Source organism: Mycolicibacterium holsaticum DSM 44478 = JCM 12374 (assembly GCF_019645835.1).
Lineage (GTDB): Bacteria > Actinomycetota > Actinomycetes > Mycobacteriales > Mycobacteriaceae > Mycobacterium > Mycobacterium holsaticum.
The window spans coordinates 3,817,558-4,048,243 of record NZ_CP080998.1 but is presented as its reverse complement, the minus strand read 5'-3'; the positions used below and the strand labels follow the sequence as shown (position 1 = coordinate 4,048,243).

The window sequence follows — 230,686 nt, the reverse complement described above, 5'->3', positions numbered from 1 at the left end:
GTCGAGGAGTACCGGCGCGTCTTCTCCGCGACGCTGGCAACCGTCGGGGTGATCGCCGTCGGGTTGATGATCCTTCGCCCGGAGTACGCGCGTGGCTATCTGGCTGTCGCCCTTCCGCTGGGCCTGCTCGCGCTGTTGCTGAGCCGTAGCCTGTGCCGGCGGCTGCTGGCCAGGAAACGTCGCCAGGGCAAGTGCGTGCAGACCGTGGTCGCGGTCGGCGACGCACGCGCGGTGCGCAGCCTGGTGCAGTCGCTGTCACGGGGCTGGTCATACGGATATGCGGTGGTCGGAGTGTGCCTGACCGGCCGCGCCGGCGGCGGCACCCTGGAGGTGCCCGGGGTGGGCGCGTTGCCGGTGTTCGGCAATGAGCACCACGTGCACGACGCGATCCTGAAGACCAACGCCGACACCGTGGCGTTGACCACCACCGACCATTTCGGCCCCGAGGGCGTACGCGAGTTGTCCTGGGAGATGGACAGGCTCGGCGTCGACCTGGTGGTCTCACCGGGCGTGGTCGACGTCGCAGGGCCTCGCCTGACGATGCGCCCGGTGGCCGGCCTTCCGCTGATCCACGTCGAGAAGCCGCAGTACAGCGGCACCAAGAAACTGCAGAAACGGACCTTCGACATCTGTGTGTCGATCACGGTTCTGAGCTGTGCGCTGCCGGTGCTGCTGCTCGCCGCGCTGGCCATCAAACTGACCAGCAGGGGACCGGTGTTGTACCGCTCCGAGCGGATCGGGCTGGACGGCCGGCCGTTCCAGATGATCAAGCTGCGCACCATGGTCGAGGGCGCCGACAAAGAGGTCGAACGCTTGCTGGAGATCAACGAGAGCGTCGGCGGCGTGCTGTTCAAGATCCGGGAAGACCCGCGCGTCACCCCGGTCGGCAAGTTCCTGCGTCGCTACAGCATCGACGAGCTACCCCAGTTCATCAACGTGCTGCGGCGCGACATGAGCGTGGTGGGGCCGCGTCCGCCGCTGCGCCGTGAGGTCGACACCTACACCGACCAGATCCGTCGCCGGCTGCTGGTGCTGCCGGGCATCACCGGGCTGTGGCAGGTGAGCGGGCGCTCCGACCTGTCGTGGGAGGACTCGGTGCGGCTGGATCTGTCCTACGTGGAGAACTGGTCGATCACCAACGACCTGTTGATCGCGGCCAAGACCATCCGCACGGTCGCGGCCGGTTCCGGCGCCTACTGATCAAACCCCGCCCAGCTATCCACATTGCGAATTGCCTCTGCCGGGGGGTATCGGAAGCCAGCAACGCAAAAATGGTACCGGTGGACGCGCATTTGCAAATGCGGCCCCGGCGTCCACCGCAAAATAATTCGCACCGTACAACGGCTCGCACCGGGCGGTCGCCAGTGAACGCCGAAACGCCCGCACCGGCCGTGCGGATGTTCGCGGAACCCGATTCTCGCCGAGTCGCCGGCGCCGCGCCTGACGCGCCTGGCCTAGGTTTGGTGGTTGCGGTGACGCGCGCGACGACGACGTGAACAGGAGACCGAGGAGATTCATGGCCGGCCAACGCGGCGGCACGACGCGCACAGTGCTGCTCGCCGTCGCGGTCGCGCTCGTGGTGGTCGTCGCCGGCGCGCTGGTCGCCGTGCCGCTGCGACCGGTCGCCACGATGCTCACCATCGGCTTCCTGAACCAGTTCCCGTCATCGGGCGGGCCTCCGGTGCCGGTCGACTCGGCCGATACGACAGGCACCGGTCCCGGCTCGCTGGTGTCGGCGACCACGATGCCCGGGGTCACCCGCACCGTGGAGGGCCGACAACTGCGGGCGGCCCGGGTGGTCTACCGGTCCACATCCGGTGACACTGGCGCTCCGACCGTGGTGTCAGGCTCGGTGTTCACCCCGCAGGGCAGCGCTCCGGAAGGCGGATGGCCGGTGGTGGCGTTCGGCCACGGCACGCTGGGGATCGATCCGCCGTGCGGGCCGTCGTTGTCGCCCAGCCTGCAGAACCTCGTGCACGTGGTGCGGGTCCTCACCCGGCTGGGGTACGCCGTCGCGCTGCCCGACTACCAGGGGCTCGGCGTGAAGGGCGTGCACCCCTATTCGGACGCCCGCACCGCGGGGCTCAACATGATCGACGCGGTGCGCGCGCTGCGGAACACGTTCGGTGACGTGTCCGGGAAGTGGGCGGCGCTCGGGGACTCCCAGGGCGGCGGCGCCTCGTGGGCGGCAGACGAGCAGGCGCGCGGGTACGCGCCGGAACTGGACCTCGTCGGGGCCATCGCGTCGTCGCCGGCCGCCGACATCTCCGGCATCGTGTCCAAGGCCTCGCAGGGCACCCTGACCGTCGAGCAGCGACCCGTCATGGCGGCCGTGGTCGAGTCGCTGGCGCGCCTGCATCCCGACCTCGACCGCGACAACTACCGGCGGTTCGAGGCCGCACGGCACTGGGACGAGCTGTCGGACTGCACCGAGGAGGGCGCCTACGGTCGCGCGGCGGCGATCCAGCGGATCGGGCCGCGCGAGTTCACCCCACGCGGCCCGCAGGCCGCCGAGCGGCTGCGCCGGCTGCTCAAGGCGTGGACGTTACCCCAAAAGCCGTTGTCGGCACCGCTTTACGTGTTCTACGGCGGGAAGGACCCGTTCATCGACGCCGAATGGACCAGGTCGGCGATCGAAAAGGCCTGCGCACTGGGCGGGGTGGTGACGATCGATTTCGACCCGGAAGGGGGCCACAATCCGGGCGACGCCTTGGGCATGCTCGACTGGATAGATGACCGCTTCGCAGGAAGGCCCGCCCCCGATGACTGCTGACCGGGTTCGGCTCGACGAGACGACGTTGCGCGACAGCGTCATCGGCACATCGCCGCTGTGGCGTCGCATTGACGTGGTGGCCGAGACCGGCTCCACCAACGCCGACCTGATCACCCGCGCGGATCGCGGCGAGGTCATCGACGGCGCCGTGCTCATCGCCGAGAACCAGACCGCCGGCCGCGGCAGGCAGGGCCGAAGCTGGTCAGCGGTGCCCTACGCGCAGATCACGATGTCCGTCGGCGTCGACGCCGCCTCGGTGCCCAGCCAGGCCTGGGGGTGGTTGCCGCTGGCGACCGGGGTGGCGATCGTCGACGCGGTCGCCGACAGCGGCGTACAGGCGGGGCTGAAGTGGCCCAACGACGTGCTGGCCGGCGACGGCAAGCTGGCGGGCATCCTCGCCGAGGTGGCCGCGGCCAGCCAGGCGGTGGTGGTCGGCATCGGCCTCAACGTGTCGCTGCGCGGTGACGAGATCGGCGTGCCCGGTGTCACCTCACTGGTCGACCTCGGCGTGCCCGCACCGGACCGCCAGGACCTGCTGCGACGGGTGCTGCACGAACTGGGCCGTCGCATCGAGGCGTGGCGACGCAACGAGGGGGCGGACCCCGCCCTGATCGCCGACTACCGGGCCCGCAGCCTCACCCTGGGCAGGCCGGTGCGCGCGATGCTGCCGGGCGGGCGCGAGATCGTCGGGGTCGCCCGTGACATCGACGACCAGGGCAGGCTCGACATCGACGCCGACGGGCAGTCGACGAAGGTGTCGGCCGGCGACATCGTCCACCTCCGCCCCGCCGACTAGGCGATTTCGGTGTACTTGGTCACGCTCACCGTGACCAAGTACACCGAAATCGCCTTAAGGTCTTCGCATGGGATATCCGGACAACGTGCTGGCCACCGACGAACAGGTGGTGCTGCACCGCCATCCGCACTGGAAGCGGCTGATCGGCCCGATCCTGATTCTGCTGCTGGCGACCGCGCTGGCGGCGTTCGGCGCGGGTTACGTCAACCAGACCGGATGGGACCTGACCGCGCGCAACGTCGTGCTCATCGTGATCGGGGCCGTCTGGCTGGTGATCGTGGGATGGCTCACGCTGTGGCCGTTCCTCAACTGGTGGACAACGCATTTCGTCATCACCGACCGGCGGGTGATGTTCCGTCACGGGGTGTTGACGCGCTCGGGTATCGACATCCCGCTGGCCCGGGTCAACAGCGTCGAGTTCCGGCACGGCCTGCTCGACCGGATGCTGCGCACCGGCACCTTGATCATCGAGTCAGCGTCGCAGGATCCGCTCGAGTTCTATGACATCCCGCGGGTGGAGCGGGTGCACTCGCTGCTGTATCACGAAGTCTTCGACACGCTGGGCTCGGAGGAGTCACCGAGCTGATCCAGCCGCCGGGCGCGCCGGTTGGGGCGGCGCAGCGGCGTGACGGTGCCTGTCCCGCGCACGTGTTCGGCGTGGTCCTCCAGCGCCTCGGCGATCCCACCCACAGTGAGGGTGGATTCGATGGCCTTGTCGGGGTTGCGGCCGAACTCGTCGGGGAACACCCAGCGCCGGAACGCCCAGAACCGGAACGCCATCTGCAGCAGGTTGCCGACGATGTAGGCCGAGATGAAGTCGGCGATGTTCTCCACGGTCAGGCTGACCTCGGGAACCCGCAACATCAGCACGTAGCTGGAGAAATACAGCGGGGCCATGGACAGCAGCACGCCAACGCCGCTGACCCCGAAGAACATCAGCGCCTCGTGGTGGCGTTCCCGGCCGCCGCGGTCCCGGAAGCTCCATTCGCGGTTGAGGATGTAGGACGCGATCACCGCGACGATGCCGGCGATGATCTTCGCCGTGACGGGTTTGGGCTCCAGCACGGTCAGCTTGAGCGTGTAGAACACCGCCGAATCGATGACGAATGTGGTCGCGCCCACAATCGCGAACTTGATCAGTTCGTGGTGCCGTTCCAGGTGCGGTCGAAGCGGGCGGGGTAGCCGCGCGATCGTGGCATCGGTAAAGGACACAAAAGGGCAGTCTACGGAAATCCCCCATCCCACGCGTAGCCGCGCAGGTTGCGGCCCCTAAAGGCAGGCGAGGCGGCCGATCGAAGCCATGACACCATGAAGGCGTGTCGCGAACCCCGAGCGGCCCTCCGTTGGTCACCATGATCGGCGGCGGGCAACTGGCCAGGATGACCCATCAGGCCGCGATCGCGCTGGGTCAGACGCTGCGGGTGCTGGCCGCGGCGGCTGACGACCCGGCCGCGCAGGTCAGCCCCGATGTGGTGATCGGCGCCCACACCGACCTGGATGCGCTGCGCCAGGCGGCCGACGGCGCCGACGCGCTGACCTTCGACCACGAGCATGTGCCGACCGAGCTGCTGGAGAAGTTGGTGGCCGACGGCGTGAACGTGGCGCCGCCGCCGTCGGCGTTGATCCACGCGCAGGACAAACTCGTGATGCGCCGCCGGCTGGAGGCCCTGGGCGCGCCGGTGCCGCGGTTCGCGGCCGTCACCGAGGGCACCGACGTCGACGCGTTCGCCGAGCGTGTCGACGCCCCGATCGTGGTCAAGACCGCCCGCGGGGGATACGACGGCCGGGGCGTGACGCTGGCGCGCGATCTCGCCGACGCGCGCGACGCCGCAGAACGGCACCTGGCCGCCGGCGCGGAAGTGCTCGTCGAGGAACGGGTCGAGATGGCTCGCGAGCTGGCCGCGCTCGTCGCGCGCTCCCCGTTCGGCCAAGGCGCGGCATGGCCGGTGGTGCAGACCGTGCAACGTGACGGCATCTGCGTGGAGGCCGTCGCACCTGCCCCCAACCTGAGCGACGAACTCAAGAGAGCTGCAACGGAATTAGCGCTCAGGTTGGCCGAGGAACTCGGTGTGGTAGGGGTGTTGGCTGTCGAACTGTTCGAGACCGTCGACGGCAGGCTGCTCGTCAACGAACTCGCGATGCGGCCGCACAACTCCGGGCACTGGACCATGGACGGCGCCCGCACCAGCCAATTCGAACAGCACTTGCGCGCGGTGCTCGACTACCCGCTCGGCGACACCGGCCCCATCGCACCGGTCACGGTGATGGCCAATGTGCTTGGCGCGCAAGAACGCCCGCACATGGGCATGGACGAGCGGCTGCACCACCTGTTCGCGCGGATGCCCGACGCCAAGGTGCACCTCTACGGAAAGCAGGAGCAGCCGGGCCGAAAGATCGGCCATGTCAACATCATCGGCGCAGCCGGTGGTTCGGTCGACGACGAGGCGTACGTCGCCGATGTGCGGGAACGCGCAGGCCGGGCGGCGCACTGGTTGTCGCATGCGGAATGGACGGACGGATGGGACCCACATGACGGGCGATGAGCGCTTGCGCGAAGAGCAGACAGGTGCCGATGAGCGCACTTCGGCGGCCCCCGCACCGCGGGTCGGCGTCATCATGGGCAGCGACAGCGACTGGCCGGTGATGGAGGACGCCGTCCACGCGCTGGCCGAATTCGACATACCGTTCGAGGTCGGCGTCGTCTCCGCGCACCGCACCCCGGCCCGCATGCTGGACTACGCGCAAAGCGCGGCCGACCGTGGCATCGAGGTGATCATCGCCGGTGCCGGGGGAGCGGCGCACCTGCCGGGCATGGTGGCTTCGGCAACGCCGCTACCGGTGATCGGCGTGCCGGTGCCGCTGGCCAAGCTGGACGGACTGGACTCGCTGCTGTCGATCGTGCAGATGCCCGCGGGCGTTCCGGTGGCCACCGTGTCGATCGGCGGAGCCCGCAACGCGGGGTTGCTGGCGGTGCGGATCCTGGGTGCGTCCGATGCCGCGCTGCGCCGCCGCGTCGAGCAGTTCCAGGCACAGTTGCATGACACCGTGTTGCAGAAGGATGCGGCGCTGCGCGACCGACTACTCGGGCAGTAAGCTGCAACCCGATGTCACGCAATCTCGCACGGTACCGGGCCATTGGGCACCGGGTCGTCACGGGCTTCCTACAGCCAGAGGTGCTGTTGCTGCTCGATGTGCTGAACACGGCCCAGCGCTCCGACCAGGTCTCGGGCGCAGTCGCCGAAATCGGCGTGCACCACGGCAAGCTCTTCATCGGGTTGCAGTTGCTGCAGCGGCCCGGGGAGAGGTCGGTCGCGATCGACATCTTCGGCGATCAGGAGCTCAACGTCGACGGATCCGGGCACGGCGACCTGGCGAAATTCGTGAACAACATGAACCTGTGGTCGTCGATGGACGACGTCGCGATCCACCAGGGTGATTCGACGAAGCTCCTGCCGGAGACGCTGCGCGAGCTGGCAGGCGGTGACATCCGCTTCTTCAGCGTCGACGGCGGCCACACCGACGAGATCGTGTTCTCCGACATGAAGCTCGCCGAGGCCACGCTCGCCGACGGCGGCGTCGTCATCGCCGATGACGTGTTCAACCAGCAGTGGCCCGGCGTCGCGGTCGGAACGCTGCGCTACCTGGAAAGCGGGGCCAAGCTTGCCCCGTTCCTGATCGGGTTCAACAAGGTCTTCTTCGCCCAGCCCGACTACTGCGGGCGCTATCGGAGCGCGGTGGAGTCCGCCGTCGACGGCAAGCTGCGGCTGGCGACCGCCGACTCGGTCTTCGCCGGGCACGACGTGGGCCTGGTCGCCTCCCAGGGCGTCGTCGACCTGCTGCGACGCAGCGCGACGATGCGATCGCTCTATCACCGGGCGTACCGTGACATGGTGCGTGGCCTGCAGTTCGTCTCGCATCGGGGCGGATCGGGTCAGTGAGGCGACGACGGTAAAGTTACCGGCGCATAGCGAGGAGTCTGTGATGGCGATCGGCAACCCGTCCTTCAGCGATTTCAAGCTGTCCGACGAGCACAACGAGTTGCGGGCGGTGCTTCGTGACCTGTGCGAGAAAGAGATCGCGCCCTACGCCGCCGACGTCGACGAGAAGGCGCGCTACACCGATGAGGCGCTGGCGGCGCTGACCGCGTCGGGCATGGCGGCCATCCACATTCCCGAGGAGTACGGCGGGCAGGGCGGTGACTCCGTGGCGGCGTGCATCGTCATCGAAGAGGTGGCCCGGGTGTGCGCGTCGTCGTCGCTGATCCCGATCTGCAACAAGCTGGGCACGATGGGCCTGTTGTTGCGCGGCAGTGAGGAACTCAAGAAACAGGTACTGCCGTCCATCGCCGCCGGTGACGCAACGGCGTCGTATGCGCTCTCAGAGCGAGAGGCGGGCAGCGACGCGGCGTCGATGCGCACCCGGGCCCGCCGCGAGGGCGACGAATGGGTGCTCAACGGCGCCAAGTGCTGGATCTCCAACGGCGGCCACTCGACCTGGTACACGGTGATGGCGGTGACCGATCCGGACAAGGGCGCCAACGGCATCTCGGCTTTCGTCATCCATAAGGACGACCCCGGGTTCTCGATCGGTGCCAAGGAAAAGAAGATGGGCATAAAGGGATCGCCCACCACCGAACTGTACTTCGAGGACTGCCGCATCCCCTCCGACCGGATCATCGGCGATGAAGGCACCGGCTTCAAGACCGCGCTGGCCACCCTGGACCACACCCGCCCGACCATCGGGGCCCAAGCTGTCGGCATCGCCCAGGGCGCGCTGGACGCCTCCATCGAATACGTCAAGGAGCGCAAGCAATTCGGCAAGCGCATCGCCGACTTTCAGGCCGTGCAGTTCATGCTGGCCGATATGGCGATGAAGACCGAGGCCGCGCGGCTGATGGTCTACACCGCAGCCGCGCGCGCCGAACGCGGCGAGCCCAACCTGGGTTTCATCTCATCGGCGTCGAAGTGTTTTGCCTCCGACGTCGCGATGGAGGTCACCACCGACGCGGTCCAGTTGTTCGGCGGCTACGGCTACACCATCGATTTTCCCGTCGAGCGGATGATGCGCGACGCCAAGATCACCCAGATCTACGAGGGCACCAACCAGATTCAGCGCGTGGTGATGTCCCGCGCGCTGCTCAAATAAATGTGGGCTGCGCTAGCTGCGCTCAGGTGTACTCGATGAAGGTGGCCATCCCCGCCTCGAGGTGATACGTGTTGTGGCAGTGGGTGATCCACCGGCCGGGGTTATCGGTGTCGAAGTCGATCTCGACGGTGCGCAGCGGCGCCACCAGCACGGTGTCCTTGCGGGCCAACGGAGTAGAGCCCGAACCCATCACCTGGAATGTGTGCCCGTGTAAGTGCATCGGGTGAAACATCTTCGACTCGTTGACGTAGCGGATGCGCATGCGCTGGCCGGGGCGCACCGGGTAGCCGGCGTTGGGCGGATCGTATTGCCTGCCGTTGACCGTCCAGTTGTAGCCGTTCACCGGCCCGGCCAAGCGCATGTCGATGCTCTGGTCGATGGGGTCACCGGGCAGGTTCAGCTCGGGCGGGGCGCTCAGGGTCGCCGTGTCCAGCGGGGCCTTCGTGCGCAGCGCGGCGACGTAGTCGTCGGTGTTGACGGCGCTCGCTTTGTCGCCGACGCGCATGTTCAGTTGCGCGTAGCCGTCTTTGCGGTACGCCGCCGCGATCACAGGGGCCGACGCCTGCAGCGTGACAATCGCATCGACCCGCTCACCCATTCCGAGGATCACCGAATCGGTGTCGACCGGTTGCACGGCGAACCCGTCGGTGGCGATCACGTGCAGCCGATGGTTCGGCACCCCGAGCTGAAATGCCGTGTCCGAGCCCGCGTTGATGACGCGCAGCCGGATACGTTGCTCGGCACGGTAATCCATCACCTGCGGGTCGGTGGTGACCCGCCCGTTGATGAGGTAGTACGGGTAGGTGACGTCGCCGCCGTCGTCGCCGAGCGGGGTCGACGGTGTGATGCCCGCGTCGGGAAGTTCGGGCATGGCCGGCATCCCGGCCTTCCTCAGCTCGGCCAGCACCTGGTCCGGGTCGCGGCCGGTGCCGTCCACCCAATCATCAAGCACCACAACGAGTTCATCGTCGTAGTCGGCGCCGTCGGCCGGGTCTTCGATGACCAAGGGGCCGTAGAGGCCGCGGTCGAGTTGTGTGCCTTCGTGGGAGTGATACCAGTAGGTGCCGGCATCGGGTACGACGAACTCGTAGGTGAAGTCACCGCCGGGAGCCACCGCGGGCTGTGTCAGCACCGGCACACCGTCCATGTCGTTGGGTATCGCCAGGCCGTGCCAGTGGATGGTGGTGGGGGCGGGCAGCTTGTTGGTCAGCTGGGCCCGTAGCCGCTCGCCTTTGCGCAGGCGGATCTCCGGGCCCGGCAGCCGGTCACCGTACGCCCAGGTGCGTACCTGTACGCCGCCGAGGTCGACGTCGGTCTGCACGGGTGTGAACGCGATGTCGAAGCCCGGCGTGGCTGCCGCCTGCTGGGCCGACGCCGGTTCGGGTGTACGCGTCGAGCACGCGCCGACCGCACCGGCCGCCAGGCCGGCCGACAGCACGAGAAAGCCGCGCCTGTCGAGCACGGGTTCAGCGTCGCACCGCGACGCGGCCGTCGCTTGCGAAACCGCAAATTAATCGGCTTGTCAGCCCCTGGTGACCTTCTCGGTCTGCCTGCGCCGGTCGAGCGCGGCCGGATCCGGGTTGGCCACCTGCACCAGAGACGCCCCCACCGCAAAAGGTGCCAGCAGGTGATCGGTGAGCGCCTCGGCGGTGTCCCAGGACGCGCTGGAGAGCACCCGGTCCTGCGCGGTCAGCCCCTGCGTGGCCGCCGACGTGCGCGCATCGCTGAGCACGTCGGTCACCGACCGGCCGCCCAGCGCCACGCCGGGGCGGGCTTCGGGGACGATCTGGTCGCCGTGCACCCGCACCGCGGTGGCGTAATCGGTCACCCCGACCGGCAGGTCGTCGACCGGCTTGCCGAACGGGTCCAGCGACAGCACCGCGATCTCGCCGACACCGACAGCGGCGTCGGCGTCCGACAACCGGTCCTCGGTACACAGCGCGACATCCGCGTCGCCGTGCCCCAGAACCACTTCGGCGCCGATCCACCAGATCCCGAACAGCACCGCCGCGGTCTGCCAGTGCGCGGGCAGCAACACCGCGACCCGGCTGCCCGGCCCGGCGCCCAACTCGTCGCGCAGCAGGTTACCGGTCTTGGCGGCCCAGTTCGCCAGTGTCGCCGTTGACAATTCGATGCGCTCACCGGTGGCGTCGTCGTAGTAGGTGATGCGCGGGCCCGCCGGGTCGGCGGCCATCAGCGGATCGAGGATCGCCGAACTGACCGTGGACACGGCTAGTTGACGCACTGCGGGTCATCGGAGCCCGCGGTGATGATCGTGGGTTCCGGTGGCGGAGCGCCGTCGGTCGAGCCGGTCGACCCGGCAGCGAGCGCGTCGAAGGAACTCAGCGTCGAATCACTGCCGTCCAAACCGGATCCGGGGCCGGTGTAGTCGTCGGCCAGCAACACCCGCACGGTGCCCGGCGGCACCGAGGGATCCTCGACGACGGGAAGCCCGCCGAGATCAGCGGAAACCGCCTTGGCGCCAAGGTCGTCGGTGGATCCCGCCTGCACCTGGCTGCCGCTCGGCGGGCTGCCCTCGTGGTTGCCGGTGCTGCCTCGGGTGAAGCCCTTGTTGGTGAGCACCTGTGCGACTGCGGCGGCCAGGCCGTTGACGTCGGTGCCGTTGACGACGTCGACGGCGGTCTTGTCCGGTGTGTACGCCAACTCTTCGGTCTTGCCTTCGTCCTGGTCGGTCAGCAGGCCGGCCACCCACTCCTTGACCGCGGGCGGATCCACCCGCACCACGCTCTGCATCCCGTCGTCGCTCCAGCCGTTCTCCTGCAGCCACGGAATGGTGGCGAAGGCGACGTTACCGGCCGCGAGGTTCTGCAACTGCTCGGCGAATTCCATGACGTCCCAACCGTCGGACAGCACCACCGAGCGTTGCACCGCCTCCTGCAACCGGTTCAGCGTGGCCGGGCTGGACAGCGTCTTACCGGAGATCACCTCGTGGGCGAGCGAGGCCATCACCGCCTGCTGGCGGGTCACCCGGTCGAGGTCACCGCGTGGCAGATCGTGGCGTTGCCGCACGAAGCTCAACGCTTGCGGCCCGTTGAGTTTCTGCCAGCCCGCCGGAAAGTCCGCACCCGAAAGCGGTTCGTAGACAGCTTCTTTCAGGCACACGTCGACGCCGCCCAGCGCGTCGGTGATCAACGAGAAGCCGAGCAGCCCGATCTCGGCGTAGTGGTCGACGGTGACACCGGTCAGGTTGGCCACGGTCTTGATCAGCGCCTCACGACCGGCTTCGGCAGCCATCGGCTCGGCCACGTCCGGATCCATGCCCTTTTCCTCGACGAGTTCCTTCATCTTCTCCAGATGGACCGAGCCGTACACGCCGTTGATCTTCATCTTGCCCACGCCGGGTGCCTGCACGTAGGAGTCGCGCGGGATCGAGATCGCCGTCGCGGATGCACCGTTGTTGGGCACCCGCACCAAGATGATCGTGTCGGTGTTGGTGGCCTCGTCGTCGCCCGCGCGCAGCATCGCGAGTTCGTCCTGCGACAACGGGTTGCCGTGGGCGTCGGTGCGGCTGTCCATGCCGACCAGCAGGATGTCGATCGCACCGTCTTCGCCGCCGCCGCCGAGCGCGACAGGGGATATGTGGTTGATGCCGGCTTCAAACGAACGGATCTTGCCCCACGCCGCGCCCGTACCGATCACGATCAACAGTGCCGCTGACACGGCGATGACACGAAGCGTGCGCGCGGGCATCAGCCCAGGCTACTTGCGGGACGGCCACATCGCGGGTAGCGCGCATCGGCGTGCCAGACTCGTGACCGTGTCTAAGCGCAACTCGGCCCGAATCGTTATTACCGGTGCCGGCGGTATGGTCGGCCGCGTCTTGGCAGCTCAGGCGCGTGGTGACGGCCGCGAGGTGCTGACGCTGACGTCGTCGCAATGTGACATCACCGACGCGCACGCACCTGCGCGTCACATCGCACCCGGTGACGTGGTGATCAACTGCGCGGCCTACACCCGGGTCGACGCCGCCGAGACCGAACCGCAGCGCGCGCACGCCGTCAACGCCATCGGACCCGCCAACCTCGCCAACGCCTGCGTCCAGACCGGCGCGCGGTTGATCCACATCTCCACCGACTATGTGTTCTCGGGCACCCAGCGGATCCCGTACGAGATCGACGACGAGACCGGCCCGCTGAGCGTGTACGCCCGCACCAAACTGGCCGGTGAGGCGGCGGTACACGCGACCATGCCCGACGCCCACGTGGTCAGAACGGCGTGGGTGTACGAGGGCGGCGAGGGCGGTGACTTCGCGGCCGTCATGCGCCGGTCGGCCGCAGGCGATCAGCAGGTCGAGGTGGTGGCCGACCAGATCGGCTCCCCGACATACGTCGGTGACCTGGTCGATGCCCTGTTGCAGGTCGCCGACGGCGGCATCGACGCGCCGCTTCTGCACGCCGCCAACGAGGGCGAGGCCAGCCGGTTCGATCAGGCGCGGGCCGTGTTCGAGGCGCTCGGCGCCGATCCGGCCCGGGTGCTGCCGGTCGGCACGGACCGACACCCGCGCCCGGCGCCGCGCCCGCCGTACTCGGCGCTGTCCGGACGGCGGTCTGCCGAAGCCGGATTGGCCCCGCTGCGACCGTGGCGAGACGCGCTGGCGGCGGCGCTCGGGGCGCACGGGTCGTCGCGCCGGATAACCTCTACGCCGTGAGTGACGAACTGGTGCCCGTGGCGTGAGCGACAATTTGGTGGTCGTCACGGTGACGTACTCACCGGGCCCCCATCTCGACCGGTTTCTGGCGTCGCTGTCGCATGCCACCGACCGGCCGGTGACGGTCATCATGGCCGACAACGGTTCCACCGACGGTGCCCCCGAAGAGGCGCTGGAGCGGTACCCCAACGTGCGGTTGCTGCCCACCGGGGCGAACCTGGGCTACGGCAGCGCGGTGAACCGCGCCGTCAACGATTATTTGAAAGATGCTGCGGCGGCGTCGTATTCGGATTTCTTCGTGGTCGCCAACCCCGATGTGCAGTGGGGTCCACGCAGCATCGACATCCTGCTGGAGGCCGCCGCGCGGTGGCCGCGCGCCGGTGCGCTGGGCCCGCTGATCCGCGACCCCGACGGTTCGGTGTACCCCTCGGCGCGCCACCTGCCCAGCCTGATCCGCGGCGGTATGCATGCGGTCGTCGGCCCGGTGTGGCGGTCCAACCCGTGGACGGCCGCCTACCGGCAGGAGCGACTGGAGCCCAGCGAACGTCCCGTCGGCTGGCTGTCGGGCTCGTGCCTGTTGCTGAGGCGGGCGGCATTCGACGAGATCTCGGGCTTCGACGAGCGCTATTTCATGTACATGGAGGATGTCGACCTGGGTGATCGGCTCGGCCAGGCCGGCTGGCAGAACGTATACGTGCCCTCCGCCGAGATTTTGCACGACAAAGGCCACGCGGCCGGCCGGGACCCGGCTCGCAACTTGGCCGCCCACCACACCAGCACCTACACTTTCCTCGCGGATCGGTATCCGAAGTGGTGGCAGGGGCCACTGCGCTGGACCATCCGGGGGGCGCTCGCCGCGCGTGGCGGGCTGGTGGTACGCAATTCTCAACGGACCCGGGGGAAAGGACGGCGCTAGCGTGAACCCTGCAGAGGTGGACGCCGTCGTACTGGTCGGTGGACTCGGCACGCGGTTGCGGCCGTTGACGCTTTCGGCACCCAAACCGATGTTGCCCACGGCGGGCCTGCCGTTTTTGACCCACCTGCTGTCGCGGATCGCCGAGGCCGGTATCGAACACGTTGTGCTCGGCACCTCGTACAAGGCCGCGGTCTTCGAGTCCGCGTTCGGAGACGGCTCCAAGCTCGGCCTGCAGATCGAGTACGTCGTGGAGGAGCAGCCCCTGGGCACCGGCGGCGGCATCGCCAACGTGGCTTCGAAACTGCGCTACGACACGGCGCTGGTATTCAACGGCGACGTGCTGTCCGGGGCCGATCTGCGCGCGCTGCTGGACAGCCACGAGCAGAACAACGCCGACGTCACCTTGCATCTGGTGCGCGTGGGTGACCCCCGCGCGTTCGGTTGCGTGCCGACCGACGCCGACGGCAGCGTCACCGCGTTTCTGGAGAAGACGCAGGATCCGCCGACCGATCAGATCAACGCCGGCTGCTATGTGTTCAAGCGCGAGGTGATCGATCGCATCCCCAAGGATCGGCCGGTTTCGGTGGAGCGGGAGGTATTTCCCGGGCTGTTGGCCGACGGGTTACGGGTCTGCGGCTACGTCGACTCCACCTACTGGCGCGATATGGGCACCCCCGAGGACTTCGTGCGCGGTTCGGCCGACCTGGTCCGCGGCATCGCGCCCTCGCCCGCGCTGGGCGGGCACCGCGGCGAGGAACTCGTGCACGACGGCGCCAGCGTGGCGCCCGGGGCGGTGCTGATCGGCGGCACGGTCGTGGGTCGCGGCGCCGAGATCGCCGGTGGCGCACGGCTTGACGGCGCGGTGGTCTTCGACGGCGCGAAGGTCGGGGCCGGCGCGGTGATCGAACGCTCGATCATCGGCTTCGGTGCCCGCATCGGTCCGCGGGCGCTGATCCGCGACGGGGTGATCGGCGACGGCGCCGACATCGGGGCGCGCTGCGAGCTGCTGCGCGGTGCGCGGGTATGGCCGGGGGTCTCGATTCCCGACGGCGGCATCCGCTACTCCACCGACGTCTGACCCACTTGCGATTTCGGCGTAGTTTGTCACGCTCACCGTGACGAACTACACCGAAATCGCCGCGGCGGCAAGTTGCTTCAACCCGAAGTCGCAGTCGTCGGGCAGCGCGTCCAGCGGCCACCAGCGCAGATCCAGCGACTCGTCACTGCACGCGATCTGGGCGTCGGCCGGTGCGTGCACGATGAACTGCATATCGAGGTGGCGCGTCGGCACACCCAGCGAGCAGGTCACCGGATGCACGTGCAGCGCGGCCAGCACGGGATCGATCTCAAGCCCGTCGATTCCCGATTCCTCGGCGGCCTCCCGCAGCGCGGCGGCGACGATGGTGTCGTCACCCGGTTCGCAGTGCCCACCCAGTTGCAGCCAGCGCCCGACGCGCGGGTGCAGCGTCAGCAGCGCCATGGAACCGGTGTGGTCGAGCACGAGGGCCGACCCGGTGACGTGTCCGGGCACGCACTCGCGCAGGCAGCCGTCCGGACGCGCGGCCAAGAACGCCAGCACCGCGTGGCGCAACGTGTCCTGCCCGGGATCGGGCGCCTGCCAACTCCTCAGCGTTTCGACGGCCGAGGCGTGCAGGCTCATTTGCGCACCAGCAGACCGTCGGTGGGCACCGGATCGCGGGGGCCGGACGGTGCCGGGCCTTCGGGATATCCGATAGCGATGGCGCCCAGCGGATGCCAGTCGTCGGGCAATTCGAGCGCGCCGCGCACCAGGTCCGGCGCGAAGATCGTCGAGCCGATCCAGCAGCTGCCGACGCCGCGCACCGCCAGGCCCACCAGCAGCGCCTGGACCGCGGCCCCGACCGCGACGGTGAACATGGTGTGTTCGGCCGCCGTGCGCTCGGCGTCGGGATAACTGTGTGCGCCGTCGGGCACCATGAACGGGATCACGACTTCGGGTGCGTCGTAGAGGATCTGGCCGCGGGCTACCCGGCGCTCCACGGAGTCGGCGGGGCGGCCGTCGCCGCGCAGGTCGGCGCGCCACTTGTCCTTCATCCGGTCCAGCAGCGCCGTGCGCCGGTCGCGGTCCTGCAACCAGACGAACCGCACCGGGCGGGTGTGGTGCGGCGCGGGCGCGGTGAGCGCTTCGCCGACGGCGGCCTCGATGAGCTCGGCGGCGACGGGCTCGTCGGCGAAGCTGCGCACCGAGCGGCGCAGCAGCTGGGCCTGCGTGCGGCCGAGCGCGATCGACTCCTCGGTGCCCAACCAGAACAGGTCTTCCTCGCCGGCGCGCAGCAGGTTCCGCGCGCTGGATCCGTCGTCGGGCAGCGAAAGCCCGCGCACCACTGCGACGGGGATATCGGTGAGCTTGCCCTTCACCAGGTCGGCCGCGGCGGCGACTTCGTCGGCGACGGCGATCTCGGTGACGACCAGGTCGTTGCCGTGCCGGTCCTGCGATCCGGCGTAGCCGTGCAGCACGGTGAGCCCGGCCGCGCCGATCGCGGCGTCGATCTGACCGTTTCGCCATGCCCGGCCCATGGTGTCGGTGATCACCACGCCGACGGTGACGCCGAGCCGGTCGCGCAACGCGGTGCGCAGCACGGCCGCGCTGCGGTCGGGATCGACGGGCAGCAGCGCCAACTCCGTGGATCCGACGTTGGAGCCGTCCACGCCCGCGGCCGCCTGGATGAGTCCCAGCGCGTTCTCAGTGATCAGGGTGCGGCCCTTGCGAGCCAGCACCCGGACCGCCTCGGCGTCGACCAGCTTGCGCCGCAACGTATCCCGCTCCTCCGGGTCGTCCGGCGCCGCGACGATACGGCCTTCACACTTGGAGACCACCTTGCTGGTGACGACGACGATGTCGTTGTCACGCAACCACGGCGCCGCCGCGGCGATCGCCGCCGCCAGGTCGTCACCGGGTCGGAACTCCGGCAGGCCCGGTACGGGAAGGAGTTCGACGGTGGCCGCAGACCCGTGCTCGGTCACGGTTTCACGCCGGCCAGATCGAGTCCGGCGCGCACCATCTCGGCCGTCGCCGCCGGGTCCTTCATCAACAGAGGCACCGCCCGCACCTCGACGCCGTCGATCTCGGCGGAATCGCCTTCGTGCACCAACCAGCCGTCGAGGATGCCGACTTTCGAACGCGCACCGAAGTATTCGCCGATCGCCTCGGATGTGCTCGGCACCCCGATCACCGACAGACATTCGTCGGCCATGCCGCGCAGCGGTTTTCCGCCGATCACGGGGGAGTAGCCGATGACCCGCGCCGGTGTCGACCGCAGCGCGGCCCGCACTCCGGGCACGGCGAGGATCGCGCCGATGCTCACCACCGGGTTGGACGGGGCGAGCAGCACGACGTCGGCCGATGCGATCGCGTCGGCGACGCCGGGCCCCGCGGTCGCATCGTCGGCGCCGACGAACGCGAAGCTGTGGGTGGGTACCTGGGCGCGGTAGCGCACCCACCACTCCTGGAAATGAATGGCGCGCTTCTCACCGTCGTTGGGATCGGTGATGACGACGTGGGTTTCGCTGCGGTCATCGGTGACCGGCAGCAGCCGCGCACCCGGCGACCACCGCCGGCACAGCGCCTCGGTGACTTCGGACAGCGGATAGCCGGCCCGCAACATCTGGCTGCGTACCAGATGGGTGGCCAGATCGCGGTCGCCGAGTCCGAACCAGTCCGGCTGCACACCGTAGGCGGCGAGTTCCTCCTTGGCGTGCCAGGTTTCGTTTCGGTGGCCCCAGCCGCGCTCCGGGTCGATGCCGCCGCCCAGCGTGTACATGCAGGTGTCGAGGTCCGGGCAGATCCGAACCCCGAACATCCACGCGTCGTCTCCGACGTTGACGATCGCGGTCAACTCGTTGGCGGTGTCGTTGCTGTCCTCGCGCCACTGGCCCAGCCCGAGAAGATGCTGCACGCCCAACAGGAACCGCGCTCCGCCGACTCCGCCGACCAGAACCGTGACCTTCACATCGACCGAGAGTAGGCCGTCGCGGCACGGCCGGCGCGGGCAGGAGCACTGTCGGGCGGTGGTGTGACAGACACGCCGATCAACGACTCGCCGATATTCGGTCACGGAATGGTATGAATTTCTGTTCTAACGCTTGACCGCAGCATCTAACGCGTGTGTAATCACACCAGTGTCATTTCGCGGTGGGCCTGCCGGTTCCGGTGTCGCAGACCGAGATTCGATCACTTGTTCGAATGAGATACCACATCTCAACAGCGATGCTCCATTTCAGAGATCCACGAGATCAGGTGAGGAGGCGGGAAGATGTCTTTTGAGCAAAGCGATTTCGATCGTCTGGCTCCGTTCGATAGCCGACTGTTCGGCTCAGTAGGCAGCGCGCCGCACACCAATACCGGACCGGCACCGATTGAGACGCCCACGCGTCCCCAGCTGAGCCTGGTGCCCGATCCAGTTGATATTGATGTTGCGCTGCCATTGACTCCCGAAGACGAGCTCTGGCAGGAGAAGGCCCTCTGTGCGCAAACCGACCCCGAGGCGTTCTTCCCGGAGAAGGGTGGCTCGACGCGGGAGGCCAAGCGGATCTGCCAGGGCTGCGAGGTCAAGGACGCGTGCCTGGACTACGCACTGGCCAATGACGAACGCTTCGGCATCTGGGGCGGCCTGTCCGAGCGCGAGCGCCGCCGCCTCAAGCGCGGGATCATCTGACCGCGCGCTCTACTCGTCGTCGATCGTCGGGTCGATGACAGAAGGTTCGACCCCCAGATAGGTGGCCACCTGAGCCACCAGGATTTCATGCAATAGATCGCCGAGCTCGATGGTGTCTTTGGCCCGTCGCTCAATCGGTTTGCGAAACAGCACAATTCGTGCGCGAGTCGCGTTGCCCCGAACATCTACGCCCGCCGGGATCAGCCGGGCCAGCGCGATCGGCCCGTCGGCGACCACTTCGGCCGGCCACTGCATGGTGTCGGGATCCTTCAGCGAGATCCGCGGTATCTCGTCGACGGCCACATCGAGCGCGGACAGCCGATCGTGCCAGCGCCGCTCGATCGGCTCGTAGGCTTCCAGCACCGCCATGTCGAACCGCTCGGCGCGGCTGCGCCAGCCCGGGACGGTAGGGGGCAGCAGCGGCCCGCGCATCTCCCGGCCGCGGCGTGATCGCAGATGTGCCCGTTCGGCCACGGACATGATCGTAACGGTTGGAGATCGGCCGTCCGCGAACTGCGCGTGTCCAGCAGCTTGCCGGGTGCGTCCGCGATAGCCTTCCGTGCGTGAACGTTCCCCGTCGCTGCTGCCGGCCCGGGTGCCCTCACTATGCGGTCGCGACGCTGACCTTCGTCTACTCCGACTCGACTGCCGTGGTGGGCCCGCTGGCCACGGTGTCCGAGCCGCACTCGTGGGACCTCTGCGTGGTGCACGCCGGCCGGATCACCGCGCCGCGCGGCTGGGAGCTGGTTCGCCACGCAGGACCGCTGCCGTCGCACCCCGACGAGGACGACCTGGTCGCGCTCGCCGACGCGGTACGTGAAGGCCGGGATGTCGCACCGCCGGTCAACGGCATCGTCGCTGGGTTTTCCGACCCGGCCACGGGTTCGGCCGGTGGCACCCTGGTGGCGCCGCCGACGAAGCGGCCGGCGTCCAACGGCCGCCGCCGGGGCCACCTGCGGGTGTTGCCCGACCCCACGGATTAGCGATAGCCAGCGCCCGTGCCTGCCGGCAGTAGACGCCGTGCGGACCCGGCCTGACGGCTAGGCTGGCGTTAGTAGTCCACGTCACAAGGAGTCATATGTCTCGGCCCGCCGCGGCGGTTCATCGCGTGATCAAGGCCTATGACGTGCGTGGCCTGGTCGGTGAGGAAATCGACGACGACTTCGTTTTCGACGTCGGCGGCGCGTTTGCCCGGCTGGTGCGCAGCGGTTCCTCTCGAGTGGTGATCGGCTACGACATGCGGGAAAGCTCACCTTCGCTGGCCGCGGCCTTCGCCGAGGGGGTGAGGGCCCAGGGTCTCGACGTCGTACGCATCGGGCTGGCATCGACAGATCAGCTCTATTTCGCCTCGGGTCTGTTGGACAGCCCCGGCGCCATGTTCACCGCCAGCCACAACCCGGCCGCCTACAACGGCATCAAGCTGTGCCGGGCCAACGCCAAACCGGTGGGCAAGGACACCGGGCTGTCGACCATCAGCGACGAGGTCATCGCCGGGGTGCCCGGCTACGACGGTCCGCGCGGCACGATCACCGACCGCGACGTGCTTGCCGATTACGGCGAGTTTCTGCGGTCGCTGGTGAACCTGACCGAGCTGCGGCCGCTGAGCGTTGCGGTGGACGCGGGCAACGGGATGGCGGGCCACACCACGCCCGCGGTGCTGGGCCCGATATCCGGGGTCACCGTGGAACCGCTGTATTTCGAGCTCGACGGCACGTTTCCCAACCACGAGGCCAACCCGCTGGAGCCGGCCAACCTGCTGGACCTGCAGGCCCACGTGCTGAAGACCGGTGCCGACATCGGGCTGGCCTTCGACGGTGACGCCGACCGGTGCTTCGTCGTCGACGAACTGGGCCGCCCGGTCCCGCCGTCCGCGGTGACCGCGCTGGTCGCCGCGCGCGAACTCGGCAGAGAGATCGGCGCGACGGTGATCCACAACCTGATCACCTCGCGGGCGGTGCCCGAACTGGTCGCCGAGCGCGGCGGCACGCCGGTGCGCTCACGCGTCGGGCATTCCTATATCAAGGCGCTGATGGCCGACACCGGCGCCATTTTCGGCGGCGAGCACTCCGCGCACTACTACTTCCGTGACTTCTGGGGTGCGGACTCGGGCATGCTCGCGGCGCTGCATGTGCTGGCGGCGCTCGGCGAACAGCAGCGGCCGCTGTCGGATCTGATGGCCGACTACCAGCGCTACGAGGCCTCCGGCGAGATCAACTTCACCGTCACCGACGCCGAGGCCTGCGTGGATGAGGTGCTCAGGACGTTCGGCCCGCGGATCCAGTCGCTCGACCACCTCGACGGCGTAACCGTGGATCTGGGCGACGGCAGCTGGTTCAACCTGCGGATGTCCAACACCGAGCCGTTGCTGCGGCTCAACGTCGAGGCCCGCACCGCCGATGAGATCGACGCAATCGTCGGGCAGGTGTCCGAAACAGTCGACGCGCAGATGTCCGAAGGCTCGGGGGCCGTCACGTGAACGCCACGCATGCCGCGGTCGACCTCGACGACGTGGACGGCCTGCTCGCCGCGGATCGGGACGGTTTGCTGCGCGGGGCGTCCATGGCAGGCGCCCAGGCGCGGGCCACCGCCGCCGCGCTCGCGGAGGGCGAGTTGGACGCCTTACGTGCCGACCAGCCGCCGCGAACGCTGATCTGGCTGGCCGACCGCGGCAACGGCCAGACCGCGGGTCCGCTGCTTGCCGCCGCCGTCGGCGGCTCGGTGGGGGTGCCGATCGTCACCGCCGCCGAGGTGCCGCCGTGGATCGGCGCGTTGGACGTGCTCGTCGTCGCGGGCGACGACCCCGGTGATCCGGTGCTGGTGTCGGCGGCGGCCACCGCGTTGCACCGCGGTGCCCGGGTGGTCGTGGTGGCGCCGTTCGAGGGTCCGCTGCGCGACGTCGTCGCGGGCCGCGCGGTCGCGCTGGCGCCGCGGGTGTGGGTGCCCGACGAGTTCAGCCTGGTGCGGTATCTGGCTGCGGGGTTGGCGATCCTGAACGTGGTGCAGCCGGGTATGCAGGTGAACCTGGACGCGCTGGCCGACGAACTCGACGCCGAGGCGTTCCGCAACAGCGCCGGACACGAACTGTTCACCAACCCGGCCAAGACACTGGCTGACCGGATGTCGGGCCGCGATGTGGTGTTGGCCGGTGACAACCCGGCGACGCTGGCGTTGGCACGGCACGCGGCCGGGATCATGCTGCGCGTCGCGCACCGCGTGGTCGCGGCCGTCGGCCTCGCGGACACCGTCGCCGCCCTGCGGGCGGGGTTCGGCGGCGCGCCGGGCGCCGAGCGGTTGTTCCATGACGAGCAGATCGACGGTCCGCTGCCCGACCGGGCCAGGGTCTTCGTGCTGACCACCGATGCCGAACGGCAGGTGGTCCTGGCGCGGGTGAGCGGACTCGACGATGTCGACGTGATCAACGCCGAGGATGTACCGGACGGACCGCCTGAACAGGCCCCGGCCCCGACGCCGGGTGACGGACGCCCTGAACGACAACTGGCGATGCTGGCCGTGCGGTTGGAGATGACGGCCGCTTATCTGAAACTGGTTCGAGGTTAAGCAAGTGCACTTGCTACGTGGCGCGGTGCGGACCTATGCGTGGGGTTCGCGGACCGCGATTGCCGATTTCACCGGAAGACCAAGCCCCACCGCACATCCCGAGGCTGAGCTGTGGTTCGGTGCGCACCCGGGTGACCCGGCGTGGCTGCAGACCGACGACGGTGAGCGCTCGCTGCTCGATACGGTGCGCGAGGATCCGGAGGGGCAACTGGGCGCGGCGGTGTGCGGCCGGTTCGGCGACTCGTTGCCGTTTCTGGTCAAGGTGCTCGCCGCCGATGAACCGCTGTCGCTGCAGGCCCATCCCAGCGCCGAACAGGCAGTGGAGGGGTTCAACCGTGAGGAGCGGGCAGGCATCCCGATCTCCGCGCCCAACCGCAACTACCGCGACCCCAGCCACAAACCCGAAATACTCGTCGCGCTAGGGCAATTCGAGGCGCTGGCGGGGTTCCGGCCGGCGGCGCGCACCGTCGAGCTGATGCGCGCGCTGAACGTCGGCCACCTGGACCCCCACATCAACCTGCTCGGCTGCCAATCCGATGCCGACGGTCTGCGCGCGTTGTTCACCACCTGGATCACCGCGCCACAGCCCGACATCGACGTCCTGGTGCCCGCGGTGCTCGACGGCGCGATCAACTACGTGCGCTCGGGTAAACGCACGTTCGCCGCCGAGGCCAAGACCGTGCTCGAGCTCGGCGAGCGCTATCCCGGCGACGCCGGCGTGCTGGCCTCGCTGCTGTTGAACCGGATCAGCCTGGCCCCGGGTGAGGCCATCTACCTGCCCGCCGGAAACCTGCACGCCTACCTGGAGGGTGTGGGTGTCGAGGTGATGGCCAACTCCGACAACGTGCTGCGCGGCGGGCTGACCCCCAAGCACGTCGACGTGCCCGAGTTGCTGCGGGTGCTCGACTTCATGCCCGCCGCCGATGTGGTGATCCATCCGGAGATGGCATCGGACGGAATGGAATTGGTATATGACACGCCCGCACCCGAGTTCGCGGTGTCGGTGCTGTGCATCGACGGTGACCAGCTCGGGCACGAGATCGACGCGCCGACCCGCCACGACGGCCCGCAGGTCCTGTTGTGCACCGAGGGTTCGACGGTGGTGCACGCCAAGTCGAGCAAGGTGACGCTGCAGCGGGGCTCGGCGGCGTGGGTGTCGGCCGACGACGGCCCGATCCGGTTGGTCGCCTCGGAGCCGACGAAGCTGTTCCGCTCGACCGTGGGAATCTGACGCGATCAGTGGGCGGCTTTGCGGCCGAACGGCAACACGTGCATGACCGCGACCGCCACCGACCCGACGGCAAGGCCGACCACCGCTGACGCCGCGGTGTTGACCAGCCAGCCCAACAGCGCACCGACACCCTGCACCGCGTGGTGCACGAATTCCTCGGCGTGGTGGACCAGCCCGTAGGGGGCGTCCCAGCCCACGGCGTCGGTGCCGACCAGAAGGATGTGCCCGCCCACCCACAGCATCGCGACCGTGCCGATCACCGAAAGCGCGGCGAGCAGCTTGGGCATCCCGGTGACCAGCCCGCGGCCGATCTTCTGCGCGGCCGCTGAGGACCGCTGGGCCAGGCTCAGCCCGATGTCGTCCATCTTCACGATGGCCGCCACGACGCCGTACACCCCGGCGGTGATGACAAGGGCGACCACCACCAGGATGATCAGCCGCGGCCAGAACCGTTCGTTGGCAACCTCGTTCAGCGCGATCACCATGATCTCCGCGGACAGGATGAAGTCGGTGCGGATCGCGCCCGCGGTCATCTGCTTTTCGACGTCGCCGCCGGCCGTCGTGGCGGGTGCGGCGTGGTGCTGGTGCGCGTGGCGGCGCAGCCGGCCCCACACCTTCTCCGCGCCCTCGTAGCACAGATACGTCGCGCCGACCATCAGCAGCGGGGTCAGCAGCCACGGCAGGAACTCGCTGAGCAGCAGCGCGGCGGGCAGGATGAACACCAGCTTGTTGCGCAGCGACCCGATCGCGATGCGCTTGATCATCGGCAGCTCGCGGTCGGCGGTGATGCCCTGGACGTATTGCGGTGTCACCGCGGTGTCGTCGACCACGACGCCTGCCGCCTTGGCCGTCGCCCGCCCTGCCGCGGCCCCGATGTCATCGACCGAAGCGGCCGCGAGCCGGGCCAGCGCGGCCACGTCGTCGAGCAGGCCGAACAGCCCCGCGCTCATCGTGTTTCCTGCATCGTCTCGAAGGTTACCGGGTGTCTGGCGGCCCGCCTCTGCGCCAGCCACAACCGCATGTTGTGGCGGATCGTCCGGCCGATCAGCCGGGGTGGCGGCACCATGTAGAGGCTGTCGAGCAGGCTGAACCGACGCAGAAACCATTCGGCCAGAACAGGATCGGTTTCCGCCGCGCCGAGGAACTGGTCGAACAACGCGCCCACCGGCTTGTACCACCACGGCGCCGGCCCCCGGCCCCGGTGCATGGTCAGATCGCCGATGGCGTTCATGGTCCACACCGGAAACGTGGTCTTGGCCGTGGCGCGGATGGTTTCGCGGGCCACGTCGGCGTCCGGTGTCTCGAGCGCGCGCCGCAGATGCCCGGCCTGCAGCGACGTCATCGACATGCCCTGGCCGAAGGTGGGATTGAAGCTCACCACGGCGTCGCCGAACGGCAGAATGCCGCGGGGAAGGCGGTCGAGTTTGTCGTAGCGGCGCCAGCGGCTGGCCGGGTACTTGTGGTGGGCGACGTCGTCGAGCGCGGTGCCCTGGCGCAGCGCGGACGCGACGTGTGCGGGCAGGATCTCGTCGGCCAGCGCGCACATCTGCGCGAAACTCTGCGGCGGCTGCACCTTCCCGACCCCGAACGTGGTGATGTTCCAGACGCCGTCTTCGTAGAACAGCATGCCGATCCCCAGCGGCTGCGCATCCGATGCGCCTGCCACCACGACCTTCTCGCTGAGCAGGCCGTCGGGCACCCGGACCCGCTGGCTGGCGTAGGAGATCCCGACGGACACGACGTCCTCGCGCGGACGCTCATACCCCCACTTCTGCAGCCACACCGGTAACCGGGTGCCCCGGCCCGTGGCGTCGACCACCAGATCGGCGGGCAGCACCGCCCCGGACTCCAGCTGCACGCCGGTCACCTGCTCGCGGGTGACCTCGAAGCGGGGCTCGGCGACCGCGGCGCGGATGATCTCGACGTTGTCAATGGCCAGCACCCGCTTGCGGATCTGCCATTCCAGCTGCGGGCGGCTCGGCACGTACGCGGTGAACTCGGACTGCAGCCGGTGCGCGGTGCCGAGCACATGGCCCGCCGCGCCGAAGTGGATGCAGTCGGGCCGGTTCTCCAGTATCGGAACGCCCTCGCCGACCATGTCGTCGAGCAGGCCGGGAAAATGGGTTTCGAACTCCTGGGCGCCGCGCGCCATCAGCATGTGCACGTGCCTGCCCTGCGGGACGGCGGCCCGGTTGGCGGGGCCGTCGGGCAGCTCGTCGCGTTCGCACAGCGTCACCCGACCATAGAAGTCCGATAGCACCCGCGCCGCACACAGGCCGCCGATGCTCGCTCCGATGACAACTGCGTGTTCGGCAGTCCGGCCCATTGGGTAAAGGCTACCGCTACATTGCGGTCATCGGATCAGGAAGGAATGCCATGACGCGGCGGACCAAGTCGGTGGAGCAGTCGATCGCCGACACCGACGAACCCGAGACACGGCTGCGCAAGGACCTCAACTGGTGGGATTTGACCGTCTTCGGTGTCTCGGTGGTGATCGGGGCCGGCATCTTCACGATCACCGCGTCGACGGCGGGAAACCTCACTGGTCCGGCCATTTCGGTGTCGTTTCTGATCGCGGCGGCCACGTGCGGGCTGGCCGCGCTGTGCTACGCCGAGTTCGCGTCGACGGTGCCGGTGGCAGGCAGCGCCTACACGTTCTCCTATGCCACGTTCGGTGAGTTCGTCGCCTGGATCATCGGCTGGGATCTGATCCTCGAGTTCGCCGTCGCGGCCGCGGTGATCGCCAAGGGCTGGTCGAGCTACCTCGGCACCGTGTTCAACTTCGGCGGCGGCGCGATGAATATTGCTGGGCTGCAATTAGATTGGGGTGCGCTGCTGATCATCGCGTTCGTCACGCTGATCTTGGCGCGCGGCACCAAGCTCTCCGCGGGGGTCAGCCTGGCGATCACCGTGATCAAGGTCGGGGTGGTGCTGCTGGTGGTGGCGGTCGGTGCGTTCTACATCAAGGCCGCGAACTACTCGCCGTTCCTGCCGCCCGCGGAGCCCGGCCACGGTGGCAGCGGTACCGAGCAGTCGTTGTTCTCGCTGCTGACCGGGGCCGAGGGCAGCAGCTACGGGTGGTACGGCCTGTTGGCCGGCGCGTCGATCGTGTTCTTCGCGTTCATCGGGTTCGACATCATCGCGACCACCGCCGAGGAGACCAAGTACCCGCAGCGCGACATATCGCGCGGCATCCTGGCCTCGCTGGCGATCGTCACGGTGCTCTACGTGGCGGTGTCGGTCGTGCTGACCGGCATGGTGCACTACACCGAGCTGCGCGCGGCGGGCGAGGACGCCAACCTGGCCACCGCGTTCGAGGCCAACGGGGTGGACTGGGCGGCCAACGTCATCTCGATCGGCGCGCTGGCCGGCCTGACCACGGTCGTGATCGTGCTGGTGCTCGGGCAGACCCGGGTGCTGTTCGCGATGTGTCGCGACGGTCTGCTGCCGCGCTCGCTGGCCAGGACCGGTACCCGCGGCACACCGGTGCGCATCACGCTGATCGTCGGCGCGCTGGTGGCGGTGACGGCGACGGCGTTCCCGATGGGCAAGCTCGAGGAGATGGTCAACATCGGCACGCTGTTCGCGTTCGTGTTGGTCTCGGCGGGGGTGATCGTGCTGCGGCGCACCCGCCCGGACCTCAAGCGCGGCTTCCGCGCACCGGGGGTGCCGTTGCTGCCGATCGCATCGATCCTGGCGTGCGTCTGGCTGATGCTCAACCTGACCGCGTTGACGTGGATCCGGTTCCTGATCTGGATGGCCATCGGCGTGGCGATCTATTTCCTGTACGGCCGCCGCCACTCGGTACTGGGCCGCCGGCAGGCCGACGCGATTTCGGCGTGAAAAGTTTCGCTCAGCGACAGTTATCACGCCCAACCCGCGAACCGGTGTGTACAAATCTACGGTTTATGTCTAGACAGCCGACAAAGCTGCCTCTATAGTCAACACAACGACGTGATGGCACTCACTTCAGGAGGCATGCAGTGACCACGCAGATGTCTGGGCCCCAGACCACCGAGGAGTGGCGGGACAAGAAGCGCTACCTGTGGCTGATGGGCTTGATCGCGCCGACGGCCCTGTTCGTGATGCTGCCGGTGGTGTGGGCGTTCAACCAGTGGGGTTGGCACGCCGCGGCGCAGGTGCCGTTCTGGATCGGCCCGATCCTGGTCTACGTGCTCCTGCCCGCGCTGGACCTGCGGTTCGGGCCGGACGGGCAGAATCCGCCCGACGAGGTGATGGAGCGGCTGGAGAACGACAGGTACTACCGGTATTGCACCTACATCTACATCCCGTTCCAGTACGCCAGCGTCATCTTCGGTGCGTACCTGTTCACCGCCTCCGATCTGGGCTGGCTCGGATTCGACGGCGGGCTCGGATGGCCCGCCAAGATCGGCCTGGCGCTGTCGGTCGGCGTGCTGGGCGGCGTCGGAATCAACACCGCGCACGAGATGGGGCACAAGAAGGACGCACTGGAGCGGTGGCTGAGCAAGATCACGCTGGCCCAGACCTGCTACGGCCACTTCTACATCGAGCACAACCGCGGCCACCATGTCCGCGTCGCCACCCCGGAGGATCCGGCGTCGGCGCGCTTCGGTGAGACGTTCTGGGAGTTTCTTCCGCGCAGCGTGTTCGGCTCGCTGAAGTCGGCATGGGAACTGGAGGCCAAGCGACTCGAGCGGGCCGGGAAGAGCAAGTGGCATCCGTCCAACGACGTGCTCAACGCGTGGGCGATGTCGGTGGTGTTCTACGGCGTGCTGATCGCGGTGTTCGGTGTGGCGCTGATTCCCTACATCGTGATCTCGGCGGTGTTCGGCTTCACGCTGCTGGAGACGGTCAACTACCTCGAGCACTACGGCCTGCTGCGGCAAAAGCTGGACAGCGGTCGCTACGAGCGTTGTACCCCGGAGCACAGCTGGAACTCCGACCACATCGTCACCAACCTGTTCCTGTACCACCTCCAGCGGCACAGCGATCACCACGCCAACCCGACCCGGCGCTACCAGACGCTGCGCAGCATGGCCGGCGCGCCGAACCTGCCCAGCGGTTACGCGTCGATGATCGCGCTGACGTACTTCCCGCCGCTGTGGCGCCGGGTGATGGACCACCGGGTGCTCGACCACTACGACGGCGACATCACCCGGGTCAACATCCACCCGCGGGTGCGCGACAAGGTGGTGGCCCGGTACGCGGGGGCGGCCAAGTGACCGCCTACCGCTGCCCGGGATGCGGCTACGTTTACGACGAGGCCAAAGGCGAACCGCGCGAGGGCTTCCCGGCCGGCACACCGTTTAGTGATGTTCCCGACGACTGGTGCTGTCCGGACTGTTCGGTACGCGAGAAGGTCGACTTCCAGCCCTGACCGCTGAGCCAACGCGACAATAAGGAGAAGCATTGGATTACAAGGTCTACGAATGCCAGGTGTGCGGCTTCGAATACGACGAGGCCAAGGGCTGGCCGGATGACGGCATCGCCCCGGGCACCCGGTGGGACGACATCCCCGAGGACTGGAGTTGCCCGGATTGCGGCGCGGCGAAGTCGGACTTCGAAATGGTGGAAGTCGCCCGCCGGTGACCGCCGCGTGGTCGCGCGAAGCGACTAGTGTCGCGCGTGTGAGTTCACCGCGCACCAAGCGGACCGCGCAGCGCATCCCGTATGCCGAAGCGTCCCGCGTGCTGTTGCGCGACTCGATTCTGGACGGCATGCGCGAGCTGCTGCTCACCAGGGACTGGTCGGCGATCACGCTGTCGCATGTGGCCAAGGCCGCCGGCATCAGCCGCCAGACCATCTACAACGAGTTCGGTTCGCGGCAGGGGCTGGCGCAGGCGTACGCGCTGCGGTTGGCCGACCGGCTCGTCGACCAGATCGACGACGCGATCGAGGGAAATGTCGGCGACGTCTACTCCGCGTTCGTTCAGGGCTTCCGCGACTTCTTCACCGAGTCGGCCGCCGACCCGCTGGTCATGTCGCTGCTGACCGGCGACATCAAACCGGATCTGTTGCAGCTCATCACGACCGACAGCGGACCGATCATCACGCACTGTTCGCAGCGGCTGACGGCGACGTTCGTGCACAGCTGGGTGACGTGCAGCGACGACGACGCGGGCATGCTGGCGCGCGCGATCGTCCGGTTGGCGATGAGCTACATCTCGATGCCGCCGGAGGCAGATCACGACGTCGCAGCAGACTTGGCTAGGCTGCTTACACCTGCCGCTGAGCGCTACGGTGTGATCGCAACCGAATAGCGACGACGCTGGCCGGGCAGACTAACGTATAAGCAGGCTAAGTAACTGCGTGCCCCGAGGAAGAGAGCTCCATGACGACCACTGACCAGCGGCTGACCCCGGATGTCCGCAACGGCATCGACTACAAGGTCGCCGATCTGTCCCTTGCTGAATTCGGTCGCAAGGAGATCGGGCTCGCCGAACACGAGATGCCGGGGCTGATGGCGCTGCGCCGCGAGTACGCCGATGTGGCGCCGCTCAAGGGCGCCCGCATCTCGGGTTCGCTGCATATGACCGTGCAGACCGCGGTGCTCATCGAGACCCTGGTGGCCCTCGGGGCCGAGGTGCGCTGGGCGAGCTGCAACATCTTCTCCACCCAGGACCACGCCGCCGCGGCCGTCGTCGTCGGCCCGCACGGCACGCCGGAGGAGCCCAAGGGCACCCCGGTGTTCGCCTGGAAGGGCGAGACGCTCGAGGAGTACTGGTGGGCCGCCGAGCAGATGCTGACCTGGCCGGGCGAGCCCGCCAACATGATCCTCGACGACGGCGGCGACGCCACCATGCTGGTGCTGCGCGGCGCGCAGTACGAAAAGGCCGGTGTGGTGCCGCCCGCCGAGGACGACGATCCGGCGGAGTGGAAGGTCTTCTTGGCGCTGGTGCGTGAGGGGTTCCAGCCCGCTTCCAGCGATGGAGGAGGCAAGTGGACCAAGATCGCCGAGTCGGTCAAGGGTGTCACCGAGGAGACCACGACCGGTGTGCTGCGGCTGTACCAGTTCGAGGCCGCCGGTGAGCTGCCGTTCCCGGCGATCAACGTCAACGACTCGGTCACCAAGTCCAAGTTCGACAACAAGTACGGCACCAGGCACTCGCTGATCGACGGCATCAACCGCGGCACCGATGTGCTGATCGGCGGCAAGAAGGTGCTGATCTGCGGCTACGGCGACGTCGGCAAGGGCTGTGCGGAATCGCTGGCCGGCCAGGGCGCGCGAGTGGCGGTCACCGAGATCGACCCGATCAACGCGCTGCAGGCGCTGATGGACGGCTTCGACGTGCGCACCGTCGAGGAGGCGATCGGCGAGGCCGACATCGTCATCACCGCGACCGGCAACAAGGACATCATCACGCTCGAGCACATGCGGGCGATGAAGGACCAGGCGATCCTGGGCAACATCGGCCACTTCGACAACGAGATCGACATGGCTGCGCTGGAACGCTCCGGGGCCAAGCGGATCAACATCAAGCCGCAGGTCGACCAGTGGGTGTTCGACGACGGCAAGTCGATCGTCGTGCTGTCCGAGGGGCGGCTGCTCAACCTGGGCAACGCGACCGGGCACCCGTCGTTCGTGATGAGCAACAGCTTCTCCAACCAGGTGATCGCCCAGATCGAGCTGTGGACCAAGAACGACGAGTACGACAACGCGGTGTACCGGCTGGCCAAGCATCTCGACGAGAAGGTCGCACGCATTCACGTTGAGGCCCTTGGTGGTTCGCTGACCAAGCTCAGCAAGGAGCAGGCCGAGTACATCAACGTCGACGTCGGGGGTCCCTACAAGCCGGAGCACTACCGATACTGATCATCACCGGTTTCGGCGCCGGGCGACGACGCCTCGCGCTTACCGCACTGTTCTTCGCCATCGCGCTGCTGACCGCGCCGGTTCCGTCTGCAGCCGCGGCGGTACCGGACTGGTCCGGTCTTGATGCCCGCCACTACGACGGGCCAATCCCGGTGGCCGGCACGTTGATTCGGTCCGTTCCGCTGAACCCTGCGCTGTCCGTTCGGGGTTCGGCGAACGCTTATCGAATCCTGTACTCGACGGTCAACCAGCACGGTGACCCCGCGGTCGGCACCGCTGCGGTGTTCGTTCCGCATGGTGCGCCGCCGCAGGGCGGATGGCCGTTGATCGCGTGGGCGCACGGCACGGTGGGGTTGGGTGATGACTGCACACCGTCTGCGCGGCCGCGCTCCGAACGCGACGACGACTATCTGACGCACTGGCTCGACCAGGGTTATGCGGTGGTCGCCCCCGACTACGTCGGGCTGGGCACACCTGGGTTGATGAGTTACCTCAACAGCGTGCCCACCGCCCAGGCCGTGATCGATTCGGTGATCGCCATGCGCCAGATGGACCTGCCGCTGTCCCCGAAGTGGGCCCTCGTCGGCCAATCCCAGGGCGGCGGGGCCGCGGTCAACAGCGCACGGTGGGCCACCGAGTTCAGCGCCGGCCGCGGACTGGACTACCGCGGGGTGGTGGCCACCGGGACCCCGGCCAACATCGAACGCGTGGCCAAGCTGGCCGGGCCCGATATGCAACTGCCCGCAGACCTGGGTCCGGCCGCCAGCAGCTACACCGCCTACATCCTGGCGGCCTTCCGCGAAGCGCGTCCCGACATCGACATCGACTCGGTGCTCACACCGGCGGGGCTCGACGCGGTCGCCAAGGCCGCGACGCTGTGCAAACCGCAACTGGACGGCGAGTTGACCGGCATGACCCCGGCGAAGTTCTTCAGCGCGCCGCTGGACTCGCTGCCCGGCGTGTCCGAGGCGCTCGACGCCTACCTGGGCACACCGGACCGCGGCTATGACCGGCCGATCTTCCTCGGCGTGGGGTTGTTGGACCGCGATGTGCCGCCCCAGTCGACGTTGACGTTCTACGACCAACTGGTGGCCAACCACCAGAACGTCGAATTGCGGGTCTATCCGGACCAGGATCACAGCGGCACCGTGCTGGCATCACTGCCGGATTCGACGCCGTTTCTCAAAGCCGCGTTCGGGTAATCAGATGCGCTGTGCCGCAGCCGGTTCAGCGACCCGATGGTTCTGCGCGGTCGTCGTGTAACGTCCTGTTGCGCAGCGTAGAACGGCTGAGCTGCTTACCTTTCGCAGATGCGGGTAAAGATGGTTCCGTTGTGATTGTGCGGGTGTTATCGACGAGAAACGGCCACGATGTTCGATTCGGTGCTCGACGTGCTGGGCGACGCGTGGTGGGCGTATCCGCTGATCCTGCTCTTCTGCACGTTCGACGCCGTGGTTCCCGCGCTGCCCAGCGAGACCGCGCTGCTGACCGGCGGCATCCTCGCGGCCGACGGCCGCATGGCCCTGGCCGGGGTCATCGTGATGGCCGGCCTCGGCGCATTTCTCGGGGACAACCTCGCGTACTGGATCGGCCGTTCCGCCGAGGACTGGGCCCGCCGGTGGATCACCCGCGGCGCGCGGGGCAGGCGCGGGTTGGAGTGGGCCGAGCGCGAGTTGACCCGGCACGGCGGGCCGCTGCTGATCGCGGCTCGTTTCATTCCCGGTGGGCGCACCGCGACGACGATCGCCTGCGGGGTGCTGCGCTTTCCGTACCGTCAGTTCCTGGTCTTCGACGCGGTCGGCGCCGCGCTGTGGGCCACCGTCAACACGCTGATCGGCTACCTGGGTGGGCGCGCATTCGCCGACAACACGCTCGCGGCGTTCGCGGTGTCCTTCGGGGTGGCCTTGGCGCTGGCGGGGGTGATCGAGTTGATCCGGTGGTTTCGCAGACGAACCGAGGTTTCGCGAAGCCGGCAGCGGTAGCTGGCATGCACCAGCGCGACGACGAGATATCCGACATGCCAACGCATTACGTGGCAAATAGCGACCGCAAGTTGCGCTTAGGGGCGACTACGGACACGACCTGCTTCGCTGCGATGCCCCCTGCGACCGCCATCCATCAACGCTGCCAGGGCGGATGCGGGGCGTCGAGGTTGAACCGGACACCGATCATCCTGATCACAAAGCAGACCGCCGCGGCGCCCAGCGTCGCAGCGATGTTCTGGTAGTCCAGGCTGTAGACGAGCGCCGCGCACCCCGCGCCGATCATCGCCGGAATCGCGTACAGCTCGCTGCGGAAAACAACCGGTACCTGTCCGATCGACATGTCGCGGATCGTTCCGCCGCCGACGGCGGTGATGGTGCCGACGATGATCGCCTGCAAGACGCCGAATCCGAGACCGAGGGCCTTGTAGGAGGCCAGTACCGCGAACACACTCAACCCGACGGCATCGGCGACGGTGATAGGCATGGTGAACCGCTCGAGCGCTGGGCTCAGCACGAACGCGATCGCACCACCCGCGGCCGCCACCGCCAGATAGCGCCAGTCCACGAAAGTGGCGGGCGGAAGCGCGTCGAGCAGCACATCGCGGATGACGCCACCGCCCAGACCGGTGAGCATGCCGACGGTGACGACCCCGAAAATGTCGAGGCGCGTAGCGCGCAGGGCGGTCAGTGCGCCGTTGAGACCGAACGCGAACGTACCGATGAGGTCGAGCGCCAGCAGAAGCGGCGTTTCAGTCGACATTCCAAGGTGTATACCCGAGGTCATGGCCGCGTCCCAGACAGTCGCAGACACTCTGTTGGCTGAACTACCGAAAATCCGCGATGAGCAGGAGGAGTTCTACCGCGACCTGCACCGCCATCCCGAGCTCTCGCGCCAAGAGGTCGAGACCGCCCGCAAGGTCGCTGACCGGCTACGCGGCTTGGGTTACGAAACTCACGACGGCGTCGGGGGTACGGGGGTGGTCGGCGTGCTGGCCAACGGGCCGGGACCCACCGTGTTGCTCCGCGCAGATATGGATGCGCTTCCCGTGCAAGAAGCCACCGGCCTCGAGTACGCCAGCACCGTGCGGGCAACCGATGCTGACGGAAACGACGTTCCGGTGATGCACGCCTGCGGACACGACGTGCACGTCGTGGCGCTGCTCGGTGCGGCGCGGTTGCTCGCCGAGGGGCGCGGGCACTGGAGCGGCACCGTCGTTGCCCTGTTTCAGCCGGCAGAGGAAACTTCCGACGGGGCCCGCGCCATGGTCGACGACGGTCTGGTGGAGCTGCTTCCGAAAGTGGATGTCGCACTGGCGCAACACGTCTTGCCCGCACCGGCAGGACACGTCGGCGTCCGCGCCGGTGCGGTGTTGTCGGCGGCCGACAGCATGCGCGTCACGGTGTACGGCCGCGGCGCGCACGGCTCGATGCCGCAGGCCGCGGTCGACCCGGTGGTGCTGGCCGCGATGATCGTCGTTCGGCTGCAGACCGTTGTCGCCCGAGAAGTCGCACCTGGTGAATCGGCGGTGCTCACCGTCGGCAGCATCCAGGCCGGCGCCAAGAGCAACGTGATCCCAGATCGGGCCGTACTGCAACTGAATATCCGCACCTACAGCGAGCACACCCGTACCGCGGTGCTGGGCGCGATCCGACGCATCGTCGTCGCCGAATGCCAGGCGTCCGATTCGCCGAAGGATCCCGAGTTCGAAATGTTCGACCGGTTTCCGTTGACGCAGAACGACGACGAGACCACCGCACGCGTAAGCGAAGCGTTCGCAGCATATTTCGGGGAGCAGTGCCGACAGATGCCGCAACAGAGCGCCAGCGAGGACTTCAGCGAAATCCCGGTCGCACTCGGCGCGCCCTACACCTACTGGGGTATCGGCGGCATCGATCCCGCGACCTACCGGCAGGCGGCCGAGCGCGGCCGCGTCGACCAGGACATCCCGGTCAACCACTCGTCGACATTCGCTCCGGTCATCCAGCCCACGCTGGACACCGGCACCAAGGCGCTCGTCGTCGCGGCGACGGCCTGGCTGACCCCGGCCTCAGGAAAACCGGTGCCATAGTCGCCGATAGGTGCTGCAACCCGACTGTAGGGGATACGTTGGGGTCAAACACCGTCTTTGGTAGGGAGCGCCATGTCTTCAGACAGCTTCGGAACACGCGACCAACTCACCGTCGATGACAAGACGTACACGATCTATCGACTCGACCGCATCGAGGGCGCAGAACGTCTGCCCTACAGCCTGAAGGTGCTGCTGGAGAACCTCCTGCGCAACGAGGACGGCCGGATGGTCACCGGCGAGCAGATCAGCGCACTGGCCGCGTGGGACCCGGCCGCCGAGCACGGTCGCGAAATCGCCTATACACCGGCGCGGGTGTTGATGCAGGACTTCACCGGGGTGCCGTGTGTCGTCGACCTGGTCGCCATGCGCGACGCCATCGCCGACCTCGGTGGCGACACGCAACGCATCAACCCGCTGTGCCCGACGGAGCTCGTCATCGACCACTCCGTGATCGCCGACGTGTTCGGCAGGCCCGATGCGTTCCAGATCAACGCCGAGCTGGAGTTCGAGCGAAACTCCGAGCGCTACCAACTACTGCGCTGGGCGCAGCAGGCTTTCGCCGACTTCGCCGTGGTACCGCCCAACACCGGGATCTGCCACCAGGTGAACCTGGAGTATCTGGCCCGCGTGGTGTTCACCGGCGACGGCCCCGATGGTCCGCTCGCCTACCCGGATACGCTGGTGGGCACCGACTCTCACACGCCGATGGTGAACGGCCTCGGGGTGCTCGGCTGGGGTGTGGGTGGCATCGAGGCCGAGGCGGCGATGCTGGGCCAGCCGATGAGCATGCTCATCCCGCAGGTCGTCGGCCTGAAGCTCACCGGGGAGCTGCAACCCGGCACCACCGCCACCGATCTGGTGCTCACCGTCGCCGAGTTGCTCCGCAGGACCGGTGTGGTCGGCAAGTTCGTGGACCTCTACGGGCCGGGCGTCGCCAACGTGCCGCTGGCCAACCGCGCCACGATCGGCAACATGAGCCCGGAGTACGGCTCGACGGCCACGATCTTCCCCATCGATGGCGTCACGCTGGACTACCTGAGGCTGACCGGCCGCCCGGAATCGCAGATCCGGCTGGTCGAGGCGTACGCCAAAGAGCAGGGCCTGTGGCACGACCCCGACCATGAGCCGGTGTACTCACAGGCGATCGAACTGGACCTCAGTTCGGTCGAGCCGTCGATCGCCGGCCCCAAGCGACCGCAGGACCGGATTCCGCTGCGGGTCGCGCCGGACGCGGTGGCCTCGCTGCTGGCCGGCGCGCCGACCACTGCCGAAGCGCTCAGCGGGCTCGACAAGGCCTCGGCGCTGTCCTTCCCGGCCAGCGACCCGATCGCGGTGGATTTCGACAGCCCCGGCGACAAGCCGCGCAAGCCGCGTGATTTCGGCACCGATAACGAATGGCCGTCCACGCCGGTGGCGGTGGAGCTCGCCGACGGTGGCCGCGCCGAGGTGGACAACGGACACGTGGTGATCGCGGCGATCACGTCCTGCACCAACACGTCCAACCCGTCGGTGATGGTGGGTGCTGCGCTGCTGGCCAAGAAGGCCGTCGAACGGGGGCTGAGCCGCAAACCCTGGGTCAAGACGTCGTTGGCGCCCGGTTCACGCATCGTCACCGACTATTACGAAAAGGCCGGTCTGACAGCATATCTGGACAAACTGGGCTTCAACCTGGTCGGCTACGGCTGCACCACCTGCATCGGCAACTCCGGGCCGCTGATCCCCGAGGTGAGCAAGGCGGTCACCGACAACGACTTGACGGTGTGCTCGGTACTGTCGGGCAACCGCAACTTCGAGGGCCGCATTCATCCCGAGTGCAAGATGAACTTCCTCGCCTCGCCGCCGTTGGTGGTCGCCTACGCGTTGGCGGGCAGCCTGCACGTGGATCTGTTACAAGACCCGCTGGGCACCGGAAGCGACGGGAAACCGGTCTACCTGCGCGACATCTGGCCCACCGAAGCCGAGATCGCCGATGTGGTCGGCGCACATTTGGAGGCCGAGATGTTCACGACGTCCTACAGTGATGTGTTCACCGGCGATGACCGGTGGCGCAACCTCGATGTCCCCAGCGGCGACACCTTCCAGTGGGCCCCGGATTCGACGTACGTGCGCCAGCCACCGTACTTCGAGGACATGACCGTCGAGCCGCGACCGGTTGCCGACATCACCGGCGCGCGGGTGCTCGCCAAGCTCGGCGATTCGGTCACCACCGACCACATCAGCCCGGCCGGGGCGATCAGCCCCGATTCACCTGCCGGAAAATACCTGTCGGAGCACGGAATCGAACGCAAGAGCTTCAACTCCTACGGGTCGCGGCGCGGCAACCACGAGGTGATGATCCGGGGCACGTTCGCCAACATCCGGTTACGGAACCAACTGGCCCCCGACACCGAAGGCGGTTGGACCCGCGATTTCACTCAACCGGACGGGCCGGTCACCACGATCTACGACGCGTCGGTGAACTATGCGGCCGTCGGCACGCCGCTGGTGGTGCTCGCGGGCAAGGAGTATGGCTCCGGATCGTCACGCGACTGGGCCGCCAAGGGCACGTTGCTGCTGGGCGTGCGGGCGGTGATCGCCGAATCCTACGAGCGCATCCACCGCTCGAATCTCATTGGGATGGGCGTGCTTCCGTTGCAGTTTCCGGCGGGTCAGAACGCCGACTCGCTGCAGCTGACCGGTGAGGAGACGTTCGACATCACCGGGGTCACCGCGTTGGCCGATGCGATTCCAGAGACCGTGCGTGTGCGCGCCGGCGACGTCGAATTCGACGCGGTCCTGCGCATCGACACCCCGGGTGAGGCGGACTACTACCGCCACGGCGGGATCATGCAGTACGTGCTGCGGCGGCTGCTCAACAGCGAGGCGGACTAGGAACCCTCCGGACAGACTGCGACGCAACGCTTTACCCGTCCGCGGCCGATAGTTTCGCCTGCCGGGTGGGGTTAGTTGTTGGGCGGGGGTTGTGGTGGGGGTTGGTAGGGCTGGTACCACCACCATTGGGCGGTTTCGCCGGTGGGTCCGCGGTAGGGGGCGGTGGTGGGTGGGGGTTGTGTGGGTGGGTGGGCTAGTGATCGGGGGGTCAGGCGGCGCCCGGCGTGGTCGGTGATGATGAGGTTGTGGGCGGGTCCGGTGATGGTGATGGCGCGGCGGTGGTGCAGTCGGTGGTGGTAGGGGCAGACCAACACCAGGTTGTCTAGGTCGGTGGGGCCGCCGTCTTCCCAATGCACGATGTGGTGGGCGTGCAGGGCGCGGGTGGCCCCGCAGCCGGGTACCACGCAGGTGCGGTCGCGGTGCTCCAGTGCGCGGCGCAGCCGGCGGCTGATGTGGCGGGTGCTGCGTCCAGCGCCGATGGGTTGGCCGTCGCGTTCCCACCACACTTCGGCGGTGGCGTCGCAGAGCAGGTAGCGCCGGTCGGCGTCGCTGAGGATGGGGCCCAGGTGCAGCCCGGCGATGTGGTCGTTGACGTCGAGGTGCACCACCACGGTGGTGTGGGTCCCGTGCGGGCGCCGCGCGGCTTGGGCGTCCCAGCCGGTCTGGATCAGGTGCATGAAGGCGTCGGTGGTGGTGGGCAGCGGCGGCGCGGTCAGCGTCGTGTGGCCCTGGCTGTGGTGATCGCGTTTCCAGGCGATCATCAATGCTTCGCGCTGTGAGCTCAGTGCGGCCTCGAACTGGGCCGCCTCGATCGGGGGCAGCGTGACCTTCCAGGTGGTGGACCCATCGGCGTTGCTGGACTTGAGCACCGACCCTGAGACCTCGGAATCGCAATCGAAATCCAGCGCCGGCTCAGCCACCGCATCGGGAGCGATCCCGGACTCACCCTCGCCCTCGCCACCAGCCTCGCCCTCGGTATCAGCCTCAATGTCGGGGTCAATGTCGGGTTGGGGGTCGGGTTGGGGGCGGGGTTCGAGTTTGATCGCGGTGCGCAGCTGGCTGACGGTGGCGTTTTCGATCAGCTGGGCATAGTGGGCATCTGAGCCCGCGCCGGCGTGCTCGGCGATCACCGCGAACTGATCCAGCGACACCCGTCCTTGGCGCATGCTGTCGGCGCAGATCGGAAACTCCGTGAACCGGTGGGCCGCCGCGGCGATCGCGTGGGCGTTTCGCAGCGAGGCCCCGGTCTTCCAGGCCACCAGCGCCGGGATCGAGCGCGCCCCGGTTGCCCCCCACAACTGGTCGTGATCGATCTCGGCGATGATTTCCACCATCCGGGCATCGATGACGTTGCGTTGACCCATCAACTCGCCCAACTCATCAAACAACCCATCCAACCGCCGCGCAGGCGAGAACTCGACACCCTCAGCAGCAGAAGCGGTCACCGACATGAGGTCATCATCACCACCGACACCGACACCGCCGCCCCCCGGGTCTCACCGGGTCGATTCGGAACAAGAGCACCAATCAGCCTGCACCACACGGTATTTCACACACGTGCGCAGGCCCGTACGGCCGCATCATCCGCCGACCACCGACAAATCTGTGGACGAATTCGCCGTTGTGGATAAGCCGGACCGGCGCGCTTGCTACCCCGGATACTCGTCGCGTTTGCGCGGCCAGTCGGAGAAGTCGGTGCCGCGGCCCCTGGGTGCCCGGTCCAGCAGCTGCCACGTCGCGTTGAGCGCTTCGGTGCCGCGGTCGCAGGTCGAATACGTGTGATAGACGACGCCGTCATCCAGCGCGAAACAGCTCAGCGCCATCAGCTCCATGACGTCGAGCATGGTGCCGCCGCCCGGGCCCGGGTCCCGGCGTGGCGTCGGGACGTACATGTACTCGAAGAAGTCGGCGTCGAAGTCGCTGCCGCCCGACGACACCCACTCGATGTCCCACCCCATCCGCTGTTTGTACGCGGTCAGAACCGGCAGCGGTGAGCGCGACGACAGCAGAAACGTGACATCGCGGTGTGCCAGGTGCGGCACCGCGCCGACCAGATTGTCGGTTTCGAAGGTGCAGCCCGGGCATCCTTCCGGCGTCTTCGGCCCGTGCATGAAGTGCCGCACGATCAGCTGCGAGCGGCCGTCGAACAGCTCGGCCAGCGTGCGCTGACCCGCCGTCGTGTCGAACACGTACGGCTTGTCGACCCGCACCCAGGGCAGTGCCTGGCGCTCGGCGGCCAGCTCGGCGCTCCGCCGGGTCAGTTCCTTTTCCTTGGCCAGCTGCCGCTCGTAGGCGGCGCGCCACTGTTCGCGCGTCCCGACCGCATGCCGGAAGGTTTCAGTCATCGTGTCCTTCTCCCTGTCTGAACGGGGGTCAATGGGGCAGACCTTCGGTGGCGACGGAACTCATCGGCCGCACAGTTCGGCGGCCGGCCGTTACGCTCGCCGCGTGCTCATCGTGATCGAGGGTGTCGACGGTGCGGGTAAGCGCACCTTGACCAACGGCCTGCGCGCCGCGTTCGAAGGTGCCGGCAAAACGGTCGCCAGCCTCGATTTTCCCCGCTACGGGAGATCGGTGGAAGCCGACCTGGCCGCCGAAGCGCTGCGCGGCGGCCACGGCGATCTCGCCGCGTCGGTCTATGCGATGGCCGTGTTGTTCGCCCTCGACCGGGCGGGCGCGCGCACCGAGATCGCCGAGCTGACGGCCACGCACGACGTGGTGATCCTGGACCGCTACGTCGCGTCCAACGCCGCCTACAGCGCCGCGCGGCTGCATCAGGGCGTCGACGGTGACGTCGTCGCCTGGGTGCGCGAACTCGAGTACGGCCGGCTCGACCTGCCGACCCCGGACTGGCAGGTGCTGCTCGCGGTGCCGACCGAGCTGGCCGCCGAGCGTGCGGAGAACCGGGCCCGGCAGGAGGCCGACCGCGCCAAGGACGCCTACGAGCGCGACGACGGGCTGCAGCGCCGCACCGCGCAGGCCTACGCCGGGCTCGCCGAGGCGGACTGGTGCGGACGATGGCTGGTCGCCGGGCCCGACGTCGAACCGGGCGCCTTGGCCCGCACTCTGCTCGCCCGGTAGCCGCTTCAGACCGGTCAACGCGCAAAACGCCCGCGTGGTACCCGGGCTTTGTCGCGAATTGGTGACACCATGGACACCATGAGGCAAAGGATTCTGGTTGTCGACGACGATCCGTCGCTTGCGGAGATGCTCACCATCGTGCTGCGCGGCGAGGGCTTCGACACCGCGGTCATCGGTGACGGCACGCAGGCGCTGACCGCCGTGCGCGAACTACGGCCCGATCTGGTGTTGCTCGACCTGATGCTGCCCGGCATGAACGGCATCGACGTGTGTCGCGTGCTGCGCGCGGACTCGGGTGTGCCGATCGTGATGCTGACGGCCAAGACCGACACCGTCGACGTGGTGCTCGGCCTGGAGTCGGGCGCTGACGACTACGTGATGAAGCCCTTCAAACCCAAGGAACTCGTCGCGCGGGTACGCGCCCGGCTGCGCCGCAACGAGGACGAACCCGCCGAGATGCTCTCGATCGGCGACGTGGACATCGACGTGCCCGCGCACAAGGTCACCCGGCTGGGCGAGCAGATCTCCCTGACCCCGCTGGAGTTCGACCTGTTGGTGGCGTTGGCGCGCAAACCACGGCAGGTGTTTACTCGTGATGTGCTGCTCGAACAGGTGTGGGGATACCGCCACCCCGCCGACACCCGTTTGGTGAACGTGCATGTCCAGCGCTTGCGGGCCAAGGTCGAAAAGGACCCGGAGAACCCGCAAGTGGTGTTGACCGTTCGAGGAGTGGGGTACAAGGCCGGCCCACCGTGATCGCACCGCCCGGCGGTGGCCGTAATCTCACCGCTCGGCGGTCGCCATGAGCCCTAACCGACGGCGGTGGCCGTGATCTTTAGCTCCAGGCGACGCATACGCGGACGCTGGGGGCCGTCCGCACCACTGGTTCGTGGGCTGGGTGCGCTGGGCCGCGCCCTGGGCCAGGCGTGGCGCCGTTCGTTGCAGCTGCGCGTGGTGACCCTGACGCTCGGGTTGTCGCTCGCGGTCATCCTGGTGCTGGGTTTCGTACTGACCAGCCAGATCACCGACCGGATCCTGGAAGTCAAGGTGCGCGCGGGCACCGAGGAGATCGACCGCGCCCGCAGCACGGTCAGCGGCATCGTCGGTGGCGAGGAAACCCGCTCGCTGGACAGCAGCCTGCAGTTGGCCCGCAACACGCTGATCGACCGCACCGCCGACGCCGGGCCCGGGCTCGCGGGCGCCTTCGACGCCGTGCTCGTGGTGCCCGGCGACGGACCGCGCGCGGCCACCGCGGCCGGACCGGTGCAGCAGGTGCCCAACGCGCTGCGCGAGTTCGTCAAGGCCGGGCAGGTCAGCTACCAGTACGCCACCGTGCACACCGACGCGTTCTCCGGACCCGCGCTCATCATCGGCACCCCGACCTCGTCGCCGGTGGCCAACCTCGAGCTGTACCTGATCTTTCCGTTGAACAACGAGGAGTCCACCATCGCGCTGGTGCGCGGCACGATGGCCACCGGGGGCGTCGTCCTGTTGGGGTTGCTGGCCGCCATCGCCCTGCTGGTGGCCCGCCAGATCGTGCTTCCGGTGCGGTCGGCGTCCCGGATCGCCGAACGGTTCGCCGAGGGCCATCTCACCGAGCGGATGCCGGTGCGCGGCGAAGACGACATGGCCCGGCTCGCCGTTTCGTTCAACGACATGGCCGAAAGCCTCTCCCGCCAGATCACCCAGCTCGAGGAGTTCGGCAACCTGCAGCGACGGTTCACCTCCGACGTGAGCCACGAGCTGCGCACCCCGCTGACGACGGTGCGCATGGCCGCCGACCTCATCCACGACCACATTCACGATTCGGCTGATGATCTCGACCCCGCGTTGCGGCGCTCCACCGAGTTGATGGTCAGCGAGTTGGACCGCTTCGAAACCCTGCTCAACGACCTGCTGGAGATTTCGCGTCACGATGCCGGTGTGGCCGAACTGTCAGTCGAGTCAGTGGATTTGCGCTCGACGGTGCAAAGCGCGCTGGACAACGTCGGACACCTGGCCGCCGACGCCGGCATCGAGCTGATCGTCGACATGCCGACCGAGGAGGTCATCGCCGAAGTCGACCCCCGGCGGGTCGAACGCATCCTGCGCAACCTGATCGCCAACGCGATCGACCACGCCGAGCACAGACCGGTGCGGATCAGGATGGCCGCCGACGAGGACACCGTCGCGGTCACCGTCCGCGATTTCGGTGTGGGGTTGCGGCCGGGTGAGGAGAAGCTGGTGTTCAGCCGGTTCTGGCGGTCAGACCCCTCACGGGTACGACGTTCCGGCGGAACCGGTCTGGGGCTGGCGATCAGCATCGAGGACGCCAGGCTGCACCAGGGTCGGCTGGAAGCCTGGGGCGAGCCGGGGCAGGGCGCATGCTTTCGGCTCACGCTCCCGTTGGTGCGTGGCCACAAGGTGACCACCAGCCCGCTGCCGATGAAACCCCTTGCGCCCGAAAGCCCCCCGCCCAGCACCCGGGACCGTCAAGCGGCGCAGGAGAAGGTGTGAGGCGGGTGCTCGCAGCCGTATGGCTGCTGGTGTTGGTGTTGACGGGATGTGCCGGGGTGCCCAGTTCGTCGGCGCCGCAAGCGATCGGCACCGTGGACCGGCCCGCGCCGCCGAGCCTGCCCAAGCCGACCCCCGGCATGGACCCCGACGTGCTGCTGCGCGAGTTCCTCAAGGCGACCGCCGATCCCGCCAACCGGCATCTGGCCGCTCGTCAGTTCCTCACCGAATCCGCTTCGCGCGGTTGGGATGACGCGGGCAGCGCGCTGCTGATCGACAACGTGGTGTTCGTCGAGACCCGTGGCCCCGAGCGGGTGTCGGTGACCATGCGCGCCGACATCCTCGGTTCGCTGTCGGACATGGGCGTCTTCGAGACCGGCGAGGGCGCGCTGCCCGACCCCGGCCCCATCGAGTTGGTCAAAACCGCCGACGGCTGGCGCATCGACAAGCTGCCCAACGGGGTTTTCCTGGACTGGCAACAGTTTCAGGCCACCTACAAGCGTTACACGTTGTACTTCGCCGACCCGACGGGCAGCACCGTCGTGCCCGACCCGCGTTATGTCGCGGTGTCCGATGCCGACCAGTTGGCCACCGAGCTGGTCAGCAAGCTGATCGCCGGACCGCGCCCGGAGATGGCCAACACGGTGCGCAATCTGCTCGGGCCCCCGCTGAAGCTGCGCGGCCCGGTGACCCGCGCCGACGGCGGCAAGACCGGCGTCGGGCGCGGATACGGCGGTGCGCGCGTCGACCTGGAGAACCTGTCGACCACCGACCCGCACAGCAGGCAGTTGCTTGCCGCGCAGATCATTTGGACGCTGTCGCGCGCAGGCATCAACGGCCCGTACGTGATCAACGCCGACGGCGCCGCGTTGGACGACCGGTTCGCCGAAGGCTGGGAGACCTCGGACGTGGCGGCCACCGATCCGGGCGCGGCGTCGGGGGCGGCGGCGGGTCTTCATGCGTTGGTGGGCGGATCGCTGGTGGCCCTCGACGGTCAGCGGACCTCGCGGGTGACGGGGCCGTTCGGGCAGATGCCCAACCAGACCGGGGCGGCGGTGTCGCGCACCGGGCAGGACGTCGCCTCGATCGTCACGCTGCGCCCCGGCGCACCGGATATGGCGTCGTCGTTGTGGGTCGGCCCGCTCGGCGGCGCGGCCTCGCAGCTGCTGGACGGCCGGAGCCTGACACGGCCCAGCTGGTCGCTCGACAGCGCGATCTGGGTGGTGGTCGACGGCAACACGATCATCCGCGTCATCCAGGACGCCTCGGGGCAGCCGGCGCGGATCCCGGTGGACTCCACCCAGGTGTCGACGAAGTTCCCCGGCGTGATCGCCGAACTGCAGCTGTCCCGCGACGGCACCCGCGCGGCGTTGGTGATCGAGGGCCGGGTGATCCTGGCCGGCGTCGAGCAGACCACCGGCGGCGGATACGCGCTGACGTATCCGCGACGACTGGGTTTCGGGCTCGGCGAGACGGTGGTTTCGCTGTCGTGGCGCACCGGCGACGACATCGTCGTCAGCCGCACCGATCCGCAGCATCCGGTTTCCTACGTCAACCTCGACGGCGTGAATTCCGACGGGCCGGGCGAGAACCTGGTCATGCCGGTCACGACGGTGGCCGCCAGCCCGTCGACGGTCTACGTCGCCGACGCGCGCGGAGTGCACCAGCTCTCGGGTACCGCCGGTGAAGACAATCTGGCGTGGGCCGACGTGCGACCCCTGATGGTGCCGGGCGCCGAGCCGGTGTTGCCGGGCTGACACCGCCGCTCCCGCCGGGATGTCACCGCCGGCGGCGAGACTGCCTGACATGCTCGACTTGATGCTGCCGCTGCAGTGCGGCGGCTGCGGTGCGCCGTCGACGCGGTGGTGTGCCGCCTGTGCGAGCGCACTGCAGGTCAGAACCGACCAGCCGCACGTGATCACTCCGCGGCTCGACCCCGGCGTTCCGGTGTTCTCACTGGGCCGCTATGCCGGCGCGCGCCGGGAAGCCATCGTCGCGGTCAAAGAACACGGCCGCGCCGACCTCGTCGCACCGCTCGCCGCGGCGCTGCGAACGGGTTTGGTGCGGCTGCTCACCTGGGGTGCCGTCGATGCCCCGGTGACCGTGGTGCCCGCGCCGACCCGACGCTGGGCCGCCCGACGGCGCGGCGGGGACCCGGTCACCCGGATGGCCAGAGCCGCGTCGGCGCAGCTACCCGGCGTCACCGCACCTCGGCGCTGCGGACCCGGGCCTTCGTCGTCGACTCCGTCGGGCTGTCCAGCGCGGACCGCGAACGCAACATCGCGGGTCGCGTCAAGGTCCTGCGGGCCGTCGCGGGGGCGGTGGTGCTCGTCGACGACATCGTCACCACCGGCGCCACCGCATGCGAATCGGTCCGCGTCCTGCACGCGGGCGGGGCCCGCGTGGCGGCGGTTCTCGCCATCGCCAACGCCTGATCGCACCCGGTGACGCGGCGGCCAATTTCTGCGAAATCAAAGGAATGTGACGAACTGCGAACACGTGGACCAATTTGGTGGCACTTCCGGGTCAACACGGCTACCGTCGGCATCAACCACCCGTGAAAGCTCACGGCGGCGCCCAGCACGAGGCGCCAACATCGCCATCAGCGGTAGGAGGTGAGTAGACGACACCTTGCACCGGCGAGCGGCGAGACATGCAAAGCCACGTCGGCGCGAATCCAGACAACCCGGGCACGCAGCCGCGTGCGGACGTGAACAGAAACGAGTTGCCTAGCATGTCAACCCAATCCGTCGATTCAGCACAACCGATGATCGTCGAGTCCGAGAAGCCCGAACCGCGCGCCGAAGTCGTCATCAAGGGGCGCAATGTCGAGATTCCGGACCACTTCCGCGTATACGTCTCAGAAAAGCTGTGTCGCCTAGAACGACTCGACCGCACCATCTACCTGTTCGACGTCGAACTCGACCACGAGCCCAACCGACGCCAGCGCAAGAACTGTCAACACATCGAGATCACCGCGCGCGGTCGCGGCCCGGTCGTGCGTGCCGAGGCGTGCGCGGAGAGCTTCTACGCCGCGATGGAAGCCGCGGTGGACAAGCTCGAAGAACGGCTTCGCCGCGCCAACGACCGACGCAAGATCCACTACGGCGACAAGACGCCGCTCTCGCTCGCCGAGGCCACCGCGGCGCACCCGCTGCCCCCGCTGTCGCAACCTGCCGATGCCGCGCAGGCCGACGGCGCCGCCGACGGGTACGAACCCGGCCGCATCGTGCGGATCAAAGAGCATCCGGCCACGCCGATGACCGTCGATGACGCGCTGTCGCAAATGGAACTCGTCGGCCACGACTTCTTCCTGTTCCACGACAAGGAAAGCGACCGGCCGTGCGTCGTGTACCGGCGCCACGCGTACGACTACGGGTTGATCCGGCTGGCCTGACCCGGGGATTTCGCCTGGCCCGGAGCTGTTCGGGCGGCGCCGACCGCATGTCCCCTACCATGGGTGGGGCTAAAAACTCCGACCAACAGGGGATACCGCGTGCTGGATAAGTTGCTGCGTCTCGGCGAAGGCCGCATGGTCAAACGCCTCAAGGGGGTGGCTGACTTTGTCAACACCCTGTCCGACGACGTCACGGCGCTTTCCGACGCCGAACTACGGGCCAAGACCGACGAGTTCAGGAAGCGGGTAGCCGACCCCAAGACCCCGGCCAGCCTCGACGATCTGCTGCCCGAGGCGTTCGCCGTGGCGCGTGAGGCATCCTGGCGCGTGCTCGGTCAGCGCCACTTCGACGTGCAGGTGATGGGCGGCGCTGCGCTGCACTTCGGCAACGTCGCCGAGATGAAGACCGGTGAGGGTAAGACGCTGACCGCGGTGCTGCCCGCCTACCTCAACGCGCTGGGCGGCAACGGCGTGCACATCGTCACCGTCAACGACTACCTCGCCAAGCGTGACGCCGAGTGGATGGGGCGGGTGCACCGGTTCCTCGGGCTCAACGTCGGCGTCATCCTGTCGGGGCTGACCCCCGACGAGCGCCGGGTGGCCTACGCGGCCGACATCACCTACGGCACCAACAACGAGTTCGGCTTCGACTATCTGCGCGACAACATGGCGCACTCGCTGGCCGACCTCGTGCAGCGCGGTCACAACTTCGCCATCGTCGACGAGGTCGACTCGATCCTCATCGACGAGGCCCGCACCCCGCTGATCATCTCCGGCCCCGCCGACGGCGCCTCGAACTGGTACACCGAGTTCGCCCGGCTGGCTCCGCTGATGGAAAAGGACGTGCACTACGAGGTCGACATCCGCAAGCGCACCGTCGGCGTGCACGAACTGGGCGTGGAGTTCGTCGAAGACCAGCTCGGCATCGACAACCTCTACGAGGCCGCAAACTCGCCGCTGGTGAGCTACCTCAACAACGCGATCAAGGCCAAGGAGCTGTTCCAGCGCGACAAGGACTACATCGTCCGTGACGGCGAGGTGGTGATCGTCGACGAGTTCACCGGCCGCGTGCTCACCGGCCGCCGCTACAACGAGGGCATGCACCAGGCCATCGAGGCCAAGGAGCACGTCGAGATCAAGGCCGAGAACCAGACGCTGGCCACCATCACGCTGCAGAACTATTTCCGGCTTTACGAGAAGCTCTCCGGCATGACCGGTACCGCCCAGACCGAGGCCGCCGAGCTGCACGAGATCTACAAGCTCGGTGTGGTCAGCATTCCGACCAACAAGCCGATGGTCCGCGCCGACCGGTCCGATCTGATCTACAAGACCGAAGAGGCCAAGTACATCGCGGTGGTCGACGACGTCGCCGAACGCTACGAGAAGGGGCAGCCGGTCCTGATCGGCACCACCAGCGTCGAGCGCTCCGAATACCTGTCGCGGCAGTTCCAGAAGCGCCGCATCCCGCACAACGTGCTCAACGCCAAGTACCACGAGCAGGAGGCGTCGATCATCGCCGAAGCCGGCCGGCTCGGCGCGGTCACCGTCGCGACGAACATGGCGGGCCGCGGCACCGACATCGTGCTCGGCGGTAACCCCGACTTCCTCACCGACAAACGGCTGCGGGAACGCGGCCTGGATCCGGTGGAGACGCCGGAGGATTACGAGAAGGCCTGGCACGAGATGCTGCCCGAGGTCAAGGCCGAATGCGCACAGGAGGCCGAGGACGTCATCGCCTCAGGCGGCCTGTATGTGCTGGGCACCGAACGCCACGAGTCGCGTCGCATCGACAACCAGCTGCGTGGCCGGTCCGGCCGCCAGGGTGACCCGGGCGAATCGCGGTTCTACCTGTCGCTCGGCGACGAACTGATGCGGCGGTTCAACGGCGCGACGCTGGAGAGCCTGCTGACCCGGCTGAACCTGCCCGACGACGTGCCGATCGAGGCGAAGATGGTCACCCGCGCGATCAAGAGCGCGCAGACCCAGGTCGAGGAGCAGAACTTCGAGGTCCGCAAGAACGTCCTCAAATACGACGAGGTGATGAACCAGCAGCGCGTCGTCATCTACGACGAGCGCCGCCGGATCCTGGAGGGGGAGAACCTCGCCGAACAGGCGCACAAGATGCTCGTCGACGTCATCACCGCCTACGTCGACGGCGCGACCGCCGAAGGCTATTCGGAGGACTGGGATCTCGAGCAGCTGTGGACGGCGTTGCGTCAGCTCTACCCGGTGGGCATCGACCACCACGACCTGCTGGACTCCGACGCCATCGGTGAGCCCGGCGAGCTGACCCGCGAGGAACTACTGGATGCGTTGATCGCCGACGCCGAGCGCGCCTACGCCGAACGCGAGAAGCAGCTCGAGGAGCTCGCCGGTGAGGGCGCGATGCGCCAACTCGAGCGCAACGTGCTGCTCAACGTGTTGGACCGCAAGTGGCGCGAACACCTATACGAGATGGACTACCTCAAGGAGGGCATCGGGCTGCGGGCGATGGCGCAGCGCGACCCGCTGGTCGAGTACCAGCGCGAGGGCTACGACATGTTCGTCGGGATGCTCGAGGGCCTCAAGGAGGAGTCGGTCGGCTTCTTGTTCAACGTTCAGGTGGAAGCGGCTCCGGCGGCGCCGACGGTCGCACCCGTCGCCGCGCCGAGCGGGCTGGCCGAGTTCGCCGCGGCCGCCGCGGCCAAGGCCACCGAGGAGGGCGCCGTCGCCACCAAAGAACGTCCCGCACCGGCTCCGTTGCACGCCAAGGGAATCGACAACGATTCACCGCCGCTGACCTACACCGGACCGTCGGAGGACGGCTCCGCGCAGGTGCAGCGTTCCGGCGGTGGCGGCGGTGGCGGCGGGCGCCACGCGGCGGGCGGTGGATCTCGGCGTGAGCGCCGCGAGGCCGCGCGTCAGCAGGCCCGCGCGAGCAAGGCCGCGCGCAGGCGTTAGGGCTCCACGAGGGCGGCGATGCGTTCCAGCGTGGCGCGCATCCCGTCCTCGGCCTGTTTTGGCATCGAACCGAGCTTGAGCATCAGCCGTTGCCGATCCTCGGAGACGTCCCAGCTTTCACGCACCAGCGTGCCGCCGGCGGTCCCGCTGTCGGCGGGCTCGAGCTCGTAGCGCCAGATCCGTCCGCCGAACAGCCCGCCGGGCCCGATGGTGGTTTTCCACGCGATGCGGCGGTCGGGTTCGAACTCGATGACGGTATTGGTCGTGCGGTACGGGAGGAACAGGGACTCGGGACGGCCGCGCATCGACATGCCGAACCTCGAGCCCAGCGACAACGGCTGGGACATTCCCCCGGCCGTTCGGGTGGGCGGTCCTCCCGGGGCCAAGCGGTCGACGGTGCCCGAACCGTCGAAGCTCGAATGCCTACCGGCGTCGGCGAGCAACGCGAAGATGGCGGCCGCCGGCGCCCGGATGACCCGTTGCACGCTCACAACGTTTCCCTGCACTTGTAAAACACTATCGGGCTCAGCCGATCTGGATGGCGACTATGCGCCATCGGTCATCCCTCGAGGCGATGCGCGCGGCCAGGGCGCGCACCCGCCGCCCGCGGGTGTAGGTGCCGAACACCTCGGCGGCCGGGTCGCCCGAACCGTCGTCGACCATGCGCAGCCGGATCCGCTGCAGGCATGCGGCGGTCCGCCCGCCATGGCGGCCGGTGTGTGACGACCTGGTCATCGCGACCACGATGTCGGTCAGTTCCGGCGCGAGGATCGGGCGCAGTTGAGCGACGGGTCGGCGCCGGTCGATGATCTCGAGCACCCGGCGCAGCGCCGCGTCGGCGAAGACGACGGCGGCTCGGGGCGGGGCGGATTCGCATGCGGCCGTGGCGGTTGGCGCGGCCCGGCGTCGCGGGGTGTGGCGGCGCAGCGCTTGATGCGTCGGCGGCGGGCACGCGGCCTGCCCGCCCGGCGATGGCTCGTAGTCGATGACGGGAGAAACCAGCGCAGCGGCGGCGACGGATGGTTTGTGGACGGTGGTCATCTTCGGGCTCTCCAGCAGTCGACGTGACGGGGCACATCTGCCGGAGAGTTGCAGACTCGTTCATGATCGCACGCTTCCCAGACGGCTCTATGCACCAGTGATGCGACATGGCAGGACGGCCGGATAACGTTGCGGAAATCCGATACTCGTCGCGGCAAGGCACATTCGCTGCGTCGCGGGTTGCCGCACTGACATCAGAGGGAGGAGCCGCGTCGCGATGGTGACAAGGTTGTCGGCGTCCGACGCGGCCTTCTTCCAACTGGAGAACAGTTCGACCCCGATGTATGTCGGGTCGCTGGCTATTCTGCGCAGGCCGCGCAACGGGTTGAGCTACGAGACGCTGCTCGGCACCGTCGAGCAGCGACTGCCGCAGATCCCGCGGTACCGCCAGAAGGTGCGTGAGGTGACGCTGGGGTTGGCCCGGCCGGTGTGGGTCGACGACCGCGAGTTCGACATCACCTACCACATCCGGCGCTCGGCGCTGCCGTCGCCGGGCAGCGACGCCCAACTGCATGAGCTCATCGCCCGGCTCGGGTCCCGGCCGCTGGACAAGTCCCGGCCGCTGTGGGAGATGTACCTTATCGAGGGCCTGGCCAAGAACCGCATCGCGCTCTACACCAAGTCGCATCAGGCGTTGGTGAACGGGATGACGGCGCTGGAGATCGGTCACGTCATCGCCGACCGCACCCAGAAGCCGCCGCGGTTCGGTGAGGACATCTGGATTCCGGCCCGTGAGCCCAGCGACCGCCAACTGCTGCTGGGCGCGGTGGGCGAGTGGGTCACCCGGCCCGCCGAGCAGCTCGGCGCGGTGCGCTCGGCGGTGGCCGGGGCCGCCACCAACGCCGGCCAGTGGGTCGAGGTGGGCCGCCGGTTCGCCGACGTCGCGCGCACCGTCGCGCGCGGTAACGCGCCCAGCAGCCCGCTGAACACCACGGTGTCGCGTAACCGGCGCATCACCGTGGCCAGCGGCCGGCTGGAGGACTACCGGCTGGTGCGGGCCCGCTACGACTGTGACGTCAACGACGTGGTGCTCGCGGTGGTGGCGGGCGCGTTGCGCAACTGGTTGATGTCGCGCGGCGAACCGGTGACCACGTCGACGACGATGCGGGCCATGGCGCCGATGTCGGTGTATCCCGACGCCGACCTGGACACCGGCCACCCCGGGCAGGCGATCAGCGAGGTGTCGCCGTTCCTGGTGGATCTTCCGGTGGGGGAGGGCAACGCGGTGATACGGCTGTCGCAGATCGCGCACGCCACCGAGTCGCATCCGACCGCGGCCAGCCTCGTCGATGCCAGAACCATCGTCACGCTGTCTGGGTTCGCCCCACCGACGTTGCACGCCATGGGAACCCGGGTGGCGACCAGTTTCTCGGCGCGTCAGTTCAACCTGCTGATCACCAACGTGCCCGGCGCGCAGAACCAGATGTACATCGCGGGGGCCAAACTCCTCGAGACCTACGCGGTGCCGCCGTTGCTGCACAACCAGGTGCTGGCCATCGGGGTGACGTCCTACAACGGCATGGTCTACTACGGGATCAACGCCGATCGGGACGCGATGACCGACGTCGGCGTGCTGCCGTCACTGATTTCTGAGGCCCTCGAAGAACTGCGGGAAGCCGCGCAGTAAACAACCTCTGTCACCAGGACATTTGATTTCGCCGCCGCGACGGGGTCGAATGGATCGCCGATGACTACAAGTTCAGAGCGAAGCAAACCCGCTGAGCCCGCCGGCGAGCCCTTGAGGTCGCCGACGGCCGAAGTGGTTCCGCACCCGGTGCTCGACGTGCCCGTCGAAGGAGCGGCCTACAGCCGCTCACAGGGCATCGACTGGGTCGTCTTCGGCGTCACCGCCGTCATCGCGGTCAGCTTTTTGCTCTGGGGCTTTCTCAACACCGATTCGTTGGCCACCGCCTCCGACAGTGCCCTGGGCTGGGTGATGAACAACACCGGCTGGCTGTTCGTGCTCACGGCCTCGGGCTTCGTGCTGTTCGTGTTGTGGCTGGCGGTCAGTCGATACGGCAACATCCCGCTGGGCCGCGACGACGAAGAGCCGGAATTTCGCACGGTGTCGTGGATCGCGATGATGTTCTCCGCCGGTATGGGCATCGGCCTGATGTTCTTCGGCGTCAGCGAACCCCTGTCGCACTTCGTGTCGCCGCCGCCGGGCACCGGCCCGGAAGGCAACCCCGAGGCCGTCCAGAACGCGATGGCCACCACGCTGTTTCACTGGACCCTGCACCCGTGGGCGATCTATGCCGTTGTCGGCCTGTCGATCGCCTACGGCGTCTATCGCAAGGGCCGGCTGCAGCTCATCAGCGCGGCGTTCGAACCGCTGCTGGGATCCCGCGCCAACGGTGGTTGGGGCAAGTTGATCGACATGCTGGCCATCTTCGCGACGCTGTTCGGATCGGCTGCCTCGCTCGGGCTGGGCGCCCTGCAGATCCGCAGCGGGCTGCAGATCGTCACCGGAATCGGCGCGATCGGCAACGCGGTGCTCATCGTCATCATCGCGATTCTGACGTGCGCGTTCGTGTTGTCGGCGGTGTCGGGGGTGGCCAAGGGCATCCAGTGGCTGTCGAACATCAACATGGTGCTGGCGCTGATCCTCGCGGTGTTTCTGTTCGTCGTCGGCCCGACGGTGTTCATCTTGAACCTGGTGCCCACCTCGGTCGGCAGCTATCTGCAGGACCTGGCGATGATGTCGGCGCGGACCGGGGCCGAGGGCGCCGCGGTGGACACCTGGCTGCAGTCGTGGACGGTCTTCTACTGGGCGTGGTGGATCTCCTGGACGCCGTTCGTCGGCATGTTCATCGCGCGGATTTCGCGGGGTCGCACCATCCGGCAGTTCGTCGCCGGGGTGCTGTTCGTGCCGAGCGTGGTGTCGCTGGTGTGGTTCTGCGTGTTGGGCGGCGCCGCGATCAACCAGCAGCAGTCCGGTGTCGACCTGGCCGGGGAAGGCAGCCTCGAGGCACAGTTGTTCAGCACCCTCGAGCAGTTCCCGCTGGCGACGGTCGCCAGCATCCTGGTGATGGTGTTGGTGGCGATCTTCTTCGTGTCCGGGGCCGACGCCGCCTCGGTCGTGATGGGTTCGCTGTCCGAACGCGGCACGATCAAGCCGACCCGGCCCACCGTCATCTTCTGGGGTGTCGCGACGGGCGCGGTGGCCGCGGTCATGCTGCTGGTCGGCGGGGCCGACGCGCTCAACGGTCTGCAATCGATCACGATCATCGCCGCGGTGCCGTTCGTGGTCGTGATGGTCGGGTTGGCAGTCGCGCTGGTCAAGGATCTGCGCAAGGACCCGATGATGGTGCGGCGCCGCTACGCCATGGAGGCGGTCAACGACGCCGTGATCACCGGCGTCACCCAGCACGGCGACGACTTCGTCATCTCGGTGGAAAAGGATCCCTCGGCCGACTCGGGATAACCTCACCAGGTGCGTGTCTACGTTCCGGCGACCCTCGCCATGTTGCAGCAACTCGTCGCCGAGCAGACGCTGCACGCGCGCAGCGGAACGGCGTTCGCGGTGACGCCCACGCTGCGGGAGTCTTACTCGCAGGGCGATGACGACGAACTGGCCGAGGTGGCGATGCGTGAGGCAGCGTTGGCGTCGCTGCGGCTCCTCGGCGACGAGAACGCCGCTGATCTTCCACCCCGGCGTGCCGTGCTGGTCGCCGAGGTCGACGACGCGACGGCCCGGCCCGACCTCGACGACGCGGTGGTGCGGCTGGCCGGCCCGGTCGCGTTGACCGACGTGGTCGCCGCCTACGTCGACAACGCCGAGGCGGAGCCCGACGTGCGGGCCGCGATCGAGGCCGTCGACGCCGCCGACCTCGGTGACGAAGACGCCGACTTCGTCGTCGGTGACGCCCAGGACCACGATCTGGCCTGGTACGCGCCCCAGGAGCTGCCGTTCCTGCTCGAACTGCTCTAGCGCCTTGGCTGTCGAGGCCGAGCTTCGGCAGGTGAGCTCGGGGATACCCACTGCACCAGCTCAGTTTCCTGCATCCGAAAACTGGATACGGGACCGTAGGTTACGGTAGCGTAGGTTCCGTGGCCAAGAACACCGTCAAGATCTCGGCCAACGTCCGTGACACCGACCGGCCGACCATCGCCGGCGCGAAGCGGCATCCGGCCCTGCACGCGCTGCGCACCGTCGTGGCGCGGGTGACCACCCCGCTGCTGCCCGACGACTACCTCCAGCTCGCCAACCCGTTGTGGTCGGCGCGGGAGCTTCGGGGACGGGTCCAGGAGGTGCGCCAGGAGACCGTCGACTCGGCGACCCTGGTCATCAAGCCGGGCTGGGGGTTCTCCTTCGACTACGAACCGGGCCAGTACATCGGCATCGGGGTTCTCGTCGAGGGTCGCTGGCGGTGGCGGTCCTATTCGTTGACATCGAGCCCGGTCGCCGCCAAGAAGACGATCACGATCACGGTCAAAGCCATGCCCGAGGGGTTCCTGTCGACCCATCTGGTCAGCGGGGTTGCGCCTGGCACGATCGTGCGGCTGGCCGCGCCGCAGGGCAACTTCATCATGCCCGACCCCGCCCCACCCAAAGTGCTGTTCCTCACCGGCGGCTCCGGCATCACCCCGGTGATGTCGATGCTGCGCACCCTGGTGCGGCGTGATCAGGTCACCGACGTCATCCACTTACATTCGGCGCCAACGGAATCCGATGTGATGTTCGCATCCGAGCTGGCGGACTTGGCGGCGGCGCACGCCGGCTACTCGCTGCGCGTGCGCACCACCCGTGAACAGGGTCGCCTGGACATGTCCCGGTTGGCCGACGAGGTGCCCGACTGGCGCGAGCGGCAGACCTGGGCGTGCGGGCCCGAGGGGATGCTGGACTCGGCCGAACGCGCGTGGAGCGCTGCCGGCTTGGCCGAACGCCTCCATCTCGAGCGCTTCGCGCTGTCGAGGGCTGCGGTGCACGGGCAGGGCGGCACCGTGGAGTTCGCGCGCAGCGGCAAATCGGTCACCGTCGACGCCGCGACGCCGTTGATGGACGCCGGTGAGCAGGTCGGCGTTCGGATGCCGTTCGGCTGCCGGATGGGCATCTGCCAGTCCTGTGTGGTCGGCTTGCTCGACGGCCACGTCCGGGACCTGCGCTCGGGCGTCGAACACGAACCGGGCAGCCGGATTCAGACCTGTATTTCCGCGGCATCCGGCGATTGTGTCCTCGATGTCTGAGGTTTACTGGCTGGTAACCTACGGGTACGTAGGTTACGTTAACGTAGGCACGCGAGAGGAGGGCTGACCATGGCGATCACTGACGTACCACAGTTCGCGCATCTGACGGATGCCGACATCGAGAGTCTGGCCGTCGAACTGGACGCGATCCGCCAAGACATCGAAGACTCCCGCGGCGAGCGCGATGCGCGCTACATCAGGCGGGCCATCGCCTCGCAGCGCGCACTCGAGATCGCCGGCCGCGTCGTACTGGCCGCCAGCTCGCGGCGCACCGCGTGGTGGGCGGGCACCGTCACGCTCGGCGTGGCCAAGATCATCGAGAACATGGAGATCGGCCACAACGTCATGCACGGTCAATGGGATTGGATGAACGATCCCGAGATCCACTCCTCCACGTGGGAGTGGGACATGAGCGGGTCGTCCAAGCACTGGCGCTTCACCCACAACTTCATGCACCACAAGTACACCAACATCCTCGGCATGGACGACGATGTGGGCTACGGTCTGCTGCGCGTCACCCGCGACCAGAAGTGGAAGCCGCACAACGCTTTCAACCTACTGTTCAACACCATGCTCGCGACGCTGTTCGAGTGGGGCGTCGGCCTGCAGCACCTGGAGCTTGGCAAGATCTTCAAGGGGCGCGACGACCGCCAAGCGACGCTCAAGCGCGTGCGGGAGTTCGGCGTCAAGGCCGGCAACCAGGTCTTCAAGGACTACGTCGCTTATCCCGCGGTGACGTCACTGTCGCCCGGCGCGACGTACAAGTCGACGCTGAAGGCCAACGTCGTGGCCAACATCATCCGCAACGTGTGGTCGAACGCAGTGATCTTCTGCGGCCATTTCCCCGATGGCGCAGAGAAGTTCACCAAGACCGACATGGTCGGCGAGAGCAAGGGTCAGTGGTACCTGCGGCAGATGCTGGGTAGCGCCAACTTCGAGAACGGCCCGGTGCTGCGGTTCATGAGCGGCAACCTGTGCCACCAGATCGAGCATCACCTGTATCCGGACCTGCCGAGCAACCGGCTCCACGAGATCTCGATCCGGGTGCGCGAGATCTGCGACAAGTACGATTTGCCGTACACCACAGGGTCTTTCCTGATGCAGTACGCCAAGACATGGCGGACCATCGCGAAACTGTCCCTGCCGGACAAGTACCTGCGCGACACCCCCGACGATGCGCCGGAAACCCGCAGCGAGCGGATGTTCGCCGAACTCGAGCCGACCCAGCGTCGGGGGCTGAAGTCCTCGATCGCCGCGGTCAGGTCGCGTCGTCGGGAGAGGCGCCTCGCCGCGAGCGCGTGAGCCACAGCTTGTCCACGGGTGGTGCTGTCTAGTTCCGCGTCGCCAAATGCGCGGCGTGTCCGCCGCAGACACACGTCGCAAAGAACGGGACTACTTCTCTCGAAGGGTCGCCAGCAGTCGCCGGGCCGCCGCGACGCGACCGGCGGCGGCGCCGGTCAGCGCGTCGAGGGTGCACTCCGGGTCGGCGGGCGGACCCATGTGACCACAGCCGCGCGGACAGTCCTTGACCGCCTCGGCCAGATCGGAGAACGCCTGCATCACATCGTCGGGTTCGATGTGGGCCAACCCGAACGAGCGGATGCCCGGCGTGTCGACCACCCAACCGCCCAGGCTCAGCGGCAGCGCCACCGACTGGGTCGACGTATGCCGACCCCGGCCGATATCGGTCACCGCACCGGTGGCCCGTTCTGCTTCCGGCACAAGGCGGTTCACCAACGTCGATTTGCCGACGCCGGAGTGCCCGAGCAGCACGGTCACCTTGTCGGTCAGCAGCGGCGCGACGGCGTCGAGCGGATCGTCGCGGCCCGCGGTCACGACCGTGAGGTCGAGGTCTGCGAACTGCGCCGCGAACGGCTCCGGTGCGGCCAGATCCGTCTTGGTCAGACACAGGATCGGCGTGACACCCCCGGCATAGGCGGCGATGAGCGTGCGCTCGACCAGGCCGGTGCGCGGCGGCGGGTCGGCCAGGGCCACTACGAGCAACAGCTGATCGGCGTTGGCGACGACGACGCGCTCGGTAGGATCGGTGTCATCTGCGGTGCGCCGCAGCACCGTTCGACGTTTCCCGCGGCGCACGATGCGGGCCAGCGTGTCAGGCCTGCCCGACAGGTCGCCGACCACGTCGACATCGTCGCCGACGACGATCGGGGTGCGGCCGAGTTCGCGGGCGCGCATCGCGGTGACGCGGCGGCTCGGATCACCGCCGAGTGCGCAACCCCACCGGCCGCGGTCGACGGTCACCACCATCGCTTCCTGCGCGTCGGCGTGATCGGGTCGGATCTTGGTGCGCGGCCGTGAGCCCCGGCCGGGGCGCACCCGGACATCGGACTCGTCGTAATCGCGACGGCTCAAGCGCCTGCCTCGGGATCTGCCGCCTGACCGGACATCATCTCGGCCCACATCTCCGGGAAGTCCGGCAGCGTCTTGGAGGTGGTCTCGACGTCGTCGACCTCCACCCCGGGCACCCGCAGCCCGACGATCGCCCCCGCCGTCGCCATCCGGTGGTCGGCATACGAACGCCACAACCCACCGCGCAGCGGCCGAGCGACGATCTTCAGCCCGTCGGGCGTCTCCTCACACTGGCCGCCCAAACCGTTGATCTCTGCCGACAACGCTGCGAGCCGGTCGGTTTCGTGACCACGCAGGTGCGCGACACCGCGCAGCCGCGACACCGACCCCGCCGACGCCAGCGCCGCGAGTGCGGCCACCGCCGGCGTCAGCTCACCGACGTCGTTCATGTCGATGTCGATGCCGCCGTAAAGGTGGGATCCGTGCACCTCGAGAAACGTATCACTGTGCTGCACAACGCAACCCAGCTTTGCCAGGATTCTGGTGATCGAGTCGGCGGGCTGCACGCTGACCCTGGGCCAGCCGGTGATGCGCACCGTTCCGCCGCTGACGACCGCCGCGGCGATGAAGGGCACCGCGTTGGACAGGTCGGGCTCGATGGTCCAGTGCCGCGCCGCGACGGGACCAGGGGCGACGCGCCACCGGTTGGGCTGGCCGTCGTCGACGTCGACGCCCGCGTCGCGCAGCATCGCCACCGTCATCGCCACATGGGGCGCCGAGGGGACCGCCGCACCGGTGTGCTCGATCGTCACCCCCTCGCTGAACGCCGCGGCGCACAGCAACAGCCCGGAAACGAACTGCGACGACGCCGACGCGTCGATGCGCACCGTGCCGCCTGCGACCGACCCGCGGCCGCGTACCGAGAACGGCAGGCCGTCCCCGTCGATCTGCACGCCGAGGGTGCGCAGCGCGTCGAGCAGCGGCGCGATCGGCCGGCTGCGCGCCTGCTCGTCACCGTCGAAGGTGATCGTCGAGGTGCCCAGCGCGGCCACCGGCGGGACGAACCGCAGCACGGTGCCCGCCAGCCCGCAGTCGACGTGCGCGCCCCGGGGTGGGTCGATCGCGCCGCTGACCGTCAACTCGTCGGTGTCGCCCTCGATCGTGACGCCCAGCGCCTGCAGCGCCGCGATCATCAGGTCGGTGTCGCGGCTGCGCAGCGCACCGCTGATGGTCGAAGGGCCCTGCGGTGTCGCCAGCGCCGCGAGGATCAGTGCCCGGTTGGTCAGCGATTTCGACCCGGGCACGGTGACCGTGGCGTGCACGGGCCCAGACGCCGTCGGTGCCTGCCAGGTGCTCACGGTTCTATCCTGCCCGATAGCCTGCCAGCTCCGGCATGTCGCCGGTTTCTGCCACCATGGGACTCATGTGTGGACGATTCGCGGTGACCACAGATCCGGCGCTGCTGGCCGAAAAGATCAAGGCGATCGACGAAACCACGGCGGCCCAGAAGGACACGGCCGGACCCAACTACAACGTCGCGCCGACCACCACCATCAGCACCGTGGTCAAGCGCCACACCGATCCCGACGACGAGTCGATCCGCCGGATCCGCTCGATGCGCTGGGGGTTGGTGCCGCCGTGGGCCAAGACCGCCGAGGACGGCGGCCCGGATACCAAGGGCCCGCTGCTGATCAACGCGCGGGCAGAGAAGGTGACCACGTCCCCGGCGTTTCGCAACTCGGCGAAGAACAAGCGCTGCCTGGTGCCGATGGACGGCTGGTATGAATGGCGACCCAACGGCGAGCTGGCGTCGGGGAAGAAAGCGCCGAAGACGCCGTTTTACATGTACGGCGCCGACGGCGAGCCGCTGTTCATGGCGGGGCTGTGGTCGACGTGGCGGCCCCGAGACGGGTCCGGGTCGTCCTCGGCGGCGCCGCTGTTGAGTTGCACGATCATCACCACCGATGCGGCCGGACCGCTGGCCGAAATTCACGACAGGATGCCGCTGAGCATCTCCAAGAACGACTGGGACCGCTGGCTGGATCCGGATGCCCCGATCGACGAGGGCCTGCTGCGTGGCCATGGGGATCTGGACCGGATCGAGATACGCGAGGTGTCCCGGCTGGTCAACAATGTGCGCAACAACGGTCCCGAGTTGATCGAGCCGGCCGAGCCGGAATCCGAACCGGCAACGCTGCGATAGGTAACAACGATTCACATCCGTGTCGAACAAACCCACGGGCCGCTGTGGGAAACGGGGTCGTCAAACATGAATGATGATTAACATATGAGCGTGCTCACCGCGGTTCGCAAAATCCTGGGCTTCGAGATGACGATCGCCGAGTGGATCGGCACGGCCATCATCCTGGCCGTGCCCTACCTGGTCGTCGGAGCGGTGTGGACGGCGTTTCACCTCGACTACGTCAACGCGATCAACACCAACGGGGTGAACCGACTGATGGCCCTGCTCGGCTCCGTCGCCGCCTGGCCGGTGCTGCTCTTCTCGACGGTATGCATGACATGACGGCCGCCGACACCCGCATCACCATCCGCAGGCGCACCGCGCGCTGGGACACCGAACCGGTCACCGCCGCCGAGGCGATGGACTTCTGGGCGTTCGCCGCAGGGGCGGCCAACGTGATCATGCAACTGTCGCGTCCCGGCGTGGGATACGGCGTCGTCGAGAGCAAGGTCGATTCCGGCAACCTGTTGAAGCATCCGTGGAAACGGGCCAGAACCACGTTCCAGTATCTGGCGGTCGCGATCCTCGGAAGCCCACAGGACCGTGCGGCGTTCCGGGAGGCGGTCAACGAGTCGCACCGACACGTCCAGTCCACCCCCGACAGCCCCGTGCGCTACAACGCGTTCGATCGTGATCTTCAAATGTGGGTAGCGGCATGTCTTTTCGTGGGGATGGAGGACACCTATCAACTGCTGCGCGGTGAGATGACGCCCGAGCAGTCCGAGCAGTTCTACCGGTCGGCGTGGACGCTGGGCACCACGCTGCAGGTCAGCGAGGACCAATGGCCGCCCACCCGCGCGGAGTTCGACGCGTACTGGACCGAGGCGTGCGGGCAGATAACGATCGACGACCGCGTCCGCGACTATCTGCTCGAGATGCTGAACCTGCGGATGATCAATCCGCTTCTGGGCATTCCGTTTCGGCCGCTGTTGAAGTTCCTCACGGTGGGATTTCTCGCCCCGGTCTTCCGCGATGCGATGGGCCTGGGGTGGGGTGATTTCCGGCAGCGCCAGTTCGAAAGGTTGTTCTTGCTCGTCGCGTTCGCCAACCGTTTCCTGCCCGTGTTCATCCGCCAGGGCGGCAGTTACGTCCTGCTCGCCGATGTGCGCCGCCGGGTCCGCCAGCAGCGCGCGCTGGTGTGACCGTGCTGCGCCGGGTGCTGAGCCGGCGGGCGAGCGTCGCGGCGATGATCGAGACCGCGATGTGGCTCGCGATTCCCTATCTGCTGATCGGGTTGGTCTGGGCCTTCTTCGACGCCGAGCAGGTGCGCGCCATCGAGACCGCGCTGCAGACCCGTCTGCCCGCGGGCGCCGAGATCGCGGCGTTCGTGCAGACCACGCTGCTCTGGCCGCTGCTGCTGCTGGGCACCGACCTCTGCATGGCCTGAACGCCGGCTGGCCACGGACGACGATCGGTCGGCTCATCTTGACAGAGGATTCCTCGGTCAGGCTAGAGTAATCCTCGTGCCCGAGAGTGCGGCGGGAACAGATGCGCGCAGCCGGTTACTTGCCGCGGCGCGGCGCTGTTTTGCTGCTGACGGCGCGCTGTCGGCAACGCTGGACCAGGTGCGCCGCGAGGCCAACGTGAGCGTCGGCGCGTTGTATCACCACTTTCCCGACAAGCTCTCGCTGGCCACGGCCGTCTACGCGCAGCTGATCGGTCAGTACCAGGCCGGGTTTCTCGAAATGCTGCGCGGCCACGACACCGCGCAAGGCGGTATCCGCGGCGGCGTTGCCTACCACCTCGACTGGGTGAGCACCCATCGCGGCGAGGCCAAGCTGCTGCTCGGTGACCGCCTCGACAGCGAGCGGTTGCGCGAGTCCAACGCGGCCTTCTTCGGATCGGTGCGCGACTGGTGGCGTCCACATCAGCGCTACGGGATGTTGCAACCGATGCGCATCGGCATCACCGCCGCGCTGTGGCTGGGTCCCGCGCAGGAGTTCAGCCGCCACTGGATCTCGGGCCCAGAGGTCACAATGCCGCCGGAAGCGGTCCAAGCCTTCGCCGACGCGGCCTGGGCGGCGTTGCGCACCAAAGAAATTCGACGAAAGGAAACGTGATGACACCGTCAGGCTCGCTGTACCGGACGATGCTCGCCGCCGGAGATGATCCTGACGCGCAACGGCGTGTGCGGGTCGAACGCCGCGGCGACCGGGCGGTGGTCACCCTCGATGAACCCCAGCGGCTCAACGTGCTGTCCGCGCCGCTGGTGCGCCAGCTTCGGCGTGCGCTGCAGGATCTCGACGCCGATCCGGATGTGCGTTCGGTGGTTCTGACCGGGGCGGATCCCGGTTTCAGCGCCGGTGGTGACCTGAAGATGATGGACGCCGCCGTCGGACAGCTCGGCGCGCCCGAAGGCACGGCCGACGTCTGGCGCTGGATTCGTCGTGAGTTCGGCGGCATCGCCAGGTTGATCGCCGGTTCAGAAACCGTGTTCGTCGCGGCGCTCAACGGTGCGGCCGCCGGGGTGGGGCTGGCGTGGGCACTGACCTGCGACCTGGTGATCGCCAGCGAGCGCGCGGTGATCGTGCCCGCGTTCGGGCGGCTGGGCCTCATTCCCGAGGTCGGCACCAGTTGGGCGTTGACGCGACGGCTGGGATACCAGGGGGCGTTCGCCTACTACCTGCGCGGTGACCACATCGATGCCCACACCGCATACCGGCTGGGGCTGGTGCAGGAAGTGGTCACCCACGACCGCCTGATGGAGGCGGCCGACGAATGGTGTTCACGCATCGGGGAAATGCCGTCGCATGCGGTCGCGATGGCCAAACCGCTGTTGCGCGCGGCAGCCGACGCCGACTGGGCCGACGCGCTGACCCTCGAGGAGTTCGCCGAGCCGACCTGCTTCACCACGGCCGCGTTCGCCGACAGCGTGCACAGCATGCTGAACCAGGAATCGACCTGAGGGTCAGCGGACCAAGCCTTGCGACGTCAGCACCGCCAGCAGCGAACCGTCGTCGGCCCGCAGCGAGCCGTAGGCCGACACCGCGCTGGTGGCAACCGATCCGCGGCCCTCGAACAACCGCCACGCGGTGGACGGCACCAGGTGCGCGCCGGGCTGCCAGATGATGCTGAGGTCCAGGCTCAACAGCCAGGCCTCCACGAACCCGGTCACCTGGCCGGGGGAGTCGAAGAGGTGCGCGTCGGCGTGCAGCACGTCACCGAGCTGCGGATGACGCAGCGGATCGTGGTCTGCCTGGCCGTTGTCGACCGTCACCCACAGCGCGACCTCGGGTCGGCCCCGATGAAACCCCGTCAGGCTGTCGGGGTAGTCGATGCCCCGGCGGCGCGCGAACCGCAGCGGAGCCCACTCGTCTCGAAGCCAGTCCAGCGGCGTGCCCTCGTCCGGATCCGGCAGCGGTGACGACGCGGTTCCGTAGCGTTCGAACGGAACTGGGGCGTCGACCGAAGGCGGCCCGAGCCACCCGTCGGCCAGCCAGCTGCTCGCGATGAGGATGGTGCGGCCGGCCTGGCTGATCGTGACCTCCACCGCCTCGGCGATTCGGCCACCGCGGATGGTGCGCGCGAGGAGTTCGACCGGCCCGGGCACGCCCGCCTCCACGAACGTCACCGACAGCGACGCCGCCGCCGTTCTGCCGGTATGGGCGAACACCGCGGCCAGCGCGAGCGCCGATGTGTAGCCGCCGAACGCGCGCCCGCCAAAACACCAGTGCTCGGGTAACTCGCGGGCGTACCGGCTGATCGGCCCGTCTCGTTGTCCGCCGTCGAGGTCGAAGTCGGCTCCGGTCAACACCTCGGCTACGGCCCGGTGTATCCCGGCGGGTTGGGCGTGTCCACCCACAGGTCAACACCCAGTTCCGCGCCTGGGACGCAGTTGTACACCGAGAGGTCGGTGACGCCGGATTCCAGCAGCACGTCCTCGCACAGCAGGCTGTTGCCGGTGTACTCGCGTGAGGGTTTGGTCAGGATGACGTAGGCGGAGTCCGCGTAGACGTCGGGCTTGCGGGCCCGGCCCATCGCCTCGTCGCCGCCGAGCAGGTTCTGGACCGCCGCGGTGGCCACCATGGTGCGCGGCCACAGCGTGTTGGAGGCGATGCCCTGATCGCGCAGCTCCTCGGCGATCGCCAACGCGCACAACGACATCCCGTACTTGGCCATCATGTACGCGGTCGGTTTCAGCCATTTGGACTCCAGCCGGACCGGCGGCGACAACGTCAGGATGTGCGGGTTCTCGCGGCCGATCATGTGCGGAATGCAGGCCTGCGAAACCGCGTACGTGCCGCGCACCTGGATGCCGTTCATCAGGTCGAAGCGCTTGAGCGGCACTTCGGTGATCGAGCCGAGGTTGATCGCCGATGCGTTGTTCACACAGATGTCGATGCCGCCGAACTGCTCGACCGTCTTGGCGACCGCGGCGGTCACCGAGTCGCCGTCGCGGATATCGCCGACGATCGGCAGCGCCTGCCCGCCGGCCTCTTCGAGCTCCTTGGCCGCGGTGTACACCGTGCCGGGCAGCTTGGGATGCGGCTCGGCGGTCTTGGCGATCAACGCGATATTGGCCCCGTCGGCGGCGGCGCGCTTGGCGATGGCCAAGCCGATACCGCGGCTGGCGCCGGAGATGAACATGGTTTTCCCGGATAGCGGTGCTTCTGCCATGGGGCTCACCCTATGACCTGCACGCCGTCCGACCGCCGAGTGTGGCCTTTTGTCACGCCTCGGGCGCGAGGGACGTGTCGGTAACCCACGTTCGCGGCCGGTTTCAGGCGTGGATGTCGGCGACGACGGCCGCGGTGAGCCCGATGAGGTCCCGCGGATGCACCCCGACCTCCCATCCGCGCTTGCCGGCGCTGCACAGCACCCGGTTCCACCGCAACGCCGACGCGTCGACGACGGTGGGCAACGCCTTGCGCTGACCGAACGGGGAGATCCCCCCGACGACGTAACCCGTCGCGCGCTCGGCCGCGGCCGGTTCGGCCATGTTCACCTTCGACACGCCCAGAGCGGCCGCCACGGCCTTCAGCGACAGTTTCGACGGCACCGGCAGCACCGCGACGGCCAGGCCCCTGGACAACCCGTCGGCAGCCACCACCAGGGTCTTGAAGACCTGCTCGGGATTGACCCCCTGCGCCCGCACGAGCTCCTGGACGGCTTCGTCACCGTAGGACTCGCGGCGAGGGTCGTGCGCGTACTGAAGGATCTCGTGAGGAATCTCGGCGGCCAGCAGGGCCCTGATCGCCGGGGTCGCCGCGCGCGCCATCGACCCAGCCTATTTCGCGGTGTGGCAGGGCCACCCTGTGGGTGAGCTGGGAACAACTGCAGGTGGTCGTGCTGTTATGCGGTGCAGACCTGGCGCTATCGGGCGATCAGGAAACAAGTCGGTCTCTACCTCTAGGATTGAGCGAAGGGGGTCCAGGTGCCCACGATGGCGATGGCCACGGACGTGCGGTTGCGTCCGGTTGATTTGGTCGGCCGGTTCGGCGGCACCGCGACAGAAGGGACGGTGTTTCCCACGATGACCGACTCCGACGGAACAGCGCGCGACGGCGCGCCCGACACGTCGGCGCCCGAACGTCAGGAAACCGATGCCGAGCTGACGGCCCGGTTCGAGCGCGACGCGATTCCGCTGCTCGACCAGCTGTACGGCGGCGCGTTGCGCATGACGCGTAACCCCGCCGACGCCGAGGACCTGCTGCAGGAAACCATGGTGAAGGCCTACGCCGGCTTCCGCTCATTCCGTGAGGGCACCAACCTGAAGGCGTGGCTGTACCGAATCCTGACCAACACCTACATCAACAGCTACCGCAAGAAGCAGCGGCAGCCGGCGGAGTATCCGACCGAAGAAATCACCGACTGGCAGTTGGCGGCCACCGCGTCGCATTCCTCGAGGGGGCTGCGGTCGGCTGAGGTGGAGGCGCTGGAGGGACTTCCCGACAGCGAAATCAAGCAAGCGTTGCAGGCCTTGCCCGAAGATTTCAGGATGGCGGTGTATTACGCCGACGTGGAGGGCTTTCCATACAAGGAGATCGCCGAGATCATGGACACGCCGATTGGGACGGTGATGTCCCGGTTGCACCGGGGCAGGCGTCAGTTACGGGAGCTGCTGGCCGATGTGGCCCGCGAGCGCGGCTTCGTTCGCGGAGCGCAGGACGCACCCGAGGAGGTCTCGTCATGAGCGAGCGTTCCGACGAGCAATGGACCCCGCCGGTCGGCCCGGTGGACCCGGACCATCCCGAGTGCGCCGCGGTGATCGCCGAGGTATGGATGCTGCTCGACGGCGAATGCACCGCCGAAACCCGCGACAAGCTCAAGCAGCATCTCGAAGACTGCCCGGCCTGCTTACGGCACTACGGCGTCGAGGAGCGGGTCAAGCATTTGATCGCGAAGAAATGCGGTGGTGAAAGGGCGCCCGACAGCCTGCGCGAGCGGCTGCGCATCGAGATCAGCCGCACCACCATCATCCGTCGGGGTTAACGCACCGACTTCGAACCGGCGTTCGGCCGCTTTCCGTGGTTAGCCTTCGAGTGCTTCCGGTCGCGCTTCTTACGGCCACGCTTGGCCATGGTGTTCCTCCGTGTAGGTCAGGGGTCTGAGAGGGTCCGCCACCGGCGGACACCGCCATGCCATTGTGTCATGGCCCGCCGACACCGCTGTCGTGCCCGGGTTGTGGTTCGATAGGACCCGGCAGGCAGCCGGAATGGGATGCCCACGACATGTACACCGAAGGGGTGAAGATGGCCGAGGACGTTCGCGCTGAAATCGTGGCCAGTGTGCTCGAGGTCGTGGTTAACGAGGGCGATCAGATCGGCGAGGGTGACACCCTGGTGCTGCTGGAGTCGATGAAGATGGAGATCCCCGTGCTGGCGGAGGTGGCAGGCACGGTCACCAAGGTCAGCGTGTCCGTCGGCGACGTGATTCAGGCCGGTGACCTCATCGCGGTGATCAGCTGAGGCCCGTGGTCGCCGCCGCACCGCCGGACTGAGCTCTAATGTCGACCCTCGGTGATCTGCTGGCCGAGCACACCGTGCTGCCCGGCAACGCGGTCGACCATCTGCACGCGTTGGTGGGTGAGTGGCAACTGCTCGCCGACCTGTCCTTCGCCGACTTCTTGATGTGGGTCCGCCGCGACGACGGCTCGCTGGTTTGCGTGGCGCAGGTGCGCCCCAATACCGCGCCGACGGTGCTGCTGGCCGACGCGGTCAGCACCCTGACCGCGCCCGCGGACATGCCCGTCGTCGCCGCGGCCTTCGAGTCGGGCGCCATCGGCGTGGGAGATAGTGCCGGACAACCGGTCTCGTCCGGACTCAACGTCGAGGCGGTACCGGTGCGGTACGACAACGACGTCGTCGCGGTGCTCACCCACCAGACGGCGTTGGCATCGCGTAAGGCCAGCCCGCTGGAAAGCGCTTACCTGGACTGCGCGGGCGATCTGCTGCACATGTTGTCCGAGGGCACGTTCCCCAATGTCGGTGATCTGGCGGTGTCGCGGTCCAGCCCGCGCGTCGGCGACGGCTTCATCCGCCTCGACGAGGGCGGTGTCGTGGTGTTCGCCAGCCCCAACGCGATATCGGCCTATCACCGAATGGGGCTGCCCGCCGACCTCGAGGGGCACGACCTCGTCGAGGTGACACGGCCGCTGATCTCCGACCCGTTCGAAGCCGAGGAACTGGCCGAGCACGTTCGCGACTCGCTCAGCGGCGGATCGAGCATGCGGTTGGAGGTCGACGCCGGCGGTGCGGCGATTCTGCTGCGCACGCTGCCGTTGGTCGTGCACGGTGCGCCGGCGGGCGCGGTGGTGCTGATCCGTGACGTCACCGAGGTCAAGCGCCGCGACCGCGCGCTGCTGTCCAAGGACGCCACCATCCGGGAGATCCACCATCGGGTGAAGAACAACCTGCAGACCGTCGCGGCGCTGCTGCGTCTGCAGGCCCGGCGCACCAACAACGCCGAGGGCCGCGAGGCGTTGATGGAATCGGTGCGCCGGGTGTCGTCCATCGCGCTGGTGCACGACGCGCTGTCGATGTCGGTGGATGAGGAGGTCAACCTCGACGAGGTCGTGGACCGGATCCTTCCGATCATGAATGACGTTGCCGCAGTGGACAGTCCGATGCGCATCACCCGTGTCGGTGATCTGGGTGTGCTCGACGCCGATCGGGCCACGGCGTTGATCATGGTCATCACGGAGCTGGTGCAGAACGCGATCGAGCACGGCTTCGACGGGTCCACCGAGCAGGGGTATGTGACCATTCGCGCCGAGCGTTCGGCTCGGTGGCTGGACATCATCGTGCAGGACAACGGCCGTGGGCTACCCGAGGGATTCAGCCTGGAGAAATCCGATCGGCTGGGTCTGCAGATCGTGCGGACGTTGGTTTCGGCGGAGCTGGATGGCTCTCTGCATATGCATGACGGGTCCGAGGGGGGAACGGATGCGGTGTTGCGGGTCCCGATCGGTCGCCGCGGCCGAGCCGCGCAGTGAGTTGGGGCGGCCGAGCCGCGCAGTGAGTTGGGGCGGCCGAGCCGCGCAGTGAGTTGGGGCGGCCGAGCCGCGCAGTGAGTTGGGGCGGCCGAGCCACGCAGAATGGCTATTCGTATCGCGAAACGGACCCAAATTGATTTGCACACATTTACGGCCCCGACTTTCGCCGGGGCCGTAAATCTATTGATCTTGTGCGGCGGTTAGACGCCGCTGCGGGCCTTGGTGCGGGCATTACGCCGCTTCAATGCGCGACGCTCGTCTTCGCTCATACCGCCCCACACGCCAGCGTCCTGGCCGGACTCCAATGCCCAGGTGAGGCACTCGGTCGTGACGGGACAGCGATTGCAGACAAGCTTCGCGTCAGCGATCTGTGCGAGTGCCGGCCCGCTGTTCCCCACCGGGAAGAACAGTTCCGGATCCTCGTCACGACAGACCGCCTTGTGGCGCCAATCCATAATCACAACTCCTTACATGTGCGCAGCGGGGCGCACGAGCTTTTCTTCGGCTGTTAACGCGTGCACAGGAAATGTTTCTGCACTGTTGCTTCCGATGCTTTCACAGGCTGGACAGATGTCAACACTCATGAGTTAACAAGTGCGCAATCTCACTAGACCGAGGTGTTAGCGGATCACTCAATCGTTTGTACTACACTTGATCCACCTGCGCCCTTAACCGGCCAGCCGGATCTCATCAGTGCAGGTCAAGAGGGGTATTTGCCGCAGGCGCCAGCACGCCCAGGGCGTCGGGGACGGCAGTGAACGTCATCGCATCGCGCGTACCCACGTAATCGCCGTCGATCTGGCACGCCACCGCCGTGTCGCTTGTCACACGCACCCACGGCAGGTCATCGTCACGGACCAGGTGCTTGGCCTCGATCCGCGGCCGCTGCGACAACATCCGCCGCACCAGCCGCAGATTGGCCCAAACGCTCATGCTGGTCGTGGCGAACAGGCCCAGGCCGGTCTCGAAGCTTGTCGTCGGGTTGGTCCAGACCGGGCGGCGGTTGGCATATGTCCACGGGCTGGCGTTGGACACGAACGCGAAGTGCACACCGGTCACCGGCTCGTGGTCGGGCATATGCACGGTCAGCGACGGTTCCTTGCGGGTGCTCGCCAGCACTTCGCGGATCGCGACGCGGATGTAGCGGGACGCGGTGACCTTGCGTCCCTTGCTGCGCTGGGCCTCGACCGCCGCCACGACGTCGCCGTCGACACCCATCCCGGCGGTGAACACCGCCCAGCGCTCACCGCAGTCCATCAGCCCGATCCGCCGCCAGGTCTTGCGGCGCCGGTAGCTCGACAGCAGATCGATGAGCTGGTTGGTTGCTTCGATGGGGTCCGGGCTGATGCCCAGCGCCCGGGCGAACACGTTGGCCGAACCGCCGGGAACGACGCCGACGGCCGGGGCGGCGGCCCCCGGCCCTCCGACCTCCATGAGGCCGTTGACCACTTCGTTCACCGTGCCGTCACCGCCGTGCACGATCAGCACGTCGACGCCGTCCCGGGCGCTGTCGCGGGCGATCTCGATGGCGTGACCGCGGTGATCGGTGTGCACGACGGTCAACTTGACCCGGCTCTCCAACGCGTGGGCCAGCAGGTCGCGTCCGGCCGGCGTCGTCGACGTCGCGTTCGGGTTCACGATGAGGACGGCGCGCACGAGGCGTCAGCTTATCGGCAGCAGCCGATCGGCCGGGTTCGGCCGATCGGGACGGCTCAGCTGAAGACGTATTCGCCGGGCCCGTCGCCGATCACCGGGTATTTGTCACTGCCCATCGGGGGCGGCTCGACCATCGGGCCGGCCTGTTCGCCGGCCCACTCGGCCCAGTCGACCCACCATGACTGCGCGGTGCGGTCGGCGGTGCTCGCCCAGTCCTCGGCGTTGGCCGGATAGTCGTCACTGGACAGGTACCACGCCTTGGGGCCGGGCGGGTTGACGATGCCCGCGATGTGACCGCCGTTGCTCAGGATGAACCGGGTGGGACCCGAGACCAGCCCGGTCGTCTTGTACGCCGACTGCCACGGCACGATGTGGTCGTTTTTGGCGCTGACGATGTAGGTGCTGGACTTCACCGCGCTCAGGTCGATGGTCTGGCCGGCGATCTCGAGCTCGCCCTTGGCCAGCAGGTTCTTGACGTAGAAGTTGCGTAGGTAGAACGTGTGCATGGCGGCGGGCATCTGGGTGCTGTCGCTGTTCCAGGCGAGAATGTCGAAGGCCGGCGGCGTCTGGCCGAGCAGCCAGTTCGACACCACGTAGCTGAAGATCAGGTCGTTGGCGCGCAGCACATCGAACGTCCCGGCCATCGACTTGCCGGGCAGCGTTCCGCCCGACTTCTTCATCTCCTTCTCGAGCCGGACGATCGCTTCCTCGTCGGTGAACACGCCCAACTGTCCCGGCTCGGAGTAGTCGAGCATGGTGTTGAGCAGCGTGAGGCTGCCGATGCGATCGTCGCCGGTCTGGCTCAGGTAGGCCGCGGTGATCGCGGTGAGCGCGCCGCCAAGGCACAACCCGACCATGTCGATCTTCGACGCCCCGGTGATCTCGGAGACGACGTCGAGCGCCTGCTGCGGCCCGGAGATCAGATAGTCGTCCATGGTGGTGCGGGCCATCTCGGCGGTGGGATTGCGGTAGCTGATCGCAAACACCGTCCGGCCGTGCTGGATGGCCCATTCGATGAAGCTGCGCTGCGGTGCCAGGTCCATGATGTAGTACTTGTTGATCCACGGCGGGCTGCACAGCACCGGGGTTTCGTGAACCGTGCCGGTCTGCGGCTCGTACTGCAGCAGTTCCATCAGCTCGTTGCGGAACACCACCTTGGCGGGCGTCACGGCCAGGTTGCGGCCCAGCTCGAACGGGCTGGAGTCGACTTGCCTTGGCAGACCCCGGTTTTGGATCAGATCCGAGGTGAAGTTGCGAGCTCCCCTGAGCAGGCTCACCCCCGCGGTGTCGAACGCGCGCTTGATCGCGGTCGGGTTGGTGAGCAGGAAGTTGGTGGGGGCCACCGCGTCGAGCATCAGCTCGAGGCCCAGCTTGGCCTTGGTCGCGCGCTTGTGGTCCAGCTGCGATTCTGTGACCATCGTCCGCGCAAAATCACACGCGGACAGGTACGCCAACAGCACCGCGTGGAAGTACGGGTTGTCGGTCCATGCCGGATCCGAGAACCGCCGGTCGGCCGCGGCGTTGTCCTTGCCGGATTTCGGCTTGAGCCACGCCGACAGCACCGTCGACGGAATCGCGGAAAGACCGGCGCCGAACGTTCCGGCGGCTTTGAGCATGAGCCCCGGGTCCATTGCGGCCTTGCCCACCGCGGCGGTGAGCGAATCCCCGATGCCCGCGGTGTCTGGTCCCAGTCCCACCACGTTGGATTCCGGAGCCAGCATTTCTGCGGCCTGCTGACCGACGTCCCATGATGAATCCCATGCCATGGCTCCATGGTGGACACTTGCCGCGCGGGTCGCTTGCTCCTCCCACTGGCCGGAACCACGACGGCGATTCCCACTCTTCGGAAGCAGCTTTCGCCGGGCCGCCTGGCGGTGAATGCTGGGGTCGTGCAAGCAACCAACCTTCATCGGGAACTGGCCGATGAGCTGTGGCGGGCCGACACCACCGCGGTGCCGATCGCCCCGCTGACCGACCGGTATCCCGATCTGACGATCGAGGACGCGTACGCGATCCAATCGTTGAACATCGACCGGCGGGTGGCCGGCGGGGAGCGGATCTGCGGTCGCAAGATCGGGCTCACCTCCAAACCGATGCAGAACCTGCTCGGTGTCGACGAGCCGGATTACGGCGTCCTGCTCGACGGCATGTTCGTCGAGGACGGTGACGTCATCGACCTGCCCAAGATGGTGCAGCCGCGGGTGGAAGCCGAAATGGCCTTTGTGATGGAGTCCGATCTGGAAGGGCCCGGGGTCAACACCGCGACGGCCCTGCAGGCGATCGCGGGTGTGCTTCCCGCGGTGGAGATCGTCGATTCGCGCGTGGCGGACTGGAAGATCAAGCTGGTCGACACGGTGGCCGATAACGCGTCGTCCGGGCTCATCGTGATGGGCGGGCGGCTGCGCCGCGTCGACGAATTGGACCTGCGCCTCACCGGGGTTGCGGTCACCCGCGGCGGTGAGTTGATCGATACCGGCGCCGGCGCGGCCGCGCTTGGTAATCCGGCGCGCTGCGTGGCGTGGTTGGCGAACAAGCTCGCCGGCTTCGGCGCCAAACTGCGCGCCGGTGACGTCGTGCTTCCGGGAGCGGTGCACAAGATGGTCGCAGTACAACCCGGCGACGTGTTCCGTGCCGAGTTCGCCCACCTGGGTGCGGTCACGGTGCGCTTCTCCAACCAAACGCGGGCCGCCGCATGATTTCTCCAGACGATATCGCCAAACAACTCATCGTCGCCGAGCGCGAGCGCACTCCGATCGCTGCGTTCACCGACGCCAACCCCGACCTCGACGTCGACACCGCCTATCTGGCCCAGCAGGCGTTTGTGCAAGCCAAGTTGGACGCCGGTGAACGGGTGGTCGGTGCAAAGCTCGGTCTCACGAGCCGGGCGAAGCAGGAAGCGATGGGCGTCGACTCGCCGCTGTCGGGCGTGGTGACGAGCGGGATGCTCGCGCCGTTCGGCGCACCGATCGACCTGTCGGGGCTGATCCATCCGCGCGTGGAACCGGAAATCGCGTTCGTCCTCGCCCGCGATGTCGAGGCCCCGGCGACCGTGTCGAGTGTGCTGGCGGCCACCGAAACCGTCTGTGCCGCCATCGATGTCATCGATTCACGCTACGAGGAATTTCGGTTCAGACTGCCCGATGTGATCGCCGACAATGCGAGCGCGGCGAGATTTCTGGTTGGACCCCAGTCCGTTTCGCCAGACCAGATCGGGGATCTGCGGCTGCTCGGATGCGTGGTCCGCGCCAACGGTGACGTCGCGGCGACGGCTGCGGGAGCCGCGGCCATGGGACATCCGGCGGCTGCGGTGGCGTGGTTGGCAAATTCCTTGGCGCAGCGCGGCGCGATGTTGAAGGCGGGATGGACCGTGTTCTCCGGTGGTTTGACCGCACCCATCGCGCTGTCGGGGAAATCCTTCGTGACCGTCGAGTTCGACGGGCTGGGCACCATCGAGGCATTCACCGGATAGGGAGGCGCCATGGCGGTGCAGAAAGCGCTCGACCTCATCGGCGAGGGGCCGACCGTGCAGGACGCGGTGAGCGAGGCATTGGACCGTGCCCAACTGACCTTGGAGGGCATCACGTCATTTCGGGTGCAAGATGTCAGCGGCGTGATCGGCGATGGACAGCCGACCTATCGTGTCGAGGTTCGCGTGTGGTTCACGCTGATGGAGAAGCTCCACGGTTGAGGCCGTCCCTGTGGCGCGCTCCCTCGGTGGCGAGTTGCCGAGACAGGCTCCGACAGGCCACGGCCAGCGCACCGGTAACGGCCTCGATGTCGGTGGTCGGTTCGTGCACAGTCAACTCGAGCGCCGCGGCGACCTTGCCCCCGCCGCTGAACACCGGCATGGCGACGGCGACCTTTTCGGCGTCGAATTCGTCGCGCACGCTGGCAAGTCGTGTCAGCCGTATGACAGACAACGCTTGCCGAAGGCTCTCCGGGGAAAGCATTTTGGGGGCGGTGTGCAGCCCGCCGGCAATCGCCCGATCCACGACGCCGGTTGAGGAAAAGGCGAGCAGTGCCCTTCCCATGGCGGTGCTGATCGCAGGCAGCGCCGGGGCGATGGTGTCCATGTCGGCAGCAGACGTGCGGCCGCCCTGACCGAGAAGCACCACCTGATGGCCGTTCAGAACGCCGAGTTTGGCGTCCGCCCGGGCGGTCCGTGCCAACTCGACGAGTACCGGCCGAGCCCGCACGGTGAGGATCATCCGTTGCACCGCATCAAGATCGGTGCCACCCTTACCGATGATCCGCAGCGGCAACCCGATGCGGTAGCCGCCGTCCTCGGTTCGCTCCAGCAGCCTCCAGGCCAACAACTCAGAGGCCAGCCGGTGCGCAGTGGACGTGGGTAACTTTGCGATACTTGCAATTTCAGTCAGCGTGAGGACAGGGCCACCGGCAAAAGCCATCAGAATAGCGGTGACCTTGCTGGTAACCGATCGACCTGGATCAGTCGAATTTCCCGCCATGTTGCACTCCCGTTCCTATCAATGTAGCGAGAGTCACACGGGCGGGTAGATTTATCGAGGAATCACTTTCATCCAATGGGAGTGCGCTGGTGAACGCCGTATCGTCAGCCCACCAGCGAGGGGGAGGCGCGGCGCCGGCGTGCGGGCTGGCCGTTGGTCGGCGGTGCGAGCGTGAGGTTGGGCTGCTGAAGGATGCGAGACAGCGAATTGGCGGTGGCCCGAACGGCGGGCGCGAGCCGCTGAACATCCTTGCGGCTCGACCGCACGACAACCGCCAGAGCAGCGACGGCGGTGTCGGGACCCGACAGAATCGGGGCGGCGACCGATACCGAGCCCAGTGACATCTCTTCGAAGGCAAAGGCCAAGCCGGTCCGTCGCACCTCGGCGAGTTTGCGTCGCAGCAGCGCCGGCGCCACCACGGTGTGCGGGGTGAAGCGTTTGAGATCGTTGGAGAGGATGTCGGCGATGAAATCGGGCGGCGCATAAGCCAGCAGGGCCCTGCCGACGCCGGTCGCGTGCAGCGGGAGCCGGCCGCCGCGGCGCGTCACCACCCGCGCCGAACGCCGGCCGCTGATCTTCTCGATGTAGAGGGCCTCGCGACCGTCGAGCACCGCGAGGTGCACATTCTCATGGGTCGCGTCGTAAAGGTCCTGCATGAACGGCAGCGCGATATCGCGCAGCTGCTCACCCCGCCGCGCCAGCTCCCCGATTTCCCAGAGCCGCATGCCGATCTGGTATCCGCCCGCGCCTCGCTCGAGCCCGCCCCACTCCACGAGTTCACTCGCGAGCCGGTAGGTCGTCGACTGCGGCAGCCCCGTTCGCTCGGCGAGACCCTGGAGCGACAGTCTGGGGGTGTCCGCGGAGAACGCGTCGAGAATCGCGACCACCTTACTGGTCACCGATCTGCCGCTCGGCCGCTCTTCGACGCTAGCCATCATCGCTCCCATCGCACCGGTGGTGATCGTACTGCCGGCGCGTCTGCAGTCTGCCGTCCCGATCTGTCCGGCGCGTCGGGCACGCGGCCGGGGGATTGCCGTCAAACGTTGCCGGTGCCATAGCCGTCGACGGCGTGCGGCACTTCGCTGGTCTGTGGGGAGTGGGTGCGCATCCGGTTCCTCCGGTCATCGGTTGCTATCGATAGTGACCGCTCGCGGTCGAACGGGCCAGCGCTTCTTGCTGGATGGAATCTGCCCGACGACGCCTGGGTCCGGCGCATCCGGCGTGCCAGACTCACGGTGAAGGCCTGGCTTCGGCTCGAACCGCTGTCGAGCGACCGCAGGGCTTACTCAAAGGAGAAGACACACATGACCGAAACCACCGCGAGCCCCGACATCGAGGCGGTTGCGCAGCGCGTCAAGCAGACCAGCGACCGGGTGCTCGAACTCAGCAAGGAGAACGGCCTGGTGTGGCTGGAGGCATACGAGAAGATGCTCAACGGGGTGCTCAAGCTGGAAGAGCAGACCGCGAAAGACCTCGGCCAGGACTGGATCAGCACCCTGGTCACCGCCCAGACTGAGGTCGTGCGAGAGATGTCTGAAGCGTTTCTCGGAGCGGTGAAGGACCGGCTGAAGTAAGCCCGCTCCGACGTCAAAACCTCTGGGGGCGTGGTCGTCTGACTGCGGTGCCCGGAGACGACGAACGGGCGGCGCGCCGGTAGGCACGCCGCCCGTTTGCTCATCGGAAGGTCCGAGCGTTACTTCGCAGCCTTCTTGGTGGCCTCGACGATCCGGTGGGCGAACTCGCGCTGGCTGGTAAGCACCTGCTGCGCGAAATCGAAGTTGGAGTCGATGATCTCGCCGACGCTGGGCAGCTGCTTGGTCACCTCGTTCATGCCGGGGATCTCGTAGCCCTTGGCGAAGTCAGCCAGCTGCGGCGTGACCTTGTTGGCGGTCTCGGTCCATGCGGTGACGGCGTCAACAGCGGCGTCCTGCGTCTTGCGGACGGCTTCCAGCGTCTGCTCCTGAACCTTCTGGCCGATCTCTTGCACGGTGTTCATAGCTCCTCCTGAGGGATGTTCTTGTTGGTCGTTGCTAACTATAGTTAACGATCGAGTGGAAAGTCAAGCGGTGCAAGCGTGGGAGTTCGGCAAGAAACTCACATCCACTGGATGGAAGTGGTTCCAAGGTATTCGGTACCACTGCGGCCTAGGATTCAGTCCTATACGGCGTCGCGCGAACCGCCTAGTCCGGCGCAAATTCTTCACAGCCAGGAGGCGTCATGGCCGGTAATTCCACCGAACCTGGTCAGTCGGTCACCAGCAGGGTCGCTGCGGTCCTGCTCACCTTCACCGACGGCAATGTGTACTCGCTGACTGAGATCGCCCGGCTCACCGGTCTGCCCGTTTCCACCGCGCACCGCTTGGCCGTCGAGTTGGCCGCCACTGATCTGCTCGAGCGTGATGAATCGGGGCGCTACCGGGTCGCGGGTTCGCTTTGTCGACTCGGCGCCGGCTGGCGGCAGCCGACCCTGGCCGAGCGCGGCCCATGCGTGCTGGATGATCTCTCCGAGGCCACGCAACATGTGGCGAGGCTCGGCGTGCTCGCCGGCACTACGGTGAGATACATCGAAAAGCGACCCCATCACCCGGTGACCGCCTTCGACGCCGGCGCCAGGTTGCCCGCGCACGCCACCGCCGTCGGTAAGGCGTTGCTGGCATTCTCGCCGACGCGGGTGACCGAACGATTGATCGCCAAGGGTTTGACCCGGTTCACCAGGAACACCATCACCTCGCCCGATCGGTTCCGGCACAACCTGACGTCGATCCGCCGGCTCGGGATGGCGGTGTCCAAAGACGAGCTGCAATACGGAAGCGGCGCCGTCGCGATGCCCGTGTTCAGCGGCAACAAAGCGATTGCCGCACTTGAGCTACACGTCGCCGACCTGCGTACCGAACCGAGGTCGCTCAGCGCCGCTCTCGCGATGGCGTGCGGCAGCCTCGCGCGTGAGCTTAAGGCCACGCTGCCGCCGGAACTGCTGGAAGGCCTGCTCGTGCAGTCGGCCCCGGCGCAAGCCGCAGCTGCCCGCCCGGCCGAGGTCAACAAGTTGAATGTGGCCTGAAACCCGTTCTACCGGAAGGGTATTACGCAGAGCGCGAACCCCGGCGAACACCACACCCCGACGGCTTGGACCGTTGCCGGTCTTCTGCACCGCCGGGGTGAGGGACGAACCGCCGCGAACTACTTCGCGGTGACCTTGCGGGCCGGGCGCTTGGTGGCCTTGGCCGCGACCGGCTTCGCCGTCACCGCTTTGGGCGCGGCAGCCTTGCGGGGAGTGGTCTTCTTCGACCGCGCGTCAGCCTCACGCGCGGTGACTGCCACGAGCCGGCCGGCGAATTCGCGCTGGCTGTCCAGGAGTTGCTGAGCGAAGTCGAAACCGGAGTCGATGACCGTCGGCCACTGCTCGGTGAATTTAACCAATCCGGGGATGCTGCTTGCGTTTTCGGTCCACGCGGTGACGACCTTTACGGCTGCGTCCTGGGCCCGACGGACCACGTCCATCGTCTGGGCCCGGACCATCTCATCGATCTGCGCTGTCTTGCTCATGTTTCCTCACTCAAGTTGGGTCTGACGATGCGTTAACTATACTTAACGTTTGCATTGAATGTCAACCGCATGGGTAGGGGACCGGATCGGGCGAACCGCCGACGAGGCCGGCGCGGTAGTCACTCTCGCTGGGTGGAAAGGCGGCCAACGCGCTGGCCTGTGCGGCACGCCGGGTGTTTGACTCGCAGCAGGCGATCGGCCTGGCCCGGCGGTCGTTCGAAAAGTGAGGAGGGGCTTGCGCGATGAGTGTTGGTGCCGCACCGGGCGAAACCCGAAAGCCGATCGTGATGAACGGACTGGCCGGACTCCGAGAGCGAGCTGGCACGGAACTTGGTGTCAGTGACTGGGTCGACGTCGTACAGGAAGACATCACGACCTTCGCGAAGCTGACAGGTGACGAGCAGTACATCCATGTCGATCCGGAGCGTGCGGCGCAAGGTCCGTTCGGAACCACCGTTCAGCACGGGTTCCTTACGTTGGGGATGTCCACCGGTTTGCTCTGGTCGGTCTGCACCGTCGAGGGTTTCGCGGTGATCCTCAACTACGGCCTCAACAAAGTGCGCTTCCCGTCGCCCCTCAAAGTCGGTTCGCGGTTCCGCATGCACGTGGAGTTGGCGGAGGTCAACGAACTGGCCGACGGAGCAGAGGCGATCTACCGGCTGACCTATGAGGTGGAGAACGAGCCGAAGCCGTGCTGCGTGGCCGACCTGGTCTTCCGTTACTACTGAAGCCCTATCGAACCGTCCAAAAGCGTAATTACACAACAAATTCAGATACGGAGCCTGAGATGACAACAACTTCGAAACCGGAAATCGGCGCGGCTGCGATCGCCAACGGAATCAAGACGAACTATCTCGAGGGCGGTTCCGGCAATCAGACGGTCATGCTGATTCACGGGTCCGGCCCCGGCGTCACTTCCTACGCGAACTGGCGTCTGGTCATCCCCGCCCTTGCCGAGAAGTTCCGGGTGATCGCACCGGACATGGTCGGCTTCGGATATTCCGATCGGCCGGAGAACATCGAGTACAACCTGCAGACGTGGGCCGATCAGGTTGTCGGCCTGATGGATACGCTCGGAATCGAGAAGGCGAGCCTGGTCGGCAACAGCTTCGGCGGCTCGATCGCTCTGCGCATCGCCACTCAGCATCCCGACCGCGTCGACAAGATGGTGCTGATGGGCAGCATGGGCGTTTCGTTCCCGATCACCGAGGGCCTCGACGCGGTGTGGGGATACGAACCCTCGTTCGAGAACATGCGTAAGGTGCTGGACTATTTTGCCTACTCGCGCGAACTCGTCAACGACGAACTGGCGCAGGTCCGCTACGAGGGAAGTACACAGCCCGGATTCCAGGAGGCGTTCTCGGCGATGTTCCCCGCCCCGCGCCAGCGCTGGGTGGAGGCGATGTGTACGCCCGAAGAGGAGCTCAAGAAGCTGCCGCATCGGACGCTGATCGTGCACGGCCGCGAGGACCAGGTCATCCCCGTTCAGACGTCGCTGCGGCTGATGGAGCTGCTCGACAACGGCGACCTGTCGGTGTATTCGCACTGCGGCCACTGGTCGATGATCGAGCGCACCGCCGACTTCAACCGCGCCCTCATCGACTTCTTCTCCAGCTAGGTAGCAGGAACCGATATGGCGACGCCGACCAACACCAAGGCGAAGTCCACGAAACTATCGCTGGCAGAGCGTGATCCGGAGCTACTCAAGCGTATCTACGAGAAGATGGTGCAGACCCGGGCCGTCGAGGATCGCATGGTGGCGATGTACAAATCCGGCGACTTGCTGGGCTCGCTGTACACGGGTCACTGGCATGAGGCGATTTCCGTCGGGGCGGCAGCGACGCTGCGGCCCGACGACTACATGGCCCCGATCCACCGTGATCTCGGTGCGCACCTGTGGCGCGGTATGGACTCCTGGCAGGTGATGGCCAGCTTCATGGGCAAGGCCACCTCGCCGACCGGGGGCCGGGACGGAACGCTTCACTACGGGCGGTTGGATCTGGGCATCTACAACCTGCCCAGCCACATCCCGGCGAACTTCCCGGTGGCGATCGGGATGGCCTTCGCCGCCCAGTACCGCGGCGAAGACCGGGTCTGCCTGGCCTTCTGCGGTGACGGCTCGACGTCGCGCGCCGATTTCCACGAGTCGCTCAACATCGCCGGGGTGCTGAAGTTGCCCGCTGTCTTCGTGATCGAGAACAACCAGTGGGCTTATTCCACCCCGCTGGGGCTGCAGACGGCGTCGGAGGACTTCGCCTGCAAGGCGGTGGCATACGGCTTTCCCGGGGTGAAGGTCGACGGCACCGACGCGCTGGCGGTATACGACGCGGTGGCCGAGGGCGTCGCGCGCGCCCGCAACGGCGAGGGGCCCACGCTGATCGAGGCGGTGACTATGCGGATGCACGGGCACGCCGAACACGATCCGGCGGACTACGTGCCGAAGGAAATGTTCGACGAATGGCGCAAGAAGGATCCCGTCGAACTGTTCGAGAAGGTTTTGATCGACGGCGGCGTGATCGACGAGGCGTACGCCAAAGACATTCGGGAACAGGCCCGCCAGCACGCCATCGCCGCGAGGCGCAAGGCGCTGGCAGACCCGATGCCTGATGGCAGCACGGTCGAGGACGGTGTCTATGCAGACTGAATCTCCCAACGGCTCGGTGACCTATCTGGAGGCCATCGGCCAGGCGATGATGGCGGAGATGGACGCCGACCCGAACGTCTTCCTCATCGGCGAGGACGTCGGGCAGTTCGGTGGCGCGTTCAAGGTGACGAAGGGTTTCCTCGAGAAGTTCGGCGCGCGCCGGGTGGTCGACACCCCAATTGCCGAAACGGGTTTCACCGGGCTGGCGGCCGGCGCTGCACTGGTGGGGTTGCGTCCGGTCGTGGAGTTCCAGTTCGCCGACTTCATCTCGTGCGCGTTCGACCCGATCATCAACGTGATGGCCCGCCACTTCTACCGCACCGGTGACCCGATGCCGGTGACGATGCGGGCGCCGTTCGGCGCGCGACTGCGGGCCGGGCCGACGCATTCGCAAAGTGTGGAGTCATATTTCGCGCATGTGCCCGGGTTGAAGATCGTGATGCCCGGTACCGTGCAGGACGCGGCCGGCCTGCTGATCAGCTCGATCAGGGACAACAACCCGGTGCTGTATCTCGAGAACAAGTACCTGTACCGCCGGCTTCGCAGCGACGGCCCGCTGAGCCTGGAGCCCGTGCCGCTCGGCAAGGCCAAGGTGGTTCGTGAGGGCCGCGACGTCACGCTGATCACGTACTCGGCGGGTGTCTCGCAGGGCCTCGAGGTCGCCGAGGAACTGGGCAAGGACGGCGTCTCGGTCGAAGTCATCGACGTGCGGACCCTGGTGCCGCTGGACGTCGAGACCATCGTCGACTCGGTGAAGAAGACCTCCCGCGCGGTGGTGCTGCACGAGGCCGCCCGCCGGATGGGCTACGGCGCCGAAATCGCCGCGGAAGTTCAGGAGCGCTGCTTCTGGCACCTGGACCAGCCGGTGGTGCGCATCGCTGCGAAGAACACCCCCGTGCCCACGAGCCCGCCGCTCGAGGACGCCATGATTCCGCAGCCGGCAGAGATCGCAGAGACGCTGCAGAAGGTGGCACGAGCATGAGCGACTACGACATCATCGTCGTCGGCGGCGGTCCCGGCGGCTACGCGGCCGCGCTCTATGCGGCGTCGGCGGGACAAAGCGTGGCGATGATCGAGAAGCGCAGCGTCGGCGGAACCTGCCTGCACCGGGGCTGCATCCCGGCCAAGGCACTGCTGCACGCTGCGGAGGTGTTCCGAACGGTCGGCCACGCAGCCGATTTCGGCATCGCGGTCGGCGACGGCAACGGCCCGTCGGCCGACTGGCCCGGTGTCAACAAACGTAAGAGCGGCATCGTCTCTACCCTGCACAAGGGGCTGTCAGGCCTGCTCAAGCGCCGCAAGGTCACCGTGATCAACGGGTTGGGCACCCTCACCCCGTCCGGTGCGGTATCAGTCGACGGACAAACGCTCACCGCCAAGGGCGTGATCATCTGCTCGGGTTCGGAGCCCCGCTCGCTGCCCGGTCTGGATATCGACGGTGAGCGCATCGTCACCTCCGACCATGCGACCAACAGCGAAGCCGCGGCGCTGCCGGAGCGGGTGGCGGTCATCGGTGGCGGTGTGATCGGATCCGAATTCGCCTCGGTGTACACCGATTTCGGTGTCCGCACCACGCTGTTGGAGGCCCTGCCGCACGGTGTGCTTCCCATCGGCCCGGACCGCGACACCGCCAACGTGTTGGCCAAGTCCCTGGCCAAGCGCGGCACCGACATCCACGCCGAGGCGCGCGTCGGCGCGGTCGAAGCCACCAGCAACGGCGTCCTGGTCCCGTTCGAAACCCCCAAGGGTTCGGAGAAGATCGAAGTCGATCAGCTGCTGGTGGCGATCGGACGCCGGCCGGTCAGCGAAGGCATGGGGTTGGCCGAGTCCGGCATCAAGGTGTCAGACCGCGGCTTCATCGAGGTCGACACCGCGACGATGGCGACCTCACGCCCCGGCGTGTACGCGGTCGGCGACTGCGTCAACACACCCGGGCTCGCGCACGTCGCGTACGCCGAAGCGATAGTCGCCGTGCAGGCGATCCTCGGGGAGAACCCCGCGCCGGTGGATTACGGAAAGGTGCCGTGGGTGGTCTACACCCATCCGGAGGTGGCCTGGGCCGGTATGACCGAGGACGAGGCGCGCAACGCCGGCTATGACATTGAGGTGCATAAGCATTCGTTCGCCGGGAACGGTCGGGCGATGATCCTCGGCGACACCGACGGCCTGGTGAAGGTGGTCGCGGCGCGTGGCGGGCCGATACTTGGTTTCCATCTCGTCGGACCGTGGGCCAGCGAGTTGCTGCACGAGGGGTATCTCGCGGTGAACTGGGAGGCGTTGCCCTCCGAGGTGGGCGCGCTGATCCATGCGCATCCCAGCCTGTCCGAAGCAATCGGCGAAACCATGATCCCGTTTTCCGGCCGATCGTTACACGGCTAAAACCGCCAGGAGGCACGCGAAATGTCCGACGAGAGTTGGGTAGTGGCACTGCCCAAACTGGGTGAATCGGTGACCGACGGCGTGATCGGCAGCATCTTCAAGCAGGTCGGCGACGAAGTTGCTTTCGACGACCCGCTGTTCGAGGTGTCGACCGACAAAGTGGATTCCGAGATCCCCAGCCCCTACGACGGGGTGGTCCTGGAGGTGCTCGCCCAGCCCGGTGAGACGGTCCCGGTCGGTGCGCCGGTGCTGCGGATCGGCGGCAAGCGCGCGCAGGTCGACAACCGGCTGCCGTCCGCAGCGCACGCGGTCGCGGCCGCCGGTGGTCGATCCATCGGCGAGCCGTCGGCACCGTCGATGGGCGGGTCGGAGGGTCCGGCCACCGAATCAGGCAACGTCGCCACGCCCGGCGGCGGCGCGGTCTATGAACTCACCATGCCGAAACTCGGTGAGTCGGTGACCGAGGGCACCGTGGGCACCTGGCTCAAGGAGGTCGGTGACGAGGTCGCCTTCGACGATCCGCTGTTCGAGGTGTCGACGGACAAGGTGGATTCGGAGATTCCCAGCCCCTACGACGGCACGATCCTGGAAATCCTTGTGCCCGCGGGGGAAACGGTGGCGGTGGGCACCGTGCTGGCCCGTATCGGCGACAAATCCGGTGCGCCGGCCGACGGCGCGCAGCCGGCGCCGACGGCGACGCCGACGCCTGCCACGGCACCCGCGGCGCTGAGCACCGTCGCAGGCAACGGGGGAGGCCGGTTGCTGTCCCCGCTGGTGCGCAGGCTGGTCTCAGAACACGGCCTGGATGTCTCGTCGATCACCGGTACCGGTGCCGGCGGGCGCATCCGGCGCGAGGACGTCGAGCAGGCGATCGCGACCAAAGGCGCGCATCCCGCGGCTCCGGCCGCAGCACCCGCCGCCGCCCCGGCGGTGAGGGCGCCGAGGGCGGCGACCGACGAACGCGACGAAGTGGTGCCGCTGAGTCGGATGCGGCTGATTCTGGCCGACACGCTCAAGGCGTCGCAGACGATGGCGGCCTCGGTGTGGACGTCGGTCGAGGTGGACTTCGACAACGTCGAACGCGTTCGCGCGCAATACAAGACGCAGTTCAAGAAGGAGACCGGCGCCTCGCTGAGCTACCTTCCCTTCATCTCGCGCGCCACGTGTGACGCCTTGCGTGCGTTCCCGACGGTGAACGCGTCGATCGACCTCGAAGCCAAGACGATGACATTGCACCCGTACGTCAACCTCGGCATCGCCGTGGATCTGGACGAGCAGGGCCTGGTCGTGCCGGTCGTCAAGGGGGCGGACTCGCTGAACATCCGCGGCATCGCCAGCGAGATCGCGACCAAGGCGGCCGCGGCGCGCGCCAAGGAGCTGCCGAACAAGGAGATGTCGGGGTCGACGTTCACCATCACCAACCCGGGTCCGTTCGCCAGCTACGCCTCCGCGCCGATCATCAACCAGCCCAACGTGGCGATCCTGTGCACCGACGGTGTGAAGCGTCGCCCCGTGGCAGTCGGTGATGCGATCGCCATCCATCCCGTCGGCATCATCGGGCTGGTGTATGACCATCGGGCGTTCGACGGTTCGACGGCATCGAAGTTCCTGCTTCACATCCGCGATGCCCTGGAACAGCGGGACTGGGCCGCAGAACTCGCCTGAGCGATGAGCGAAGCGGCCGACAGCGTCGCCACCAGCGGACCCGTCACGGTGATGGTCGCTCGGCGTGTGCACCCGGGCAAGGAGATCGAATTCGAGGACTGGGCCGAAGAGCTGACCAGAGCGGCGTCGGAGTTCCCCGGCTTCCTGGGCGCCGGCCTGCTGCGGCCCGGACACGTCGGCGACGATTGGCATGTGGTCTACCGGTTCGACGCGGCGACATCCCTTGCAGATTGGGAGAATTCGCCGACGAGAACCAAACTGCTCGCCAACGGCGAGCAGGTGATGTCCACGGCCAATGTCCATCGCGTCAGCGGGCTGGAGACGTGGTTCGAGTTACCCGGCCGCACCGCGCCCGCGCCGCCGCGCTGGAAGATGTTCGTCGTCTCGGCCGCGGTCATCTTCGTGTTGCAGCTGTGTCTGAGCGTGCTGCTGCCTCCGGCAAGCACCGGCGTGTGGTTGATCCCGCGGATCGCGGTCATCGTGATCGGCACCACGGCGCTGATGACCTGGCTGGTGCAACCGCGCATCGCGCGGCTGCTCGAAGGTTGGCTGTACGGCCCGCGGCGTAGCGCGTCCAACGACTGAGAACCGCCTCGGCAACGGCCGTTCAGGTCAGGCCGTGGACCCTGGTCGGGTTGTCGCAGGCTTCGAGCAGCTTGGCGTTGAACCGGTCCGGATCGCTGATGCACACCGTGTGGTCGCCGTCGACCATGACGGTGCGCGCGTGGGGGATGGCTGCGGCCAGCCTGCGCTGTCGAGCCGGCGGGACGACCGTGTCACGCGTGGTCACCAGCACGGTCACCGGGACGTCGACCTCACCGATCCAGTCATGGGAGGTGAAGTTGGACACCGCCACCAACGCCGCGGCGACGGTGGTCATGCTGGTGCGGTTCATCTCGGTCAGCGCGTACTGACGGTGCTCGCCGTCCAGGTCGTTGACCAGCCCGGCGTTCATGACGCCTGCGCCCAGCCCGCCCAACAGCGGGTTCAGCCGGACCGCGGCCGTCAGCACCGGCGCGAACATCGATGCCACCCGCTCTGCAGGGGTACCGAGGAAGTTACGCGAGCTGGCGCACAGCACCAGCCGGGCGGCACGCTCGGGGTGCCGACGCCACACCAGTTGCGCGACCAGGCCGCCCATCGAGTATCCGGTGACGATGAACCGACCGACGCCCAGCGCATTGGCGAGGGCCACCACGTCGTCCGCGCAGTCCTCCAGCGCGAACGACGGTGAGTCGCAAACGCTTCGGCCGTGCCCCGGCAGGTCCGGCGCGATCACCCGGAACCGTCGACGCAGCGCGGCGAACGATCCGCCCCAGTTGAGATCCGCGGTCATGCCGATGCCGTGCAGCAGCACGATCGTCTCGGCGCCGGCGGGCCCGGGGAAGTCCCGGTAGGCCACCGACCTGCCGTTCGGCAACGCCAAGATGTCCTGGCGCGCGACGATCGCGTTGTGTCCCACGGTGTCAGTTCTCGGCAAGGAAGCTGCGGTACACACCCAGGAGCGCCTCCCGTTGCGCCTGGGTAAGCCGGGGATCGGTCTTGATCACCCGTTCGGTGTCGACGGCGGGGTCATCCGCGCGCGTCGCCGCGGAGTCCGCCTCCTCGGTGCTGACCCCGGCTTCGCGCAGCAGGTCCGCGGCGGGTATTCCGAGCGCCTTGGCGATTGACTGCATCACCTTCAGCGACGGTTGATGCAGGCCCCGCTCGATCTGACTGAGGTAGGCGTTGGACACCTCGGTCATCGAGGCCATCTCGCGCAGCGACAGCTGGGCCAGTTGACGCTGCATGCGGATGAAGCTGCCGAGTGTGTCGCGCTGCTGCTGCCAGGGGTCCTTCTGACTTGCCGCCGGTTCACTTTCGGCCATTAAATCATTGTGCCAGGTCGGAGCCAGTTTTTCCGCAGGGGGTGACGCTGTGTCGTTAGCTGTGGGCGTATCGACGGCGCTGCCGGGCCGCTATTTCGAGTAGGTGAAGAACCCGCGTCCGCTCTTACGGCCCAGTTCACCGGCCTCCACCTTGCGCAGCAGCAGCGCCGGCGGGGCATACAACTGCTCCTTGGTTTCGGCGTACATCGACTCGGCGACCGCCATCGTGGTGTCCAGCCCGATGAGATCTGTCAGCGCCAGCGGACCCATCGGATGGTTGCAACCGCCCACCATCGCGATGTCGATGTCCTCGGGTTTGGCCAGACCGGCATCTGCCATCCGGATCGCCGACAGCAGGTACGGGATCAGCAGTGCGTTGACGACGAACCCCGCCCGGTCCTTGGCGGTGATGGTCGTCTTACCCAACTGGTCAGACGCGAATTCAATTGCGCGGCTGACCGTTTCCTCTGAGGTGAGCTCGCACGGAATGATCTCGACCAGCGGCATCACCGGCGCCGGATTGAAGAAGTGCAGCCCGACGACGCGTTCCGGGCGATCCGTGGCGGCCGCAAGCTGCATGATCGGAATGGATGAGGTGTTGCTGGACAGCAGCGTGTCCGGCCGCACCACCCTGCCGAGGAGATCGAAGATCTCGGTCTTGACCGCGAGGTCTTCGACGACCGCCTCGATCACCAGATCGCGGTCGGCCAGCTCGACAATCCGGTCGGTGAAGCGCACGCGGCCCCGGATCTCGTCGCGTGCGGCCTGGGTGAGCTTCGCCTTGCTCACCGCCCGGTCCAGCGAGCCCTCGAGTTTGCGCTTGGCGGCCTCGACGAGCTCCTGGTTGACCTCGCGCAGCACCACATCGCATCCGCTGCGCGCCGCCACCTCCGCGATACCGCATCCCATGATGCCGCCGCCGACGATCCCTACGGCTTTCTCCACGTTCGCTCCCTTCGCAGAGGCATTGGTCCGGCAGCTGCGCCGGTGCCCCGATCGATCGTCATGGTAACCGCGCGCTGGGGGCAGTTCTTTCCACCCAGTGAGTTGTGAACGCGGTCACAACCCGTGCTGAGCAGGCGGTTTGCCGGGGCGCTCAGCACAGCGGCCGGGGTGGCAATTCGGGCAGTTCGTGCTGGTGGCGCAGGCCGTCGGTCGACCCGCTGGCCAGCCAACCGATCACCGCGTCGCGGCCACCTTTCACCGTCGTGGCGCCGTCACCGATCACATAGCTGTCACGCTCGTCGGTCTCGATCGTCAGGCCGGGAAAATCCGCCATCGTCGACGCCCGCTCGACGACGACCTCCAGGCTGTCCTCCAGCGCATCGATATCGGCCTCTTCGAGTCCCCACACGGTGTCGAGGTCGTCGTGGTGGACGACGACCTCCGCGATGCGCCAGGTCGGCAGCGCGTACGGGGTGATCGCGGTGCCGTCACTTGTCGTGACCGTCTGGACCTTGACGTCGTGCGCCAGGGCTGCGGCTCGTTGGGCGAAATTCTTTGCCGCGGTGTGCAGGGCGGCCTTCAACTCGGCCGGCGGCTTTGCGGCCAGGGCGTCGATGCCCGCGTCGCGCGCGGCGCGTGACGCATAGGCCGGCGTCTCGACTCCGGTTGTGCTCCAAGCGATCAAGTTGCTCATGGCGTCGGCGCCTGCGGCGAGGTGCGCGACCACATGGGCGCGTGTCCAGCCGTCGCGCTTGGACGGCACGGCGAACTCCTCGTCGGCGAAACTGTCGACGGTGGCCAACAACATGTCGGTTTCGCGGCCGAGGCGGTTCAGATCGCCGGGCAGATGGGCAGCGGTCTTGAACATGGGTATCCCTCCTCGCGTTGGTTTCAGGCGGTCGAACGTGCGATGAGGACCGCGATCCCGTTGGCGAGGGCACGGCCGAGGTATTCCTGGAGCTGACGCACGTGTTCGGGATCGATGCGACGTCGGTGCCCGCGACGGGCACCGTGCGAGTGGCCATCACCTCGCCGGGCGTCAAGAACTCAGGCGCAAGGTAGATCACGTGCAGCGTGGTGCCGGTGAGCCGGCCGAACTCGCTGACCCGGCCCTGGGTCAGTTCGTTGCCCGCCGAGTCGACCACGCAGACGATCGTGTCGTAAAGCATCAATCAGCTCCTGTCCCAACGGTACTCGCGGTCATCGGCCGGCCCCGGTCTCGACCGGTTCCTGCGGTTGCGCCGGCTCGATCTTGATGGTGGTCACCTCCCGCTTACCGCTCTTGGGCACCAGCAGGGTCAACAAGAGCCCGATCGCGGCGATGGCGGCCAGCACAGGCTGCCGATGGGCACGCCGGCGTAGGCGATCGCGTTCGCGAGGTTGCGCTTCCCCGGCGGCGCCGGTGGGTTACCCCTGGTCGCCACCGGCCACGGGAAGCACGGTTCCGGTGACGTAGGACGCCTCGTCGGAGGCCAGGAAACAGATCGCGGCCGCCTGCTCGTCCAGGGTGCCGTACCGCTTGAGAAGCGACGAGTCGATCGTCTGATCGATGTGCCCTTGGTACCAGCCCTGTTCGGTGGCGTTGCGCTGCTCCGGTGTACCGCGCGATATCCGGCGCGGCGGGGCCTCCGTGCCGCCCGGCGCGGTGCCGACCACCCGGATACCGGAATCGGCGTACTCCATCGCCAGCGATGCGGTGAGGGCGTTGATTCCCCCCTTGGCCGCCGAGTACGGAATGCGGTGGATACCACGGGTCGCCGCCGACGAGACGTTGACGATCACGCCGTGGCCTTGGGCGACCATCGCCGGCAGCGCGGCCCGGCAGGCGTACAGCGTGGTCAGCAGGGAGCGGGTGATCTCGGCGCGGATCTCGGCGTCGGTGAACTCGGTGAACGGTTTGAAGTTGATCGCACCACCGACGTTGTTGATCAGCACATCGATGCGGCCCAGCTCCTTGACCGCGTGTTCGACAGCCGCCTCGGCACCCTCCCACCTCTCGAGGTCGGCGGTGATCCCGACGGCGTGGCATCCCGACCCCGCGATCGCTTCGGCCTCTTGGTATACGAGGTCCGACCGGTCGACGAGGGCGACTTCTCCGCCTTCGGCGGCGATACGCCGGGCCACCGTCTGCCCGATGCCCTGAGCGGAGCCGGTGACCAACACGGTCTTGCCTTCGAACCGGCCGGGGCTGAACCACGCAGGCAGTACGCGTGCGCGGCTTTCCTGCAGAGCGCGTCGCATCGTCTGCTTCGACCGATCCGCGTGAGCAATGATCAGCGCCCGCGCGGCGTCCCGGTCCCCGGTTTCGAAGGCCGCGACGATGTCGAGGTGGTCCTGCGCGCACAGCGGGTGACACCAGGTGGCGTGCCGCAACACGTCGTGCATCCTGCCCTTGACGCCGAGGTTGTTGTAGGCCTGCAGCAGGTGCTCGTTGCCCGTCATCTGGAACAGGTAGTCGTGGAAGACCGCGTTGGTCTCGGTGTAGGCCGCGGCGTCGGTGAAGTGCTCACCTTGGACGTACGGCATCGTCGCCTCGGCCACCAGCCGATACCCGGTCAACTGCTGGGAGGTCAATCTGCCGATCGTCAACTCGAGCGCACCCAACTCGAGTGCCTCGCGGGCATCGAAGATGGCGTCGGAGGTGAGCACCGACGGATGTTCCTCGCCGATGACATACTGCGGCTTGACCAACGGCTCCATCTCAGCTCGGGTCAGAACTTGTTGGCCCATAATGGATCTGCCTTCGCCGGCCTCGATGAGCCGGCCGCCGACGTCGAGCGCATCCACCGGGCCGTCACTGCCCGCCCGTGCGATCGGCTGGCCGATTATCGCGCGAGCCGTTGTCGCCTCGTCGGCGGGGGACGCAGCGGTGCCTGAACGACCGAGCGGTGCCAGATCTCTTGACGGCCATATGGTCTGGCCGATCACCGCACGGCCTTCCGGGCCGGCGAGGACCGCCGCGACCTCCACCGGCGGCGCCGGACGTTCGGGGGGCAGCGGTTCGGCAACGGGTGCTGTCGACACCTCCTCCGCGATCACCTCGACCTCGGGGCGTGGCGGTTCGGTCCGCGCACCCGCGCCGGTACCCGACAGCGCAAACCGCTCGTAGTAGAAGCCGACCGGTTGAACGCCGCCGGCGTCGACGTGTTCGCGGACGGCGTCGACCATCGGCGGCGGACCGCACAGATAGATCGAGGCGTCGCCCTCGTGCAGGTGCTCCGGGGTCATCAGGGCGGTGACATAGCCCTTGTGTGTCGCGGCGCTGTTCTTGTCGGCGACGCAGTAGTCCCAGGTGAAATTGCTCAATTCCCCCGCCAGATGGTCGAGGGTCTGTAATTCGACCGCGTCGTCGTCGGTGTTGACGCCGTAGATGAGGTGCAATCGCCTGCCGCTGTGGGAACGCAACTTGCGCAGTATCGACAGGATCGGCGCCAGCCCGGTGCCGCCGGCGAGCAGCAGTGCGGGCCCGTCGCCCTCGCGAAGGAAGAAGCTTCCGTTGGGGCCGGTGAAGGTGAGCTGATCGCCGACCTTGGCGCGCTGATCGAGGTATGTCGACATCACGCCGTTCGGCGTCAGCTTCACCAGGAAGCTCAACTCCTTGTCATCTGGGGCGCTGCTGAACGAATACGACCGCGTCTCGTCGGTACCGGGAACCGCGATGTTGACGTACTGCCCTGGGAGGAAGACGAGTTCGTCGCGGTTGGGGATCTTCACGCTGAACGAGACGGTGGTCGGGGAGAGCCGAGTGAGCTCGGTGATCTCACCGACGTACGTCGCGGCCTGGGTCTTGGCCACCTCCGACGTGCTGGCGATCTGAACCACCAGATCCGACTTCGGCTTCATCACGCAGGGCAGCACATAGCCCCGGGCGAACTCGTCTTCGGTGAGCGCATCTTCGATGTAGACCCCGGGGTCGAAGTCGCCGGACTCGCAGAACGCCTTACATGTTCCGCAGGCCCCGTCGCGGCAGTCCAGCGGGATGTTGATCCGCGCCCGGTACGATGCGTCGGCAACCGTCTGGTCGTCTTGGCAGGTGATGAACCGGGTGACGCCGTCTTCGAAACCGAGCGCCACTTGATACTGCGTCATGCGGCTTCCTCGCTGTGATTTCAGATGTGATAGATGTCGATCACGTGATGGATGTAGTCGTTCTTCAAGACCACCGTCTTGCGCCGGATCAAGGGTGACTCGCCGGAGAAGTCGATGGTGTAGAACGACGTGCCGTAATACGGATCGACAGTGTTGTAGCGGAAATACATGGTGTGCCAGTTGAACCGGACATCGACCAGATCTCCGCGGCGCTCGATGACCTCCACGTTGGTGATGTTGTGGCTGGTGCGTGCCTCGGGTAGCGAGGTGGCGCTGGAGCGTTCGGTTCGAATCCGGAACACCCGGTCGGTGAGCCCGCCCTTGTTCGGGTAGTAGATCAGCGAGACCTCGGTGTTCGGGTTCTCCGAGAGCTTTTCGTCGTCGCGCCACGACGGCATCCAGAACTCGACATCGTCGGCGTAACACTCCAGCCACTTCTCGAACTCACGGTCGTCGAGATAACGCGCCTCGCGGTAGAGGAACTGTTCGATCGCCTGCTGCGTGATGGTCGTGCTGGTCGTGGGTAGCGTTGCGGTCATCGAATCCTCCTCAGACAGACCGGGTGTCGGATGCCAAACCGGCGCGCATGGTCTCGAGCCAGTACCCGTGCTGCACCGGGAAGAGGCCCTCGTCTTCGTTCTTCACACCGGACGAGATCACGCCGTCCATACCGAGGGCTCTGGCGAGGTCGTTCGGCCCGTTGAGCCAGTGCTTGGCGCCCCGACTCATGTCGTTCCACGGGGCCTTGGTCGCCCGGAAGGTCAGCTGGGTGGAGCGGAACTCCTCGAGGTCGTCGGGGGTGGCCATGCCCGAGGCGTTGAAGAAGTCCTCGTACTGGCGGATGCGGTTGGCCCGAGCATCGGCGTCTTCGCCCTTGGGGGCGATGCAGTAGATGGTGACCTCGGTCTTGTCCGGCGCGATCGGTCGGAAGTGCCGGATCTGCGTCGAGAACTGGTCCATCAGATACACATTCGGGTACAGGCACAGGTTGCGTGAGCCGGTCACCATGAAGTCGCCCTTGGCCTCGCCGAACATGGCCTTGAGCTCATCGCGGCGATCCCACAGCGGGCGGTCCTGCGGGTTGCCGGCATATGTCCACAGGCACAGGTGCCCGTTGGGGAAGGACCAGTAGCCACCGCCGGATTTGCCCCAGCTGCCGGCGTCGAGCGTCTTGGTCACGTTCGCCGACTCGCCGGTGCCGCGTCGCGACGTGGTGGCGGCGTAGTTCCAGTGCACCGCGGACACGTGATAGCCGTCGGCGCCGTTCTCCGCCTGCACCTTCCAGTTCGCGTCGTAGGTGTAGGTCGACGCCCCGGGCACCACCTCAACACCGTCGGGGGACTGATCGACCAGCAGATCGATCACCTTGGTGGCATCACCCAGGTGTTCTTCGATCGGCACCACATCGTCGTTGATGCTGCCGAACAGGAAGCCGCGGTAACCCTCCATGCGTACCCGGACGAGGTCGTGTGAGCCGTCGGTGTCGAAGGAATCCGGATAGCCGGCGCCGTCGGGGTCCTTGACCTTGAGCAGGCGGCCGTCGTTGCGGAACGTCCAGCCGTGGAACGGGCACGTCAGCGTGGGGCGGTTGTCGGTTTTGCGACGGCACAGCATCGCGCCGCGATGGGAGCAGGCGTTGATCAGACAGTGCAACTCGCCCTTGCGGTCGCGGGTGATCACCACCGGTTGCCTGCCGATGTAGGTGGTGAAGTAGTCGCCCGGGTTGGGGATCTGGCTCTCGTGGGCCATGTACACCCAGTTGCCTTCGAAGATGTGCTTCATCTCGAGTTCGAAGATCTCTTCATCGGTGAAGATGCGCCGGTTGGCTCGATAGATGCCCGCGGCGGGATCTTCGACGACGGCATCGGCAAGGATGGACGCGGCGTGGTCCAGGGTTTCGGTCATAGGTGTTCTCCGCTCGCTGCTGTGGTCGCCAAAACAAACACTGGCAGAGCGTGTCTGCTCTCACAACGAGGAGGCGGGTAGTTTCCGCTGGATAAGAGCCGGGGCCCTGTCGAGGCCGAATCTTGCCGGTTCGGCGTCTTCCGACCAGCGGGAAGCACCGGCACGAACCACGCGGGCACGACACCATGGAGCCTGCGGGCGCGCCGATCCGCGACGGGGTCATCGGCGCCACCGTAGGAGGAGTCGATGGTGGACCCACAGTCGGGTGGAAAGCCGTGACGACGACCCGGGAACTCCATGGCCACGTGCAGGCCGACGGCATCGGGGTCGCGGCAATGCCCATCGGCGTCAACCACATCGAGACCGTCAACGTCTACATCATCGAAGACGGCGACTCGGTGACGCTGGTGGACTGCGGCATGTGGCGGCCCGGGGAACCCGACGACGGCTTGACGGTGCTGCGGGACGCCCTCAACGTCCGCGGCTATGTGCTCGAAGACATTTCACGGATCATCGTCACCCACGCCCACATCGACCACTACGGCATGGCCGGCCGGTTGATGGAACTCACCGGCGCCGAACTGTTCATGCACGCCATGACGGACCTGGACTGCGAAAAGTACCGGCATCCGGCCACGGCCCAGGCGCGCAAGCGCGACACGTACAGCGATCACGGGGTGGCGGAAGGCGAAATGGCGTCGTTCGCCGACACGCTCGTCGAGTGGCTGCCGTACCTGCATTCGGTCGTCGAGGCCTCCACCCGGATGCACGGCGGCGAGGTCATCGACATCGGCGCGCGCCAGTGGCAGGTCCTGCATACCCCGGGCCACTCACTTGGCCACATCTGCCTGTGGTCCCCGACCGACAAGTTGCTGTTCTCCGGCGATCACCTGCTGCCTGCCGTCACCCCGCCGGTCACCTTCGAGCGCGGGTTCGACAAGGACCCCCTGCGCAGCTATCTGGAATCACTCAAGCTGGTCGCCGAGCACGATCCCGCGCTGGTGATGCCGGGCCACGGACGTCCGTTCGCCGACGGCCGGCGCCGGGTCGACGCGATATTGCGCAACAAACAACGTCGGCTCGACGCCATTCACGCGATGATCCGCAGCAGACCCTGCACCGTCCGCGAAATCGCGGACAACCATGTGGCCAAGACACTGTTGAAGTTCCAACGAAACCTCGCGATGGCCGAAACGCTCGCGCATCTGGCCTACCTGCGCTGGCAGGGGCTCATCGAACGCCGAACCCGCGAAAACGGTGTCTACGAATGGTATTCCACCGGCGGGTCCGCGCCGTGACGTCGTGGGGCCGCGCCGATTGGAGGGGTCGCTGAACATGCGCGTCTCGGCGTGCACCTCGCGTGATTCGTTGCGCCGCAAAAGGAGGACACCTTGACACTGAAGACAGCGCCTGACGTCACCCTGGCAAACGGTGTCCAGATGCCCCATCTCGGCCTCGGCACCTGGCCGATGGACGACACCGAGGCCGCCCGTTCGGTGGCGGGCGCCCTGCGCCTGGGCTATCGCCTCATCGACACCGCGGAGAACTACGAGAACGAGCGCGGGGTCGGCGAGGGCATCCGCAACTCCGGCGTCGACCGCGCCGAGGTGTTCGTCACGACCAAGTTCAACCGCCGCTGGCACAGTGTCGACGGCGCCCGTCAGGCCTGCGAGGCCAGCCTGACCCGGCTGGGGTTGGACTATCTGGATCTGCTGCTGGTGCATTGGCCCAACCCGGACCAGGACCGGTACGTGGCGGCGTTCGAGGGGCTGGTGCAACTCCTGGACGCGGGCCTGGTGCGCGCCGTCGGGACATCGAACTTCAAACCGTCACACCTGCAGCGGCTTTTCGACCGGGGGATGACCCCTCACGTGAACCAGATTCAACTCGACCCGTATCACCTTCGCCCGGATCTGGTTGCGCTGCACCGGGACCGCGGAATCGTCACGCAGACCTGGAGCCCGCTGGGACGGGGTAACGAGATGCTGAGCGATCCGACGGTGACCGTCGTCGCCGAACGGCACGGCCGCAGCCCCGGGCAGGTGGTGTTGCGGTGGCACGTTCAGCAGGGTTTTGTGCCGACCCCGAAGTCCGCGGACCCCGGGCGTCAGCGCGAGAACCTCGACGTATTCGACTTCACGCTCACCGACGACGACATGGCCGTGCTCGGATCGTTGGACCGGCCGGACCCCGAGATGCTCGATGCTGACAGCTTTGGGCACTGAGCCGCCCTCAAATATCCTGCCGCCCAGCGACTATGACGCGGTGACCGCGCGCGCACCCGCCTCGGCGATCTCATGGTCCTGCTCGGCGGTGCCGCCGGAGATGCCGACCGCACCCACCACCTGGTCGCCGTCGACGATGGCCACACCACCGCCGAAGACGGTCAACCGGTCGGTTTTGACGATCCCGTGCAGCAGCGCCGGATCGTCCTTGAGCAGGTCCCACCAGTCCCGAGTGGGCAGACCGTTGAACGCCACCACCGAATAGCTCTTGTCCTGGGCGATCCGTGCCGACAACATCGGTGCGCCGTCCATCCGGGCGAAGCTGATCAGGTTGGCACCGCGGTCGGCGACCGCGACGCACACCGGAACGTCGATGGCGGCGGCGTGTTCCATCGCCGCGTTCAGCGCGCGGGTGGCCCCCGCCAGGGTGATACAGCGTTGGGTGTCTATTGCGGTCATCGCGGCGAAGTTACCGCAACTGCCGCCGCGGGCGTGGGTTGCTGCCACTGGATGGAATCGGCTGCCCAATCCCGCCGGGGTATGGGATGTTTTAGGCAGGGGCGGGCTTCCGTCCAGCAGAAAGTGCCGCCTACGGTGGCCGATTCGGCACGCCTCCGGCGGACTCTGGACGGTATGAGGGGCGTGGACCGATGAGCGGCGCGGACAGTGTCACGGTCGGGGAGCTGGCCGACCGGCTGTGGCGTGCGGAGCTCGATCGCACCCCGATCGAGCCGCTGACCGATGCCCGGCCGGATCTCACTCTCGCCGACGCCTACGCGATCCAAGCGCACAACGTCCGGCGACGGGTGCAGGCCGGTCGTGCGATCCGGGGCTGCCGGCTCGGACGGACCTCACAGCCCAGGCAGGACATTCTCGGCGTCGCCGAACCCGACTTCGGCATGCTGATCGACGACATGTTCGTCGACGACGGCACCGTGGTGCCCGTCGACGCCTTCTTGCAGCCGCGGGTGGTGGCCGAGATGGCGTTCCTGCTCGACGACGACCTCGTCGGCCCGGGTGTCACCACCGCTGATGCGCTCACCGCGATCAGGGGAGTGCTGCCTGCGCTCGAAATCGTCGACAGCCGGATCACCGACTGGCGGGTCCGCCTCGCCGACACCGTCGCCGACAACGCTTCGTCGGGACGGGTTGTGCTCGGTAGCCGGATCACCCCGGCCACCGCGCTCGACCTGCGCCTGGTCGGGCTGCTGTTGTACCGCAACGGAGTGGCGATCGAGAGCGGCGCCGGCGCCGCGGCACTCGGCAATCCCGTGCGGTGCCTGACCTGGCTGGCGAACCGTCTGCTGCCGCCCGAGCGCGGACTGCGCCGCGGCGACATCGTGCTGTCCGGACCGCTGCACCGCCTCGTGCCGGTGCGCCCCAACGATGTCTTCGAGGTCGAGTTCGCCCACCTGGGCACCGTGACCGTGCAGTTCGACCGGGAAGGTGCGGCGGCGTGAGTGATCCGAGGGTGATGGCCGATGCGTTGATTGCCGCGCAGCGCGACCGGGTGCCCATCGCGCCGTTCACCAAGGCGAACCCGTTCCTCACGGTCGAAACCGCATACAAGGCACAGTCACTCGTTATCGACGACCGCGTGCAGGCGGGTGAGAGAGTGATCGGAGCGAAGCTGGGATTCACCAGCAGGGTCAAGCGCCTGGCGCTCGGTATCGAGGATCCGGTCTACGGTCTTTTGACGTCGGGCATGGTGGTGCCGTTCGGCGAACCGATCCGGCTCGACGAGCTCATCCACCCGCGCGCTGAGCCCGAACTCGCATTTCTGATCGGCGAAACGATTACCCCCTTGACGCCGCCCGCGGGGGTGCTGTCCGCCGTCGAGGCCGTTATTCCCGCCATCGAGGTGATGGACTCGCGGTACAACGATTCGTTCCGGTTGGCCGACTCCATCGCCGACAGCGCGGGTGCATCCCGGGTCGTGTTGAGTGCCCAGGGCCGACCGCCGAGCGAGCTCGTCGGTCTGCATGTGCTGGGCTGCCTGTTCCGGCACCAGGGCGGGGTGGAGACCGCAGCCGGGGGTGCGGTGCTGGGTCATCCCGCCGCCGCGCTGGCATGGTTGGCGACCACGCTGGGCGACCGCGGCGAGCGCCTCGAGGCCGGGTCGATCGTGCTGTCGGGGGGTTTGACCTCCTCGACGGCGTTGCAGCCCGGTGCCGTGGTGTCCGCCGAGTTCGATGGCCTGGGGATGGTGCAACTGCATTGCCGATGACATCCCAGACCGACCGCTCGACCGGTGTCCGCGGGGACCGGGTCAAGCCATCCGCGCCCGCAGCACCGACGCCGAGCCGACCAGCGGGGAAGGACCGCGACCAGATGCCCGAGGTGACGATCCTGCCCGACGGTTTGCGCGTGCTCGCCGAACCCGGTGAGTCGGTGCTGGCCGCGCTGAGCCGGGCCGGGCTCAGGTACCGGGTCGGCTGCAAGCGTGGCGGATGCGGTGTCTGCAAGGTCCAGCTCACTCTCGGCGAGGTGCGCTACGAACGTGTCGTCGCAGACAGCGTGCTCAGCGACGACGAACGCGTGGCCGGCATCTGTCTGAGTTGCCGGGCGGTTCCGATCACCAATATCGCGATAGAGCTGCAGGAGGGCGACCGGCTGCGCAAGGTGCTGCGGTTTGCTTTCCCGGACTCGGTGCCGCCACCCCCCAGCGGATCTGCGCACGACGCCGCAAACGGGATTCGAAGTACACCGAACGTAGACACGGAACGTAGGAAAGGAAGTACTTGACATGGGTGTCATGCGACTGGGATACGTACACATGCGGGTAACGGATCTCGAGGAAGCCCGCGACCACTACTCGAACACACTGGGCATGTCGGTGGTACACGAACAGCCCGGCAAACTGCACCTCAAGTGCTGGGATGAGTGGGACCACCACTCCCTGGTGCTCGAAGAGGGCGGTGTCGGCCTGGTCAAGGTCGGCTACAAATGCTCCTCGGACGACGACCTCGCGGCCTATGAGAAACGCTGTGCGGCGTTCGGCGCGACGACGGGACGGTTCAGCCGCGGCGAAAACCTGACAGTCGGCGATGGTGTGCGCATCACGCTGCCGTCGGAGCAGACGGTCGAGCTGTACACCGAGATGGAATTCACCGGAACCGAGACCGGTGCGATCAACCCCGAGGCATGGCCGAGGGACGTCCGTGGCGTCGGCACCCACTGGATTGATCACTGCCTGATCGCCGCGGAGGATCCCGGCCTGATCGAGCGGTTCTTCCAGGAGTGCCTGGACTTCAAGGCCGCCGAGCGGGTGGTCGAGACCATGGAGCACCCGGACCTGATCGGCACGTGGTTGACGGCTCCGGAATCGCACTCCCCGCATGACCTCGCGGTGATCAAGGGACCGAACAACAAGATTCACCACTTCGCGTTCCATGTGGAGGACTGGAATGCGATTCTGCGCGCCGCAGACATCTTCTCGATGGATGACGTGCCCATCGACATCGGGCCGACACGGCATGGCATCACGCGGGGAACGACGGTGTACTTCTTCGACCCGTCCGGCAACCGCAACGAGGTGTTCGCGGGAGTCGGACACCGAGTTCAGCGCGACTTCCCGACGATCAACTGGACGGCGGATCAGCTTGGCAAGGGCATCTTCTACCACGACCGCGAGCTCAACGAGGCGTTCACCACGGTGTTCACCTGAGCCCGAGCCCGAGACAGCGTGATGACCGGCCGGGCCCGACGCCGTCCGCGCGAGAACCGGGTCCTCGCCGGACCGCGCGCACAAAAGTCGGTGTCGCTTGCCTTACAGGGCGGTGGTGCACACGGCGCCTTCACCTGGGGCGTGCTCGACGCGCTTCTGGAAGACGGCCGCTTCGGGGTGGAAGCGATCACCGGGGCCAGTGCTGGCGCACTGAACGCCGTTGTGCTGGTGCAGGGTTGGCTCGACGGAGGCGCCGACGGGGCGCGCAGCCACCTGGAGACCTTCTGGCGCCGCGCCAGTGTCGACGGGTTCTTCGCCCCGGCGCAGCGCAGGCTGGTCAGCCGGATGCTCAAGATATGGAGCAACCAGGCCGACTTCGTCACCCGCCGGCTGAGCCCTTACCAAACCAACCCGCTCAACATCAACCCGCTGCGCGACGCGATCGAAGCGCTCATCGACTTCGAGCGCGTGCGCGCCTGCACTGACGTCGAGATCTTCGTGAGCGCCACGAATGTCTGGAGCGGCAAGATCGCGATTTTTCGCCGGGCCGAGCTCACCGCCGATCATCTGATGGCCTCGGCGTGCCTGCCCATGGTCTTTCAGGCGGTGGAAATCGACGGCGTGCCGTACTGGGACGGCGGCTACATGGGCAATCCGGCGCTGTTCCCGCTGTACTACGAGACGTCGGTGGACGACATCCTGCTCGTGCAGATCAACCCGCTGGAGCGCAGGCAGACCCCGCGCACCGCGCGCGAAATCCACGGCCGGCTCACCGAAATCACGTTCAACGGAAACCTCTTGCGGGAGTTGCGGGCGGTGGCGTTTGTCAAGCGGTTGCTCGACGACGGCACCTTGTCGGCGAAAAACTACAAGGACGTGCGTCTGCACCGGATCGACGCCAGCGGGGTGCTCGACAAGTACCCGGCGTCGTCACGGTTCAACGCCGGCTGGGACTTCTTCGTCAAGCTGCGCGACGTCGGCCGGGAGACCGCTAAAGCCTGGCTTGCCGAGCAGTACGACGCCGTCGGGGTGCACGCCACCTTCGATGTGCGCAGCGTGCTGGGGTGACGCCCACCGACCCGCCGCGGTGCCGGTACCCTACAGACGTGACCGATCGGTGCCGACTGTTGCTGGTCCAGCGGCCCAACGGAGCGGTGAAATGACCGTTCCCTCACCGGCAACCGTGCGTCAGGCCGCCGTCCTGGTCGGCCTCGAAGGTTTTGGTGGGCTGGTCGCCGCCGTGGTGTACGTGCTGAGCGGGGTGTCCGGTACCGATCAGCCGGGGATGAACTTCTTCGGCACCGCCGCGTGGTTCGCGATCATCGGCGGTGGCGTGGTGGCCGCGGGATGGGCGTTGTGGACCGGTCGGCGCTGGGGCCGCGGCATCGCGGTGTTCGCGCAGTTGCTGCTGCTGCCGGTGGCCTGGTACATGGCGATCGGCTCGCATCAGTGGGTGTACGGCGGGGCGGTGGCGATCGTGGCGCTGGCCACGCTGGCCCTGCTGTTCAGCCCGTCCACCCTGCAGTGGGTGGGGGCTCACGACACCGGTCAGAGTTCGGCGGCCAAAGCCGACAACTCCGGGCCGGACACCCGATAGGTGATCCACTCCGTCTGCGGCTTGCCGCCGACCGCGTCGTAGAGCGCGATCGCGTTGACGTTCCAGTCCAGCACCGCCCACGACAGCCGGGTGTAGCCGTTGTCGACGCACTCACGGGCAAGCGCGGCAAGAAACCTGCGGGCCAGGCCGCGGCGGCGAAACTGCGGACGCACGTAGAGGTCTTCCAGATAGATACCCGCCACACCGTCCCAGGTGGAGAAGTTGCGGAACCACAGGGCGCCGGCCGCCACCTGGCCGTCGACCTCCCCGAGGTGCCCATACACCGCCGGTTGGTCACCGAAAAGCGCCTGGTGCAGCTGGGTTTCGGTGACCGTGCATTCGTCGCTGGCGGATTCGAACGCAGCCAGCTCGTGGATCATCGCGACCAACTCCGCCTCGTCGCCGGGGCGGACGCGACGGATGACCTCGGTCACGGCTGCGCCCCGAGCGCGGACAGAATCGTGGCGAATTTGGTTGTCGTTTCCGCGACTTCGTCGTCCGGATCGGATTCGGCCACGATGCCGCCACCGGAATAGGCGGTGGCGGTGCGCCGGTCGGCGGACAGCTGGGCGCAGCGGATGGACACCACCCAGCGGCCGTCACCGCGCTGGTCACACCAGCCCACCGCGCCCGCGTAGAACCCGCGGTCGCCCTCCAGTTCGGTGATCAGGTCGGCGGCCGCATCGGCGGGCACCCCGCCTACGGCCGGTGTGGGATGCAGCGCGATCGCCAAATCCAGTGCGGTGGTGGAGTTGTCACGCAGCCGCCCGGTGATCATGGTGTAGAGATGCCAGACCGCGTCGGTCTTGCGCAGTTTGGGTTCGGGTGCCACGTCCAGGTCGGTGCACAGCGGGCCGAGCACCTCGGAGATCGCATCCACCACCAGCTGGTGCTCGTGGCGGTCTTTGCTCGACGCGGCCAGGGCGGCGCCGCTGGCTTCGTCGGCGTCCGGGTCGGCCATCCGGGGCGCCGAGCCCGCGAAGGGTGCGCAGACCACCTGATCGCCACGGCGGGCCACCAGCAGTTCGGGGCTGGCGCCCACCAGCGCCGAGCCCGAATGGCCGCCGCCGGCCGCGGTCAGATCGGCGAGGAACGCATTGGCCGTCGGGTCGGCGGCCACCAGGCGGTCCACGACGGTGCGCGCATCGATCGGCGCGTCGGCGGCCAGCCGCAGCGCGCGGGCCAGGACCACCTTGTGCAGCCCGCTGGCCGGGTCGCGCAGCCGCTGCAGCGCGGCCTCGACGCGGGCGCGGTGTTCGTCGGGTGCGGGTCTGGTCTCCACGATCTGCACCGACGGCAGCGGGCGCAGCGGCCATTGCGGTGGCGCGTCGAGGAACTGCACTGCCTGCGGCCGGATCAGCGCCGCCGGTTTGGACATGTCAAAGGGCAAGGCGCCCACGATGATCGGCGCGCTGCGGGAGGCGAGCGCCGCTCGCGCGTCGGCCACGTGCGGGAAGACGGTGTGCACGCCTTCGGCGACCACAGCTCTGCCGGAGATCAGCACGAAGCACGGTTCGCGCGTCATGTCGGCAGGCACGGGTGGCGGTGGCCCGTCAGTCCCAGTGCGCTGATCTGGCGCACGCCGTGTTCGTAGCCGCAGACCGCGATCGACGCGGCGACCATCGCGAACCTGATCCCCTCGGGCAGCGCGAGCTCCACCCAACGGGTCACCATCGCGCGCGAGAAGTGACCGTGGCCGACGAACAGCACATCGCGAGATGGCAGGTGTTCCAACGCATATGCGATTGCGCGGTCGGCGCGGTCGCTGACCTGCTGCACCGACTCACCGCCGGGGCAGCCGTGCGTCCACACCAGCCAGTCGGGCTCGCTGCGCCGGATCTCCTTGGTGGTGAGGCCTTCGTAGTCGCCGTAATCCCACTCGGCCAGCAGCGGCGACACCTCGTCGACGGTCAGCCCGGCGAGTTCCGCGGTGACCAACGCGCGGTGCCGCGGGCTGGACACCACCAGCGGGTTGTCGAGTTGAAGCACCGCGAGCGCATCGGCGGCCAGCTTGGCCTGCGCGCGGCCGGTGTCGGTGAGATCCAGTTCGGTGCGCCCGGTGTGCTGACCCGAGCGTGACCACTCGGTCTCACCGTGGCGAAGCAGGATCAGCCGGTGCCGTTCGGCACCGGTGTCTGGTCCTCGCCCGAGTGGCCCGTCGCCCACGCCCACGAATTCTGCCCCACGGCGCGTCGCGATATGCGAGGGCGTGCCAGGATGGACAGTGTGACGCGGGTTCTTGCGGTCGCAAACCAAAAAGGTGGCGTGGCCAAGACGACGACGGTTGCGTCCCTGGGCGCGGCGATGGTCGAAAACGGTCGACGGGTGCTGCTGGTCGACCTGGACCCGCAGGGCTGTCTGACGTTCTCGCTCGGCCAGGATCCAGACAAGTTGGCGGTGTCGATCCACGAGGTGCTGCTCGGGGATGTGGAACCCGATGCCGCGCTGGTGGACACCGCCGAGGGGATGACCCTGCTGCCGGCCAACATCGACCTGGCCGGTGCCGAGGCGATGCTGCTGATGAGGGCGGGGCGCGAGTATGCGCTCAAACGGGCGCTGGCCAAGCTGGGCGACCGCTTCGACGTGGTGATCATCGATTGTCCGCCGTCGCTGGGCGTGCTGACCCTGAACGGGCTGACCGCCGCCGATGACGTGATCGTGCCGCTGCAGTGCGAAACGCTCGCGCACCGCGGCGTGGGCCAGTTCCTGCGCACCATCACCGACGTGCAGCAGATCACCAACGCCGACCTCACGCTGCTGGGCGCGCTGCCGACGTTGTACGACTCGCGCACCACACACAGCCGCGACGTGCTGCTCGACGTCGCCGACCGATACGACCTTCCGGTGCTGGCCCCGCCGATACCGCGCACTGTGCGGTTCGCCGAGGCCTCCGCCTCGGGGTCCTCGGTGCTGGCCAGCCGGAAGAACAAAGGCTCCCACGCCTACCGCGAGCTGGCCGCCGCGCTGCTCAAGCACTGGAAGAACGGCAAACCCCTGCCCACCTACACCCCCGAGCTCTGAGGCCCGAAGGCATAACCGGGTCAGGGGCCCAGCGCGACCAGTTCGTCGCCGCGCTGCTCGATCAGCAGCGATCCCGCCACCGCGGGCACCACGGGCGCCGAATGCGGCGGGCGTGACACCGCGATGTGGCGGTCGCCCTGCCCGGTGGCCGGATCGAAGACGTCGTAGCCGCCGGTGACGGGCACCAGCAACCGGCCGGCCATCACCGTCGCGGGTCCGAGGGGGACGTTGTCGCCTGCGGGTGCGACCGAGTATTTGTAGCGCAGCCCGTTGGCGGAAAACACCATCACGCTGTCGCCGGTCCACCACGTGATCAGGTCCCCGGTGCGCGATGCCGTCGCGTCGGGGGCCGGCGGTTCGGGCAGCGCCGTGCTGGCGATCGTCGTGCCCGTCTCGTCGATGATGTGCACGGTCGGTTCGGGGGTCGGCACGTACACGGCCGTCGTCGTGTCCGCCACCGCAACCACGCGCGCGCCCGAGTCATCGGCGACACCCTCCAGCGGCACGTACTTGAGTTCGGGGGTGTCTTCCTCATCTGAGGGCCGCAGCAGCGTCAGGCGCAGGTCCGCCTCGTGCGGACAGGCTTCCAGCACCGACACCGCGCTCGAGCTGGCCGCCGCGGAGACCAGCCGGCACAGCGGCGCCACCGGGACGTCGGGCTTGATGCGCGCGTCCAGGGCGCCGTAGCTGAGCATCCTGACCATGTCGGAGCGCCACAGTTCGAGTCGGGTGTCGCCGGCGGACAGCACCGTGGTGCCGTCCGAGGACAGCGTCACCTCGGGATCGGCGTAGCTGGTGCGGGCCGGGCCGCGGACACCGGTTCGGGCGTCGACGGTGCTGACCTGACCGCAGCCCCGCCCATCGGGATACACCGCAACCACGTATTCGTATACCGACGTGACCCCGCACAACGGCAGGTCGCGCGCATAACTCCACAGTGCGTCCCCGGTCACCGGGTCACGGCCCTCGACAACGCTGCCGTCCCCGGTCACCACGCTGCCCGCCACCACCAGCGGCCTGCTGGTCTTCGGGCTGGCCGCCGTCCACAGCTGTCGCAGTGCGGCAGGCACCGCCTTGGCCGGGGTGAGCTTGGTCACCGGCTCGGCGGCGGGCCTGCTGATCGTGGCGCGCGCGTCGCTGTTCCACCAGATGAGCGCGGCGACGACGGCGATCACCGCGACTATCGCCAGGGCCGCCGCCACATCGGCCTTCGTGCGGCGTTCGGGTTTGACCATCGCGGGCCGGGGCGCCTCGCTAGGTGGCGCTGGCCGGCGCCTTACCCGACCGGCGGCGGCGCCGGCGGCGCGGCTTGGCATTCTCGTCGGCCGCGGCGTCCTCACCGTCGGTTGCGGCCTGCTCGGTCGCCGTCGACGCGGGATGCCCGGTCACCGGCTTGCCGCCGCGGGTGCGCCGGCGGGCGCGGTTGCGGGTGCGCGCGGGCCGATCGGCCGACCTCTCGGCCGGTGCCCGCTTGGCCTTCGGTTCGGCCGGTGCGCCGACGCGGCCGGTGGCGTCGGTCGGGATACCCAGCTCCTCGTACAGGTGCGGGGAGCTGGAGTAGGTCTCGGCGGGATCGGGGCAGCTCAGCCCCAGCGCCTTGTCGATCATCTCCCAACGCGGCAACTCGTCCCAGTCGACCAACGTCACCGCGACGCCGGTCTTGCCTGCCCGCCCGGTCCGGCCGATGCGGTGCACGTAGGCCTGCTCGTCCTCGGGGATCTGGTAGTTGATGACGTGGGTGACGTCGTCGATGTCGATGCCGCGGGCGGCGACGTCGGTGGCCACCAGCACGTCGACCTCGCCGGTGCGAAAGGCCTTGAGCGCCTTCTCGCGGGCACCCTGGCCCAGATCGCCGTGCACCGCGCCGACGCTGAAGCCGCGCTCGGCAAGGTCGTCGGCGACCTTCTGCGCGGTGCGCTTGGTGCGGGTGAAGATCATCGTGGCGCCGCGGCCCTCGGCCTGCAGCACCCGGCTGACCAACTCCACCTTGTCCAGCGCGTGAGCGCGGTAGACGAACTGCTCGGTGGTGTCGTGGGTGGCCGCCGAATGCGGGGCTTCGGCGCGGATGTGCGTGGGCTGGTTCATGAACGTGCGCGCCAGCGTGATGATCGGGTCGGGCATGGTCGCCGAGAACAGCATGGCCTGCCGCTTGTCGGGGATCTGCTTGAGGATCCGCTCGATGTCGGGCAGAAAGCCCAGGTCGAGCATCTCGTCGGCCTCGTCGAGCACCAGCACGGACAGCCCGCCCAACTGCAGGTGGCCCTGCTGGGCCAGGTCGAGCAGCCGGCCTGGGGTGCCGACGACGACGTCGACGCCCTTTTGCAGCGCCTCGATCTGCGGCTCATACGGGCGTCCACCGTAGATCGACGTGACGGCCAGCTTGCGGTCTCCGACGCGTAGGTGCTTGGCCGCGATGGCCAGGTCGTTGTACACCTGCAGGCACAGTTCGCGGGTCGGGACGACGACCAGTGCGCGCGGGATACCGGTCAACGGCCGGTCGGTGTCGGTGGTGATGCGCTGCAGCAGCGGCACCCCGAACGCGAGCGTCTTGCCCATTCCGGTGCGGGCCTGGCCGATGAGATCGTCGCCCGCGAGCGCGAGCGGCATGGTCAGTTCTTGGATGGCGAATGGATGTTCCTTGCCGTCCTCGTGCAATGCGCGAACGATTTCGTCGCGAACTCCGAGTTCGGCAAAAGTGGGATTGAGATGCGTCATACGCGGGGGTAGCAGCCTTTCAAATTGTCTTTCCTCATGGCGTCCACACGCGCGCACGAGTTCGACGAAAGCTACTGCCGGGGCCCAGCGCTGATAGGCGGACCAACTGCGTGCACGCACATTTCTTGGAAGCGGCGAGCTCAGAGTGCCGCTGCCGGTGCCCATCATACCCGGGTGGGCTCGCCAGGCGGTCGGCGCGCCGGGCGCCGTTTAGTCTTGACCCATGAATTCCACGTCGCCGGCCGAGCCCAGGTCCACCTCGGTGACGTCGGGCGTGTCCCCGGATCACCCCGGCGTGACCGAACTTTTCGCGCTGCTGGCCTACGGCGAGGTGGCTGCGTTCTACCGGCTCACCGACGAGGCGCGGATGGCGCCGAACCTGCGCGGCCGGATCAACATGGCCGTCATGGCCGCCGCCGAGATGAACCACTACGAGGTGCTCCGAGATGCGTTGCAGCGCAGGGGCGTCGACGTGGTGCCCGCGATGACGAAGTACGCGTCGGCGCTGGAGAACTACCACCGGCTGACCACCCCGAGCACCTGGCTGGAGGCGCTGGTGAAGACCTACGTCGGTGACGCGCTGGCCGCCGATTTCTACCTGGAGATCGCCGACGCGCTGCCCGACGAGGTGTCCGACGTGGTGCGGTCGGTGCTGTCGGAAACCGGGCACTCGCAGTTCGTCGTCGCCGAGGTGCAGTCCGCGGTGACGGCCAGCCAAAAGCAGCGTCACCGGCTGGCCCTGTGGTCGCGACGGCTGCTCGGCGAGGCGATCACGCAGGCGCAGTTCGTGCTGGCCGACCACGACGAGCTGGTCGATCTCGTGATGGCCAGCGGTGAGGGCCTGACCCAGATGACCGAGTTCTTCGACCGGCTCCAACGCACGCACGCCTCCCGGATGGAGGAGCTGGGGCTGGCGTGAGGCCCGACCCGCTACTTCGTGCAGTTGGTGATGATCGTGTTGTTGTTCTGCGCGGCGATCAGTGCACCGGAGGCGTCGGTGATGCTGCAGTTGAGCTGACCGGCGACGCTGGTCGCGGTGACCGAGCTGAGCTCCACACCGGGGTCCAGCACGACGGTCTTGGCCCACGGCAACGCCACGTTGACGTCGGTGCGCAGCGCGCCCTGCGCATCGGTGTAGATGACCGTGACCAGGTCGATCAGCTGACGATTGCCGGTGACCCGGTAGGTCACCGTGCGCGGTGACGGCGCCGGGGGCGGCGGGGCCGCCTGCGCCGGCGGCACGACCGGTTGGGCGGTCGGCGTCACCTCGGCCGTCGGCGTCACGGTCGTGACGGTTTCCGGCGGCAGGCTCGGCACCAGCGGTGCGGCCGGAGCGGTCGCCCGCGGAGCAGACGTCGCGGTCGCGCTGGGGCTGGGCGCCGTCGACGTGCCGGTGGCCGTGACCGAACCGCTGTCACCGCCGCCCAGGATCACGCCCGTGGTGCCGACGGCGATGAACAGGATGATCCCGGCGATCCCGGCTACCCACATCCAGCGCCGGTCGATGCGCGCCTCGTCGTCCTCGAAGTCGGCGTACTCATCGGCGTACTCGTCGTAGGTGTCGTCGTAATCGGCGTCGTATCGGGTGTCGTAGCTCGACCGGTAGTCGGCGTCGTAGTCGGGGTAATCGAGTTCATCGACGGGTGGCTCGCCGGCATACGTGCCGAACCGTTCGGTCGGGGTCAGCGAATATGGCGATTGTGCGGTATAAGGCCTGTTCATGTGGGTTTTCCCAGTCGTATCGGTGCAATACCCGGCTGATGCTATCGATGCTGGAGTGACGGATGAGGCCTAGCGGCCGGTGTGTTGGTCACGGTCCGGACTCGGTTCGGTCGCCGTTTGAGCCGACGGCCCGACCACCGTCGCAAGTGGCTTCGCTGACCGCGAACTCACCGGCCCGGCGCGGCGTCCGCACCGTCCATTAGCCTTGGCTCAGGTTCTCAACAAGTGCGACGAACGGAAGGGTCCGCAGCGTGGAGGTCAAGATCGGTGTCATGGACAGCCCGCGTGAGCTGGTCTTCAACAGCGCGCAGACACCAAGCGAGGTGGAAAAGCTGATCACCGACGCGCTCGACCAGCAGTCGGGCGTGCTGGCCCTGACCGATGAGAAGGGCCGCCGCTTTCTGGTGCAGACCAGCAAGATCGCCTATGTCGAGATCGGCGCGGCAGACGTGCGCCGCGTCGGGTTCGGCGTCGGAGCGGAGTCGGCTAAGACCGGGTAAGCGGCACGTGTGACAGGCCGCCCCAGATGAACTGCACCGTGCCCTCCACGGCGTCTTCCTTGGAGATCGGCCGGTCGTTGTTCAGCCAGTAGCGTGCGGAATCGACGCTGATGGCGACCAGGCCGACCGCGATCATCCGGGCCCGGTGTGGCTCCAGGCCGGAATCGTGGCTGATCAGGTCGAACACCGCGTCGGTGCAGGCTTCGGTGGCAACTTTGACCTGCACGGCCACCTGCGGTTCGGTGACGTAGTCGTTCTCGAAGATCAGCCGATACCCCTGGCCGTCGTGTTCGATGAAGTCGAAGAACGCCTGCACGGCCGCGCGCACGCGCTGGCGGTTGTCGGTGGTGGTGCGCAACGCCTGACGCACGCCGGAGACCAGGTTCTCCACATGCCGCTGCAGCACCGCCAGATACAGTTCCAACTTCGATGAGAAGTGTTGGTAGAGAACGGGTTTGCTGACCCCGGCGCGGTCGGCGATCTCGTCCATACCCGCGGCGTGATACCCGCGGTAGACGAAAACCTCACTGGCCGCGGCCAGCAGCTGCCCGCGACGTTCGTCACGGGGCAGCCTGTTGCCGCGCCGGTTCACCGCGTCACCGTTTTTCGGCGGCGCGCCCCTCCTCGCGGCGGTATTCGCGAGATCGCTCATCATGTCCTTCGTCTGGTCTGGTTAGGCAATGACACTACTACCGTCGGCAAAGTCGTCGCGGGAGGCGGTTGTCGCGTCGCCTCCGGTGGCGCGCCGGAAGTACCTGCGCTTAAGCCTGTGTCATCCTGATTCGGTGACTCACGACTCGGAGCGTCGCGTGGGCTTGCGGAGCCGGGCAGATGTGCCCGCGCTGCGCAACGAGTGGCGCGAGCCGCTCCGTGCGCAACGTGACCCCTTGTCGCAGGGGTCCGGGCGGGTCAGGTCCAACCGCGACGAGCACCGCCGCGTGCGCAAGCAGACCTGGCTGGGCCGCTTCGTCTCCACCTACGGCTGGCGGGCCTACGCGCTTCCGGTTCTCGTGGCGCTGACCGTGGTCGTCGTCTACCAGACGATCACCGGCACCAGCGCACCCCAGACCGAGCAACTCGAAGGCCCGGTGCAGGGGCCCCCGACCATCGGCGTGGCCAGCACCGCGATCATCGGCGCCCCGCCCAAGGGGCTGACCGAGTTCGACGCCAACCTGCCCACCGGGATCCTGCCCGCGGGCGGGCCGTTCACCCAGGCCGGGGCCAAGACCTGGCACGTCGTTCCCGGCGCCGCGCCCCAGGTCGGGGAGGGCACCGCCAAGGTGTTCACCTACACCGTCGAGGTGGAGAACGGTATCGACACCACGACCTTCGGCGGCGACGACGGCTTCGCCAGGATGGTCAGCGAGACCCTCGCCAATCCCAAGAGCTGGACGCACAATCCACAGTTCGCGTTCGTGCGCGTCGACGAGACCTCGGGCGTCGCACCCGATTTCCGGGTGTCGCTGACCACGCCGATGACGATCCGCGAGGGCTGCGGCTATGACATCCAACTCGAGGCGTCCTGTTACAACCCGGCCTACACCGACGGCCAGCCGAGGGTGTTCATCAACGAGGCGCGCTGGGTCCGCGGCGCCGTGCCGTTCCAGGGCGATGTGGGGTCCTACCGGCAATACCTGATCAACCACGAGGTCGGCCACGCCATCGGCTACCAGCGCCACGAGCAGTGCCCGGCCGACGGCGACCTGGCGCCGATCATGATGCAGCAGACGTTCTCCACCAACAACGACGACGCCGCCCGGTTCGATCCGGGCACGGTCAACCCCGACGGCAAGTCCTGCCGGTTCAACCCCTGGCCCTATCCGATCGCCTGAATTCCCTTCCGGGGGCAGCGGTGTCCCCGCCGGGGTTCATCGCGGCCGCGGGCGCCGGGAAGCCGCACGGCCGATTCGGCGTTGTGCGGGAGGCATATTGTTGAGGCAGAACAGCCAAATCAAGGAGTAATTCGGTGTCGACACCGTTGCCGCCGCTGGTAGAACCGGCGGCCGAGCTCACGCGCGAAGAGGTGGCGCGTTACAGCCGCCACCTGATCATCCCGGACCTCGGAGTGGACGGGCAGAAACGGCTGAAGAACGCCCGGGTGCTGGTCATCGGCGCCGGGGGACTCGGTTCGCCGGCGCTGCTGTATCTGGCCGCCGCCGGGGTGGGCACCATCGGCATCGTCGACTTCGACGTCGTCGACGAGTCCAACCTGCAGCGTCAGGTCATCCACGGTCAGGCCGACATCGGCCGGTCCAAGGCGCAGAGCGCGCGCGACTCCATCCTCGACATCAACCCGCTGATCGAGGTGCGGCTGCACGAATTCCGCCTCGAGCCCGACAATGCCGTCGAACTGTTCGAGCAGTACGACCTGATCCTGGACGGCACCGACAACTTCGCCACCCGCTACCTGGTCAACGACGCCGCGGTGCTGGCGGGCAAGCCGTACGTCTGGGGCTCGATCTACCGCTTCGAAGGTCAGATCTCGGTGTTCTGGGAGGCGGCGCCCGACGGCGCCGACGGAGAAAAGCGGGGCCTGAACTACCGCGACCTCTATCCCGAACCGCCGCCGCCGGGGATGGTGCCGTCCTGCGCCGAGGGTGGGGTGCTTGGCATCCTGTGCGCGTCGGTCGGCTCCGTGATGGGCACCGAGGCGATCAAGCTGATCACCGGCATCGGCGAACCGCTGCTGGGCCGGTTGATGGTGTATGACGCACTGGACATGACGTACCGCACCATCAAGATCCGCAAGGATCCGGCCACCCCGAAGATCACCGAGCTCATCGACTACGAGGAGTTCTGCGGCGTGGTGTCCGACGCGGCCGCCGAGGCCGCCGCCGGTGCCACGGTGACCCCGCTGGAGCTTCGTGAGCTGATGGACTCGGGTAAGCCGCTGGCGCTGATCGACGTGCGCGAACCCGTCGAGTGGGACATCAACCGCATCGACGGCGCAGAGTTGATCCCCAAACCGGCGTTCGAATCCGGTGAGGCCCTGGCCAAACTGCCCGTCGACCGCACACCGGTGTTCTACTGCAAGACCGGGGTGCGCTCGGCCGAGGTCCTGGCCATCGCCAAGAACGCCGGCTTCTCCGATGCCATGCATCTGCAGGGCGGAATCGTTGCCTGGGGCAAGCAACTCGAACCCGACATGGTGATGTACTAACGCCGAGTTTGCCCGTGCTCGGCTTAGGCTGAGCTGGTGACAGTCGATGGCCCGCCGGATCATGTGCTGGCGGCGTTCGGGCTGACCGGGGTGCAGCCGGTGCCGCTCGGGTCGAGTTGGGAGGGCGGCTGGCGCTGCGGCGAAGTCGTGCTGTCGATGGTGGCCGATCACGCCCGCGCCGCCTGGTCGGCGAAGGTACGGGAGACGTTGTTCGTTGACGGGGTGCGCCTGGCCCGGCCGGTGCGCTCCACCGACGGGCGATACGTGGTGGCCGGCTGGCGCGCCGACACGTTCGTCGCGGGAAGCCCCGAACCGCGCCACGACGAGGTGGTTTCGGCCGCGGTGCGACTGCACGAGGCGACCGCCAAACTCGAACGGCCCCGCTTTCTGACCCAGCCACCGGTCGCGCCGTGGGCCGACGTCGACGTCTTCATCGCCGCCGACCGCGCCGCCTGGGAGGAACGCCCCCTGCACTCGCTGCCGCCGGGCGCGCGGGTCTCACCCGGGTCCGCCGACGGGCAACGCTCGATCGAACTGCTCAACATGCTCGCCACGCTTCGCCGGCCGACCAAGAGCCCCAGCCAGTTGGTCCACGGCGACTTGTACGGCACGGTGCTGTTCGCAGGCACCGCTGCGCCCGGCATCACCGACATCACCCCGTACTGGCGCCCGGCGTCGTGGGGGGCGGGGGTGGCCGTCGTCGATGCGCTGTCGTGGGGCGAGGCCGACGACGGGCTCATCGAACGCTGGAGCGCCCTGCCGGAATGGCCACAGATGCTGTTGCGGGCGTTGATGTTCCGCATCGCGGTGCACGCGCTGCATCCGAGGTCGACGGCTGCGGCTTTTCCGGGCCTGGCGCGCACGGCCGCGTTGGTACGGCTAATCCTGTAAGCCGGCTTTCGGACGCGAACGTGGGTTACCCGCACGCTTTCGCGCAACGGAGCGTGTCGGTAACCCACGTTCGCCGGCTCAGAACGTGTGGCGCACCTCGGCGAGGCGCACCCGCCCGTCGTCGGCCAACACCCCTTCGGCACGCAACAACGCGAGTTGTCGCGTGCTCAGGTGCGGCGCGGGCCGACCCGATGCCCGGATCACCCGGTGCCACGGCAGATCCGACGAATCGGTCCGCATGATCCAGCCGACGATCCGGGGGCTGGAAAGCCCTGCGGCCTCGGCGATGTCGCCGTACGTCGCCACCCGGCCCGGCGGAATCGCGGCGACCAACGCGCGCACGGTCTCCACCTGCTCGTCGGTGACCGCCGGCATCGCTAACTCCGCTTCAGCGCGTCGCGGATCAGCACCGCGGTGTCGGCGGGACGGGCGTGCGACACCATGTGCTCACAATCCCATTCGGCCGATGTGAACGCGGCTCCGAGGTGTCGGCTCAGCGACGTGATGAGTTCATCGGACGCGTAGGGCGGACGGGTACGGCCGGCGCGGACCAGCGTGGTCGGTATTCCCTTGGGCGGCAACGGGACCGGTCGGGCCAGCTCGCTCCAGTACGACATCATCGCCGGGATGCTGACCCGCCAGCCCACCCGGCCGTTGGGTAGCGCGACAAGGTGCTCGTCGAGCTCGCGGTCCAACTCGGCCGGTTCGACCTCACCCCACGATCCGTGAGCTTTCTCGGCGCGGGCTTCCGCGCGGTCGGTGTAGTCGGGGGAGGCCAGCATGTCGTCGGCGATGTCGCGCATCCACTCACCGTCCAGGCCGGCGGCCGGGTCGAGCAGCACTAGCGCCGACACCAGATCCGGCCGCGCGGCAGCCAGATTCAACGCCAATGCGCCGCCGAACGAGTGCCCCACCACCACGACCGGACCGTCGGCCTCGATCAGTGCGCACAGCGCGGCGACGTTGGCGTCCAGCGTCCACGGCGCCGCCCACGACGATCGGCCGTGCCCGATCAGGTCCGGCGCGACGACCGCGAACTCGGCCAGATGCCGCACCGCGAACGTCTGCCACCGCTGACCGTGTCCGGTCAGGCCGTGCAGCGCCAGGACGTCCGTCGGCCGGTCTGGTCCGTAGCGGTGGACATGCAGCGTGGCGGTCACGGATCTGATGCTGCCATCAGCGGTGACGGCGACTTGTCGGACCCCCGTGGTGTCATTCGGACATGTCCGCACCGCACACCGACCTGACACCGGCCGCGCTCACCGAACCTGGTTTGCGTGGGGCAGTCCGCGTGGTCGGCGGCGCGGGCACCGGGAAGAGCACGCTGCTGATCCGAACCGCCGCCGCGCACATCGCCGCCGGGGCAGACCCCGAATCGGTTCTGCTGCTGACCGGTTCGGCCCGGCTCGGCGCGCAGGCCCGGGCCGCCATCACCGCGACGCTGCTGCAAGCGGGTGACCGCACGGTCGTGCGTGAACCGCTGGTGCGCACCGTGCACTCCTATGCCTTCGCGGTGCTGCGGCTGGCCGCGCAGCGCAACGGCGACCCGCCGCCGCGCCTGATCACCAGCGCCGAGCAGGACGGCATCATCCGCGAACTGCTCGCCGGTGATCTCGAGGACGGCGACGCGTCCGCGGTCGCATGGCCTGCGCAGCTGCGCCCGGCGCTGGGCACCGCCGGCTTCGCCACCGAGCTGCGTGACCTGCTGGCGCGCTGCACCGAACGCGGGGTGGATCCCGTTGAGCTGCAACGTATCGGCCGTCGTGCGCACCGGCCCGAGTGGTTGGCGGCCGGCCAGTTCGCGCAGGCCTACGAACAGATCATGCTGTTGCGCTCCGCGGTCGGGATGGCCGCCCCGCAGGCCACCATCCCCGCCCTGGGCGCAGCCGAGCTCGTCGGGGCGGCGCTGGAGGCCTTCGCGACCGACGCGGAGCTGCTGGCGGGCGAACGCGCACGGCTCAAACTGCTCCTCGTCGACGACGCCCAGCACCTGGATCCGCAGGCGGCCCTGTTGGTGCGGGTGCTCTCCGAGGGCGCCGAGCTGACCGTCGCCGCAGGCGATCCCAACCAGGCGGTGTTCGGCTACCGCGGCGCGGATCCCGCGCTGCTGCGCGGCGAGGAGCCGGTGATCACGCTGTCCGAGTCGCACCGCTGCGCCCCGGCGATCGCCGAGGCGATCACGGCGACAGCGCGACGGCTGCCGGGCGTCGACGAGGGTCGCCACCTCACCGGCAGCGACGGACGGCGCGGCTCGCTGAACGTGCAGATCGCTGCCTCATCACACGCCGAGTCGGTGCTCATCGCCGACGCGCTGCGCCGCGCACACCTCGTCGACGGGCTGCCGTGGTCGCAGATGGCGGTGGTGGTGCGGTCGGTGCCGCGGCACGGGGCCGCGCTGGCCCGCGCGCTGGAGGGCGCAGGCGTGCCCGTCGAGATCCCGGCAGCGGGCATACCTTTGGCTGACCAACCCGCAGTGCAGGCGTTGTTGACGGTGCTGGACGCCACCGCGCACGGACTCGACGGCGAGCAGGCGCTCGCGCTGGTCACCGGACCCATCGGCCGGGTCGATCCGGTGTCGCTGCGCCAGTTGCGGCGCACCCTGCGCCGCGCCGACGGCAGCCAGCCCCCGCGCCCGTTCGCCGAACTGCTCGTCGCGGCCCTCGAGAAGGGCGCCGCTGCCCTGCCCGACAACCTGGACCGGCCGATGCGACGCGTCCGCGCGGTGCTGAGCGCCGCCCGCCGCACCCTCGATGCGGGCCAAGACCCGCGGTACACCCTGTGGCAGGCGTGGCACCGGTCCGGCCTGCAGCGCAGATGGCTGGCTGCCAGTGAACGCGGCGGCATCGCGGGCGCGCAGGCCGACCGCGACCTCGACGCGGTCACCGCGCTGTTCGACGTCGCCGAGCAGTACGTCAACCACACCGCGGGGGCCTCGCTGCGCGGTCTTCTCGACCACGTGGCAGCCCTCGGGGCGCCGGCCGCCCCGCGCGACGAGCGCGACACCGACGCGGTCACCGTGCTCAGCGCGCACGCCGCACTGGGCCGCGAATGGGATTTCGTCGTGATCGCCGGTGTGCAGGAAGGGTTGTGGCCCAACACCGTCCCGCGCGGCGGGGTGCTGGCCACCCAGCAGCTGGTCGACGTCCTCGACGGCGTCGCCGCCGACGAGGATCGCGGCCTGTCCACCCGGGCGCCCCTGCTGGCCGAGGAACGCCGGCTGCTGATCGCCGCCATGGGACGGGCCCGGGACCGGCTGCTGGTCACCGCGGTCGACAGCGACAACGGCGACGACTCGATGCTGCCGTCGTCGTTCTGCTACGAGCTGGCCGCCATCGCCACCGAAGCCGACCCGGCCGATATCGCCCCAATCACGGCGCCGCGGCTGTTGGCGCCGGCGGCGTTGGTCGGGCGGCTGCGCGCGGTGGTGTGCGCGCCCGACGGCGCCGTCGACGACGCGACCCGGGCATGTGCGGCAACCCAACTGGCGCGGCTGGCGGCGGCCGGGCTGCCCGGTGCGGATCCGGGGCAGTGGTACGCCATGACCCCGGTCTCCACCGAGGAACCCCTGTGGTGCGGCGACCACACAGTGGTGCTGTCGCCCTCGACGCTGCAGATTCTCACCGACTGCCCGCTACGCTGGCTGCTCGAACGCCACGGCGGCACCGACGGTCGCGACGTGCGCTCGGCGATCGGCTCGTTGCTGCACGCGCTGGTGGCCGATCCGGGCAAAACCGAGAGCCAGATGCTCAACGAGCTGGAAAAGGTCTGGAACAAGCTGCCTTTCGATTCCGCGTGGTATGCCGACAACGAGCTCACCCGGCACCGCTCGATGCTGTCCACCTTCATGCAGTGGCGCGCACAGAGCCGCCGCGAGCTCACCGAGGTCGGCACCGAGGTCGACGTCGACGGGGTCATCGCGGCCGGCGACGACGGCGAACCGCAGGTGCGGGTACGGGGCCGGGTGGACCGCATCGAACGCGACAGCGCAGGCCGGTTGGTGGCGGTCGACATCAAGACCGGCAAGAGCCCCGTCACCAAGGACGACGCGCAGCGTCACGCCCAGCTGGCGATGTATCAGCTGGCGATCGCCGAAGGCCTGGTACCCCAGGGCGATTTCCCCGGCGGTGGACGTCTGGTCTACCTCGGCAAGACCAACGCCTCCGGCGCCACCGAGCGTGAGCAGGACGCGCTGACCCCCGACGCGCGCGAACAGTGGCGCGAGGCCGTGCGCCGCGCCGCCGCGCACACCCAGGGCCCCGGGTTCGTCGCGCGGATCAACGACGGCTGCAACCACTGCCCGGTGCGGTCGATGTGCCCGGCCCAGGCGGTCGCCGGGGGCCGGTCATGACCCCGCGCTACAGTCCGGCCGAACTCGCCGACCGGCTGGGCTTTTTCGCGCCCACCGATGAGCAGGCCGCCGTGATCGCCGCCCCACCGGGACCGCTCGTGGTCATCGCGGGCGCCGGCGCGGGCAAGACCGAGACGATGGCGGCGCGGGTGGTGTGGCTGGTCGCCAACGGCTACGCCCGGCCCGGCGAGGTGCTCGGCCTGACGTTCACCCGAAAAGCCGCCGCCCAGTTGCTGCGCCGGGTGCGCACCCGGTTGGCCCGGCTGGCCGGCGCCGGCCTGGTGCCCGGTGCCGGGGCCGGCGCACCGGCGGACTGCGACGAACCGGCCACCATCAGCACCTACCACGCATTCGCCGGTGACCTGCTGCGCGAGCACGGCCTGCTCCTGCCGGTCGAGCCGGAGACCCGCCTGCTCAGCGAAACCGAGATGTGGCAGTTGGCGTTTCGGGTGGTATGCGAGCACCCCGGGCTGGAAACCGACAAGACACCGGCAGCCATCACCTCGATGGTGCTGCGGCTGGCCGGCCAACTCGCCGAGCACCTCGTCGACACCGACCAGCTGCGCGACACCCATGTCGAACTGGAGCGGTTGGTGCACACCCTGCCCGCCGGGCCCTACCAGCGTGACCGCGGGCCCAGCCAGTGGCTGCTGCGGCTGCTGTCGACCCAGACCGCGCGCACCGAACTGGTGCCGCTCATCGATGCTCTGCACCAACGGATGCGTGCGGAGAAGGTCATGGACTTCGGCATGCAGATGGGCGCGGCCGCCCGGCTTGCCTCGTCGTTTCCCGTTGTCGGGGAGCAACTCCGCAAACGGTATCGGGTCGTGCTGCTCGACGAGTACCAGGACACCGGGCATGCGCAGCGGGTGGCGCTGTCGTCGCTGTTCGGCGGGGGAGTCGACGGTGGGCTCGCGTTGACCGCGGTCGGCGACCCCATCCAGTCGATCTACGGCTGGCGCGGCGCCTCGGCCACCAACCTGCCGAGGTTCACCACCGATTTCCCGCGGCCCGACGGCAGCCCCGCGCCGACCCTGGAGCTGCGGACCAGCTGGCGTAACCCGCCGCGCGCGCTGCACCTGGCCAACGCGGTCTCCGCGCAGGCGCGGCGCCGGTCGGTGTCCGTGCGGACGTTGCTGCCCCGGCCCGACGCCGAGCCCGGCACCATCCGCTGTGCCTTGTTGAACGACGTGGCAGCCGAACGGGATTGGATCGCCGAACACATCGCGAACGCCTATCACGGCGCGCGAAACGACGGCCTCGCCACCCCGACCGCTGCGGTGCTGGTGCGCCGCAACGCCGACGCAGCGCCGATCGCCGAAGCGCTCGGCGCGCGCGGGGTGCCGGTTGAGGTCGTGGGGTTGGCCGGTCTGCTCGACGTGTCCGAGGTCGCCGACGTGGTGGCCATGTTGCGGCTGCTGGCCGAACCCACCGCGGGCAGCGCCGCGATGCGGGTGCTGACCGGGCCGCGCTGGCGGCTGGGCGGGCGCGACGTCGCGGCGCTGTGGCGACGCGCGCGCGACCTCGACGACACCGGTGCGATCGACGACGACCGGGCGGTCGAGCGGGTCGTTGCGCAGGCGGCGCCCGACGCCGACGCCGCCTGCCTGGCCGACGCCATCTGTGATCCGGGTCCGCCGTCGGCGTATTCGGCGGCCGGACACGCCCGGATCGTCGCGTTGGGCCGGGAGCTGACCGCGTTGCGCGCGCACCTGTCGCATCCGCTGCCCGAACTGGTCGCCGAGGTGCGCCGGGTGCTCGGCGTGGACGTCGAAGCCCGTGCGGGGCAGCCGGTTTCGGCCGGATGGTCGGGCACCGAGCACCTCGACGCGTTCGCCGACGTGGTGGCCGACTTCGCCGCGCGCCCGGCCGCGACGCTGCCCGGGCTGCTGGCATATCTCGACGTCGCCGCCGACGTGGAGGACGGACTGGCGCCGGCGGAGATCGCCGTCGCCCACGACAGGGTGCAGGTTCTCACCGTGCACGCGGCCAAGGGGCTGGAGTGGCAGGTGGTGGCGGTGCCGCACCTCAGCGGTCGGGTCTTCCCGTCGACCGGGACCACCCGCACGTGGCTCACCGACGCCGGTGATCTGCCACCGCTGCTGCGCGGGGACCGGGCGACCACCTCCGAACACGGCGTCCCCGTGCTGGACACCTCCGACGTCAACGACCGCAAAAAGTTGTCAGACAAGATCTTCGACCACAAGAAGCTGCTCGAGCAGCGCCGTATCGACGAGGAACGCCGGCTGCTGTACGTGGCGCTGACCAGGGCCGAGGACACGCTGCTGCTGTCGGGTCATCACTGGGGCGCCACCGAAAGCAAGCCGCGCGGGCCGTCGGAGTTCCTGCAGGAGCTCAAGGACATCATCGACCGGTCGACCGGTGCCGGTGAGCCGTGCGGAATCATCGAACACTGGGCACCCGCCCCTGCCGATGGCGAGCCGAACCCGCTGCGGGACAAGGTGATCGAGGCGGTATGGCCGGCCGATCACGCCGGGCTGCGGCGCAGCGACGTCGACAGGGGCGCCGAGTGGGTGGCGCGGGCGATGTCAGGAGGACTCGAGCAGGCCGCCCCCGCGGACTCCGACGAGGGCTGGGCATCGGACGTCGACGCGCTGCTTGCCGAACGTGAGCGAGCGGTCGAGCGTGCCGTGCCCGCGCTTCCGGCGCAGATTTCGGTCAGCACAATGGTCGAGCTCGGCCGCGACCCCGACGCGGTGGCGCAGCGGCTGCGGCGCCGTCTGCCGACGCGTCCAGATCCACACGCGTTGCTGGGCACCGTCTTTCACGACTGGGTGCAGCGGTTCTACCACGCCGAGCGGCTGTTCGACCTTGACGATCTGCCCGGTGCGGTGGACCACGACGCGGGCGTCGCCGACGAACTCGCCGAACTACAGGCGGCGTTCGCGGTGTCGCCGTGGGCCGCACGCACACCGCTGGACGTCGAGGTGCCCTTCGACATGGTGATCGGCGGTCGTGTGGTGCGGGGCCGCATCGACGCGGTGTTCGCCGACGCCGACGGCGGTGCGACGGTCGTGGACTGGAAGACCGGTGACCCGCCGGCCACCCCGGAAGCCAAGCAGCATGCGGCGGTTCAGCTGGCGGTGTACCGACTGGCGTGGGCGCAGTTGCACGGCTGCCCGGTGCAGTCGGTGCGTGCGGCGTTCCACTACGTGCGCACGGGCACCACCGTCGCACCCGACTCGCTGCCCGACGCCGAGCAGCTGGCGGCGCTGCTGGAGGCGCACGCGGCCTAGGAGCTGCGGTAGATCCTGAGCGCCTGGAGGACCATCGGGATCTGCAGCGGCAGCCGGGCCAGCGCGGCCAGGCGCATCACGAACGGCTTTCTCGGGTCCTGGAACCACAGCCGGACCATGTTGACGTTGGCGGGAAACACCGAGACGAACAACACGACAGCGGCCAGCGCGCCGAGGCGACGCGTCCTTGGCGTGGCCAGCAGGCCGGCGGTGCCCAGCTCGGCGACCCCCGAGGCGTAGGTGTAGAACCGCGCACTGCCCGGTAGCTCGGCAGGCACGATCGCGTCGAACGGCTTAGGGGTCAGAAAGTGCAGGGTGCCCACACCGAGCAGCATTGCTGCCATCCGGTATGCCGGTGCCGGGTTGGCGATCTGCTGCAGCTCGGGCGGGGGAGAGGTCATGGTTACATAATGGCGTGCGCTCACTTGCAGCGGTGACCGGTTTCCGTGGCTGAAGGCAGTCTGCGGCGTCGGCTCCGCAGGTTCGACGACTCGCTGGCCGATCGGCCGGTGCACGCCCTCACCGACAGGGTGCAGATCCCGACCGACCCGGTGAGCCCGGCGCGGCGCATCACCGTGCGGGTCATCTACGCCACCCTGGCCCTCTTCGCGGCGGTGCTGATCGTGTACGTCGACCGCGACGGCTACCGCGACGTCACCGGCGACCGGCTGTCGTTCCTGGACTGCCTGTACTACGCGACGGTGTCGCTGTCGACCACCGGATACGGCGACATCACGCCCGTCACGGCCGGGGCCCGGTTGGTCAACGTCCTGGTGATCACCCCGTTGCGGGTGGCGTTCCTGATCGTGCTGATCGGTACGACGGTCGAAACGCTCACCACGCAGTCGCGGCAGGTCTACCAAATCCAGCGATGGAGGAACAAAGTGCGCAACCACATCGTGATCGTCGGCTACGGCACGAAAGGAAGGACCGCAGCCGCCGCCATGGTCGGCGACGAGGTGGCGCCTGCCGACATCGTCGTCGTCGACGAGGATCCCACCGCGCTGGAACGCGCCAAGAGCGCCGGGCTGGTCACCGTGCGCGGCAACGCCACCGACTCCGAAGTGCTGCGGCTGGCCAGCGCGCAGCACGCGAGGGCGATCATCGTCGCGACCAACAGCGACCCGAGTGCGGCGCTTGTCACGCTCACCGCACGCGAGTTGGCGCCCAAGGCCAAGATCATTGCCGCCGTGCGGGAAACCGATAATGAGCATCTGCTCAAGCAGTCCGGTGCGGACTCCACGGTGGTGACTGCCGAGACCGCGGGCCGGCTGCTGGGTGTCGCCGTGCAGACGCCCAGTGTGGTGGAGATGATGGAGGACCTGCTCACCCCCGACCGCGGCTTTGCGATCTCCGAACGCGAGGTCACCCCCAAGGAGGTCGGCGGCTCACCACGGCACCAGAGCGACCTCGTCCTGGGCGTCGTGCGCAACAACAAGCTGGTGCGCGTCGACAACCCGGAGGTCGATGCCCTCGAGCTCGGCGACCGGCTGCTCTACATCCGCAACGCGGAGACCGACCGATGACGGCCCACGGATTTCAGCTTCGCCACACCCCGCTGCTGTCCCGCGTCGGCGCCGATCGCTCCGACGCGCTGCGCACCGACGTCGACGCCGCCATCGCCGGCTGGGCCGACGCGGCACTGCTGCGGATCGACCGCCGCAACCAGGTACTCATCTCCGGCGGGCGGGTGCTGCTGGGAAACACCGCCACCCTGGGCGACCGGCCGCCGGAGAACGCCGTCTTCCTCGGCCGGCTCAACGACGGCAGACACGTGTGGGCGATCCGGGCCGCGCTGGAGGGACCCGAGGATCCCGACGCCGAGACCGAGGTGCTCGACCTGCGCCGCGGCGGACAGATCTTCGACGACGTCAGCGCGCAGCTGGTGGCCACGGCCACCGCGCTGCTGAACTGGCACGACAGCGCCCAGTTCAGCGCAAAGGACGGGTCGCCGACCCGACCGGCCAAGGCCGGCTGGTCACGGGTCGACCCGGTCAACGGATACGAGGAGTTTCCCCGCATCGACCCCGCGGTGATCTGCCTGGTGCACGACGGCCACGACCGCGCGGTGCTGGCCCGCCAGACGGTGTGGCCGCAACGGCTGTTCTCGCTGCTGGCCGGGTTCGTGGAGGCCGGCGAATCGTTCGAGTCGTGCGTGGTGCGCGAGATCTCCGAGGAAATCGGCTTGACCGTGACGGATGTGCAATACCTCGGCAGCCAGCCGTGGCCGTTCCCGCGGTCGTTGATGGTCGGCTTCCACGCGGTCGGCGACCCCGAACAGGAGTTCTCGTTCAACGACGGCGAGATCGCCGAGGCGGCCTGGTTCACCCGCGCGCAGGTACGCGAAGCTCTCGACGCGGGCGACTGGAGTAGCGACTCGTCGTCGCGGCTGCTCCTGCCGGGGTCGATCTCGATCGCCAGGGAGATCATCGAATCCTGGGCCGCGGACGATTAGCCCGCCAGCTTGGCCTTGACGTCCTTGGCGCTCGGGTTGGTCAGCGTGGACCCGTCGGGGAACCTCAGCGTCGGCACGGTCTGGTTGCCCCCGTTGACCGACGCCACGAACTGCGCCGACTCAGGATCGGCCTCGATGTCGACCTCGGCGAACTCGATGCCCTCGGCCTGCAGAACCTTCTTCAGCCGAAAGCAGTAGCCGCACCACGACGTGGTGTACATGGTCACCTGAGGATTTGCTGCAGCGCTCATAACGCCTTCAACGTAGTCGATGCGCCCAACATGCCCGCCGCCGTCCCGGGTTTTGTCACCGCGCCCTGCCAAGATGGACCGCATGTCGGTAGAGGTCGATTCGCTGCGCGTGGTCGACGACCTCGACGAGGAGCAGCGCGAGGCCGTGCTGGCCCCGCGCGGCCCGGTGTGCGTGCTGGCCGGTGCGGGCACCGGCAAGACCCGCACCATCACCCGGCGCATCGCCCACCTCGTCGCGGGCGGCCACGTCGCCGCCTCGCAAGTGTTGGCGGTGACGTTCACGCAGCGGGCGGCGGGGGAGATGCGCGCCCGGTTGCGCGCCCTGAGCGCCAATTGGGCCGACATCTCCGCCGAGTCCGTGCAGGCGATGACGTTTCACGCCGCGGCCCGCCGTCAGCTGTCCTACTTCTGGCCGCGGGTGGTCGGCAACACGTCCTGGCAGCTGCTTGACACCAAGTTCTCGGTCGTCGCCCAGGCCGCCAACCGCGCGGGCCTGCAGACCAGCACCGATGACGTACGCGACCTGGCCAGTGAAATCGAGTGGGCCAAAGGCTCTTTGATCAGCCCGGAGGGTTACGCCGCGGCCGTTGCGACGGCAGGACGCGACATCCCGTTCGACGCGGAGAAGATCGCGACCATCTACGCCGGCTACGAGACGCTCAAGGCGCGCCGCGACGGAACCGCGCTGCTGGATTTCGATGACCTGCTGCTGCACACCGCGGCGGCGATCGAGAACGACGCCGCGGTGGCCCAGGAGTTCCGCGACCGGTACCGCTGTTTCGTCGTCGACGAGTACCAGGACGTCACGCCCCTGCAGCAACGGGTGCTCGACGCGTGGCTCGGCGAACGCGACGACCTCACCGTCGTCGGCGACGCCAACCAGACCATCTACTCGTTCACCGGCGCCACACCGCGCTATCTGCTCGACTTCTCCCGGCGCTTCCCCGACGCGGCGGTGGTCCGGCTGGAGCGCGACTACCGCTCCACGCCGCAGGTGGTGTCGCTGGCCAACCGGGTCATCGCCGGCGCCCGCGGCCGGATGGCCGGCAGTAAGCTGCATCTCGTCGGCCAGCGCGCCCCGGGACCCAAGCCGACGTTCGCCGAACATCCCGATGAGGTCGCCGAGGCCGCCGCCGTGGCCAAGGGCATCAAGCGGCTCATCGAGTCGGGCACCCAAGCGGCCGAGATCGCGGTGCTGTACCGCATCAACGCCCAGTCCGAGGTGTACGAGGAAGCGTTGACCGAGGCCGGAATCCCGTTCCAGGTGCGCGGCGGCGAAGGGTTCTTCAGCCGCCAGGAGATCCGCCAGTCGCTGGTGGCGCTGCAGCGCGCGGCCGAACGCGGGGCCGAACCCGAGGCCCCCTTGCCGGAAACCGTTCGTACGCTGCTCGAACCGCTCGGGCTCAGCGCCGAGCCGCCGGCGGGCACCAAGGCGCGTGAGCGGTGGGAGGCGCTGACGGCGCTGGCCGAACTCGTCGACGAGGAAGTCGCCCAACGCCCGTCGCTGGAACTGCGGACCCTGATCGTCGAACTGCGCCAGCGCGCCGACGCCCGGCATCCACCCGTCGTGCAGGGCGTGACGCTGGCGTCGCTGCACGCCGCCAAAGGGCTGGAATGGGACGCGGTGTTTTTGGTTGGACTGGCCGACGGCACCCTGCCGATCTCCCACGCGCTGTCCCACGGTCCCGACAGTGAGCCGGTGGAGGAAGAGCGTCGGCTTCTCTACGTCGGGATCACCAGGGCGCGAATACATCTGGCGCTCAGCTGGGCGTTGGCCCGTGCCCCTGGTGGACGGCAGAGCCGCAAGCCGTCGCGCTTTCTCAACGGCATCGCGCCGCAGTCGTCGGCTGAGGCCGCGCCGTCGCGGCCGCGCCGGTCCCGCGGCGCCACGCCGCGCTGCCGGGTCTGCAACAGCGCATTGACCACCCCGCCCGCGATCATGTTGCGGCGCTGCGAAACCTGCTCGGCAGACCTCGACGAGGAGTTGTTGGGACAGCTCAAGGACTGGCGGCTGCGTATCTCCAAGGAGATGAACGTGCCCGCCTACGTGGTGTTCACCGACAACACGTTGATCGCGATCGCCGAGACGCTGCCTGCCGATGACACGGCGCTGGTGGCGATTCCCGGCATCGGGGCCCGCAAGCTCGAGCAGTACGGCCCCGATGTGCTCGCTCTGGTCAAGAGCCGCCAAACGTCGTAAAGATCGCGCCAAAACCGCTGGTCAAAAATTTGATTGTGCGATCACGCTGTTACCCTTAACCTCAAGATCGCACACCTGTTGTGCAACTCATCGTGCGAAAGGAGGGTGTCGAGATCATGGCGAGCATCAACGCGTTCACCGGCGTAGGCCATGTCGCGGGCGTTGCCGGCCTGTCGCGGACCCTCCAGGTCGCCGTCACCTGGGCGCATCCCATGGCCGCCGCCGCGACGCAGCGCAAGCGCCGCGCCGCCGCCGCCGCCGCGACTGCACCTTCCGTGGATTGGGGCTTCATCTAGGAAAGCCACGATTTCGCCGAAAAGGCCACGGAACCGCAGTCACCGGATCCGTGGCCAGTTTTATTTCGGGAATCGCTAGGACACCGAACACCTGGTCGCAGATCCATCAGAAGACAGATGCGAAACCCTCGACCAGGAAGCAGAGGACAGACATGTCTAGCCGGACATGCCGGAAGAAGACGATGCTGACGGTGCCCTGTCACATCGGCGACCCCGACCTGTGGTTCGCCGAGAACCCCGTCGACCTCGAATGCGCCAAGCAGCTGTGCGCTGATTGCCCAATCCGTCGGGAATGCCTGGCCGCAGCGCTGGAACGTCAGGAGCCGTGGGGCGTTTGGGGCGGCGAGATTTTCGAGCGCGGCACCGTCATCGCGCGCAAGCGCCCGCGCGGCCGGCCGCGCAAGAATACCGAGGGCAGCCCCGCCGCAGCGTAGGCGCCGCCGCGTCGGTGGACGTCGAAACTGCGCACAGATCGCGAAATCGCCGCAGAACGCGATCTGTACGCAGTCTGGGCGGACTCAGGCGGCTTCGTCGGCGAAGCCCGGAATGAGTTCGCTGGCAAGCCGTCTGGCCGGGATACGCGCATTCAGCTGGCAGGAGATCGCGATGTTGGATGCGATGACCCGCATCGGAATCGCCAGTGCGGCCGGAATGTCCATCTGGCGGGCCGTGCGGACCTGAGCCACCGACCGGTCCATGTCGGCGACGGTCATCTTCTGCAACCACTTGCGGGTGTAGTGGAACACCTCGACCTGAAGCGGCTCCACATAGGGCCGCAGCATCTCGTCGAGTTCTCGGGTCGAAACCTGTTCGCCCTTCTGGATGAACCCGATCTTCTCCATCACCGGCAGCAGATTGTCGTAGTCCTTGGCGATGGCAAAGCGGCTGGCCATGCCGAGTTCGGGCGGGATCCCCCCGGGCATCGGGGCCACGGCACCGAAGTCGATGACGCCCATCTTGCCGTCGGGCATCAGCATGAAGTTGCCCGGATGTGCGTCGCCGTGCATCATCTCCAGGCGCCGCGGCGCATCATAGGTGAGCTCAAAAAGCCTGGTGCCCAGGACATCTCGCTGCTCCTGCGTACCCTCCCTGATGATGACCGACATCGAGATGCCGTCGATCCATTCCTGGATCACCACCTTGGGTGTGCTGGCCAGGATGTGCGGGACGACGAAATGCGGGTGTCCCTCATAGGCTTTCGCGAACGCACGCTGGTTGTCGGCCTCCAGCCGGTAGTCCAGTTCCATCTCGGTGCGTTCGATGAGCTCGTCGACGATGCCCTGCACGTCGGCGCCGGGGGCAAGCTGCTTGAGCACCTTGACCATCCGCTGCATGCTCTTCAGGTCGGCGCGCAGCGCCTCGTCGGCGCCTGGATACTGGATCTTGACCGCCACCTCGCGACCGTCGGACCACACGGCCTTGTGCACCTGCCCGATGCTGGCCGACGCCACCGGGGTGTCGTCGAACGACGAGAACCGCTCGCGCCATTTCGTGCCCAGCTGCGCGTCCAGCACGCGGTGCACCTTGGCGGCGGGAAGCGGCGGCGCCTCGCGCTGCAGCTTGGTCAGCGCTTCGCGGTAGGGCTTGCCGTACTGCTCGGGAACGCCGGCCTCCATCACCGACAACATCTGCCCGACCTTCATGGCGCCGCCCTTGAGCTCACCGAGAACGGTGAACAACTGCTGGGCGGCTTTGTCCATCAGCTCGGCGTTGACCTCGTCTTTCGACTTGCCGGTCAATCGTTTTCCGAAGCCGAGGGCGGCTCGGCTCGCCATGCCGACGGGCAGGCTCGCCAGCTTCGCGTTACGAGCCGCGCGGCCCCGTTTGATGTCACTCACCAGACCATCATCCCTGACGGCGCTGTGCGCACGGCAACAACTTGGCAACAGACGTTTTCAGCACTGGCACCGCGGGTGCCGTGACCAGCGACGGGTGACGACCGAGCCCACGTTGACGTCGAACTCCAGCGTGGTGTCCAGCGTCGGCAACGGCTCGTCGGTGCTGCGTTGCTCGCGCACGGCGCGAATGACGCGGTCCACTTGGTTCAGTGCCAGCGCGGCGGTCGCCAGCACGGTGGCCCGGTCGGCGGTGCCGACGGTGTCGCGCAGCTGGGCCGCGACGGCAGGCCAGGCGGCGTCGCGGTCGCTGCGGTGCAGGTCGGCGCAACCCAGGCAGCTCGTCACGCCGGGGATCACCAGCGGGCCGACCAGCCCGGTGCCGTCGCGCATCCGCACCGGCAGATGCGCGACCCCCGCGGCGTGCAGATCACGCACCACGCGCGGGTCGGCCACCAGGTAGTCGCAGAGCACCACCAGGTCGGTCGGCTCGGACGGCGCACCGGCACTGCTACGTGAGCTGCGGGTGACCCGGGCACCCGAACACGCCAACGCCCCGGACAGCAGATCCGAAAGGGGCCCGCTGCCGTGGATACGCACCGACGCCGCACGGGGACGTCGGCGCGGTGTGCGGGTCACGACACCGGCGTCGACCAACGACGTGACCAGATCGATGATGCCTGCCGGTTCGACACCGTCGGCGTGACACTGGACTTCGGCCAGGGTGGCACCCGACTGCAGCCGCCGCAACAGCTGCGCGAGCGCGGCCGCGCCCATGCCCGACGGCGGACGCACCACGACCGCGCGGCGCGGATCCCAACCCACCTGCACCAGCCCGTCGGGGCGCAGCAAGATCGGCGTCGCCGGGTTGAGCGCGTAGCGACTCATGCGACAAACCTTGCCACGTAGCGCGGCAATCGCCGTGCGGGTTATCCACAGCCTCAGCCGGTGGGTTCGTCGCCCTCGTCCTCAGAGCGGTTTTCCATGTCGGCGATCGCTTCTGCGATGGCACTGTCCATGCCGCTGGTGTCGCCGCCGATGATGCGGTCGATGAAACCGGCCGGTTCGTCGAGGTCCTCGGCATTGGGCAGGAGGTCCGGGTGCTGCCACACCGCATCGCGGGCGTCGGCGCCGACCGCCTCGGCCAGCCGCCGCCACAGCGCTGCGGCCTCCCGCAGCTTGCGGGGACGCAACTCCAGTCCGACCAGGGTGGCGAAGGTCTGCTCGGCGGGGCCGCCGGTGGCGCGGCGTCTGCGCAGCATCTCGGAGAGCGCTGACGTACCGGGCAGCCGGTCGCCCAACGCGTCGGCGACGACCGTCTCCACCCAGCCCTCGATCAGCGCCAGCAGCGTTTCCAGCCGCGTCAGCGCCGCCGTCTGCTCCGGCGTCGCCTTCGGCTCGAAGATGCCCTGGTTGAGCAGCTGTTCCAGCTGTGTCGGGTCGGTCAACGATGCCGGGTTGAAGCCCTGCGCGGCCTCCTCGATGCCGCTCATGTCGATCTTCATGCCCCTGGCGAACGCCTCGACGGTGTTGAGCAGCTGGCTGGACAACCACGGCACGTGGACGAACAGGCGATGATGTGCGGCCTCACGCGCGGCGAGGAAAGTCATCACCTCGCTGCGCGACTGTTCGAGACCCTCGGTCAGCGACTCGACCGCGTCCGGCATCAGCGCGGCGACCCCCTTGGGTCCCAGCGGCAGCCCGATATCGGTGGAGGTCAACACTTCTCGCGACAGCTTGCCCAGCGCCTGACCCAGTTGTGAACCGAACGCCATACCGCCCATCTGGGCCATCATCGACAGCAGCGGGCCGGCCATGCTCCTGGCTTCCTCAGGCAACGCCGACGCCCACACGGTGGAGATCTGCTCGGCCACCGGATCGCACAGCCGTTTCCACGTGCCGAGCGTGTTGTCAATCCAGTCGGTGGGTGTCCACGCCACCGCGGTGCTGGTGCCTGCCGGCAGCGCGGTCGCACCGTCGAGCCAAGTCTCGGCGAGGTGCACCGCGTCGCGCACCGCGGCGCTGGTCGCTTCGGGAACCGGCGCGACGAACCCGATCTGGCTGGACGCCAGCTGCCGGGCCAGGTCGTAGTTCACCGGACCCGACGTCTTGCCGCCGGCCATCGCGCCGCCCGCACCGCTGAACATCTCGCCGAGCCGGGTGAAGATCTGGCCGAGCTGCGACATGTCGAACTCCGACCCGCCGAACCCGAACGGGTCGCCGGCGCCGCCGGCGTCGGGGTCGTTCTTGCGCTTGTCGCGCTCCGGGTCGTCCCCGGCAGAGAAGCCAAAAGGCGGGTCAGCCATGTCCTCAACCGTACTCACCAGCACCTGATCGTGTCGCCGGGCACGTCACGCGCAGAGCGAACACCGCCGCTGCAGATCTCGCGTTGGCGGTCACGGTCCAGGACACCCACACCGCAACCTTTAGATTGGGCGGCGTGAACAGGCGGATTCTGACGTTGCTCGTCGCCCTCGTCCCGATCTTGGCGTTCGGGGTGCTGGTGTCGCTGGTGGTGGTGCCATTCGTGTCGCTCGGACCGGGCCCGACGTTCAACACCCTGGGCGAGGTCGACGGGCAGGAGGTCGTCGACATCGAAGGCACCGACGTCTATCCCACTGCCGGACACCTGAACATGACCACCGTGTCCCAGCGTGACGGCCTGACCCTGGGGCAGGCACTGGTGCTGTGGCTGTCGGGGCGTGAGCAGTTGGTGCCGCGCGAGCTGGTCTATCCGCCCGACAAGACGCGAGAAGAGATCAACGAGGCCAACACCACCGACTTCCGTCGCTCCGAGCGCAGTGCCGAATACGCCGCGCTGCTCTACCTGGACTATCCGATGGCCGTCACGGTGGAAAACGTCAACGACCCCGGGCCGTCGGCGGGCAAGCTGCACGACGGCGACGCGATCGACGGCGTCAACGGCAAGCCGGTGGCCAACCTCGAACAGTTCCAGGCGCTGATCAAACAAACCAAGCCCGGCGACACCGTCACACTGGACTACCGGCGCAAGGACGCCCCGCCCGGCGCCGCCACCATCACCATGGGCAAGCATCCCGAGGGGGAGCAGGGCTACCTCGGGATCGGCGTCCTCGACGCGCCGTGGGCGCCGTTTTCCATCGACTTCAACCTGGCCAATATCGGCGGCCCGTCGGCGGGGTTGATCTTCAGCCTCGCCGTCGTCGATAAGCTCACCCCCGGAGAGCTCAACGACGGCCAGTTCGTCGCGGGGACGGGGACCATCACCGGCGACGGCCATGTCGGAGCGATCGGCGGCATCACCCACAAGATGCTGGCCGCCCGGGACGCGGGCGCGACGGTCTTTCTGGTGCCCGCCGACAACTGCGAGGAAGCCAAGTCGGTACCCCAGGACGGTCTGGAACTGCTCAAGGTCGACACCCTCACGACGGCGGTGGACGCCTTGGAGTCCCTTTCCGCCGATGGCGAACGTCCGCACTGTTGAATCTTGGGCGCTACGCGCTTGCGTACAGTTGTTCCCACGTCGGGTGGCGACGTGAGAAATCGGCAAGACTGGAGTTGACGAGTGGGTATGCGGCCCGCGGCGGCAAGGATGCCAACGCTGACACGACGTAGCCGGATTCTCATCGCGGTCGGGGTGGCCGTCGTCCTGCTACTGCTGATCGGCCCGCGGCTGATCGACACCTACGTCGACTGGCTGTGGTTCGGTGAGCTCGGCTACCGCTCGGTGTTCACGACGGTGCTGTTCACCCAGATCGTCTTGTTCCTGGTGGTGACCCTGCTGATCGGGGCGATCGTGTTCGCCGGGCTGGCGTTGGCGTACCGCACCAGACCGGTGTTCGTGCCCACCGACGGACCCAACGATCCGGTGGCCCGCTACCGCACCGCGGTGATGACACGGCTGAAGCTGGTCGGCATCGGCGTGCCCGCGATCATCGGGTTGTTCGCCGGGCTCTTCGCCCTCGGGCAGTGGGAGACGGTGCAGCTGTTCCTGCACGGCGGCGATTTCGGCGTCACCGATCCGCAGTTCGGTAAGGATCTGGGTTTCTACGCCTTCGACCTGCCGTTCTACCGGCTGGTTCTGAACTACCTGTTCGTCGCGGCGTTCCTGGCGTTCATCGCCAACCTGCTGGGCCATTACCTGTTCGGCGGTATCCGGCTGTCGGGCCGTACCGGCGCGCTCAGCCGCTCGGCCCGGATCCAGCTGATCTCACTAGTCGGCATCCTGATGCTGCTGAAGGCGCTCGCGTACTGGATCGACCGCTACGAGCTGTTGAGCCACACCAGGGCGGCGAAACCGTTCACCGGGGCCGGCTACACCGACATCAACGCGGTGCTGCCCGCGAAGCTGATCCTGATGGCGATCGCGGTGATCTGCGCCGCGGCGGTGTTCTCGGCGATCGTGCTGCGCGACTTGCGCATTCCGGCCATCGGCGTGGTGCTTCTGCTGCTGTCTTCGCTGATCGTCGGCGCGGGCTGGCCGCTGATCGTGGAGCAGTTCAGCGTCAAACCCAATGCGGCGCAAAAGGAAAGCGAATACATCAGCCGAAGTATCGTTGCCACCAGGCAGGCCTACGGCCTGACCGACGAGGTGGTCACCTACCGCAACTACAGCGGCGACGCGCAGGCGACGGCCCAGCAGGTGGCCGCCGACCGGGCGACCACATCGAACATCCGGCTGCTCGATCCCACCATCGTCAGCCCCGCGTTCACCCAGTTCCAGCAGGGCAAGAACTTCTATTACTTCCCCGATCAGCTGTCGATGGACCGCTACACCGGACCCGACGGCAACCTGCGTGACTACGTGGTGGCGGCGCGGGAACTGAACCCGGACAGGCTGATCGACAACCAGCGCGACTGGATCAACCGGCACTCGGTTTACACCCACGGCAACGGCTTCATCGCCTCACCGGCAAACACCGTGCGCGGCATCGCCAACGACCCCAACCAGAACGGCGGATATCCGGAGTTTCTGGTCAACGCGGTCGGCCCGGACGGGAACATCAACCAGGGTCCTGCGCCGCTGGACCAACCGCGTATCTACTTCGGCCCGGTGATCGCCAACACGCCCGCCGACTACGCGATCGTCGGGGAGAACGGCGCGCCACGTGAGTACGACTTCGAGACCAGCACCGAGACGCGCAACTACACCTACACCGGCAGCGGCGGTGTCCCGGTCGGCAACTGGCTGGCCCGTTCGCTGTTCGCGGCCAAGTTCGCCGAACGAAACTTCCTGTTTTCCAACGTGATCGGTGAGAACAGCAAGATCCTGTTCAACCGCGACCCCGCCGACCGGGTGGAGGCGGTGGCGCCATGGCTGACCACCGATACCAGCGTGTACCCCGCGATCGTCAACAAGCGCATGGTGTGGATCGTGGACGGCTACACCACGCTGGACAACTATCCGTATTCGGAATCCACGGTGCTCTCGAGCGCCACCGCGGATTCCAACGAGGTGACCTTCAACCGGTTGCCACCCGACAAGCAGGTGTCCTACATCCGCAACTCGGTCAAGGCGACCGTCGACGCCTACGACGGCACCGTGACGCTGTACGCACAGGATGAGCAGGACCCGGTGCTGCAGGCGTGGATGAAGGTGTTCCCGAACACCGTTAAGCCCAAGGGCGACATCTCAGACGAGCTCGAGCAGCACCTGCGCTACCCCGAAGACCTGTTCAAGGTGCAGCGCGCGCTGCTGGCGAAATACCACGTCGACGATCCGGTCACGTTCTTCTCCACGTCGGATTTCTGGGACGTGCCGTTGGACCCGAACCCGACCGCAAGCAGCTTCCAGCCGCCGTACTACATCGTGGCAAGGGACCTCGCGGACAACGACAGCACTGCGTCGTTCCAGCTGACGACCGCGATGAACCGTTTCCGTCGTGACTTCCTGGCCGCCTACATCAGCGCCAGTTCGGATCCCGACACCTACGGCAAGCTCACGGTGCTGACGATCCCCGGCCAGGTGAACGGTCCCAAGCTGGCGTTCAACGCGATCAGCACCGACACCGCGGTGAGCCAGGACCTCGGCGTCATCGGTCGCGACAACCAGAACCGCATCCGGTGGGGCAACCTGCTCACGCTGCCGTTGGTCCAGGGCGGGCTGCTCTACGTCGCGCCGGTGTACGCATCGCCGGGCAGCAGTGACGCCGCGTCGTCGTACCCGCGCCTGATCCGCGTGGCGATGATGTACAACGACAAGGTCGGTTACGGCCCCACGGTGCGCGACGCGCTCACCGAACTGTTCGGGCCGGGTGCCGATGCGACGGCCACCGGGCCGGCGCCGACGCTGCCGGGTGGTACGCCACCCGCGGCGACGCCCGCCGACGGGGAGCCGCCGACCGCCGCGCCTCCTGCCGACCAGCAGGGCCGGGCCCCCCAAGCCCCCGCGCCGCCCGCAGCGGCGTCACCGGGTGTACCCACGCAGCTGTCGGCGGCCAAAGCCGCTGCGCTGCAGGAGGTCAACACCGCCCTTGATGCGCTGCGTCAGGCACAGCAGAGCGGCAACTTCGGTGAGTTCGGCGAGGCGCTGCAACGCCTCGACGACGCGGTGAGCAAGTACCAGACGACCAGCTAGCACCCCACCCTTCCCGCGAGCGTGCGTGTTCCCCACGCTTCGCGGTGTGCCCAGCGGTCGACACGCCGTGCCTTGGCGCGAGTCCGCGCACGCTCGTCGCGCGTTCAGCCGTGAGCGGATTCACCGACCACATTGACCGCACGATTTGGCGGTGCACGGTCGCTTGGGTAACCTTGCCCTTACCCGACGCGGGGTGGAGCAGCTCGGTAGCTCGCTGGGCTCATAACCCAGAGGTCGCAGGTTCAAATCCTGTCCCCGCTACCAAAGATCATGTCTCGGGACATCGACTACCGATGTCCCGAGACATGTTTTTCGGCCGATTCGGGTGAGCCGAGCCCGCGTATCCGGTCATTGCTGGATTCGTCGATCCGGTCGGTTGGCGTATCGCCGCACCCGACGCCAGCGCGTGGGCCGCGCGTCGACCAGTCTGGGCGGTCCACCCTTCCGCGCGGCAACCTACTCGCCGTTGCCAGAAGCAGATCCATGCGGCGCAATTCCCGTGCCGCCGCTATTCGGCATCGCCGACCGAAGAATCCGGGCCGATAACGCCGGAGGTTAAGAGTCGGGTGCCGAAAACTCCAGGACGGAAACGGTGTGTGCGGCCGGGACGCCCAGGGGGCGCCACGGGCCGGGGCGACACGTATTGCGAGCGAATACTCATTTCCCGCAATCGAACACACAGGACGGCCGGCCAGTCCCGAGAACGAAAGGGTGCGTTGGCGCCGACCGTTTGCAACGGGCACATCGCGCGTCCCGAGCGCGATGAGATCGTCGCGGCTGGTGGCGTTTGTCGCTTCGGCGCGGGCGCATTCCAAAGAGCGGTGACGCCAAATCAGAGCACCAACGACATAATTTGCGGATGTGCTGAGAGAATATCCGGACCGGGGGTAACACGCAGGAGGTATGCATTACGATCGCGTCGGGCATGACCGGATTTCGGAGGCACCGACATGGAACACTCTCCGGGACCGAGTCGCGCACCCGGAGGCGCCGCGCATTTGCGGTGACCGCCACACGGCTCACCTGCGCGACTCCGCGTTCTAGGTAGCGCCGTTTGGCGTGTCGCACCAAGTGTGTAGTTGCATGAACGACCGAGCGGCCGCATGGCACCAGGACTGAGAACAGAAGGGATCTGACATTTTCAGGATTCTGAGGCGGCTGTGGATTCCGCTCGTCATCGCGATAGTGGCCGTCGCCGGTGGCTTTACCGTGTCGCGGTTACATAACGTCTTCGGCAACGAGCATCGGCCGACGTATGCCAGCACGGAAACTGAGCAGCGCCGACCCCACAATCCCAAGCACCTGACCTACGAGATATTCGGCCCACCGGGGTCTGTAGCGGACATCAGCTACTTCGACGACAACGCCGACCCACAGCGGATCGAAGGGGCCCCGCTGCCGTGGACGCTGGATTTCCCGATCACGGAGGCGACGGCGATGGGAAGCATCTCTGCGCAGGGAACGGGTGACACCATCGGGTGCCGCATCACGGTGGGCGACAAGGTCGAAGCCGAACGAGTCCGGCACGGAGTCAGCGCGTTCACCTTCTGCGTGCTGAAGGCCGCATGACGCACCCCAGCGATCCCAAGACGGAGCCGTTGCGCACGGCCAAACGTCCGCCGTTCGTGGCAAAACTGGTCCACCGCTTCTCGGTGCCGATCATTCTCGGGTGGTTGGCGGTCGCTGTGCTCCTCACCATGGGGGTCCCCTCGCTGGAGATGGTCGAGAAGCAGCATCCGGTCGAGATGAGCCCGACCGCCGCGCCGTCGTTCCAGGCGATGCAGCGCATGGGCGCGGTGTTCGACGAAGCCAACTCCGGTGCCGTGGCGATGATCGTTTTCGAGGGTCAGCAGCCCCTCGGCGACGACACCCATGCGTACTACGACGAGCTGGTCAAGGCGCTGCGCGATGACACGACACATGTGCAGCACGTTCAGGACTTCTGGGGCGATCCGATCACCCAGGGCGCCGCCCAGAGTGCCGACGGTAAGGCCGCCTATGTCCAGGTGAACCTCGCCGCCAACCGCGACGGCGTCACGGTGAACGAATCCCTGCGGGCCATCCGCGACATCGTGGACCGCACGCCACCGCCGAACGGGGTGGAGGCGTTTGTCACCGGCCCCGCGGCGTTCGCCGCCGACCTGGGTCCGGCGGGCAACCGGACGGTGCTGCTCGTGACATCGTTGAGTTTCGCGGTGATCTTCACGATGCTGCTGCTGGTCTACCGCTCGGTCATCACCGTCGTTCTGCTGCTGTTGATCGTCGTCGTCGAACTGATCATCGCCAGGGGTACGGTCGCATTCCTCGGTGATCTGGAAGTCATTGGCATCACCACGTTTGTCGTCAACCTGCTGGTACCGCTCGCGATCGCGGCAGGCACCGATTACGGCATATTTTTCACCGGCCGATATCAGGAGGCACGTCAAGCCGGCGAGGATCGGGAAACCGCCTTCTACACCACCTATCACAGCGTCGCCAAGGTGGTATTGGCGTCCGGCTTCACGATCGCCGGCGCGGTCTTGTGCCTGCGCTTCACCAGGCTGCCCGTTTACCAGACGCTTGGCGTCCCCACCGCTGTGGGTATGGTCATCGCCGTTCTGGTGGCGGTGACGCTGGTTCCGGCCGTTATCGCCGCAGGAAGCCGAATCGGGCTCTTCGAGCCGAAACGAAAACTCGCGACCCGTCGTTGGCGGCGGGTCGGTACCGCGGTGGTTCGGTGGCCGGCGCCCATCCTGGCCGCAACGCTCGCGGTCTCGCTCATCGGCCTGCTGGCACTGCCGGGATATCAGGCCAGCTACAACGACCAGGCATATCTTCCGAAAGACATCCCCGCCAGCGTGGGATACGCAGCCGCGGAACGACATTTCCCGCAGTCGCTGATGATGGCCCCCGACATTCTGCTGATCGAGGCCGACCACGACATGCGTAACTCGGCGGACTTTTTGGTCCTGAACAAACTGGCCAAAGCCGTGCAAGGCGTGGAAGGTGTGTCCCGGGTACAAGCGGTGACCCGGCCAGGGGGCGAGCCGCTGAACAACACCACGATTCCGTTCATGCTCAGCATGAGCAGCGCGAGCCAATCACAGTTGTTGCCGTTCCAGAAGGCGCGGATGGATGACCTGCTGGTCCAGGCCGACGACATGCTCGAGACGATCGCCATCATGAAGCGCATGCAGGCGCTGACCGAAGAAATGGTCAGCACCACCCATGACATGGTCGCGAAAACGCATGAGCTGGAAGACATCACCAACCAACTGCGCGATAACGTCGCGAATTTCGACGACTTCTTCAGGCCAATTCGAAATTATCTGTACTGGGAACCGCACTGCTACAACATTCCGCTGTGCTTCGCGGTGAGATCCGTTTTCGACACCCTCGACGGTGTCGACCAAATCACCGCGAAGCTGCGCGGGCTGGTCGACAACCTCGATCGGCTGGACAAAATCCTGCCGCAGATGGCCGAGCAGTTCCCGGTGATGATCGAGACCATGCGCTCGACGCGGGAAATGATGCTGACGATGCACAGCACCATGTCCGGCATCCTCGCCCAGATGGAGGAGACGAACGACAACGCCACCGCCATGGGCAAGGCGTTCAACGCCGCCAAGAACGACGACTCGTTCTATCTGCCGCCGGAAGTCTTCGACAACGAGGATTTCAAACGGGTGATGAATGTCTTTCTGTCCCCGGACGGCAAGGCGGCTCGCATGCTCATCTCTCAGCGGGGCGACCCCGCGACGACGGAGGGCATGTCGCGGGTCGATCCGATCCTCACCGCGGCGCAGGAGGCGCTCAAGGGAACCCCGCTGCAAAGTGCCGACATCTATCTGACCGGCACCGCGGCATCGGTCAAGGACATCGTCGAAGGCTCGACGTACGACCTTTTGATCGCGGCGACCGCCGCGCTCTGCCTGATCTTCTGCATCATGCTGATCATCACGCGAAGTTTCATCGCCGCGCTGGTGATCGTTGGCACGGTGGCGCTTTCGCTGGGTGCGGCATTCGGGCTCTCGGTGCTGATCTGGCAACACATCCTCGGCATACCACTGAACTGGGTGGTGCTGGCGATGTCGGTGATCATCTTGTTGGCGGTCGGCTCGGACTACAACCTGCTGCTGGTGTCGCGGATGAAAGAGGAGATAGGTGCCGGGTTGAACACCGGCATCATCCGGGCCATGGGCGGCAGCGGCAAGGTGGTGACGGCCGCGGGCCTGGTGTTCGCCTTCACCATGTTGTCGATGGTGGTCAGCGACCTGCAGACCATCGGGCAGCTGGGGTCGACGATCGGCGTCGGGCTGTTGTTCGACACGTTGGTGGTTCGCGCGTTCATGACGCCGTCGATCGCCGCGCTGCTGGGCCGGTGGTTCTGGTGGCCGCTACAGGTGCATCCACGGCCAGCTTCGGCGGCACGGCGCACAAGGGGACCGCGTCCGCTGGTGCGTTCCCTGCTGCAGAAGGATGAGCGCTGACCGCAATGAACGCGTTTACCTCGGCTTCGTTGAAGGCCGCATGAGCGACCAGAAAGTCGACGACCGCCGCCCGTTCGTGGCTCGCACCATCTACCGGTTTTCGGTACCGATCATCATCGGGTGGTTGATCCTCGTCGCCATCGCGACCTTCCTCATCCCGTCGCTGGAACAGGTCGGTCGGGACAGCTCCGTGTCGGTGATCCCCAAGGACGCACCGTCGTTCCGCGCGATGCAGCGCATGGGTGAGGTTTTCCAGGAATCCGATTCCGACAGCATGGCGATGATCATCATCGAGGGCGACCGGCCGCTCGGTGCGGACGCACACCTCTACTACGACGAATTGATTCGTCAGCTGCGCGACGACCCCAGGCATGTCCAGCATGTCCAGGACTACTGGGGGGATCCGCTCACCGCGGCGGGGGTAGAGAGCTCCGACAGTATGGGCGCCTACGTCCAGTTGAACCTCGCCGGTAACCAAGGCGAAGCCCTGTCCAACGAGTCCGTGGAAGCCATCCGCGACATCGTCGAACGGACGCCCGCGCCGCCGGGGGTCCGCGCCTACGTCACGGGGCCCGCGCCGCTGATCGCGGACATGAACCACGCCGGTGACAAGTCGATCATCACGATCACCATGGTGACGCTCGCGGTGATCTTCACGATGTTGCTTTTCGTGTACCGCTCGGTCATCACCGTCATCCTCTTGCTGCTCATGGTCGGAATCCAGGTGCAGGCGGCCAGGGGAGTGGTCGCATTTCTCGGCGATAACGAAGTCCTCGGGCTTTCGACCTTTGCGGTGAACCTGCTGGTATCGCTGGGCATCGCGGTCGGAACCGATTACGGCATATTCTTCACCGGCCGCTATCACGAGGCGCGCCAAGCCGGCGAGGACCGGGAAACGGCGCTCTACACCACGTATCGCAGCGTCGCGAAGGTGGTCCTGGCCTCCGGTTTGACGATCGCCGGAGCGATTTTCTGTCTCAGCTTCACCCGGCTGCCGTATTTCCAGACCATGGGCATACCTTCCGCGGTGGGCATGGTCGTCGCGGTCGCGGTGGCGCTCACGTTGATCCCGGCCGTCATCTCGGTCGGAAGCCGGTTCGGGCTGTTCGAGCCCAAGCGGAAGGTCATGGTGCGCCGATGGCGACGGTTGGGCACCGCGATCGTTCGATGGCCCGGGCCCGTTCTCATCGCATCCTGCGCGGTCGCGCTCATCGGACTGTTGGCGCTGCCGGGTTACAAAACCAGCTACGACGACCGGCTGTACGTGCCGCAGGACATTCCGGCAAACGAGGGATATGCGGCCGCCGAGCGACACTTCCCCGAGTCGCGAATGATGCCGGACATCCTCATCCTCGAGGCCGACCATGACATGCGCAATCCGACCGATTTCGTGGTGCTGCACAAACTCGCCAAGAGCATCTTCGCCGTTCCCGGCATCGCGTCGGTGCAGACGATAACCCGGCCCGAGGGAACCCCGATCGAGCGCACGTCGATTCCGTTTCAGATCAGCCTGCAAAGCGCCGGCATGATGCAGATCCTTCCGTTCGGGAAGGAACGCATCGACGGGATGCTCGATCAGGTCGAGAACATGAACAAAATGATCAGCCAAATGGAGCGCACGTATTCTCTGATGACGCAGATCAGCGACATCACTCATCAAACGACACTGATGAACAAGGAAATATCAGTGGTCACCGATGAGTTGCGCGACAATATCGCCAATTTCGACGACTTCTTCCGGCCCATCCGCAACTATCTGTTCTGGGAACCGCACTGCTACAACATTCCCGTCTGCTGGGCGTTGCGGTCCGTCTTCGAGGGGCTCGACGGCACCGACCAGATCAGCGTTCAAATGCACCAGATCCTCGAGCACGTCGACAAGCTCGACCTTCTCCAGCAGGACCTGATCACGCAGTTCCCGCCGATGATCGCCACCATGAAGGCGATGCGGACGATGATGCAGACGATGTACAGCACCATGTCGGGCATGTTCGCGCTGATCGACGACTCGATTCATGACGCCACGGCGCTGGGTAAGGCGTACGACGCCGCCCAAAACGACGACTCGTTCTATCTGCCGCCCGAAGTCTTCGAGAACGAGGACTTCAAACGCGCCATGGACCTGTTCTTCTCACCGGACGGAAAGGCGCTGCGCCTGATCATCACGCATCGTGACGATCCGGGGACACCCGAGGGCATCTCGCGGGTCGACGCGGTGCGAACCGCAGCCCAGGAGGCCCTCAAGGTCACCCCGCTCGAGCACGCCCAGATCCATCTCGCCGGGGCGGCGCCCACATTCAAAGATCTCCGAGACGGGTCTGCCTACGACCTTCTCATTGCGGCGACCGCGGCGATGTGCCTGATCTTTTCCATCATGCTGATCATCACGCGAAGTTTCGTCGCCGCGCTGGTGATCGTTGGCACGGTGGCGCTTTCGCTGGGTGCGGCATTCGGGCTCTCGGTGCTGATCTGGCAGCACATCCTCGGTATCGAGTTGCACTGGCTGGTGCTGGCGATGTCGGTGATCATCTTGTTGGCGGTCGGTTCGGACTACAACCTGCTGCTGGTGTCGCGGATGAAAGAGGAGATAGGTGCCGGGTTGAACACCGGCATCATCCGGGCCATGGGCGGCAGCGGCAAGGTGGTGACGGCCGCGGGCCTGGTGTTCGCCTTCACCATGTTGTCGATGGTGGTCAGCGACCTGCGCATCATCGGGCAGGTGGGGTCGACGATCGGCATGGGGCTGTTGTTCGACACGTTGGTGGTGCGTGCGTTCATGACGCCGTCGATCGCCGCGCTGTTGGGCCGGTGGTTCTGGTGGCCGCTGCGGGTGCACCCACGGCCTGTCGCCGCGGCCCGGCGCCTTCGCTCCCGAGACCAAAGTGCCTCGGTCAGCTAACGCTTATCGAGGAGCCGGCGATATAGGGGTAACGGGCTTACCGGTCGGGTAGCCCGTTCCCAAAAAGTTTGGGGAGATCCCGGGTTGGCCACTAGAGTCTGTACGGTCGGGGATCACTTGTCAGGGAGGAATTCTGTACATGATCCAACTGTCGATGACGAAACTGGCTGTTGTGGTCGGCGGTGTCGCACTGTCGCTGAGTGCCGGGGCCGGCGTCGCTTCCGCGGCTCCTGATCTGGGCCCGGCCATCAACACCACGTGCACCTACCCGCAATTGGTTGCGGCGCTTCAGGCGCAGAACCCGCAGGTCGCCGCGGCGTTCAACAAGACGCCGATCGTGCAGCGGGGTCTGAACGAGTTCCTCGCCGCTGGGCCGGAGCAGCGGGCGAAGACGGCACAGCATGTGGTGTCCGCGCCGCAGATGCAGCCGTACCTCCCGGCGATCGAAGGCGCCTTCCGCACCTGCAATAACTTCTGACAGTGATTGACCGGAACGGGCGGCGGCCTCCTGTGGCTCCGCCCGTTCCGAGTTAGTCTCCGGGTTAGTCTCCGGGTTAGTCTCCGGGTTAGTCGATGTGGCCGGTCAGCCCGAAGTCGGCCATCGTGCGCTTGGCTAGTTCACGCAACGCGGGTTTGGTGTTCTCCCCGCCGGGTTGATAGGCGCCGACGCTGATGAAGATCTTGCCGTTGATGCGCCCCGACAAGATGATCATCCGGCCACCGATCTGTTCGAGGAACCGCCGACTTTCGCGCTGCCCGGTTCCTCGGGCGTTCTCGTACTCGGCGACCGTGCCTGCTGGGCAGCCGATCAGCGAGTGCAGATCGCCCAGGTAGGAACAGAACACCGGTTGATCGGGATCGGCGGGCATCCTGGCGACCATCCGCTTTAACGCCCGGTCCGGCGTGAACGAGGGCAACCACAGCAACTGCTTGGACTTGTCGGGCGTCTCCTTCAACGTCCGCAGCGTCTGTTTGATGGTGGCCCGGATATCGCTCAGGTCCGTCGTCACCGGGGTCGGGTCGACGGTGACACGTGCATACGACAGCGCCATCGCGCGGGTATCTTCCTCGGTGCGGTCGCTGATCGGGATTTGCAGCGTCACCGCACCGTCATCGGCGCGTCGTCGTCCGATCCGCTCCCCGAACTTCGCGGCAAACGCGGCGGCCATCGTGTGACTCGCTCCGCCGAGTCGCGCCGCGCAGGCGTCCCAGTCGTCCAGATCGATGTAGATCGTGATGGCCGGCACGAGGACGATTTCATCGTCGCCGCGGACGGCGACCGTACGTGCCGGCCGCCGCGGACGCTCCTTACGGGGTTGGGCACGGGCCTGTTCTCGGGCCAGGCGTGCGCCGGTGGTGAGGGCCCGGGCCAGCTCGGGCAGGTCCCGCGCCGTTTGTCGGGCGTCTTGAAGCACGGCGCGCGCCCGGGTGCGTGACTGCGGCAGCGGATAGCCAAGGTCGCGCGTCTTACCGAGCACCGCTTCGACGATCACCAGGGCGAGACCGAGGCCGTCGATCAGGTTGTGCGACAGCACCAGGCTGATCCCGGTCGAACCGTCCGTCAGGGGAACCACGCCGAGATGCCAGCCCGGCCCATTTTCGGGATCGATGAGAAGTTGTGAGCGTTCATCCACCCAGTCGCTGAGTTCAGCTCGGGGACGGGGGTTCTCGGCGATATCGATATCCGACGGCCCGCGATCGACAACCCATCGATGCCGCGCCATCGAGAGCGCCGGACGCTCGATGCGCCGTCCCAGCAGGCCCTGACCGAGGTGATAGTGGAAACGCCGCAGCGCATCGATGTCGATCGGGTGCTCATAGACCCAGGTGACCTGGATGATGACGTTCATGTCGGCGGCATGATGTTCGGCCAGCAAGGCTTCGTCGGCTACTGCGAGCCGATTGTCGGGCCGCGCACCGGCTTTGGACGCGCGGCGTTCTCGCCGGGATTCGCGCGCACGACGGATCCGCCCAGCCACCAATCAGCCTCCTTCGAATGCAGCCGGCAGTTGCGGCTTCGTTACGTTGCGGCAGAGGCGATCACCCCACCGCCGACACGGTCTGCTCACTGGCCAGCGTATCGGCCAGGTGCTTGCCGAGCGCACGCGCGGTGTTGTGCGCGGCAATGGCCTTGGGTGTCACCCGTATTCCGGTCTCCGACTCGATGCGGTTACGCAGTTCCAGGAACCCCAGCGAGTCCAGGCCGTGATCCGGGAACGAGTGGTCGGGGTCGACCGTGCGGCGCAGGATGAGGCTGGCCTGCTCGGTCACCAGGCGCCGCAGCCGCGTCGGCCACTCTTCTCGGGGCAGCGTCAGCAACTCGGCCCGCACAGCGGCAGTGTCGTGCTGCGCTTCGCCTGCGGTCTTGAACGCCTCGGCGAACGGGCTGCGCGCGACGAGCGCATTGAACAACGGCGTGCCCTTGGTGGGCATATAGCCGGTGTAGCCGCGGTCGTGACGCAGCAGCGTCTGGAAGGCGTGCGCACCCTCCTGCGGGGTGATCATCGTGGTGTGGCCTTCCTCCAAGGACGCGGCGCGGCCGACCTCGGCCCACGCGCCCCAGGCGATCGTGGTGGCCGGCAGGCCTTCGGCCTGGCGCCAGTGGGTGAAGGAGTCCAGCCAGCTGTTGGCCGCGGCGTACGCCCCCTGCCCCGGTGAGCCGAGCAGTGCGGCCGCCGAGGAGAAACAGCAGAACCAGTCCAGCGGCTGGTCGGACGTCGCCTTGTGCATGTGCCAGGCGCCGTAGACCTTGGCCACCCAGTCCCGCTCGATCAGGTCGTCGGTCATCGTGGTCAGCGTGGCGTCTTCCACCACGGCCGCGGCGTGCAGCACGCCGCGGACCGGCAGCCCGGTCGCGGTGGCGGCGGTGACGAGACGTCCCGCCGTTGCGGGATCGGCGATGTCACCGCACTCCACGTGGATGTCGGTGCCGTTCTTCCGCAGATCCGCAATCGCCTGCTGCGCAGCAGCGGTCGGCTGTGAGCGGCTGCTCAGCACGATGCGGCCGCAGCCCGCCGAGGCCATCTCGGCGGCGAGGAACAATCCCAGGCCGCCAAGGCCCCCGGTGATGATGTAGGCGCCGTCGGGCCGAAAGATACGTACCTGCTCGGGCGGCAGCGCCACGGTGCTCGACCCGCTGCGCGGGATGTCGAGCACCAGCTTGCCTGCGTGTTCAGCCGCGCTCATCACGCGTATCGCGGTGGCCGCCTCGGCTAGCGGGTAGTGCGTGCGCTGCGGTGGCGGCAACTCACCAGTGGCGACGAGCCCGTACACGCGGCGCAGCAGATCCCCGACCCGCTCGGGACGGCTGTCGACCATCAGCGCCAGATCGACGTAGTGGAACGTCAGGTTGCGGCGGAAGGGATACATGCCCAGCCGGGAATTGGCGTAGACATCCAGCTTGCCGATTTCCACGAACCGCCCGTCGATGGCCAGCAGTTCGAACCCGGCACGCTGCGCGGCTCCGGTGAGGGAGTTGAGCACGATGTCAACGCCAGCAACGTCGCAGCCATCGGTGTCGCGGCGGATCAGGTCGGCGAACTCGGTGCTGCGCGAGTCATACACATGCTCGATACCCATGTCGCGCAACAGCTCCCGGCGCCCGGGGCTGCCTGCGGTGGCGAAGATCTCGGCTCCCGCCGCGCGGGCGATCGCGATGGCGGCCTGGCCGACACCGCCGGTGGCCGAATGGATCAACACCCGATCACCGGCCGCGATCCGGGCTTGGTCGTGCAGCCCGTACCAGGCGGTGGCGTACGCGGTGGTCGTCGCGGCCGCAACCTCATCGGTCAGGCCGGGCGGAAGTGCCACGGCGGCACGGGCGTCACAGGTGACGAACGTGGCCCAGCAGCCGTTCCTCGAGAAACCGCCGACGTGGTCACCGATCCGATGATCGGTGACGCCGGGCCCGACCGCAGTCACCACACCTGCGAAGTCGGTGCCCGGCTGCGGCAGACGTCCTTCGAGGCTGGGGTACTGGCCGAATGCCACCAGTACATCGGCGAAGTTGATGCTGGACGCGGTGACCGCGACCTCGATCTCGCCCGGTGCCGGTGGGACACGTTCGGCAGCAACGAGTTCCATCGTTGCCAAATCCCCGGGAGTGCGGATCTGCAGGCGTACACCTTCGGTTTCGTGGTTCACCGTGGTGACGCGGCGCTCTTCTGGCCGCAGCGGCGTGGGCTGCAGCCTGGCCACATACCAGTCGCCGGCGCGCCACGCGGTTTCGTCCTCGTCGGATCCGGACAGCAGTTCGAGCGCCACCTTCTCGGGGTCGCAGTCGGCGTCCACGTCGATCTGGGTGGCACGCAACTCCGGATGTTCGGCGCCCACCACACGGACCAGACCGCGCAGTCCGCCCTGATCGAGGTTGGGCCGGTCGTGCTCCACGACGGTCTGCGCGCCCTGGGTCAGCACGTAGAGACGCGGCGGTTCCCCTGGCAGTTCGGTGAGTTCGCGGGCGATCCGCACCAGCGCAGAGACGTGCGCACGGGCGCGGGTCAACCCGTCGTCGTCGATATCGCCCACCGTCGGGCCGAACACGACGACAACGCCGTTGACAGCGCTCGCCTTCAGCCGGCCGCCCAGTTGTTCCGCACCGGCAACTTGGTCGGCGCCCTCCGGCCAGCTGAACCAGTCACACTGTGCACCAAGGCCTTTCATGGCGTCCAGGAGCTTGGTCGTCAGGGACTCCCCGGTGGCTGCGGTGGTGATCAACAGCCACTCGCCCGCAGCGGGGTCGGTCAAGGCCAACGGTTCGCTTCGCCGCCATTCGACCGCGAGCAGCCGTTCGGCGAGTACCCGTTCGGCGTCGCTGCCTTCGGCGCTGCTGCCCAGCCGGAACCCCTGCATGGTCAACACCGGCGCCCCGGCCGCGTCGAGGACGTCGATGTCGGCCTCGATGCCCGTTCCGTCCTGCCGGTTCAACCGGACCAGGCAGAACCGTGGTTTGCCTGCCGGATCGCTGATGCGCAGCCGGCGAATCCCCAACGGCACCAGCAGGTCGGCGTCGCCTGCGGCGGCGACGGCCGGATGCGCGGCAACGGACTGGAAGCAGGCGTCGAGTAGCGCCGGGTGGATGCCGTAGGCGCTCTGCTGGGCCCGAAGCGTCCGGGGCAGCGCGATCTCGGCGACCAGCGTGGGCGCGTCCTGCGCGGTGTGGGCAGCGACCAGGCTCGCGAACGCCGGCCCCAACTGCACCCCGCGGGACGCGAACAGCTGTCGCAGCTCGTCACCTTCCATGCGCGACGGGTGGGCGGCGAGCAGCGCAGCGACGTCGTGAGGCTGCGATGCCGGCTCCGTGTCGGCTCCGTGCAGGCGGGCGACGGCCCGCCGCGTGTGCTCACCTTCGTGGTCGGTCACCACTTCGAACTCGACGACGCCGGGCGTCTCGACAGACGCGATGGTGGTGATCGGGGTCTGTTCGTCCAGCATCAGCATCTGCTCGAAGCTGATGTCGCGGACCTCGGAGTTCTCCCCGAGCACGGTGCGCGCTGCCGACAGCGCCATCTCGCAGTAGGCCGCCCCGGGAAGGGCGGGCACGTTGTGCACCTGATGGTCACCCAGCCATGGCAGCGCCGCGGTGCCGACCTCACCCTGCCAGGCGTGGCGCTCCGGTTCTTCGGGCAGACGCACATGCGCGCCGAGCAGTGGATGCACCGCCAGGCTCCGGGTACCCAAACCCAGCGCCTGCGGGCTGCGGCCGCCGGAACTGATGCGCAGCTGCCGGTGGGTCCACGCAGGCAACGGGGCGTCGACCAGCCGGCCGCTCGGGTAGAGCGCCGTGAAATCGACTGCGGCACCGGCACAATGCAGGTTCGCCAGGAATTCACGCAGGCCGTGCGGTAGCTCCTGCTCGCGCAGCAGGCACGGCAGTGCCTGTGCCGAGATGTCGCCCGCCTTCGCCGTCTGTTCCACGGCGCGGGTCAGCAGGGGGTGCGGTGAGAGCTCTGCGAAAACCCGGTGGCCGTCTTCGAGCGCGGCCTGCACGGCGTCGGCGAACCGCACCGGGCGACGCAGGTTGTCCACCCAGTAGCGGGCGTCGAAGGCCGGGTCGTGTCGCGGATCGTCCGACGTCGCCGAGTAGTACGGCACCGAAGGCGTCATCGGGGTGAGTTCGGCCAACGCATCGGTGAGCTCGGCGAGGATGGGATCGACCTGCGGTGAGTGCGACGCGACGTCCACCGCCACCTCACGTGCGGTGATGTCGTGGCGCTCCCACATCGCGACGAGGTCCCGCACCGTCTCGGTCGCCCCGCCGATGACGGTGGACTCGGGCGAGGCGATCACCGACACGACGACATCGGCAAGGTTGCGCGCCGCCAACTCCTCGCTCACACGTCGCGCAGGCAGCTCCACCGAGGCCATCGCCCCGGCGCCGGCGATGGTGGCCAGCAACCGCGAGCGGCGGCAGATGACGCGCACCCCGTCCTCGAGCGAGAGCCCGCCGGCGACGACCGCCGCCGCGGCTTCGCCCATCGAATGCCCGACGACCGCGCCGGGGCTGACGCCATAGGAGCGCATCGCGGCGGCCAGCGCGACCTGCATGGTGAACAGGGTCGGCTGGACGCGGTCGATACCGGTCACAGTCTCGGGCGCCGACATCGCCTCGGTGACGGAGAATCCCGCTTCGGCCGCGATCAACGGCTCTGCCGCCGCCACCGTGGCGGCGAACACCGGCTCGGTCTCGAGCAGCGCCGCGCCCATCGCCGCCCACTGCGAACCCTGGCCGGAGAACACCCACACGGGTCCCCGGTCGTCCTGGCCGACGGCGGCCGGATAAGAGATGCCGCTCTCGGCGACCTCCTGTAAACGCGCAGTCAGCTCTGCGACGTCGGCGGCGACCACCGCCGCGCGCACCGACCGGTGTCCACGCCGGCGTGCCAGGGTATAGGCCAGATCGGCGGGCACCAGCTGATCGGCGCGGGCGCCCACCCACTCGGCGAGCTGCGCGGAGGTACGGTGCAGCGCTTCGCTCGAGCTGGCCGACAGTGCGAACACCAGCGAGCCGGCTGGAACGACCGGCACCTCCTGGTTGGCGCCGGCAGGGGCCTCCTCGAGTACGGCATGCACGTTCGTGCCGCTCAAGCCGTACGACGAAACGGCGGCCCGGCGTGGTTGCTCGTCCTGTTGGGAAGGCCACGGTGTGGCCGCCATCGGCACGAACAAGCCCGTTTCGATCTTGGCGAGGTCGTCGGGCAGCCGGGTGAAATGCAGCGACGGCGGGACCACCCCGTGTTGCAGCGCGAGCGCGGCCTTGATCAACCCCAATGTGCCTGCGGCGCCTTCGGTGTGCCCGAAGTTGCTCTTGGCCGATCCGAGCGCGCACTCCCGCCCGTCGGTGCCATACACCCGGGCCAGGCTGCCGAACTCGATCGGGTCACCCACCCGGGTGCCGGTGCCGTGGGCCTCCACCATGCCAACCGTTGCGGGGTCGACTCCTGCGGCGGCCAGCGCGGCCCGGTACGCGTTGGCCTGGGCTTCCAGCGACGGCCGGGAGATGGTTTTGGTGCGGCCGTCGTGGTTGGCTGCCGTGCCGCGCACCACCGCGAGGATCCGGTCGCCATCACGCAGCGCGTCGGGCAGCCGCTTGAGCAACACCACGGCGCAGCCCTCGGACCGTACGAAGCCGTCCGCGGCGGCGTCGAACGAGTGGCAACAGCCGGTGGGGGAGTACATGCCCAGCGCCGAACCCGCGGTGTTCATGATGCCCGAAATCAGCGTGTTGACCCCGCCCGCCAGCGCCAGGTCGCTTTCGCCTTCGTGCAGACTGCGACACGCCAAATGCAGGGTCAGCATTCCGGTCGAACACGCGGAATCCACCGTCAATGCCGGACCGTGCGCACCCAGCCAGTACGCGATGCGACCGGAAGCCATGCTGGGCGTATTGCCGGGGTAGGCGTAGGCGTCGTGCACGGCGCCGGATTCATACGTCAGCACGACGTGGTCGTCGTGGACCACCCCCACGAAAACGCCTGTCTTGGATCCGAACAGCGAGCGCGGGTCCAGGCCGGCATGCTCGATGGCCTCCCACGACGTCTCCATCAGCAGCCGGTGGTTGGGGTCCATGTAGGTCGCCTCATGCGTCCGCAGGCCGAAGAACGAAGCGTCGAAACCCCAAATGTCGTCGAGGAATCCGCCGTATCGCGTCACGGACTTGCCGGGCACGCCGGGTTCGGGGTCATAGAACTCGTCGACATCCCAGTGATCGGCGGGGATCTCGGTCACCAGATCGTCGCCCCGCAGCAGCGCCTCCCACAACTTCTCCGGTGACGAGATGCCGCCGGGAAGTCGGCAGGCCATGCCGATCAGTGCGATAGGAGTGACGAGAGCGTCCCCCATAGCCCTTCACCTTCTTTCGAGCGATATTTCAGCAGGCGCGGCCGTAATCCGACACATGGCGGGTTGTTCACGAGGTCGTTCCGACGGCCGTTCGTTCAAAGTCAAACTAGCCGAGTCGACGGCGTGGCCTGACCGCTTTGCTGCGATGATGTGGCGAAATCCACTCTGTTTGCGGGTGCCCGCCCAGTATCGGTGATGAACGCCGGCACGCGCCGCGATGGACCGGATCCGGTGGTGGTGCAATGTCTTTGCCCACCTCGACCGCAGCGGCGGGTCGGCGGTTTGCTCGTTTTACTGTCAGGGCACGTCGACCGCGTGTCAGGCCTTGTCGGAGTCGGCCGGTGACCGGGTGGGCCGGGTCTTCTTACGTTCGCTCCTCAGGATGTCCAACGTGTCGGTGAACCAACCCTGCACCACGCGCTTGAGCCGGAACTGTCCCTGCAGCGTGGTGTCCGGGTAGCTGTCGGTGAGGTCGACGAACTCGAAGCCCGGTTGTTTGCAGATCAGGAACTGCTGGTGCGGCAGCCCGAAGATGCGCGCGCCCACCGCCTCGGCGAAGTACACCGCGAAGGGAAACACCAGGGTGGGTTCGAAACGGTCCCCGTGCTGCCACATCGTATGGGCGAAGTCGTCCCCGCCGATCCATCCGCCGTCGCGGATCTTCGGCCACACCCTGATGAGGTCGATCGAGATGCCGCGCAGCGTGTGGTCACCGTCGATATAGGCGAAGTCGAGGCTGCCGTCGGGGATTTGATCGATGACCTCCACGGTCGTGCCGCGCAAAATGATGCGCTTATCTGCCGCGAACGCGGTGTTGGCTTCGGTTTCGGCGAGGTAGGTGGCGAACCGGGAGTCGTCGGTATTGCTGGGTTTGTTCCAGTCGTCGAGGTGGCGCCAGGGATCAACCATGTAGTAGGTGCGGATCGAGTCGCATGCGGCGAGTATCTCCGCGGCGAAACGCCCCCGGTAGACGCCGATCTCGGCCATGGACTCGACACGGTTGGTGTGCAGAAAGTCGCTCCACAGCTGAAATCGTGTGGCGCTCGCACACAAATCTCGAATCGCTTCGTCCACTTGCCTGACTCCTCTCCCGGGCGGTGTGCCGGTTAGGAAACCTACGGGGTTGGCTGTCGCCTGAGGCGTGAATCGGGTTTATGCCTGACGGTGTGGGCCGGCGTCGGCGTGGTCGAGCCTGTCCGGCGCGGCGGACCGGGGCCGCGACTTCGTCGGCGGCCCGGGTCGTGACCCCAGACGGTGACACGTGAATTGACCGATGTGCGCAACTCGAAAACGTTAGGGACTAGCCTCGCCGACTGATGCCGTCGTATCGACAACCTGCTTGATGCCGGTACCGGCCAGATGGCGCGATAAGACGCAATGGGGAGTGATGACTCGGCCGGCCCCATACGAAGGGTGGCGCCGAGCCGTGCGCGTAACAGGTGGTGACTTGCTACGGTAACGAGCGGTACCGTCGCGGCTTACGCTCCCACGAGAGGTCGGCGGTGTGTTGGAAGCTAGAGTTCGAGCATGTCCGAGGGGATTTGGTGCCCGACTGCCCTAAGCGCGCCGCCGTGCTGATGTTCAAGGGCGACCGAGAAACGCATCGCCTATTGGCATCGCCACACGCCCGTAGTGGTACTGGGCGGATAACTCCGGTTCGGCAGTCGCGGATTACCGAAACCAGCGGGTTCGATTCCTATCGCCCTGGCGGATGCTGCCCATGATCCGTAGATACTGCATTACCCACGAGAAGCCACTGCTGCCCGAGAGTTGGTATGACGAATGCATCGCACTGGGCGGCTTCCGGCCCGATTCTGCGCTGCATGTGAGAAACCTCGACTCATTTTGGCATGAGGCCAGGCCAGTCGCATTCGGCGCCGCAGGATCGTATGTCTTACCCATTGCGCTCGAGAAAGTACCCGGCGACGTTGAACTCGTCGAGATCTCGTCCTATCGCAAGAGGATTCTTCCTTTTCCTGAGGGGACCGAGTCGGTACGGTACCCGACTCTGCGGCAATTGAATTGTGACCGAGTGGAGCGCGAGGCCGAACTGGCCACGTTCACGCCCAGGAACGGTCTTACGTTTCTTGTTTCGCAACCGTTGTATTTCAAGAAATCGGTGAAGTCGCATTATGCGACGATCCATCATCGCAGGGATATCCTCGATTACACCGCGATCGCGGTGGAGGTGGGCGTACTCGACGCCGATAGCGCGGCAGAATTCCTGGCCGCTAAACATTTTATTCCCGGCGGCGTCGAACTGGGCATTTTCCCGAAGCGTTGGCTGGTGCAGACTTTATCGGCGATCGAGGTCGTGGGTAGGCAATTCGTACAGCGATATGCCAATCGTCTGAGGCGCTACAACACGTATCAGATAAGGGCGGTCGGATTTCTCTCCGAGCGGCTGGGTTCCTTTTTCCTGATTCGGCAGCTCATGGCGGAGTACTCGAACAATATTCCCGCCGAGATATTTGGCCACATGACGGTGATGGTGGAAGGCAAGTCGGGTTATTCGGCTGGCTTGGCTGAACGTCCCGGCGGGCGGTCGGGCCGGTATCAGCTCACACATCGGCGTGCGCGATGAAGGCCGTAATACTGGCCGGGGGTAAGGGAACCCGCCTCACGGAAGAAACCGTCGCCCGGCCCAAGCCGATGGTGGAGATCGGCGGGCGGCCGATCTTGTGGCATATCCTGAAGCACTACTCCAGTCACGGTATTAACGAGTTCGTCGTTTGCTGCGGCTATAAGGGCTACATGATCAAGGAGTATTTCGCCAATTACTTCTTGCACATGTCGGACGTGACATTCGATATGTCCGAGAACCGGATGGAAGTGCATGAGCATTACGCGGAACCCTGGCGGGTGACGCTGGTAGACACCGGTGACGAGACCATGACGGGTGGGCGCCTCAAGCGCGTCGCGCCGTATATCCGCGACGACGAGGCCTTCTGTTTCACCTATGGGGATGGGCTCAGCGACGTGGACATCGCCAGCAGCATCGAGTTTCATCGTCAGCACGGGCGCCACGCCACGGTCACTGCGGTGTTACCGCCGGGCCGCTACGGCGCTATCGAGCGTGACGGTGACCGGGTAGCGCGCTTCGTCGAAAAGCCACGCGGCGATGGTGGGTTCATCAACGGCGGATTCTTCGTCTTGGCGCCCGCCGTACTGGACTACATCGACGGGGACCAAACTGCTTGGGAAGGCCCGCCCTTGGCTCGCCTTGCCGCCGACGGCGAATTGATGGCCTTCGGGCATTCCGGCTTTTGGCAGCCCATGGACACTCTTCGAGACAAGAACACCCTCGAAGAACTGTGGGACAGCGGCCACGCGCCATGGAAATGCTGGCGTTGAACGCTTTCGGCGCTGCATATCGTGGCCGGCGGGTGTTGGTCACCGGCCATACCGGGTTCAAGGGCAGCTGGTTGTGCCTGTGGCTGCAGGCGTTGGGCGCACACGTCAGCGGGGTCGCGCTGGACCCGCCCTCCGAGCCCAGTCACTGGGAGCTGTTGAAGCTCTCCGCCGACGATCATCGCGTCGACATTCGCGACGAAACGGCGCTGCGGCGGGTCTTCGCCGCCCAACGGCCGGAGATTGTCTTTCACCTGGCGGCCCAACCGCTGGTCCGTCGATCTTACCGGGAACCGGTCAGCACGTGGGCCACCAATGTGATGGGCACGGTGCATGTGCTCGAGGCGGTGCGGCACACGCCGGAGGTGCGCGCCGTGGTGGTGGTCACGACGGACAAGTGTTATGAGAACCGCGAATGGCCGTGGGCCTATCGGGAACGCGATCGGCTGGGTGGCCACGACCCTTACAGCGCGTCGAAGGCCGGCGTCGAGTTGGCGGTCGCGAGCTATCGCACGGCGCTACTGCAACACCCTTCGGCGCCATTGGTGGCATCGGCGCGGGGTGGCAACGTGATCGGTGGTGGCGACTGGTCGCAGGACCGACTGATTCCGGACTTGGTGCGGTCGGTCGCCGCCGACGAGCCGCTGGCCGTTCGCTCGCCGCACAGTACGCGCCCGTGGCAGCACGTGTTGGATTGCCTCAGTGGGTATCTCGTGCTGGGCCAGCGGCTGCTGGCCGGCGACACCACGTGCGCCGAAGCCTGGAACTTCGGCCCCGACGCGACGGGAAACCGTTCCGTCGAGCAGGTGCTGCGAGAGCTTGCCTTGGGGTGGCCCCAGCTGCAATGGCATGTGGTGACCAGCCCCCAACCCCACGAGGCGAAGTTGCTGCAACTCGACAGCGCCAAGGCCAGGATGCATCTCGGGTGGCGTCCTGTCTGGGATGTGCACGACGCGATCCGCCATACAGCGAACTGGTATCGCCAACTGCTGGAAGTCGGCGAGGTGACAAGCGCTGAGCAGCTGTCCGCCTACGTCGCCGATGCTGTCGATTCGCGGGTGAACTGGGCGACGGCGTGAGCATTTGCCCGGCATCACCGATGGAAGGCACTTACCCGTCGGCCGCGGCCAAGGGTACGCGGCGGGATTTCGTCTCGACGGCTTGCCAGAGATTCAGAATGGCGTTCTGCCGTTCGGCGTGACCTTCATCGGATTCCGAAAACGAATCACACAATTGCCGAAGGACACCGACGCGCACATCCTGCCCGTCGACCGCCCCTGGATCACCGGATGAAAACGGATCGCGCTGGTCCACGAGCGTCTCGGGCGCCCGGCCGTTTCGGTGCGCGACGATTCTGAAGGATGCGTTGGGTTCTCGACTGTCGACGCTCAGCGCACACGGGCCGAGATTGGGTCCGGTCAACGTTGCACGCCAACGCTTGGTCTCATCGTCTGACGCACCAGAGACGGTCGACGCCAAGACATCGTCGTAGCCCAACTCCGACAACAGGGCGATCGCGTGAATGCCGTAGAACCGCACCGCACCGCCGCCGCGTGAACTGAACCTCTTCCAGTTGACGACGTCGGCGCGGTAGTGGTGGGCCAGGAAACTCCAATCGAACGAAATGCTTTCGACGCCCTCGGCAAGGGCCGATCGAAGCTGGCCTGCCCACGGGGTGAAGCGAAACGTATATCCCACCCGGTAGCGCTTTCCCGCGTTCTCGACGGCCGCCAGCAGCAGCGCCGCCGCTTCGGGAGTCGGCGCGGCGGGCTTTTCCAGGATGAGTTGGTCAATGCCGGACAGCTGCGTCAGGCGAGGTACCCATAGCGCTTGGTCTTGCGGGCGAAGCGCGATGGCTACCCCGCTCGATCTGCTCACGGCTTCGTCGACATCGCCGCACCACACCACCTCGTGCGCATACCGGGCAAGCTCGGGCCTGCGGTCGAGCACGGGGCGATAGCGGTGCGGCAACGCCACGTCATGGCCTGCCTCGATGAGGGCGGGCAGATATCCGTAGATACCGAACCCCGAACCCAGGACGGTGAACACCGCTCACTCAGACCCGGAAGTCGTCGTCGCACAACACATCGAAAACCTGGCCCTGGTAACCGTTGTCGGCGAGGTAGCGCCGAATCTCGGCCGAGATGTGCCAGGCCAAATTCAGTAAGGGTTTGGACTGCGGTCCCAGCGCGAACAGGTCGTCGTCTGCCAGGATCGGAATCCGGGTGCCTGGTACGTAATGGCCGATCTTGTTTGAACCCGGCTTTTCGTGGACGGCGACGATCTCGGCTGCGGTTAAACCGAGTAGTTTCACCAGGATCGCGGCGCGGCCGGGGAACGCCTTGGCCCGAATCGGGCCGTGCTCGGCAACGATCTGCCTGATCTCGCGTCCCTTGCGGTCTTTCCACAGCTCGACGTCGCGGGAAAGTTGACCGAAATTGCGCAGGAAGTTCTGCTCGCGCGCAACCAATTCGGCCGTTTCGTTCGCACCCTGCGCACCGCGGCCGAGCATCACCCGAATATTTCCGCCGTAACGGGCGGGAAACTCGACACCGACGATGTCCAGACCAAGTGATTTCGCAATGAAGTCGAACGAATGGTAGGAGTACGTTCTGGGGTGTTCGTGATAGAACGTGTCGAACTGATGCCGGTCGAGGACAGCGCCCAGATAGTGGTTCTCGATGACGATCGTGGTTTGCGGTGCCAGCAGAAGCTTGAGCGCGGCGAGTACACCGGACAAGTCCTCGATGTGGGCGAACACGTTGGTGAACGTGATCAGATCCGGCTGACCGACGTCGTCGCGTACCGCCGTCGCTGTCGCCGCGCTCAGATAATCCTGAACGACGAAGTGACCTTTCGCGGCTGCGTCACGACCGGCGCCGGTCGGCTCGATGCCTGCGGTGTTCGCGCCGGCGTCCCGAAAGAAATCAAGCAGGCTGCCGTCATTGCAACCGACATCGAGCACGAGCTTGTCGGTCAGCGGCCCGAGCCGTTCGCCGCATGTCGCCACGAGGCTGCGCATGCCGGAGAGCACGTCCGCGGTGAAGCGCGAGCGGTAATGGTAGTCAACGGGAAACAGTTCTTCCTTGGGCACCTGGTAACGCTGGTGCGCGGTGGCGCACGTCGGACAGAAGGCGATGTTGATCGGGTATTCCCGGCATCGACGAGGGTCACCGATCTCGACGAGGTCGTCGCAAAGTGGATGCCTGCCGAGGTCGAGCACCGGAAGCAACCGATCGCCGCCGCAGACTTCACAGCGCGTGATCTCGGTGAGAGGTCTGTCGGCGTTCGTCGAAGCGGTAGTCATGATCACTGATCCATCAGGGCGTCGTGGGCAGGGCCGGCGGAACCCGTCCAACCTATGGCCTGCCCCATCTGCGTCCTCCACGAGGCCTCTTTTGCGACCGCGCCAATTTGTGTCGCGATTCTATTAAGTTCTCGGGGGTGTGCGCCCATAGGGACGAGAATCCAGCGTCGGTCGAGCATTGTGACGGTGTGGCGAAAGACTGGGCCGCCAAGCAGGCGGCGCGAATCGGGGATGAAATCAGACGCCTACGCGGCTCCCGCTCGGAGCAGTGGCTCTCAGACCGCACGGACGCACTCGGACACCGCATACCGCATACGACCATCGCGGAGCTGGAGAACCACCAGCGCACCGATGTGAGTACCGCCGAGTTGGCTGTGCTGGCAAAGGCATTGGATACCGCCCCGGTCGCGCTGCTGTACCCGCCGTCCTCTGGTGCCGAACTCGAGATGCTGCCGGGTGTGGCTGCGACGAGTTGGAGTGCCACCGAATGGTTCTCTGGCAAGACCGACCACCAGCAGAGAGTCGCCGAGAGCATCGAAGCTCTCAGCAAAGATCGGGAGCTCGCAGATCTGACCTCCGCGTGGATCAGGCGAAGCCTGACGAACCGGTACTCGTACAACTTCGAGTGGCTCGGCCGGCCGATCATCCAATATCCCCAGGACATCGTCTGCCTTCAGGAGTTGATCTGGAAAATCAAACCCGATGTGATCGTGGAGACGGGAATCGCCCACGGCGGATCGTTGATCCTCAGCGCTTCCATGCTGGCGCTGCTCGACTTGTGTGAGGCCATCACCAACGACACACCGTTCGATCCGCGCACGCCCAACCGCCAGGTCATCGGGGTCGATATCGAGATACGCGCGCACAACCGGGTGGCAATCGAAAACCATCCGCTGTCTGGATACATCACGATGATCGAGGGTTCGAGCGTTGACCCGGCGACGATCCGACAGGTTCACGATGTGGCAGGCGGCCGTGGAACCACGCTCGTCTGCCTCGACAGCAATCACACCCACGAGCACGTCCTCGCGGAATTGTCGGCATACGCATCGCTGGTGACACCGGACAGTTATTGCGTGGTCTTCGACACGGTCGTCGAGGACATGCCCGACATGTTCCCCGACCGGCCGTGGGGTGCAGACGACAACCCCAAGACAGCGGTGTGGGAGTTTCTGAAATCGCATTCCGAGTTCGAAATCGACCACCAGATCCCGCAGAAGCTGCAGATCACCGTGGCGCCTGACGGGTTTCTGCGCCGCGTGACCTGATCCCACTCCGCACGCACCGGCGGCCCACTTTGGACCGAACCGGGCCACCGGTGCGGCATACATCGGCGATACTGACCCGGTGTTGCCAACGAGCCGTCCATCCCGGAACTGAACCCTAATCCGGTGGCGCATCGAGCCACTCGGACCGAAACGATCTGCTGACAGGGCCATCTTGAACGTCGTACTGAAGTTTTCCCCCATCGCTCGGCGCAATCGCTATCGGGGCCGGGCCCGGATGTTGAGAACGGTCGGGGCGCATCTCGCGTCAACGACCACCTGGGCGACGGTGAACACCGAACTCCACCGTGACGTCGCCGACGTCGTCGACCGCACTCCGCGGGTCCACAACGTGACCGATCACCAGGCGGTCTACGAATCGGTAGTGGATCGGACCAGGCCGATCCGGATGTTGGAGATCGGCAGCTTTTACGGTGACTCAGTGCAGGCCTGGCGCGACTACCTGCATCCGGATTCGCTCGTCGTCGGTGTGGACGTCGACTCGAAATTCGTGAAGATCGCCGGGTCGGAGGGGATCCGGGTCCGCATGGTCGGTGCGCAGACCGTTTCCCTGCTGCGCGACGTCGCGGAAGAATTCGGTCCGTTCGACGTCATCCTCGATGCGGGAAGTCAAGCGTGTCATCCCATGGCGGAAAACTTCGGCTGTCTGTTCGAAACGGCGTTGACCAACGACGGGGTGTACGTCGTCGAAGACGTTTGCTGCGATTATTGGACGCTCTACAACAGCTTTTCCCTCGCCGGTCTGGCCAGGGTGTTGAGCGATGTCCTGCACGGGCACTACCAGTTCGCGACCAGCCCGGCCAAATTCCGGGCCGGCCACCTTGTCGTTGTCCGCCGGACAGCCGCGACCTGACGCGAAGCACATACCGACTTCGGTGACTGTGAGAAAGGCCCGCATTTCCATGCTCCATGATGGTCGCCATGGATAGCGGCGCCCACGACATCATCAGCATGCCCCGGGGTGGGCCGGATGCTTCCTGGTTGGACCGGCGGCTGCAGACCGACCGGCTCGAATACCTCGACCGCGACGATGTCGACCACCTCAAGCGCAAGGTGATGAGCGCACTTGACCGCGCCGGAAGGCGACGCTGGATCGGTATCCACGGCAAGTGTGCTCGGATGGTGCTGGACGAGGTGGCCGATGTGCCGTCGCCCAAGATTCTCGAACTCGGCGCCGGGCTCGGCGGGCTGTCGAGCAAGCTACTGGAATCGCATCCCACCGCTGAGGTCACGGTCACCGACATCGATCCCACGTTTGTGGCCGGCGTCGCCGAAAGTGACCTCGGCAGGCATCCGCGCGCCACGGTGCGCGAGATGGACGCCACCGACATCGACGCCCCGCCGGGGTATTACGACCTCGCGGTGTTCGCGTTGTCGTTGCACCACCTGCCGCCCGAGTCGGCGGCCCGGGTGTTCGCGGCGGGGACCAGGGCAGCAAAGAAGCTGTTGATCGTCGACCTGCCGAGGCCGCCTGCGCCGCTGCATCTGATGTTGTTGGCGGTGGTGCTGCCGCTGACCAGGTTGTCGCCGTTACAACACGATGGCTTCATCAGCTCCCTGCGTGCCTACAGTCCGTCGGCGTTGCGGGCGATCGCCCATCATGCCGACCCGGCGATCACCGTCGAGTTCCGGTCCCGACGAGGGTTCGGCCCGACCGTGGCGGTTGCCAGCCGCCGCTGACCCGGTGCTGGCTGACCTGGCGCTGGGCCCGACGCCTCAGCCGAGGATGCCGTTGACGACCGAGATCAGCCCGACCACGGCGAAGATCGTGATCAGCACCTGGCGGCGGTGCGCCAACGCCCAGTCGTGCAGCGGCCGCAGCACCGCAAGGGTTTTCGCAGGGGCGATCAGGTAGCTCACCAGGGTGAGTTCGACCACCGCGAACATCGCGATGACAAAGACGACGACCGCGATGAACTGCGTGGCGACCGCGGCTCCCGACGACACGATCGACGTGACCACGATGAACACCAGCATGGGTGGCGGCAGCCCGCCGAGGCCGAACACGAACGCCACCCACAGCGCGCCGCTCTCCCAGGCATTCTGCAGACGACGGACCAGTCGGCGGAATATCGAGCCGCCCTCGGCCGGCCCGTCCTGCGGGTTTCCGAACGGCGATGTGACGGCGTTCGGCGCGTCCGAATCCCGGTCCAGCACCAGAACCCCAACGTCGCCGGCCGCCGCCGGTACGCGCGCCCGATCACGCATCGAGCGCACGACCAGGAACGTGGCGAACGCGAGCATGAGGACGCCCATACCGAGCTGGATGAACCGGCCCGCCGAGTTCTGGCCGGGCGCGGACATGTCCTCGGAGAAGGTGGACAGTGCCGGGGTCAAGTGCAGCACCAACAGTGGGACCAGCAAGCCGACGAGGTTCACTATCAAGCTGCCCAGCCAATAGGCCAACAGGTTCTGCACCGGCCGCGGCCGCGAGATCATCAGCACGATAACGGCAATGAGCACAGGGTTGACCGCGAACATAAAGGCCAGCGCCAGTAAGGGACCCCACACGGCCCGCAACACTACCGATCGATCACCCCCATGACGTCGCATACGCCGAGAACTCATGGTTCAATGTCGCGGCAGCAACCGACAACCTCGACGTTGCTCCCGATTTATCGTCTTGCCTTTGCCAGGCCGGTCTTAACCGTGGAGGACTTGTGATGAAGCGCGACGCCCGTGTGCTGCGCGCAGCACCCGGGGCGGAGATGCGCGCGTGACCGGCCCGGCACAAGCCGGTAGTGGACGCCCGGTCGTCCTGTTCGTGTTGGGCGCGGCCCGTTCCGGAACGTCGGCGCTGGCGCGGGTGCTGTCCCTGTGTGGGGGAGCGCTCCCGTCGGCGCTGGTCGGCGCCATGCCGGACAATCCGCTGGGCCATTGGGAGCCGCGCGTCGCCAACGTCATCAACGAAAAAATCCTGCGCCGGTTGGGCAGCAGCGGGTTCGATCCGAGCATGCGCATCCAAGAGGAAGGTGCGCTCACCGCCGCCGACAAAGCCGCCGGTGTCGAGGAGATCCGGGCGTTTCTCGCGACGTTGCCCAAGGCGCCGTTCGTGGTCATCAAGGACCCGCGGATATCGCTGCTGACCGACATGTGGTTCGAGGCGGCGCAGCTGGCCGGGTTCGATGTCGCGAACGTGATTGCGGTGCGCCACCCGCAGGAAGTCGTCGCCTCGATTGGGCAGCGCAGCGTGGTCTCCCCGAAACTCTCGAGCGCGTTGTGGCTGAAGGTCAATCTGGTGACCGAGGCGCAGACCCGCGACGCACCTCGCGTGTTCGTCGAGTACGTCAACCTCCTGGAGGACTGGCAGCGGGAAATGCAGCGGGTTTCCTCAGCGCTGGGGATCGACCTCGGCACCCGCGATGAGGCCGCGATCGAGGAGTTCCTCAGACCGACTCTTCGCCACGAGCGACACGGTGGCCCGGCGGTCGACCTGTTCGGCGCCGACTGGATTTCGTCGACCTATGAATCGTTGCGCGCCGCTGCGCGCGACGAACCCTGGGATCCGTCTGCGCTCGACCGCATTCTCGACGCGTACCGGGTCGTCGAGGCCGACTTCCGGGCGGTGTTCGAGGGGTATCAGCACATCGAAAAGGTCAACCGCTACTTCCGGCCGTCCGTCATGAAGATGATCTACGAGGTCCGCGCGATCGCCAACCGTCGAAGAGGGACATGGGCCTAGGTTAAAATCGACTGTCAGTCAACATAACTCGAGTACAAGAAGGTGTCCGGGCGCCCATAGGGCGAACGATTCGGACCGAAATGCGCTGGCTAGAAACGGGTTTCGCGTGCGTGACCCGGGTTGCGCCGATCGCCTGGCCGGGACGGTGTCCTCGCCTTAGGGTGCCGTCGGCAACGCCATGAGCCAGTGTCGCGTCGAATAACCGCTGCCGAGAGATACTCGCGATAACGATTTGCGACAATAGCGCCGGGCTCGCATCTATTCTGCACCTATGAGCCAGAGCCGAAACACGTTGGAGGACCTTATGGTGGGGCGCCGCGCTCCCGTACTGCTCACGAGCGCAGGGGTTGATTCGTGACCCGCGCAGAAAACAGCGGCACGACGCGCCCGGTTGTCCTGTTCGTGATGGGCGCGCCGCGGTCTGGGACGTCGGCGCTGACGCGGGTTCTCTCGCTATGCGGCGCTGCGCTGCCGGCGAAGATGGCCGGCGCCGACCGCAACAATCAGCGTGGCTATTGGGAGCCGCGGGAGTCCATCCATCTCAACAACAAGATCCTGCGTCGCCATGACAGCACCGCGTTCGACCCGAGCTTGCGGTTGCAGGAAGACGGCGCATTCGACGCGGACGAGAAGGCGGCCTGCCTCGCCGAGATCGGGAAGTTTTTCGCCACGTTGCCTGCCGCGCCGCTCGTCATCATCAAGGATGGCCACGTCACGCTGCTGTCCAGCTTGTGGTTCGAGGCCGCGCGGCGCGCCGGGTACGACATCGCGATCGTGATCGCGGTGCGCCACCCACAGGAGTCCATCGCCTCGGGGGCGGCGGCATTCCACATCCCGCCGGAACTCGGTAGCCCCGTGTGGCTGAAATACAGCTTGCTGTCCGAGCGGGTCACGCGCGACCTGCCGCGGGTCTTCGTCGACTACGCCAACCTGATGGACGACTGGCGCCGAGAAGTGAAGCGCATTTCGGTCGCACTCGGGATCGACCTCAATCCCCGGGATGAGGGTGCCGTCGATGACTTCCTCACGCCGGACCTGCACCGCCAGTCACTCACCGGGCCGGTGGAAGAGCCCTTCGGCACGGACTGGTTTTCCGCGGTCGACGAGGCGCTGCACGCTGCGGCGCGCGACGAACCCGTGGACCAGCCCGCACTGGATCGCGTCTTCGAGGGATATCGGACGAGCGAACAGGGTTTCCGGGCGGCTTTCGAGACGTACCAGCGGCTGTACAAGATCAACCGGTTCATTCGGCCGTCTCTTTTGAAGCTGCGTCACGAGATCGTCGCCCTGGCTCACCGGCGGCGCGGGACCTGGGCATAGGCCGCGTTCTGCGGAGTTCTGGTAGCGGCGCCGAGTCCCGTTCATGCGCAACGGCTTCAGGCCGCGCGCTGGCTGGGTGCGGTGGTGTCATCGTCGGGCTGACGCGCCGTCGCAGGTCACCTGCGTCGGTGATCTTGGTTAAGCCGCCAGCGGCGTCATGAAGGTTTGCGGCCGGACACCCTATCGGAGCGACGCCGATGGCCACTGCGCCACCCACGGCCAGAACCACACGCCTGCGCAGAGCAGCTCAGAGTTCGGACGGGCGGGTCGGACTCTGCGGTGGCCATCAATCGGACCGTCACGAAATGCGAGCCCGGCCTCGGCTCGGCCACCCACGTTCGCTCGACGTCCGCGGCTGGAGAACTCACCGCCGTCGCGGCCGCAAAAGCGACGAACTGTGCTGGAGCTACCGACCTTTGGCGCTGGCGCGGCAACGGCTGGTCCAGCACCCCGTGACGTCGCCGCAGACGCGGCCAGCATCTCGCGAGCGATGACCCGCGCCACTGGCGTTGCGAACGAGCCGGAAATGAGAAGTTCTCAATTTGTGTATTTCGCCGGACTGATACGGTCACCCGGTGACTAAGAGCGCCGAGAGCGCGACCCCGGTGCAGCCTACGACAACGCCTCCTTCGACTTCGCTGTGGTCACGCCAGTTCGTCGGCGTGGTTATCGCGATCGGCGGCGTGTTGCTGATGGCGTTCATGGACGGCCCCGTTGCGGTTTACGCGCTTCCTCAGATTCAGGACGAGTTGGGTTTGTCGAACGCTTCGCGCAGCTGGGTGATCACCGCGTACGTGGTGGCGTTCGGGGGCCTGATGCTGCTGGGCGGGCGTCTTGGGGACACCTTCGGCCGCAAACGCGTCTTCATCTCCGGGATTGCCTTGTTCACCCTTGCCTCGGCGTTGTGCGGTTTCGCCTGGGACGGACCGGTCCTGGTGGCGGCGAGGTTCCTGCACGGCGCGGCGGCGGCCATCGTGGCACCGACGGCGATGGCGCTGATCGTGACGACGTTCCCGAAGGGGCCCGTCCGCAACGCGGCCGCGGGTGTGTTCGGCGCGATGAGCGGCGTCGGCGCGGTAGTCGGGTTGGTGGTCGGTCCCGCGCTCACCGAGGTGTCGTGGCGCCTGGCGTTCCTGGTGAACGTGCCGATCGGAATCCTGGTGATCTATCTGGCCATCACCACGCTGCGCGAAACCCAGTCCGAGCGGATGAAGCTGGATGCCAAAGGAGCCGTGCTCGGCACGTTGGCCAGCACCGCCGCGGTTTTCTCCGTTTCGATCGGACCAGAGCAGGGCTGGGATTCGGGGATCACGATCGGTTCAGGTGTGGTGGCGCTGGTCTCGTTCGTGGCGTTCCTCCTGGTGGAGCGCACCGCCGAGAACCCCATCTTGCCGTTCAGCCTGTTCTCGGAGCGCAACCGGCTGGCGATTTACGGGGCGATGTTCCTGGTCGGTGGCGTGAGTTTGACGCTGGCCGTGTTGGTCTCGCTGTATGTGCAGACCATCATGGGCTACAGCCCGCTGCGCGCGGGCATCAGCTTCATCCCATTCGCCGCCGCCACAACCGTCGGGGTGGTGGCCGCGTCGCGGCTGGTCACGTGGTTCCCGCCGCGGGCGGTGGTGGCCACCGGCGCAACTTTCGTGGCGGCTGCGTTGCTGTACGGTTCCACGCTCAACGGCGGCGTGCCGTACTTCCCGAATCTGCTGGTGCCGATCGTCCTCGGCGGCATCGGAATCGGCCTGATCAACGTCCCGCTCACCCTGTCGTTGGTCGCCAGCGTCGGCTTCGACCGGATCGGGCCCGCGTCAGCGGTGGCGCTGATGCTGCAGACCCTCGGCGGACCCCTTGTGCTGGTCATCGTTCAGGCCGCGGTCACAGTGCGCACGCTGCACTTGGGCGGGACCAGCGGGCCGCCGGAGTTCATGAACGCCGCGCAGTTGGGGGCGTTGGACCAAGGGTTGACCTATGGCCTGTTGTGGCTGGTCGGGGCGGTCGTACTGCTCGGGGTGGCGGCACTGTTCATCGGCTACACCGCGCAGGACGTGGCGCGGGTGCAGGAAGCCAGGAAGACCGCCAACGAGACCGAGGACGCCTAGCGCGGTTGGGATGGTTTGCAGCGCCTGGCTCGGTCGGATGACGACGTCGGGCGGATGAGAGTTCGGTCCCCGGGTCCGAAACTCAACGCGCGCACCGCAGTTCCGAACCGCAGTCGAGATGTCACGTTTGCCAAAACTCTGGATCCCAAGTCAATACCGCGGGTATCGCGTTATGCTGCCGGACGGCTGAGTCGGGGGCGCGGGCGCCCGGGCACATCGGATCAGATTCCACGGGAAGCAAAGGTTGTAATCGGCGATGAAGTTTGTGTTGTCGTTCTACGGGACTCGTGGCGATGTTGAACCCGGCGTCGCGGTAGGCCGTGAGTTGGTGCGCCGCGGGCACGACGTGTGCATGGCCGTCTCACCCGATCTGGTCGGCTTCGCCGAGTCGGCCGGGCCCGCGGCGGTCCCCTGCGGGCCCGATGTGCGGGTATGGCAGGACGTGAACCGCGACTTCTGGGCCCGATTCCTGCGCAAGTTCTGGCGGAACTTCTGGCGTGTCGGCGAGCTCAAGGACCTGCTGCGCGAGGACTGGCGGCTGTTGGCCCAATGCTGGGATGACGTCAGCACGACGCTGCTGACGCACGCCAAGGACGCCGACCTGCTGTTCACCGGCGTGCTCGGCGAGGAGGCCGCAGGCAACGTCGCAGAGCATTACGGCATCCCGTTGGCCACGCTGCACGTATTTCCGATCCGCGCCAACGGACAACTCGTTCCGGGCTTGCCTGCCAGGGTGGGTCGGTCGGTGATGCGGACGTCGGAATGGTTGGGCTGGCCGCTGATGAAGAAACTCGACGACAAGCAGCGTCGTGAACTGGGCTTGCCGAAGGCCACGGGCCCCTCGCCGTGGCGGATCGCCGAACGCGGATCGTTGGAGATTCAGGCCTACGATCCGGTGTGCTTTCCGGGGCTCGCCGATGAATGGGCGGAATGGGATGGCCGACGACCGTTTGTCGGCGCGTTGACGATGGGCCTTGCGGGGGAGGCCGACGACGAGGTCGCCTCATGGATCGCCGCGGGAACACCGCCGATTTGCTTCGGCTTCGGCAGCATGCCGGTGGAATCTGCCGCCGACACCCTCGCCATGATCAGCGGGGCGTGTGCGCAACTGGGCGAACGGGCGTTGGTGTGCGCTGGATCCAGCGACTTCAGCCACGTCCCGGATTTCGAGAACGTCAAGGTTGTCGGCACGATGAACTACTCGGCGGCGTTTCCCGCGTGCCGCGCGGTGGTGCACCACGGCGGTGCGGGCACCACGGCCGCGAGCCTGCGCGCCGGGGTACCCACGCTGGTGCTGTCCACCGACCTCGATCAGACGCTGTGGGGGGCTCGGGTCAAGAAGCTGAAGGTGGGCACCGCTCGGCGGCTTTCGGCCACCACCGAGAAGTCGCTGGTCGCAGATCTGCGCACGATTCTGCAGCCTGAATATGTGGCTCGGGCCCGCGAGGTCGGCGCCAAGATGCTGCAACCCGCCGAAAGTGTCGCGGCCGCTGCCGATCTCCTGGAAGCCTTCGCCCGCGTCAAGCATGCCGCCTGAGTGCGCAGGCGGCCGCCAGGTTCTGCGATGAAATTTGTGCTGGCAAGCTACGGAAGCCGCGGTGACATCGAACCGTTGGTTGCCGTTGGCCGCGAGTTGTTACGCCGCGGGCATGAGGTGCAGATGGCTGTGCCGCCCGACCTGATCGGCTTTGCGGAGGCCGCAGGCCCGAGCGCGGTCGCGTACGGACCAGATCTTCAGGCCGTGCTCGACGCGCACCGCGTCTTCTGGACCCATTTCTTCCGCCGGTTCTGGAAAGTGCGAGAACTGGTCGAACATCGGCGCGAAGTGGTGGAGCCCTTCCTGCAGTGCTGGAAGGACATCATCGCGACGCTGACGTCGCTTGCCGAGGACGCCGACCTGCTGTTCACCGGGGTGAACTTCGAGGACGCCGCGGGCAACGTCGCCGAGTACTACGACATCCCGTTGGCCACCCTGCATATGTTTCCGTTGCGGGCCAACGGAAAGTTCGTGCCATTTCTGCCTGCGCCGCTGGGTCGTCTGGCCATGAAGGCCGGCGAGTGGTTGGCGTGGCGCAAGGCGAAGAAGGTCGAAGGTGTACAGCGCGGTGAACTGGCCCTTCCGAAGGCCACCGCACCGTCGCCGTGGCGGCTCACCGAACGCGGCTGCCTGGAAATCCAGGCCTACGACGAGGTTTGCTTTTCCGGGCTGGCGCGCGAATGGGCGGAGTGGGCGGATCAGCGTCCGTTCGTCGGCGCCCTGACTCTGGATCTGCCCACCGACGCCGATGACGAGGTCGCATCGTGGATCGCGGCGGGCACACCGCCGATCTTCTTCGGCTTCGGCAGCTTGTCGGTCGATTCCGGCACCGAGACGCTCGCGATGATCAGCGCGGCCTGCGCTCAGTTGGGCGAACGGGCGTTGGTGTGTTCGGCCGGAACTGAGTTCAGCCAGGCGCCCGGCGGCGAACACGTCAAGGTGGTGACCGCGATGAACTACGCGGCGGCGTTTCCCGCCTGCCGCGCGGTCGTACACCACGGTGGCACCGGCACGACTGCCGCGGGGCTGCGCGCCGGGGTGCCCGCGTTGATCCTTTCGACCGACCTTGACCAGACGCTATGGGGAACGCGCATCAAGCGGCTCAAAGTCGGTACCGCCCGCCGCTTTTCGGGGACGAACGAGAAAACGCTGATCTCTGACCTGCGCACGATTCTCGAGCCTCAGTACGCGGCCCGGGCCCGCGAGGTGGCCGCTCGAATGACCAAGCCTGCCGAAAGCGTCGCCACCGTCGCCGATCTCGTGGAGAAGCTCGCCGAGCGAGGTCAGCGGCGCTGAGCGCCGCGTAGCGGTCCGCTGGCGTCGGCGGACAAACCGTTTCCGTTCGCGTGGGACCCGTGCTACTGCCGCCGCGAGTCGCTCGGCGACGTGGTGTCCGCGGTGTCGACCGGGCACCGCGATGCCGACGCACCCTGCGGGTCCGACGCGACATCCCTTAACCCGCGGACGGTGATGCGCGCGCCACGGTGCGGCACGAACGTGACGTGCTTCAGCTTCTGCTTCTCGTCGGGCTCCGTGGTGGTGCACAACTCGACCCGGCGCAGGATCTCGCGGAGCACCACGTGCGTCTCGACCATCGCGAAAGTGGCGCCGAGGCAGCGGCGGCTGCCGCCGCCGAACGGCAGGTAGGTGGTCGGAGTGAACGATGAGCCGACCATTCGGTCCGGGTCGAACTTTTCCGGATCCGGGTACACCTCAGCGTTGGCGTGCGCGAGCCCGATCGACACGTCCACCGCGACGCCGGCAGGCAGGAGGTAGCCGCCGACCTCGGTCGGTTCGGTCAGGACGCGTCCGGAGCTGAAGATCACCGGACGGATCCGCAATGTCTCCCGCACCACCGCGTCGAGGTACTCGTCACCGGCCGGATCGCCGGCGGCGCTGGCATCCGCGGCCTGCACGGCCTTGGCCAGCGTGGCAGGGTGTCGGGTGAGCCGCTCCAGCGCCCAGGCCAGCGACGTCGCGGTGGTCTCGTGCCCGGCCAGGATCAGCGTGAGTAGCTGGTCGCGCAGTTCGCGGTCGTCCATAGTGCGGCCGTCGTCGTCGGCGGCGCGGACCAGCACGGCCAGCGAATCGGTGCGTTTGGCCAGGTCCGGATCGGCGCGCCGATCGGCGATCTCGGCGTAGAGCAGCGCGTCGACCTCGGCGAACCGCCGGCGCAGCGCTCGCCACGGCCGCAAGCGCTGCAGGTTCGGCTTCGCAACGGCCAACGTCTCCCACGGGGTCAGATAGAGCAGCCGCGGCACCACCTCGCGGAGTGCGGCCAGCCGCGTCGGCTCCGTGGCGCCGACGACAGTCCGCAGGATCACTTCCAGCGCGATCTCGGCTGTCTTTTCCGCCGCAGGAAAACTGTTGCCCACCGGCCAGGTGGCGATGTTTGCCGCGGCGATCTCGACCATTGGGCCTGCCTGGTGCGCAACAGCGTCGCGGAGAAACGCCGGCATCATGAGGCGACGCCGGTCGCGGTGTTCGTCTTCGTCGATGACGAACAACGAGCTGTCGCCGAGCACCCCCCGCAAGATCTGGTGGCCTTCACCGCCGTGAAACACGCGGGGATCACCGACGAACACCGTCTTGATGGCCTCAGGATCCACAACGTAAACGACCGTGCCCACCATCGGATGGCGCAGCGTGAATATGTCGCCGTAGCGCCGTTGACATGCGGTTAGATAGTCCAACCCGTGGCGCAACATCATCACCGACTGCGCCAGCATGGGAAGCCGAGGGCCTGGTGGTAGGCCTGTTTGCACGGTTTCGCTCATCTGCGGTCCTAGCTACTAGACGGTGTGACAGCCAACCCACCGACGGCCTCTAGCTGCAACTGATGCGGACCTGCCGGTACTTCCTGCGAGCCGGATCCACTGGTGCTGAACAGGAGGCTGCGGTGATTTCCAACATAACGAGTATGGAACTGAACGTACATGCCTCGGTGGTCGGCCATATTGTCCAGGACAGCTCGGCGCGGTTGAAAGGTCACGCCGTCGTCCCGGTCAGCGTTGCGGCGATAATCGACGAAATAAACGAAATAAGTGGTACCGCAGCCGATTTGGCTGACGCTGAGCTGCTGCTGCGGCGGTCGATCGAGGCTGGTTGACATCACTGGCGTCAAACTCTAGTCCAGGCTGCTGATGGGACGCCGCCGGGCTTGGGTCGGGCTCTGGTGAGCGCCACGCCGGCAGACGTCCGGGTTGTTTCGCGGTGTGGACCGCCCGGATATCCGGGGTGTTCGGCTTGCTGATAACCTTTCGAGCCGAAAGTCACGTCTGAGCGCCCCACCAATCGCGAAGGGTTTACGGCTGTTCTGAGGACTGAACCAGTGCCTTCCGGAAGGCCGGGCCGCACTTGGCCACCCGACGAATGAACGTTCGAGGACACAGAAGCCTATGACCGCCCCCGCCCATACCGCGCGGCATGCAATAGCAAAAGCGCACGATGTCACCAAAATCGCGGATGAACGACGGCCGACCGCAGCCGCAGTGAGCCGTTCAAGCGGCACCTACCACGACCTTCGTGAAGACCTTCGTGAACCTTCTCGATTTAGGGCATTGTCGGTCTGAGTACGGCAATCCCGGGCGGCGCGCCTCGTTACTGAAATGCGACGTAGTTAACATCTGGAATTTTCCTGAAACCACGAACCGAGTACGTTGCCCTCCGTTAGGTTTAGAACATGTTCCACTTATGTCGACTAGATGGCCTGGAGAACTGTTGAGCATCAATCCTTTCGACGACGACAAGGGCAGCTTTCTTGTGTTGGTCAACGATGAGGAGCAACATAGCCTGTGGCCGGCGTTCGCCGACGTTCCAGCCGGGTGGCGGGTCGTCTACGGCGAAGCGGACCGCGCCTCATGTCTGGACTACATAGAGCAAAACTGGCCCGATATTCGACCGAAGAGTCTGCGTGAGAGGTTGGCACAGGGCAGGACTATTGATAAGTAAACGGCGGAGGCAGTCCGATGGAGAGGCATAACGGGACACTTCCGCTCACGCGAGGCCAGCTGGATATTTGGCTTGCCCAGGAAACCGGACGGTCCGGTGTCAAGTGGCAGCTGGGAATGCTTGGGCTGATCGAAGGCCCGATCGAGCATGATTTGCTGGAGCGGGCAGTCCGTCATGTGGTAGGCGAGGCCGAACCGCTCCGAGCTGCGTTTTTCGAGGTCGACGGCGAAGTTGTCCAGCGGCTCGTGGATTATCCAGACACCGAGCTGGCGTACTACGACCTCACGAGCTCATCGGATCCGGCCCGCGACGCGTACCGCACGGCGTCATCGATTCAACATACGGTGATGCCGCTAAGTGGTCCCCTTTTCAAATTTGCATTATTTCAGACGCGGCCCGACCAATTCTATTTCTTCGTCTGCTGCCACCACATAGTTATCGACGGAATTGGCATGGGCATTGTCTGCCATCGAATTGCCGCGGTTTATTCTGCGATGGCGACTGGCGCACCGATTCCGCCTCCTATATTCGGATCGCTGAGCAGCCTCATCGATTGTGAATTGGAATACGAAGGCTCCGAGGATTACGCCGACGACCAAGCCTATTGGGCAAACAACATTCCCCTGGAGACCCAGACCCCCTACGGTCCGGTGCCCAGCGCCGCGAGCCCGGCCAAAGAGTACGAACCCTCGCCGCCCGTCCAGCTGGACCCCACCGTGGTTGCCAGGACCCGCGAGTTGTCGCACGCCTTGGGGGTGCGCCGGGCATCGGTGATCGCTGCGGCATGCGCTCTGCTCGTGCACGGAGAAATCGGCGGTTCGGAGGTCGTTCTCGATTTTCCCGTGAGCAGGCGGGTACGCCCGGAAGCGTTGATGGTGCCGGGAATGATTTCCGGTGTCGTGCCGCTGGTGTTGAAAGTTTCGCCGCACACCTCGGTTGCCGAGTTTTGTGAACATGTCGACAAGCGGATACAAGAAGCGCTGCGACATCAGCGGTTCCCGGCCCGCGCTATTGAGAACAAGGCGCGTTTCCAGGGCGCCGGCCAGCCGTCGACCAGGGCGGTCATCAATTTCATTCCGACCACTCGATTGGCGGATTTCGCCGGTGCCGCCGGATCGGGGACGGTGACCCATACCGGCCTGGTGGACCAGTTCGGGTTGGTGATCATCAGAAACGACGAAGAGCTTTTCCTCAGCACATCGGGAGTCGGGGAATTGTTCGCCGATTGCGATGCTCGCGACCTAGCGGACCGGTTCGAACGCGTGATGATGGCGATGACCGCCGACCAATCGCGCCCCCTGTCGACGATGGATGTTCGCGAGCAGGACGAACAACCCCTCCTGGACGAGTGGGGTAACCGCGCGGCGTTGACGGGCCCGGCTTCGGCCTCAGCGGCAAGCTCGATCCCGGAGTTGTTCGCCGAGCAGGTACTTCGAGATCCAGGTGCGCCTGCGGTGAGTTGCGGTACCAGGGTGTTGAGCTACCGGCAGCTGGATGAGGCTTCAGATCGCTTGGCACGGTTGCTGATTCGTCGCGGTGTGGCGCCCGGCCAGCGGGTCGGGTTGGTGTTTCCGCGTTCGGCCGGGGCGATCGTGGCGATCCTGGGTGTGCTCAAGACCGGCGCGGCATATGTGCCGATCGATCCGGCGGTGCCTGATGCGCGGTTGGATTTCGTGCTCGGTGATGCCGGGCCGCAGGTGGTGGTCACGACCGGTGAGTTGGTCGATCGCTTCGCCGGGCGCGGGTTGGTGGTTGTCGAGATCGGTGAGATCGAGGACGAAGCCACGGCCGCAGCGGCGTTGCCCCGGGTCAGCGCCGACGACGTGGCGTATCTGATCTATACCTCGGGCACCACGGGCACACCCAAGGGTGTGGCGATTCCGCATCGCAATGTCACCCGGCTGCTGAGCGCGATCGACGCGCGCATGCCGTTGTCGGCGGATCTGGTGTGGGCGCAGAGTCATTCGTTGGCGTTCGACTTCTCGGTGTGGGAGATCTTCGGGGCGTTGCTGCGCGGGGGCCGGGTGGTGGTGGTGCCCGAGTCGGTGGCGCGTTCCCCCGAGGAGTTCCATACGTTGTTGGTGGCTGAGCGGGTCAGTGTGCTCAGCCAGACACCGTCGGCGTTCTACGCGCTCGCTCCCGAGCTGGGATCTGACCTCGCGCTGGAGGCGGTGGTGTTCGGTGGGGAGGCGCTGGAGCCGGCGCGGCTGAAGGGCTGGCTGGATGCCCAGTCGGATGCGCCGCGGTTGATCAACATGTACGGGATCACCGAGACCACGGTGCACGCGTCGTTCCGCGAGGTCGGCGCCGGTGACGTCGACGATGTGGTCAGCCCGATCGGGGGGCCGCTGGCCGATCTGGCGTTTTTCGTGCTCGACGCCTGGTTGCGGCCGGTGTCAGCGGGTGTGGTCGGTGAGTTGTACGTGGCCGGGGCCGGTGTGGGTTACGGCTATGTGGGCCGCGCTGCGCTGACCTCGTCGCGGTTTGTGGCGTGTCCGTTCGGGCCGGCGGGGGCGCGGATGTATCGCACCGGGGATCTGGTGGCCTGGGGTTCCGACGGGCAGCTGCAGTATCTGGGCCGCGCTGATGAGCAGGTCAAGATCCGCGGGTATCGCATCGAGCTGGGGGAGATCCAGGCGGCGCTGGCCGCACTCGACGGCGTCGAGCAGGCGGCCGTGATCGTTCGTGAGGACCGCCCCGGTGACAAGCGGCTGGTGGGTTACATCACCGGTACCGCCGATCCTGGGGCAGCCCGTGTCGCGCTTGGCGACCAGTTGCCCGGCTACATGGTGCCGTCGGCGGTGGTGGCGTTGGCGGCGTTGCCGTTGACCGTCAACGGCAAGCTCGACAAGCGCGCGCTGCCGGCCCCGGAGTTCTCCGACGGTGCGCACTACCGCGCCCCGGCCAACGCCACCGAAGAGATCCTGGCCGGCATCTACGCCCAAGTCCTGGGCCTGGACCGGGTCGGCGTCGACGACTCCTTCTTCGACCTCGGCGGCGACAGCATCCTGTCGATGCAGGTCGCCTCGCGCGCCCGCGCCGCGGGCCTGGTGTGCCGCCCGCGCGACGTGTTCGTCGAGCAGACGGTGGCCCGGCTGGCCCGGGTGGTCGGGGTAGCCGACAGCGTCGCCGACGTGATCGACGAGGGCGTCGGGCCGGTGGTGCCCACCCCGATCATCCGGTGGTTGCAGGCCGCCGACGGCCCGGTCGACGAGTTCAACCAGACGGTGTTGCTGCATGCTCCCGCGGGCACCACCGAGGACGATGTGACCGCGGTGCTGCAGGCGGTGTTGGACCGGCATGCCATGCTGCGGTTGCGCGTGGGCGACGACGGCGCCGGCGGGTGGTCGTTGTCTGTGCCAGAGGCTGGTTCGGTGCGCGCCGGTGAGTGTGTGCAGTCGGTGGATGCGCTGAGCGATGCGGCGTTGGTGGGGGCGCGGTCGCGGTTGAACCCCGCTGAGGGGGTGATGGTCAGCGCGTTGTGGGTGCCCGACAGCGGTGAGTTGGCGTTGATCATCCATCACCTGGCCGTCGACGGGGTGTCCTGGCGAATCCTGTTGGAGGACTTCAACATCGCCTGGGCGCAACTCCGTGCCGGAGACTCCGTCGCGCTGCCGCCTGCGGGGACGTCGTTTGCGCGGTGGGCTCGACTGCTGGCCGAGCACGCCCGACGCCCCGACGTGCAGCAGTTGGCGCGGATCTGGGAGCAGGTGGCTGCGGTGCCGCCGGCCCTGCCCGCGCCGCGGCCCGAGGTCGACACGTATGTGCACGCCGGGCGGTACTCGGCGGAGTTGGATCCGGAAGCCACCCGGATGCTGCTCGGTGAGGTCCCTGCGGCGTTTCATGCCGGGACACAAGACATTCTGTTGATCGCGTTCGGCCTCGCGGTCGCCGAATTCGTCGGCGCCGGCGGCGCGCCGGTCGCCGTCGACGTGGAAGGCCACGGCCGCCACGAGGACCTGGCGGGTCTGGACGCCGGGGTGGATCTGTCGCGCACGGTGGGCTGGTTCACCGCGAAGTATCCGGTGGCCCTGAAAACCGCAGCGCTGCCCTGGAACCAGGTGCGCGCTGGTGACGCGGCGTTGGGCGGTGTGGTCAAGAACGCCAAGGAACAGCTTCGGGCGCTGCCCGACGGGTTGACCTATGGTCTGCTGCGCTACCTGAACCCCGATGCCGGCCTGGACGCGCAGGACCCCACGATCGCTTTCAATTACCTTGGGCGCCTTGGCGGCCCATCCGGTGACGGGTGGCAGATCTCTCCGGACGGGCTGTCGCTGGCCGGTGTCGCCGCAGCGCTGCCGCTCGCCCTGATGCATACCGTGGAGCTCAACGCGGCCACCCTCGACACGGACGCCGGGCCGCGCCTGCGGGCCGACTGGACGTGGGCGCCTTCGGCGTTGGACGCAGAGCAGATCTCCCGGCTGAGCCGGTTGTGGTTCGAGGCGCTGGAAGGCATCTGCGCGCATGTGCGCGGCGGCGGCGGCGGGTTGACACCGTCGGATATCGCGCCAGCGCGGTTGACGCAGCAGCAGATCGACGAGCTGCAGAGCCACGGTCCGGTCGCCGACGTGCTGCCGCTGACCCCGCTGCAGCAGGGCCTGCTGTATCACGCCAGCACCGCACAGGCCGGCGACCTGTATGCGATGCAGCTCGACATCGAGCTTCGCGGCCCGCTCGACGTGCAGCGGCTGCGCGATGCCGTGCAGGCTGTGGTCGACCGGCATCCACATCTGGCCGCCCAGTTCAGCGAACAGTTCGACGAGCCGGTGCAGATCATCCCGGCCCATCCCACGGTGCCGTGGCGGTACGTCGAATCGGACCCCGACGGCGACGCCGACGCGCAGGTTCAGCGGCTGTGCGTCGACGAGCGCGCCGCCGTCTGCCACCTCGCCGACCAACCCGCCCTCCGGGCCGCCCTGATCCGCATCGCGCCCGACCGGCACCGGTTCCTGCTCACCACGCACCACATCGTGCTCGACGGCTGGTCGATGCCGATCCTGCTGCAGGAGATCTTCGCCGGCTTCAGCAGACAACGACTGCCCGCGGCCGCGCCGTACCGCAGCTTCATCACCTGGTTGGCTGACCGGGACCTCGATGCCGCGCGTGCGGCATGGCGGGAGGTGCTGGCCGGGTTCGAGACCCCGACACTGGTGGGTCCGCCCGACAAAGTGGGGGCCGGACCGCGCGGCATCGAATCGTTCCAGGTGTCCGAGGACATCACGCAGGCGCTCGGCGAGCTCGCCCGGTCCTGCCACACCACCGTCAACATCGTGTTACAGACCGCGTTCGCACGGCTGCTGTGTTCGCTGACCGGTCAGCACGACATAGCTTTCGGCACAACGGTTTCGGGTCGGCCGACCGACGTGCTCGGCGCGGAATCGATGGTGGGTCTGCTGATCAACACGGTGCCGGTGCGCGCGACCTTCACGCCCAACACCACCACCGAAGACCTGCTGAGGGATCTGCAAAGCGGCCACAACGACACGCTCGAGCACCAGCACCTCGCGCTGAACGAGATCCACCACATCAGCGGCCACGACCGACTCTTCGACACGCTGTTCGTGTTCGAGAACTACCCGATCGACACCGCTGCGCCGTTGGGTGCCGACGGCTTGCAGGCGGCGAACTTCAACTTCCGCGAAACCAACCATTACCCGCTGGCCGTCCAAGCAATGCCGGGCCGCGAACTGAGCCTGCGCGTCGAGTACGACACCGAGGTGTTCGACGCCCAGAGCATCGATGCGCTGGTGGAGCGGTTCAAGCGCGTCCTGGTGGCCATGGCCGCCGACCCCAAACAGCGGCTGTCGGCGGTGGATCTGCTCGATGAGGCCGAATATGCGCGCCTCGACACGTGGGGCAAGCGGGACGCGTTGACCGGGCCGGCGAGCGCGGTCGAGCCCGTCCCCGCCTTGTTCGCCGCCCAGGTGGCGCGCACACCCGACGCGGTGGCGGTGACCTTCGACGGACGGTCGATGACGTACGCCGAACTCGATGATGCGGCTAACCGGTTGGCGCACCTGCTGTCTCGTCGCGGCGCCGGCCCCGGCGAGGTGGTGGCGCTGCTGCTGCCCCGGTCCGCCGACGCGATCGTGGCCATTCTGGCCGTGCTGAAAACCGGGGCCGCTTACCTGCCGATCGACCCCGCGCTGCCGGTGGCGCGCATCGGCTTCATGCTGGCCGACGCCACCCCGATCGCCGCGGTCACCAAAGCCGAGCTGGCCGGGCGGTTCGACGACTTCGACGTGACGGTCATCGACGTCGGCGATCTGGAAGCCGCTTCGGTGGACATCGCACCCGGCGCGACGCTGCCGGGCCCGACCGCCGACGACATCGCCTACATCATCTATACCTCGGGTACCACAGGCGTGCCCAAAGGCGTTGCCATACCGCACCGCAACGTGCCGGGGCTGTTTGGTGTGCTCGGCGGTCACGTGTCATCGGGACCGGGCCGGGTCTGGACTCAGTGGCACTCGTACAGCTTCGACGTCTCGGTGTGGGAGATCTTCGGCGCGCTGTTGCACGGGGCGCGGCTGCTGGTGGTGTCTGAACAGGTCGCCGCATCGCCGGAGGACTTCCACGCGCTGCTCGTCGCCGAAGGCGTCGACGTGTTGAGCCAGACCCCGTCGGCGGTCGGCATGCTATCGCCGCAGGGTCTGGAGTCCGCCGCGTTGGTGGTGGCCGGGGAGGCCTGCTCGGCCGAACTCGTCGACCGGTGGGCGGCACCCGGGCGCGTGATGATCAACGCCTACGGTCCGACCGAGGCCACGGTGTACGCGTCGATCAGCGCGCCGCTGACGGCGCAGTCACCGGACTCGGTGGTGCCGATCGGTGCGCCGGTGACCGGAGCGGCGTTGTTCGTGCTGGACGCGTGGTTGCGTCCGGTTCCGCCAGGCGCGGTCGGTGAGTTGTACGTGGCGGGTCGCGGTGTGGCCGTCGGGTATGTGGGCCGGGCCGGGTTGACGTCGTCACGGTTCGTGGCCTGTCCGTTCGGTGAACCCGGTGCACGCATGTACCGCACCGGCGATCTGGTGCGGTGGGGCGCCGACGGGCAGGTGCAATACCTCGGTCGCGCCGACGAACAGGTCAAGATCCGCGGCTACCGCATCGAGCTCGGTGAAATCCAGGCCGCCCTGGCCGCTTTGGACGGCGTCGAGCAGGCCGTCGTGATCGCGCGTGAGGCTCGCCCCGGCGACAAGCATCTGGTCGGCTACATCACCGGCACCGCCGACCCGGCGAAAGCCCGTGCCGCACTTGCCGAACGCCTGCCCGGCTACATGGTTCCCGCGGCGGTCATGGTGATCGACGCGGTGCCACTGACAGTCAACGGCAAACTCGACGCCCGCGCCTTGCCGGCACCTGACTACGACAGCGACTCCTATCGCGCGCCGGCCAACCCGGTCGAGGAGATCCTGGCCGGCATCTTCGCTCACGTCCTCGCGCTCGAGCGGGTCGGTGTCGACGACTCGTTCTTCGACCTGGGTGGGGACTCGCTCTCGGCGATGCGCCTGGTCGCCGCGGTCAACAAGACGCTGGACGCCGGCATCGCGGTGCGCGCGCTGTTCGACGCGCCGACGGTGGCCCAACTGGCCCCGCGTATCGGCGGGGCCGAGGCGCAGTTGGAGCCGTTGGTGGCCGGGGAGCGGCCCGCGACGGTCCCGTTGTCGTTCGCCCAGTCCCGGTTGTGGTTCCTCGATCAACTGCAGGGACCCTCCCCGGTCTACAACATGACGACCGCGTTCCAGATCAGCGGCGCGCTGAATGTCGACGCGCTGGGCGCCGCGCTCACCGACGTGGTGGCCCGCCACGAAAGCCTGCGTACCCTGTTCACCGCGCCCGACGGCGTCCCACAGCAGGTGGTGATCGACGCCGAACGCGCCGAGTTGGGCTGGGAGGTCATCGACGCGACCGGGTGGACGTCCAGCCGGCTCCGTGAGGCCATCGACGCGGCTTCGCGATACGCCTTCAACCTGGCCGCGGAGATTCCGTTGCGGGCCAAGCTTTTCCGGCTGTCCGACGAGGAACACGTGCTGGCGGCGGTGGTGCATCACATCGCGGCCGACGGCTGGTCGCTGACCCCGCTGGTGGCCGACCTGGGGGTGGCCTACGGCGATCGGTGTGCCGGGCAGGCCCCCGGCTGGGCGCCGCTGGCGGTGCAGTACGTCGATTACACGCTGTGGCAGCGCGCGCAGTTCGGTGATCTCGACGACGACACCAGCCGGATCGCCACGCAGCTGGCGTACTGGGAAGACGCGCTGGCCGGGATGCCCGAACGCATTGCGCTGCCCACCGATCGGCCCTACCCGCTGGTGGCCGATCAGCGGGGCGCCAAGGTCACGGTGGATTGGCCCGCCGAACTGCAGCAGCAGATCGCCCGGGTGGCTCGTGAGCACAACGCGACCAACTTCATGGTCCTGCAGGCCGCGTTGGGGGTACTGCTCTCGAAGCTCAGCGGAAACTCTGATGTGGCAGTGGGTTTCCCGATCGCCGGGCGCCGTGACCCCGCACTCGACGAGTTGATCGGGTTCTTCGTCAACACGTTGGTGCTGCGCGTCGACCTGACCGGTGACCCCACGGTGTCGGAGGTGTTGGACCAGGTGCGGGCGCGCAGCCTGGCCGCCTACGAGCATCAGGACGTGCCGTTCGAGGTGCTCGTTGAGCGGCTCAACCCGACCCGCTCGTTGACCCACCATCCGTTGGTTCAGGTGGCGCTGGCGTGGCAGAACGTCGCGGGCAGCGAGATCAACGACCCCGCCGCAGAATTCACGTTGGCCGATCTGCAGGTCACCCCGATGCCGGTGGACACCCACACCGCTCGGATGGATCTGAACTTCTCACTGGCCGAACGCCACACGCAGGACGGCGAACCGGCCGGGATCACCGGCACGGTGGAATTCCGCACCGACGTGTTCGACGCCGACACCATCGACACGCTGATCGCGCGGCTCCAGCGGGTCCTGGCGGCGATGACGTCGGACCCGACCGCACGTCTGTCGTCGGTAACCGTGCTCGACGAGGACGAACACGCGCGCCTCGCGGCGATCGGCAACCTCGCGACGCTCACCCGGCCCGCAAGCACGGCGGTATCGATGCCGGCGTTGTTCGCCGAGCATGTGGCGCGCACGCCCGATGCCGTGGCGGTCACCTGCGGCGCGCGCTCGTGGACCTACCGCGAACTGGATGCGGCGGCAAACCGGTTGGCGCACAAGCTGGTCGGGCACGGCGCCGGTCCGGGGCAGTGCGTGGCACTGTTGTTCAACCGATCCGCCGAAGCGATCGTGACGATGCTGGCGGTGCTCAAGACCGGTGCAGCGTATCTGCCGATCGACGCCGCGGTGCCCGCCGAGCGCGTCGAGTTCATGATCACCGATGCCGCGCCGATCGCCGCGGTCACCACCACCGAACTGGCCGGCCGACTGGCAGGGCTCGGGTTGACGATCATCGACGTCGGTGATGTCGAACCGTCAGCGGCCGACGCAGATTCCGGCCGTGCACTCGCGGGACCGACCCCGGACGACATCGCCTACCTGATCTACACGTCGGGCACCACCGGCGTACCCAAGGGCGTGGCGATCACCCACCACAACGTCACCCAGCTGCTGGAGTCGCTCGACGTCGCACTGCCGCCGGCGGGCGTGTGGCCGCAATGCCACTCATTGGCCTTCGACGTTTCGGTGTGGGAGGTTTTCGGCCCGTTGCTGCGCGGCGGGCGAGTGGTCGTGGTGCCCGAGGACGTGGCGGGATCACCAGAGGACTTCCACGCCCTGCTGGTGCGCGAAGAGGTCACCGTGCTCACCCAGACACCCTCCGCGGTAAGGGTTTTACCGCGTGCGGGTCTGGAATCGGCGGTGTTGGTCGTGGTCGGGGAAGCCTGCCCGCCCGAGGTCGTGGATCAGTGGGCACCCGGGCGGGTGATGATCAACGCCTACGGCCCGACCGAGACGACGATGTGTGTGGCGATCAGCGCGCCGCTGACCCCGGGGCTGGGTGTGCCGATCGGCTCGCCGGTGCCGAAGGCGGCGCTGTTCGTGCTCGACGAGTGGCTGCGCCCGGTGCCAGAAGGCGTCATCGGCGAACTGTATGTGGCCGGTGACGGTGTCGGCGCCGGATACCTCGGCCGGGCGGGGCTGACCGCATCGCGGTTCGTGGCGTGCCCGTTCGGTGGTCCGCAGGCACCTGGAAAGCGGATGTATCGCACCGGGGACCTGGTGTGCTGGCGCCCCGACGGGCAGCTGCAATACCTGGGCCGCGCCGATGAGCAGGTCAAGATCCGCGGGTATCGCATCGAGCTCGGCGAGATCCAGGCCGCGCTGGCCGCACTCGACGGCGTCGAGCAGGCGGCCGTGATCGCCCGCGAGGACCGCCCCGGTGACAAACGGCTGGTGGGTTACATCACCGGCACCGCCGACCCGACCGCACTTCGTGCCCAACTGGGGGAGCGGTTGCCCGGCTACATGGTGCCCACCGCGGTGGTGGTGCTGGACGCGTTGCCGTTGACCGTCAATGGCAAGCTCGACACCCGCGCCCTGCCCGCCCCCGACTACGGCGACGGAGATCGGTACCGCGCACCCACCGACGCCGTCGAAGAGGTGCTGGCCGGCATCTACGCCCAAGTCCTGGGCCTGGACCGGGTCGGCGTCGACGACTCCTTCTTCGACCTCGGCGGCGACAGCATCCTGTCGATGCAGGTGGTCGCCCGCGCCCGCGCCGCGGGCCTGGTGTGCCGCCCGCGCGACGTGTTCGTCGAGCAGACCGTGGCACGGCTGGCCCGGGTCGCCGGCGCGTCCCACATGGGCGGCCCGATCGACAACGGGATCGGGCCGGTGGTGCCCACCCCGATCATCCGGTGGTTGCAGGCCGCCGACGGCCCGGTCGACGAGTTCAACCAGACGGTGTTGCTGCAGGCTCCCGCGGGCACCACCGAGGACGATGTGACCGCGGTGCTTCAGGCGGTGTTGGACCGGCATGCCATGCTGCGGTTGCGCGTGGGCGACGACGGCGCCGGCGGGTGGTCGTTGTCTGTGCCAGAGGCTGATTCGGTGCGCGCCGGTGAGTGTGTGCAGTCGGTGGATGCGCTGAGCGATGCGGCGTTGGTGGGGGCGCGGTCGCGGTTGAACCCCGCTGAGGGGGTGATGGTCAGCGCGTTGTGGGTGCCCGACAGCGGTGAGTTGGCGTTGATCATCCATCACCTGGCCGTCGACGGGGTGTCCTGGCGAATCCTGCTGGACGACCTGAACACCTTGTGGAGCCAACACCGCAGCGGCCGGCAGATGGCTTTGCCGCCAGCGGGGACGTCGTTTGCGCGGTGGGCTCGACTGCTGGCCGAGCACGCTCGACGTCCCGACGTGCAGCAGTTGGCGCGGATCTGGGAGCAGGTGGCCGCGGTGCCGCCGGCCCTGCCCGCGCCGCGGCCCGAGGTCGACACGTATGTCAACGCCGGGCGGTACTCGGCGGAGTTGGATCCTGAAGCCACCCGGATGCTGCTCGATGACGTGCCCGCGGCGTTTCATGCCGGGACACAAGACATTCTGTTGATCGCGTTCGGGCTCGCGGTAACGGAATTCTTGGCGACCACAAGCCCCACGGGCGCGCCGGTCGCGGTCGACGTGGAAGGCCACGGCCGCCACGAGGACCTGGCGGGTCTGGACGCCGGGGTGGATCTGTCGCGCACGGTGGGCTGGTTCACCGCGAAGTATCCGGTGGCCCTGAAAACCGCAGCGCTGCCCTGGAACCAGGTGCGCGCGGGTGACGCGGCGTTGGGCGGTGTGGTCAAGAACGCCAAGGAACAGCTTCGGGCGCTGCCCGACGGGTTGACCTATGGTCTGCTGCGCTACCTGAACCCCGATGCCGGCCTGAACGCGCAAGACCCCAGGATCGGCTTCAATTACCTTGGCCGCCTTGGCGGCCCCACGGGCGCCGGTTCCGGTGATCAGTGGAGGATCTCCCAGGGCGGGTTCGCGCGGACCGGTGCCAGCGGCGCCATACCGATGCCGCTCGTACACACCCTCGAGCTCAATTCGGCCACCGTCGACACCGACGCCGGGCCGCGTCTGCGGGCCGACTGGACGTGGGCGCCTTCGGCGTTGGACGCAGAGCAGATCTCCCGGCTGAGCCGGTTGTGGTTCGAGGCGCTGGCAGGCATCTGCGCGCATGTGCGCGGCGGCGGCGGCGGGTTGACACCGTCGGATATCGCGCCAGCGCGGTTGACGCAGCAGCAGATCGACGAGCTGCAGAGCCACGGTCCGGTCGCCGACGTGCTGCCGCTGACCCCGGTGCAGCAGGGGCTGCTCTTTCACGCCAACACCGCCCAGGCCAGCGACGACCTCTACGCGGGGCAACTGCACATATCGTTGAACGGCCCGCTGGACGCCGACCGCCTTCGCGACGCCGTGCACACCGTGCTCACCCGACACCCGAACCTGGTGGCGCGGTTCACCCGACAGTTCGACGAGCCGGTGCAGATCATCCCGGCCGCCCCGACGCTGCAGTGGCGCTTCGTCGACCTCGGCGAAAACAGCGAAGAGGAAATCGAAACGCTCTGTGCCGCAGAGCGCGCCGCGGTCTGCGACCTGATCGACCAACCGACGTTCCGGGTAGCGCTCATCCGTACCGCGCCGGACCGGCACCGGTTCGTGATGACCAATCACCACATCGTGCTCGACGGCTGGTCACTGCCGATCCTGATGCAGGAGATCTTCGCGAGCTACCACGGGCAGCGGCTCCCCACGGCCCCGCCGTACCGCAGCTTCGTCAGCTGGTTGGCCGACCGCGACCTCGACGCCGCCCACGCGGCCTGGCGCGATGCGCTCGCCGGGTTCGAAACCCCCACGCTTCTCGGCCCGCCCGATCAGTCGGGGCTCGGCCCCCGGGACGCCGAAACCTTCTCGGTGTCCGAACAGACCACCCGGGCACTCGGCGAGTTGGCGCGCACGCATCACACCACCATGAACATCGTGCTCCAGTCGGCCTATGCGCGGCTGCTGTGCTGGCTGACCGGTCAGCACGACGTCGCCTTCGGCACAGTCGATTCGGGTCGGCCGACCGACGTGCTCGGCTCGGAATCGATGGTGGGCCTGCTGATCAACACGGTGCCGGTGCGGGCCACCTTCACCCCGACCACCACCACCGCAGAACTGCTCAACCAGTTGCAGCGCGCGCACGCCGACACGCTCGAGCACCAGCATCTGGCGCTCAGCGAGATCCACCGGCTCACCGGTCAGGATCAACTCTTCGACACGTTGTTCGTGTACGAGAACTATCCGATCGACACGACCGCACCGTTCGGGGCCGACGGGCTGACGATCGACGAGTTCGACTTCCGCGAATCCACCCACTACCCGCTGACGGTGCAAGCCGAACCGGGTGACGAGCTGGGCTTCCGGATCGAGTACGACACCGACGTTTTCGACGCGGAGACCGTCCGGGCGCTCGCCAAACGGCTGGAGGCCGTATTGGTGGCGATGATCGCCGACCCGCAACGGCCGCTGTCGGCGGTGGATCTGCTCGATGAGGCCGAACATGCCCGCTTGGACGCGTGGGGCAACCGGTCGGTGCTGACCCGGCTGCCCGAGCCGACGTCGGTGCCCCAGGTGTTCACCGCGCAGGTGGCCCGCACCCCCGAGGCGGTGGCGGTCCGCTTCGAGGGCACCTCGATGACCTACCGTCAACTCGACGAGGCGGCCAACCGGCTGGCGCGTCACCTCCTCAGCCGGGGAGTCGGCCCGGGTGAGCGGGTGGCGATACTGTTTCCGCGCTCGGCCGATGCGATCGTGGCGATTCTGGCCGTGCTCAAGACCGGAGCGGCTTATCTGCCCCTGGACCCGGCGCTGCCTGACGCGCGCATCGAGTTCATGCTCACCGACGCCGCGCCGATCGCCGCGGTCACCACCGCTGCGTTGGCGCAGCGGTTCGACGGTTACGACCTGCTTGTCCTCGATGTCGCCGATCCCGAGGTGGCCGCGTCGCCCAGCACGGCGCTTCCGCTTCCCTCACCTGACGAAGTTGCCCACATCATCTACACCTCGGGCACCACCGGGGTGCCCAAAGGTGTTGCGGTCAAGCAACGCAACGTCACCCAGCTGTTCGACTCGCTGCGGATCGGCGTGCCGTTGGAGCCGGGCCAGGTGTGGACGCAGTTCCACTCGTATGCCTTCGACTTCTCGGTGTGGGAGATCTGGGGTGCGCTCCTGTACGGCGGGCGGCTGGTCGTCGTTCCCGAGCTGGTGTCGCGGTCACCGGAGGAATTCCACCGGCTGCTGGTGAGCGAACAGGTGACCGTGCTGACGCAGACGCCGTCGGCGGCGGGGATGCTGTCGGTGGACGGTCTCGACGCGGCGGCGTTGGTCATCGGCGCAGAGCCCTGCCCACCGGAGTTGGTGGACCGGTGGGCGCCGGACCGGGTGATGGTCAACGTTTACGGTCCGACGGAGACCACGATGTGGTTGTGCGCCAGCGCGCCACTGGAGGCGGGGTCGGGCTCCCCGCCGATCGGCTCACCGACCGCGTGGGCGGCGTTCTTCGTCCTGGACGCATGGCTGCGCCCGGTGCCCGCCGGTGTGGTCGGCGAGCTGTACCTGGCCGGCGCCGGTGTCGGCGTGGGATATTGGCGCCGCCCGGGACTGACCGCGTCCCGGTTCATGGCCTGCCCGTTCGGCGAGCCCGGCACGCGCATGTACCGCACCGGGGACCTGGTGCGTTGGCGCCCCGACGGGCAACTGGATTACCTGGGCCGCGCCGACGAACAGGTCAAGATCCGCGGCTACCGCATCGAACTCGGTGAAATCCAGTCGGCACTGGCTGCCCTGGACGGGGTGGAGCACGCCGCGGTGATCGCCCGCGAGGACAAGCCGGGCGACAAGCGTCTGGTCGGTTACCTCACCGGCACCGCCGATCCGGCGAAAGCCCGTGCCGCACTTGCCGAACGCCTGCCCGGCTACATGGTTCCCGCGGCGGTCATGGTGATCGACGCGCTGCCGGTGACCGTCAACGGCAAACTCGACACCCGCGCGCTACCGGCACCGGACTACCACGACGTCGGCCACTACCGTGCGCCGGCCAACCCGACCGAAGAGATCCTGGCCGGCATCTTCGCGCGGGTGCTGGGGGTGGACCGCGTCGGCGTCGACGACTCGTTCTTCGACCTGGGCGGGGATTCGCTGTCGACGATGCGCCTGGTCGGGGCGATCAACGCCAGCCTGGATACCGACCTTCCGGTGCGCACAGTGTTCGAGGCGCCCACGGTTGCCCAGTTGGCCCCGCGGATCGGGGAGGGCGCCGGTCGGCTCGCGCCGTTGACGGCTGCCGAGCGGCCCGAGATCATTCCGCTGTCGTTCGCCCAGAACCGGTTGTGGTTCGTCGACCAATTGCAGGGCCCCTCAGCGGTTTACAACATGCCGGTGGGGCTGCGGCTGCGGGGTCGCCTCGACGCGGACGCGCTCGGTTCCGCGCTGGCCGACGTGATCGGTCGCCACGAAAGCCTGCGCACGCTGTTCGACGCACCCGACGGCACACCCCGGCAGGTGGTGGCTCCCGCCGACCGGGCGCAGTTCGGCTGGGAGGTCGTCGACGCCACCGGATGGTCGGCACGCCAACTCGACGTCGCCATCGACACCGTGGTGCGCTACACGTTCGACCTGGCCTCCGAGATCCCGATGCGCGCAACGCTTTACCGGCTCTCCGACGACGAGCACGTACTGGTGGCCGTGGTGCACCACATCGCCGCCGACGGCTGGTCGCTGACGCCGCTGATCCGTGACCTGGGGGTGGCCTACGCCAGCAGGTGCGACGGGCGGGCGCCGGACTGGGCGCCGCTGGCCGCCCAATACGTCGACTACACGCTGTGGCAGCGCACGCAACTCGGCGACCTCGATGACCGCGAGAGCCCCATCGCCGCGCAGCTGACCTACTGGGAAGAGGCGCTCGCCGGGATGCCCGAGCGGCTCGCTCTGCCCACCGACCGGCCTTATCCGCCGGTCGCGGACCTGCGCGGCGCCAGCGTCACGGTGGACTGGCCGACCGAATTGCAGCAGCGGGTGCGCGCGGTGGCCGGTGAACACAGCTCGACCAGCTTCATGGTGATGCAGGCCGCGCTGGCCGTGCTGTTGTCCAAGCTCAGCGCGAGTTCCGATGTGGCCATTGGCTTCCCGATCGCCGGACGCCGCGATCCGGCGCTGGACGAGCTGGTCGGATTCTTCGTCAACAACTTGGTGCTGCGCGTCGACCTGGCCGGCGACCCGACTGTGGCAGAGGTGTTGGAACAGGTCCGGCGGCGCAGCCTGGCCGCCTACGAGCACCAGGACGTGCCGTTCGAGGTGCTCGTCGAGCGACTCAACCCGTCGCGGTCCTTGACCCATCACCCCCTGGTTCAGGTGGCGTTGGCCTGGCAAAACTTCCCCGGCAAGGACGACGACCTCACCGAGGGGCTGAACCTGGGCGACCTCGAGGTCTCTCCGCTTTCGGTGGACACCCAGACCGCCCGGATGGATCTGACCTTCTCCCTCGGGGAACGCTGGACGCAGACCGGCGAACCCGCCGGGATCGCCGGGGCGGTGGAATTCCGCGCCGACGTGTTCGACGCCGACACCGTCGAAGGCCTGATCGAGCGGTGGCGTCGGGTGCTGGCCGCGATGACCGCCGACCCCGACCGGCGGCTCTCGTCGATCGATCTGCTCGATGAGGCCGAGCACGCCCGCCTCGACGAGTGGGGCAACCGGGCGGTGCTGACTGCCCCGGAGCCTCCGGCGTTCTCGATTCCCGCGTTGTTCGCCGAACACGTCGCGCGCATCCCCGACGCGGAGGCGCTCACCTTCGAAGGCCGCGGCATGACCTACCGCGAACTCGACGAGGCCGCGAACCGGTTGGCGCAGCTGCTGGCCGCTCGCGGCGTGGGTTCGGGTCAGTGCGTTGCGCTGCTGTTGGAGCGTTCCGCCGACGCGGTCGTGGCGATGCTGGCCGTGCTCAAGACCGGGGCGGCGTATCTGCCGATCGACCCCGCGCTGCCCGACGCGCGCATCGAGTTCATGCTCACCGACGCCACCCCGACGGCGGCCGTCACGTCCAGCGGTCTTGCCGACCGGTCGCACGCCTGGGGCCTGCCCGTCATCGACGTCGACGACGCCCGCGACCCCGCCCTGACCGACCAGCCGAGCGCTGCGCCGCCGCTGCCCGAGCCCGACGACATCGCCTACATCATCTACACCTCCGGCACCACCGGTGTGCCCAAGGGCGTGGCGATCACCCATCACAACGTCACCCAACTGCTGCAGTCGCTGTACGCTGAAACGCCGGGACAGGTTTGGGCGCAATGGCATTCGTACACGTTCGATGCCTCGGTCGAAGAGATCTGGGCCGCGCTGCTGCACGGCGGGCGGCTGGTCGTGATACCCGAGTCGGTGGCCCGCTCACCCGAGGAAGGCCACGCCGTGCTCGTCGCGGAACAGGTGAGCCTGTTGAGCCAGACGCCCTCGGCGGTGGCGATGCTCTCGCCCGAGGGGCTGGGCTCGACGGCGTTGTTGGTCGCCGGTGAGCCCTGCCCGGCCGAAGTGGTGGACCGCTGGGCGCCCGGGCGCGTGATGGTCAACGGCTACGGTCCGACCGAGACCACGATCTGCGCATCGCGAAGCGCGCCGTTGACCGCCGGTTCGGATGTGGTACCCATCGGGTCACCGACGCCGGGTACCGCGTTGTTCGTCCTCGACGAGTGGTTGCGCCCGGTGCCCGAAGGCGTGGTCGGCGAGTTGTACGTGGCCGGCCGCGGTGTCGGCGTCGGCTACATCGCCCGGTCGGGTTTGACCGCGTCGCGGTTCGTGGCGTGTCCGTTCGGCGGGCCCGGCGCGCGCATGTACCGCACCGGCGATCTGGTGCGCTGGGGCGCCGACGGGCAGCTGCGGTACGTGGGTCGGGCAGACCAGCAGATCAAGCTGCGCGGGTACCGCATCGAGCTCGGTGAAGTCCAGGCCGCGCTGGCCGGGCTCGACGGTGTCGAGCAGGCCGCGGTGATCGCACGCGAGGACCGCCCCGGCGATCTGCGCCTCGTCGGCTACGTGACGGGGACTGCGGACCCCGCCAAGATGCGCAAACAGCTCGCCGAGCGGCTCCCGGCGTACATGGTTCCGGCCGCCGTCGTGACGTTGCCGACGCTGCCGTTGACGCCCAACGGAAAACTCGACACCCGAGCGCTGCCGGCGCCGGAGTACTCCGACGCCGATCACTACCGGGCGCCGGCCACCCTGACCGAGGAGATCCTGGCCAGCATCTACGCCCAGGTACTTGGCGTGGAGCGGGTCGGGGTCGACGACTCGTTCTTCGACCTGGGTGGGGACTCGCTGTCGGCGATGCGCCTGGTCGCCGCGGTGAACAAGGCGCTGGATGCCGGCCTTCAGGTCCGGGCCCTGTTCGAGGCGCCGACGGTGGCCCGGCTGGCCCCGCGTATCGGCGGGACCGAGGCGCAGTTGGAGCCGTTGGTGGCCGGGGAGCGGCCCGCGACGGTCCCGTTGTCGTTCGCCCAGTCCCGGTTGTGGTTCCTCGATCAACTGCAGGGGCCCTCGCCGGTCTACAACATGGCGACCGCGCTTCGGATCAGCGGTGCACTCGACGTCGACGCGCTGGGCGCCGCGCTCGCCGATGTGGTGGCGCGCCACGAGACGTTGCGCACGCTGTTCCCCGCAGTCGCGGGAATTCCGCGTCAGCTGGTCGTGCCAGCCGATCAGGCCCGGTTTGGCTGGGACGTGGTCGACGCCACCGGATGGACGCCGGGCCAACTGCAGGCGGCCATCGGGGACGCGGCCCGCTACACGTTCAACCTGGCCACAGAGATTCCGTTGCGGGCCAAGCTGTTCCGGCTGTCCGACGAGGAACACGTGCTGGCGGCGGTGGTGCATCACATCGCGGCCGACGGCTGGTCGCTGACCCCGCTGGTGGCCGACCTGGGGGTGGCCTACGGCGATCGGTGTGCCGGGCAGGCCCCCGGCTGGGCGCCGCTGGCGGTGCAGTACGTCGATTACACGCTGTGGCAGCGCGCGCAGTTCGGTGATCTCGACGACGACACCAGCCGGATCGCCACGCAGCTGGCGTACTGGCAGGACGCGCTGGCCGGGATGCCCGAACGCATTGCGCTGCCCACCGACCGGCCCTACCCGCCGGTGGCCGACCAACGCGGCGCCACCATGACGCTGGACTGGCCCGCCGAACTGCACCAGCAGATCGCCCGGGTGGCTCGTGAGCACAACGCGACCAACTTCATGGTCCTGCAGGCCGCACTCGGCGCCCTGCTCTCGAAGCTCAGCGGAAACTCTGATGTGGCAGTGGGTTTCCCGATCGCCGGGCGCCGTGACCCCGCACTCGACGAGTTGATCGGGTTCTTCGTCAACACCTTGGTGCTGCGCGTCGACCTGGCCGACGATCCCACCGTTGCCGAACTGCTGGCTCAGGTGCGGGCGCGCAGCCTGGCCGCCTACGAGCATCAGGACGTGCCGTTCGAGGTGCTCGTCGAGCGGCTCAACCCGACCCGCTCGTTGACCCACCATCCGTTGGTTCAGGTGGCCCTGGCGTGGCAGAACGTGCCGAACTCCGGTTCAGGGCTGGCACTGGGTGATCTGGAGGTCACCCAGATGCCTGCCGACACCCACACCGCCCGCATGGATTTGAGCTTCTCGCTGGCCGAACGCCACACGCAGGACGGCGAACCGGCCGGGATCACCGGCACGGTGGAATTCCGCACCGACGTGTTCGACGCCGACACCATCGACACGCTGATCGCGCGGTTCGAGCGGGTGTTGGCGGCGATGATCACCGACTCTGATCAGCGGCTGTCGGCGATCGATCTGCTCGACGACGACGAACACCGGCGCCTTGATCAGGTCGGCAACCGGGCGGCGCTGACCGCCCCGGCGCCACCCGCTATGTCGGTACCGGTGTTGTTCGCCGAGCATGTGGCGCGCACACCCGATGCGGTGGCGATTACCTGCGGTGCCCGCTCGTGGACCTACCGCGAACTGGATGCGGCGGCAAACCGGTTGGCGCACAAGCTGATCGGATACGGCGCCGGCCCGGGGCAGTGCGTGGCGCTGCTGTTCAATCGGTCCGGTGAGGCGGTCGTGGCGATGCTGGCCGCGCTCAAGGCGGGCGCGGCGTATCTGGCGATCGACCCGGCGGTGCCCGCGGCCCGCATCGATTTCATGCTGGCCGACGCCGCGCCGATCGTCGCCGTGACCACCGCCGATCTGGCCGACCGGTTGGCCGGACGGCACCTGCCGGCCGTGGACATCGCCGACATCGAGGCAGCGGCGGACACCCCGCCCAGCGCCGCACTGCCGGATCCGGACCCCGCCGACATCGCCTACCTCATCTACACCTCCGGAACCACCGGGGTGCCCAAAGGTGTTGGCGTCACCCACCACAACCTGACCCACCTGGCGCGCTCCTCGTCCGAGCACTTGCCGCAGGATCAGGTCTGGACACAGTGCCACTCCTACGCATTCGACTTCTCGGTGTGGGAGATCTGGGCTGCGCTGCTGGGCGGCTCGCGGTTGGTGGTGGTCCCCGAAGCGGTGGCGACCTCGCCCGACGACTTCCATGCCCTTTTGGTTCGCGAACGGGTCAACGTGCTCACCCAAACCCCGTCCGCCGTCTCGGCGCTGTCGCCGGAGGGGCTGGAATCGGTGGCGTTGCTGCTCGGCGGCGAGGCCTGCCCGGGAGAAGTGGTGGATCGTTGGGCGCCCGGGCGGGTGATGATCAACGCCTACGGCCCCACCGAGATCACGGTGTACGCGTCGATGAGCGCACCGCTGACAGCGGGATCCGGGGCGGCGCCGATCGGTGCGCCCGTATCGACCGCCGCGCTGTTCGTGCTCGACGAATGGCTGCGACCCGTTCCCGCCGGTGTCGTCGGCGAACTGTATGTCGCCGGTGACGGGGTGGCGTGCGGGTACCTCGGTCGGTCGGGTTTGACCGCGTCGCGGTTCGTGGCGTGTCCGTTCGGCGGACCCGGCACGCGGATGTATCGCACCGGCGACCTGGTGAGCTGGCGCCCCGACGGGCAGTTGCAGTACCTGGGCCGCGCCGACGATCAGGTCAAGATCCGCGGCTACCGCATCGAACTCGGCGAAGTTCAGTCCGCGCTGGCCGGGTTGGACGGTGTGCAACAGGCGGTGGTGATCACCCGCGAAGACCACCCGGGCACCAAACGTCTGGTCGGCTATGTCACGGAAGCAGCGCCCGGCGCGGTGGACCCGGCGGCGGCGCGCAGCGCGTTGGCCGACCGGCTGCCTCCGTACATGGTCCCGGCCGCGGTGGTGGTGCTGGACGTGTTGCCGTTGACGGTCAACGGCAAGCTCGACACCCGCGCCCTGCCTGCCCCGGAGTACACCGACGTCGGCCGGTTCCGCGCGCCCGCCAACGCGATCGAGGAGATCTTGGCAGGCATCTACGCCGAGGTCCTGGGGCTGGAGCGGGTCGGCGTCGACGACTCGTTCTTCGACCTGGGCGGCGACAGCATCCTGTCGATGCAGGTGGTGGCCCGCGCGCGGGCATCCGGGGTGAATTGCAGGCCCCGCGACATTTTCGTCGAGCAGACCGTCGCCCGGCTGGCCCAGGTGGTCGGGGTGAGCGGCGGTGAGGCCGGGCCGATCGACGAGGGCGTCGGGCCGGTCGTGGCCACCCCGATCATGCGGTGGCTGCGTGAGGTGCAAGCCAGCGGCGGCTCGATCGGGGAGTTCAACCAGACGGTCGTGGTCCAAGCCCCGGCCGGGGTCACCGACGCGGACGTGCCGGTGCTCGTGCAGGCGCTGCTGGATCGGCATGCCATGCTGCGGCTGCGCGTGCAGAGCACCGCGGACGCGGGGGAGTGGTCGCTGCAGGTGCCCGAGAAGGGATCGGTGCAGGCGCCGGTGCAGTCGGTGGATGCGTTGACCGACGAGGCGCTGGTGGCGGCGCGGTCGCGGTTGAACCCGGCCGACGGGGTGATGGTCAGCGCGCTGTGGGCACGCTCCACCGGGCAGCTGGCGTTGATCGTTCATCACCTGGCCATCGATGCGGTGTCGTGGCGAATTCTGTTGGAAGATCTCAACATTGCCTGGGCTCAGCACCACAACGGCGAAGACGTGGCATTGCCGGCACCCGGCACGTCGTTCGCGCGCTGGGCGGCGTTGCTCGAAGACCACGCCCACGACCCGACCGTGGTGAGCGACGCCGACGGCTGGCGACAGGTGCTGGCCACGCCCTCGCCGTTGCCTGCAGTACAGCCCGAATTGGACACCTACGCCACCGCGGGACACCTCACCGCGTCGCTGGACGCAGAGACGACGCGCGCGTTGCTCGGCGAGGTTCCCGCGGCGTTCCGTGCAGGCGTGCAGGACATCCTGCTGATCGCATACGGGCTGGCGTTGACGCAGATGCTGGACACCACCGCGTCGGTCGCCATCGACGTCGAAGGCCATGGACGCCAAGAGGAGTCAGTAGACATCGCCGCCAACGTCGACCTGTCCCGCACGGTGGGCTGGTTCACCACCAAGTACCCGGTAGCCCTGAAAACAGGAGGGCTGTCCTGGGCCCAGGTGGTGGCCGGCCACCAGGCGCTCGGCTCGTTGATCAAGGACGCCAAGGAACAACTGCGCGCCCTGCCCGACGGCCTGACCTACGGACTGCTGCGCTACCTGAACCCCGGCGTCGGCCTGAGCGGAGCCGAGCCGACGATCGGGTTCAACTACCTGGGCAGGATGGGCGCGGCCGGCGCGGATCTGGCCGCAGAGCTCTGGCAGGTCAGCCAGGACGGCGCCGAGCTCAGCGCCGCCGCCGCGGCGATACCGATGCCGTTGGGGCACACCGTGGAACTCAACGCCAGCACCGTCGAGACCGACAGCGGGCCGCAACTGTACGCCACCTGGACGTGGGCGCCCTCCGCGCTGGACGAGACACAGGTCGGTCGGCTGTCCCAACTCTGGTTCGACGCCCTGACCGGTATCTGCGCCCACGTGCGCGGCGGCGGTGGCGGCCTGACCCCCTCCGACGTCGCGCCCGCCCGGCTCAGCCAGGACGAAATCGACGAGCTCAGCGAGCAGCACCGCATCGCCGACGTGCTGCCACTGACCCCACTGCAACAGGGGCTGCTATTCCACGCGAATGCCACCAGCGGCCAGGACAGCGACGACGTCTACGCCATGCAGCTCGACATCACCGTCACCGGGCCACTGGACCCCGAGCGGCTGCGCAGCGCCGTGCAGAGCGTGGTCAACCGCCACCCCAACCTGGCGGCCCGGTTCAACCAGCAGTTCGAAGAACCGGTGCAGATCATCCCCGCCGACCCGAGCGTCCCATGGCAGTACCTCGAGATCGCCACGGGCAACTCGGAATTCGCCGACGCCGACGCACAGCTCCAGCAACTCTGCGCGGCCGAACGCGCCGCCGTGTGTGACCTGGTGCAACAGTCGGCCTTCCGCGCCGCGCTGATCCGCACGGCCGGCAACGAGCACCGGTTCGTGATGACCTACCACCACATCGTGCTCGACGGGTGGTCGCTGCCGATCCTGCTGCAGGAGATCTTCGCCAGCTACTACGGGCAGCATCTCCCGGCGGCCGGGTCCTACCGCAGGTTCGTCACCTGGTTGGCCGAGCGCGACGTCGAGGCCGCGCACGCCGCCTGGCGTGAAGTCCTCGCCGGGTTCGAAACCCCCACGCTGGTCGCGCCAAGCCGGACCAAGCCGGGCCGACGCGCCACCGAAACGTTCGCGGTGCCCGCCGAAACCACCCAGGCCATCAACGAATTGGCCCGCAGTTGCCACACCACCGTCAACACCGTGCTGCAGGCGGCGTGGGCGCAACTGCTGACGTGGTTGACCGGCCAGCACGACGTCGCGTTCGGCGTCGCGGTCTCCGGACGGTCGGCAGAGGTGTCGGGTGCCGAATCGATGGTGGGCCTGCTGATCAACACCGTCCCGGTGCGGACCACCATCACCCCCGACACCACCATCGCCGACCTACTCGAGGATCTGCAGCGCTGCCACATGAATACCCTGGACCATCAGCATCTGGCACTCAACGAGATCCACCGCGCTGCCGGCCACGACCAACTTTTCGACACCCTGTTCGTGTTCCAGAACTATCCCGTGGACACCGCCGCCATGCACACCACCAACGGGTTGGCCGTCACCGAGGTCAACGGTCGCGAATACAACCACTATCCGCTGACCTTGCAGGCCATGCCCGGTGAGGAACTGGTGCTGCGGGTGGAGTTCGACACCGACGTGTTCGACGCGAACCGCGTCCACAAGATCATGCGCCGGTTCCAGCGGGTGCTGGCGGCCATGGCCGGCGATTCGGCGCAGAAGTCATGACGGCTGACGCCTCCCGTCGCTTGTTGTCGATGGACCTCGACGACGACGACGAACGCGAAGACCTCGACGAGTGGGGTAACCGCGCGGCGTTGACCGCGCCGCCTTCTGCCTCAGCCGCCCTGTCGATCCCGGAGTTGTTCGCCCGGCAGGTATCTCGTGCCCCCGACGCGGTGGCGGTGAGTTTCGGCGATCGCGCAGTGACCTACCGCGAGCTCGACGACACCTCGAATCGGTTGGCGCACTTGTTGGTTGACCGCGGTGTGGCGCCCGGCCAGCGGGTCGGGTTGGTGTTTCCGCGTTCGGCCGAGGCGATCGTGGCGATCCTCGGCGTGCTCAAGACGGGTGCGGCCTATGTGCCGGTCGACCCCGCGGTACCCGACGCCCGGTTGGATTTCGTGCTCGGTGACGCGGCACCGGCGGTCGCGGTCACCACCGCCGAACTGGCCGGCCGGTTGGCGGGGCGGGAGCTGATGGTCGTCGACGTCGGCGAAATCGACGCCTCGGTGCCCAATGGGCAGCCGGGCACGACACTGCCGGCGGTGCACTCCGACGACGTCGCCTACCTCATCTACACCTCGGGAACGACCGGCACCCCCAAGGGTGTGGCGATTCCGCACCGCAATGTCACCCGGTTGCTGGACGCGATCGACGCGCGCATGCCGTTGTCGGCGGATCTGGTGTGGACACAATGTCATTCGTTGGCGTTCGACTTCTCGGTGTGGGAGATCTGGGGCGCGTTGTTGCGCGGGGGCCGGGTGGTGGTGGTGCCCGAGTCGGTGGCGGGCTCACCCGAGGAGTTCAACGCCCTGTTGGTGGCTGAGCGGGTCAGTGTGCTCAGCCAGACACCGTCGGCGTTCTACGCGCTCGCTCCCGAGCTGGGATCTGACCTCGCGCTGGAGGCGGTGGTGTTCGGTGGGGAGGCGCTGGAGCCGGCGCGGCTGAAGGGCTGGCTGGATGCCCAGTCGGATGCGCCGCGGTTGATCAATATGTACGGGATCACCGAGACCACGGTGCACGCGTCGTTCCGCGAGGTCGGCGCCGGTGACGTCGACGATGTGGTCAGCCCGATCGGGGGGCCGCTGGCCGATCTGGCGTTTTTCGTGCTCGACGCCTGGTTGCGGCCGGTGTCAGCGGGTGTGGTCGGTGAGTTGTACGTGGCCGGGGCCGGTGTGGGTTACGGCTATGTGGGCCGGGCCGGGTTGAGCGGGTCGCGGTTTGTGGCGTGTCCGTTCGGGCCGGCGGGGGCGCGGATGTATCGCACCGGGGATCTGGTGGCCTGGGGTTCCGACGGGCAGCTGCAGTATCTGGGCCGCGCTGATGAGCAGGTCAAGATCCGCGGGTATCGCATCGAGCTGGGGGAGATCCAGGCGGCGCTGGCCGCGATGGCGGGGGTTGAGCAGGCGGCGGTGATCGCGCGCGAAGACCATCCTGGGGACAAGCGGTTGGTCGCCTATATCACCGGCGGCGCTGACCCGGTCGAATTGCGTGCGGCACTGGGGCAGCGGTTACCCGGCTACATGGTGCCCGCGGCGGTGGTGGTGCTCGACGCATTGCCGCTGACGGTCAACGGCAAGCTCGACAAGCGCGCGCTGCCGGCCCCGGAGTTCTCCGACGGTGCGCACTATCGCGCCCCGGCCAATGCCACCGAAGAGATCCTGGCCGGCATCTACGCCCACGTCCTGGGCCTGGACCGGGTCGGCGTCGACGACTCCTTCTTCGACCTCGGCGGAGATTCGCTGTTGGCGATGCGCCTGGTCGCCGCGATCAACAAGACGATGGACACCGGCCTGGTCGTGCGCGCGGTGTTCGACGCCCCCACCGTCGCCCAGTTGGCGCTGCGGTTGGGCGGCGACGACGATCAACTGGAGCCACTGGTCGCCGGTGAGCGGCCCGCGGTGATGCCGTTGTCGTTCGCGCAGAGCCGGCTGTGGTTCATCGACCAACTGCACGGCCCCTCACCGGTGTACAACCTCGCGGTCGGGCTTCGCCTCGAAGGCGATCTCGACGTCGAAGCGCTCGGTGCGGCGTTCGCCGACGTGGTCGACCGCCATGAAAGCCTGCGCACGGTGTTCCCGGCCGTCGAGGGGATACCCCAGCAACAGATCGTTCCCGCCGACCAAGCCGAATTCGGCTGGAACGTCGTCGATGCCAGCGGATGGCCGGCAAGCCGGCTGGCAGAAGCGGTCGAGGAAACCGCGCGGCACAGTTTCGACCTGGCCGAGGAAATCCCGTTGCGGGCACGGCTTTTCCGTGTCAGCGAAAACGAGCATGTGCTGGTGGCTGTGGTGCACCACATCGCCGCCGACGGCTGGTCGATCACCCCGCTGGTTGCCGATCTGGGCGTGGCCTACGCCAGCCGGTGTGTCGGACAACCCCCGGGCTGGGAGCCGCTGGCGGTCCAGTATGTCGACTACACGCTGTGGCAGCGCGCGCAACTCGGTGAGCTCGAGGACGGCGACAGCCGGATCGCCCAGCAGCTGAGCTTCTGGGAAGAGACGTTGGCTGGAATGCCCGAACGCATTGCGCTGCCGACCGATCGGCCGTACCCGCTGGTCGCCGATCAGCGCGGCGCCAGGGTGGAGGTCGACTGGCCCGTCGAGCTGCAGCAGCAGATCGCGCGGGTGGCCCGTGAGCACAACGCGACGGGCTTCATGGTGATGCAGGCTGCACTGGCGGTGCTGCTGGCCAAGCTCAGCACGAGCTCCGATGTGGCAGTGGGCTTCCCGATCGCCGGGCGCCGCGATGCCGCGCTCGACGAGCTGGTCGGGTTCTTCGTCAACACCCTGGTCCTGCGCGTCGATCTGGAGGGTGACCCCAGCGTCACCGACGTGCTCGCGCAAGTGCGGGCGCGCAGCCTGGCCGCCTTCGAGCACCAGGACGTGCCGTTCGAACTCCTGGTGGAGCGGCTCAACCCGACCCGGTCGCTGACCCATCATCCGCTGGTTCAGGTGATGTTGGCCTGGCAGAACGTCCCCGGACAGGGCGACGATTCGGCAGGCACGATGGCGCTGGGCGATCTGGCCGTCCGCCAGCTACCGCTGGACACCCACACAGCGCGCATGGACCTGTCGTTCTCGCTGGCCGAACGCTGGACCGAAACCGGCGAGGCCGCGGGCATTGGCGGCACGGTGGAGTTCCGCACCGACGTGTTCGACACCGCCAGCATCGAAGCCCTCGTCGAGCGGTTACACCGGGTGCTCGAGGCGATGACCGCCGACCCGACCCGGCCGCTGTCGGCGATCGATGTCCTCGACGCAGACGAACACGCCCGCGTCGACGCGATCGGTAACCGGGCGGCGTTGACGCAGCCGCTTGCCACGGCGTCGATTCCGGCCATGTTCGAGGCGCAGGTCGCCAGCGATCCCGACGCGGCGGCCGTCAGCCTCGACGGCCACGTCATCGCGTACCGCGAACTCGATGAGGCCGCAAACCGGTTGGCGCACCTGCTGATCAGCCGCGGTGTCGGTCCGGGGCAGCGGGTCGCGCTGCTGTTCCCGCGCTCGGTCGAAGCGGTCGTGGCGATCTTTGCGGTGCTCAAAACCGGTGCGGCCTACGTGCCGATCGATCCGTCGGTGCCCGACGCCCGGTTGGAGTTCGTGCTCGGTGACGCGGCACCGGCCGCCGCGGTCACCACGGCGGCGCTGGCCGACCGGCTGTCGGGTCGCGGTCTGGTGATCATCGACGTGGACGACGCCGCTCTTGACCACCAGCCCAGCACCCCGCCGCCGGGACCCGGCCCCGACGACATCGCCTACCTCATCTACACCTCCGGCACGACGGGCGTGCCCAAGGGTGTGGCCATCCCGCATCACAACGTCACCCGGCTGCTGGAAGCGATCGACACCCGGCTGGCGCTACCGCCGAAACAGGTGTGGACGCAGAGCCATTCGTTGGCCTTCGACTTCTCCGTCTGGGAGATCTTCGGCGCCCTGCTTCACGGTGGGCGGCTGGTCATCGTCTCCGATGCGGTGGCCCGATCGCCAGAAGAGTTCCACGACTTGCTGATCGACGAGCAGGTCAATGTGCTGAGCCAGACGCCGTCGGCGTTCTACGCGCTGCAATCCATCGACGAGCTGACCCCCGAGTCGGCGTCCGAACTCGCACTCGACGTGGTGGTCTTCGGCGGGGAGGCCCTGGAGCCGCCCCGGCTCAAGGGCTGGCTGGACGCCCATCCGGGGGCGCCGCGGTTGATCAACATGTACGGGATCACCGAGACCACGGTGCACGCTTCGTTCCGCGAGATCCTCCTCGACGACATCGACAACTCGGTCAGCCCGATCGGAGTGCCGCTGGCGCACCTGGGTTTCTTCGTACTCGACGCCTGGTTGCGGCCGGTGCCGGTCGGGGTCGTGGGGGAGCTGTACGTGGCAGGCGCCGGGGTGGGCGCCGGATATGTGGGCCGGCCGGGGCTGAGCGCAACGCGGTTCCTGGCGTGTCCCTTCGGCGCGCCGGGGCAGCGGATGTATCGCACCGGGGACTTGGTGTGTTGGGGCGCCGACGGGGAGCTGCGGTACCTGGGCCGCGCCGACGAGCAGGTCAAGATCCGCGGCTATCGCATCGAGCTCGGTGAAATCCAGTCCGCCCTGGCCCAACTGGACGGGGTCGAGCAGGCGGTGGTGATCGCCCGCGAGGACCGGCCCGGCGACAAGCGCCTGGTGGGATACGTCACCGGGATCGACGATCCGGCCGGGCTGCGTGCCCAGCTCGCTGAGCGGCTGCCCGCCTACATGGTGCCGGCTGCGGTGGTGGTGCTCGACGCGCTGCCGCTGACCGTCAACGGCAAGCTCGACATCCGCGCGCTGCCGGCGCCGGAGTACACCGACGTCGACCACTACCGTGCCCCGGCCAACCCGGTCGAGGAGATCCTGGCGGGCATCTACGCCGAGGTGCTCGGGCTGGAGCGCGTCGGGGTCGACGACTCGTTCTTCGACCTCGGCGGCGACAGCATCTCGGCCATCCAGGTGATCATGCGCGGCCACGCCGCCGGCCTGGTCGGTCGCCCGCGCGACATCTTCGTCCAGCAGACCGTGGCCCGGCTGGCCCGCGTCGTCAGGTTGGCCGACAGCTCGGGTGGCGAGATCGACGAGGGCACGGGGCCGGTGATCGCGACCCCGATCATGCAGTGGCTCAAGGGTATCGACGGCTCGATCGACGAGTTCAACCAGACGGTGCTGTTGGCTGCCCCCGCCGGGGTGACCGAAGCCGACGTGGTGGTGGTGCTGCAGGCCCTGCTGGACCGCCATGCGATGCTGCGCCTGCGCGCCGAGGACGACGGCGCCGGCGGATGGTCGTTGACCGTGCCAGAACCCGATGCGGTCGACGCGCGCAGTCGGCTGCAAACGGTCGATGTGTTGACCGATGACGCGCTGGTGGCGGCGCGGTCCCGGTTGAGCCCCGCCGACGGGGTGATGCTCAGCGCGCTGTGGGTGGCCTCGACCGGTCAACTGGCGTTGATCATCCACCACCTGGCCGTCGACGGGGTGTCCTGGCGAATCGTGTTGGAAGACCTCAATATCGCCTGGACTCAGCATCGCGGCGGGCAGCCGGTGCTGTTGCCCCCGGCTGGGACGTCGTTCGCCCGGTGGGCACAGGTGCTGGCCGAGCACGCCCGCGACAGCCAGGTCGTCGCCCAGACCGACGCGTGGCGGCGGGTGGCGGCGGTCCCCGCGGCGCTGCCCGCGCCGCAACCCGCGGTGGACACGTTCGCCACCGCCGGATATCTCAGCGAGCTGCTGGACGCCGAGACCACCCACATGCTGCTGGGCGAGGTGCCCGCGGCGTTCCACGCCGCCGTGCACGAGATCCTGTTGATCGCTTTCGCTTTGGCGTGGACGCAGTACCTGGGCACCGACGGCGCTCCGATCGCCATCGACGTCGAGGGGCACGGACGCGACGAGGAGTTGACAGACCCGGCGGCCGATCGGCATATCGACCTGTCGCGCACGGTGGGCTGGTTCACGGCCAAGTACCCGGTGTCCCTGCATCTCGGCGGACCGTCGGGGGGCCTGCGCTGGGCACAGGTCGTCGCGGGCGACGCGGCGCTGGGTGCAGTCATCAAAGACGCCAAGGAACAGCTTCGTTCCATGCCCGACGGGTTGACCTATGGTCTGCTGCGTTACCTGAACCCCGATGTGGACCTGGCCGGAAACGACCCGGTGATCGGGTTCAACTACCTTGGGCGCCTTGGCGCCCCGGCGGCCTACGCATCCGGTGACGTGTGGCGGTTCAGCCAGGAAGGTTTGTCGATGACCGCCGCGGCGGCGGCGATGCCCATCGCCTTGATGCACACCGTGGAGCTCAACGCGGCCACCATCGACACCGACACCGGGCCGCACCTGAACGCCACCTGGACGTGGGCGCAGTCGGCGCTGGACCGCACGGCGGTCACCCGGATCAGCCGGTTGTGGTTCGACGCGCTGGCCGGGATCTGTGCGCACGTGCGGCGCGGTGGTGGCGGTTTGACGCCTTCGGACATCGCGCCGGTGCGGTTGAGCCAGCAGAAGATCGACGAGCTGCATCGTCAGTCTCCGATCGCCGACGTGCTGCCGTTGACCCCCCTGCAGCAGGGGCTGCTGTACCACGCCAGCATCGCGAACAGTTCCGGCGACGACGTGTACGCGGTGCAACTGGACATCGCGTTGAGCGGTCCGCTCGACGCCCACGGCCTGCGCGACGCGGTGCAGGCCGTGGTCACCCGCCATCCGCACCTGGCCGCCCGCTTCTGCCCGCAGTTCGAACAACCCGTGCAGCTGATCCCCGCTGACCCCGTCACGCCGTGGCGGTATGTCGAATTGGACGGCGACAGCACCGATCTGGATGTCGACGAGCGTATCGAGCAGATCTGCGCCGACGAACGCGCCGCGGTGTGCGATCTGGTCAACCAGCCACCCTTCCGGGTGGCGCTCATCCGCATCGCCGCAGACCGGCACCGGTTCGTGCTGACCAACCACCACATTGTGCTCGACGGCTGGTCGATGCCGATCCTCATGCAGGAGATCTTCGCCGGCTACCACGGCCACCGGCTGCCCGCGGCTTCGCCGTACCGCAGCTTCATGACGTGGCTGGCCGAGCGGGATCACGCTGCGGCACAAGCGGCGTGGCGCGAACTGTTCACCGGCTTCCAGACCCCGATCCTCGTGGGCCCGCCGCAGAAGCTCGGCTTCGCGCGGCGAAGCGTCGAAGTGTTCCGGGTACCCGCGAAGACCACCCGCGGCATCACCAAGCTGGCGCGTTCCCACCACACCACCGTCAACATCGTGCTGCAGGCCGCCTGGGCAGTGCTGCTCACCTCGCTGACCGACCAGCATGACGTGGCCTTCGGCACGGTCGTCTCCGGCCGGCCGCCCGAGGTGCTCGGCGCGGAATCGATGGTGGGCCTGCTGATCAACACGGTGCCGGTGCGCGCGACCATCGCCCCGCAGACCACCGCGTCGGATCTGCTGGATCAACTGCAGAGCGCCCACAACAACACGCTCGAACATCAGCACCTGGCGCTCAGCGACATCCACCGGATCACCGGCCAGGAGCGACTGTTCGACACCGTCTTCGTGTACGAGAACTATCCGATCGACACCGGGACACCGCCTGCCGTCGACGGATTGGCCATCACGGGATTCACCAGCCGCGACTTCTACCACTATCCGCTTGCGGTGCAAGCCGGTCCGGGCCGCGAACTGGAGTTACGCGTCCAGTACGACACCGAGGTGTTCGACGCGGCAGGTATCGAAGGGCTGATGGAGCGGTTCAAGCAGGTGCTGGTCGCGATGACCGCCCATCCGGGCCGGCGGCTCTTGTCGATGGACGTGCTGCATACCGGCAAGCACTCCTGGCTGGACCGGTGGAGCAAACGGGCGTCCTCGACTGCGTCGGTGGCTCCGGCCCCCGAACCCCGCGACACCGGCGGCTATGCGGCGCCGGCCACGCTGGTCGAGCAGATCCTGGCCAGCATCTACGCCCAGGTGCTCGGGGTGGACCGCGTCGGCGTCGACGAGTCGTTCTTCGAACTCGGCGGGGATTCGCTCGCGGCCATGCGGGCGGTCGCCGCGATCAACACGGCCCTGGACGTACACCTCACCGTGCCAACGTTGTTCGACGCGCCGACCGTTCGGAGCCTGAGCCGGCTGTTGGACGAAGACAGCTCGTTGAGCGAAGGTTCCGCCGTCAGCCGGGCCGGCGAATCGGGGTGAGCGTGCCGACGGTCACCACATCAGGGGCACCAGCCGGTAGCGCGCCTTCTGCGCGTACTCGCGGTACCCGTCCAGCTCTTCGCGAAGCAGCTTCTCTTCGTCGTTGATGCGCAAGATGAGCGTGATCACGCCGGGTATGACCGCGACCAGTCCCCAGTAGGAGCCGAGCGCAAGCGGGAAGCCGACGATCGTGATGACGTTGCCGGTGTACATGGGATGGCGCACCAGGCCGTACAGACCGGTATCGACGAGCTTCTGGTCCGACTCCACCCGGACCGTGGAAGCCGCGAAGCTGTTCTGGATCACCACCAGGCTGGTCACCCCGAGCCCGACGGCGACCAGGACGTCACCGGCCACGCTGATCGCCGCCGGTACCGACGACCAGCCGAACCGATGGTCAAGGCCGCTCACCAGAACCATCGCCGCCAGCGACGAGTACCAGCCGGCGATCAACAGCTTTTGCACCGCGCGGGTCTCGGCGACCGGCCCAGCATGCTTACGTCGTTGCAGGGCATCGGGATTCGTGCGCAGCAGGTACATGCTGGGCAGCCACGTCGACAGGGCGAACACCGCCAGGAAAGCCCACGCTTGCCAGTAGTCGAACGTTCCGGCGAGCCCGAACAGCACCAAGCCGAACACGACCAGTTCAACAAGCCCCAACCCCAGCATCTTCAGAAGGGCCTTCACACAACCTCCACACTCGTCGGTCTGACAGGCTAAAGCTACCGTCGGTTGCCGGGAAGCCGTGCACGAACGCACCCCACCCTTTCCCACGAGCGTGCGTGTCCCCACGCTTCGCGGTGGGCCCAGCGGCCGACACACCGTGCTCGAGTGCGAGTTCGCGCACGCTCATCGCGGCAGGGCCGCCCCACGCCCGCCCGACCGGCCGCTAATTTATACAATGGCAATTGTGTAAACTCTGGACCGTCACCGGAGCATCTGCACCTGCGGCTTGTCGGGAAGGCGTGACGCCAGGGTCGTGGCTGTGGACACCTGCAGAAAGGCGGCACTGCAATGAGTTTTCGCGACGACGGCCGGGTGTACCTGGAGGCCGGGATAAACGGCAAGGCCAGCAAGGAACTGAATCCGAACGTTCCCTATGGTGCTGACGAGACGGCTCACGATGTCGTGGAGTGCATCCAGCACGGTGCGAGCGTGGTTCACTACCACGCTCGCTATGACGACGGCCGGCAAGCCTGGGCCGACGACGACGTCTCCCGCGTAATCTTGGCCACCGCGGCCCGGGAGGTCGACCCGCTCGCCTACCCGGGCTACGCCGGCAGCCTCGAGCACGTCGCGGCGCTAGCCGAGCGCCCACCGGACGGTACCGGGTTGTTTTTCACTCCGTACGAGCCGGCTCAACACGTCGAGCAGGTCTTGTGGCACGAAGACAAGAACCAGTTCGAGGTGGCCGCTATCGGCACCGACGACTCGAGCGGCGCGCATCCTCCGTACCTGGCCGAGCTCGATCGGCTCACGACGTTGAGGTTGGTGCCCAGCATCTCGGTGTTCAATGCCGTCGATCTGCGCTGGGTGATGCTGGCCGCCCGCATCGGGGTCCTGCGGCAACCCTTGAACATCAAGTTGTTCTTCTCCGATCGCTGGGTTTCCTACAGTGATCCCGCCCCCGACGTCATGGACTTCCTGATCTCGCGGATCCCGAAGTGGGTCGATCACGAGATCGTCGTCGTGCCATATGCGATGAACTCGGCCGAACGTTGTCAAGAGCTGTGGGAGCACGCGCTGGAGCGCGGGCTAGGAATTCGGGTGGGCATCGGGGACAACCCGTTGGTGTACCGGACAGTGACCAACGCCAGGATGGTGGACCGCGCGGTCGACCTCGTCGCCCGGCGCGGGTTCAGTCCTGCCACACAGGATGACGTGCGCGCCCGCTTCGCTGCCGCCGGTGTGGACGAAAGCGAAATGGTGCGGGTGGTCGTCAACCGCAACCGCTGTCTGGGCTGGGGCGTGTGCTACACACATGCACCGGAGATATACCAAGCTGATTCAGAGGGCTACTGCGTCGTCGTCAAGCCCTTCGTCGGCGAAGCGCTGTTCGAGAAGGCCGTCGAGGGTGCGGCGGCCTGCCCGGAACGTGCGATCAGGGTGGAGTTGCCCGACGACGCCTCTGCGCCGATAACGACCGGAACGGGCAGTCACACGTAGCCGTCCACAGCGCACCCCGATCCATTAACTTTGCGGTAGCGAACCGTTGTCGAGGCAGTCGGTTCCCAGGGTCAACACGTATGAGGTGCGATGAGCTCGTTGGCAACCGCGCTTGCCGAGCGGTTATCAAGCAGCGACAGGTATCTGGTCGTTCTGGACGACGGGCACTGGACGCGCCATCCGTGGCCGGAGGTACACGCCCGATCAGAAAACGTCGCCGACTGGCTGCGCGACGACGGCGTCACCGCGCTCGGACTGACGGGGGACCCCACCGTCGAGTTGATCGCAGCGATCCTGGGTGCCTTCCAGGCCGGTGTTGCGGTATCGATCGGACCCGGCCCGGTCCGCGGCGCGGATTCAGATCAGTGGGCGCAGAGCACCCTGACCCGGTTCAGCGGCATGGGGATCAGCCACGTGCTCAGCCACGGCGCCCACCTGGACCGGCTGTCGGGCGCCGACGGACCCTTGATCGTCAAGGAGCTCAGCTCCGTTGCCCCGGTAGGACGTTCGTCCACGTTCGTGGCCCCCGATGATCCCGACCCGGTGGCGCTACTGCAGGGCACCGCGGGGTCGACGGGCGCCCCGCGCACAGTGCAGGTCTCACCGGACGCGGTGCTGGCCAACCTCAGCGGCCTCAACGCACGCATCAATGTGACGCCGGCAGACGTCGGGTGCTCCTGGTTGCCGCTGTACCACGACATGGGGCTGAGCTTTCTGCTCGCGGGCGCCCTGGGCGGCACCGACGTGTGGCAGGCGCCGACGGCGGCTTTTCAGGCGTCACCGTTTCGGTGGCTGAGTTGGCTCTCCGAGAGCCGCGCCACCATCACCGCGGCGCCCAACATGGCCTACGGGTTGCTCGGCAAGTATTCGCGGCGCGTCACCGACGTGGACCTGAGCAACGTGCGCTTCGCGCTCAACGGTGGTGAACCCGTCGATTGTGACCTGACCGCGCGGTTCGCCACCGAGATGGCCCGCTTCGGGTTCGACGGCGGCGCGCTGGCACCGTCGTACGGAATGGCCGAAGCCACCTGTGCGGTAACGGTCCCCGAACCCGGCCGCGGCCTGGTCGTCGACGACGCCGGCCACGCGATCCTCGGTGCGGCGATAGCGGGCATGTCGGTGCGCATCGAACCGGGCGAGCACGGGCAGCGCGGGGTCGGCGAGGTGATGATCCGCGGATCGTCGATGATGACGAGCTATCGCGGCGGGGAGCCGCTGGGCGCCGACGAGTGGTTTGCGACCGGCGATCTGGGCTATCTGGTCGACGGCGGTCTCGTGGTGTGCGGGCGTGCCAAGGAACTGATCACCGTGGCCGGGCGCAACGTCTTTCCCGCCGAGGTCGAGCAGGTGGCCGCGAGCGCACCCGGGGTACGCGAGGGCGCCGTCGTCGCCGTCGGTGTCGGTGAACGCTCCGTGCGGCCCGGCGTCGTGGTCGTCGCGGAGTTCCGCGGACCCGACGAAGACGGTGTGCGTGCCGAGGTGGTCAGGCGCGTCGCGTCAGTATGCGGTGTCGTCCCCTCGGACGTGATCTTCGTGCGCCCCGGCGCGCTGCCGAGAACAACGTCGGGCAAGTTGCGCCGGCTGGAGGTCAAGAAGCGGTTTGTGGAGCGGTAGCCGCGGTGAGCGCGGTTCACGCTCCACAAATCGCCGAGGGTCAGCGCACTTTGACGACGACCTTGCCCTTGGCTGAGCGGTCCTCCAACGCCGCGATCGCATCGGCTGCGCGTTCGAGCGGGTAGACCACCGGTTCGGGCGCGGACACCTTGCCCGACGCCAGCAGCGGCTCCAGCTCGGCCCACTGCTCGGCGAGATAGTCGGGGTGGGTGAGAGTCCAAGCGCCCCAACCCACTCCGACCACATCGATGTTGTTGAGCAGCAGCCGGTTCACCTTCACGGTCGGGATCTCCCCGCCGGTGAACCCGATGACCAGCAGCCGGCCGCCGGGGGCCAGCGAGCGCAGCGAGTCGGTGAACCGGTCACCGCCGACCGGGTCCACGACGATGTCCACGCCGCGCCCGTCGGTCAGCTCCTTTGCCGCGTCCTTGAAGCCGTCGGCGAGCACCACATCGGACGCCCCGGCGGCGCGGGCCACCTCGCTCTTGTCCTCGGTGCTCACCACCGCGATCACCCGCGACGCGCCCCACGCCTGCGCCAACCGCAGCGTCGACGTGCCGATACCGCCGGCGGCGCCGTGCACCAGCACGGTCTCGCCCTCGGCCAGCCGGCCCCGGGTCAGCAGTCCGTGGTGCATGGTCAGGTCGTTGAAGAGCAGGCCGGCGCCGGCCTCGAACGACACGTTGTCAGGCAGCTTGAACACCCGTTCGGCGGGCAGCGCGACCACTTCGGCCATCCCCCCGCAGAGCATGGTCAGCGCAGCCACCCGATCACCCGCGGTCACGTGCGCGCCCGCAGGTGCGCTGCGCACCACGCCGGCGACCTCACCGCCGGGGGTGTAGGGCAGCTCCGGTTTGTACTGGTAGAGCCCGCGGGACTGCAGCACGTCGGGAAACGCGACCCCCGCGGCGTGCACATCGATGACGATCGCGTCCTGGCCGTCCGGTTCGTCGATCTCGACAAGCTTCGCGGCCTGCGGCCCGTCCAGGCTGGCTATCTGTATTGCGCGCATGGCGCCCATTTAACCGCGCCGGATGCGCGTCATCTGAGCCGCCGCCGCGAGTCGCTGATAACGGCCACCCGGACCCGAAGATAAGCTAACTTATGCAGCAACGTTGCTGAGACCTGATCGGAGCGAAGATGGGACGTGGTCAAACCCCGAGGACGCGGGCAGGTGGCTTCGCCGCCGCGCAGGCGTTACCGCCGGGCAGGCCCGTCACGGTCCGGTCAGCGGACGGCACCCGCCTGCACGCCGAGGTCTTCGGGCCCGACGACGGCCAGCCCATCGTGCTGGCCCACGGCATCACCTGCGCGATCCGGGTGTGGGCGCACCAGATCACCGACCTGTCCCGTGACTACCGCGTGATCGCCTACGACCACCGCGGTCACGGCCGCAGCGGAGTGCCGCGCCGCGGCGGCTACAGCCTCGATCATCTGGCGGCCGACCTCGACTCCGTGCTCGACGCGACGGTGGACCGGGGTGAACGCGCGGTGGTGGCGGGCCACTCGATGGGCGGCATCGCGATCACGTCGTGGGCCGAGCGCCACCCCGACCGGGTGCCCGAGCGGGCGGCCGCCGTCGCACTCATCAACACCACCACCGGAGACCTGCTGCGCAACGTGCAGTTGCTGCCGGTGCCGCCGCAACTCGCCGCGGTGCGGGTGCGATTCGCGGGAACGCTGCTGAAGACGTTCAGCGCCGCGCCGGTGATGCGGGCGGTCGAACGCCCGGGCCGACGGCTGGTGTCCATGATGGCCGTGGGGCGCGACGCCGATCCCACGATTGGCCAGTTCGTCTACGAACTGTTCACCTCCACCCCGCCGGCCGGTCGCGGCGGGTGGGCCCGCACGCTCGTCGACCATCTCGGACCCCAGCACATCGGGCTGAAGAACCTCAGCGTGCCGACGCTGGTCATCGGCAGCGAGAAGGATCGGTTGTTGCCGATAAAGTCGGCGCGCCACATCGCCCGTGAGGTGCCCAACCTCGCGCAGTTCGTCGAACTGGCCGGCGGGCACTGCGCGATCCTGGAGCGCCCGCAGGAGGTCAACAGCCAGTTGCGCCGGCTGGTCGAGTCGGTCAGCGCGGCGCGGCGCGCGACCTCTTAGGCCGTCAGCGCGCGGTGCACCTCCTCGGCGGCGCGCTGACCGGACCGGACCGCCCCGTCGAGGAATCCGGTCCACTCGTCAGCGGTTTCGGTGCCCGCCCAGAAGATGCCGTCGACCGGCTTGCGCAGCCAGGGGCCGTAGGTTGTCCACGATCCCGTCGGCACCGCCGCCGTCGGTCCGCCCGGGGCGAATCCTTCTGCGCCCCAACGGTGGTCGAGGTAGTCGATCGGGTGGGCGGCCGCATCGCCGAACAGCGTCGTGAAACCGGCAAGCGCGCGTTCCCGGCGTTGCGCGGCGGGCAGCGTGTCAAATGACCGGGCGTCGGTGAACCCCAACAGGATTCCCGGGCCGTCGTCGCCGGGGCTGACGTCGAACGTGATGAAGACGGGACCCTCGTCGGAGAGCGCCTCACCCGAACAGCCGTTGGCCCGCCAGAACGGCGTTTCGTAGGCGACGTAGGCCTTGCTGAGATTGCCCTGCGGCCAATGGTGCACGAGTTTTGCATGCTCGGGCGGAAGGTCGGGGTGAAACTCGATGCCGGCCCGGTGCGCGGGTGGGACCGCGACGACAACCGCTTTGGCGGTGACATCCCCGCGGTCGCAGCCCACGGTCAGCGTGCCGTCGGGGTGGCGCTGGACGCGGCGCACGACGGCGTCCAACACCACCCGCGGCCCGAGTTCGTCGGCCATCCGCAGCGCGATCTGCTGGGTGCCGCCCGGGAACCGGTCCTGCTGGGCCCCGCCCTCGACGTCGAGCATGCGGCCGATCCCGCCCGCGGCCTTGACGTAACGCACGGCGTGCAGCATCGACACCTCGGCGGGTTCGGCGCCCCATGTCACCCGCGCCATGATCGCCATCAGATCCCTGGTGGATGCGCTGGCGCGGACGTAGCGCAGCCAGTCATCGAGGGTTTTGGAGTCCAGGATCTCGGCGATCGACGACGTCCACGGCTTGTCGACCGGCACCCGGCGGCAGACGCGGTCAAACCGCCACTGGATGCGGGACACGTCGAGCAGTTCGATGATCGACAACCGCGGAATCGTGCTGCGATACGACCGCACCCGGCCCCGCCAGTGGATCAGGTTCTTGCCGCGCACGTATGTCGGCTCGGTGGGGCAACCGAGTTCCTTGGCGAGCGCGACCACGGCGTCCTGCGTCGGACCGACGAACGTCGCACCGAGATCCACCGGCACCCCGGCGATCGTCGCGGTCATCGACCGACCCCCGACCCGGTCGCGGCCCTCCAGAACCAGCACGTCGTGCCCGTGCCGGATCAGGTCGCGGGCCGTGGTCAGCCCGGCGAACCCGGCGCCGATGACGACGACGTCGGCGCCGGCCGGCAGGACAGGAGACGTCACCCGATTAGGCTCTCACGTCGTGAAGATATTGACAGCGCTGTTCGGCCCGACGGATGCGATCCAGCGGACGCAGGCCCTGCGTGAGGCCGGAGCCAGCGGTGTCTTCACGTTCGAGGGCCCACACGACGTGTTCGCGCCGTTGACGCTGGCGGCCACGGTGCCCGGCCTGGACCTGATGACCAACGTTGCGATCGCGCTCCCGCGCAACCCTATTCAGCTTGCGCATCAGGCCAACGACATGCAGCTGCTGGCGCAGGGGCGCTTCGTCCTCGGCCTCGGCACCCAGGTGCGCGCACAGGTCGAGAAGCGCTACGGCGCGGCTTTCGACCGGCCGGTGGCGCGGATGAAGGAGATGGTCGGGGCGCTGCGGGCGGTGTTTCACACGTGGAGCACCGGCGAGCGGCTGGACTTCCGCGGCGAGTACTACCGGCACACGCTGATGACCCCGACCTTCAACCCCGGCCCCAACCCGTACGGCCCACCACCGATCTATCTGGGCGCGCTGGGCCCGCGGTTGACCCGGGCCACCGCCGAGGTCGCCGACGGTCTGTTGGTGATGCCGTTCGGCTCGAAGCGGTTCCTGCACGAGGTGACGATGCCCGCAGTGCGCGACGGGCTCGCGGCGGCCGGGCGCCGCGCCGAGGACTTCGCCGTCGTCCCGGAGATCATCGTGTCCGTCGACGACGACGACCACGCATCGGCGCGCCGGCTGCTGTCGTTCTACGGTTCCACCCCGGCGTACCGCCCGGTCCTGGACGCGCACGGGTGGGGTGAGCTGCAACCGGAACTGAATGCGCTGTCCAAGCAGGGCCGGTGGCAGGAGATGGCCACCCTGATCGACGACGACGTGCTGCACACCATCGCCGCATGCGGCAGCCCGGCGCAGATCGCCGCGCACATCCGCGACCGCGTCGACGGCGTGTCGGACCGCATCTGCCTCTACCAGCCGGAGCCCATCGCGGTCGAGTCGTTGGCCAGGATCGTCGACGCTTTGGGGTCCTGACACATATCGTGGTACTCGGCAGGACCAAAGGAGGTTCGCGATGAGTGGCGATGAGCGCTTGCGCGAAGAGCAGACCGGTACCGATGAGCGCTTGCGCGAAGAGCAGACCGGTACCGATGAGCGCTTGCGCGAAGAGCAGGCTGACTACTCCGACGTGCTGATCATCGGTGCGGGGATCTCCGGGATCGGCGCCGCCTACCGCGTGCAGGAGAAGAACCCGAAGGCGTCCTACACCCTGCTGGAGCGGCGCGCGCGGATTGGCGGGACGTGGGATCTGCACCGCTACCCGGGCATCCGCTCCGACAGCGACATCATCACGCTGAGCTACCCCTTCGAGCCGTGGACCCGTCCGGAGAACGTGGCCGACGGACCCGACATCCGCGACTACCTCGAGCAGACCGCCCAAAAGCACGGCATCGACAGGCACATCCGGTTCAACACCCGGGTGCTGTCGGCGGACTGGGATTCGACCGCCGACACGTGGACGGTGCGGACCGAGCAGGACGGCGCACCGAAGACCTACCGGGCGCGGTTCCTGTTCTTCGGCACCGGATACTACAACTACGACGAACCGTACCGGCCGGATTTCCCCGGCCTCGAGGAATTCTCCGGCGACGTGGTGCATCCGCAGCACTGGCCCGAGTCGCTGGACTACGCGGGTAAGCGCATCGTGGTGATCGGCAGCGGCGCGACCGCGGTCAGCATGATCCCGACCCTGACCGAAAGCGCCGGTCACGTGACCATGCTGCAGCGGTCACCGACCTACATGTTGTCGACCCAGCGCATCAACCCGGTGGTGCAGGCGTTCCGTAAGGTGCTGCCGAAGCGGGCCGCGTACCGCGCTGCGCGGTTCTACAACACGCTGTTCACCGTCTTCGTCTACGGGTTCGCCCGGATCGCGCCGAAGCTCAGCAGGCGCTACATCCGCAGCAACGCCAAGCGCAACCTGCCCGAGGGTTATCCGGTCGACGTGCACTTCAATCCCCGCTACGACCCGTGGGACCAACGGCTGTGCGCCATGCTGGACAACGACTTCTACGAGGTGATCAGCGCAGGTCGCCTGGACGTGGTGACCGACCAGATCGATCACATCGACGCCACCGGAATCGTGCTGCGGTCGGGGGAGCGGATCGACGCCGACGTGATCGTCACCGCGACGGGCATCCAGTTGCAGGCGCTCGGCGGGGTTGCGCTGAGCATCGACGGGGCGGAGTTCAAGCCGCAGGACCGGTTCGTCTACAAGGAGCACATGCTCGAGGACGTGCCGAACCTGGCCTGGTGCGTCGGCTACATCAACGCCTCGTGGACGCTGCGCGCCGACCTCACCGCCCGCGCGTTCGCCAGGCTGATCGCCTACATGGACGCCCACCGCTACACCCACGCCTACCCGCATCTGGGCGAGCGGCCGATGGCCGAGAAACCGGCGTGGAACATCAACGCCGGCTACGTGCAGCGCGCGGGCCACGTGCTCCCGAAGTCGGGTACCGAACGGCCCTGGAACGTGCGGCACAACTACGTGCTGGACGCCATCGACCACCGCTTCGACCGCATCGAGGAGTCCATGGTGTTCGGCCGGGTCAGCGTCGCACAGCCGACGGCCAGCTGAGGGCTCGCACTGCGATTTCGGCGCGCTTATGCCCCGTCAGCGTCCGTTAGCGCGCCGAAATCGCTGACTTACGGTGCGACGGTGAACCAGTCGGCGAAGCCCGACGGGTCGTGGCGGCCCAGCGCGCCGTGCTCGAACAGCCCCCAGCCCTCTGCCGTCTTGCCGCCTTCAGTGCACACCGCACGGCCGACATGGTCGATGACGCCGAACATGGCCTTGCCGTTGACCGACGGGTCGGTCATGTCGTAGGTGAGCCGTTCGGTGAACTTCTCGCCCTTCCACATACCGTGCAGCCAGTCCGAATCCCCGCCGTACCCGCCGCCGATGTGGATCGGCACCGCCAGCTTCGACTCGACCTCGAACACCACCGGGTTTCCCTCGGGCGTGGTGGCTTCGATGGTGGCGCCGTAGGGAATTCGGGTCCCCGAGGTGTAGTGGATTTTCACCCGCGGCCAGCCGAGCTGTTCGACCCGGCCGTCGCGCCAGATCCGGGTGCAGTCGTTGAGGCTGCGGAACCCGGTGGGGTCTTCCTGGATGATCAGCACGATCCCGTGGTCGTCGAACGCCATCGGCACGTAGAGCCACCACATGCCCTCGAACGGGGGATCGGCGGGACGACCCGCCGGCTCGGGCTCGCCGATCGGGCGGATACCCCACGAGCGGTCGCGGGTGCCGATCCACACCGACGGGTCGACGGTGATGTCCTCGCCGTCGATCGCGATGGTGCCGCTCCAGCTCCCGACCTGGGCGAAGCGTTGGGCGTCGAGCGTGACGCGGGTGCCGGTGCGCAGTATGTGGCGTTGCTCCTGCACGACGGGAAACAGGCCCTGCCAGGTCAGGTCGACGGCGATGCCGTCGGTTTCCTCGAGCACCACCCGCAGCTTGTTCAGCGGTTCGGTGACCTCGAGGCGGTACCCCAGCACGTGTTGGTTCAGCCGGTCAGCGTCGATGCCGTCGGAAAGATGCACCGCGGTCTGCACATCGCCCCTGCGCACCAGGACGAACGCGTCCTTGACCCCGAGGTTGGGGTAGTAGCCGATGCCGGTGATCAAGAAGATGTCGCCGGTGCGGTCGTGGGCGTTGAGATAGGAGCGGTCGTAGAAGTTGCGGTCCGATGATCCCGGCCAGGCGATGGGCTGTGGGATCTGGTGGACGGGGAATTCGTCGATCGGTCCGAGCATCAGGCCTCTCCTCCTATGAGCCGCTTGAGCAGCGCCCCGTGATAGAACAGCGATTCGACGTCTTCGGGTTGCTCGATCTCCCCGAAGCGAACCCGCCGGGCGCTGGTCCGCATGAACACACACGCCCAGATCACCCCCGAGTAGACGTAAAACCATTGCAGGTCACCGAGGTCCACTCCGGTGCGCGCGGCGTAGGTGCCCTTGACGTCTTCTTCGCGCATGAAGTCGGGCAGGCCGGGTAAGCCGGCCAGGCCTGCGAGCTCTTGAAACACCATGTGCGCGAAGATCATCCACGCGGCATCCATTTCGCGCGGCCCCAGCGTGGCCATCTCCCAGTCCAGTACGGCCACGGGCTGGAACCCGGAGTAGAGCACGTTGCCGACGCGCGAGTCGCCCCACACCAGCACCGGATCCTTGGCTGCGGCGTCGGTCGGCCAGTTGGCCTCCAGCCAGTCCAGGGCCTGCTCGACGAGCGTGGAGCGCCCGATGTCGGGTACGGCGAACTGATACCAGGACTTCAGCCAGTTGAGGTTGCGCCGCAACGCATTGTCGTCGGACCCGTCATCGAGAAAGCCGAAGGTGTTGTGCGGCTCGGGAATCGAGTGCAGTTGGGCCAGCACGTCGACGGTCGCGTCTTGGAGTTCTCGCTGCTGTTCGGCGGGTGCGTCGAAGAACCAGTTGCCGCCGAAGGTGTACGGCATGACATCGGGGGGCACCCGGCCGTCGACGTACTCCATCAGGAAGAACGGCGTGCCCAGTACCGACCCGCTGTTCTCCAGCCAGCGCACCGGCGGCACCGGTACATCGGTTTTCTCGCCGACCAACCGGATGACGTCGAACTGATGATCCATCCGGTACGACGAGAACACCGGAACGTCCCGTTCGGCGGGGGCGATGCGGGCGACCCACTTCTGCTCCTGGCGTTGCCCGTCCTGGTCCCAGCGGCCGGTGAGAATGATGGTCTCCGAGGACATGCCGTTGGCGTCGACCCCGCTCTCCACGGTGATCTCCGGCGTCGCGCCGTCGGGCAGCACCGTCGACAACCACCGCGACATCACGTCGGGCAGGGTGCTGACGTCGCGGCTGGAATGTTCGAGGCGGCTGACATCTTCGACAGCCGGTTCGGTTGCCATCACAAACCATCCTTCGTTGACCCGAAAATTACGATACGGTGGGTAGCGTTATGAAAGCAGACCTGTCATCGGTTGACAAGCCCCCGGGCGCCGGGCGGCCCCGGGATCGCCGTATCGACGCTGCCATCTTGCGCGCCACCGCGGATCTGCTGGTGGAAATCGGCTATTCCAACCTCACGATGGCCGCCGTCGCCGAGCGGGCGGGTACCACCAAGACCGCGTTGTACCGCCGGTGGTCCAGCAAGGCCGAGCTGGTGCACGAGGCCGCGTTTCCCGCCGCGCCCACCGCGATCGCGACGCCGCCGGGGGATATCACCGCCGACATCCGCGCGATGATCGCCGCCGCGCGCGACGTCTTCACCAGCCCCCTGGTGCGCGCCGCCCTTCCCGGGCTGATCGCCGACATGGACGCCGACGCCGAGCTGAACGCCAGGGTGATGGAGCGGTTCACCGAACTGTTCGCCGCGGTCGGCATGCGGCTGGCCGACGCCGTGAAGCGCGGCGAGGTGCATCCCGACGTCGACCCCGACCGGCTGGTCGAGGTGATCGGCGGAGCCACCCTGCTTCGCGTGCTGCTGCGGCCCGACGGATCCCTCGGCGACGACTGGGTCGAACAAACCACCGCCATCCTGGTGCACGGTGTGGTGGCATAGCGCAGTGCTTGCAGTACAACCTTTTCCGTCCGACTGGCGCACCTGCCTGGTTCTGGTGCCCCACCCCGACGATCCCGAATACGGCATCTGCGCGGCGGTCGCCAAGTGGACATCGGCGGGCAAGACGGTCCGCTACGCGCTGGCGTGCCGGGGTGAGCGCGGCATCGCCGGAATGGCACCCGAACAGGCCGGCCCGCTGCGCGAGATCGAACAGCGCCGGTCCGCGGCGATCGTCGGCGTGGACGACGTCGACTTCTGGGACTTTCCCGACAGCGATATCCGCGACACCCCGCAACTGCGCACCAAAATCGCCGAGACGATCACCGCGCAGGCGCCCGACGTCGTGGTGACGATCTACAGTGGCCCGGAGTGGGCGCCAGGTGCGCCGAACCAGCGTGACCACATCGAATTCGCCAACGCCGTTGCGCACGCCTACGATTCACTATCCGACCCGCCGTGCTGGCTGTTCGAGAACGGCCCGCAGATGACCCACGGGGAAACCGTCGACGGCTATCTGGACCACGCCGTCGCCGCGCTTGCCGCCCACCAGAAGTACCTGTCGGTGCTCGACCCCGACACCCCGGTCATCGAGCAGGCGCGCAAGCAGGTGGGTATGTCGGCCGCGCCGCATCCGGAGTTCGACGGCGCGCCCACCGTCGGCTTCATCCTCAAGCGGTCCGCCTGCTAGCTGCGGCGCGGACTCAGCGGTCGATCTGCCGTTTGTTGCGCTCGCTCACCGCCCGGAACTGGTCGCCCAACCCCTCGTAATCGCGGTGCTGGGCAAAGGCGATCCTCTCCTCGGCGCCCAGCGCCGGGTCGATGACGGCTGCCGCCCCGGTCGTGTAGATCTCCTTGAGCCCGAGCATGATCGGGCCCGGCACCTCGGCGATCTGAGCCGCCAACTCCACAGCCCGGTCCAGCAGACGGTCGTGGGTGACGACCTCGGTCACCAACCCGATGCGTTCGGCACGTTTCGCATCGACCACCTCGCCGGTCATCGACAGCCGCCGCGCCATCGCCAGGCCGACCACCTGGGGCAGCCGTGCGGTCATGCCGCCGCCGGGCAGGATGCCGACCCGGGCGTGGGTGTCGGCGAACACCGCCCGCTCCGATGCGACGAGAAAATCGCAACCAAGGGCCATCTCGAGGCCGCCGGTGAACGTCGCACCGTTGACCGCACCGATGATCGGCGTGCGCATGTCGGCGGTCGCGGCGATGCAGCTCTGCGACCGGAACTCCTCGAAGTAGGCCAGCCCGTCACGCTGGGCCTCCTTGAGGTCCACGCCCGCGCAAAACGCCGGGTCGGCACCGGTCAGCACCACGGCGCGGACGTCGTCGTCGGCATCGGCCTGTGTCAACGCCGCGTACAGGGTGCGGATCAACTCGCGGCTCAGCGCGTTGCGGGCGGCGGGCCGGTTCATCGTCAGCACCCGCACCGGACCACGGTCGGTGACGAGAACGAGGTCTTCGGTGGTCATGCCATGAACGTAGCGGGCCGGGCGACGCAGCGGACGCGTGGTTGTGCGGTTTCATCCGCGACACGCCGCGGACTGCGTTTCAAACCGCACAGTGGGCACCCGACGCGCGCATGAACTAGGTATGCCGGGGCGTATTCGGCACTGGACGTCAACTTTCACAGCGCCTAGCATTTCGTTACAACACCGTTTCGTATATGGAGGATGTGGAGATGGCACAGCCGGAGGTGCTCGTGGCCGGCGCGGGTCCCGCCGGGTTGGCGTTGGCGTGCGGGCTCCTGCTGCAGGGGGTCGACGTGCGCGTCGTCGACAAGGCGAGCGGCCCGGCGACGACGTCACGGGCCAACTTCCTGCACGCGCGGGGCTCTGAGGTCCTCGATCGGCTGGGTGCTCTGGGTGATCTGCCGCAGCGTTCGGTGCGCGCCATGCGCATCACCAGCTATCTGGCCGGTAAGCCGGTCTTGCGCCTGCGCTTCGGCGATCCCGGAATGGACACCGCCGCACCGCCGATGGTGATCTCTCAGGCCAGCGTCGAGGCGGCGCTGAGGGACCGGTTGACAGAACTCGGCGGCACCATCGAATGGCATACCCCGCTGGTGGACCTGCGTCAGCACGACGGGGAAGTGGTTGCCACGCTCGGTACCGGTGAGGATGTGCACCCACGCTGGTTGGTCGGCTGCGACGGTGCGGGCAGCACCACGCGCCGACTTGCCGACATCGGGTTTCCCGGCGTGAAGCTCTCCGAACGGTTTCTGCTCGCCGACGTGGGATTGGACTGGAACCTCGACCGGTCAGGCACCACCGGCTGGATCCATCCGGACGGGATGATCGGCGCGATGCCGATGCCCGACGACCTGTGGCGCGTCATCGCCTACGATCCCGGCCAACCTACCGAAAAGCCCACGGACGCCGAAATTCTCGCCCGGCTGCAACGCATCCTGCCCGAACGCACCGGCCACGAAGTGCGGGTCACCGCCACCGAGTGGTTGTCGATGTTCCAGGTGCACCGCCGACTCGCCGACACCTATCGCCGGGGCCGCGTGCTGATCGCCGGCGACGCCGCGCACACCCACGCGCCGTTCGGCGGGCAGGGCATGCTGACCGGGTTCGGCGACGTCGAAAACCTCGCATGGAAGTTGGCTCTTGTGGTCGGCCGGCGCGCCGACGCCGCGCTCTTGGACACGTACGAGGCGGAGCGACGCCCGTTGGCCACCGAGGTCCTGCGCGATACCAGCGCCATCACCAAGGTCAACATCGCGCAGGGCCCCGTCGGTAGGTTTCTGCGCGACCGGGTGATGGTGCCATTGGTCAACCTGCCGCGGGTGCAGCGCTCGGTGACGTACCGAACCTCGCAGCTGTGGGTGAGTTACCGGCGCGGGCCGCTGGCCGAAAAGAGTTGGTGGACACAGAATCCGCGGCCGGGCGACCGGATCGCCGACGTCGACTGCCGACGCGCCGACGGGGAACCGACCCGGTTGTACGCCGAACTCGGCCGACGATGGGCGCTGCTGGCAGGTGGTGGCGGCGAGGCGCTGATCGCGACGGCGCAACGTCACCTCGGCGAGCACGTCGTCGCGCTGCGCCGCGCCGAGCCGGATCGCACCGAAACCATGTTGATTCGGCCCGACGGGCACCTGGCCTGGCGCGGCCGGGCCGAGCCGAAGTTGGCCGGATGGCTGCACCGGGCGTTGGGTAGGGGGCACCTGCGGTGACGGCGATGTCGGCCCGGGGTCGTCCGCGTGACCCGACACTGGACACCGCGATCCTGGCCGCCGCGCTGGAACTGTTCATGGCCCACGGTATTTCGGTGATGAGCATCGAGCAGGTCGCTAAACGCGCCGGTGTCGGCAAACCGACCATCTACCGGCGATGGTCGGCCAAGGAGCGGTTGGTCGCCGACGCGATCGAGGCGTTGGTCGACGCGGACATCAGCTGGCCGGACATCGACGAGATCGCCGCGACGCCGCCGCAGCAACTGGTGAGACGCAATATCGACGCCGCGGCCCGCACCGCTGCCGACCCGGCCTTCCGCGCGCTGGTCGCCCAGATCTACGGCTCGGCCGTGACCCATCCCGCGTTGATGCAGACCTACTGGACGCACTACATCATGCCCCGTCGCAGTTTGACGATGGCCGTGCTGGCACGTGCGCAGGCCGACGGCGCCGTGGCGCCCGACGCCGATCTGGACGTCATCGTCGACATGCTCGCGGGCGCGGTGACATACCGGGTGCTGCAACCCGATCCACCCAACTTCCGGCAGATGAAGCGCTACCTCACCGCCGTGTACCGACAGGTCGGGTTGCTGCCCTGACTCGCCGATTACACCGCTGGCCCCGCCAGTGTGCGGTTTTATCCGCGACTCGCCGTGAACTGCGGATCAAACCGCACAGTGAGCATCCGCTGCGCCCGGAACGGTGCTCAGCTCAAGAACTGATCGGCGTTGTTCGCCAGATCCAGCAGCGGTTGCGGCAGCGCGCCGAGCGCGAAGGTGACTGCCGCCGTCACTGTGACGACAGCGGTGCTCAGCATGCTGGGAACCACCACCGTCGGCGGATCCTCGGGCGGTTCGGTGAAGAACATCAACACGATCACCCGCACATAGAAGTACGCTGCCACGGCGCTGGCGATGACGCCGACGATGACCAGCGGCATCGCACCGCCTTCGGCTGCGGCCTTGAACACCGCGAACTTGCTGACGAAGCCGCTGGTCAGTGGAATACCGGCGAACGCAAGCAGAAACAGTGAGAAGACGACTGCCACCACCGGATGCCGCCGACCCAGACCCGCCCACCGGGCCATCGCGGTGTCCTCCTCGTCCGCGGAGTTGCGCACCAAGCCCACCACCGCGAACGCGCCGACGGTGTTGAAACCGTATGCCACCAGGTAGAACAACGTCGATGACACTCCGGCCTGGTTACCGGCGATCACCCCGGTGAGGATGAAACCGGTATGGGACACCGCCGAATACGCCAACATGCGTTTGACGTCGGCCTGGGTTATCGCGGCCACGGTCGCGATCACCATGGTGAGGATCGCCACCGCCCACAGCGCAGGCCGCCAGTAATCGTGCAGTGCGGGGAATGCGACGTAGAAGATCCGCAACATCACGCCGAACGCGGCGATCTTGGTGGCCGCGGCCATGAACGCGGTGATCGCGGTGGGCGCCCCTTGATAGACGTCGGGAACCCACGAGTGGAACGGCACCGCACCGATTTTGAACAGCACGCCGACCAGCAGCAGCGCGATGCCGATCAGCGCCAACGAGGTCTTGCCCGACCCGGCCTCGATCACCGAGGCGATACCGCGCAGGTCCAGCGTCCCGGCGTAGCCGTAGAGCATCGCCACGCCGTAGATGAAGAACGCCGACGAAAACGCACCCAGCAGAAAATATTTCAGCGCCGCTTCCTGCGACATCAGGCGACGCCGTCGGGCCAGCCCGCACAACAGGTACAGCGGCAGCGACAGCACTTCGAGCGCGACGAACAGGCTCAGCAGATCGTCGGACGCCGGGAACAGCAGCATGCCGCCGATGGCGAACATGGTCAGCGGGAACACCTCGGTCTGGATGACGCCCGCCTTGGTGGCCAACCGCTCGGCGACGTCGCCCGGCACCGCGGAGGCCTGCGGTGTGAAGCCGTCTAGACCGCGGTGCCCGCCCTCGGCGTCGGCCAGCGCGGGGACGCGTCGCTCGGCGATCAGCAGGATGCCCAGCACACCGACGAGCAGAATGGTGCCCTGTAAGAACAGCGCGGGCGCATCGATGACGACGGCGCCCATCACCGCCGAGCGTCCGACGGTGCCACCCATGTCGCGCGCCAACAGCACCACCGCCACCAGCGCGGCGGCCAGCCCGCCGAGGCTGAGCGTGAGTTGGATGGCGTAGCGGCGATGCCGAGGCAGCAACGCTTCGATGAGGACACCGGCGACGGCCACCCCGAAGACGATGAGCATCGGGGAGACCAGGTCGTATTCGACGACCGGCGGGGAGAGGGTCATGGCGTCGGCCCTTCCGCGATCTGGGGTACCGGATCAGGCTGGTCGATGGTGGTCAGGGTGTGGGTGACCGCGGGGTTGATCACGTCCAGTACAGGTTTGGGATATACCCCCAATACCAGTAGCAACGCGATGAGCGGTGTGACGACGAGGATTTCGCGCGGCACGAGGTCGCGGACCTTGTCTTTGCCGGTGGCGAGTTCGTCGGGCACCGGGCCGCCCATCATCCGCTGATAGGTCCACAGGATGTAGATGGAGGACAGGACCAGCGCCGAGGACGCGAACACCGCCAGCAGCGGGTACCGGGTGAATGTGCCGATGAGAACCAGGAACTCGCTGATGAAGGGAGCCAATCCGGGTAGCGACAAGGTCGCCAGCCCGGCGACCAGGAAGGTGCCCGCCAGGATCGGCGCCACCTTCTGCACGCCGCCGTACGCGTTGATCAAGCGAGTGCCCCGCTGCGACACCAGGAACCCGGCGATCAGGAACAGTGCGGCCGTGGAAAGGCCATGGTTGACCATGTACAGCGTCGAACCAGACTGCCCCTGGCTGGTCATCACGAAGATACCGAGAATGATGAACCCGAAGTGCGATATCGACGTGTAAGCGATCAACCGCATCACGTCGGTCTGGCCGATCGCCACGACCGCGCCGTACACGATGCCGATCGCGGCGAGCGTGATGATCAGCGGCCGGAAAACCGTTGAGGCGTCCGGGAACAACTGCAGGCAGTACCGCAGCATGCCGAACGTGCCGACCTTGTCCATCACCGCCATCATCAGCACCGCGCTGGCCGGCGTGGCCTCGACGGCGGCGTCGGGCAGCCAGCGGTGGAACGGCCACAGCGGCGCCTTGACCGCGAACGCGAACATGAAACCGAGGAACAGCAGGTTCATCACCGCGGGGTTGACGACGAACTCGCCGCTGGACACCGCGGCCACGATCTCGCGGAAGTCGAACGTGCCGCCGGCGAACGCATCGCTCTGCGCGGTGACCACGTACAGTCCGATCACCGCGGCGAGCATGATCAGGCCACCGAACAGGTTGTACAGCAGGAACTTCACCGCCGCCTTGGAACGTCCCTCGCCGCCGCCGAAGCCGCCGATGAGGAAGTACATCGGGATCAGCATCGCTTCGAAGAACACGTAGAACAGCAGCACGTCCAGCGAGACGAGCGACATGATGACCATGCCCTCGACAGCCAGCGTCAGCGCGAAGTAGGCATGCGTGGAGCGCCCGCCCCATGCAGCGTGGTCGCTGACGTCGTTCCAGCCGGCGATGATCAGCAGCGGCACCAACACCGCGGCCAGACCGACGATCGCCAGCGCGATGCCGTCCAGGCCCAGGATGTAGCCGGTGCCGAACGACGGTATCCAGCGGTGGGATTCGACGAACTGGTACTGCTCGCCGCCGGGCTCGAAGCGCACCGCGAGGAACGCCGTGATGACCAGCACCACGACCGAGACCCCAAGCGCCAGCCATTTGGCCAACGCGCGCTGCGCGGCGGGCAGCAGGATCACCACGGCGGCGCCCACCATCGGCACCGCCCACAGCACCGTCAACCAGGGAAAGGAGGTCACCATAGCTGCACCGCCAGGATCGCGCCGGCCAGCAGCATCGCGCCGGCCAGCATTGTCAACGCATAGGAGCGGGCGAACCCGGTCTGCAGCCGCCGCAGGGCCCTTGAGGTGTGGGACACCACGGAGGCCAGTCCGGTTCCCACACCGTCGACGGCTTCGTCATCGATTTCGACCAGCACCTTGGTGAGCGCCTGTCCGGGCCGCATGAAGACCTCTTCGTTGAATGCGTCGCCGTACAGGTCGCGACGGGCGGCCACGGTCAGCGCCGAACCGACGGGCACCTCTTCGGGCACCGGTCGCACGGCGTACATCCGGTAGGCGATCAGGATGCCGACCGCCACCACGGCGAGGATGATGGTGGTGATCACCCACACCGGCGCGATGTGGTGCACCTCGTGTGCTCCGACAACGGGTTCCAGCCAATGTTCGAGGCTCCCGCCGATCGCGAACGCCGCACCGGAGCCGACCGAGCCGACGGCCAGCAGGATCATCGGCCAGGTCATCACCTTCGGCGACTCGTGCGGATGCGCATTGGGCGCCCAACGCTTCTCGCCGAAGAACGTCATCAGCATCACCCTGGTCATGTAGAAGGCGGTGATGCCCGCACCGAGGATCGCGGTACCGCCCAGGATCAGACCCTTGACGCCGCCGGCGCCCAACGCCGCTTCGATGATGCCGTCCTTGGAGAAGAAGCCGGCCAGCGGTGGCACGCCGATGATCGCGAGGTAACCGAGCCCGAACGTGGCGAAGGTGATCGGCAGCGCCTTGCGCAGGCCGCCGTAGCGGCGCATGTCGACCTCGTCGTCCATCGCGTGCATCACCGAACCGGCGCCGAGGAACAACCCGGCCTTGAAGAAGCCGTGGGTCAGCAGGTGCATGATCGCGAACGCGTAGCCGACCGGGCCGAGGCCGGCGGCCAGCACCATGTAGCCGATCTGCGACATCGTCGACGCCGCAAGCGCTTTTTTGATGTCGTCCTTTGCGCAACCGATGATCGCGCCGAACAGCAGGGTGACCGCACCGACGATGACGACGGCCAATTGCGCGGTCGGTGCCAGGTCGAACACCGGCCCGGAACGCACGATGAGGTAGACGCCCGCGGTCACCATGGTGGCGGCGTGGATGAGCGCCGACACCGGGGTCGGGCCTTCCATCGCGTCCCCGAGCCAGGACTGCAGCGGCACCTGCGCGGACTTCGCGCACGCGCCCAACAGGAGCAGCAGGCCGATCACCGTCAGCACACCCTCGCTCACCTGGGGTGCTGCGGCGAAAACGCCTTCATAGGAGATGGACCCGATGTGGGCGAACATCGCGAAGATGGCGATGGCCAGACCCATGTCGCCCACACGGTTGACGACGAACGCTTTCTTTGCCGCGGTGGCCGCCGACGGTTTGTGCGCCCAGAAGCCGATCAGCAGGTACGACGCCAGGCCGACACCTTCCCATCCGACGTAGAGACCCAGATAGTTGTCGGCGAGCACCAGCAGCAGCATCGCGGCGAGGAAAAGGTTCAGGTAGGCGAAAAACCGTCGCCGGCCGGGGTCCTCGGCCATGTAGCCGATGGAGTAGATGTGGATCAGCGAGCCGACGCCGGTGATGAGCAGGACAAAGCACATCGACAGCTGGTCGAGTTGCAGACCGAAGTCGACGTGCAGGCTCGCCACCGGGACCCAGGTGAACAGGTTCTCGTGGATCGTGCGGTGTTCGGCGTCGCGGCCGAGCATGTCGACGAACAGTGCCGCGCCTACCGCGAACGACGCGAGCGACGCCGCACATCCCAACAGATGCCCCCAGCTGTTGGTGCGTCGGCCGCCCACCAGCAGGATCGCGGCACCCACCAACGGAAGGGCGATCGTAAGCCACACCGGAGTTGTCATCGTGCCCTTAGTGTTTCAGCAGATTGGCGTCGTCGACGGAGGCCGAGCGTCGCGTGCGGAAGATGGTCATGATGATCGCCAGGCCAACCACCACCTCGCAGGCGGCGACCACCATGGTGAAGAACGCGACCACCTGGCCGTCCAGTTGGCCGTGCATACGGGAGAACGTGACCAGTGCCAGGTTGGCGGCGTTGAGCATCAACTCGACGCACATGAACATGACGATGGCGTTGCGGCGCAGCAGTACTCCGCTGGCACCGATGGTGAACAGCAGCGCAGACAGGTACAGGTAGTTGTCTGGGTTCACGTGTCACCGCCTCCGCCGTTGACCGAGCTGACGGACCGCTTCTCCAAAATGGGGCTGACTGACAACTCGGAATCCGATCCGTCGGGCAGGCGTGCCGCGGCGTTGACGGCGTTGTAGCGGGCGTAGACACCGGGATTGGGCAACGTCGTCGGATATCCGCCCGGCTTGAACCGCTCTTCGGCGAGTTCGCGCTGGGTCTTGCGACGTGCGAAACGTTCCCGGTGCGCCAGCACCATCGCGCCGAGGGCCGCGGTGATCAGCAGCGCGCTGGTCAACTCGAACGCCCACAGGTAGCGGATGAAGATCAGCGCCGCCAACCCCTCGACGTTTCCGCCGGCGTTGGCCTGCCCCAGCCCGACGAACCCGCCCGCGGAGACGTTTCCGATCCCGGCGATCATCAGGATTCCGAAGCCCAACCCGAACACGATCGCGGCAACGCGTTGTCCGCGAATGGTTTCCACCAGAGATTCCGACGAGTCGACGCCGATGAGCATCATCACGAACAAGAACAACATCATCACCGCGCCGGTGTAGACCACCACCTGCACGACGCCGAGGAACAGCGCCCCCTGCGCGATGTAGAACACCGCCAGCACGATCATGGTGGTGGCCAGAAACATCGCGGAGTACACGGCCTTCGGCGCGATCACCACACCGAATGCGCCGAGCAACGCCACCGCGCCGAGCACCCAGAACAGCACCGCCTCGGTGGTCGTCGTGTGGGCTGCGGTGTCGGCGGTCATCGCCGCTACCCACTCGAGCGTCATCGGATGTCCTCGGTCACGGGTTTGATGTTTCCGAGGTAGTAGTCCTCGTCGGTGCTGCCCTCGGCCATCGGGTGCGGTGGCGGCAGCATCCCCGGCTCGAGCGGTGCCAGCAGCTTGTCCTTGCCCAGGATCAGGTCGGCGCGGTTGTCGTCGGCCATTTCGTAGTCGTTGGTCATCGTCAGCGCGCGGGTGGGGCAGGCTTCGACGCAGTAGCCGCAACCGATGCACCGCAGGTAGTTGATCTGGTAGACGCGGCCGTAACGTTCACCGGGGGAGTACCTTTCGTCCTCGGTGTTGTCGTCACCCTCGACGTAGATGGCGTCGGCCGGGCAGGCCCAGGCGCACAGCTCGCAGCCGATGCACTTCTCCAGCCCGTCGGGATACCGGTTGAGTTGATGCCTGCCGTGATAGCGGGGCGCGACCGGGCCCGGTTTCTCCGGATATTCCTCGGTGATGGGCTTTTTGAACATGGTCCCGAACGTGGTCCCGAAACCCGCTATCGCCTCGAAAAACTTACGCATCGGCTCGCTCCTTGGTCGCAGTCGGCTGCTCGGAACCCGGCAGCGGTGGTATCGGGAAGACATCCGGATCCAGCGTCTGCGTGGGAGGTTTGCGACTGTTCTTGCCGCGCACGGAGCGCCACAGTGCGATGCCGATCAGCAAGGCGATGATCGCGCCTGCGGAGAACAACACGGTCACCATCTCGTCGTAGCCGTGGTTGCGCAGGCTGCGGGCGGTCGCGACGATCATGATCCACGCCAACGAGATGGGGATCAGCACCTTCCAGCCCATCGCCATGAACTGGTCGTAGCGCATCCGCGGAAGTGTGGCGCGCAACCAGAAGTACAGGAACAGAAAGCCCCACACCTTGGCGGTGAACCACAGCAGCGGCCACCAGCCGGTATTGGCGCCGTCCCACATGTTGATGGGCCACGGGGCGTGCCAGCCGCCGAGGAACATCGTGGTGGCCAGCGCCGACACGGTCGTCATGTTGACGTACTCGGCGAGCATGAACATCGCGAATTTGATCGACGAGTACTCGGTGTGGAACCCGCCGACCAGTTCACCCTCGGCCTCGGGCAGGTCGAAGGGCGCCCGGTTGGTTTCGCCGACCATCGACGTCACGTAGATGACGAACGACGGCAGCAGCAAAAAGATGAACCAGGTTCCGTCCTGGGCCGCGACGATGCCCGATGTCGACATCGTGCCCGCGTAGATGAACACCGCGACGAACGAGAGCCCCATCGCGATCTCATAGGAGATCACCTGCGCGGTGGAGCGCAGCCCACCCAGCAGCGGGTAGGTGGAACCGGATGCCCAGCCCGCCAGCATGATCCCGTACACGCCGATCGAGGTCGCGGCCAGGATGTAGAGCACCGCGACGGGCATGTCCGTGAGCTGAAGCGCGGTGCGGTGCCCGAATATCGACACCTCGCCGCCCATTGGGATCACCGCGAACGCGATGAACGCCGGGACGGCGGCGATCACCGGCGCCGCCAGGTAGATGATCTTGTCGGCGCCTGCGGGGATCAGCCCCTCTTTGAGGGCCAGCTTCACACCGTCGACCAGCGACTGCAGCAGCCCGCGCGGCCCGACCCGGTTCGGGCCGAACCGCATCTGCATGCGGCCCAACAGCTTACGTTCGATGAGGATCGCCGCGAGGACGGTCAACATCAGGAACGCGAAGATCCCGACCGCCTTGGCGAGGATCAGCCACCACGGGTCGTGTCCGAACAGTGTCGGATCCGGATGGATCATGGTTCTGCCCGCCCTATCGAAACCACGGCTCCTGCTGTCACGCCCAGGCTCTGGTGCACCGCCGAGCCTGCAGAGTTCAGCGGCAGCCACACGACGCGGTCGGCGATGTCGGTGATCGCCAACGGCAGCGTGATCGCCCCGCGATCGGTGCGCACCGTCACCGGATCGCCCTCACCGGCCCCGATTTCAGCCGCCGTCGTCGCCGACAGCCGCGCGACCGGGGTGCGTGCGGTCCCGGCCAGGTGCGGTTCGCCGTCCTGCAGGCGTCCGGCGTCGAGCAGCATGCGCCACCCCGCCAACACGGCTTGACCTGCCGCCGGCGCGGCAGGCGCGGCCGCGCTAACGTCTGGTGCCGCGGGACGCTGTCCTGCCCACATTCCCAGCCGCGCCAACTCGTCACCGGCGGTCAACGGGTTCGTCATGTTCAGCGCGACGCCGAGTTCGTCAGCCAGATAGCCCAGCACGCGAGCGTCCGGGATGGCGTTGGTCTGCAACGACGGCTCGAACGGGCGAAGCCTGCCCTCCCAGTTCATGTACGAGCCGCCCTTTTCCACCACCGGCGCGACGGGGAACACCACATCGGCGACCGCGGTGACCGCGCTTTCCCGAAGTTCGAGGCTCACCACGAACGGGGTGGCCTCCAGCGCGGCCAGCGCGAGGTCGGGGTCGGGCAGATCGGCCAGTTCCACACCGCCGACCAGCAGGGCGCCCAGTTCGCCGCGGCGGGCCGCATCAAGGATCGCCGCGGTGTCACGGCCCGGTGTGCTTGGCAGGTCGTCGACATTCCATGCCGCCGCGGTCTGTTCGCGGGCGGTGGCATCGTTGACCGGCCGCCCGCCGGGCAGCAGGTTCGGCAGCGCGCCGGCCTCCGCGGCGCCCCGCTCGCCCGCGCGGCGCGGTATCCACGCCAGGCGGGCACCGGTTTGCGCGGCCAATCGGCTTGCGGCGGAAAGGGCCCCAGGCGAGGTGGCCAGCCGTTCGCCGACAAGGATGACCGCACCCGGCAGCTTCAGCTGTTCGTCGTCGACCAGGCGCTGAAGTGCGGCGGCCTCGCCACCGGGCCCCGCCGCGATAAGGCGTCCGTTCAGTTTGGTCAGGCTGCGGGTGGCGAACGGCGCGACGGAGATGACCTGCAGTGCCTTCTTGCGGACCGCCTTGCGCAGCCGCAGGAAGACGATCGGCGACTCCTCTTCCGGTTCGAAGCCGACCAGCAGCACCGCGGGCGCGTTCTCCAGGTCGGTGTAGGTGACCGTCATCGGCTGCCCGGCGACCTGGCTGGCCAGGAAGTCGGCTTCCTCGGCGCTGTGCGGGCGGGCGCGGAAGTCGATGTCGTTGGTGCTCAGCGCGATCCGGGCGAACTTGGCGTAGGCGTAAGCGTCCTCCACCGTGACCCGCCCACCGACGAGCACACCGGCGTTACCGTCGGCTGCCGCCAGGCCGGCCCCGGCCACCGCAAGCGCCTCCGACCAGGAGGCGGGTCGCAGCTCGCCGTTGTCCTCACGCAGCAGCGGGGTGGTGATGCGGTCGCCCTGGGTGGCATAGGTGAACGCCCAGCGCCCCTTGTCGCAGTTCCATTCCTCGTTGACCTGCGGATCGTCGCCGGCCAAGCGCCGCATCACTTTTCCGCGGCGGTGGTCGGTGCGCTGCGCGCAACCCGACGCGCAGTGCTCGCACACGCTGGGACTGGACACCAGGTCGAACGGCCGGGCCCGGAACCGGTACGCCGCGCCGGTGAGCGCGCCGACGGGACAGATCTGCACGGTGTTGCCGGAGAAATACGATTCGAACGGCTCGTCCTGCGCGATGCCGACCTGCTGCAGCGCACCGCGTTCCAGCAGGTCGATGAACGGGTCTCCGGCGATCTGCTCAGAGAACCG

At 67.5% G+C, this 230,686-nt stretch carries 182 protein-coding genes, 1 tRNA gene and 1 pseudogene (2 of these 184 running past the window's edge); 112 read left to right on the top strand and 72 right to left on the bottom strand.

What is annotated here, in order from left to right; genetic code table 11:
• From K3U96_RS19470 to K3U96_RS19455, 4 genes are all read left to right on the top strand, one after another.
• Positions 1 to 1,200 carry the 3' portion of a sugar transferase gene (locus K3U96_RS19470; protein WP_069406779.1) on the top strand. The gene continues 261 nt to the left of window position 1, outside the view, so only the last 1,200 of its 1,461 coding nucleotides appear in the window; its start codon lies off the left edge, out of view; the stop codon is at positions 1,198 to 1,200.
• A gap of 316 nt (positions 1,201 to 1,516) precedes the next feature.
• Positions 1,517 to 2,773, top strand: a complete 1,257-nt coding sequence (locus tag K3U96_RS19465) for a lipase family protein (protein ID WP_220690794.1) — start codon at positions 1,517 to 1,519, stop codon at positions 2,771 to 2,773.
• On the top strand, positions 2,763 to 3,569 hold the full coding sequence (locus K3U96_RS19460; protein WP_220693598.1) for a biotin--[acetyl-CoA-carboxylase] ligase: 807 nt from the start codon (positions 2,763 to 2,765) through the stop codon (positions 3,567 to 3,569). Before K3U96_RS19465 ends, K3U96_RS19460 begins: the two co-directional genes overlap by 11 nt.
• 67 nt (positions 3,570 to 3,636) lie before the next feature.
• Positions 3,637 to 4,155: a PH domain-containing protein gene (locus K3U96_RS19455; RefSeq protein ID WP_220690793.1), complete on the top strand. Its 519-nt coding sequence runs from the start codon at positions 3,637 to 3,639 to the stop codon at positions 4,153 to 4,155.
• On the opposite strand, the gene K3U96_RS19450 is transcribed toward K3U96_RS19455, so the two are convergent.
• Positions 4,110 to 4,781, bottom strand: a complete 672-nt coding sequence (locus K3U96_RS19450; RefSeq protein ID WP_069406773.1) for a GtrA family protein — start codon at positions 4,779 to 4,781, stop codon at positions 4,110 to 4,112. The genes K3U96_RS19455 and K3U96_RS19450 overlap by 46 nt on opposite strands.
• Before the next feature lie 104 nt (positions 4,782 to 4,885).
• Here K3U96_RS19450 and K3U96_RS19445 point away from each other — a divergent pair, with 104 nt between their 5' ends.
• The 4 genes from K3U96_RS19445 to K3U96_RS19430 are packed head-to-tail and all read left to right on the top strand — an operon-like array spanning position 4,886 to position 8,714.
• Positions 4,886 to 6,112, top strand: a complete 1,227-nt coding sequence (locus K3U96_RS19445; protein ID WP_268928453.1) for a 5-(carboxyamino)imidazole ribonucleotide synthase — start codon at positions 4,886 to 4,888, stop codon at positions 6,110 to 6,112.
• Entirely contained in the window at positions 6,099 to 6,662 is a 564-nt protein-coding gene (gene purE / locus K3U96_RS19440; protein WP_268928452.1) for a 5-(carboxyamino)imidazole ribonucleotide mutase, read from the top strand. The genes K3U96_RS19445 and purE overlap by 14 nt, the downstream gene beginning before the upstream one ends.
• An 11-nt stretch (positions 6,663 to 6,673) precedes the next feature.
• Positions 6,674 to 7,507 carry a class I SAM-dependent methyltransferase gene (locus tag K3U96_RS19435; RefSeq protein WP_220690792.1) on the top strand — a complete coding sequence of 278 codons (834 nt, stop codon included), beginning with the start codon at positions 6,674 to 6,676 and terminating at the stop codon, positions 7,505 to 7,507.
• 43 nt (positions 7,508 to 7,550) lie between these two features.
• Positions 7,551 to 8,714 (top strand): acyl-CoA dehydrogenase, encoded by a 1,164-nt coding sequence (locus K3U96_RS19430; protein WP_220690791.1) that lies wholly within the window; start codon positions 7,551 to 7,553, stop codon positions 8,712 to 8,714.
• A 22-nt stretch (positions 8,715 to 8,736) separates the two neighbouring features.
• On the opposite strand, the gene K3U96_RS19425 is transcribed toward K3U96_RS19430, so the two are convergent.
• The 3 genes from K3U96_RS19425 to K3U96_RS19415 are packed head-to-tail and all read right to left on the bottom strand — an operon-like array spanning position 8,737 to position 12,425.
• The gene (locus tag K3U96_RS19425) at positions 8,737 to 10,176 is read right to left on the bottom strand and encodes a multicopper oxidase family protein (protein ID WP_220690790.1); all 1,440 of its coding nucleotides are present in this window, start codon (positions 10,174 to 10,176) and stop codon (positions 8,737 to 8,739) included.
• 60 nt (positions 10,177 to 10,236) lie between these two features.
• Complete coding sequence (locus K3U96_RS19420) at positions 10,237 to 10,944, bottom strand: TIGR03089 family protein (RefSeq protein WP_220693596.1); 708 nt, start codon at positions 10,942 to 10,944, stop codon at positions 10,237 to 10,239.
• 2 nt (positions 10,945 to 10,946) lie between these two features.
• Positions 10,947 to 12,425: an LCP family protein gene (locus K3U96_RS19415; RefSeq protein WP_220690789.1), complete on the bottom strand. Its 1,479-nt coding sequence runs from the start codon at positions 12,423 to 12,425 to the stop codon at positions 10,947 to 10,949.
• Between the two features lie 67 nt (positions 12,426 to 12,492).
• Here K3U96_RS19415 and rfbD point away from each other — a divergent pair, with 67 nt between their 5' ends.
• Genes rfbD through manB form a run of 3 tightly spaced genes read left to right on the top strand, consistent with a single transcriptional unit; the run spans position 12,493 to position 15,377 of the window.
• The gene (gene rfbD, locus K3U96_RS19410; protein WP_268928451.1) at positions 12,493 to 13,383 is read left to right on the top strand and encodes a dTDP-4-dehydrorhamnose reductase; all 891 of its coding nucleotides are present in this window, start codon (positions 12,493 to 12,495) and stop codon (positions 13,381 to 13,383) included.
• 22 nt (positions 13,384 to 13,405) lie between these two features.
• Positions 13,406 to 14,299, top strand: a complete 894-nt coding sequence (locus tag K3U96_RS19405) for a glycosyltransferase family 2 protein (protein WP_069406563.1) — start codon at positions 13,406 to 13,408, stop codon at positions 14,297 to 14,299.
• A 1-nt stretch (position 14,300) separates the two neighbouring features.
• Positions 14,301 to 15,377 (top strand): mannose-1-phosphate guanylyltransferase ManB, encoded by a 1,077-nt coding sequence (manB, locus tag K3U96_RS19400; RefSeq protein ID WP_220690787.1) that lies wholly within the window; start codon positions 14,301 to 14,303, stop codon positions 15,375 to 15,377.
• A gap of 45 nt (positions 15,378 to 15,422) precedes the next feature.
• Here the strand turns inward: manB and K3U96_RS19395 are convergent, their stop codons facing one another.
• From K3U96_RS19395 to cofD, 3 genes are read right to left on the bottom strand one after another with little or no spacing between them, the layout of a single operon-like run.
• Complete coding sequence (locus K3U96_RS19395; protein WP_220690786.1) at positions 15,423 to 15,959, bottom strand: NUDIX domain-containing protein; 537 nt, start codon at positions 15,957 to 15,959, stop codon at positions 15,423 to 15,425.
• Positions 15,956 to 17,302, bottom strand: coding sequence for a coenzyme F420-0:L-glutamate ligase (locus tag K3U96_RS19390; protein ID WP_220690785.1), 1,347 nt, complete (start codon positions 17,300 to 17,302; stop codon positions 15,956 to 15,958). The genes K3U96_RS19395 and K3U96_RS19390 overlap by 4 nt, the downstream gene beginning before the upstream one ends.
• Entirely contained in the window at positions 17,299 to 18,288 is a 990-nt protein-coding gene (cofD, locus tag K3U96_RS19385) for a 2-phospho-L-lactate transferase (protein WP_220690784.1), read from the bottom strand. The genes K3U96_RS19390 and cofD overlap by 4 nt, the downstream gene beginning before the upstream one ends.
• Positions 18,289 to 18,591: 303 nt before the next feature.
• Here cofD and K3U96_RS19380 point away from each other — a divergent pair, with 303 nt between their 5' ends.
• Complete coding sequence (locus K3U96_RS19380) at positions 18,592 to 18,993, top strand: WhiB family transcriptional regulator (protein WP_069406567.1); 402 nt, start codon at positions 18,592 to 18,594, stop codon at positions 18,991 to 18,993.
• 9 nt (positions 18,994 to 19,002) lie between these two features.
• On the opposite strand, the gene K3U96_RS19375 is transcribed toward K3U96_RS19380, so the two are convergent.
• Entirely contained in the window at positions 19,003 to 19,425 is a 423-nt protein-coding gene (locus tag K3U96_RS19375) for a metallopeptidase family protein (protein ID WP_069406577.1), read from the bottom strand.
• 131 nt (positions 19,426 to 19,556) lie between these two features.
• Between K3U96_RS19375 and K3U96_RS19370 the strand changes: the two genes are divergently transcribed.
• The 4 genes from K3U96_RS19370 (at position 19,557) to manA (ending at position 23,782) form a co-directional block, all read left to right on the top strand.
• The gene (locus tag K3U96_RS19370) at positions 19,557 to 19,976 is read left to right on the top strand and encodes a DUF3499 domain-containing protein (protein WP_220690783.1); all 420 of its coding nucleotides are present in this window, start codon (positions 19,557 to 19,559) and stop codon (positions 19,974 to 19,976) included.
• A gap of 95 nt (positions 19,977 to 20,071) precedes the next feature.
• Positions 20,072 to 21,469: a phosphomannomutase/phosphoglucomutase gene (locus tag K3U96_RS19365; protein WP_220690782.1), complete on the top strand. Its 1,398-nt coding sequence runs from the start codon at positions 20,072 to 20,074 to the stop codon at positions 21,467 to 21,469.
• Positions 21,466 to 22,551 carry a TobH protein gene (locus K3U96_RS19360; RefSeq protein WP_220690781.1) on the top strand — a complete coding sequence of 362 codons (1,086 nt, stop codon included), beginning with the start codon at positions 21,466 to 21,468 and terminating at the stop codon, positions 22,549 to 22,551. Before K3U96_RS19365 ends, K3U96_RS19360 begins: the two co-directional genes overlap by 4 nt.
• A gap of 4 nt (positions 22,552 to 22,555) precedes the next feature.
• Entirely contained in the window at positions 22,556 to 23,782 is a 1,227-nt protein-coding gene (gene manA, locus K3U96_RS19355; RefSeq protein ID WP_069406571.1) for a mannose-6-phosphate isomerase, class I, read from the top strand.
• A 5-nt stretch (positions 23,783 to 23,787) separates the two neighbouring features.
• Here manA and K3U96_RS19350 read toward each other — a convergent pair whose 3' ends face one another.
• Together K3U96_RS19350 and K3U96_RS19345 are read right to left on the bottom strand one after the other, a co-directional pair.
• Positions 23,788 to 24,732 (bottom strand): DUF808 domain-containing protein, encoded by a 945-nt coding sequence (locus tag K3U96_RS19350; RefSeq protein WP_220690780.1) that lies wholly within the window; start codon positions 24,730 to 24,732, stop codon positions 23,788 to 23,790.
• A complete protein-coding gene (locus K3U96_RS19345; RefSeq protein WP_220690779.1) occupies positions 24,729 to 26,108 on the bottom strand; it encodes an FAD-dependent oxidoreductase in 1,380 nt (459 codons plus the stop codon). The genes K3U96_RS19350 and K3U96_RS19345 overlap by 4 nt, the downstream gene beginning before the upstream one ends.
• Before the next feature lie 50 nt (positions 26,109 to 26,158).
• On the opposite strand from K3U96_RS19345, the gene K3U96_RS19340 reads away from it, so the two are divergent.
• From K3U96_RS19340 to K3U96_RS19305, 8 genes are all read left to right on the top strand, one after another.
• Complete coding sequence (locus K3U96_RS19340; protein WP_220690778.1) at positions 26,159 to 27,625, top strand: amino acid permease; 1,467 nt, start codon at positions 26,159 to 26,161, stop codon at positions 27,623 to 27,625.
• Between the two features lie 152 nt (positions 27,626 to 27,777).
• Positions 27,778 to 28,986, top strand: coding sequence for an alkane 1-monooxygenase (locus K3U96_RS19335; RefSeq protein WP_069406578.1), 1,209 nt, complete (start codon positions 27,778 to 27,780; stop codon positions 28,984 to 28,986).
• Positions 28,983 to 29,141, top strand: coding sequence for a rubredoxin (locus K3U96_RS19330; protein ID WP_084223482.1), 159 nt, complete (start codon positions 28,983 to 28,985; stop codon positions 29,139 to 29,141). Before K3U96_RS19335 ends, K3U96_RS19330 begins: the two co-directional genes overlap by 4 nt.
• 32 nt (positions 29,142 to 29,173) lie before the next feature.
• Positions 29,174 to 29,353 (top strand): rubredoxin, encoded by a 180-nt coding sequence (locus K3U96_RS19325; protein ID WP_069406575.1) that lies wholly within the window; start codon positions 29,174 to 29,176, stop codon positions 29,351 to 29,353.
• A gap of 38 nt (positions 29,354 to 29,391) precedes the next feature.
• The gene (alkX, locus tag K3U96_RS19320; protein WP_069406579.1) at positions 29,392 to 30,024 is read left to right on the top strand and encodes a TetR family transcriptional regulator AlkX; all 633 of its coding nucleotides are present in this window, start codon (positions 29,392 to 29,394) and stop codon (positions 30,022 to 30,024) included.
• Positions 30,025 to 30,095: 71 nt separating this feature from the next.
• Positions 30,096 to 31,577, top strand: coding sequence for an adenosylhomocysteinase (gene ahcY, locus K3U96_RS19315; protein WP_220690777.1), 1,482 nt, complete (start codon positions 30,096 to 30,098; stop codon positions 31,575 to 31,577).
• 47 nt (positions 31,578 to 31,624) lie between these two features.
• Entirely contained in the window at positions 31,625 to 32,779 is a 1,155-nt protein-coding gene (locus K3U96_RS19310) for an alpha/beta hydrolase family protein (protein WP_220693595.1), read from the top strand.
• A gap of 168 nt (positions 32,780 to 32,947) precedes the next feature.
• Positions 32,948 to 33,559: a DedA family protein gene (locus tag K3U96_RS19305; RefSeq protein WP_069407386.1), complete on the top strand. Its 612-nt coding sequence runs from the start codon at positions 32,948 to 32,950 to the stop codon at positions 33,557 to 33,559.
• Positions 33,560 to 33,695: 136 nt separating this feature from the next.
• Here K3U96_RS19305 and K3U96_RS19300 read toward each other — a convergent pair whose 3' ends face one another.
• Positions 33,696 to 34,322: a trimeric intracellular cation channel family protein gene (locus K3U96_RS19300; protein ID WP_220690776.1), complete on the bottom strand. Its 627-nt coding sequence runs from the start codon at positions 34,320 to 34,322 to the stop codon at positions 33,696 to 33,698.
• A 22-nt stretch (positions 34,323 to 34,344) separates the two neighbouring features.
• Here K3U96_RS19300 and K3U96_RS19295 point away from each other — a divergent pair, with 22 nt between their 5' ends.
• Both K3U96_RS19295 and K3U96_RS19290 read left to right on the top strand, forming a co-directional pair.
• Positions 34,345 to 35,631, top strand: a complete 1,287-nt coding sequence (locus K3U96_RS19295; RefSeq protein ID WP_220690775.1) for an amidohydrolase — start codon at positions 34,345 to 34,347, stop codon at positions 35,629 to 35,631.
• A gap of 72 nt (positions 35,632 to 35,703) precedes the next feature.
• Complete coding sequence (locus tag K3U96_RS19290) at positions 35,704 to 38,502, top strand: aconitate hydratase (RefSeq protein WP_220690774.1); 2,799 nt, start codon at positions 35,704 to 35,706, stop codon at positions 38,500 to 38,502.
• 71 nt (positions 38,503 to 38,573) lie between these two features.
• Here the strand turns inward: K3U96_RS19290 and K3U96_RS19285 are convergent, their stop codons facing one another.
• Together K3U96_RS19285 and K3U96_RS19280 are read right to left on the bottom strand one after the other, a co-directional pair.
• Positions 38,574 to 39,953 carry an HNH endonuclease signature motif containing protein gene (locus tag K3U96_RS19285; protein WP_220690773.1) on the bottom strand — a complete coding sequence of 460 codons (1,380 nt, stop codon included), beginning with the start codon at positions 39,951 to 39,953 and terminating at the stop codon, positions 38,574 to 38,576.
• Between the two features lie 198 nt (positions 39,954 to 40,151).
• Positions 40,152 to 40,847 (bottom strand): DUF899 domain-containing protein, encoded by a 696-nt coding sequence (locus K3U96_RS19280; protein WP_220690772.1) that lies wholly within the window; start codon positions 40,845 to 40,847, stop codon positions 40,152 to 40,154.
• 103 nt (positions 40,848 to 40,950) lie between these two features.
• Here K3U96_RS19280 and K3U96_RS19275 point away from each other — a divergent pair, with 103 nt between their 5' ends.
• The 7 genes and pseudogenes from K3U96_RS19275 to secA all read left to right on the top strand — a co-directional run bounded on the left by K3U96_RS19275 (position 40,951) and on the right by secA (position 50,413).
• Complete coding sequence (locus K3U96_RS19275) at positions 40,951 to 41,583, top strand: dTMP kinase (protein WP_220690771.1); 633 nt, start codon at positions 40,951 to 40,953, stop codon at positions 41,581 to 41,583.
• A gap of 69 nt (positions 41,584 to 41,652) precedes the next feature.
• Complete coding sequence (gene mtrA / locus K3U96_RS19270) at positions 41,653 to 42,339, top strand: two-component system response regulator MtrA (protein WP_069407393.1); 687 nt, start codon at positions 41,653 to 41,655, stop codon at positions 42,337 to 42,339.
• Positions 42,340 to 42,411: 72 nt separating this feature from the next.
• Complete coding sequence (gene mtrB / locus K3U96_RS19265) at positions 42,412 to 44,079, top strand: MtrAB system histidine kinase MtrB (RefSeq protein WP_220693594.1); 1,668 nt, start codon at positions 42,412 to 42,414, stop codon at positions 44,077 to 44,079.
• Positions 44,076 to 45,833: an MtrAB system accessory lipoprotein LpqB gene (gene lpqB / locus K3U96_RS19260; protein ID WP_220690770.1), complete on the top strand. Its 1,758-nt coding sequence runs from the start codon at positions 44,076 to 44,078 to the stop codon at positions 45,831 to 45,833. Before mtrB ends, lpqB begins: the two co-directional genes overlap by 4 nt.
• 49 nt (positions 45,834 to 45,882) lie before the next feature.
• Positions 45,883 to 46,511, top strand: a pseudogene (locus K3U96_RS19255) (ComF family protein).
• Positions 46,512 to 46,810: 299 nt separating this feature from the next.
• Complete coding sequence (gene hpf / locus K3U96_RS19250) at positions 46,811 to 47,473, top strand: ribosome hibernation-promoting factor, HPF/YfiA family (RefSeq protein ID WP_069404459.1); 663 nt, start codon at positions 46,811 to 46,813, stop codon at positions 47,471 to 47,473.
• Positions 47,474 to 47,572: 99 nt separating this feature from the next.
• Positions 47,573 to 50,413 carry a preprotein translocase subunit SecA gene (gene secA, locus K3U96_RS19245; protein WP_220690769.1) on the top strand — a complete coding sequence of 947 codons (2,841 nt, stop codon included), beginning with the start codon at positions 47,573 to 47,575 and terminating at the stop codon, positions 50,411 to 50,413.
• On the opposite strand, the gene K3U96_RS19240 is transcribed toward secA, so the two are convergent.
• Positions 50,410 to 50,919: an SRPBCC family protein gene (locus tag K3U96_RS19240; protein WP_220690768.1), complete on the bottom strand. Its 510-nt coding sequence runs from the start codon at positions 50,917 to 50,919 to the stop codon at positions 50,410 to 50,412. The genes secA and K3U96_RS19240 overlap by 4 nt on opposite strands.
• 19 nt (positions 50,920 to 50,938) lie before the next feature.
• Positions 50,939 to 51,454 (bottom strand): Rv3235 family protein, encoded by a 516-nt coding sequence (locus K3U96_RS19235; protein ID WP_220690767.1) that lies wholly within the window; start codon positions 51,452 to 51,454, stop codon positions 50,939 to 50,941.
• A 217-nt stretch (positions 51,455 to 51,671) separates the two neighbouring features.
• Between K3U96_RS19235 and K3U96_RS19230 the strand changes: the two genes are divergently transcribed.
• From K3U96_RS19230 to K3U96_RS19210, 5 genes are all read left to right on the top strand, one after another.
• On the top strand, positions 51,672 to 53,081 hold the full coding sequence (locus K3U96_RS19230) for a WS/DGAT/MGAT family O-acyltransferase (RefSeq protein WP_069404408.1): 1,410 nt from the start codon (positions 51,672 to 51,674) through the stop codon (positions 53,079 to 53,081).
• A 60-nt stretch (positions 53,082 to 53,141) separates the two neighbouring features.
• Positions 53,142 to 54,878 (top strand): BCCT family transporter, encoded by a 1,737-nt coding sequence (locus tag K3U96_RS19225; RefSeq protein WP_220690766.1) that lies wholly within the window; start codon positions 53,142 to 53,144, stop codon positions 54,876 to 54,878.
• Between the two features lie 9 nt (positions 54,879 to 54,887).
• Positions 54,888 to 55,385, top strand: coding sequence for a DUF6912 family protein (locus tag K3U96_RS19220; RefSeq protein WP_372514927.1), 498 nt, complete (start codon positions 54,888 to 54,890; stop codon positions 55,383 to 55,385).
• Between the two features lie 119 nt (positions 55,386 to 55,504).
• A complete protein-coding gene (locus K3U96_RS19215; RefSeq protein ID WP_220690765.1) occupies positions 55,505 to 56,641 on the top strand; it encodes a ferredoxin reductase in 1,137 nt (378 codons plus the stop codon).
• Positions 56,642 to 56,710: 69 nt separating this feature from the next.
• Complete coding sequence (locus tag K3U96_RS19210; protein ID WP_220690764.1) at positions 56,711 to 57,943, top strand: fatty acid desaturase family protein; 1,233 nt, start codon at positions 56,711 to 56,713, stop codon at positions 57,941 to 57,943.
• A 90-nt stretch (positions 57,944 to 58,033) separates the two neighbouring features.
• Here the strand turns inward: K3U96_RS19210 and rsgA are convergent, their stop codons facing one another.
• Both rsgA and aroA read right to left on the bottom strand, forming a co-directional pair.
• On the bottom strand, positions 58,034 to 59,014 hold the full coding sequence (gene rsgA, locus K3U96_RS19205) for a ribosome small subunit-dependent GTPase A (protein WP_220690763.1): 981 nt from the start codon (positions 59,012 to 59,014) through the stop codon (positions 58,034 to 58,036).
• Positions 59,011 to 60,309: a 3-phosphoshikimate 1-carboxyvinyltransferase gene (gene aroA / locus K3U96_RS19200; RefSeq protein WP_220690762.1), complete on the bottom strand. Its 1,299-nt coding sequence runs from the start codon at positions 60,307 to 60,309 to the stop codon at positions 59,011 to 59,013. Before aroA ends, rsgA begins: the two co-directional genes overlap by 4 nt.
• A 65-nt stretch (positions 60,310 to 60,374) precedes the next feature.
• Between aroA and K3U96_RS19195 the strand changes: the two genes are divergently transcribed.
• The 6 genes from K3U96_RS19195 to K3U96_RS19170 all read left to right on the top strand — a co-directional run bounded on the left by K3U96_RS19195 (position 60,375) and on the right by K3U96_RS19170 (position 64,098).
• Positions 60,375 to 61,154 carry an SOS response-associated peptidase gene (locus tag K3U96_RS19195; protein ID WP_220690761.1) on the top strand — a complete coding sequence of 260 codons (780 nt, stop codon included), beginning with the start codon at positions 60,375 to 60,377 and terminating at the stop codon, positions 61,152 to 61,154.
• Positions 61,155 to 61,238: 84 nt separating this feature from the next.
• A complete protein-coding gene (locus K3U96_RS19190; RefSeq protein ID WP_084222987.1) occupies positions 61,239 to 61,475 on the top strand; it encodes a hypothetical protein in 237 nt (78 codons plus the stop codon).
• A complete protein-coding gene (locus K3U96_RS19185; RefSeq protein ID WP_220693591.1) occupies positions 61,472 to 62,335 on the top strand; it encodes an oxygenase MpaB family protein in 864 nt (287 codons plus the stop codon). Before K3U96_RS19190 ends, K3U96_RS19185 begins: the two co-directional genes overlap by 4 nt.
• Positions 62,332 to 62,580 carry a hypothetical protein gene (locus K3U96_RS19180; protein ID WP_230982204.1) on the top strand — a complete coding sequence of 83 codons (249 nt, stop codon included), beginning with the start codon at positions 62,332 to 62,334 and terminating at the stop codon, positions 62,578 to 62,580. Before K3U96_RS19185 ends, K3U96_RS19180 begins: the two co-directional genes overlap by 4 nt.
• A gap of 76 nt (positions 62,581 to 62,656) precedes the next feature.
• Complete coding sequence (locus tag K3U96_RS19175) at positions 62,657 to 63,253, top strand: TetR/AcrR family transcriptional regulator (protein ID WP_220690760.1); 597 nt, start codon at positions 62,657 to 62,659, stop codon at positions 63,251 to 63,253.
• A complete protein-coding gene (locus tag K3U96_RS19170; protein WP_220690759.1) occupies positions 63,253 to 64,098 on the top strand; it encodes an enoyl-CoA hydratase/isomerase family protein in 846 nt (281 codons plus the stop codon). The genes K3U96_RS19175 and K3U96_RS19170 overlap by 1 nt, the downstream gene beginning before the upstream one ends.
• Before the next feature lie 3 nt (positions 64,099 to 64,101).
• Here K3U96_RS19170 and K3U96_RS19165 read toward each other — a convergent pair whose 3' ends face one another.
• The 3 genes from K3U96_RS19165 to ybaK form a co-directional block, all read right to left on the bottom strand.
• Positions 64,102 to 64,995, bottom strand: coding sequence for an acyl-CoA thioesterase domain-containing protein (locus K3U96_RS19165; RefSeq protein WP_230982203.1), 894 nt, complete (start codon positions 64,993 to 64,995; stop codon positions 64,102 to 64,104).
• Positions 64,953 to 65,810 carry an SDR family oxidoreductase gene (locus K3U96_RS19160; protein ID WP_069404397.1) on the bottom strand — a complete coding sequence of 286 codons (858 nt, stop codon included), beginning with the start codon at positions 65,808 to 65,810 and terminating at the stop codon, positions 64,953 to 64,955. Before K3U96_RS19160 ends, K3U96_RS19165 begins: the two co-directional genes overlap by 43 nt.
• 103 nt (positions 65,811 to 65,913) lie before the next feature.
• On the bottom strand, positions 65,914 to 66,411 hold the full coding sequence (ybaK, locus tag K3U96_RS19155) for a Cys-tRNA(Pro) deacylase (RefSeq protein WP_220690758.1): 498 nt from the start codon (positions 66,409 to 66,411) through the stop codon (positions 65,914 to 65,916).
• A gap of 255 nt (positions 66,412 to 66,666) precedes the next feature.
• On the opposite strand from ybaK, the gene K3U96_RS19150 reads away from it, so the two are divergent.
• Both K3U96_RS19150 and rsrA read left to right on the top strand, forming a co-directional pair.
• Positions 66,667 to 67,326: a sigma-70 family RNA polymerase sigma factor gene (locus tag K3U96_RS19150; RefSeq protein WP_220693589.1), complete on the top strand. Its 660-nt coding sequence runs from the start codon at positions 66,667 to 66,669 to the stop codon at positions 67,324 to 67,326.
• Positions 67,323 to 67,625 carry a mycothiol system anti-sigma-R factor gene (gene rsrA, locus K3U96_RS19145; RefSeq protein ID WP_220690757.1) on the top strand — a complete coding sequence of 101 codons (303 nt, stop codon included), beginning with the start codon at positions 67,323 to 67,325 and terminating at the stop codon, positions 67,623 to 67,625. The genes K3U96_RS19150 and rsrA overlap by 4 nt, the downstream gene beginning before the upstream one ends.
• On the opposite strand, the gene K3U96_RS27220 is transcribed toward rsrA, so the two are convergent.
• Positions 67,622 to 67,714 (bottom strand): 50S ribosomal protein bL37, encoded by a 93-nt coding sequence (locus K3U96_RS27220; protein WP_003882799.1) that lies wholly within the window; start codon positions 67,712 to 67,714, stop codon positions 67,622 to 67,624. The two genes, rsrA and K3U96_RS27220, sit on opposite strands and share 4 nt — an antisense overlap.
• A gap of 171 nt (positions 67,715 to 67,885) precedes the next feature.
• Between K3U96_RS27220 and K3U96_RS19140 the strand changes: the two genes are divergently transcribed.
• On the top strand, positions 67,886 to 68,101 hold the full coding sequence (locus K3U96_RS19140; protein ID WP_220693588.1) for a biotin/lipoyl-binding carrier protein: 216 nt from the start codon (positions 67,886 to 67,888) through the stop codon (positions 68,099 to 68,101).
• A gap of 38 nt (positions 68,102 to 68,139) precedes the next feature.
• On the top strand, positions 68,140 to 69,627 hold the full coding sequence (locus tag K3U96_RS19135; protein ID WP_220690756.1) for a two-component system sensor histidine kinase PdtaS: 1,488 nt from the start codon (positions 68,140 to 68,142) through the stop codon (positions 69,625 to 69,627).
• Positions 69,628 to 69,827: 200 nt separating this feature from the next.
• Here the strand turns inward: K3U96_RS19135 and whiB1 are convergent, their stop codons facing one another.
• The 3 genes from whiB1 to K3U96_RS19120 form a co-directional block, all read right to left on the bottom strand.
• Complete coding sequence (gene whiB1 / locus K3U96_RS19130) at positions 69,828 to 70,082, bottom strand: transcriptional regulator WhiB1 (protein WP_014208822.1); 255 nt, start codon at positions 70,080 to 70,082, stop codon at positions 69,828 to 69,830.
• Positions 70,083 to 70,317: 235 nt separating this feature from the next.
• Positions 70,318 to 71,283: a diacylglycerol/lipid kinase family protein gene (locus tag K3U96_RS19125; RefSeq protein WP_220690755.1), complete on the bottom strand. Its 966-nt coding sequence runs from the start codon at positions 71,281 to 71,283 to the stop codon at positions 70,318 to 70,320.
• 56 nt (positions 71,284 to 71,339) lie between these two features.
• Entirely contained in the window at positions 71,340 to 73,049 is a 1,710-nt protein-coding gene (locus K3U96_RS19120; RefSeq protein WP_069406762.1) for a PHA/PHB synthase family protein, read from the bottom strand.
• A gap of 123 nt (positions 73,050 to 73,172) precedes the next feature.
• On the opposite strand from K3U96_RS19120, the gene K3U96_RS19115 reads away from it, so the two are divergent.
• The 3 genes from K3U96_RS19115 to K3U96_RS19105 are packed head-to-tail and all read left to right on the top strand — an operon-like array spanning position 73,173 to position 74,971.
• Positions 73,173 to 73,979, top strand: coding sequence for a 2-keto-4-pentenoate hydratase (locus tag K3U96_RS19115; protein ID WP_230982202.1), 807 nt, complete (start codon positions 73,173 to 73,175; stop codon positions 73,977 to 73,979).
• Complete coding sequence (locus K3U96_RS19110; RefSeq protein WP_069406760.1) at positions 73,976 to 74,752, top strand: 2-keto-4-pentenoate hydratase; 777 nt, start codon at positions 73,976 to 73,978, stop codon at positions 74,750 to 74,752. The genes K3U96_RS19115 and K3U96_RS19110 overlap by 4 nt, the downstream gene beginning before the upstream one ends.
• Positions 74,753 to 74,761: 9 nt before the next feature.
• Positions 74,762 to 74,971 (top strand): dodecin family protein, encoded by a 210-nt coding sequence (locus tag K3U96_RS19105; RefSeq protein ID WP_069406759.1) that lies wholly within the window; start codon positions 74,762 to 74,764, stop codon positions 74,969 to 74,971.
• Here K3U96_RS19105 and K3U96_RS19100 read toward each other — a convergent pair.
• Both K3U96_RS19100 and K3U96_RS19095 read right to left on the bottom strand, forming a co-directional pair.
• Complete coding sequence (locus tag K3U96_RS19100; RefSeq protein WP_069406758.1) at positions 74,943 to 75,752, bottom strand: IclR family transcriptional regulator; 810 nt, start codon at positions 75,750 to 75,752, stop codon at positions 74,943 to 74,945. The genes K3U96_RS19105 and K3U96_RS19100 overlap by 29 nt on opposite strands.
• A gap of 104 nt (positions 75,753 to 75,856) precedes the next feature.
• The gene (locus K3U96_RS19095; RefSeq protein ID WP_220690753.1) at positions 75,857 to 76,687 is read right to left on the bottom strand and encodes an IclR family transcriptional regulator; all 831 of its coding nucleotides are present in this window, start codon (positions 76,685 to 76,687) and stop codon (positions 75,857 to 75,859) included.
• Between the two features lie 369 nt (positions 76,688 to 77,056).
• Here K3U96_RS19095 and K3U96_RS19090 point away from each other — a divergent pair, with 369 nt between their 5' ends.
• On the top strand, positions 77,057 to 77,326 hold the full coding sequence (locus tag K3U96_RS19090) for a hypothetical protein (protein ID WP_069406756.1): 270 nt from the start codon (positions 77,057 to 77,059) through the stop codon (positions 77,324 to 77,326).
• A 119-nt stretch (positions 77,327 to 77,445) separates the two neighbouring features.
• On the opposite strand, the gene K3U96_RS19085 is transcribed toward K3U96_RS19090, so the two are convergent.
• On the bottom strand, positions 77,446 to 77,748 hold the full coding sequence (locus tag K3U96_RS19085) for a hypothetical protein (RefSeq protein WP_220690752.1): 303 nt from the start codon (positions 77,746 to 77,748) through the stop codon (positions 77,446 to 77,448).
• 221 nt (positions 77,749 to 77,969) lie between these two features.
• On the opposite strand from K3U96_RS19085, the gene K3U96_RS19080 reads away from it, so the two are divergent.
• Entirely contained in the window at positions 77,970 to 78,809 is an 840-nt protein-coding gene (locus tag K3U96_RS19080; protein WP_220690751.1) for an IclR family transcriptional regulator, read from the top strand.
• A 119-nt stretch (positions 78,810 to 78,928) separates the two neighbouring features.
• On the opposite strand, the gene K3U96_RS19075 is transcribed toward K3U96_RS19080, so the two are convergent.
• On the bottom strand, positions 78,929 to 79,294 hold the full coding sequence (locus K3U96_RS19075; protein ID WP_220690750.1) for a hypothetical protein: 366 nt from the start codon (positions 79,292 to 79,294) through the stop codon (positions 78,929 to 78,931).
• 287 nt (positions 79,295 to 79,581) lie between these two features.
• Between K3U96_RS19075 and K3U96_RS19070 the strand changes: the two genes are divergently transcribed.
• From K3U96_RS19070 to K3U96_RS19035, 7 genes are read left to right on the top strand one after another with little or no spacing between them, the layout of a single operon-like run.
• A complete protein-coding gene (locus tag K3U96_RS19070) occupies positions 79,582 to 80,022 on the top strand; it encodes a MaoC family dehydratase (protein ID WP_220690749.1) in 441 nt (146 codons plus the stop codon).
• Between the two features lie 59 nt (positions 80,023 to 80,081).
• Positions 80,082 to 80,912, top strand: a complete 831-nt coding sequence (locus K3U96_RS19065) for an alpha/beta fold hydrolase (RefSeq protein ID WP_220690748.1) — start codon at positions 80,082 to 80,084, stop codon at positions 80,910 to 80,912.
• 15 nt (positions 80,913 to 80,927) lie between these two features.
• Positions 80,928 to 81,938: a thiamine pyrophosphate-dependent dehydrogenase E1 component subunit alpha gene (locus K3U96_RS19060; protein WP_084223507.1), complete on the top strand. Its 1,011-nt coding sequence runs from the start codon at positions 80,928 to 80,930 to the stop codon at positions 81,936 to 81,938.
• On the top strand, positions 81,928 to 82,920 hold the full coding sequence (locus tag K3U96_RS19055; RefSeq protein ID WP_230982201.1) for an alpha-ketoacid dehydrogenase subunit beta: 993 nt from the start codon (positions 81,928 to 81,930) through the stop codon (positions 82,918 to 82,920). The genes K3U96_RS19060 and K3U96_RS19055 overlap by 11 nt, the downstream gene beginning before the upstream one ends.
• On the top strand, positions 82,917 to 84,317 hold the full coding sequence (gene lpdA / locus K3U96_RS19050; RefSeq protein ID WP_069406750.1) for a dihydrolipoyl dehydrogenase: 1,401 nt from the start codon (positions 82,917 to 82,919) through the stop codon (positions 84,315 to 84,317). Before K3U96_RS19055 ends, lpdA begins: the two co-directional genes overlap by 4 nt.
• 42 nt (positions 84,318 to 84,359) lie before the next feature.
• A complete protein-coding gene (locus K3U96_RS19040) occupies positions 84,360 to 85,982 on the top strand; it encodes a 2-oxo acid dehydrogenase subunit E2 (protein ID WP_230982200.1) in 1,623 nt (540 codons plus the stop codon).
• A gap of 3 nt (positions 85,983 to 85,985) precedes the next feature.
• Positions 85,986 to 86,567 carry an antibiotic biosynthesis monooxygenase gene (locus tag K3U96_RS19035; RefSeq protein WP_220690746.1) on the top strand — a complete coding sequence of 194 codons (582 nt, stop codon included), beginning with the start codon at positions 85,986 to 85,988 and terminating at the stop codon, positions 86,565 to 86,567.
• Positions 86,568 to 86,589: 22 nt separating this feature from the next.
• Here K3U96_RS19035 and K3U96_RS19030 read toward each other — a convergent pair whose 3' ends face one another.
• The 8 genes from K3U96_RS19030 to K3U96_RS19000 form a co-directional block, all read right to left on the bottom strand.
• Positions 86,590 to 87,444 carry an alpha/beta fold hydrolase gene (locus K3U96_RS19030; protein WP_220690745.1) on the bottom strand — a complete coding sequence of 285 codons (855 nt, stop codon included), beginning with the start codon at positions 87,442 to 87,444 and terminating at the stop codon, positions 86,590 to 86,592.
• Between the two features lie 4 nt (positions 87,445 to 87,448).
• Entirely contained in the window at positions 87,449 to 87,850 is a 402-nt protein-coding gene (locus K3U96_RS19025; protein WP_069406065.1) for a helix-turn-helix domain-containing protein, read from the bottom strand.
• 90 nt (positions 87,851 to 87,940) lie between these two features.
• Positions 87,941 to 88,879, bottom strand: coding sequence for a 3-hydroxybutyryl-CoA dehydrogenase (locus tag K3U96_RS19020; RefSeq protein WP_338156836.1), 939 nt, complete (start codon positions 88,877 to 88,879; stop codon positions 87,941 to 87,943).
• A 67-nt stretch (positions 88,880 to 88,946) separates the two neighbouring features.
• Entirely contained in the window at positions 88,947 to 89,663 is a 717-nt protein-coding gene (locus K3U96_RS19015) for a maleylpyruvate isomerase family mycothiol-dependent enzyme (protein WP_220690744.1), read from the bottom strand.
• A gap of 332 nt (positions 89,664 to 89,995) precedes the next feature.
• Positions 89,996 to 90,130, bottom strand: a complete 135-nt coding sequence (locus tag K3U96_RS27055) for a hypothetical protein (protein ID WP_268928449.1) — start codon at positions 90,128 to 90,130, stop codon at positions 89,996 to 89,998.
• A gap of 72 nt (positions 90,131 to 90,202) precedes the next feature.
• Positions 90,203 to 92,884 (bottom strand): benzoate 1,2-dioxygenase electron transfer component BenC, encoded by a 2,682-nt coding sequence (gene benC, locus K3U96_RS19010; protein ID WP_220690743.1) that lies wholly within the window; start codon positions 92,882 to 92,884, stop codon positions 90,203 to 90,205.
• A gap of 20 nt (positions 92,885 to 92,904) precedes the next feature.
• Positions 92,905 to 93,423: a benzoate 1,2-dioxygenase small subunit gene (benB, locus tag K3U96_RS19005; RefSeq protein ID WP_069406061.1), complete on the bottom strand. Its 519-nt coding sequence runs from the start codon at positions 93,421 to 93,423 to the stop codon at positions 92,905 to 92,907.
• Between the two features lie 10 nt (positions 93,424 to 93,433).
• Positions 93,434 to 94,789 carry a Rieske 2Fe-2S domain-containing protein gene (locus K3U96_RS19000; protein WP_220690742.1) on the bottom strand — a complete coding sequence of 452 codons (1,356 nt, stop codon included), beginning with the start codon at positions 94,787 to 94,789 and terminating at the stop codon, positions 93,434 to 93,436.
• Between the two features lie 275 nt (positions 94,790 to 95,064).
• Between K3U96_RS19000 and K3U96_RS18995 the strand changes: the two genes are divergently transcribed.
• Together K3U96_RS18995 and K3U96_RS18990 are read left to right on the top strand one after the other, a co-directional pair.
• Positions 95,065 to 96,087 carry an MBL fold metallo-hydrolase gene (locus tag K3U96_RS18995; protein WP_220690741.1) on the top strand — a complete coding sequence of 341 codons (1,023 nt, stop codon included), beginning with the start codon at positions 95,065 to 95,067 and terminating at the stop codon, positions 96,085 to 96,087.
• A 93-nt stretch (positions 96,088 to 96,180) separates the two neighbouring features.
• Positions 96,181 to 97,014, top strand: a complete 834-nt coding sequence (locus K3U96_RS18990; RefSeq protein ID WP_230982199.1) for an aldo/keto reductase — start codon at positions 96,181 to 96,183, stop codon at positions 97,012 to 97,014.
• A gap of 30 nt (positions 97,015 to 97,044) precedes the next feature.
• On the opposite strand, the gene K3U96_RS18985 is transcribed toward K3U96_RS18990, so the two are convergent.
• Entirely contained in the window at positions 97,045 to 97,473 is a 429-nt protein-coding gene (locus tag K3U96_RS18985) for a GlcG/HbpS family heme-binding protein (protein WP_220690740.1), read from the bottom strand.
• A gap of 191 nt (positions 97,474 to 97,664) precedes the next feature.
• Between K3U96_RS18985 and K3U96_RS18980 the strand changes: the two genes are divergently transcribed.
• The 6 genes from K3U96_RS18980 (at position 97,665) to K3U96_RS18955 (ending at position 102,278) form a co-directional block, all read left to right on the top strand.
• On the top strand, positions 97,665 to 98,474 hold the full coding sequence (locus tag K3U96_RS18980; protein WP_069406056.1) for a 2-keto-4-pentenoate hydratase: 810 nt from the start codon (positions 97,665 to 97,667) through the stop codon (positions 98,472 to 98,474).
• Positions 98,471 to 99,241, top strand: coding sequence for a 2-keto-4-pentenoate hydratase (locus K3U96_RS18975; protein WP_220690739.1), 771 nt, complete (start codon positions 98,471 to 98,473; stop codon positions 99,239 to 99,241). The genes K3U96_RS18980 and K3U96_RS18975 overlap by 4 nt, the downstream gene beginning before the upstream one ends.
• Positions 99,238 to 99,759, top strand: coding sequence for a 2Fe-2S iron-sulfur cluster-binding protein (locus K3U96_RS18970; protein ID WP_220690738.1), 522 nt, complete (start codon positions 99,238 to 99,240; stop codon positions 99,757 to 99,759). The genes K3U96_RS18975 and K3U96_RS18970 overlap by 4 nt, the downstream gene beginning before the upstream one ends.
• Before the next feature lies 1 nt (position 99,760).
• A complete protein-coding gene (locus K3U96_RS18965) occupies positions 99,761 to 100,681 on the top strand; it encodes a catechol 2,3-dioxygenase (RefSeq protein WP_069406054.1) in 921 nt (306 codons plus the stop codon).
• A 21-nt stretch (positions 100,682 to 100,702) separates the two neighbouring features.
• Positions 100,703 to 101,749 carry a patatin-like phospholipase family protein gene (locus K3U96_RS18960; RefSeq protein ID WP_069406053.1) on the top strand — a complete coding sequence of 349 codons (1,047 nt, stop codon included), beginning with the start codon at positions 100,703 to 100,705 and terminating at the stop codon, positions 101,747 to 101,749.
• A 91-nt stretch (positions 101,750 to 101,840) separates the two neighbouring features.
• Positions 101,841 to 102,278, top strand: a complete 438-nt coding sequence (locus K3U96_RS18955) for a hypothetical protein (RefSeq protein WP_069406052.1) — start codon at positions 101,841 to 101,843, stop codon at positions 102,276 to 102,278.
• On the opposite strand, the gene K3U96_RS18950 is transcribed toward K3U96_RS18955, so the two are convergent.
• The 3 genes from K3U96_RS18950 to K3U96_RS18940 are packed head-to-tail and all read right to left on the bottom strand — an operon-like array spanning position 102,230 to position 104,444.
• Positions 102,230 to 102,712 (bottom strand): GNAT family N-acetyltransferase, encoded by a 483-nt coding sequence (locus K3U96_RS18950; RefSeq protein ID WP_220690737.1) that lies wholly within the window; start codon positions 102,710 to 102,712, stop codon positions 102,230 to 102,232. The two genes, K3U96_RS18955 and K3U96_RS18950, sit on opposite strands and share 49 nt — an antisense overlap.
• The gene (locus K3U96_RS18945) at positions 102,709 to 103,803 is read right to left on the bottom strand and encodes an isochorismate synthase (protein ID WP_220690736.1); all 1,095 of its coding nucleotides are present in this window, start codon (positions 103,801 to 103,803) and stop codon (positions 102,709 to 102,711) included. Before K3U96_RS18945 ends, K3U96_RS18950 begins: the two co-directional genes overlap by 4 nt.
• Positions 103,800 to 104,444, bottom strand: coding sequence for an acid phosphatase (locus K3U96_RS18940; RefSeq protein ID WP_220690735.1), 645 nt, complete (start codon positions 104,442 to 104,444; stop codon positions 103,800 to 103,802). The genes K3U96_RS18945 and K3U96_RS18940 overlap by 4 nt, the downstream gene beginning before the upstream one ends.
• A 51-nt stretch (positions 104,445 to 104,495) precedes the next feature.
• On the opposite strand from K3U96_RS18940, the gene K3U96_RS18935 reads away from it, so the two are divergent.
• Positions 104,496 to 105,299 (top strand): ParA family protein, encoded by an 804-nt coding sequence (locus K3U96_RS18935; protein WP_069406048.1) that lies wholly within the window; start codon positions 104,496 to 104,498, stop codon positions 105,297 to 105,299.
• A gap of 20 nt (positions 105,300 to 105,319) precedes the next feature.
• On the opposite strand, the gene K3U96_RS18930 is transcribed toward K3U96_RS18935, so the two are convergent.
• Positions 105,320 to 106,534: an Rv3212 family protein gene (locus K3U96_RS18930; protein ID WP_220690734.1), complete on the bottom strand. Its 1,215-nt coding sequence runs from the start codon at positions 106,532 to 106,534 to the stop codon at positions 105,320 to 105,322.
• A gap of 19 nt (positions 106,535 to 106,553) precedes the next feature.
• Positions 106,554 to 108,014, bottom strand: coding sequence for a DEAD/DEAH box helicase (locus tag K3U96_RS18925; RefSeq protein WP_069403976.1), 1,461 nt, complete (start codon positions 108,012 to 108,014; stop codon positions 106,554 to 106,556).
• 223 nt (positions 108,015 to 108,237) lie between these two features.
• Here K3U96_RS18925 and K3U96_RS18920 point away from each other — a divergent pair, with 223 nt between their 5' ends.
• The gene (locus K3U96_RS18920) at positions 108,238 to 108,933 is read left to right on the top strand and encodes a ferritin-like fold-containing protein (protein ID WP_220690733.1); all 696 of its coding nucleotides are present in this window, start codon (positions 108,238 to 108,240) and stop codon (positions 108,931 to 108,933) included.
• An 11-nt stretch (positions 108,934 to 108,944) separates the two neighbouring features.
• Here K3U96_RS18920 and K3U96_RS18915 read toward each other — a convergent pair whose 3' ends face one another.
• Positions 108,945 to 109,736 carry a hypothetical protein gene (locus K3U96_RS18915; RefSeq protein ID WP_220690732.1) on the bottom strand — a complete coding sequence of 264 codons (792 nt, stop codon included), beginning with the start codon at positions 109,734 to 109,736 and terminating at the stop codon, positions 108,945 to 108,947.
• 251 nt (positions 109,737 to 109,987) lie between these two features.
• On the opposite strand from K3U96_RS18915, the gene K3U96_RS18910 reads away from it, so the two are divergent.
• Entirely contained in the window at positions 109,988 to 110,236 is a 249-nt protein-coding gene (locus tag K3U96_RS18910) for a DUF3107 domain-containing protein (RefSeq protein WP_069403973.1), read from the top strand.
• Here K3U96_RS18910 and fasR read toward each other — a convergent pair.
• Complete coding sequence (gene fasR / locus K3U96_RS18905) at positions 110,223 to 110,888, bottom strand: HTH-type transcriptional activator FasR (protein ID WP_069403979.1); 666 nt, start codon at positions 110,886 to 110,888, stop codon at positions 110,223 to 110,225. The two genes, K3U96_RS18910 and fasR, sit on opposite strands and share 14 nt — an antisense overlap.
• A gap of 133 nt (positions 110,889 to 111,021) precedes the next feature.
• Between fasR and K3U96_RS18900 the strand changes: the two genes are divergently transcribed.
• The 3 genes from K3U96_RS18900 to K3U96_RS18890 all read left to right on the top strand — a co-directional run bounded on the left by K3U96_RS18900 (position 111,022) and on the right by K3U96_RS18890 (position 114,287).
• The gene (locus K3U96_RS18900; protein ID WP_372514926.1) at positions 111,022 to 112,068 is read left to right on the top strand and encodes a DUF3152 domain-containing protein; all 1,047 of its coding nucleotides are present in this window, start codon (positions 111,022 to 111,024) and stop codon (positions 112,066 to 112,068) included.
• Between the two features lie 134 nt (positions 112,069 to 112,202).
• Positions 112,203 to 113,396 (top strand): adenylyltransferase/sulfurtransferase MoeZ, encoded by a 1,194-nt coding sequence (gene moeZ, locus K3U96_RS18895; RefSeq protein ID WP_069403971.1) that lies wholly within the window; start codon positions 112,203 to 112,205, stop codon positions 113,394 to 113,396.
• A gap of 36 nt (positions 113,397 to 113,432) precedes the next feature.
• Complete coding sequence (locus K3U96_RS18890) at positions 113,433 to 114,287, top strand: TIGR02569 family protein (RefSeq protein ID WP_069403970.1); 855 nt, start codon at positions 113,433 to 113,435, stop codon at positions 114,285 to 114,287.
• A 78-nt stretch (positions 114,288 to 114,365) separates the two neighbouring features.
• Here K3U96_RS18890 and K3U96_RS18885 read toward each other — a convergent pair whose 3' ends face one another.
• Together K3U96_RS18885 and K3U96_RS18880 are read right to left on the bottom strand one after the other, a co-directional pair.
• Positions 114,366 to 114,662 (bottom strand): MGMT family protein, encoded by a 297-nt coding sequence (locus K3U96_RS18885; protein WP_069403969.1) that lies wholly within the window; start codon positions 114,660 to 114,662, stop codon positions 114,366 to 114,368.
• Between the two features lie 2 nt (positions 114,663 to 114,664).
• Positions 114,665 to 115,447, bottom strand: a complete 783-nt coding sequence (locus K3U96_RS18880) for an alpha/beta hydrolase (RefSeq protein ID WP_220690730.1) — start codon at positions 115,445 to 115,447, stop codon at positions 114,665 to 114,667.
• 62 nt (positions 115,448 to 115,509) lie between these two features.
• Here K3U96_RS18880 and K3U96_RS18875 point away from each other — a divergent pair, with 62 nt between their 5' ends.
• Together K3U96_RS18875 and K3U96_RS18870 are read left to right on the top strand one after the other, a co-directional pair.
• Positions 115,510 to 118,635, top strand: a complete 3,126-nt coding sequence (locus tag K3U96_RS18875; protein WP_220690729.1) for an ATP-dependent helicase — start codon at positions 115,510 to 115,512, stop codon at positions 118,633 to 118,635.
• Positions 118,632 to 121,892 carry an ATP-dependent helicase gene (locus tag K3U96_RS18870; protein ID WP_220690728.1) on the top strand — a complete coding sequence of 1,087 codons (3,261 nt, stop codon included), beginning with the start codon at positions 118,632 to 118,634 and terminating at the stop codon, positions 121,890 to 121,892. Before K3U96_RS18875 ends, K3U96_RS18870 begins: the two co-directional genes overlap by 4 nt.
• On the opposite strand, the gene K3U96_RS18865 is transcribed toward K3U96_RS18870, so the two are convergent.
• Complete coding sequence (locus K3U96_RS18865; RefSeq protein ID WP_069403966.1) at positions 121,889 to 122,293, bottom strand: DoxX family protein; 405 nt, start codon at positions 122,291 to 122,293, stop codon at positions 121,889 to 121,891. The genes K3U96_RS18870 and K3U96_RS18865 overlap by 4 nt on opposite strands.
• Positions 122,294 to 122,338: 45 nt before the next feature.
• Here K3U96_RS18865 and K3U96_RS18860 point away from each other — a divergent pair, with 45 nt between their 5' ends.
• Both K3U96_RS18860 and nudC read left to right on the top strand, forming a co-directional pair.
• Positions 122,339 to 123,418: a potassium channel family protein gene (locus K3U96_RS18860; protein ID WP_220690727.1), complete on the top strand. Its 1,080-nt coding sequence runs from the start codon at positions 122,339 to 122,341 to the stop codon at positions 123,416 to 123,418.
• The gene (nudC, locus tag K3U96_RS18855; protein WP_220690726.1) at positions 123,415 to 124,347 is read left to right on the top strand and encodes an NAD(+) diphosphatase; all 933 of its coding nucleotides are present in this window, start codon (positions 123,415 to 123,417) and stop codon (positions 124,345 to 124,347) included. Before K3U96_RS18860 ends, nudC begins: the two co-directional genes overlap by 4 nt.
• Here nudC and K3U96_RS18850 read toward each other — a convergent pair.
• Positions 124,344 to 124,598: a mycoredoxin gene (locus K3U96_RS18850; RefSeq protein WP_069403963.1), complete on the bottom strand. Its 255-nt coding sequence runs from the start codon at positions 124,596 to 124,598 to the stop codon at positions 124,344 to 124,346. The genes nudC and K3U96_RS18850 overlap by 4 nt on opposite strands.
• A 73-nt stretch (positions 124,599 to 124,671) precedes the next feature.
• On the opposite strand from K3U96_RS18850, the gene K3U96_RS18845 reads away from it, so the two are divergent.
• The 3 genes from K3U96_RS18845 to K3U96_RS18835 all read left to right on the top strand — a co-directional run bounded on the left by K3U96_RS18845 (position 124,672) and on the right by K3U96_RS18835 (position 127,528).
• Positions 124,672 to 126,798, top strand: a complete 2,127-nt coding sequence (locus tag K3U96_RS18845; protein ID WP_220690725.1) for an ATP-dependent DNA helicase UvrD2 — start codon at positions 124,672 to 124,674, stop codon at positions 126,796 to 126,798.
• Between the two features lie 80 nt (positions 126,799 to 126,878).
• A complete protein-coding gene (locus tag K3U96_RS18840; RefSeq protein ID WP_220690724.1) occupies positions 126,879 to 127,094 on the top strand; it encodes a hypothetical protein in 216 nt (71 codons plus the stop codon).
• A gap of 152 nt (positions 127,095 to 127,246) precedes the next feature.
• On the top strand, positions 127,247 to 127,528 hold the full coding sequence (locus tag K3U96_RS18835; RefSeq protein WP_220690723.1) for a WhiB family transcriptional regulator: 282 nt from the start codon (positions 127,247 to 127,249) through the stop codon (positions 127,526 to 127,528).
• An 84-nt stretch (positions 127,529 to 127,612) separates the two neighbouring features.
• Here the strand turns inward: K3U96_RS18835 and K3U96_RS18830 are convergent, their stop codons facing one another.
• Genes K3U96_RS18830 through K3U96_RS18820 form a run of 3 tightly spaced genes read right to left on the bottom strand, consistent with a single transcriptional unit; the run spans position 127,613 to position 131,235 of the window.
• Positions 127,613 to 128,932 (bottom strand): macrolide-binding ATPase MABP-1, encoded by a 1,320-nt coding sequence (locus K3U96_RS18830; protein WP_069403960.1) that lies wholly within the window; start codon positions 128,930 to 128,932, stop codon positions 127,613 to 127,615.
• Positions 128,933 to 128,989: 57 nt separating this feature from the next.
• Entirely contained in the window at positions 128,990 to 129,817 is an 828-nt protein-coding gene (locus tag K3U96_RS18825; RefSeq protein WP_220690722.1) for a cyclodehydratase, read from the bottom strand.
• A gap of 53 nt (positions 129,818 to 129,870) precedes the next feature.
• Positions 129,871 to 131,235, bottom strand: a complete 1,365-nt coding sequence (locus K3U96_RS18820) for a zinc-dependent metalloprotease (RefSeq protein WP_069403958.1) — start codon at positions 131,233 to 131,235, stop codon at positions 129,871 to 129,873.
• A gap of 134 nt (positions 131,236 to 131,369) precedes the next feature.
• Here K3U96_RS18820 and K3U96_RS18815 point away from each other — a divergent pair, with 134 nt between their 5' ends.
• The 7 genes from K3U96_RS18815 (at position 131,370) to K3U96_RS18785 (ending at position 143,331) form a co-directional block, all read left to right on the top strand.
• Positions 131,370 to 132,392, top strand: a complete 1,023-nt coding sequence (locus K3U96_RS18815) for a YlbL family protein (protein WP_069403957.1) — start codon at positions 131,370 to 131,372, stop codon at positions 132,390 to 132,392.
• 81 nt (positions 132,393 to 132,473) lie between these two features.
• Complete coding sequence (locus tag K3U96_RS18810) at positions 132,474 to 135,485, top strand: UPF0182 family protein (protein WP_220690721.1); 3,012 nt, start codon at positions 132,474 to 132,476, stop codon at positions 135,483 to 135,485.
• Between the two features lie 187 nt (positions 135,486 to 135,672).
• A tRNA-Met gene (locus K3U96_RS18805) sits at positions 135,673 to 135,749 on the top strand.
• 882 nt (positions 135,750 to 136,631) lie between these two features.
• Positions 136,632 to 137,054, top strand: coding sequence for an MmpS family transport accessory protein (locus tag K3U96_RS18800; protein ID WP_230982533.1), 423 nt, complete (start codon positions 136,632 to 136,634; stop codon positions 137,052 to 137,054).
• Complete coding sequence (locus K3U96_RS18795) at positions 137,051 to 139,954, top strand: MMPL/RND family transporter (RefSeq protein WP_069403954.1); 2,904 nt, start codon at positions 137,051 to 137,053, stop codon at positions 139,952 to 139,954. The genes K3U96_RS18800 and K3U96_RS18795 overlap by 4 nt, the downstream gene beginning before the upstream one ends.
• 40 nt (positions 139,955 to 139,994) lie before the next feature.
• Entirely contained in the window at positions 139,995 to 142,853 is a 2,859-nt protein-coding gene (locus tag K3U96_RS18790) for an MMPL/RND family transporter (RefSeq protein ID WP_069403953.1), read from the top strand.
• A gap of 139 nt (positions 142,854 to 142,992) precedes the next feature.
• Positions 142,993 to 143,331, top strand: a complete 339-nt coding sequence (locus K3U96_RS18785) for a hemophore-related protein (RefSeq protein WP_069403952.1) — start codon at positions 142,993 to 142,995, stop codon at positions 143,329 to 143,331.
• An 88-nt stretch (positions 143,332 to 143,419) separates the two neighbouring features.
• Here the strand turns inward: K3U96_RS18785 and K3U96_RS18780 are convergent, their stop codons facing one another.
• The 3 genes from K3U96_RS18780 to K3U96_RS18770 all read right to left on the bottom strand — a co-directional run bounded on the left by K3U96_RS18780 (position 143,420) and on the right by K3U96_RS18770 (position 152,267).
• On the bottom strand, positions 143,420 to 144,832 hold the full coding sequence (locus K3U96_RS18780; protein ID WP_220690720.1) for a condensation domain-containing protein: 1,413 nt from the start codon (positions 144,830 to 144,832) through the stop codon (positions 143,420 to 143,422).
• A gap of 61 nt (positions 144,833 to 144,893) precedes the next feature.
• Positions 144,894 to 151,193, bottom strand: coding sequence for a sulfolipid-1 biosynthesis phthioceranic/hydroxyphthioceranic acid synthase (pks2, locus tag K3U96_RS18775; protein ID WP_220690719.1), 6,300 nt, complete (start codon positions 151,191 to 151,193; stop codon positions 144,894 to 144,896).
• 318 nt (positions 151,194 to 151,511) lie between these two features.
• Positions 151,512 to 152,267: a class I SAM-dependent methyltransferase gene (locus tag K3U96_RS18770; protein ID WP_220690718.1), complete on the bottom strand. Its 756-nt coding sequence runs from the start codon at positions 152,265 to 152,267 to the stop codon at positions 151,512 to 151,514.
• Between the two features lie 637 nt (positions 152,268 to 152,904).
• On the opposite strand from K3U96_RS18770, the gene K3U96_RS18765 reads away from it, so the two are divergent.
• Genes K3U96_RS18765 through rfbG form a run of 3 tightly spaced genes read left to right on the top strand, consistent with a single transcriptional unit; the run spans position 152,905 to position 155,623 of the window.
• Complete coding sequence (locus K3U96_RS18765; protein WP_220690717.1) at positions 152,905 to 153,777, top strand: hypothetical protein; 873 nt, start codon at positions 152,905 to 152,907, stop codon at positions 153,775 to 153,777.
• A complete protein-coding gene (rfbF, locus tag K3U96_RS18760) occupies positions 153,774 to 154,547 on the top strand; it encodes a glucose-1-phosphate cytidylyltransferase (protein WP_069403947.1) in 774 nt (257 codons plus the stop codon). Before K3U96_RS18765 ends, rfbF begins: the two co-directional genes overlap by 4 nt.
• Positions 154,508 to 155,623, top strand: a complete 1,116-nt coding sequence (gene rfbG, locus K3U96_RS18755) for a CDP-glucose 4,6-dehydratase (protein ID WP_230982197.1) — start codon at positions 154,508 to 154,510, stop codon at positions 155,621 to 155,623. The genes rfbF and rfbG overlap by 40 nt, the downstream gene beginning before the upstream one ends.
• Before the next feature lie 31 nt (positions 155,624 to 155,654).
• On the opposite strand, the gene K3U96_RS18750 is transcribed toward rfbG, so the two are convergent.
• Entirely contained in the window at positions 155,655 to 156,593 is a 939-nt protein-coding gene (locus tag K3U96_RS18750) for a Gfo/Idh/MocA family oxidoreductase (protein ID WP_220690716.1), read from the bottom strand.
• A gap of 7 nt (positions 156,594 to 156,600) precedes the next feature.
• Positions 156,601 to 157,851 (bottom strand): class I SAM-dependent methyltransferase, encoded by a 1,251-nt coding sequence (locus K3U96_RS18745; RefSeq protein ID WP_220690715.1) that lies wholly within the window; start codon positions 157,849 to 157,851, stop codon positions 156,601 to 156,603.
• A gap of 23 nt (positions 157,852 to 157,874) precedes the next feature.
• Here K3U96_RS18745 and K3U96_RS18740 point away from each other — a divergent pair, with 23 nt between their 5' ends.
• From K3U96_RS18740 to K3U96_RS18730, 3 genes are all read left to right on the top strand, one after another.
• Positions 157,875 to 159,119, top strand: a complete 1,245-nt coding sequence (locus tag K3U96_RS18740) for a rhamnosyl O-methyltransferase (RefSeq protein WP_230982196.1) — start codon at positions 157,875 to 157,877, stop codon at positions 159,117 to 159,119.
• A gap of 286 nt (positions 159,120 to 159,405) precedes the next feature.
• Positions 159,406 to 159,990: a class I SAM-dependent methyltransferase gene (locus tag K3U96_RS18735; protein WP_220690714.1), complete on the top strand. Its 585-nt coding sequence runs from the start codon at positions 159,406 to 159,408 to the stop codon at positions 159,988 to 159,990.
• Between the two features lie 68 nt (positions 159,991 to 160,058).
• Positions 160,059 to 160,817 carry a class I SAM-dependent methyltransferase gene (locus K3U96_RS18730; RefSeq protein ID WP_372514945.1) on the top strand — a complete coding sequence of 253 codons (759 nt, stop codon included), beginning with the start codon at positions 160,059 to 160,061 and terminating at the stop codon, positions 160,815 to 160,817.
• A 36-nt stretch (positions 160,818 to 160,853) separates the two neighbouring features.
• On the opposite strand, the gene K3U96_RS18725 is transcribed toward K3U96_RS18730, so the two are convergent.
• Positions 160,854 to 161,648 carry a GAP family protein gene (locus tag K3U96_RS18725; protein WP_220690712.1) on the bottom strand — a complete coding sequence of 265 codons (795 nt, stop codon included), beginning with the start codon at positions 161,646 to 161,648 and terminating at the stop codon, positions 160,854 to 160,856.
• Between the two features lie 205 nt (positions 161,649 to 161,853).
• Between K3U96_RS18725 and K3U96_RS18720 the strand changes: the two genes are divergently transcribed.
• The 5 genes from K3U96_RS18720 to K3U96_RS18700 all read left to right on the top strand — a co-directional run bounded on the left by K3U96_RS18720 (position 161,854) and on the right by K3U96_RS18700 (position 169,068).
• Complete coding sequence (locus K3U96_RS18720) at positions 161,854 to 162,819, top strand: sulfotransferase family protein (protein WP_220690711.1); 966 nt, start codon at positions 161,854 to 161,856, stop codon at positions 162,817 to 162,819.
• A gap of 405 nt (positions 162,820 to 163,224) precedes the next feature.
• A complete protein-coding gene (locus tag K3U96_RS18715) occupies positions 163,225 to 164,139 on the top strand; it encodes a sulfotransferase family protein (protein WP_084223486.1) in 915 nt (304 codons plus the stop codon).
• A 692-nt stretch (positions 164,140 to 164,831) separates the two neighbouring features.
• Entirely contained in the window at positions 164,832 to 166,235 is a 1,404-nt protein-coding gene (locus tag K3U96_RS18710) for an MFS transporter (protein ID WP_084223485.1), read from the top strand.
• A gap of 256 nt (positions 166,236 to 166,491) precedes the next feature.
• Positions 166,492 to 167,772 carry a glycosyltransferase gene (locus tag K3U96_RS18705; RefSeq protein WP_220690710.1) on the top strand — a complete coding sequence of 427 codons (1,281 nt, stop codon included), beginning with the start codon at positions 166,492 to 166,494 and terminating at the stop codon, positions 167,770 to 167,772.
• Positions 167,773 to 167,799: 27 nt separating this feature from the next.
• Positions 167,800 to 169,068, top strand: a complete 1,269-nt coding sequence (locus tag K3U96_RS18700; protein ID WP_220690709.1) for a glycosyltransferase — start codon at positions 167,800 to 167,802, stop codon at positions 169,066 to 169,068.
• 62 nt (positions 169,069 to 169,130) lie between these two features.
• Here the strand turns inward: K3U96_RS18700 and K3U96_RS18695 are convergent, their stop codons facing one another.
• Positions 169,131 to 170,549, bottom strand: coding sequence for a cytochrome P450 (locus tag K3U96_RS18695; RefSeq protein ID WP_220690708.1), 1,419 nt, complete (start codon positions 170,547 to 170,549; stop codon positions 169,131 to 169,133).
• A 143-nt stretch (positions 170,550 to 170,692) separates the two neighbouring features.
• Here K3U96_RS18695 and K3U96_RS18690 point away from each other — a divergent pair, with 143 nt between their 5' ends.
• The 4 genes from K3U96_RS18690 to K3U96_RS18675 all read left to right on the top strand — a co-directional run bounded on the left by K3U96_RS18690 (position 170,693) and on the right by K3U96_RS18675 (position 204,232).
• Complete coding sequence (locus K3U96_RS18690) at positions 170,693 to 170,881, top strand: hypothetical protein (RefSeq protein ID WP_220690707.1); 189 nt, start codon at positions 170,693 to 170,695, stop codon at positions 170,879 to 170,881.
• Between the two features lie 611 nt (positions 170,882 to 171,492).
• On the top strand, positions 171,493 to 171,723 hold the full coding sequence (locus tag K3U96_RS18685) for an MbtH family protein (protein ID WP_069406580.1): 231 nt from the start codon (positions 171,493 to 171,495) through the stop codon (positions 171,721 to 171,723).
• A gap of 17 nt (positions 171,724 to 171,740) precedes the next feature.
• Positions 171,741 to 196,046 (top strand): non-ribosomal peptide synthase/polyketide synthase, encoded by a 24,306-nt coding sequence (locus K3U96_RS18680; protein WP_220690706.1) that lies wholly within the window; start codon positions 171,741 to 171,743, stop codon positions 196,044 to 196,046.
• Entirely contained in the window at positions 196,043 to 204,232 is an 8,190-nt protein-coding gene (locus K3U96_RS18675) for a non-ribosomal peptide synthetase (RefSeq protein WP_220690705.1), read from the top strand. The genes K3U96_RS18680 and K3U96_RS18675 overlap by 4 nt, the downstream gene beginning before the upstream one ends.
• Before the next feature lie 12 nt (positions 204,233 to 204,244).
• Here the strand turns inward: K3U96_RS18675 and K3U96_RS18670 are convergent, their stop codons facing one another.
• Complete coding sequence (locus K3U96_RS18670) at positions 204,245 to 204,901, bottom strand: methyltransferase family protein (protein WP_275085480.1); 657 nt, start codon at positions 204,899 to 204,901, stop codon at positions 204,245 to 204,247.
• Positions 204,902 to 205,246: 345 nt separating this feature from the next.
• Here K3U96_RS18670 and K3U96_RS18665 point away from each other — a divergent pair, with 345 nt between their 5' ends.
• Together K3U96_RS18665 and mbtM are read left to right on the top strand one after the other, a co-directional pair.
• On the top strand, positions 205,247 to 206,398 hold the full coding sequence (locus K3U96_RS18665; RefSeq protein ID WP_220690703.1) for a 3-keto-5-aminohexanoate cleavage protein: 1,152 nt from the start codon (positions 205,247 to 205,249) through the stop codon (positions 206,396 to 206,398).
• A 90-nt stretch (positions 206,399 to 206,488) separates the two neighbouring features.
• Positions 206,489 to 208,012 carry a long-chain-fatty acid--ACP ligase MbtM gene (gene mbtM / locus K3U96_RS18660; RefSeq protein WP_220690702.1) on the top strand — a complete coding sequence of 508 codons (1,524 nt, stop codon included), beginning with the start codon at positions 206,489 to 206,491 and terminating at the stop codon, positions 208,010 to 208,012.
• A 40-nt stretch (positions 208,013 to 208,052) separates the two neighbouring features.
• On the opposite strand, the gene K3U96_RS18655 is transcribed toward mbtM, so the two are convergent.
• On the bottom strand, positions 208,053 to 209,024 hold the full coding sequence (locus tag K3U96_RS18655; RefSeq protein ID WP_220690701.1) for an NADPH:quinone oxidoreductase family protein: 972 nt from the start codon (positions 209,022 to 209,024) through the stop codon (positions 208,053 to 208,055).
• Between the two features lie 128 nt (positions 209,025 to 209,152).
• Here K3U96_RS18655 and K3U96_RS18650 point away from each other — a divergent pair, with 128 nt between their 5' ends.
• On the top strand, positions 209,153 to 210,118 hold the full coding sequence (locus K3U96_RS18650; RefSeq protein ID WP_220690700.1) for an alpha/beta fold hydrolase: 966 nt from the start codon (positions 209,153 to 209,155) through the stop codon (positions 210,116 to 210,118).
• On the opposite strand, the gene K3U96_RS18645 is transcribed toward K3U96_RS18650, so the two are convergent.
• Complete coding sequence (locus tag K3U96_RS18645; protein ID WP_230982195.1) at positions 210,115 to 211,476, bottom strand: flavin monoamine oxidase family protein; 1,362 nt, start codon at positions 211,474 to 211,476, stop codon at positions 210,115 to 210,117. The genes K3U96_RS18650 and K3U96_RS18645 overlap by 4 nt on opposite strands.
• Positions 211,477 to 211,495: 19 nt before the next feature.
• Between K3U96_RS18645 and K3U96_RS18640 the strand changes: the two genes are divergently transcribed.
• Together K3U96_RS18640 and K3U96_RS18635 are read left to right on the top strand one after the other, a co-directional pair.
• Positions 211,496 to 212,479 carry a TIGR03617 family F420-dependent LLM class oxidoreductase gene (locus K3U96_RS18640; protein WP_069407088.1) on the top strand — a complete coding sequence of 328 codons (984 nt, stop codon included), beginning with the start codon at positions 211,496 to 211,498 and terminating at the stop codon, positions 212,477 to 212,479.
• Between the two features lie 40 nt (positions 212,480 to 212,519).
• Positions 212,520 to 214,085 carry a flavin-containing monooxygenase gene (locus K3U96_RS18635; protein WP_220690699.1) on the top strand — a complete coding sequence of 522 codons (1,566 nt, stop codon included), beginning with the start codon at positions 212,520 to 212,522 and terminating at the stop codon, positions 214,083 to 214,085.
• A 68-nt stretch (positions 214,086 to 214,153) separates the two neighbouring features.
• Here the strand turns inward: K3U96_RS18635 and K3U96_RS18630 are convergent, their stop codons facing one another.
• Together K3U96_RS18630 and K3U96_RS18625 are read right to left on the bottom strand one after the other, a co-directional pair.
• The gene (locus tag K3U96_RS18630) at positions 214,154 to 215,266 is read right to left on the bottom strand and encodes an Rv3169 family protein (protein ID WP_220690698.1); all 1,113 of its coding nucleotides are present in this window, start codon (positions 215,264 to 215,266) and stop codon (positions 214,154 to 214,156) included.
• The gene (locus K3U96_RS18625; RefSeq protein ID WP_220690697.1) at positions 215,266 to 216,399 is read right to left on the bottom strand and encodes a phosphotransferase family protein; all 1,134 of its coding nucleotides are present in this window, start codon (positions 216,397 to 216,399) and stop codon (positions 215,266 to 215,268) included. Before K3U96_RS18625 ends, K3U96_RS18630 begins: the two co-directional genes overlap by 1 nt.
• Before the next feature lie 50 nt (positions 216,400 to 216,449).
• Between K3U96_RS18625 and K3U96_RS18620 the strand changes: the two genes are divergently transcribed.
• Both K3U96_RS18620 and K3U96_RS18615 read left to right on the top strand, forming a co-directional pair.
• Positions 216,450 to 217,052, top strand: coding sequence for a TetR/AcrR family transcriptional regulator C-terminal ligand-binding domain-containing protein (locus K3U96_RS18620; protein ID WP_220690696.1), 603 nt, complete (start codon positions 216,450 to 216,452; stop codon positions 217,050 to 217,052).
• Positions 217,053 to 217,056: 4 nt separating this feature from the next.
• Positions 217,057 to 217,740, top strand: coding sequence for a PIG-L deacetylase family protein (locus K3U96_RS18615; protein WP_220690695.1), 684 nt, complete (start codon positions 217,057 to 217,059; stop codon positions 217,738 to 217,740).
• A gap of 13 nt (positions 217,741 to 217,753) precedes the next feature.
• On the opposite strand, the gene K3U96_RS18610 is transcribed toward K3U96_RS18615, so the two are convergent.
• Entirely contained in the window at positions 217,754 to 218,530 is a 777-nt protein-coding gene (locus tag K3U96_RS18610) for an enoyl-CoA hydratase (protein ID WP_220690694.1), read from the bottom strand.
• A gap of 209 nt (positions 218,531 to 218,739) precedes the next feature.
• On the opposite strand from K3U96_RS18610, the gene K3U96_RS18605 reads away from it, so the two are divergent.
• Together K3U96_RS18605 and K3U96_RS18600 are read left to right on the top strand one after the other, a co-directional pair.
• A complete protein-coding gene (locus K3U96_RS18605) occupies positions 218,740 to 220,239 on the top strand; it encodes an FAD-dependent monooxygenase (RefSeq protein ID WP_220690693.1) in 1,500 nt (499 codons plus the stop codon).
• Positions 220,240 to 220,244: 5 nt separating this feature from the next.
• Positions 220,245 to 220,838 carry a TetR/AcrR family transcriptional regulator gene (locus K3U96_RS18600; RefSeq protein WP_220690692.1) on the top strand — a complete coding sequence of 198 codons (594 nt, stop codon included), beginning with the start codon at positions 220,245 to 220,247 and terminating at the stop codon, positions 220,836 to 220,838.
• A 107-nt stretch (positions 220,839 to 220,945) separates the two neighbouring features.
• On the opposite strand, the gene nuoN is transcribed toward K3U96_RS18600, so the two are convergent.
• The 8 genes in view from nuoN to K3U96_RS18560 are tightly spaced (at most 7 nt apart) and all read right to left on the bottom strand, a layout consistent with a single transcriptional unit that may run on beyond the window.
• Positions 220,946 to 222,523, bottom strand: a complete 1,578-nt coding sequence (gene nuoN / locus K3U96_RS18595) for an NADH-quinone oxidoreductase subunit NuoN (RefSeq protein WP_220690691.1) — start codon at positions 222,521 to 222,523, stop codon at positions 220,946 to 220,948.
• Positions 222,520 to 224,103, bottom strand: a complete 1,584-nt coding sequence (locus K3U96_RS18590; protein WP_220690690.1) for an NADH-quinone oxidoreductase subunit M — start codon at positions 224,101 to 224,103, stop codon at positions 222,520 to 222,522. The genes nuoN and K3U96_RS18590 overlap by 4 nt, the downstream gene beginning before the upstream one ends.
• Complete coding sequence (gene nuoL, locus K3U96_RS18585; RefSeq protein ID WP_220690689.1) at positions 224,097 to 225,977, bottom strand: NADH-quinone oxidoreductase subunit L; 1,881 nt, start codon at positions 225,975 to 225,977, stop codon at positions 224,097 to 224,099. The genes K3U96_RS18590 and nuoL overlap by 7 nt, the downstream gene beginning before the upstream one ends.
• Positions 225,978 to 225,984: 7 nt before the next feature.
• On the bottom strand, positions 225,985 to 226,284 hold the full coding sequence (nuoK, locus tag K3U96_RS18580) for an NADH-quinone oxidoreductase subunit NuoK (RefSeq protein ID WP_069405790.1): 300 nt from the start codon (positions 226,282 to 226,284) through the stop codon (positions 225,985 to 225,987).
• Positions 226,281 to 227,051: an NADH-quinone oxidoreductase subunit J gene (locus tag K3U96_RS18575; protein WP_220690688.1), complete on the bottom strand. Its 771-nt coding sequence runs from the start codon at positions 227,049 to 227,051 to the stop codon at positions 226,281 to 226,283. The genes nuoK and K3U96_RS18575 overlap by 4 nt, the downstream gene beginning before the upstream one ends.
• Entirely contained in the window at positions 227,048 to 227,572 is a 525-nt protein-coding gene (gene nuoI, locus K3U96_RS18570) for an NADH-quinone oxidoreductase subunit NuoI (RefSeq protein ID WP_069405788.1), read from the bottom strand. The genes K3U96_RS18575 and nuoI overlap by 4 nt, the downstream gene beginning before the upstream one ends.
• Positions 227,565 to 228,809 (bottom strand): NADH-quinone oxidoreductase subunit NuoH, encoded by a 1,245-nt coding sequence (gene nuoH, locus K3U96_RS18565; RefSeq protein ID WP_220690687.1) that lies wholly within the window; start codon positions 228,807 to 228,809, stop codon positions 227,565 to 227,567. The genes nuoI and nuoH overlap by 8 nt, the downstream gene beginning before the upstream one ends.
• Positions 228,806 to 230,686, bottom strand: partial view of an NADH-quinone oxidoreductase subunit G gene (locus K3U96_RS18560; RefSeq protein WP_220690686.1) — the 3' portion only. It continues 513 nt past the right edge of the window; only the last 1,881 of its 2,394 coding nucleotides appear in the window; its start codon lies beyond the right edge, outside the window; its stop codon occupies positions 228,806 to 228,808. Before K3U96_RS18560 ends, nuoH begins: the two co-directional genes overlap by 4 nt.

Excerpts from the sequence above, each read along its gene's own strand:
- K3U96_RS19465 (WP_220690794.1), top strand. The coding sequence starts at position 1,517 with ATGGCCGGCCAACGCGGCGGCACGACGCGCACAGTGCTGCTCGCCGTC.
- K3U96_RS19460 (WP_220693598.1), top strand. The coding sequence starts at position 2,763 with ATGACTGCTGACCGGGTTCGGCTCGACGAGACGACGTTGCGCGACAGC.
- K3U96_RS19455 (WP_220690793.1), top strand. The coding sequence starts at position 3,637 with ATGGGATATCCGGACAACGTGCTGGCCACCGACGAACAGGTGGTGCTG.
- purE (WP_268928452.1), top strand. The coding sequence starts at position 6,099 with ATGACGGGCGATGAGCGCTTGCGCGAAGAGCAGACAGGTGCCGATGAG.
- K3U96_RS19435 (WP_220690792.1), top strand. The coding sequence starts at position 6,674 with ATGTCACGCAATCTCGCACGGTACCGGGCCATTGGGCACCGGGTCGTC.
- K3U96_RS19430 (WP_220690791.1), top strand. The coding sequence starts at position 7,551 with ATGGCGATCGGCAACCCGTCCTTCAGCGATTTCAAGCTGTCCGACGAG.
- K3U96_RS19415 (WP_220690789.1), bottom strand. The coding sequence starts at position 12,425 with ATGCCCGCGCGCACGCTTCGTGTCATCGCCGTGTCAGCGGCACTGTTG.
- K3U96_RS19395 (WP_220690786.1), bottom strand. The coding sequence starts at position 15,959 with ATGAGCCTGCACGCCTCGGCCGTCGAAACGCTGAGGAGTTGGCAGGCG.
- K3U96_RS19380 (WP_069406567.1), top strand. The coding sequence starts at position 18,592 with ATGTCTTTTGAGCAAAGCGATTTCGATCGTCTGGCTCCGTTCGATAGC.
- K3U96_RS19375 (WP_069406577.1), bottom strand. The coding sequence starts at position 19,425 with ATGCGCGGGCCGCTGCTGCCCCCTACCGTCCCGGGCTGGCGCAGCCGC.
- K3U96_RS19365 (WP_220690782.1), top strand. The coding sequence starts at position 20,072 with ATGTCTCGGCCCGCCGCGGCGGTTCATCGCGTGATCAAGGCCTATGAC.
- K3U96_RS19350 (WP_220690780.1), bottom strand. The coding sequence starts at position 24,732 with ATGAGCGCGGGGCTGTTCGGCCTGCTCGACGACGTGGCCGCGCTGGCC.
- K3U96_RS19345 (WP_220690779.1), bottom strand. The coding sequence starts at position 26,108 with ATGGGCCGGACTGCCGAACACGCAGTTGTCATCGGAGCGAGCATCGGC.
- K3U96_RS19340 (WP_220690778.1), top strand. The coding sequence starts at position 26,159 with ATGACGCGGCGGACCAAGTCGGTGGAGCAGTCGATCGCCGACACCGAC.
- K3U96_RS19335 (WP_069406578.1), top strand. The coding sequence starts at position 27,778 with ATGTCTGGGCCCCAGACCACCGAGGAGTGGCGGGACAAGAAGCGCTAC.
- ahcY (WP_220690777.1), top strand. The coding sequence starts at position 30,096 with ATGACGACCACTGACCAGCGGCTGACCCCGGATGTCCGCAACGGCATC.
- K3U96_RS19305 (WP_069407386.1), top strand. The coding sequence starts at position 32,948 with ATGTTCGATTCGGTGCTCGACGTGCTGGGCGACGCGTGGTGGGCGTAT.
- K3U96_RS19300 (WP_220690776.1), bottom strand. The coding sequence starts at position 34,322 with ATGTCGACTGAAACGCCGCTTCTGCTGGCGCTCGACCTCATCGGTACG.
- K3U96_RS19295 (WP_220690775.1), top strand. The coding sequence starts at position 34,345 with ATGGCCGCGTCCCAGACAGTCGCAGACACTCTGTTGGCTGAACTACCG.
- K3U96_RS19290 (WP_220690774.1), top strand. The coding sequence starts at position 35,704 with ATGTCTTCAGACAGCTTCGGAACACGCGACCAACTCACCGTCGATGAC.
- K3U96_RS19285 (WP_220690773.1), bottom strand. The coding sequence starts at position 39,953 with ATGTCGGTGACCGCTTCTGCTGCTGAGGGTGTCGAGTTCTCGCCTGCG.
- K3U96_RS19280 (WP_220690772.1), bottom strand. The coding sequence starts at position 40,847 with ATGACTGAAACCTTCCGGCATGCGGTCGGGACGCGCGAACAGTGGCGC.
- mtrA (WP_069407393.1), top strand. The coding sequence starts at position 41,653 with ATGGACACCATGAGGCAAAGGATTCTGGTTGTCGACGACGATCCGTCG.
- hpf (WP_069404459.1), top strand. The coding sequence starts at position 46,811 with ATGTCAACCCAATCCGTCGATTCAGCACAACCGATGATCGTCGAGTCC.
- K3U96_RS19235 (WP_220690767.1), bottom strand. The coding sequence starts at position 51,454 with ATGACCACCGTCCACAAACCATCCGTCGCCGCCGCTGCGCTGGTTTCT.
- K3U96_RS19230 (WP_069404408.1), top strand. The coding sequence starts at position 51,672 with ATGGTGACAAGGTTGTCGGCGTCCGACGCGGCCTTCTTCCAACTGGAG.
- K3U96_RS19225 (WP_220690766.1), top strand. The coding sequence starts at position 53,142 with ATGACTACAAGTTCAGAGCGAAGCAAACCCGCTGAGCCCGCCGGCGAG.
- K3U96_RS19210 (WP_220690764.1), top strand. The coding sequence starts at position 56,711 with ATGGCGATCACTGACGTACCACAGTTCGCGCATCTGACGGATGCCGAC.
- K3U96_RS19195 (WP_220690761.1), top strand. The coding sequence starts at position 60,375 with ATGTGTGGACGATTCGCGGTGACCACAGATCCGGCGCTGCTGGCCGAA.
- K3U96_RS19190 (WP_084222987.1), top strand. The coding sequence starts at position 61,239 with ATGAGCGTGCTCACCGCGGTTCGCAAAATCCTGGGCTTCGAGATGACG.
- K3U96_RS19185 (WP_220693591.1), top strand. The coding sequence starts at position 61,472 with ATGACGGCCGCCGACACCCGCATCACCATCCGCAGGCGCACCGCGCGC.
- K3U96_RS19170 (WP_220690759.1), top strand. The coding sequence starts at position 63,253 with ATGACACCGTCAGGCTCGCTGTACCGGACGATGCTCGCCGCCGGAGAT.
- K3U96_RS19160 (WP_069404397.1), bottom strand. The coding sequence starts at position 65,810 with ATGGCAGAAGCACCGCTATCCGGGAAAACCATGTTCATCTCCGGCGCC.
- ybaK (WP_220690758.1), bottom strand. The coding sequence starts at position 66,411 with ATGGCGCGCGCGGCGACCCCGGCGATCAGGGCCCTGCTGGCCGCCGAG.
- K3U96_RS19150 (WP_220693589.1), top strand. The coding sequence starts at position 66,667 with ATGACCGACTCCGACGGAACAGCGCGCGACGGCGCGCCCGACACGTCG.
- rsrA (WP_220690757.1), top strand. The coding sequence starts at position 67,323 with ATGAGCGAGCGTTCCGACGAGCAATGGACCCCGCCGGTCGGCCCGGTG.
- K3U96_RS27220 (WP_003882799.1), bottom strand. The coding sequence starts at position 67,714 with ATGGCCAAGCGTGGCCGTAAGAAGCGCGACCGGAAGCACTCGAAGGCT.
- K3U96_RS19140 (WP_220693588.1), top strand. The coding sequence starts at position 67,886 with ATGGCCGAGGACGTTCGCGCTGAAATCGTGGCCAGTGTGCTCGAGGTC.
- K3U96_RS19135 (WP_220690756.1), top strand. The coding sequence starts at position 68,140 with ATGTCGACCCTCGGTGATCTGCTGGCCGAGCACACCGTGCTGCCCGGC.
- whiB1 (WP_014208822.1), bottom strand. The coding sequence starts at position 70,082 with ATGGATTGGCGCCACAAGGCGGTCTGTCGTGACGAGGATCCGGAACTG.
- K3U96_RS19120 (WP_069406762.1), bottom strand. The coding sequence starts at position 73,049 with ATGGCATGGGATTCATCATGGGACGTCGGTCAGCAGGCCGCAGAAATG.
- K3U96_RS19110 (WP_069406760.1), top strand. The coding sequence starts at position 73,976 with ATGATTTCTCCAGACGATATCGCCAAACAACTCATCGTCGCCGAGCGC.
- K3U96_RS19105 (WP_069406759.1), top strand. The coding sequence starts at position 74,762 with ATGGCGGTGCAGAAAGCGCTCGACCTCATCGGCGAGGGGCCGACCGTG.
- K3U96_RS19100 (WP_069406758.1), bottom strand. The coding sequence starts at position 75,752 with ATGGCGGGAAATTCGACTGATCCAGGTCGATCGGTTACCAGCAAGGTC.
- K3U96_RS19095 (WP_220690753.1), bottom strand. The coding sequence starts at position 76,687 with ATGGCTAGCGTCGAAGAGCGGCCGAGCGGCAGATCGGTGACCAGTAAG.
- K3U96_RS19090 (WP_069406756.1), top strand. The coding sequence starts at position 77,057 with ATGACCGAAACCACCGCGAGCCCCGACATCGAGGCGGTTGCGCAGCGC.
- K3U96_RS19085 (WP_220690752.1), bottom strand. The coding sequence starts at position 77,748 with ATGAACACCGTGCAAGAGATCGGCCAGAAGGTTCAGGAGCAGACGCTG.
- K3U96_RS19080 (WP_220690751.1), top strand. The coding sequence starts at position 77,970 with ATGGCCGGTAATTCCACCGAACCTGGTCAGTCGGTCACCAGCAGGGTC.
- K3U96_RS19075 (WP_220690750.1), bottom strand. The coding sequence starts at position 79,294 with ATGAGCAAGACAGCGCAGATCGATGAGATGGTCCGGGCCCAGACGATG.
- K3U96_RS19070 (WP_220690749.1), top strand. The coding sequence starts at position 79,582 with ATGAACGGACTGGCCGGACTCCGAGAGCGAGCTGGCACGGAACTTGGT.
- K3U96_RS19065 (WP_220690748.1), top strand. The coding sequence starts at position 80,082 with ATGACAACAACTTCGAAACCGGAAATCGGCGCGGCTGCGATCGCCAAC.
- K3U96_RS19060 (WP_084223507.1), top strand. The coding sequence starts at position 80,928 with ATGGCGACGCCGACCAACACCAAGGCGAAGTCCACGAAACTATCGCTG.
- K3U96_RS19055 (WP_230982201.1), top strand. The coding sequence starts at position 81,928 with ATGCAGACTGAATCTCCCAACGGCTCGGTGACCTATCTGGAGGCCATC.
- lpdA (WP_069406750.1), top strand. The coding sequence starts at position 82,917 with ATGAGCGACTACGACATCATCGTCGTCGGCGGCGGTCCCGGCGGCTAC.
- K3U96_RS19035 (WP_220690746.1), top strand. The coding sequence starts at position 85,986 with ATGAGCGAAGCGGCCGACAGCGTCGCCACCAGCGGACCCGTCACGGTG.
- K3U96_RS19025 (WP_069406065.1), bottom strand. The coding sequence starts at position 87,850 with ATGGCCGAAAGTGAACCGGCGGCAAGTCAGAAGGACCCCTGGCAGCAG.
- K3U96_RS19015 (WP_220690744.1), bottom strand. The coding sequence starts at position 89,663 with ATGTTCAAGACCGCTGCCCATCTGCCCGGCGATCTGAACCGCCTCGGC.
- benC (WP_220690743.1), bottom strand. The coding sequence starts at position 92,884 with ATGACGCAGTATCAAGTGGCGCTCGGTTTCGAAGACGGCGTCACCCGG.
- benB (WP_069406061.1), bottom strand. The coding sequence starts at position 93,423 with ATGACCGCAACGCTACCCACGACCAGCACGACCATCACGCAGCAGGCG.
- K3U96_RS19000 (WP_220690742.1), bottom strand. The coding sequence starts at position 94,789 with ATGACCGAAACCCTGGACCACGCCGCGTCCATCCTTGCCGATGCCGTC.
- K3U96_RS18985 (WP_220690740.1), bottom strand. The coding sequence starts at position 97,473 with ATGACCGCAATAGACACCCAACGCTGTATCACCCTGGCGGGGGCCACC.
- K3U96_RS18980 (WP_069406056.1), top strand. The coding sequence starts at position 97,665 with ATGAGCGGCGCGGACAGTGTCACGGTCGGGGAGCTGGCCGACCGGCTG.
- K3U96_RS18970 (WP_220690738.1), top strand. The coding sequence starts at position 99,238 with ATGACATCCCAGACCGACCGCTCGACCGGTGTCCGCGGGGACCGGGTC.
- K3U96_RS18965 (WP_069406054.1), top strand. The coding sequence starts at position 99,761 with ATGGGTGTCATGCGACTGGGATACGTACACATGCGGGTAACGGATCTC.
- K3U96_RS18960 (WP_069406053.1), top strand. The coding sequence starts at position 100,703 with ATGACCGGCCGGGCCCGACGCCGTCCGCGCGAGAACCGGGTCCTCGCC.
- K3U96_RS18955 (WP_069406052.1), top strand. The coding sequence starts at position 101,841 with ATGACCGTTCCCTCACCGGCAACCGTGCGTCAGGCCGCCGTCCTGGTC.
- K3U96_RS18945 (WP_220690736.1), bottom strand. The coding sequence starts at position 103,803 with ATGACGCGCGAACCGTGCTTCGTGCTGATCTCCGGCAGAGCTGTGGTC.
- K3U96_RS18935 (WP_069406048.1), top strand. The coding sequence starts at position 104,496 with ATGGACAGTGTGACGCGGGTTCTTGCGGTCGCAAACCAAAAAGGTGGC.
- K3U96_RS18930 (WP_220690734.1), bottom strand. The coding sequence starts at position 106,534 with ATGGTCAAACCCGAACGCCGCACGAAGGCCGATGTGGCGGCGGCCCTG.
- K3U96_RS18925 (WP_069403976.1), bottom strand. The coding sequence starts at position 108,014 with ATGACGCATCTCAATCCCACTTTTGCCGAACTCGGAGTTCGCGACGAA.
- K3U96_RS18920 (WP_220690733.1), top strand. The coding sequence starts at position 108,238 with ATGAATTCCACGTCGCCGGCCGAGCCCAGGTCCACCTCGGTGACGTCG.
- K3U96_RS18915 (WP_220690732.1), bottom strand. The coding sequence starts at position 109,736 with ATGAACAGGCCTTATACCGCACAATCGCCATATTCGCTGACCCCGACC.
- fasR (WP_069403979.1), bottom strand. The coding sequence starts at position 110,888 with ATGAGCGATCTCGCGAATACCGCCGCGAGGAGGGGCGCGCCGCCGAAA.
- K3U96_RS18885 (WP_069403969.1), bottom strand. The coding sequence starts at position 114,662 with ATGCCGGCGGTCACCGACGAGCAGGTGGAGACCGTGCGCGCGTTGGTC.
- K3U96_RS18875 (WP_220690729.1), top strand. The coding sequence starts at position 115,510 with ATGTCCGCACCGCACACCGACCTGACACCGGCCGCGCTCACCGAACCT.
- K3U96_RS18870 (WP_220690728.1), top strand. The coding sequence starts at position 118,632 with ATGACCCCGCGCTACAGTCCGGCCGAACTCGCCGACCGGCTGGGCTTT.
- K3U96_RS18865 (WP_069403966.1), bottom strand. The coding sequence starts at position 122,293 with ATGACCTCTCCCCCGCCCGAGCTGCAGCAGATCGCCAACCCGGCACCG.
- nudC (WP_220690726.1), top strand. The coding sequence starts at position 123,415 with ATGACGGCCCACGGATTTCAGCTTCGCCACACCCCGCTGCTGTCCCGC.
- K3U96_RS18850 (WP_069403963.1), bottom strand. The coding sequence starts at position 124,598 with ATGAGCGCTGCAGCAAATCCTCAGGTGACCATGTACACCACGTCGTGG.
- K3U96_RS18845 (WP_220690725.1), top strand. The coding sequence starts at position 124,672 with ATGGACCGCATGTCGGTAGAGGTCGATTCGCTGCGCGTGGTCGACGAC.
- K3U96_RS18835 (WP_220690723.1), top strand. The coding sequence starts at position 127,247 with ATGTCTAGCCGGACATGCCGGAAGAAGACGATGCTGACGGTGCCCTGT.
- K3U96_RS18825 (WP_220690722.1), bottom strand. The coding sequence starts at position 129,817 with ATGAGTCGCTACGCGCTCAACCCGGCGACGCCGATCTTGCTGCGCCCC.
- K3U96_RS18820 (WP_069403958.1), bottom strand. The coding sequence starts at position 131,235 with ATGGCTGACCCGCCTTTTGGCTTCTCTGCCGGGGACGACCCGGAGCGC.
- K3U96_RS18795 (WP_069403954.1), top strand. The coding sequence starts at position 137,051 with ATGACGCACCCCAGCGATCCCAAGACGGAGCCGTTGCGCACGGCCAAA.
- K3U96_RS18790 (WP_069403953.1), top strand. The coding sequence starts at position 139,995 with ATGAGCGACCAGAAAGTCGACGACCGCCGCCCGTTCGTGGCTCGCACC.
- K3U96_RS18785 (WP_069403952.1), top strand. The coding sequence starts at position 142,993 with ATGATCCAACTGTCGATGACGAAACTGGCTGTTGTGGTCGGCGGTGTC.
- pks2 (WP_220690719.1), bottom strand. The coding sequence starts at position 151,193 with ATGGGGGACGCTCTCGTCACTCCTATCGCACTGATCGGCATGGCCTGC.
- K3U96_RS18765 (WP_220690717.1), top strand. The coding sequence starts at position 152,905 with ATGCTGCCCATGATCCGTAGATACTGCATTACCCACGAGAAGCCACTG.
- rfbF (WP_069403947.1), top strand. The coding sequence starts at position 153,774 with ATGAAGGCCGTAATACTGGCCGGGGGTAAGGGAACCCGCCTCACGGAA.
- K3U96_RS18745 (WP_220690715.1), bottom strand. The coding sequence starts at position 157,851 with ATGACTACCGCTTCGACGAACGCCGACAGACCTCTCACCGAGATCACG.
- K3U96_RS18730 (WP_372514945.1), top strand. The coding sequence starts at position 160,059 with ATGGATAGCGGCGCCCACGACATCATCAGCATGCCCCGGGGTGGGCCG.
- K3U96_RS18715 (WP_084223486.1), top strand. The coding sequence starts at position 163,225 with ATGGGCGCGCCGCGGTCTGGGACGTCGGCGCTGACGCGGGTTCTCTCG.
- K3U96_RS18710 (WP_084223485.1), top strand. The coding sequence starts at position 164,832 with ATGGCGTTCATGGACGGCCCCGTTGCGGTTTACGCGCTTCCTCAGATT.
- K3U96_RS18705 (WP_220690710.1), top strand. The coding sequence starts at position 166,492 with ATGAAGTTTGTGTTGTCGTTCTACGGGACTCGTGGCGATGTTGAACCC.
- K3U96_RS18700 (WP_220690709.1), top strand. The coding sequence starts at position 167,800 with ATGAAATTTGTGCTGGCAAGCTACGGAAGCCGCGGTGACATCGAACCG.
- K3U96_RS18695 (WP_220690708.1), bottom strand. The coding sequence starts at position 170,549 with ATGAGCGAAACCGTGCAAACAGGCCTACCACCAGGCCCTCGGCTTCCC.
- K3U96_RS18690 (WP_220690707.1), top strand. The coding sequence starts at position 170,693 with ATGGAACTGAACGTACATGCCTCGGTGGTCGGCCATATTGTCCAGGAC.
- K3U96_RS18680 (WP_220690706.1), top strand. The coding sequence starts at position 171,741 with ATGGAGAGGCATAACGGGACACTTCCGCTCACGCGAGGCCAGCTGGAT.
- K3U96_RS18675 (WP_220690705.1), top strand. The coding sequence starts at position 196,043 with ATGACGGCTGACGCCTCCCGTCGCTTGTTGTCGATGGACCTCGACGAC.
- K3U96_RS18670 (WP_275085480.1), bottom strand. The coding sequence starts at position 204,901 with ATGCTGGGGTTGGGGCTTGTTGAACTGGTCGTGTTCGGCTTGGTGCTG.
- K3U96_RS18665 (WP_220690703.1), top strand. The coding sequence starts at position 205,247 with ATGAGTTTTCGCGACGACGGCCGGGTGTACCTGGAGGCCGGGATAAAC.
- mbtM (WP_220690702.1), top strand. The coding sequence starts at position 206,489 with ATGAGCTCGTTGGCAACCGCGCTTGCCGAGCGGTTATCAAGCAGCGAC.
- K3U96_RS18655 (WP_220690701.1), bottom strand. The coding sequence starts at position 209,024 with ATGCGCGCAATACAGATAGCCAGCCTGGACGGGCCGCAGGCCGCGAAG.
- K3U96_RS18650 (WP_220690700.1), top strand. The coding sequence starts at position 209,153 with ATGGGACGTGGTCAAACCCCGAGGACGCGGGCAGGTGGCTTCGCCGCC.
- K3U96_RS18635 (WP_220690699.1), top strand. The coding sequence starts at position 212,520 with ATGAGTGGCGATGAGCGCTTGCGCGAAGAGCAGACCGGTACCGATGAG.
- K3U96_RS18630 (WP_220690698.1), bottom strand. The coding sequence starts at position 215,266 with ATGCTCGGACCGATCGACGAATTCCCCGTCCACCAGATCCCACAGCCC.
- K3U96_RS18625 (WP_220690697.1), bottom strand. The coding sequence starts at position 216,399 with ATGGCAACCGAACCGGCTGTCGAAGATGTCAGCCGCCTCGAACATTCC.
- K3U96_RS18620 (WP_220690696.1), top strand. The coding sequence starts at position 216,450 with ATGAAAGCAGACCTGTCATCGGTTGACAAGCCCCCGGGCGCCGGGCGG.
- K3U96_RS18610 (WP_220690694.1), bottom strand. The coding sequence starts at position 218,530 with ATGACCACCGAAGACCTCGTTCTCGTCACCGACCGTGGTCCGGTGCGG.
- K3U96_RS18605 (WP_220690693.1), top strand. The coding sequence starts at position 218,740 with ATGGCACAGCCGGAGGTGCTCGTGGCCGGCGCGGGTCCCGCCGGGTTG.
- K3U96_RS18600 (WP_220690692.1), top strand. The coding sequence starts at position 220,245 with ATGTCGGCCCGGGGTCGTCCGCGTGACCCGACACTGGACACCGCGATC.
- nuoN (WP_220690691.1), bottom strand. The coding sequence starts at position 222,523 with ATGACCCTCTCCCCGCCGGTCGTCGAATACGACCTGGTCTCCCCGATG.
- K3U96_RS18590 (WP_220690690.1), bottom strand. The coding sequence starts at position 224,103 with ATGGTGACCTCCTTTCCCTGGTTGACGGTGCTGTGGGCGGTGCCGATG.
- nuoL (WP_220690689.1), bottom strand. The coding sequence starts at position 225,977 with ATGACAACTCCGGTGTGGCTTACGATCGCCCTTCCGTTGGTGGGTGCC.
- K3U96_RS18575 (WP_220690688.1), bottom strand. The coding sequence starts at position 227,051 with ATGACGCTCGAGTGGGTAGCGGCGATGACCGCCGACACCGCAGCCCAC.
- nuoI (WP_069405788.1), bottom strand. The coding sequence starts at position 227,572 with ATGCGTAAGTTTTTCGAGGCGATAGCGGGTTTCGGGACCACGTTCGGG.
- nuoH (WP_220690687.1), bottom strand. The coding sequence starts at position 228,809 with ATGATCCATCCGGATCCGACACTGTTCGGACACGACCCGTGGTGGCTG.